Genomic DNA, 219,067 nt, shown 5'->3' with positions numbered 1-219,067 from the left:
GCGACGCGGGCCGCGCCCTCTGCGATCGGCACACGGAGCAGTTCCTCGCTCGCATCGGCGGCGTCCTCGCCGATCCCCTCTCCGACGCAGATCCGGACGTCGTCCGGGCGACGCTCTCGGCAGTCGACAGGGAGTACGACCCCGACCTCGCCGAGTGGGAGTGGCGCCACGTCGCAAGCGCCGCGATCGGTCCCGGCCTGTTCGACATGGCCCCCGACGCGTACCGCCGGCTCGCCGTGACGTACTTCGCGTCCGATTCCTCGACGCTGTCCGAGCGCCAGGAACGGCTCCTGGTGTTGAAGACGCTGCAGAGTCGTCAGTGGGACGACGTTGCCGACGCGCTGGAATTCCACTCGACCGCTCAGTGTATGCGCGCCCTCGGTGACGCGCTCGAACCGCTCGTCGACGAGTTCGGGACCGCTGTGGCTCACGAGGAGGTGGATCGCTACCGATGATGGACGCGGTCGTTCCGCTCGCCTCGGTGCTCGGGAAAGACCTGCTGACCTGGGTCGCACTCGGAGTGGCGCTGCTCGGCGTGGTTGGCAGCGCGGTGCCGCTGCTCCCCGGCGCACTGCTCTCGCTCTCGGGACTGTTCCTGTACTGGTGGCACACCGGCTATTCCGATCCGTCACTGCTCGTGCTCGTGGTATTGACCTCGCTCGCGCTCCTGGTCGTCGTGCTCGACTGGTTCGGCGGCGCCGTCTCGGCGAAGGTCGGCGGCGCGTCGACGAGGACGGCGACAGCCGCGGGGCTGGTCGGGCTCCTACTCTTTTTCGTCGCCGGCCCGGTCGGTATTCTCCTGGGCGTCACTGGCGTCGTCTTCCTCGCCGAGTTCAGTCGGACCGGAGACCCACAGGCGAGCGGTCGAACCGCGATCTACACGACCATCGGGATGCTCGCGTCGACCGTGGCCCAGGTCCTGTTGACCGCGCTGTTTTTCCTCGGCTTCCTGCTGGCCGTGTTCGTCTGAGGGAAAAACACCTTACCGGCGACGCTGAAGTTAGGACATGGTCAGTTGTACCGAGGAGGGGTGTGAGGAACGCGCGGCCGTGATGCTACACATTCCGTGGGCCGAGAACCGGGAGGTGTGCCTGGGGCACGCGCGGGGCTGGTCGCAAAAAGACGGGGTCGTTGCCGATCCGCTCGAGGAAGCCGACGAGGAGTTGCCCTGACTACTCCAGGTCGATCTCCATCATCACTTCGTCGACGTAGTCGCCGCCCATCTTGTAGTGGTCCTGGCGACGCGCTTCCTCGTGCCAGTCGTGTGCTTTCAGGAACTCGATGGCGCTCTCGTTCGTCGAGGGGACGCTGTTGTAGATTTTCTCGTAGCCGTGAGCGTTCGCCCACTCCAGACCGCGCTGGAGGAGATGGCTCCCGATGCCGTGCTGGCGGTACTCGTCCAGCACGCCGACGGTCAGTTCCGCCGTGTGCCGTAGCTTCTCGATCTCCGGGTGATTCAGGTGGACCCACCCGACGACCTCGCTGTCCACGCAGGCGACGAAGAACATCCGCGACTCCAGTTCGTTGTGCCGGAGCAGGACCTCTTCGTGGTCGATCATGTCCGCGATGTTCTCCGCGATGACGTACGAACCGTCGCCGACGACCGACCGCATCACGCCGACCAGGCCACTGATGTCTTCCTGACGAGCCTGTCGAATCGTGTATTCGATCTCGTCTTCCTGGTACTCCTCTTCGGCCGCCTCGTCGTAGGCAATCTGGAGCTGACCGGCGTCGGTTTCCTCCAGCACGCCGTCGCGCCGGAGGATCGCCACGTGATGCCCGAACTCGCGGGGCTCCATGTGCAGGGCCTCCCGGGTCCCGTCCGGGTCTACCTTGCCGTGTCTCTCGACGTAGTCGTAGATGTCCTTGCGACCCCGGTGCCCGAACTCGAGCTGCTCGGTAAGCTCCATGACACTCGTTACCATCTGACGATACTTAACTGTTGATGCGATTCGAAGACGGACCGACCAGTAGGCGGGGAAGCGGCTCGCTCCCGGATAGGGGACTTCCTTCGTGGGAGAAAAACCGGTCTGCGGGTCAGTCGTCGGCTGGTGCCGGTCGGCCCGGGACGTGCGTCAGCATCGCGGCGACGTCCTTGATGTTGTGCGTGTCGATGAGCAACTCGGCGGCGTTCCGGACCGTGTAGTCGGCGTCGTGCTCGACGCCGTAACAGCGGGTGTACAGTTCGAGGTACCCGTTAAGCGTCTCGTGGAGTCGTTCGAACTCCCACTCCGCGAACTCGACGCCCCAGTCGTTGGCGCGGGCGTCGACGTACACCATCACTGTGGGACCCAGCCCCTCGCGCAGGTACTCCATGGCCCGCTCTTGGGCGGGGGGATCGGCCGGCGGCTCGAAGTCGGCCCGGTCCGACCGGTACTGCTGGGCCAGCGAACGGATGCGGTCGGCGTACGCCGAGGGGGTTTCGCTCATGTGATTCCTGGTGTCGACCGCGTTGCGTCAGCCCTGCTTGTACTCGACGCCTTTGCCACCGGAGGGATGCTCCCAGTGGGTGTCGGCGACGATGGCGCAGGTGCCACACTCCACGCAGGGCTGCGTGTCGAGGCTGACGAGGTGTTCTTCGCTGCCGTTGGTCTTGACCTTCTCGTCGCGGTAACAGCCGCCACCGAAGTCCTTGGCGCTCACCGGACACGCCGTCACGGCGTCCCCGCTCGCGGCGAAGGAGTTGTCGACGAGTTCGATGTGCGGATCGCCCACGTCGTAGGTCAGGTCGCCGATCCGATCGGCGAGGTCCGGCGTCTCGATGGTGTTCTCGTCGGTGATCCGGTCCCCGAGCTTCTCTCCGAGCACCGTCGGAATCGTCACGTACGGGAGCTTCGTGTCCGGCATGATCGACATCACGAACGGGGAGTTGAAGCCCCACTCGAGGACGCCGGTCATCTCGGCGACCTGCATGCCGACGCTGCCGAGCGGCGACTTCACGACGCGTTCGCCCAGGGACGTGACGCGCTCGTTCTCCGCGATGGCGCTCGAGAGCTGGTACTGCGGCGGTCGGAGCTTGTCCATGACGCCCTCGGTGTTGAGCTTCTGCTCGTACAGCGCTCCGGCGTTGGATTCGTCGCCCCGTGCTTGCGCCTCCGAGAACGCCTCCGCGGCGAGCGCGCCGGCCGTCACGGCGTGGTTCATCCCCTTGATGATGGGACCCTGGGCCTGCATCTGCCCGGCGGCGTCGCCGACGAGCAGCAATCGGCCCTTGTGGGGCGAGGGATGGGCGACCTTCTTCGAGTCGGGGACGAGTTTCGCGCCGTACTCGACCTCGTCGTAGTCGTCGCCGAGCCACTGCGCGAGCAGCGGATGGGTCAGCAGCGCGTCCAGCAGTTCGTGGGGTTCGGCCTGCTCGGCGACGAGCGAGTCGAGGTGGAAGACCGTCCCGATCGAGAGGGTGTCCTCGTTCGTGTACAGGAGCCCACCGCCGCGAACGCCCTCGAACAGGTCGCCCGAGAACAGGTGGGCCTCGCCCTCGTCCTCGCTGATTCCGAACCGGTCTTCGATGGCGCCGTCGGGCATGTCGACGATGGCCTTGACGCCCTGGAACCACTCTTCGGGTTCGTCCCAGTCCATCAGGCCGGCGTCCCTGGCGAGTTCGGAGTTGACGCCGTCGGCCGCGATGATGACGTCGGCTTTGATCGGATCGAGTTCGTCTAACGTGACGCCGACGATTTCGCCGGCCTCCCGCAGGAGCCCGTTGACTCGAACCCCCGTCAGGAGGCCACCGCCGGTCTCGCGCGTCTTCTCGTGGACGCGGTCTTCGAGCCAGCCGTCCATCCGGCGGCGCAGGACCGAATCGCACCACTCGGTGTCCGTGTGGTGGAGGTCCGTCATGTCCACGGTCTTGACCTTGTCGCCGGCGACGTTGTGGAGGTAGTACTCGTCGGCGGGCCGTTCGGTCGCCTCCTCACGGAAGTCCGGGAACAGGCCGTCGATGGTGTACGGCGCGGACTCCTCCGCGTAGATGAGCCCGCCGGAGACGTTCTTCGAGCCGGCTTCCACCCCGCGCTCTAAGACGAGCGTCTCGACGCCGTTGTTCGCGAGCGCTGCCGCTGCTGCTGCGCCGCCGGGACCGGCCCCGACGACGATCGCTTCGTAGTGTTCGTACTCGTCAGTCATCTGACTCACCCCGCCCGTCCGCGATTGCTTTCACGTCCAGTTCCCCTTTCTCCAGCGATTCGATCAGTTCTGGCAGCACGTCGAACAGGTCGCCCTCGATGAAGTAATCCGAGAAGTCCACGATGTCGGCGTCCGAGTCGGTGTTGATCGCGATGATCGTGTCGGACTCGTCCATCCCGACCTTGTGCTGGACCGCACCGGAGATGCCGGCTGCGATGTACACGTCGGGTTCGACGACCTGTCCGGACTCGCCGATCTGGCGGTCCATGGCGACGTACTGCTCGACGTGGCCGGCGAACTGATACGACGCCGTGATGACCCCGCGCGAGAGGCCGAGGTCGGCCTCCTCGAACTGGTCGACCAGATCGAGGCCCAGTTCGATGCCTTTCGTCGGGTCGTCGCCGATCCCGCGGCCGAGCGCGACGATGACGTCGTTCCCCGACAGGTCGACGCCGCTGTCGAGCTGGTCGTAGTCGGTCACGTCGACGCGGAACCAGTCGTCGTCGAGCGGCATCTCGTGTTCGACGATCTCGCCCTCGCGCTCGGCGTCGGGGTCGGGCAGATCGAAACTCCCCGGGATCACCGACGCGCCCTGCGGATGGAACTCGCGGAACGGCTTGTCGATACAGAGGATCGTCGAGTACTCGAACCCGGAGAAGTCCGGGCGCTTCATGTGCAGGATGCGCTCGAACTCCTTCTTGTCGCCGGGTTTCCCCGTCTTGGCCGGGTTCGAGATCATCGCCTCCTCGATGAACAGGTCCGAACAGTCGCTGGCCAGACCCGAGTCGAGTTCGCCCTGCACCAGCGCCGAGAGGTCGCGCCCGTTGTTCGTCGCGGGGAAGACCGTGTAGCGCGGCTCGTCGTAGTCGCGCCAGTCTTCCGCTTCTCGGTCGTCGCGACCGTACGGATGGCCCGCACCGCGCGCCATGTCGCAGAAGATCTCGGTGTAGGACTTGTGGCGGAACCGCTCCAGGCGGTCGTCTTCGAGGTACACCACGACGTCTGCGCCGTAGGCGATACACTCCTCGGCCAGCTCCTCGACGGAGTCGCCGATCAGTACGGCGACGACGTTCTCGTCGGCGTCGTAGTCGTCGTTGTACTGGTCCATCAGATCCCGGGCCTTCCCGAGCATCTCCTTGGACACGTCGATGAGGTCGCCCTGCTGGGTCTCGCAGTACACCCACATGTCCTCGTAGACGCCGTCCTCGATGGCGTGGACCCACTGTTTGTCCGCGGTGGGGTGGTCGAGTTCCGGATGCTTCTCCTCGGGCGGAACGTACTCCAGTTCCTCACCCTCGCCCTCGTCTTCGCTGCCCTCGACGGACTCGATTCGGCTCTCGATCTGTTCTTTCGCCGACGAGCGGTCCTTGCCCGCTTCCTCGCGTTCGAGCATGTCGCGCAGGACGTCGGCGTCGTCGACGTCGCGCACCAGATTGGCGATGTCGGCGACGGTCTGTTCCGAGAGATCGACCTCGCTCGGGTCTACCGCCTCGTCTTCGCCCGAGAGTTTCTCGATGCGACTCTCGATCAGTTGCTTCACCGGCGCCCGGTCTTCGCCCTCTTCTTCGAGGGCGAGCATCTCCTCGAGTTCCTCGACGTCGTCGACGTCCTTGATCTTCGGCCCGAGGTCTGCGATCTCGTGGTCGGTTGGGTCGATTGCTGGCATGGTCAGTCACCACTCGCATAGGGTTGCATTTCCTCGAACACTGACGCCATTCCGTCCTCGTCGCTGGGGTCGATCATCGTCGCCTCCCGCTCTGAGGGGGCTTTCGGAATCGGGTCGACGCCGGCCACGATGGTCGGCGAGCCGTCCAGTCCGATGTAGTCCGGGTCGAGATTGAGGTCCTCGTGGTCCCAGACCGTCAGGTAATCCTCGTACTCCTCGGCGCGTTCTTGGGTCTCTTCGCGGAGGTCCTTGTACCGGAGTCGGTGCTCGGCTTTGCGATACGTCGGCTCGAAGTCGGGATCGGCGACGACGAAACACGGGAGCGGTGCCTCGACCGTCTCGATCTCTTTGACGTCACCTTCGACGAGCCGCTTGGCGCGCAACACTCCCTCCTCCTCGTCGATGTCGAGAGCGATGACGTGAGTCACGAGCGGCCAGTCCATACACCACTCGGCCTGTGGCCCGGTGTGGCCGGTCTCCCCGTCGGCCGTCTTGAACCCGGCGAACACGACGTCCGGTTCCTGTTCGAGGTTCTGCAGGCCCGTCGCGAGCGTCATCGCCGTCGCCCAGGTGTCCGCCGCTCCCATCTCCCTGTCGGAGAGTAGATACAGGTCGTCCGCGTAGACGTCCCGCATCCCCTCCTGGAGGACTTCCTTGTACCCGGGCGGCCCCATGCTCATGAGGTTGACCGTCCCCCCGTGACGGACTTTCGTCTGGAGCGCGGCCCGGAGCGCGTGCTTGTCGTTGGGGTTCATCACCGTCGGTGTCTTCCCCCGTTCGAGGTGACCGTCTTCGTCGAACGATACCTGTCCCTCCCTGAAGTCGGGAACGCCTTTCGTGAGAACTACTGTGTCCATAGTTATCTATGTGGTTGGCTGTCTCTCTCTACCATAGTCCGTCCCATGTGATGCTTGTCTTTCACGTGTTACAGCTTTTGGGGTCAGGCACGCAGGTTGCCGCTGCTACGGCGTGGTGAAAACCGACATCCCACCCAGAGAGACATGCTCAAATGCGGCCAGCGCGTCCGGGATCGACGTCGATTGCGTCGACCGGACAGACGTCCACGCAGAGCATGCAGTCGATGCACTGTTCCTCGTTGGCAGGGTCCGCCTTGATTTCGCTCTCGGGGTGACCTGGCGTGTCTACCCACTCGAACACGTCGACCGGGCAGTCTTCGAGACACGCGCCGTCCGCGAGACAGATGTCGAAGTCCACGGCGACGTGCGTGCCGTGGATGCCGAGCGTTTCGGGCTCCTCGACCGGCCCCCACACCTGGTGACCGTCGTGTTCCTCGACCGCTTCGCGGTTCTGTTCGAACTCTGGATCTATGGCCATTGGTACCTATCCGTAATCTCCGTGGCAAGGTACTTAAATATTTGACCGGACCGAACGCGTTCGGTCCGGCGAATCACCCTTCCGTCGTCGAAACGTCGACCCTGAACGATTCGAATTCTTCCGCCGTCTGGAACGACACGTCCCGGCTCTCTTCCGCCGGGATCGTCACCGTCTCCGTTGCCAGCGTCCGCGCCCCGCTCGGATCGGTCGCGTCGAGCAACCTCGCCTCGACGGGTCCCGTGCCACCGTCGTTTGCGATCGTCGCGCCGTACGTCGTATTTCGAACCCAAACGTAATAGCTGTTTGCGCTCGTCGGTTGCCTGCCTCGGAGCGTGACGTCCCGCTGCTCGCCTGCCGGTATCTGGACCGTTTTCGCCGCGGCCCTCGTGAACCCCGCTGACGCCAGTTCGGTCCGAGTCAACCCGCTGGGCGAAACACTGGTGTCGGGCACCCAGTACAGTCCCACCTGTACCGCTGCGCCGTGTCCGCCGTTCCGGATGACCGCTCGATACCGATCCGGTTCATCGTCGAGAACGAACGTGCGTTCGATGGTTTCGACGTGGGGGTCGCCGCGAAAGTGGTCGACGACGCTCGGGTTCGGCCAGACGTTCAACGGCCCCTGGTATCGGCCACAGCCAGCGAACCCGACGGTTCCGCTCGCACTGAGCGCCAGGAACGTCCGTCGGTTCATGTACGGAGCACGCAGGACGAGAAAATGAGTCTGTGGTTCGTTTCGACCGGTCTACGGGTGTGCGTAGTAGGTCACGGTTCGGTCGTCCTCGTGCGCGTCGATGCGAGCGAACCCGACGCGGACGAACTGGACCATGTCGTCTGCGTCGTAGTCCGTAATGCCCGGTTCGGCGTGTCCCGCGACGTCGCCCTCCATCGTCCGGAGCAGGACCGGGCGACTCTCGTCGGCCGGGACCCAGTGGACGACCTCGACGTCGCCCGCTCGTACCACGTCGATGTCGTCGTCGGTGTGTTCGAGTGCGTCACCGGAGCGTCGGACCGGGCCGTAGCCTTTCAGCCACACGCGCTCGCCGTCGGCGGGAACGTCGCCCTCCTCGAGCAGGACGGCGTCGCTGACGGGAATGTCGCGCGTGCCGCGATCCTCGTGGTTCGGATGGAACTGCGGCGTCGCGGCGTCCGGGCCGCCCTCGATGGCGAAGCGCTCGCCGTCGCGAACGAAGAACCGACGGTCGGTCTCCTCGTCGATCAGGTCCCGGTTGTTCGAGTAGATGGCCGACATCGCGAGGTCGACGTTCGAGGTCGACGTCCCGAGTTCGACCATCGCGTCGACGATGGCCTGGCCGCGGATGCCGCGCCGCCGGAGACTGGCGATGGTCGGGGCGCGCGGGTCGTCCCAGCCGTCGATCTCGCCGGCATCGATCTTCTCCGTGAGCGTCGACGTCGAGAGCTTCACGTCGTAGGCGTCGACCTGGACGTGGCCCCAGTGGATGACCTCCGGGTACTCCCAGTCGAAGTAGTCGTAGACGAACTGCTGGCGCTTGGCCGAGTCCTGCAGGTCGATGCCGCGGATGATGTGCGTGACGCCGGTGAGGTGGTCGTCGACGCCGCTCTGGAAGTCCAGCATCGGCCAGCACCGATACTCGGCGGCTTCCTCGCGCGGGTGCGGCGTGTCGATCATGCGGAACGCCACCCAGTCCCGCAGCGCGGGGTTCTTGTGCTCGATGTCGGTCTTCACGCGGAGGACCATCTCGCCGCTCTCGTACTCGCCGTCGACCATCGCCTCGAACTCCTCGCGACTCGTCTCGGGGTCCTTGTCCCGGTGCGGGCACGCTTCGCCCGAGTTCTTCATGTCCGAGAACTCGCCCTGCGGGCACGAACAGGTGTAGGCGCCGCCCTTTTCGATCAACTCGCGGGCGTGGTCGTAGTAGATCTCGACCCGATCGCTCGCTTTGATGACGTCGTCGGGCTCGAACCCGAGGAAGTCGATGGCGTCGAGAATCTGGTCGTACGCGTCCAGATCCGGTCGCTTCGTCTCGGGGTCGGTGTCGTCGAAGCGGACGATGAACTCCCCGTCGTAGAGGTCCTTGTACGTCCCGATGACCGAGGGCATGCGAGCGTGGCCGAGGTGCCACGGCCCGTTCGGATTCGGAGCCGCACGCATCCGAATCGTCTCGTACTCGTCGGCGTTGGGCAGGTCCGGCAGCACCTGGTCGTCTTCCTCGTCTTCGGCCTCGAGTTTCGCGACCAGTTCGGGGTCGAGCTCTTCGAGGCGGTCGCGTCGCTCCTCGGTGGACATGTCGGCGATTCCCTCGACGACCGGAGCGATGACGCCGGCGATCTGGTCCCCGTGTTCGCGGAACTCCGGGTTCTCGCCCATCAGCGGTCCCATGATCGCCCCGACCTGCGGATCGCTCTCGTGTTTGAGCGCGTTGAACAGGGCGTTTTTCTCTGCTTCCTCCCTGACGCTGTCGCGAAGCTCGTCGTCCATTGGCAGTCGCTTTCGCGTCGCTCCCCAAAACTCCGCCGTTCCGGACCGACTCGCGCAACTGACTCACACGGGTTTCGTCTCCGAACGAACGCCGCTCTACAGGTCGAATCCTCGCGGTCGCGTCGCGTGAAAAATCGCCGGGGGACAGTCAGTAGTCGCGCTCGACCAGATAGTCCGCGATGCCACCGAGGAGGTCCCGAGACTCGTTGTCCGGGAGCACTTCCAGGTTCTGTTTCCCGCTGGCGATCAGGTCGTGGGCCGTCTCGCGCGCGTACTCGATGCTGCCGGCGTCTCGCAGTTCCGCGAGCGCTTCCTCGATGTCCGACTCGTCGACCGCTTCGACGTTGTCGGCGTCGATCAGGCCGTCCACGTCCACGCCGTTCTGCCGCGCGTGGAGCGTGACCAGCGTCTTCTTCCCCTCGATGAGGTCGCTCCCGCGCTGCTTGCCCAACTTTTCGCTCGGCGTCGTCAGGTCCAGGAGGTCGTCCTGGATCTGGAACGCGCGACCGATGTCCAGGCCGTAGCCGTACAGCGCGTCGACCGCCTCGTCGTCACCCAGCAACATCGCGGGGACGCTCGCGGCCGCCGCGTACAGGACGGCGGTCTTGAGCTCGACCATGTTGAGGTACTCGTCGGGCTCGACCGCGTCCCGCGCCTCGAAGTCGATGTCGAAGGCCTGCCCCTCGCAGATCTTCGTGCAGGTCGTCGCCAGCTCAGAGAGCGCGCGCACCGATCGGTCCGCCGGCGCGCCGGTTTCGAGCATCGACTCGAACGCCTTCGAGTACAGCGTGTCGCCCGCCAGGATCGCCGTTTCGAGGTCGTACTCGTTGTGGACGGACGGCACGCCACGGCGCATGTCGTCGTCGTCCATGATGTCGTCGTGGATGAGCGTGAACGACTGGATGATCTCGATGCTCACCGCTGCGGACATCACGTCCACGTCGCCGGCCGGCGACGGGAACGCCCGGTAGTCCTCTGCGTACGGCTCGACGTCCTCGATCGCCTCAGCCGCCAACAACAGGATTGTCGGTCGGAGGCGCTTCCCGCCCGCGTCGAGCAGGTAGCGGGACGCCTCGTACAACCGCTCCGGGCGGATAATCGGCAACTCGTCGGTGATCGCTTCGTTGACGCGTTCGCGGCGCTCGACGATCGCCGCCTCGACCGCCTGCTGTGCCGCACCTGGTTCGCTCATCACTCGGTCAGCTTGATCATGTTCCCGTTGCGCGTGATGTGCAGGTCACGCCCGACGGTGTACCCCATGTTCTCCGCGAGGTCGACGTACGGCGCGAAGCCTTCCAGCGACTGGTGGGCCGGGATGATGTTCTGGGGTTGAAGTGCGTCGATCATCTCGTAGTGACCCTCCTGGCGAAGGTGGCCGGACACGTGAATGTCGTCGTAGATCCGGGCGCCCTGCATGCCCAGGAGCTTCTCGGACTGGTAGCGCTGGCCTTCGTTCGTCGGCTCCGGAATGACTCGCGCCGAGAACAGCACCTTGTCGCCGTCGTCCAGTTCGTACGGCGTCTCGCCGCGGCCCATCCGGGTGAGCATCGCGCGCGGCTCGCCCTGGTGGCCCGTCACGATCGGCAGGAAGTTCTCCTTGCCCTCTTTCATGATGCGCTTGAACGTTCGGTCGACGGACTTGCGGTGGCCGTACATCCCGAGGTCGTCCGGGAAGTCGACGAAGTCCAGCCGCTCTGCCGTGCCGGAGTACTTCTCCATCGAGCGGCCCAGGAGGACTGGCTGGCGACCGATGTCGTCGGCGAACTCGACGAGCGACTTCACGCGGGCGATGTGCGACGAGAAGGTGGTCGCCACGATGCCGCCGTCGTAGTCCTGGATGCTGTACATGACGTCCTTGAGGTGGCGGCGAGCGACGGCCTCGGAGGGCGTGCGACCCTTCCGGCCGGCGTTCGTACAGTCCTCGATGTAACAGAGGACGCCGTTGTCTTCGCGGCCGATCTCGCGGAAGCGCTTCATGTCGATCGGGTCGCCGATGACCGGCGAGTGGTCCATGCGCTTGTCCAGCCCGTAGACGATCGAGCCTTCCGGCGTGTGGAGCACCGGGTTGATGGCGTCGATGATGGAGTGAGTGACGTTGACGAACTCGAGTTCGTTGCGCTCGCCGATGGACATCGTCTCGCCCGCTTCCATCTTGATGAGGTCGTTCTCGACGCCGAACTTCTCCTCGCCCTTGATCTGCTGTTTGACCAGCTCGATGGTGAACGGCGTGGCGACGATGGGTGCCGTATAGCGGTGTGCCAGTTTCGAGATGGCACCGATGTGGTCGAGGTGACCGTGGGTCGGCACGATCGCCTTCACGTCGCCTTCGAGGTCGCTCATGACCCGGTCGTCCGGAATGGCGCCCATGTCGATCAGGTCGAGGCTGTGCATCCGTTCGGTCTCGACGTTGTCGTGGATGAGAACCTTCGACAGGTTCAGGCCCATGTCGAAGATAACAACGTCGTCACCGGCTCGCACTGCGGTCATCTGGCGGCCGACTGCCTCGTAGCCGCCGATTGTCGCGATTTCGATTTCCATAGTTGTGTCGCCCGAGTCGAACCGCCGACAGAAACGGCTCATTGCGACGACCGGCAAACACGCGCCGTCCAAATGGTCCGAAATCTAACAGCAGCCCGTCCGACGCCGGCCGATTCAGCGGACGCGATACGAGGCCACGCGTGGCCCCATCGCGACGGCGACGGATGGCTGCCAGTCCCGTTCGGACACACCGAACCGCTCGATGTGTTGCCGGCCGCCCCAACCGTTCCCGGGCGGCCGTGCGCTCGGTTATAACGGACTTCGACGGCCGCCTTTAAAAACTGTGGGGTTGACTCCGGTCCCTCACCACTCCTGAATGTGTGCACAACCGACAACTGTCGGATACCATCCCGATTATTCCGCGAATCGTCACTCCATCGGGGACTGATGCAGCAGGTGTCCCCCGTCGACGGTGAAGTACCCGCCAGTCACGTAGTTCGCGGCCGGACTCGCCAGGAACAGCGTCAACGGCACGCAGTCTGCAGCCGTGCCGAAGCGGTCGGCTGCCAGGTCTTCCATGAGCGCGTCGGGTAACTCGCCGCCGACTGCCCCCGTAATTCCCTCCGTTTCGATGATTCCCGGTGCGACAGTGTTCGCTCTGATCCCGTACTTGGCCCACTCGCTGGCCAGCGATTGCATCAGGTTGTGCACGCCGGCTTTCCCTGCGCCCGAATGTGCGTGGTACGGCGCGCCGAACGCCGAGTTCGTGGCACCCATCGAGACGATCGACCCGCCGCCGTTGTCGATCATGTGCTCGCCCACGGAGAAGCTACAGTACGCCGTTCCGTCGAGAATCGTTCCCACCACCGACCGCCACCCGTTCGCCGAGAGGTTCTCCGTCGGCGTGACGAAGTTCGCGCCAGCGTTGTTGACGAGGATCGACACGCCGCCGAGTTCGTCGACGACCGTGTCCGTCATCTCGTCGACTTTCTCTCGATCCCGAACGTCCACCGTTGTGGCACAGGCGTTTTGCCCCTTCTCCTCGATCTCCTCGGCCACGGGTTCGAGGTGGTCCATGTTCCGACTGGCGATGGCCACGTCGGCCCCGTGGTCGGCCATCGCGAGCGCGATTTCTTTCCCGATTCCCGTTCCCCCACCGGTTATCAGCGCCGTCTCGCCCGCCAACAGGTCGTCGCTGTAGATCGCTGTGGTCGGTGGCGTTGGCTCGAATCCCGTCATGTTATCTCACGGCGTGCCTTACACCACTACCGACCAACGATAAATGTGTTTTGCATTGCTCGGTATGTGGTAGCATGCCATATTTTCGTGACCGTTCGAATGCAAACGCTCACGGGATCAAAAACGTCGTTCGCCTACAGGTCGCTCTCGTCTAGCGGTTCCCAGTCTCCCGGCTCGTCCGTCGTGTCCTCGATTTCGTCGTCGGTAATCGGCTCGTCCGGGAGTTCGTCTGCGGGGTCGACTGTCGGTTCGACGTCGTCGTCGGTGATCGGTTCGTCGGGGAGTTCGTCCGCCGGATCGACGGTTTCCGCATCGTCGTCGGTCAGCGGCTCGTCCGGGAGTTCGTCGACCGGGTCCGTCGCGTCGTCGTCTTCAGATTCCGAATCAGCGGGTGGTTTGGCGACGAATTCGCCGGGTGCGTCGTCGATGGATTCCGGTTCCTCCTCGAGTTCGCTTTCGAGTGTCCCACCGTTGCTGGCGTCTGCTGACTCGTCCACGTCCGGGCTGTCGTCCACGGTTCTCGTTCCGGGCGCAGTCGCATCGCCGACGACCTGATCGATGTTTTCCTGAACGCCGCCATCGTCGCCTTCCCACGAGACGTTCGACCCGGAGTCGACAGACTCGTCGAGACTGTCGTCCTGGGCCTCCGCATCGGCCTGTTCGTTCGCGCCAGGGGTCGGCTGTTCGTCCGTCTCCTCCCGGTTGGCGTTTCGGTCTTCCGGTGGCGGGCCGGTCGCGTAACTGTCCGGGTACCCGGGGTCTGTTTCCGTCTCGCTTTGGTCGGGTTGATCGGCCGCCGCTGTCGGTTCTCCCGCCGGTTCGTCACCCTCGTCACGCTGCCACGTCCGCTCTTCTGGCGACGTCGGGGGGTGATTACCGCTCGTGTTCTGTGCGTGTTGTTGCACCGCGCCGGACTCGCTACCGTCGCCCGCCTGAGATGTCGACGGTTCCTCTGCCCGCGCTCGCGGCCCGGTCGGGTCCGCCCGCGCTTCGGACGTGTCGATCCCGAAGATGCCCTCGCCCTGCTCGGAACTCTCGTCGTGTTCCTGGGGTGTCTCCTCTCGTGCCCTGCCGCTCGACGGTTCCTGCGTCGACTCGTCGTCCGGTGAGTTCGCTTCCGCTGGTTCCTCTTCTGTCTCGTCCTCGTCACTGGCGTCCGCCTGCGTCGTGTCCACTGTCGTCGCGTCAGCGGCCTCGTAGCCCGCAGTGACGCTGTCGGCGATGAACTTGTGGCCGAACCCGATTAGCGATCCGGTCAGCCCCAGACTTCCCACGAGTGTCAGTAACCCGCCGGCGGCCAGGCGAGCGTAATACTGGTTGAGCTCTGGATTCACCATCGCCCGAGCGTCTTGATAGATGACGACGCCACCCGCAATAAACGCACCACAGATCAGCGAGACGGCGATGAAAAAGCTCAGGAGCTTGAACCCGTATTTCATCCCGTCTACAATTCTGACGGTTGTCATGTCGGAACGTTTGGTAACAGGAGACAAATAGGTTACGGCAGTTTGCCCTCCTGTTATCTCCTCCCGATCAGAATCGCTCCTCTGTTCCCTTCTGCTAGAATTGTGATACTACTGGTCCGTCAGTGATCGTCGGTGGATTCGCCGGCCACGACAGTCCCCGGAGACGAGCCGGCGAGAAACGACGGGAGGTCGTCGACGCCGAAGATGACGGCCGGCGCAGAGAGAGCGAGCAGGGTCCGGACCTTGCCGGCCATACCGCCGGTCACGTCCGTCGCGTCACTCCCGCCGAGCACCGCTGCGACGTCGTCGAAGCGATCGATCCGTGCGATAACCTCGTCGGACTCGTCCAGTACGCCCGGGACGGCAGAACAGAGGCCGACGCGGTCTGCGTCGAGGCTCTCGGCGAGATCGGCGACGAGTTCGTCGCCGCTCAGGATCGTCGCGCCCGTCGATGCGTGAACGACCACGTCTCCGTGGAGGACCGGAACGAACCCCTCGTCGAGCATCGTGGCGATGCCCCCGGACGGGAGCGTCAACGTCCCCTCTTCGTCGCGGCTCGCCACCGACAGCGGGTGGACCGGAACGGCGGCGACGCCGTGGTCCTGGAACCGGTCGACGACGGCGGCGTTCAGGCGCTTCATCGCGTCGTGGACGTCTGTCACTGCCCCGGCGTCACGCGTGCCGTCGGTCGTCGAGACGCCGTGGCGATCGGCGTGGTGGTGCCCGAAACTGCCCCCGCCGTGGACGACGACGAGCTCGTCGTCCGTCTCGGCGATCGCCGCGGCCGCCCGGTCGATGACGTCCTCGGCTACCGTTTCGGGTTCGGACTTCTCCGTGATGACGCTCCCGCCGAGTTTCAGCACGACCGTCATCTACGCCTCCTCGACCCGGACGCCCTCGGTGTCGAGTTCCGCCCGGAAGGTCTGTTCACAGCCCGGCGTGTACTTCAGCGCGGTCTCGGCCTCCTCGGTGTCGTCGAGCGCGACGATGCACCCGCCGCCGCCGGCACCCGTTAGTTTCGCGCCGTACGCGTTCGATTCCCTGGCCGCCCACACCATCTCGTCTAGCGACCGCGAGGAGACGCCCAGCGCCTCGAGGAGGCCGTGATTGAAATCCATCAACCGACCCAGTTCCTCGATGTCGCCCTCTCGAATCGCCTGTTCCCCTTCGCGGACGATGTCGCCGATCGTCTCGACGGTGGTAGCGGCGAACTCGTATTCCTCGCGGAGCGACCGCACGCCGGCGACGAGTTCGCCGGTGTCGCCCTCGCCGCCGTCGTATCCGATGACGAACGGGAGGTTCGGCACCTCGGTGATGGCTCGACAGTCGTCGCCCTCCACGCGAACGGCCCCGCCGACCGCAGAACAGAACGTGTCTGCCCGCGACGCCTGCCCGTCCTGGACCTCGTACTCGACCTCGTAGGCCCGTTGGGCGACCTCACGCGCCGTGAGGTCGACGCCCAGTTCGCGCGTCGCGGCGTCGATCCCGGCGACGACGACGGCCGCCGACGATCCCAGTCCGGCCCCCAGTGGAATCGAACTCTCGACGGTGATCTCGAACCCGGCGTTCGGCCGGTCCGCCGCGTCGCGGGCCTGCTCGGCGGCACCGTTGAGGTACCCTACGCCGGCCTCGATCAGCGACGGTGCCACGTCGACGTCCGGGTGGGCGTCCGAATTGGAGTCGTACTCGACGGTGTAGCCGTCCAGCGTGAGGTCAGCCGCGTGCACCCTGAGCGCGTCGTCGTCGCGTTCCTCGACCTCGACGGTCGCCCGTCGCTCGATCGCACAGGGCACCGCCGGTTCTCCGTACACAACCGCGTGCTCCCCGAAGAGATACACCTTCCCGGGAGCGCTCGATACGACCATACGCCCCTTTCCCACCCCGCTCTTAAGGAGATTTCCGACTGCGTCGGCGGTCCGTCAGATCACGTCTTCTCGATAGAGGTACTCGCCGAGGTACCCGCCCAGCGCACCGAGGCCGACGGTGTAGAGCAAGAAAGAGCCCAGTCCGAACGTGACGGCTACGATACCCATCGCGCCGGCGAATCCCGGTCCGGGACCCATCATGCCCCCCGAAAACGGCATGAATGCGAGTATGCCTCCGAAAATGAACGTTGCGACCACCAGTATCGGTATCGACGCGATCACGCCAGACAGTGCGCCGGCTTTGACGCCGTCACGCCGGTTCAGATAGCCTGCGACTGCCCCACCCAGGAGCGGCGCGAACCCCGTGAACGTCGCCAGGACAGTTACTGCTGCACCGACCAGTGCGTTCATGCCAGTGTCGCCTTCGCCCATAGCTGTCGCTTGTCGAGAAGGGAGAAATAGATACCTGGTACGTAACCGAAACGAAAAGTTGCGCGTCTAGATTTCGCTCTCGAAGTCTTCGAGAGCGTACGCCGGCTCTGCACCGCGGCGGTCGAGCGTCTCGTTGGCCAGCAGCCAGTAGACGACCGACAGCGCCTTGCGACCCTTGTTGTTCGTCGGGACGACGAGGTCCACGTTACCGGTACCGTTGTTGGAGTCGCACATCGCGATGACCGGGATGCCGACCGTGATGGCCTCCTTGACTGCCTGGGAGTCACCGATCGGGTCGGTCACGACCACGACGTCCGGCTCGATGTAGCCGTCGTAGTCCGGGTTCGTCAGCGTGCCCGGGATGAACCGACCGGTGCGGGCGCGTGCGCCGACTGCGTCGGCGAACTTCTCGGCCGGGAACCGACCGTACTGGCGGGAGCTCGCGACGAGCACCTGCTCGGGGTCGTAGTTGGCCAGGAAGTCCGCTGCCGTGCGGATGCGCTGGTCGGTCATCGAGACGTCCAGCACGTACAGCCCGTCGGTCCGGACGCGGTGGATGAACCGCTCCATGTCCTGGGTCTTCTGCTGGGTCCCGATGTGGACACCGGCTGCGAGGTAGTCCTCGACCGGGATCAGGAGGTCTGCCTCGTCGTCGGGCATGACGTCCTCGTCCAGCCGTGGCTCCTCTTCCTCCGGCTCTTCTGTTGTCTCTTCGGCTGCCTCCTCGGCAGCGTCGGGCGATTCCGCTTCGGACTCGTCTGCCTCGGCCTGCTCGGCCACGGCACCAGCCTCGTCAGCCGGTTCCGGGTCGACGTCAGACTCGTCGGCGTCGAGTCCCTCCTCGTTTTCGTTGCCGCTCATGCGTTGTCCTCGATTCTGATGAGTTCGTTCAGCTTCGCTGTTCGCTCGCCGCCGACCGCCCCCGTCTTGATGAAGGGTGCGTCGGTCGCCACGGCGAGGTGTGCAATCGTCGTGTCCTCGGTCTCTCCGCTGCGGTGGGAGACGACGGGCTCGTACCCGTTCTCGACCGCCAGCTCGATGGCGTCGAACGCGTCCGTCAGCGTGCCGATCTGGTTCGGCTTGATGAGGATGGAGTTGGCCGCACCCACCTCGATCCCCTCTGCGAGCCGATCCGTGTTGGTGACGAACAGGTCGTCACCGCAGATCAGCGTCTGGTCGCCGACCTCGTCGGTGAGCTCGGCGAACGCCTCGTAGTCGTTCTCGTCCAGCGGATCCTCGACGTACACGAGGTCGTACTCGGAGACCAGGTCCGCGACGTACTCGATCTGCTCGGCCGTGTCGCGTTCCTTCTGGCCGTAGCGGTAGACCTCGGCGTCGGCGTCGTACAGTTCCGCCCCGGCCATATCCAGCCCGAAGCGGATCTCGAAGCCGACCTCGTCCTCCACTGCTTCGACAGCCTCGGCCATGATCTCGAAGGCCTCGCTGTCGTCGATCGAGGGCGCCCACGCGCCTTCGTCGCCTTTGCCCGCGGGGACGTCCCGCTCGGCGAGGATGTCGTGGACTGCACCGTGAACGGCCGCGTTCGCGAAGACGGCTTCGGAGACGCTCGGTGCACCGACCGGTGCAGCGAGGAACTCCTGGATGTGCGTCGCGTCGGCTGCGTGTTCGCCGCCGCCGATGACGTTCCCCAGCGGAACCGGGAAGTTCCGACCCCGGAACGCACCGCCGAGGTGCTGGTACAGGGGAATCCCCTGGACGTCAGCTCCGGCCTTGGCCGCTGCCATGCTGATGGCGACGGCGCTGTTGGCGCCGATCTCGGAGAAGTCGTCCGTGCCGTCCGCGCCGTGGAGCACGTCGTCGATGCCGCGCTGATCGCCGGCGTACGCTTCGCCGACGAGCCGCGGGACTGCCTTCTCGCGTGCTTTCGCGATCGCCTCGCTGGCCGGCAGTTCGATGGCCTCGTACTCGCCAGTGGAGGCACCGCTCGGTGCGGCACCGCGCCCGAACCCACCGTTTTCGGTGACGACCTCGGCCTCGACGGTCGGGTTACCCCGGGAGTCGAGGACGCGTCGCAGTCGCACGTCGGAGATGAGCGTCATTGCTTACCCCGCTTGACTGTGAACGGGAGGACGCCAGCGTCGTACTCCTCGGCGGCGATGAGGATCGGCTGGGTCTGCTCGGTCTCGATGAGCACCGGCGCGCCGTATGCCACCTGCAGGGCTCGTGCCCCGATGATGCGTGCCTTCTCGTATCGGTTGTCCTGTCTTGCCATGCGTAGCGTCACTGGTAGGGTGCCACGATGTCGACGAGGTCCTTGTGCGAGACGAGCATCCGGCGGCAACAGTGCCGCTCGATGCCCAGTTCGTCGAGGACCGCTTCGGGATCCTCGTCGCCCTCGCGCGTCCGGGCTTTGAACTCTTCCCAATGCTCGCCGACGACTTTACCACAGGTGAAACACCGAACCGGTACCATCATATCTGATCACCTAGCGGTAGGACTTCTGGTAGCGCGCGCGGGCACCAGGGCCGCCCCATTTCTTGGGTTCGGACTGGCGGACGTCGTTGACCAGCAGCGACCGGTCGAACTCCATGTACGCGTCGCGCAGTTCCGCATCGTTCGTGTGCTGCACCAGGCCGCGCGCGATGGCGGTCCGGACTGCGTCTGCCTGGCCGCTCGTCCCGCCGCCCTCGACCTGGACGTCGACGTCGACGTCGTCGCGCAGGTCCTCGTCGGCGATGCGGAACGGTTCCAGCATCTTCAGGCGCGACAGCTCCGGCTCGGCGAGTTCGACCGGCCGGGAGTTGATGCGGACCCGGCCCTCGCCGTCCTGAATCGTCGCGCGGGCGATAGCCGTCTTCTTCTTTCCTGACGTGTTCGTTACCATGTGACGTTCGCTCCGAGTTTTTCGCTGATTTCGCCCATCTGGACGAACTTGATGTTCGAGAGTCGATCCAGCGACGTCCCCTCAATGATCTCGCCGTCGTCGTCGTGGGGGTTACCGATGTAGACGCGGATGTTCTCGAACGCTTCGCGACCGCGCGGCTTCTTGTAGGGCAGCATGCCCCGGATCGAGCGCTTGAAGATGCGGTCGGGCTGTTTCGGGTAGTACGGACCGCGGTCCGACCCGAGGTCGCGGCGCTTCTGGAACGTCCCGATGACGTCCTCTTTGCGTCCGGTGACGACAGCCTGCTCGGCGTTGATCACTTTGACGCTGTCACCGTCGAGGGCGCGCTCGGCGACCTCGCTGGCGACGCGACCGAGGATACAGTCGCGCGCGTCGATGACGACGTCTGCGTCGAATTCTGCGACGCTCATCGGACCACCCGTACGTTCGTTCCGTCTGGGTTCTGTTCGAGTGCCTGTTCGAGTTTCATGGTTTCACCGACCTGGTCGATCTTCGTCTGGGCAGTTCCGGAGAAGTCCACGGCTGCAACGGTGACGTCCTTCTGCAGGACGCCGCTGCCGAGGACCTTCCCGGGCACGACGACGGTCTCGTCTTCCTGTGCGTACCGCTCGATGCGGCCCAGGTTGACTTCCGCGTGCGTACTGCGTGGCTTCTCCAGTCGCTCTGCCACGTCGCCCCAGACGTCTCCGCCCGCGTCGCGGGCGGTAGACTTCAGGTCAGCGATGAGACTACGGAGTCTCGGATTCGTCTTGCTCATGACCTACCTCCTGTAAGAAAGTGCAGGGAGCAGGATTTGAACCTGCGGACCCCTACGGGACAGCGCCCTGAACGCTGCGCCGTTGGCCTGACTTGGCTATCCCTGCGCGCATTAGTCAGTTCCAACTGCCCCTTAAAACCGCTTTCGGTTGATCCCGCATCGGCCCGGCCGCTCTCCAGGGGCGCGGGGGCGTCATGTCCGGGATGGTAGGGGGCAGTGACGTTCATTGTTCTATAGCTGTACTGCGTCCTTCAGATCTGCCGCGCGATCGTGGAGCGTCTCGACTGCCTGCGTGGTGAGCTCCTCGACCGTCAGCGACCCGTCCGTCTCGACGTGGAACACGAAGGCGTTGTGCACGTCCTCGACCTCGACCTCTTTCCCGGGGTACCGGTTCGTCAGGTCGTTGTCGAACTCCTCGGTCGGGATGAGTTCGCCGTCCTCCTCGATGATCCCACGCAGAATGTGGGGTTCGTCGTCGCCGAACTCGTCGGCGTCGCCGACGACGTTGACGCGCTGGAGGTGACGGTAGCCGACCGCCACACCGCCCTGGTGTTTGGCGTGTTCACGACCGCGGTCGTACACCGCGTCCGCCTCGACTTCCAGTCGCTGCGGTGTTTCGGACCCCTCTGGGTCCTTCAGATCGATGATCGGGACGTTCTTGTCGGCTGGCTCGACCTGTTCGTCCTGGCAGACCAGATCGCCCGAGTAGGCCGTCCCTGGTCCTTCGACGTCCAGTGCCAGCGTCGTCGTCTCACCGATCTCGTAGTCCTCGGGCGTCGTGAGCGGCACGAGCCCGAGGCGAAGCGCGATCTGCTCGTCGAACATCACCGACGAGTTCTCGATTACGCGCACCTCGTCGATCGACAAGGTGGGCACGTCGGCGACCATCGCTCGCCGGATGCCGTTGGCGAACGCTGGCGTGATGTCGCGCACGAGGAACCGCGCTTCGCGGTCGCCTCGTTCGATGAACTCTACGTCGTACTCTGTTGCCATCTTAGAATCCGCTGTTCTTTGGGCCGCGGGTCCCGTCGTGCGGGATCGGTGTCACGTCCTCGATACGACCGATTTCGAGGCCGGCGCGAGCGAGCGCTCGGATCGTCGCCTGTGCGCCCGGGCCGGGGTTGGTCTGCTGGTTGCCGCCCGGACCGCGAACGCGAACGTGGACGCCTTCGACGCCCTGGGCCTTGACTTCCTCTGCGACGGTCTCGGCCATCTGCATCGCCGCGTACGGCGACGCTTCGTCGCGGTTCTGTTTGACGACCGTCCCACCGGAGGACTTCGCGAGCGTCTCCGCGCCGGTCTGGTCCGTGATGGTGATGATCGTGTTGTTGAACGATGCGTGCACGTGGGCGATGCCCCAGATGTCGTCAGGTGCTTCCTCTGCCATGGTTTACTGCTCCTCCGCGCGCTCGGGGTGGAGTTCGTCCGTCAGCGGGCTCGCGCTGTCGAACTCGACGGTGTCCTCCTCAGCGATGGTCACCTTCGCGGACGGCTCGGTCACGCGTCGGCCGTTCATCCGGATGTGACCGTGGCTGATGAACTGTCGCGCCTGCTTCGCCGTGTTGGCGTAGCCTTTGCGGTAGACGATCGTCTGGAGTCGACGCTCCAGGACGTCCGTCACGTCCAGCGACAGGATGTCGTCCAGGCCGTCCTCTTCGCCGAGGATGCCCAGTTTCTGCAGGCGGGCCAGGAACTCCTCGGACTCGGTGGCTGCTGCCTCGGCGTCGCCGGAGGCCGCACCGAGCAGGTCACGCGCCTCGCGCCGGTAGGACCGGAGCTCGGACTGCGCGCGCCAGAGTTCCTCTTTGTTCTTCAGGCCGTAGCGGCCGACGAGGTCGTGCTCGCCAGCGATGCGCTGGCCCTGGAAGGGGTGGTTCGGCGTCTCGTAGAGCTTCGTGTTGGATCCGAGCGCCATTATTCTTCACCGTCCTCCTCGCCAGCGGCTTCCTCGGCCTGCTCTTCCTTGATCGCCTCGACGTTGACGCCGATCGTCCCCTCGGTACGACCAGTGGATTTGGTGCGCTGTCCGCGAACCTTCTGGCCGCGCTTGTGGCGAACGCCACGGTAGGAGTCGATCATTTTCATGCGGTTGATGTCCTGGCGACGGGTGAGACCGAGATCGTTGCCGATCTCGTGGGTGGTCTCACCGCTGAAGTAGTCCGACTGGTGGTTGGTCATCCAGTCCGGAACCTCGTCGGCGAAGCCCTCGACGAGTTCGACGATGCTGTCGATCTCGTCCTCTTCGAGCTTCCCGAAGACGGAGCGCCGGTCGATGCCGGCCTTCTCGCTGATGATGCGGGCAGCTCGGTGCCCGATACCGTTCATGTCTGTCAGTGCTCGCTCGACGGACTTCGTGCCGTCGAGGTCTGTCTGTCCAATGCGAACGAAGTAGCGGATGTCCTCCTCTTCTTCCGCTTCCTCGCCCTCTGGTGGTTCTTCTGCACTCATGTGTAACCGTTTGTGTGGTGAGCGTCGTGGCGGGGATTCGAACCCCGGAGGCTTGACGCCACAGAGTTAGCAACCCTGCGCCTTGGGCCAGACTTGGCTACCACGACCCGCTCTGCTGTATACTCATCGCCCGCGAGGTCAACCCTCTTTCGGACTCGGGACCCGGTGCCCCTGCACGATCTGTACTTACCGGTACAATCGCCCCCTTATTTAAACGCAACGGAACACGGCGAGTGCAACCCGCTGGTACCCCCGCCGCCGTCTGTTGGTCTGTGATTGTCTCACGTCATTCGAGTCCATTTGGAGATCAACGAGTACGCACGTGAGGTTATCGTGACCGCTGGCGGACGACCAACCACGAGAGGTTCGTGGTCCAGGTGAGGAGAAACGCGCCGATGCTGCCGACGAACGACGACAGCCGGAGCGGCGCCGTCGCGATGACGTAGAACCCAGTGAACTCCACGGCGGCGATACCGCAGGCGACGATCACCCACACGACGGCCTTTCGGGTCTCGTCGTACGCCGGCCAGTAGTCGTCGTAGGCCGTCGGAACTCCGAGGCCGAGCGTCAACAACAGGAGCAAGCTCCCCTGATAGCCGAAGATGAGGTTGAACGCGTACGCGAGCGGGACGGCGACGACGATCGCCGTCGAGATGCTGACGTTCCGCTGGGTCGTCGCTCGACCGAGGAGTCGCGCCACCGTCTCGGTGGTGGGCATGACCATACCATACACGGGGCGGACTGATAAAACTGCGACTGGTTTCCGAACCGGAGGGTCGTCGGCTCAGGCGCCGATGTACTCCTCGTTGATGACCCAGTCGCCCTCGTCGTCCTGTACCATGTACTCCCCGTAGTATGGCACTCTGTTTTCGACGACGTCGCGGAACGCGTCGCGGATCTCCGGTTTCGTCATCTCGCCCATCGAACGGAGGTCGTCGTTGCGGTTGAGACAGCCCTTCAGGTATCCTTCGTGCGTGACGCGCACGCGGTGACAGTTTGCACAAAACTCGGCGTTCTCGACGGGGTCGACGACTTCGACCATCCCTCCCTCTGTGGAGTCGCCACCGATCCAGTAGCGCTTGCGGTCGTGCATCTCCCGGTGTTCGATCTCGTCGGCCTGCTCTTCGAGCCAGCCGTGGACGCGCTCGATGTCGATCGCCCACTCGGGCCGGCCGGCCAGTTCCGGCATGTACTCGATGAGTTGCAGCTGTAGCCCGTCGTTCATCGCGACGTAGTCGACCATCTCGGGGACGTAGCCGGCAGTTGCCTCGAACACGACCATGTTCAGTTTCACGGGGTCGAGCCCGGCGTCCACGGCGGCCTTGACGCCCTCGATGACGGCGTCGTACTCGCCGCTCTGTGTCACTCGTTTGAACGCGTCGGGGTCGAGAGCGTCCTGGGAGACGTTTACCCGATCCAGGCCAGCGTCGACCAGTTCCTCGGCGCGGTCGGGGAGATAGGTGCCGTTCGTGGTCAGCGAGGTCTCGATATCGTCGGGAGTTCGGTCGATGATCTCCGCGAGGTCGTCGCGGAGCATCGGCTCGCCGCCGGTGAACTTCGCCGCGTCGACGTCGAACTCCGCGGCGACTTCCAGAAACCGGACCACGTCGTCGGTGTCCATCTCGTTGTCCTGCGGGTCCATCGGTCCGCGCGTGTCGCCCAGTCCCTCGTTGTGACAGTAGACGCAGTCGAAGTTACAGCGGTCGGTGAGCGAGATGCGTACTCCCGTCACCTCGCGCCCGAACTGGTCGACTAGCATAGCTGAGTATCAACACCGCGCGTGCTTAAATCCGGTGTCGCAAGTCGACGATGTGTAACCATGTCTGGTTACCCAAAAGACGTCAATTCATCGGTTCCAGGGACCTAAACGACGGGACTGTTCGGTGATGGCGGGGAGAGACCGCAGCCACGCTGGTCTGAGGTGAGTTCACAACCCTTTTCGACGGTCGCGGGTCTATCACCGCTATGGACGAAGCCGACGTATACGACCGGCTGGAGTCGGTCGAGGATCCGGACCTGGGCGACGACATCGTCTCGCTCGGGCTGGTCAACGACGTGACTATCGACGACGACACGATTCACATCTCGCTCGTCCTCGGCGCACCGTACTCGCCGACCGAGACGGCGATGGCCAACGAGGTCCGCGACGTGCTCTCGGACGTCGACTACGAGCTCGACCTCGCCGCGGACGTCGACACCGGCGTCGACGCTGACGAGCAGGTGCTCCCCGGGGTCGAGAACATCATCGCCGTCGCGTCCGGGAAGGGCGGCGTCGGCAAGTCGACGATCGCCGTGAACCTCGCGGCGGGCCTCTCAGAGATGGGGGCACGCGTCGGGCTGTTCGACGCCGACGTGTACGGACCGAACGTCCCGCGGATGGTCGACGCCGACGAGCGTCCGCAGGCGACCCAGGACGAGAGACTGATCCCCGTCGAGAAGTTCGGGATGAAGCTGATGAGCATGGACTTCCTCGTCGGTGAGGACGACCCCGTGATCTGGCGCGGTCCGATGGTCCACAAAGTGCTCACGCAGCTCTGGGAGGACGTCGAGTGGGGCTCGCTCGATTACATGGTGATCGACCTGCCGCCGGGGACCGGCGACACCCAGCTCTCGATGCTACAGACCGTCCCCGTCTCCGGCTCCGTCATCGTCACGACGCCTCAGGAGGTGGCCGTCGACGACGCCCGCAAGGGCCTGGAGATGTTCGGCAAACACGAGACGCCCGTCCTGGGTATCGTCGAGAACATGAGCACCTTCCAGTGTCCCGACTGCGGCTCCGAACACCACATCTTCGGGGAGGGCGGCGGCCAGGCGTTCGCCGACGAGTCCGACATGCCGTTCCTCGGATCGATCCCGATCGATCCGGCAGTCCGGGAAGGCGGCGACGACGGCAAACCGGTGGTTCTGGACGAGGACTCCGAGACCGGCGAGGCGCTCCGGGAGTTCGCCGCGGAGACCGCCGACATGCAGGGGATCGTCCACCGACGCGGCATCTCCGTCCAGCGATCACAGGACGAACACGAGCACGACCACGATCACAGTCACGATCACTAACAGTTCGCGTTCGCGGGGCTGTCGGCCGATCACACCGCCGCGGCGACCAGCATGACCCCGCCGACCAGCGACATCCCGACACTGACGACACGCGTGAACGTCACGTTCCAGTCGGCCGGTTCGACGTCGGCCGACAGCTCGACTCGGTAGCTGTCGTTCCTGGCACAAGCGATTCTGAATTGTGGGATTCGATGAACGATCAGTCGTCGGCCGGGACGCCGGCTTCGTCTGTGCCGAGGTCCTCCATTGCCCATTTGACGACGCGCGCTTCGACGAGCGCTCGGACTTCGCTGTGGTCGTCGGACTCGTACTCCGCGATGACGCGTTCGCTCTCTCGGAGCATCTCCCGTTCGAGCGGGTCCTGGTCTGGCTCGTCGCGAACGTCGTTGAGCAGGGCCTCGAAGTCCTCGCGCAGGTCGAAGTCGGCGCGGGCAGCGTTGCACCGCGAGAGCGGACTCATCCCCGCGTCGAGAACCAGGTCGACGACCGTCTCCCAATCGCTCTCGCAGAAGTAGATCGACACCTCGCCGACGATGTCCTGCCAGGCGATGGGGCCGCTGTTGTCGAGTAACTGGACGGCCCGCGGCGGGAGATCGAGACGCGAGTCGGTGTCGGGATCGCCGCACAGGCAACAGGGCTGTTGCCACTTCCCCGTGTACATGTGCGCGAGTTCGGAGCCGACCGATAAGGCTCTGTCCACTCCGGGTTCGGTGTCGCGTTTTCTCATCGATCCGAGGGGAGCGAAGCTACTTCGGGCTCGCTCGACTAGTACGGTCGTCACTCACTATGGACGGCGTTGCTTCCCTTGCTGTCCAATTGGGACCTTCGGCCCGGGTACTCGGGCCGTTGATCGGTCTCCCCGAACCGATTCTGTACGGTATCGCCTCGGGCGTCGCGCTCCTCATCGGCTCGCTACTGGGCGTGGTCTGGTCGCCGTCGGACCGACTCATGGGCGCGTTGCTGGCCTTCGCAGGTGGTGCCCTGGTGACCGCGGCGGCGTACGAACTGATCGAGCGTGCGTTCCAGGTCGGGGGACAGTGGTTGGTCGCAGGCTCCCTCATGGCCGGTGCGATCATCTTCGCCGGCGCGGACTTCGCGTTCAAGGAGTTCACGTCCGGTGAAGGCGAGTCCAGGTGGTCGCTGCTCGCGAGCGTCACCCTCGACGGGGTCCCCGAGAACGCTGCGCTCGGGATCGTCCTCCTCGGCTCGTCGGGCGCGGGTCTCGCGCTCGTCGCGGCCTTTTTCGCGAGCAACTTCCCGCAGGCCCTCGGCGGGACCGAAGCCATGCTCGAAGACGGGTACGGAACGTGGAAGACGGTCGGCGGGTGGTTCGTCGTCGCGGTCGTCGTCGGCGGGTCCGTGTGGGCAGGGAACGTCCTGTTTGCCGGGACTGGCGCGGCCGTCCTCGCGGGACTGCGCGCCTTTGCCGGCGGTGCGATCCTGGCGAGTCTGGCCGACGAGGTGTTCCCCGACGCGTACGAGGACGTGTCGTCGCTGACGGCGGTCGCGACGGCGCTCGGATTCCTCATGACGCACTTGCTGAAATAACCGGGGACACTGCCGGACCGACTGATAAGCTTTTAATCGCGTGCCACGGGAAACGGGGGTATGGACACGGCCGAACGGGTCGACCTCGTCAGCCGCTACACGGAAGAGGTCGTCACAGAGGAGGAACTGGAGGAACTGCTCGCCGAGGAGTCGCCATCGGCCTACATCGGCTACGCGCCGACGGGGGAGATGCACATCGGTCACTTCACGACCATCCGCAAACTCGCCGACTTCATCGAGGCGGGCATCGACGTGACGGTCCTGATCGCGGACCTGCACGCCCACCTTGACAGCGAGAAGAGCCCGTGGGACCTGCTCGACGCCCGCACCGAATACTACCAGGAAGCCATTCGGGGCATGCTCGACGCCGCCGGTGCCGATCCGGAGGCCGTCGAGTTCGTCCGTGGCCGGGACTTCCAGCTCTCCGAGGAGTACACGCTCGACATGTACCGAATGGCCGCAGAAACGACCGTCGCTCGCGCCCAGCGCGCGGGCAGCGAGGTCGTTCGCGAGAGCGACAGCCCGAATCTCGGGGGATTGATCTACTCGCTGATGCAGAGTCTCGACGTGAAGGCGCTCGACGCCGACATCGCCTACGGCGGGATCGACCAGCGCGGCATCTACATGCTCGGTCGCGAACTGTTGCCCGACCACGGCGGCGAGGCCCCAGTCTGCCTGTTCGCGCCGCTCCTCTCGGGTCTCTCCGGCGGGAAGATGAGCGCCTCCGAGGCGTCCTCGAAGGTGAACCTCAACGACTCGCCCGACGAGGTCACAGAGAAGATCAACGGCGCGTACTGCCCGCAGGGCGAGGTCGAAGACAACGGCGTCCTCGAATACATGCGCTACCTCGTGTTCCCGGTGCTCGACGAACAGGGCGAGTCGTTCGTCATCGAGCGCCCCGAGGAGTACGGCGGGAACGTGAGCTTCGACAGCTACGAGGAGTTGGAGGAGGCGTTCCTCGACGGCCTCCACCCGCAGGACCTCAAGAACGCGGCCGGCGAGTACATCTCCGACGTCATCGACCCGATCCGAGAGCGCCTCGACGACCAGCCGGAACTGCTCGAAGAAGCGTACCCCGAGAAGTACGCGTAATCGTCAGCACTCGCGTTTCTTCTCGAACTTGTCGCGGGCGTCGCCGGCGAGGAATCCGAACGCTCCGCCGAACCCTGCACCGACGCCGGCACCGACCGGTCCGAGCGGACTGCCCGCGATCGCACCGACCGTCGCCCCGGTTGCCGCACCCTTCCTGGCGTGTTTGTGTTTCCGACAGCGCATAGCACTCTCACTAGGGAAGCCCGTGTCATAAACTCTCATTGCGCCTCGATTGAACTGTCGGACGGCTCACACGGCGTCGGGGCCGCGGTTGCCAGTCCGTATCTGGATGGCGTCGGCCACGTCGATGATGAAAATCCGTCCATCACCGGGGTCTCCCGTGTAGGCGGCCTCGCGGATGGCGTCGGCGACGTCCGCAGCGGGGACGTCCGCGACGACGCACTCGACCTGAATTTTCTCGTGGAGGTCGACCGTGTACTCCTCTCCCCGCCACTGACCGGTTTTCGCGGGCTGGCTGCCGCGCCCGCGGACGTTCGAGACCGTCAGTGATGGAGCGCCCGCCTCCCGCAGCGCCTCCTTGACGTCCTCGAGTTTCTCCGGGCGGATCATCGCTTTGACCAGTCGAATTTCGCTCTCACCGGTGTGGTGTTCATCCATACAAGAGCGGGGAGACCGATCGGAAAAAGCGTGCGGGTGGCTCAGTCTGCGGTCGCCGGTTCGGCGTCGGCCTCGACGTCTTCTCCGAGCCAGTCTTCGGCCCACTGTTCGATCTCCTGGAACACGGGACAGAGTGATTCGCCCTTCTCTGTCAGCCGGTAGTACGTCGCAACAGGCGCGTCTTCCTCCATGCGACGGGTGACGAAGCCCATCTCCTGGAGGTCGTCGAGCACGCGCGAGAGCGTGCGGGAACTCGCGTCCGTCGACCGCTTGAGTTCGTTGAACCGCTTCTCGGTCCCGTGGAGGTCGTGGAGGATGACGAGGCGCCACTGCGAGCCGATCTGTTCGAGCGACTCGACGATCGGACAGGCGCCCTCGTTTCTGGTCTCGGCGGACATCGGTGTAACCTGGTTACATGAACGTCCGGGAAACGGTATATAGGTTCGGGTTCGAACCAGGTAACACAGTGAAACCGGGCTGCCGACGTTCCGGTGAGCCCGGGTTCTGACACGCTACCGCATCCATTCCCAATGTCCGACACACCACCGCTCACTGGCTTGCATCACGTGACGAACATCTGCACCGACGTGGACCGCACTCGGGAGTTCTACGAGGTGGTGCTGGGCTGGCACACCGTCAAGCGGACGGAGAACTACGACGATCCCGGGACGCTCCACTACTACTTCTCACCGACGCCCGCCGGTGAACCGGGAACCGTCGTGACGTACTTCGAGTATCCCGGCCATCAGGGCCGCCCGGGCGGGGGCGCAAGCCATCATTTCGCCATGGGCGTTCCCGACAGGGAGGCGCTGGCGGCGTGGCGCGAACACCTCGTGGAAAACGGCGTCCGCGTCTCTCGCATCCAGGACCGGACCTACTTCGAGAGTATTTACTTCACCGACCCGGACGGACTGGTCATGGAAATCGCCACGCAGGGTCCCGGATTCACTGTGAACGAGGACGATCCTGGAAGCGAGTTCATCGACGCACCGGACGCACAGACGACCGCCGTCGGAACGACGGGAGTCTCGGACGTAGATGGAGACGACGACACGGGTGACGAATGAAGATCGACCCCGAGACGCACGACCGGTCCCTGTATCGCACGATGACCGGTGCGGTCGTTCCCCGGCCGATCGGCTGGATCTCGACGACCAGCGAGGACGGCGTCGACAACCTCGCGCCCTACAGTTTCTTCAACGTAGTCACTGCTGATCCGCCGATCCTGATGTTCGCGCCCGCGAGCGGCACAGGCACCCTGAAGGACTCGGCGCGGAACGTCCTCGACACCGGCGAGTTCGTCCACAACGTCGTGACCGCGGATCTCGTGGAGGATATGAACGCCACCAGCGCGACGCTCCCACCTGAAGAGAGCGAGTTCGACCACGCCGACGTCGAGCGCGCGCCGTCCGAGAAGGTCGCGCCGCCCCGCGTCGCCGCCGCCGACCTCGCGTTCGAGTGTGAACTGTACGACGCCGTCGACATCGGCATCTCGACGCTCGTCCTCGGCGAGGTCGTGATGGTCCACGCCGACGACGCAGTCACGACTGCGGGGAAAGTCGACGTCGAGAAGGTCGACGCAGTCGGACGGCTCGCCGGAAACTGGTACGCCGACGCGAACGACCGCTTCCGGCTGGAACGGCCGGAGTGAAAACGAGCGTGTCTCTTACAGCGGTTCCTCGCCGTCGATGATCCGTTGCGCCCGGTCGGCCAGTGCGGGAACGCCCTCGCGCATCTTCGGGTAGAGCGGATCGTCGCTGTTCCCTTCCAGGTGCCGCCGGAAGAACATCTCTCCGAGGCCGGCGAGCTTGTACACCGCGAGCGTCCGATAGAACCGTTCGTGCTCGAACTCGATGCCGGTCCGTTCCTCGTAGCGCTCGACCAGTTCCTGTCGCGTCAGGTACCCGTCCTGGGTCATGAACGTCGCCGACAGTGACGACGTCGAGGCCGGCGGGTCGGGGTCTTTCTCGTCCCACCAGTACGAGAGCAGCCACCCCAGGTCGGTCAGCGGGTCGCCGAGGGTCGCCATCTCCCAGTCGAAGATGCTGACGATCTCCGGCGGGGTACCGGGACCGTACATCACGTTGTCGAGTTTGTAGTCGCCGTGCACCAGCGTGTGCGGATGATCCTCGGGCGCGTTCTCCTGGAGCCACTCCATCACGTCGTACAGCACCGGCACTTCGCGCTCCTCGGCGGTGACCGAGAACGCCCACGTGAGCTGTTCGCTCCAGCGCTTGACCTGGCGCTGGGTGAACCCTTCGGGGTACCCGAACTCGTCGAGTCCGATCGCCTCGTAGTCGACCTGGTGAATCTCCGCCAGCCGGTCGATTAGTTGCTCGCCGACCTGTCGGCGGGCGTCGGGACTCCCGAAGCGATCCGGTTCCGCCCCGCGCAGGACGCTCCCCTCGGCCCGCTCCATGACGTAGAAGTCGGACCCGATGACGTCGTGGTCGTCACACGCGGCGACGGTCACGGGGACGCGAACGTCCGTGTCCTGGAGCGCGTCGATGACGGTGTACTCCCGGAGCACGTCGTGGGCCTTCTCCGCCGTTTCTCCTGGCGGCGGTCGTCTGATGACCAGTTCATCGCTCCCCCAGGTGACGAACAGCGTCTCGTTGGAGTGTCCCTCCTGGTGGTGTTCGACCTCGAACTCGTCTGCTGCACCGAGTTGGGCTTCGAGATAGGAAGCCAACGCGTCCTCGTCGACGATCCGATCGAAGTACTCGTCGCTGCCTTCGGTCATGCCTCTCGCCTCCGTCTCGCAGCGTGATCGACCCTCGTAGCTAACATTGTTAGACCAGTATGGCCTTCACCTATGAATAAGTGGGGGTATCAGTGAACGCTGCTCGTGTCGAGCAGGGGGTTGTTTTACAATGTTTCGTTCTCAAGGAGAGGTATGGTCGTCGAGTACGAAGATTCGGACACTGCACAGGGACTGCGAGAGAGCGCCAGGGAGTTCATGGACGAAGTAGTACTCCCCGTCGAGCGGGAATACCTCGGCGAGGGAACCGTCCCGATGGACGTCATCGAGGACCTCTTCGACGAAGCGCGGGAGTATGGCGTGTTCTGCCCCCAGATCGAAGAGGAGTACGGCGGTGGCGGCTACGACTTCCGCGACGTGTTGCCGCTGTTCGAGGAGGCCGGCCGGAGCGTGCTCGGACAGATGGCGATGCGCGTCGACGCGCCCGACGAGGGGAACATGCACACCCTCGAACTCGTTGGCACCGAGGAACAGAAAGAGAAGTGGCTGAAGCCCCTCGTGGCCGGTGAGATTCGCTCCGGGTTCTCGATGACCGAGCCGATGCAGGGTGCCGGCTCCGACCCCAAGATGATGCAGACGACCGCAGAGAAGGACGGCGACGAGTGGGTCATCAACGGGCACAAGTGGTGGACCACGCAGGGCGTCGAAGTCGACCTGCTCCTCGTGATGGCCCGCACCGACATGGACGCCCATCCCTACGAGGGAACGTCGATCATCCTGGTGCCGGCCGACGCCGACGGCGTCGAGATCGCCAACGCGACGCCCCACCTCGGCCAGGACCTCGTGCCCGAGAGCCACGCCGAGATCGAGTACAACGACGTGCGCGTCCCCGAGGAGAACCTGCTCGGCGCCGAGAACGCCGGTTTCATGATCGCCCAGCAGCGCCTCGGCCCCGCCCGACTCACCCACTGCATGCGCTTCTCGGGGATGGCCGACCGGGCGCTGGACGTGGCGAAAGCCTACATGCACGAGCGCGACGCGTTCGGCGAGTCGCTCGAAGACAAACAGGCCCAGCGGTTCCGCCTGGCCGAACAGGAGACCCAGTTGCACGCCGCGCGAACGATGGTTCGCCACGCTGCCGAGAAGATCGCCCGCGGCGAGGAGGCCCGCATCGAAGTGGCCATGTCGAAGTACTTCACCGCCAACGTCGTCCAGGAGACCATCGACTTCGCGCTCCAGGCCTGCGGCGGTGCCGGCATCTCCCAGCACCTCCCGCTGGCCGACTTCTATAAGGCGAACCGCGCGTTCCGGATCGTCGACGGCGCCGACGAAGTTCACAAACGGTCGATCGCCCGCGCAGCCTTCGAGGACGTCCCCGAAGCGGAACTGGCGAACCTCCCGCGGTTCTAAAGTACCTTTTTTGCGTTCGGGTGCGCTCCGCGCACCTCTCACGCAAAAAATCTACGCTAAAAAAGCTGCTGGCTCGGCCGAAGGCCTCGCCAGCAGTGAACCGGCGCGCAAGCGCGCCGGATGCTTGCGACTGACTCGGTTGGAATCGGAGAGAAACTCGCCCAGCGCAGTTCGGTATCAGCTCGCCGACGCCGAGCCCCGCCAGTTGTACAGCGCGATGCCGATCCCCAGTCCCACGAGCCCACAGACGAGCGTGGTGACGACCGATAGCAGCACCGTCGGCGCGGCCTGTACCCCGAGAAACGTCCCACCCACCAGTCCGATCCCGAACGGAACCTGCAGCAGCAGCCATCCCTGGAACTCCTCGTGCGCTGGTCCGGGAACCTGAACTCGCATTAGTTCATCATGTGAGCGCTCGGGTATAAGCAGGGGTGACTCCCTGTGCACGCGGCATTGGGTTCGAAGCCGACGGCCGTCGGATCGGGTCTGGACGTCTGCGTCGACCGGGGCCACAGTCAATAAGGACTATACCGGAGCGCCCCGCCGATGTGGATAACGATGGGGGCGTTGCAATTTGTCGTCGGACCGGCGTGGTTGCCAGTCTGGCCGATGCTCGTTTGCTCCGGCGTTCTCCTGTCGCTCGGCATCGCGCTCCGGATCGCACGGCCCCAGGGCGCGTGGGGACGACGCCTCCGGTCTCGGTTCTTCCTCGGGATTCCGTGGGGGTCGCTGCTGACCCTCGTCGGCGTCGGCGGGGTCTACCTGTTCCTCCAGGGCGGCCTCGCCCATCCGCGACGGCCCCTGGTCATTCCGTTTCGCGCGTGGTCGTACTTCTACCCCTTTGGCATCGTGACCGCGCCGTTCACGCACGCTGGCCTCGCACACGTGACGGGAAATCTGATGGGGACGCTCGCGTTCGCTCCAATCGCCGAGTACGCCTGGAGTCACTTCCCGACCGCCCGCGGGAGCCAGTCGTTCAGTGGGTGGCGCGCCAATCCGTTCGTCCGCATCCTGGTGTTCCCCGTCGTGGTGTTCGTCGTCGGCCTGCTCACCGGCGTCTTCGCCGTCGGCCCGGTCATCGGGTTCTCGGGCGTCGTCTTCGCGTTCGCCGGGTTCGCACTCGTTTCGTATCCCATCACGACCGTCGTCGCGCTCTCCGGAATGCAGGTGTTGAATCTCGTCTACCGGGCGATGCTGAATCCGGTCACGACCGCACAGGCCGGCCCGGGGGGATTCAGTGCACCCTGGTGGTCACAGATCGCGATCCAGGGCCACGCGCTCGGGCTGTTGCTCGGTGTGTTGCTCGGCGCGTACGTCGCGTACCGGCGCGACCGCACGCCGACGGCCGGTCGACTGTGGATCGCGACGGTGATCTTCGTGGTCGCACAGTCGCTGTGGGCCGTCTACTGGTTCCGCGGGGGCGGCAAGTACGTTCTCTTCCGGGCGGTGGGGGCGTTCCTCGTCTTCCTCCTCGCGGCGCTCGTGACGGCGGCGGTGACTGCGTCGAGCCGAACGCTGGTCGGACCCATCGACCTCCGGAGCCGCGAGGCTGCGATCGGCCTCCTGATCTCGGTCACGCTCGCGATCAGCGTGGCTGCCGTGCCGGTCAACCTCGTGACCGTCTCCGAGGAACCGTTCGACGCCAGCGTGGACGTCGAGGACTACACCGTCACCTACGCCGAAGACGTCGAGGACCAGTACGTCTCCGCGTTCGACGTCTCGTTGCTCGGCGAGACGACCGACCTCAACACGAGCGGCGTCATCGTCGTCAGCGAGCGCCGAAGCATCTTCCAGACGGTCGTCTCGAAGACCAGACTCGCGTACAACGGCCGTGCCAGGGTCGTCGTCGGCGGTCCCGGTTGGCGGGAGACGGTCGTCGTCAATCGCACAGGCTGGCAGGCGGCCGGGAACAGCAGCGTCTACAAGGTCTTCCTGAACCCGTCCGACGGTGACCGCCGGCTCGCCTTCCAGTCCAAAGCAACGACCATCGAACCGCGCATCGCCGGCCGCCGAATCCTCATCCAGCCGACCGCGACGTCGTTCAACTTCACCGTGATCGACGAGAATCAGACGGTCGGAACGACGGCGGTGCCGGCTCCCGGCGCGAACGTCACTGCTGGCGGGCTGCGATTCAACAGGACGGACAAGAGCGTGTTCGTCGAACGAAAGGGCACCAAAGTGCGCGTCGCCAGAAAAGAGCGCAGTTGATCAGGCCCACTCGATTCGGAACACTTCCGCGTCGATCGTCCGCCGGGCTTCGGTGTGGTGGTCGTACTGATGCGGGAGATCGAATTCGGCCCGGAACGCGTGTGTCACCTCGCCGCCGTTGTCGGCCGCGAATGATTCGACGAATTCGTCGCTCCCAGCGTTGTGGATCGAGTACGACACGTCCGCGATCTCGGCCGTCGTGGCCAGGAACGCTCGATCGGCGTGTTCGTTGCCCGACTGTGCGCCGAACGGCGGGTTCATGACGACGGTCGTCTCTCCGTCGGGACAGAGCGACGCTCGCGTCGCGTCCGCCCGCACCCACTCGACGTCAGTGGCCGTCGCGACTTTGCGCTCGTTGTCGCGGGCCGTCCGTAACGGCGCCGGATCGACGTCAAGGCCGACGACGTGTGTCGGTCCCCGAAGGGCGGCCCCCAGCGCGAGCATGCCCGTCCCACAGCCGAGGTCGAGGACCGTCCGATCCTCGACGTCTCCCTGGAGATCAGCTGTGTGAACCAGATGCGCTGCCAGCTCCGGTGGCGTCCGGTACTGTTCCAGGGAGACGTCCGGGTCCTCGAAGCCGGCAACGATCGCTAATCGCTGTGCCAGTGCGCTCTTCGTACTCATGGCTCTCCCCTCCACGTCCGCTCTCGCTGCCGATCGACGCTCCCGGTCATCTCCCCCGATGATACACGCCATTCATTCAAAAATGTTTGTATATGACCCAAGGTTATTCCACACTCCCTCCTGACAGCGTGGGGAGGCGAGTCACTCTTTTTGACGTCCAGACGGACTGGTGAGTATGCCTGCTGCAACGGAATCGCGAGAGCGAACTGGCCAGCATCCCTCGCTCGAACGCGCACGCTCGGTCAGTCAGGCACTCGACAATTCGATCGAGCTTCCCGTCGTCAACTACCGGATCGGTCTCGATCCCATCCTCGGTATTCTCCCCGTGGCCGGCGATTCGGTCTCGTTAGTGCTCTCGCTCTACGTCGTCTTCGAGGCGATCCGGGTCGGCGCGTCAGCGAGGCTTGTCGCACTCATGCTCGCGCTACTGGCGATCGACTTCGTCGTCGGGTCGATTCCCGTGTTCGGGACGCTGTTCGACGCCGTCTGGAAGGCTAACGTCTGGAACGTCCGACTCCTGGAGCGCCACCTCGACTCCTAAAAAAAGAGGGGGTCAGTGGGTGTGACAGTCAGTACCCGTCGTCGTTCTCGTCCTCGTCGTCATCGTCATCGTCGTCGTAGCCACCGTCTCCGGGTTGCTCTTCAGGCGGCCCGTACGCGGTCGCGTTCGCCGGCACGTCTTCGACCCAATCGGGTTGTTCGACGGAGTCAACGCCGAGTTCTTCGAGGGTGAAGCTGTACTCGGTTTCGCTGCCGTACTCGTCGGAGTCGACGCTCACGTCGGCCGAGTGGACGACTCCCGTTTCGTCGACCAGGAGCGTGACCTCGCCGGTGAAGTTGCCTTCAGCCTCGTCGTCGATCTCGACCGGTGCGGTCAGCGTGTACGCCGTCCTGTCGTCGATGGTCGTCTCGTTCTCGACGGTGAAGTTCTCGGTGACCTTGTCGAGGAACAACACCGCGTATCCGGGCACCGGCATTTCACCGGGACCCATTCCGTGGTGCATGCCCATACCCATCTGCATGCCCATGCCGTCGTTCATCTGGCGACCGTCGTCGTGGGGGCCGTAACTACCATCGTTCATGTGCGGCCCGTCACCGCGATGTGGGCCCTGTCGGTCGTCGCCCATGTGCGGGCCGTATTCGCCATTCTCACCGTGAGGACCGTAGCGACCGTCGGTCTCGTTCCCGTTATCTTCGGATGGACCTGCGAACTCCGGTGGTCCACGTCGGTACACCCGGTACGTGGTATTGTCGTCCCTGACGATCCGCACGATCTTCTGTGACTCGTTCGCCCACACGCCGATGTCGTAGTCGAGTCCGATGACCGTGAACGTCGTCGTCGCCGAGACGTTCTCGTTGTCCGGAGTGCCAGCCGTCTCCGTCTCGGCGGTCAGGAACTCCGAGTCGTTAAGTACGACGTCGAGACTCTCACTCGTCTGATACCCCTCGTCGAGGAGACCTTCCCTGTGCGCTTGATATAGCGCTGTCGTGTTTACCGACCCGTTCTCGTAGACCCCTGGTGCGAGCTCGCCCGTCTCGTCAGTTTGATTCTCCGCTGCCTGTGTTCCCGCAGCAGTCGCTGCTCCCGCCGTGGCTGGCGCCGCAACCACGACCAGCGTAATTGCTACTGCGAGAAGTGTGTGGTTTCGTGCCACGGCGTGACTTTCCACGCGCACGGAAGTATGAACTATTGCGACCTTGTTGTGCCTTGGCGCGACCTTCTCTCTGGTTCCGTTCGTCTGTCCAGAGACGCTCCACAACCGGGGAGAGAACGACTCGCTGATCCAATGCCAGGTACTTAGCGCGTGGTTGGTCGCGGGCCGGCGGGCGGCGTCCGAACGGTGGCGTTCGCTGGGATCTCCGAGAGCCAGTCCGGGGGCTGGACGGTGTTGACACCGAGTTGCTGGAGGTCGTACCTCGTTTCGACGACCTGTCCGCTCCCCTGTTGTCCGCTGACGATGGTCAGCGACCGGATGACGCCCTGCTCGTCGACGATCATGGTCACGTCGGTTTGCGGGGTCGTTCCGTTTCCGCCGATCGTCGCTGTGAGTGTCGTCCGGCGCTGTGCGTCCGTGCCGGTCGTGTTCTCGACGGTGAAGGTACGGGCTGCCTCACCGAAGACGGTGAGCGTGGCGCGGGAGATCGGTGGGACGGACTGGGACTGCACCCGCTCGCGGACCTGGTAGGATTCGTTGCCGTCGGCCTCCATCCGAACGAGCGTGTTGGTCTCGTTGACGTACACGTCGGCGGTGACGTTCTGGCGTCCGGCGGCCGAGCGGTGCTGTTGGACCACCACTCTCGAGAGGTTCGACGTGGCCCTGACCTGCTGGCCGCTGGCGACGACGACGGAGTCGTTGGCGCGCGACGTGACGGTCGTCTCTGTGAGAAAGCCCTGCTCGCGAAGCTGCGAGCGGTGTGCGACGAGCAATCGCGTGACGTTCACCGAGTCGTTCGCGTACACGCCCGGGGCGAGTTCCCCAGTTTCGGGCTCGCCCTGCCCGAACGGATTGACAGGGTCGCCCGTTGTCGCGAGTACCGCCGCCGCTCCGACGATCGCGAGCACCACGACGACGCCACCGACGAGCGCCAGCCTGGTACGACGGGTAGTTCGATCCACACGAACGTTTCACTCCGCGTGAACGTAGGAGATTTTGCCGGACAGTTCCCCGGCGATACCCCGTCGCTACCAGGTTCCGTGGAAGGTATCGAAGGAGAGTTCCTCCATCGGTTTCTGACCGGTGGCGATTTCGTACTCACCGGGGGTGAGCATCGGCTGTTTGAACTGCGGGCCGTCGTCGGTCGTGATCCGCGGACAACCAGTGTTGACGTAGGCGTCGAACCCGAAGTTCGTCAGCCGATCGGGCGTCACCTCGTCCATCGTGACCAGGTACGCGTCGTCGTTGTTCTCGATGATCTCCTGGGCCTGTTCCCAGCGACCCTGGCCGATCTTGGTGCAGAAGATGACGCCCCAGTTCTCGGCGTCCATCGCCTTGTGGACCGAGGCGTAGCGCTGCTTGAGGAACTTCTCGGGGTCGGCGATGGTGACGACGTTGTTGACCGGATCGGCGATGACGACGTGTTTGTCCGGGTGCTCCATCGCGAGGCCGAGCGGGTGGAACTTCCCGCCGCCGACGTAGAGGATCTGATCGGCGTCCACGTCCGCGCTGGCGTAGTTACAGCCAAGGACCTGCCCTTCGTGGGTGAGGCGGTCGTCGCCCCGGCGCGTGTGGACCTCGTAGCCGCGCTCTTCGAGCCACTCGCGCATGTCCTCGAACTTGTTCATGTGCTGGGCCGTCGTCACCAGACCGACCGCTGGCTCCTCGTCCGGATCGGCGAGTTCCGCGAGGGACTCCTCCATGATCGGCGTGACTTCCACGTTGGAGAACAGCGGGACGTAGATGATCTTCTCCGACTCCTTCATCGGGCTGTGCCCGAAGTGGACGAACACGTCGGTCCGCCGCATCAGATAGGTGTCCAGATCACAGGCCCCGTAGCAGGGCTGGCCCGAGGTCATCACGGTCACGTCGTCCGGGAGATGCTCCCGGAGGTCGTCGGTGACGGCTTTCGCACGGCGTTTCAGTCCCTCGGGGAACTGGAGCCCGACTGTCTCTGCGTCGCGTTCGCTGACGGCGTCGACGATGCGGTCGAGTTCGTAATCCCACTCGCGGTCGTGTTTGAGCGACATCCCCGTGTTGCGGAGGTCCCCCTCGGAGTACTCCGACCGGTCCTGACTCATTTGACTCCTGTATCGGCTCGGCGCGTAAAACGGCGACGTTTTTCCCTACGGGCTGGACAGTCAGGAAACCCGTGGCGGACGGGACCGAAGGGCGTCCGGGTCGAACCGCCGAAGGAACGTGTACAGCGGCACGCTGGCGACGATGCTGAACGCGGTCGCGACGACGAAGAAGACGAGTGCGCTCCCGCCTCTCTGCATCGTCTCCTCGATGGGCGCGAACGGTCCCGCGCGTTCGGAGTCGTGATCGTAGAAACTCGCGACGGGCCGCGTCCCCGCGACGTATCGGTCGAGCCAGGCGTCCATCGAGTGGCCGGCGACTGCTGCCACGATCCGTTTGAAATCGGTGTAGCTCACCGTCCCCTCGTGTTCGTTCAGACGGCGGAACACGTCCTCGAGCGAGCGCTCACCGTCCGTCGAGGCGCGGACGTTCTCATCGACGAGCGCGAGGACGCGCGCCCCTTTTCGATAGGGGACGCGGGAGTTGTCCCAGGTCGAACTGTCGGTCAGCGCGGCGTCGATCCCGCGGCCGTCGATGTGGTCGTGTAGCTCCTGTTCGCTGGCCAGCCCCTGTTCGTACGCGAGCCGCGCGGCGTAGTACTCCGCGCTGGCCTCGCGGAACCACTGCATGTCGTCGGCGAGCCGGAACGACTGCCGGGTGTGAACGTACTCGTGCAGCCAGACGCTGTTCGGGGTGTCGACGGGCTCGTTCGCCGACACCCACCCTTCGTCACGGATCGGGAACGACTCACCGCCGCGTCGGGCCGGGTCCGGCAGCGCCAGCAACAGGACCTCGTCGTCGCGGTCGCCGACGGCCAACTGGCGCGACGCAGTCGCGAGTACTGACAACAGGCGGTCCCGGTCCGGGTCGAGTTCCGTCCCCGTCGGCGAGACGAGGCGTATCCGCTGGCCGTCGACCGTCCTCGTCCGTTCAGTCGTCTCGCCCAGGAGCGCGTACCGATCGCCGTAGATCCCGACGCTGTCGTCTTCCAGGGCACCCACGGGTTCTCCCAGGGGCCGTGCGTGCCGGACGGTCGAGGAACCGACTGCCCGCCACTGGACCTGCACGAACGGGACGCTGCCGAGCGACCAGTCCTCCCCGTTGAAAGACTCGCCCGACTCGGTGCCGCCGGCGGTCCCCGTCCGTCCCGTTTCGACGACGAGGCGGACGCGGTCCGACTCACCGGTCCAGGCGAGTCTGGTCCGCTGACCGCGAGCTTCGGATTCGAGACCCGTGGCCGTCACGACGCGGCCGCTGCTGCCGACGAAGACCGTGAGTCGTTCGAGTCCGGCCGTCGACGCCATCGTGAGTTCGTAGCGAATCCGGTCACTGTCCGCTAGCTGCGAGACGTTCACCGCAGTTTCGGGACCGTCGCCGCCGAGGGCCGTCGCGTTGGTTCCGGCCGGCTCTGCCGCCCCGAGTCCAGTGAGTATCGGACTCGATACTGAAAGAGAGACGAGCACGACCACCAGCATTCCACTCTTCATGGCGGATAGTCTGATCTTACTTACCGGATCCCGACCAGACAATATATTCCTATCTCTCAAATTATCTAAACTGATAGCTGGAGTGAAATCAACATTTCGGAGCGGGAACGAAAACGGGGGTCGGACTGGATCGTTCGGCAGGTTAAAACGGATGAAACCCCAACGGGTGTCTAATGAGTCTCGAATCGGAGTCCCCCGAGTCGACGGTGACGGAACTCAGTCGCGAACTCGGCGCGGCGATCGCCGACCTTCCCGCGTACCAGACCTTCGCAGAAGCGAAAGAAGCAGTCGAGCAGAGCGAAGAAGCTCAGGAGAAGATCCAAGACTTCGAGCAGTTCCGCGAAGAGTTCATGCTCGCCCGCCAGACCGGAGAGGCGACCCAGGAGGACCTGCGCGAACTGCAGTCCAAACAGGAAGCGCTCCACGACATCCCGGTGATGTCGGAGTTCCTCCAGGCCCAGAACGAACTCGAACTCCGCCTGCAGGAGATCAACGAAGAGATCTCCGAGCCGCTGGTGATCGACTTCGGAGAGAAGGCCGGCGGCTGTTGTGAGGACTGAGACGGCGGCTCGGCGAGGGTATTAAACCCCCGTACGTTCTATCAGGCGAACAGAGTTAGTGATCCGATAGATGGCGCTCGCGTTCAACGTCTACACCGTCCCGCTGTTCGTCGCTGCAGCGATTTCGCTCGTCCTTTTGCTGGTGACGCTTCCGCAGCGCGGTCGTCCGGGCGCGTGGCCGATGATCGGATTCCTGGGCGCGATCGTCGTCTGGACCGTCTCTTACGGGCTGATGCTCGGCACCGGTTCGCCGGTACAGCGTCTCTTCTGGCACAACCTTCGGTTCGTCGGACCGACGCTGACGACGCTGGCGATCTTCGTCTTCGCCCTGGAGTACACTGGTCGGTCCGAACTCGTGACGACGCGGCACGTACTGCTGTTGGCGGTCGTGCCGATCCTGACGAATCTGCTCGTCTGGACGAACCAGTTCCACCACCTCGTTCGTGCGACGACCACCGTCGTCGAGCCCGCGGGCAACGTCGTCCGACTGGCGTTCACCTGGGGACCGTGGTACTATCTGCACGTGGTGTACTCCTACCTGCTGGCCATCGGGTCGATGGCGCTGTTCGTCGAGAAGTTCCTTCGGCTCGGTGAATCGACCACGGCCGTCAAGCAGGCGCGCACGATGTTCTACGCGACGATCGCACCGCTGTTCGGCAACCTCGTCTACCTGCTGGGTATCACGGAGGTCGATTTCGCGCCGTTCGGGTTCACTCTGAGCGCCGTCCTCATCGTCACGGCGATCGCGATCTACTCCTGACTGGGTGCGTAACGCTCTTTTCCCTGCCCGGACCACCTCGCGCTATGGCAATTCACAGCGACTGGGGCGACTGGCTTCCGACGGCCGTCGCCGACGCGAGTCCCGACGGCGTTGCGCTCTGGTATCTGGGCTGTAACGGGTTCGTCCTGAAGGCGAGCGACGGCACGACGCTCTTCGTCGATCCGTATCTCGGCACTGGCGACCCGCCGCGTACCGTTCGCATGATCCCGGTTCCGTTCGAACCGGGGGACGTCCAGGAGGCGGACGCCGTGTTCGCCACGCACGAACACTCCGATCACGTTCACGGGGCGAGTCAGGCACCGATACTCGCCGAAACCGGCGCCGACTACGTCGGGCCGGACGACTCCCTCGCGATCGCCGAGACCGAAGGCTGGACAGACGAGTGGGCCGTCGAGGACGACCAGTTCGCGGAAATCACGGAGGGCGACACCCTCGCGATCGGCTCGTTTACCGTTCACGTCGAACCGGCGAACGACCCCGACGCGACGCACCCGGTGTCGTACGTCTTCGAACACGACGCCGGCACCTTCTTCCACGGCGGCGACGCCAGGCCCGGCGCGCCGTTCGAGGCCATCGGTCGTGACTACGACATCGACCTCGGGGTCCTCGCGTACGGAACCGACGGGATGATCCCGGACAAGCAGACCCGGGAGCCGAAGTACACCAAGTGGTACAGCGACGAAAACGAGATCTGCGAAGCGGCCCGCCAGCTCCAACTCGACCGACTCCTCCCCACCCACTGGGACATGTGGAAAGGCCTCACCGCCGATCCGACTGCGCTCCACGACCACTGCCGAAGCTTCGAGTACCCGAACCGGCTGGAAATCGTCGAGATCGGCGACCGCGTCGACCTCTGACCCGGCGCTTCCGCCGATTCTCAGCGGTGCGTCGCCTTCTGTCGATTCTCTGGTCTGTCGCGGTTTCCGAGGAGTTGATTTCGTGTGGTGGGGGTTGCCGAAGAAAGAAAAACGGTACGTAGCTTTAATATCATTGGTAAACGGACTTGTAAGCATGAGCGAATCGGAGAGTTACGAGGAGGTCACCGTCGCCTCTAACGGGATCACCGTCATCAAGACGTTCGAGGCGGACGCCTTCCCGGTCCCGGCGATCGCATTCCGCATCAAGTCGGACCGAACCGAGGCGGTGACGGTCCGAATCGTCGACGACGTGCCAGAAAACGTGGCCGTCGAAGACCTCGGCTTCCATCCCGAGTACGGAAGCGAGTTCTGGACCATCGAAGACGACGTGATTACCTTCGAGCGAGAGATCGAATCGGAAGAACAGTACACGACCGTGTACGGGATTCGCGCCACCGGGACGGACAACGTCGAGCAGTTCCTCACCGAACCGGACGTCGCTGACGTGGATCCGCCGCTGGAGGACGAAGACGGCGTCGTGGGTGGGAGCGGGAGCGACGTCGTTCGCGACGTCATCTCTGGCAACACTGATTCTGTCCCGGGGTTAGACGACGAGGAGACCGACGAAGACATCGGTACTCTCGATCTGACTGATCCGAACGCCGAAGAACAGAACGGGGAAGCTGATACTAACGGGGAAGTCGAGGAAGACGACGAAGAGGAGGCCGAGTCCGACGCCGAAGCGGATACGGACGACGAAGACGAAACGGACGAGGCAGACGCCGAGACAGCGGAGACCGAAGACGACAGTGCCGAGCAGTCCACGGCAGCGACGAACGGCTCCGCCCCAGCCGTCGAGAGCGTCGCGTCGGCGCTCGCGACGGAGATTCGCAACGGCGAGGTGTCCGACGACGACCTCGACGTCCTCCGGGACGAACTGGATCTGGACGGCGCCAGTGAGAACGGGGCCGAAGACGCGCGGATCCAGAAGCTTCAGACCGACGTTGCCGACCTGGAAGCGTACACGGACGCGCTCGAAGAGTTCCTCGAAGAGAACGGGACCGGCGCTGACCTCATCGACGACGTCCAGTCGGGGCTCGACGACGTCCAGTCGAAGCTCGACGGGCTCGAATCGGACATCAGCGACAACTCCGAGCAGGTCGATTCGCTCGACGACAGCGTCGGGGGCATTCGAGACGACCTCCAGTCGCTGAAAGGCGACATCAAGGACCTCGACGACGACCTCGAGGACGTCCAGGAGACGATGACCGATCTGGAAGACGATATGGCGGACGTCGACGACGTGGCGTCCCAGGTCGACGAACTCGACAGCGAAATCGAGGAGCTCAAAGAGTGGCGCGAACAGCTCAGTAACGTGCTCGGTGCGACGGACGGGTAAGACACCAGACGCATCGGAAACCGGACCCGTTTTACTTCCTGCTCGTTTGCGTACCCATAATGACCACTGTGCGCGTCGCCGTGCCGCGGAAAGGGCGCCCACTCGAGGCCGTCCTCGAACGGCTCGCCAGCGCCACCGGCACGGCCGACCTCGCCGACGAGATCATCTCGACGCTCCAGTACGAGAAAGCCATCACCAAGGGGAAACAGACGGCGACGGCCGACGTGTACGACCGCCTCGCCGACTACAGCGACATCGACGAACGCGGCGCACCCGAGTACAGTCTGCTCCGCGACGACCGGCAGGGCATGCCCCGTCGGATCGTCTTCGACAGCGTCACCATCCCCGTTGGAGACATCGACATCCAGTTGATCGGCCGTGAAGAGCCGTTTCGGGCCCTCCGCAAGCACGAATTCGCGCTCGGCTTCGACAGCGCCGATCTCGTCCTCGAAGAGGTCGTCGGACTCCAGCCGGAGCCGCTGACGTCTCTGGCGGACGTCAACGAGCGGATCGACCCGCTGGACACCGACGTGCGCGTCGTCTCGGGCCTCGGTGACACCGTCTGGCACACGTTGCTGGCCACGCCGGAGACGACCGATCAACTCGACGAGGACCTCACACGCTCGTTCATCGAGGCCTACGACGGAACGCTCTGCATCTCACCGCGGTACGAGCGGTTGGTCGAGGCAGTTCTCGGCACGCGTGCGATCGAAGACGTCTCGTTCACGTACCCCGATCCCGGCACGACCGAAGAAGCAGCGATCGCCGAGACGGGGATCGGCGTTTATCTGACCGTCACTGGCTCGACGGCACACGATCACGGCCTGGAACTCGGCGAACAGTTGTTCCCGAGTGAGACCGTCCTCCTGGAAAATACGGCGGAGGGAAGCGACGCCGTCGAGGAAGCGACGGACGTCATCGTCGGCGCTGATCTGGAGACCCAGCTGGCGTCGTCCTGAGCGGGGCGTTTTTTTGTGACGTTACCGAACTGTTCGGACGATGGGAGAGAACCATCCCTCGGGGGAGCCGCCGGGGCCACGCCAGTGGCCGGTGGTGGGGAACACCCTGCAGTTCGCACGTGCGCCGTTCGCGTTTCGCGAGTACTGTGCAGCGACGTACGGTGACGTCGTGGCACTCGAAATCGCGGGCGACCAGAGCTACATGGTGACAGACCCCGGCGCCGTTCGCCAGGTACTGGTCACCAAGCACGACTCGTTTCGGAAGGGCGACGAACTCCAGCGGCGGTTGTCCAGCCTCCTCGGCGACGGGTTGTTGCTCAGTGAAGGCGCGTTCTGGCAACGCCAGCGGCAGTTGATACAGCCGATGTTCTATCGGGAGCGTCTGGCGACGTACACGGACATGATTACGGGGTACGCCGATCGGCTCACTGACGACTGGGCGGACGGGGATCGCCGTGACGTTCAGTCGGACATGGTCGACGTGACGCTCCAGGTGCTCGCGAAGGCCCTGTTCGACGAAGACATTCACGGCGAGCGGTCGGTCATCGGCGAGGCGGCGGACGTCATCGTCGACAAGTTCGACCTCGCACGAGTGTCGACGTATCTGCCCGAGTGGACGCCCACGCCGACGAACGTGCGATATCGACGGGCGATTGCGGAGTTGGAGTCGCTCATCGCAGAGATGATTACCGCGCGGCGTAACGCCGACCAGCCGCCCGACGATCTGCTCACTCGTCTCATCGAGGCAGGAGACGACGACGAGCGAGCGATGTCGGACGAGACGCTCCGCGACGAGGTGATGACGTTCCTGCTCGCTGGTCACGAGACGACGGCCCTCGTGTTGACGTATTCGCTCTATCTGCTCGGAACGAACCCGGCGACCCAGCGTCGGGTACAGGCGGAACTCGACGCCGAACTCGCTGGCACGCACCCGACGATGGCCGACCTCCCAGACCTGGCGTACACGGAGCGCGTCATCAGGGAGTCGATGCGTCTGTATCCTCCGATCCACACGTTGCTTCGGGAACCGACCGAGCCTGTGGAGATTGGTGGGTACAGGATTCCAGCGGGGGCACTCGTCTCGACGCCGCAGTGGGTCGTCCACCACGACGCGCGCTGGTACGACGATCCCTGGCAGTTCGACCCGGACCGGTGGCATGACTCGAAACACCCGGATCGGCCGGAGTTCGCGTACTTCCCTTTCGGGGGAGGCCCGCGGCGCTGTATCGGAGAACAGTTCGCGACGATCGAAGCCCAACTGGTACTCGCGACCATCCTCCAGGAGTTCACCGTCGAGGTCCCGAACGATGACCTCTCACTCGCCGCCTCGCTCACGACGCGCCCACGAAGCCCCATCGAGGCCATCGTTCACGAGCGATAGTCGCTTTCACTTTTCGCTGCCTGGAGGGTCAGCAAAGATTACTACTGGCTCCTGTAGTCCGAGCGCTCTGATCGTGACAATACTCCTAACGTTGCTACTGTCACCCTCGGCCGACCTGGGCCACACCTCCGGCGAGTTGCGAACGACAGAAATCGTTCACGAGAAGTGGACATGACGATGTAATTATTACATTGTAATTATATAATCTAATCATGACAGATGGTATGTCTCGACGGCAGATGGTCCGTTCTACCGTTACCACGGTTACTGCGGGCATCGCTGGAGGGGTGGCGGGCTGTACGGGGCTCCTCGAATCAGATGGCGACGGGTCGGACGGGGCGGACGGAACAACCACATCCCACACCAGAAACGGTGCATCGTCGGACGGATCTTCGATCCCGCTCGAATACACTCGGTGGCTCTACGCCCCGACGACGAGCGGTCGCGATGCATACTATCCGTTCCTGTTTTCTCACGATACCGCTCTCCAGGCGAATAAGCAACGTTTGGGCGAGACCTACCAGCGGTTCGCAGGCAGAGAGATTTCGTTCCCCTTGCTCGACATGGATCTCTCCTACAATAGCGTGGATGCTACACTCAGTTTCCCCAGCGTTGGCAGGTACTTTGAAGGGTCGTTTGCCCCAGGAGAGGTTCGAAGCGAACTTGAGGAGTTGCGGTACGAGCGTATCGGCGAGAAGGCCGAATTCACTGTGTACCGAGACGATGTCGGAAAGGAGATTGCAATTACGGACGGTGCAGCCGCCGCTGCACGAACGGAGGGAATCGTCACCGCCATTATCGAAGCGGGAACGGGGGGCGGCAAACAGTACGTGGACGCCAACTCGGATCTGTCAACGCTCACCGAGACACTCGGGACGGCGACGCTCGTATTCGGCCAGACACAGCCGATGGTCCAGGGAACCAATGTTAACGACGGACAGTTCGCGGGCGTCGTCGCTACCGGGGCGACTCTCGACCTCTTCGCGGACGGGGTCGAGATGCAGTTCGTCTTCGTTTTCGAGGACGGGGACGCCGTTGAACGTAACGCCGTCGAAAGCTGGGCCGAGCAAACCGACCAGACCGACGCACTCGATGACAGGTCTGTTTCCCGGACTGGCCGGACTGTCGTCATCACCGGAACCGGAAAGGCGGAAGACACGAGTCTTGGTGTCTGAGTCGCTCACCGGTCCCGCTGTAGTGGGGGAGTGGACGGCGCGCTCGTCAGTAGGGACGACCTCAAACGGCAGTCAGAACGGTGAGAGATTCTATATCTCGTGAACGTTTTCACCGGCATTCGCAACGACACTTCTCCAATTCGATATAGCGATATATGATTTATCTGTTCGGCACCAGACGGCCAGTTTAATAAATTTACTACTATATGGGTAAATAATTACCAGAAAAACGGACTCAAACTCCCAGAATCACCGATGTGGGCGATCGACGACCGAGAACCCATCATCTTTTCTGGTGAACCAACTGGCTCACCGACAACACTGTAGGAAGGTGTGTCCAGAAAGCCTGTCTGAGGGATTCATCGGGGTTCCCAGCGTCGTCACCCCACGATACGAACCGGACCAGAGACCACTTGCAGTGGTGCCCAGAGCGCACGAGTATGGCATATATCGGTTTTCGCAGCTGGCATCGGATTCTGCTGAGATACTTGCGCTGAGACAGTGGGCTGCCAGAGCCACCCCTGAAGATGAGGCTGAATGGCCTGTTACGGACTCTCTCAACTCTTTGCCACCTCGACCCCGTCACTGAGTCTCTGCAGTGGCTATGACCCTCTATTCCGACGCCTTTCTCCAACCCAGATTTGAGTCGACGTGAATACGTGACCTGACGTGAGGACCGTATAGCTGCAAACAGTTGGTCGCGGTGAGGTATCTCTCCGTGCTCCAGTGGTGGGGAGAGGCCACGATCCTGAAGCCTCTGTTCATCAACTGGGGAGCTATTCGATGAACCGTCTTGGTAGCTGCGCTGCGTCGATTGCTATCCGGGTTTCGTCTCTGACGACAGCCCCCATCGCGGGCTTCGAGGGCTCGTCGACAGAGTGGAGTGAACCGAACTGCCATCCCTACAGCCCCCTCCCCTCCGTTGAGCGCTCTCTCACAGGTGCAATTGCCTTCCGTCCGGCCTCTGTCGCTGAAAACGACCACTCTGAACTGCACTGATTCTGTCGGACGGCTCAAACCGCTGTGATCGAAGCAAGACTGCGAACGTGACTCAAGAGACCCACTGACTTCTCAATTCTGCCAGATCTATCTAAGGTAGCAACGTCGCTTCTATCGACTCTGTGTGGCTGTGAGATCGTTGGACCCCTTCAGAGGGGGAATCTTACAGTGCATGCGGAATTCAGTGTGTGCGAGAAAAACCAGAGATGTCGCTAGCCCATCGTCAGCGTGATCCCCTACCGAGAGGGTCAGTGAATTCGTGTCCCATTCAGGCCCGTTACAGCCACTCTCGAATCTATCTATGCTGTCTGCACGGCATCCCAGGTAGACGAGGCGAAACTCAAAGACGATCCTCGGGACCTTCTCGAAGCGGGAGTGCCGATACAGACGCCCACATCCACCGTGAATAACCCTGAAATAGGACAGTCACCTGGGAGAAACGCACTCTACCATCATCCTAATCGAATCGTGAGGCTGAGTGATACGACTCCAATATGATTTTTGCGTCCTCAAGTTTCCCGTCGGGGCTCTCTGTTCACGGAACGGTTCGTCAACAGTCCATCAGTGTTCTTCCCGACGCACCTTTCGGGGTCTTCGTTAGCTGTGGCTTCTCCTGGAACGGCAGACGATGGTTTTCTCTCTTCTGCTCTGCGTCGGGGGTTCAATCTCCAATGGTGAATCAACTAATCTGTTCCATGGATAGCGCGTGTCGTCGCGGTCGGCCAGAACGTTGTGGGGTCTACTTCTCTCCAGAGTTTTGTTTTCGCTGAGACTGTGACTCGATCGTCCCCTGATGGCAAGCGGTTTCGATCGCTTTAGCAACGTGTCGATCTCGACTGTGATCTCGTTGCAATTGGCCGGTCTTTGCGAGCCCTGTTTCTGGGCTCGAACCCTTGGGGTCAGGCCCGAAAAAAGCCGTTCCAAGCAGAGGGGGCATTCACCAGTGATCGATAGCCTAGTCTATCTCACTCCCGAATCATATTTACATTTGTATCGAACAGAACTCCGTTGCCGGGTCTAGTAATCTGAATATGTATGTCTGGACTGCCGATATAGGGCATCAGCAACACAAATAAGATAGTTTATTTTGACTTGTGGACTCATGGCTTGGTAGACTGAGGGGATGGCCCCGTTTCTGGGGTGGTCGTGCTCGATGCTGGTTGCCAGGCGAGATCACCGAGTCTCGCACCGACGACAGTAGCCGATACCTCGCTCTGGACGGCTGCCTTTGCCGCGGTGGTGACCGCGACGTTCTCCGAAAACGGCCCGTACTCTCTGACGCCGGCCAGGTCGTCGTGGTCGATCAACACGCGATAGCGTGCGATTTGACGAGTCACGTGTTCGCGCACCTCCGCAACGTCAGGTAGATCGCGGCCAGTTCATCCTTCCGCATCCGGTAGCCAGGAGTGATGTCTCCCGGATTGTAGCCCGAGAGATGCAGCGAACGACGTATCAACTCGGCGCGACCGATAAAGCCGGTCACGTAGTCGATTCGCTGCTCAAGCGGCCAATCGTCGAAATTCATCGGCCACTCGCTGCCCGGCTTCGAACCTGTAAACCGCTCTTCGCTATATCCTCTGGTCACGCTGTGGCCTCCTGATAGCGTGTCTCACCGCAACCGTTGCACTGAATGACGTCGTCACCAACGAGGTCCGACGTGTCCGGGTCTGGCGAGTGGCGCGTTTTCCGGCCGCAATTGTCGCAGAAAGCGTGAATCGTCACGCTGTGCCCACCTCCGACAAGTCGCGCTGGTCGTCGGCGAGATTGCGGCCCTCGTCGGGCTGAATCTCGTTGTAGTCGCCGGCCCACTCGCCCAGCTTCTCGCGGACGGCGTCGACGCGCTCGGTCAGCGTCTCGATGTCCGGCGCGGAGACCTTGCACTTCTGCGTGTCGTCACCACGCTTCAGCTTCACCGTGTAGTTGAAAGCGTCGTCAGACATGGCCTCCCTCCGAGAAGGCTTCATCACTGAGCGCCTGTAGCTGGTCGACGAGCCAGTCCGCAGGACCGGGACACTCGCGCTTCAGCCGGAATGGGTCGTAGTCTGCGAGCGGCCGCCCACCGGGCGAGAACAGTACGTAGAGCGTTTGCGGGCTTTTGAACCCGGCCATCTTCAGCCGCGGGTGATCTTCCGGTTGCACACGGACGGCGAGCGCATCGTAGGCCGTCGCGCCGTCGGGATCGCTGACCTTCCCGGACGCGACCGGGAACTCGTCGGCGACGAGCTCGAAAAACTCAGCCTGGCCGCCGTCGGTGACGATCTCCTCGCCACGGTCGATGTCCGGGCCGTCGTCGTTGACGTTCCAGCCGTTCTGAAACACGACTTCGCCGCCACTGGCCTTTTCGGCGTCCGCGACGGTCTGGTACGTGGATCGCACCGGTTTGTTCGTCTGCTCGTCCTCCTCGAAGGCTTCGCGCCGCCACTCGATGACGATGGTTCCGCTCGGGAACTGTGCGCCGACAGCCGTCACGGTCTCCTCGTTGGCCTCGTCACGAGACCGGTCGGGATCGCGCCGGATGTAGAGCGGTCGAAGTGACTCGATACCGCTCATGGATCATCACCGCCGTCGTTACCCTTTTCCTCGCCGCTGCCATCGTCGCTCGTGGGGGCCTGCGCTGCACTGGACATGTTAGGCGGCTCCCGCGTCACGTTCCACACTGCTGTTCTCGTCCTTACATAGCACCGCGTCCGGTTCATCGAATGGCGAGTCTAACGCCTGGCGAATTAGGTGACGGACGTACTCAGAATACTGCATGTCGTGTTTTTGGGCCTCTGCTTGGATCTCTTCGTCCATCTCCATTGGCATCGAAATGGACACCGACAGGCTTCTCTGTGCCATTGCATTAGCAATCAATTAACCACGAGCAAATATATTTTACGCAACCTAGTGTGTTTGCTTGCAACCGATCCAGTTGCTATCCACAGGAATATTGTCCCTTGGTTAATTAATTAACAACATGAGATACTCCGGGGACTGGATGGTATTGCTGGATGATCGAATATTGGAACATCTGCATGGGACCGAGACAAGTACACCCAAGGAAATCTCAGAAAAAGATTACATAGTCCGAAGCCGACAACAGGTTTCTAACCGCCTGAATAAACTTTCTGAACACGGGTTAGTCAAAGACTTAGGAAATGGTGTTTATCGAATTACAGAGCGAGGTGAGGGGTATCTACGGGGTGAAATAAATACTTCAGAGGATGCACCGGATGAGGTGAATAATCACGCGAGCAACGGCGGTCCAACGGTGGGGGACAATCAGGAGCAAGCGTAGAGTATGCAGGCCATTCGACAGAGAAAGTCGGCTGAATGGATGGTGCAACTTGACGAACGAATCTTAGAAAAAATCGCCTCTGAGGGTTGGTCTACGCCCACTATTATGGAAAAGTCAATCGAATTCTCTGCGACAAAAGGCCATATTCGGAACCGGTGTAAACGACTTCAGTACGCCGGCCTCATCGCGCCGATACACGGCGAGATGTACGAACTCACCGGCGAGGGACGGCGGTATCTTAACGGCGATCTCAACGCGCGGCACCTCCCCTACCCGAACGCTGCTGCCGTGTTCAAAAGATGGTCGTTTCCGCCGGGATGGAATCCTGGTCCTCGTCGTCTGAGGTTGTAGCTACGTTCTATTCCTGCTCTCGATAGGCTGCTGCCACTTCGACTACAGCCACGTCGTCATCGAGATTGCTGGGCGGATCGGCCCATCCAGCATCCGTGTTGTCGACGACGAGCGCGAGATCGCCAGGGTTCAGCGTTTCTGATTGCTGGTCCCCCGTCGATTCTTTTGAATTCATGAGGACGCGGAACCGGTTTCCGCTTTCGAACTGATTGAACTCGTTTCGGGTGGTCACGAAAACGTCAATATCGGGGCCTTGACGAACTGTGAACTGATATGCCACCTTTGCCTGACTGTCCGGTGAGAACGCGTAGACCTGGTATTCATCCTCGTGAACTCGGATTTTCTCGTTGGCTATCTGGACAGCCTCTGGCGTTGGTTCAGGGGTTGGTTCGGGTGTTGGTTCCTCTGTCGGAACCTCTTGGACGATCTCCTCGGCCTGCTCGATACCACTCTCTGTTTCTGTTGCGGTAGCCGTCTGAGTCTGAGTCTGGGTCGGCTGCTGGGTCTTAGTGTTCTGATTGTTGTTCTGGTTGTTGTTCGCTCCGCCCGTGTTGATTTCGACACAGCCAGCCACAGAAGCGATGCCCAATCCCGCAAGCAGTTTGCGCCGTCTCATACACGCACGAAATGCAATGGGGCGAACAAAACAGTTCGTATATCCTTACAGCCAGTCTACTTTTCGCGCTCACACACTGTCGAAGTGGTCGTATTTCTGTTCTGTCGTCGCCAGTCTGGAATGGCGTAGCCGGTTCCTGACATTGTAGAGTGTGTAGCCATCGTAGATGTGGAGCATCCGGTATGCAACGCTGTGGCGGAGCGTGTGGGCCGTCACGTCGTTGCTCTCACCGCGACCGGTGAAGGTGTGCGGTCGCACCTCTGCCCGATCTGCGAGCCGCTTCACGATGTCGTTTATTCCCTTGCCTGTCAGTCGGTCGGACTTCCGCGACGGGAACAACGCCGGGCTGTCGTCGTCACGAGTCGAGAGATACGACCGGAGCGTTCGCGCCGTTCGCAGGTCGCCCTCTTGGTCGATCTCGATGGTCACCGGACTGGGACTGTTCTCGTTCGGGTAGTCTTTCTGGATGTGTCCAGGCAGTCGTAGCTGCTCGTCGTCGAGGTCGAGCATGTCGCGGTTGACCTGGGACAGCTCCTTGCGCCGAAGGCCGGTGTCGTAGAGCAGAGTCACGATCGCGTCGTCGCGCTGACCGTGCCGACCCTCGTGGGCGGCATCGCGCATCTGCTCAATCTGCTTCGGCTTGAGAAAGTGAATGTTCGTTTTCTCGTTTCGGGGGGTGTGCGAGGTGGTTCCCATATAAAGACATACGGGTTCCAGGCATTCGAATGTTTGGGTCTACCTATGAGAAACGAACATTCAAATTTTCCAAACTACAGACCACTCTGATCATCGGTAGTGGATTAATTCGCCGCCAATCACTTCTCATTGGGATTCTGCATGCTCGTTTAGAAGGTTCAGCGCGGCGCGTCGGTTCTTTTTTAATTCGTAGAATGATGTCTCAATCAAACTAAACCATTTATTTCTGGCGGTGGATGCTTGTTGCTTTGCAGCGTGACGGTCTTCTTCGATTTCCCGGTATTGCCGACTTGCTATATGAAAAGCTTCTATATGACTTTGTAATTTTTCAACGGAGCCGTAAAATTGAATCACTGCTGAAGCTTCCTCATCTGTAAGCAATCCCAATTTGTGGCTGCTATTTTCATACACATCCTTTGAAAACGATCCCTTTTTAGGTAAATTACGAGGACCAAGTTCAAAGTCCTCCACGTGATTCATTGTCTCAATCTCGGAGATTAGTGAACTCCGTAATGAAACCATTTCTGAGTGTTCTTGACGGGTTTCCTTCCGTCTTTGAACCAAGTAGTTTCCTAGAGATCCAATAATTCCGCCAATAATCCCTGAACTAAGAGTGGCTACTTCCGTAGAGATTGTAATTTGCATATTTGGGAAATAACCGGTTGTAAGATATGATTTTTGAATATCACTCGAGGCGGCCTCTGTATCAAAAACGCACACGAACTTAAAGACAAAAGCGGGGTCAATTACGCGCAGTCTGTGCGGGAACGACAGTAAGTGAGCAGGGTACCCGCAAGTTTGTAGAGGTGTCCGGAAATAGGAGATAGCGGAAATGACGGATAATTCAGATGAGTTAGAAGATTTTGATTCAATGAGCTTTGATGATGCCCTGGATGCCCTGGATAAAGCCATCGTCAAGATGAGCCGGCGTATCTGGAATGGCGAGTTTGACGAGGAAACAGAACAGCGGAGAATCGACCGTCTAAACGCATTAGCAAATGCTGTAGATGCTCGCCGACGAGCATCTGAAGAAACGCCTGATGTGACTCTGGCGGAGTTACTAAGCGAAGAGCAAGATTCTGCCAACGAATAACGTTGGACTGTTTGTGTCCGACTCTGTCCCGAGACCCGGACACTCGATTCACGTCATGACGCCAGCCAGCCACACCTTCCAGATGTGGTCCAACGGCGTCCAGACGCCGAACACATGGCTCACAGCGTCGTCGGCAGCGATGTAGAGCCCCAGCAGCGTCAGGACCGCGCCGGCTTTGTCGTAGGGGTCCCACACCAACGCGAAGCCGAACAGCATGACGCCAACGCCGATGTAGAGATGGTGCGGGAGGAAGATGCCCCCGTCCGGCACCGCCTCGGCTGGGAACCTCACGATTCGCCCCCCGCGTCGACCTCCTCGATCTCTTCGGCCGGAGCTGTCGGAACCTTGTTGAACACCCACCGGCCGAAGCCCTGCATCTGTCGTAGCCCGTACTCTGTCGGAACGGTCATGCCTGCGAGCAGGCAAAGGACCGTCCACGAGACCGCCGTGATCGTTGCTTGATCGAGTCCGAATGGTGTCATGCCTTGGCCTCCCGTTTCGCTTCGCGTGCTGTCTTGAGGGCTGTGCTGGCCGTCTCGCGTGCCTCCTTGTCCGTGCCGACCTTGCGGGCGTTCTGAACGCTCACGCCCAATACAGCGAGGTCGAGCGCGACCAAGACACCGACGCCCGAAACAAATGTCGCGGTCTCGATCATGCCGAGGCACCTCCTGCCTCCGCGATCTCCGAAGGACCGCCGGCTGAGATGAACAGAAACAGCACCAGCGCCGCGCCAACGGTCATGAACGGGTGTTCTATCAACGGGTTCATCCAGGCCGGCGTGCCTGCCTTCGCAGCGTCGGTTGCCACGTCGCCGCCCAAGTCGATCGCCTCGTCAGCGAACCCGCCGTCCGGCCGATCATCGAACTGGCGAGGGATCGAACCAACGACCTGGTACACAGGTCCCTGGCTGGTCTCCTCCGGGGGGGCGGTCAGGATTCCATCGTCCGTATGATCGCTTACGTCGGCCTGCTCGCCCGGTGACTGTCCGGGGAGGTACGTATCGAGATCAGCGAACCCGCCGCCCGGCGTATCGTCGAACTGCCGTTGTGCGGATCGAGACAGACCCTCAGCGAAGTTATCGTATGCGTCCGCTGCGCCATCGAGCAGGCCGCCCATCAGCGACCCCTCCCGATTGCGACTGCTGCGACCGCGGCCAGTGCGATCGCCGCGAACATCATGGTCTGCTGGTTCTGCTGCTGTTGGGCGGCCTCGTTGACGGCCTGGTCGGCGCTCCCGGTCTGGTAGAAAATCCGGGAGAGAGTCGTTTCCGGCTGCTGGGTCGGCTGTGCGCCGTCCGGGGTGGACTGATAGTCCTCGTCGGTCGGGTCGAGCGTGATGTCTCCGAGCGGGTTGATGTCGAGACTCCCGTCATCGTCCACGACCGTCTCCGAGCCGGCGACCTCGCCGTCTTCCGTCACGGCCGAGTCTGGGGGAGCCGTCACGTCCCCGTCCTCGACCTGCCAGTTGAACGGGTTTTGCACGCCAGTCGGAACGTGCTGGGGAGTCTCGTCGCCGCTATCCGTGCTGTCGCCGCTGCTTCCTCCGCCGCTGCCGGAACCGCTGTCAGACCCGCCGAGATTCAGCGGGTCGGGACCGTCCCAGATAGCGCCGTCATCGTCGGAGGCGAGCCATCCCCCCATCAGGCACCCCCTCCTGCTGCGAAGTATGCAACAGCCGCCGCGGCTGCTCCAACGGCCAGCATCTCCGTCTGTCCCATGCTCGGGATCGTGCCGGCCGCCTGTCCGATCACGGCCTGGCCGTTGGTCCCGGGCGTGGTGGCCTGCTCGGTCGTGGTGACCTGCTCGGTTGCGGATTCGAGCTTCGACTCCACCTTATCGGCCGTCGTGTTCTCGCCACTGTCTCCGATGCCGGTGTCATTGCTCGCGAACTGATCGGTCAGCGCCTGCCGGGTGTCCGACGAGATCAGACCGGCCTCGACGGCCTCGCCGGCTGCAACGTCGGCCTCGACCTCGTCGCCCGACCATTCTTCTGTGGCCTCATGCGCCGCCAGGTTGCTTGAGACACTGCCATCCTCGTTGATGGTCGTGTGGTCGTTTTCCCACGCGTACTCTTCCATCGCCGTTATCTCGCCGTCTCCGTCCGTGTCTGCCTCTGGAATGTACTCCATTAGTTGCTCCTCCTGGCCGCGATCACGACGCCGATAGCGACCGCCGCCGCGATCATATGCGTCTGATTGATTGCCGGTGCCTCCTGCTGCTGATTGCTCGTCTGGCCGCCCGATGCGGGCTGCTGCTGAGTGGGCGTCTGGCCGCTCGTGCGGCCGTCTGGGGTCGAGTCGGGAGACTGACTGCCGCCGCCTGACGAGCGGGCCTGCTCCTGTTGTTCAAGCTGCCGAAGCGCCTCCTGGAGCGCCTCGAAACTGTCGAATTGAGACGGGTTTTTGATCCGTGCATCCTCTCGGATTTCTTGAATGCTGGACCAGCGTCCACCAGTTTCCTTTGAGACAGTGCTCCAGCCGCTATCAATCATCAGATGCCCGCCGGGCTTGTCAACCCAAAACAGGAGTTCACTCGCCGAGTGGTCCTGAATCCAACTGACCTTGTCACCAGGGGGATAGGGCGGCTCCCAGCCGAAACCAGAGTTGACCGGCATGTTAGAACGTCACCCGTGGAATCATCGGATTTTGAACTTTCAGATACGGCCATTCGCCGGCGCTCAGGCCGGTAACATACCCGTTTAGGTCCATTGAGATGGTTTCCCCTGCGTCGATAGTTCCAGACCTGTCCGATTGGTCGGACATAAACACGGTGTAATTGCCACTTTCGTTTTGATTGTAGAGGTCCCAACTTTCGACGTAAATTGGAGGGTGATTAACCCTATCCCCAACCATCCAAACTTCCGGAGTGCCCGCATTGTCGAGGGTTTCAGTTGGCGGTGTGTGGTGCGCGTTCGCACTGCTGGCGTGGTCGTTCAACTCGGTTTGCGTCGCCGGGTCGAACCCGAGTTTCGCCAGCGTCACCGCTGCGTCAGCAAGCTGCGTTGAGCTGACCGCGCCGGCCGCGATCTTCGCCTGTGTGACGGCGTCGTCCGTCAGGCCGGACGTGCGGATCGGGAAGGCGTGGTGACTGTCCTCGGCCACGTCGACTAGCGCGGTGTGCGACTCGACGCCCGTGGGGTGCCATTGCCCGTCAGTCCCGAAGATGTAGTATTCGCCCTCGTTCGTGCCGTCTCCGTCCGGGTCTGCTGAGGGATCATACCACAGTTCCGTTTCGTCGGGGTCCGCCGGGGCCGACGTTTGCACGTAGTCAGGCCCCGAGGAGCCGCCGCCGGTGAAGTTCGCCGTCATCGCTCGAACACCACCGTAACCGTGTCTCCTGCGTTCGGGGTCTGCACCCAGATCGCGTTTGTATCGGCCACGGCAGCCGAGAACGCCTGGCCCTCGCCAGTCAGCGGCACTTCCTGGGCGTCGGAGTCGCCCACCCACACGATGCCCGAATTGCTCGGATAGTAGATGATCGACACGTCGACGCCGTCGGGGACGCTGTTGCTCGGTAGTTGCTCAGCCGCTGTGCCGCTCGTGCTGTACGCGAAGGTCGGTAGGGCGTCCTTGTTCGCGCCCTGCTCACGGACGGATTCTAGCCGTTCGTCCGTCGCCGCATGAGCTTCGTTGCCGTCCTTGTCGAGTGCCTCTTTGATGGCCTCGATCTCGGTAGTTGTCTCCGTTGGCATCGCTCACTCCTCCCAGCCCACGAGTTGCGTGTGATACGTCCGTGGGTTGCTGCTCAGGTTTTTGATGATGAGCTTCACGTCGTTGTTCGCCCGCTTCGCCGGCCGCCACATCCCGGCCATATCGTCCACGTCGGTCGGCGGGAGCGCCGCCGGCCCATACACTGTGTTTCCGTCGAGTTCAACCCGATAGGACGAGTCTTTGAACTTCGACATGGCCGGCGTCACGATGCGCAGCGTCGTGCTCGACTGCTTCGGCGTGACGGTGATCGTGGCTTTCTGGCCGGGATCGAGGGCGACCGTCTCCGGCTCGCATAGCGCCAGCGCGTCGGGTGGCACCTCAGGCATCGTCAGGCGTCCCCCCGAGAATCTTCTCGTGCTCGTCCTCGATCTCCCGCTTGTCCATGTCCTCGACATCTACCTCAGTTCCGTGCATCGCTCACCTCCAAGTACAGCAGCACGGACCAGGCGAGCAGCTGCACCATTGCCGCGACGACGAGCACGTCCTCACGGGTCCAGCCGCTCTGGTCAAAGAACGAATCGAGGTGACTGTTCACCGTCTTCCCGCCGGTCTGCCCGACGTTGACGGACGAGTCCACACCGCTGGGGGCCTGCTGGGCCGGACTCCCCGACCCCGTCGGCACCGTCATGGTGTGGTACTGTCCGCCGCCAGGGTCATCATAGAGTCCTCCCATGATCACCCTCCTACACCATGTCCAGCCGGTTCTTCACGACGGTTTCCAGCGGGTCCAGTTCGTTGTTCTTCCGGTGGATCGGCACCGAGATGAGCGCGTTGCGCGGCTTCGCGTCACCCGTTCCCGACCACTTGACCGGGTACGGCGCGTCGATGTAGATTTCGAGCCGCCAGTCGGTCGGGATCGCGCCGCCGAAGGGGTCCGAGAACTCGAAGGTCAGCGGGTCCCGCGATTGGTCCCGCAGGTTGACCATCCCGGCGTCCCGCTCGTCGAGGTCGGCATAGTAGTTGCTCGGGGCGGTCTTGCGGATTTCCAGCCGGGCCTGGGCGTCTGTCATGTACCAGATGTCGACAGAGGCGTCTGCGTCCGTGTTCGCCAGGTCCACGGTGTTGGCCGCGTAGTCGACGGTCACGTCTGCCGTGGCGTCTGCACCGCCCTCGAAGACCACCACGTCCTCGGACACGCCGTCGGCGTCGATGACGTTGTGATCGAGGTTGATCGTCTCGGTGTCACCCGCCGCGCCGTCGGTTGTGTAGGACTGATACGCCGGGATGTTCACGTCGTACCGGGCATTCTCGCGGACGACAACCGGCCGAATGGCCTTCCGTGTAGCAACGCGTGAGCGGTTGCCCGTCTCGTTGGCCGACAGGTCGAAGTCCGATTGGGTCAGCGGTCGATTCTTCCCCGGCATCTGCTGCATCGCCTGAAAGACGGATTCAGCGTCTGCCACGGTCTACACCTCCTGAACTGCGTTCTCGCTGATGGTGACGCGACTGCCCACCTGCGACCAGTCCATCTGCGCCGAGGATTGGATCGACACGTACAGGGTGTCGATGTCCTCGACGACGAGTTGCCGGCCCTTGAGGATGTGCTTGATAGCGTCGATGTACTCCTCGTTCTGCTGGTCCTTGAGGTCCAGCGTCAGGTAGTCGCGGATGTGCCGGTACGGCTCGGTGACCGTCTGCCGGTCATCGTCGTTGGGTGCCTCGAACTGAAGCGCGACCTTCGTGTCCTGGGGGAGCGGGTCGCCGTTGGAGTCGTAGAAGCCACCGAAGATGGGGATACCCGGCTCGTTGCCACGTGCCACGTTCGGCGAAATCAGCCACGTGAGGCCGTCCTCGGGCTGAAGTTCGAGGATGGGCGTCATCTCACCCGGCGTGTTCTGCATCTGCGTTGCCTCGTCGCTGATGTTGGAAAGCTGGCGTCCCATGTTCAGCTCCCCCCTGCGTTGGCCGCGGCCTGGTTGATCGACTCCTTGACCCCGACTCGCTGCGCGAAGGCGTCGAGCGTGTAGAGCGCGCCGCCAGTCGCCAGTTGTCGGTTGAAGCTGCCGCCGTAGGCGTAGCCGACCGCGGCCACACCGACGCCGTAGGCTTCGTTCGGCACGTCGACGGGAAGCATCCCATCGAGCGCACCCTGTGCGACTGCCGACCCCATGTACGCCCCGCCGACCGCGGCGGTCTGCATCCAGAGTTCTTCGTCTGCCAGTGCGTCGAAACTGTCATCCAATCCTGTATCTGCCATCGCAGGCAGTCATAGCGAAGACCCCGAAAAATAACCCCAGTCGCGCCTCTAAACGGTGATTTTGGAATTAGTGACCGCTGGTTAACGGTGGTGACTCCGACCGCCCCAGTCGCGCATCATCTCACTCACGACGCGAGTCCGGTTCACTTCGTGGCCTGTCTCGGCCTCGATCTCCTCTTTGATTTCGAGAAACCGGTCCGCCATCTCGCCCCGTAGAACGACGGGGAGACGTGTACTGTTGCTCATGAGTCGGCTCCTAATGGTTTCAGTTCGTTACCTTCAGGACTGTAGTGCGTTGACTGCATGGTCAGGTTCCCCGAATTGACCCGTCTCCGGTCGCCGTCTGTCGTCGAGTAAATCCACTCAGACCCCGTCAGAGACCCCCCATCATCGACGAACCGGGTAACTGGTTTGCCGTTGCGGTCGATCTCCGAGGGGACAGTGACGTTATTCACCAGTGGATTATGCACTTCCTCGTTGTAGTCCACTGTACGGCCGATCTTGGCCAGGTCAGAGTCAGAGGTGAACCCACCAAGAATCCGAATATCGGCCTGTGCGATAACGGTCTCGTCAAGTTCTGAGAGCCGCTGGGTGACCCAGAGCGACGTAACCCGCTCGCCCCGCCCGGTCGTCGCCAGACCGCGGATGTCGTCGGGATAGCCGAATCGCTGGGGCGCCAGAAAGTGGGCCTCATCGATCAGCAGCAGCACGGACTTGTTGATGGAGCGGGCAGCAGCCGCGAAGTTGGCCAGTTGCTCTCGCCAGGCCTCGTCGTCGACAGCGCGGGCTACGACTAAGCTCTTGTTCGTCTCAAGCATCCGCTTCCAGCCATCGACAGACAGCAATTCTGTATCGCTGAGACCCACCCACGACGAAAAGCCGGATTTGATAAATCCGCGGTATTCGTCCTTGTAGTCCCAGAGAACGACGCGGTCATGGCTCTCATAGTTCTCCTCAGCATACTGCTGTGCCAACCACGACTTTCCCCAGCCGGATTGTCCAGCAAGTAGCGCCCTGCTCATGCCTGGTTTTCGAGTTCTTGAATCCGCTCGTTCTGCTGCTCGATGCGCTCCTGCAGTCGCTTGATGTGCTCGGCCAGTTGCCGGATGAGACGGTTGTGGTGGTCGATGTTGCCCGCGAGTAGCCGGCGCGTCTCGGCCCCCTGGTCCCAGTTGATAACACGACTTACCAGCACGGAGAGCGGGACACCGAAGCGGTTTTCCGCGACGTTTGCGGCTGTCTCGGCCAGGTCTGCCGGGCCGGCGTCGGACAGGGGCGTCTCGACAAGCCCCCGGCCGTGGGCTTCGGCGTGCCAGGCCCGGATTCGCTCGCGCCACTCCTCGCCGTCGAGTCCAACCAGTTGCTCGGCCTGCTCGGCGTTATCGAACCACCGAGGAGCGACTTCCTCGAACCACCAGCCGCGGAAATTCTGGTTGCTGATCGCGTCCGCAACACCGAGCAGCAACCGCTGGCGGGCCTGCTGGTCGTGATGAAGGGTCTTGTCCTCCATTCCGGCCGCTCGGAGCGCCTGGTTGAGCGCCTGGGCCTGCTCGTGCTCGATGCCGGCCGCAATGTTCGTCCCGACTTGGACGTGAGGAATCTCTGATGGCGTGATTCGCCCGGCTAACCGCTCTGCTCCGGCCTCTCTGACCTTGTCGAAGGGGTTAGAAACCATCGAATCCCTCCATCGCGTTGCTGGCCAGCGCCGGGTCATCCATCGCCACGAGCATGGGGAACATGAGCGTCATCAGCATCGCTGCCTGGCCTGGCGACAGTTCGCTCATCCCGCCCTGCGTTCGGAGCCATTCGTCTACGTACTGGTCGATTTCGAGTTGCCGCGCCAGGTCGGCGTACTCGTCCATCGCATCGGCTTTGTCCTCGTCGAGTTCGCCCCAGCGGTCCCGAGCCACAGCTGCGCCGAGGCCCAGCGCGTTGCAGTAGATGTCTCCGATCGAGGTGTCCATCTGGCCGGGGTCCATCCCGCCGAGGTCGTCGACGTCATCGCCGGCCTGCTCGTCGTCGCCGTCGTCCTGGTCGTCGCCCTCGTCGTCGGGATCGTCGGCTACCTCGTCACCGACGGCCGACCAGTCGGCCATCTCGTCGTCCTCGATCTCGGGTTGCTCGTCGGCGTCGTCGGTGTCGGGAGTTGGTTCGTCAGGTTCGGGAGCGTCGTCGGGAGTGGGGTCGTCGGGATCATCGTTCGTGCTCATGCAGTGGCCTCCGTTGAGTCGGTCGTCGGGCGTTCGCAGATGGGGCAGTCGCCGTCTACCGCGTGGTAGTGGACGTTACACTCGGTGCAGTACTTCATTCAGGAACCAGCCCCCCGCCCGGCCCGTCCGTTTTCCCGCTGATCTCGGTGTCTGCTGGCTGCTCGTCGCTCTCCTGCTGCACTGGCTGACCTGGGTCGTCACCGGATCGGAACCGGTAGACTACCACGATGGACACCACCAGCGCGGCCAGAACGAGCGCCGTCGTCAGGCTGATCGGGATGCCCACCCCGCCACTGCTTGAGGTCGGCTGAGTGGTCTGCTGGTCGTCGCTGTCATCGGTCTGCTGGCTTCGCTGGCGTTCCAGTTCTTCGGGAGTTGGCATGTCTTCGGTGTCGTCCTCGTCGCTCTCGTCGTCGCTCTCTGGGTTTTCCTCGTCCTCCGTTTCGTTCCCCTCGTCGGGGTCGTCGTCCACCTCGTCGGTGTCTGCGTTGGTCTCGTCGGCCTGTCCTTCGACTTCGTCTTTCAGTTCCTCCCAGTCGTGGCCGTCGTCGCCGCTGCTGACGATGTGGCCCCGCACCGATGCGAGACCTTTCCCGTCGTCTTCCGGGCCACAGACCGGGCAGTAGTAGGGTTCTGGTGTCATGCGTAAGCGAGAATCCCGCCGTCGTTGTCTACGGCGGCGTCTTTTGCTTCGGCGGCGGCCGTGTCGATCTGGCCGCTATCGCTCTTGTACGATACCTCATCCGGCTTTACGCGCCGCGTGAACTCGCCGGCTACGTCGGTCGCGGTCGCTCGGTCGGGGAGACCGCTGGCGACGGTAAACGTCAGGTCGTCGGGGCCATCGAGCAGGACGCCAAACTGGCCGTCGTCGCCGACCACTTCGAGGGTGTGCGGTCCGCCGCTGTACTTCACGGCCGCCCCGCTTGGGGCCTTCCGCTCGACGTACCAGGCCGCAGGGACGGCCTGATTGGCCTCCGTGGCGTCTGCACCGGTCAGCGTGACCTGCTTCTCCTCGGCCGTCTGCTCCGATTCTAACCCCACGTTCAGCGTCCCCTGCTGTTCCTGTGCGAACTGGCCCCCTGAACTGGTACCAGATTGGTGTACGGCGGAACCGTCACTGCTGGCCTGTGTTGGGGCCTTCGGAGGGCCAGATTGGCCCCTGCTGGGGAGGTCGTCGGCCTCGATCTCGACCTGCTGCCGGCCGACTGGAGTTGCTGCGGCAGAGCGGTCAAGGAAAGTCACGATGGACTCTTTGGGGCCACTCGCTACCGGGTGATCGTGGTCGGAGTGGTCTGCATGGCACTCGTTGCAGTCGTTTGCTGCTTTTCGCAGGATGTCAGTCAGGACAGCCTGTGTACCCTCTAAATCGGTAAAATGCAGTGGGGGCTGATCGTGGTCTGCCCGGATGCTGTTGACGGCCTTCGCGGCCTGCTGGGCGTTCTCCCACTCATCTCGGACTGTTTCGAGGGACTCAGATAGGGCCTCGACGGCTCCCTGATAGCCCTGCCATGCACGAGATATGGCCCCTCGCTCCCGGTCGGAGAGGGCTGCGGCTTCCGCAGGGGTTGGTTCGACCCGTTCCGAGGGGTCATTTTGGGGTTCGTGATGCTCGGGCAGCTCCTTTTCGTCGGGATCGGCAGGCGGTCGCGGTGCCGGCTCCCGGCGAGCGAGAACCCTGTCCGGGTCTAAATCGCACTCGTTGGCGATGAACTCGCAGGCTTCGGGGTCTCCGTGGGCACAGTGCCCGGCTGCATGGTCGCACGACTCGGATTTGGCCTTCCGAGACCCTTCAGCCGCCTTTTCCTGCGGGTCCGTCTCCTCGTCCATCCGCTTTCCGCGCTCGTCGCGGGCTGCTCGTTGGGCCGCTTGGCGTTGCTCTCCCTCGGTTTGCAGGTCTTCGGACCAGTACGAGAGCCAGTCCGTCACCCCTTCATCGAGGAAGATACCCTTCGCTCGTCGGGCCTTCGAGATGTGAACCTCGGAAAAGTCGATTTGGTCTTTCTCACGGTCTGTTAAGTCCGTCGCGTACCCGCTGGTAGACCCTTCTCGGGAGTCGTCGGCGTCCCTTCGAGCGGCTTCGAGCACGTCGTCGGGCGTGTCCGAACGGAACGTGACGGTCTTGTGAGACCGGTTATCGTCGGGACACAGGTGGTCCGCGTAGTCCTCGCGGGCCTGGTTGGCCGCGCTCAGACTGCCGAACTTTACTGTTGGAATTGTCGCACCTCCATGCCACAACAGAGAGGTATCTACGTGTTAAAACCTATCAACAAACAAATAAATAATCAATTAATCAAATAACGGCCGGGAAGGGTAGTCAGCCGTTGAGGCCGACAACCGTTTCGCCGTGGTCAGGGTGGTCAGCGTTCACCTGATGACGCTTGTGCGCTCGCAGGTCCTCTGCCACGTGCCCACAGTTTGGCGCGAGACAGCGGTAGCCGACAGTCATGCTCGCACCTTCAGTGAGATGTGGCGGCCGTCATCGCTCACCTGCTGGCGAAGGTATCCCATCTGCCGCAGGGGCTTGATGAGCAGGCCGTAGGCGTTGCTCTTGTCGATGTCGGGTAGTTGCTGGGCGAGGTAGCCACACGCCCGATCTCGCTGTACCCAACCGCCGCCCTTCGTAATTCGGAGCAGCGCCCGGTAGGCTGTCGAGAGGTCATCATCGGCAGGCATCTGCCGGGTGGTCATTTCGCAGTCCTCGATGGTCTGCTGCATGTGGTTGCGGATGGCTTCGGAACGCGAGACTCCCCGATCGTCACACACGTCGTCGTACTCATCGAGCAGGTTCTCGGGAACGCGGACAGTGACCCGCTGGGTCCGGTCGGGACTCTCCATCTGCGCCATCACTGCTCACCCCCCGCATGACAATCACCGATTTGCGCATGACGGGCAAAACCGCCACACGTGAGTGGGGCGACGACCGCGAAGACTGTACGCATGACGCCCCCCTGGGGGTCCCCGAAGGACTCGCGCCCGGTCGTGAGTGCGCGCGTGAGCCTCACCGCTCGACACCTCCATACAGCGTGTCCTTGGCGCTCCGTAGCTGGTTGCCGACTGTGCCGGGTGATCTGTCCGTGTGGCGTGCCCACTCACGAACTCCGGCGTCAGTCAACTCGACAGAAAGGTAGGCGTCGGTTTCAGCAGGCGTCAGGTCCTCAAAGACGTGTTTCTGTGCTGGCGCGTCCAGTTCCAGCCATGCTGGTGGCGTTGGATATTCGCGGCCAGTATCGAGGTGGTTGACGACGATCTCGCCGTTGATCCACTGCCACCACAGGCTGGCGACGTGAGCACACCAGCCGCCGTGGAACTGGTAGCCCCGACAGTCACACTCTGCCAGCAGTGTGCGGCCTTTCAGCGCCCACGTGCAGCGATGGACGCCTTCCCCGTCGCTCAGGCGGACCATGCGCTCGGCGTCGTTGATGGGGCCGCCAGTGTCGATCTCCTGCTGTGCTCGCTTCCACGGCGTCGAGCACGTCCAGCCTTCCGGCCGGGAAAACGCAGGCGTCCCACCAATCTGCTCCGGCAGGTCCGGACTCTCGACGTACTCCTGAACTTGTGAACTCATTGGTCACCCCCGCATTGCGTACACACCCGGCGCGTCAGGCCGCCTCGGCTGGTTCTCGTGGTCATCCGACCACCGCACTGTGGGCAGTGTCTCATGGCCGGATCACCCCTGGTTTTGGCCGATTTTTACTTTGGATTACTGCACCCACGGAACCGCTAAGACCCGCGATAACGGCTAATAGAGCGCTTGAGCTACGATAGTTTATTCGGACTACTGTGTTCACGGCCCTTTCAGTTGATCTGTGAATGCTGCTTCGGTGTTCATCGAAGCGTCGCCGCGTTTACTGGGTCGGCCAATCTGGCTCCACCACCAAGACCGAATTGTCAGACTCGCAAGTCAGAGGGGTCCAGATTCGGATTGATTCCTGAACGCGAAACCATCGGTTGGCAGTCACCAGTTACCGACTCGATCCTCCTTTGCTGGGCCTGTCGATTGTCATTCAGAACCGGCACGTGAATCCTGCCTATTCGGGCAGCTGGTGTCGACGCTTGCCGACGTGGGTCCGGCGTAGTATCTGTTTCCTGAGTCCTGTCTGCGGAGTCGATGTACTTCTCGGGGTGTTTCTAGCCGTCTCTGGCCGAACTCATAAACTGCGAGTCGCTATATCCTTCGTCACACTCCCCTCCGAAATAGCTCCTCAACAGATCAGCTGTGTAGTGTGGGGGGTGGCCTAGTTCCACCGAAGCCTCAAACGAGGTTCTGCGCTTCGGTGACGATGATCTCCTGCCTGCACCGATTGTGGCTTTAGGCGGGCTCGTACGCCAAAAATCGGCCTTCGTCAGGCCTCGGTATCGACGTCGTCACGCTTCCGGAGCACGACTGGCTGGTTCCCTTCGATATCCGACCCGTCATCTGTGTAGACGCCAGCCAGGTTTTTCTCCTCGAATTCTTCTCGGAACTCCTCCCACGAGATCTCTTTGAGGTCCTCGTCCGCATCCCCGAATCCGACGCGCAACAGTCCCTGGTCGCCCTGGCCCTCGGATTTCGGAACGTGGGCAGGGTATCCGTCGCGATCTTCGATGATGCTCCGTAGCACTGTCGGGTCAGTCGTGCGATTGACGTCCGTATTGTCGTCGCTCGACATACCTACGATATCGGTCGGAACTCACTTAGATTCGTCGCGGGAGTTCTGGAATATAATCTCTGTTTCAGTGATTAATCGGGCAAGCTAGCGTCACAGAATCTGAAGCTCGACCAAACAAGGGCTGGTTTTGGCGACGCTGATTCGACGGGTCGTCCTCGTGGATAGCACTCGGAAATTAGACGAAAGTGAGTGTGATCTGTCGTACACGCTCGTGTCCGCGCTCGTCCGGTCTCCGATCGATGAGTCTCGAAACCAGGATCACTCGCTTCGGGTGTAGAACAGTCGAACCTGGCACAACTTGCTCCTGATTCCTACAAACAGGTACAGACAGCCCTGTGGCACGGACCAGCCGTGTGTGTCCTCCCTTTCACTCGTCAAGTAGCCTCACGTCGTTCTCTTGTAGGGGTCTGCGTGACGAGTCGTAGTGTACTGATGACGGCGACTGTACAGGAATTTCCGACCTAGTCTTATTCGTATAACTGAGGACAGATTAAAGTCGTCGTCATTAGAAGAAGGTGGTATGGCATCCGAACGAGACACTGACACGTCTCGGGCGGCGGTTCGGACCTACGTGCCGTCGTATCAGAAAGACGAATGGCAACGTCACGCCGACGAACTGGACATGAGCCTCAGCGAGTTCGTTCGCACGATGGTCCAGGCCGGCCGTCGTGGGTTCTCCGGGAGTGAGTCGACAGATAATGGCCCTGCGGCCAGCGGTGGGCCGACGGAGACCAGTGACGACATCGAAGAGCGCGTCTTGACAGTTCTGGCCGAATCAGGGCCGCTCTCGTGGGACGAGCTGTTGGCTGCAGTCACGGGCGACATCGAATCGAGCCTCGACGAAACGCTTCAGGAGTTACAGGCCGCGAATCGAGTCCAGTACAGCGGTCGTGCGGGTGGGTACGTCCTCGGTGAACGATGAGTCACCAGCGTGGCGTCGAGGAACCGGACGATCCGATCGGCTACTTCCTCGAAGACATCGAGTATCAGGGCAAGTCGAAGCGGACCCGTACCTCCTACGAGCGGGTTCTACGCGAGTTCGAATCGTTCCTCGGCGAGAAGGACACGGCTGACGGTCTCGCGTCGATCTCGTATCGAGACTGTATGTCGTGGATCCACTCGCTCAGGGGCACGCACGCTGAAAGCTCGATCGCGACGTACGCGTCCTATCTCCATCGATTCTACTCGTATATGGTTCAGGTGGGTGTCTTCGAGTCGAACCCGATGACGGTCGTCATGGAAGAGATGGACGAATCCATCCACACCGATCCGACCCGGCGTGACATTCCGGTCTCGGAGATGCGTGGATTCATCGGGGCACTGCAGCATCCACTCCATCGGGCGGTCATCGTGACGCTCCTGAAAACGGGCATGCGGTCCGGCGAGCTGTGTAACCTCGACGTCCGAGACGTGAACCTGGATGGAGTCGCGCTGGACGACGCCGGGTTCGACGAGGTACGCCCTCAATTGCAGGGAAAGCCCGACTCAATATACGTAAGCCAGGAGCCTGCCCAGGGCGAAGTCCTGAATGGGGAGGAGCGCTCGGCCTCGAACAAGCGCAAGCGGGCGACTATCGTGCCCGTCGACCCTGAACTGAAACGGACGCTCCGGCAGTGGTTGGCCGTTCGTCCCGATCCCTCGTCACCGGCGAACCCTCTGTTCGTCACGACAGCCCGGAACTGGGGCGACCGGGTAACGATCGACGCCGTTCACCACCTCGTCACGACGAACACTGACCGCATGGGCTGGTACCGGACCGGCGGTGGCCCCGAAGAGAACGTGACACCCCACTACTTCCGACACTTCTTCACGACGCACCTGCGTGATCGGACAGGCGACCGGGGGATCGTCAAGTACCTCAGAGGTGACGTGGCGTCGGACATCATCGACACCTACACCCACAACTGGGGCACCCGCGTTCGCGACACCTACGAAGAACACATCTACGAACTGTTCTGAGTCGGCGGCCGTCACTGTTTTCGCCCGTTTCGTCCGAATTGAATGTTTATTTATATAAAAAATCTGTCGTCTGTGGCGCACGCCAGCCGACGCATAAATCGCATGTCGCTATATGGAAATGCGCCGGGTCGTCGAGAAGGAGGAGTCGATCGAGGGTATTGCAGTTACGCGGTGGTCGTCTGTGCCGTTTCCGAGGCAGGGGGTTCTGTGAGAACCTTCGATGCTTTCCTGCGGACCTTCAGGATGAAAGAAGCGGACCGCAACTCGTCGAGAGCAGCGAGGACGGTTCTCGCTGACGCCCCCGATGGAGAGAACGGTCATTGAAATGGAGACGTTACGAAAGCCATGTACGCGCGCGCGCTCGTGCGCGAACCCATATTCTACGAGTTCGCGACGACGTCGACTCTCTGCCGCTATACGGAACCCGTCACTACCACCTTGTGCGCGTCACTGGTTTTGGCGAACCTAAAACTTCAAGAGGACGCAGTCGGTCCGTTCGGGTAATGAGTACGCAGCTTCCAGGCGAGACCGACGTCACGTACACGTTCGACGACGTCAGCGTCGTGATGGGGACATACAACGAGGAGGACGCAATCGGGACGGTCCTGTCGGACGTCGCCGACGTGACTGACGACCGCGCAGAAGTCGTCTGTGTGGACGGATCGAGCGACCGGACAGCCGAGATCGCACGCGAACACGGTGCACGCGTCATCGAACAGGAGCCGCAGGGGTACGGTGTCGCTGTCCGCGAAGCCGTCCTCGCAGCGGATCGACCCGTCGTCGTCACCACGGACTGTGACGACACCTATCCGATGGAACGGCTGCCCGATTTCCTCGATCGGATCAACCAGGGATACGACGTCGTTAGCGGCGACCGTCTCTACTACGGGGCCGAGACGATGCCGGCGTTCAACCGCCTCGGCAATCACGCGTTCGCCCTGCTGGCCAGTCTCCTCGTCGGAGAACGGATTCACGACACGACCACCGGAATGCGGGCCTACCGCAGGGAACTCATCCAGCAGATCCACTGGACCGAAAACACAGGGCTCTCGGCGGAGCTGCTGTTGCGACCCCTCGTGCGTGAGTACGACGTGTGTGAGATCCCGATCGAGTACGGTGAACGGAAGGGGGAAACCACGCTCGATCCGATAAGCGGCGGGCTCGCAATCGGGAAATCTATCGTGAAAGTCTGTCTCGAGGAGCGGCTGCGGTAGGTAGGCAATCCTCGGGACTCGTTCTCTCTTTTCCGGTGACACTGTGCGCGCCGATCAGGAGCGTGGGCCCGCCCTGTAACTGGTCGCACCGCCGGGGTGTCCCTGCGGGTTCTCGATGCCAACGAGTTTCCCGCCAGTCGGTGAGGCATAGAGGGCGAACAACAGATCGTTGATGCAATAGTACCGTACGCGCTGAACGTTCCCACCGTCGGGATCGGGGGAAACTGTGTCCGCACCCATCCGGTCCAACGTCTCCGCGCGAATCTCTGGAGAGAGCGACCGAAACGTCGACGCGTCGTACCACGTCTCGGCGTATCCATCGAGGTACTCCACGGCGTCGGTGAGCTCCGCTGCTCGGTCCGGATCGTCCGCGACGCGCCCGCGAAGGTACTGTTCGACGAACGCCGCCACGTTGTCGACGGCCGTCGGATACACTACGTCGGCGATCGCCACCATCGTCGACAGTTCGTGCTCGCCCAGCGCGTTCTCGGCAGCGTCGGTCTCCGAACCGGGGACAGTGGTCGCCGCGTCGTCGTTCGCCTCTCTGTCGTCGTCGGCCGACACCAGTAGCGCCCCGCCGCCCGCCGTCACGCCGGCCGCTGCGAGGGCTCTGATCGCGTCACGCCGCGTCAACGTCGCGTCTGTCTCTTCGTTCGTCATGAGTTCTGATCGTCCTCGGTACGTAGTTCCGTTCGGACGAACGTCCCGTCCGGTGTCTCGTTCGGCATGTACGCTGCTTCACCGCCGCACTCCCCAATGGCGACGCAGCGTTCGATCCGCGGCGTCACCGCTCGAACAGTCGTCCCGTTGGTGCGGACGGGGAGCTCGAAGTCGTAGCTGAAACTGGCACCCGGGCCCCGGTCGACGAACACGGAGAGTCGGACGGCGTCCCGTTCGCCGACCGCGATCGAGTCACGAGCGTTCCAGGCCGGCCCGGCCAGTCGGACGCTGTCGTCTTCGACGTGCACTCGGATGTTCGTCGGGTTCGCAGCGGACGCAGCGACGTAAGTCCGGCTGGCTTCGTCCGTCGTGACCGTCGCCGTGACGCTGTCCGTCCCGGCCGGAACGCCGACGGTCGCGTTCAGTGCCACCGACGGACCCGAGACGTGATCGACCTGCTGTAGCCTCGACGTCCGCGGCGACCCGTCGTACGGCGCCCAGCGGCCGCTGTAGACGAAGCGGTACAGCGATCGGTCGGGGTACTCGTCGACGACTGCGAAGGGCCGTTCGTCCATCGCGTACACGACGCGACCGTCGAAGTCCGGGTCGTTACGCAACGCCTGGAACGGGTGGTTGAGCCAGTCCCCGTACGGCGTGGGGAGGAACACGACTGCGTCGTCGAATCGCTCGTTCTCGATGGGCTCGTACACGGCTTCGTACGTGTCGGTCGCGACCGCGTTCCGCTGGATCTGCTCGTCGAGGTTCGTCGCCGTTGCGCCGCCCAGCACAGCAGCGCTGACTACGACTACGGCGACCAGGGTCGCTCGAAGCGTTCGGGAGCTCGTCCGTGGCCCGACAGTTCGTCGGACCGCCTGGAACGCCGCGAGGGCACCGACGGCAGCGAAGGCCCCGAACGGCAGCAGGAGGTCGAAGTGATAGTACGGGCCGTGCGTGGCGATCAACCCGTCGCCGACGCGGTCGAGGTCTCCGAGGATGTTGTAGTTCCCCCAGAAGTACACGTTGCCAACGACGATCGTGAAGAGTTGGCCGACGACGATGGCCTGCCGGGACGAGAGCCCGCGGTTCACCGCAACGGCGAGTCCGACGGCTGCCACAGTTGTGCCGAGCAGCCCGCCCGCGAGCCACGTCGTTGCGAGCGCGGCAAGCACCAGCAGGTTCGACTGCACCGCCAACCCGGGGGTGTACTCGACCTCGTGGCCGAGAATCTGGCGGTGCCCGAACCCGAGTCCGTCGTGGGGCGCGAACGCTTCGTAGGGGAACGTCACCGGCGACCCCGTCACGAGCGCGTTGTAACCGAGCGCCGTCGCGACTCCCAGCAGTCCCAGCGTCGCCGTCACGGCGTGCCGAGGGAGGACCTCGCGGCGGTCGGTGCGCAACGTCCAGAGTGCGTGGGCGACGAACGGCGCGGCGAACAGCACCGCGGTGTACGGTCGCGCGAAGAACGCCAGGCCCACCGCGACGCCGGCACCGGCGGCCCACCGCAGGTCCTGCTCCCGGTCGGCGCGCAGATAGCAGTAGGCGAACGCGAGATTGAACATGGCCGTCGGCGCGTACGGGAGGAAGACGGCCGAATTGACCAGAAAGAGTGGGGAACACAGGACGAACGCCGCGGCCAGGAGGCCGGTGCGGCGGTCGAACAATTCCCGAACGACGAGCGCGACGAGGACCACGTTCGCAGCGCCGACGCCAGCGAGGGCGAGGCGTGGCTGGCCGAGGAACGTCCCGAGGGCGAAAACCGCTGCCGGGACGGGCGCGTACTTCGGGTACAGGTGGCCGCCGTCGCGGACGAAAAACCAGGGTCTGAACGCGCCGTCGACCGGCGGCGTCAGAAAGAGTCGCCCGTCGAGCAACATCGCTGCCTGCTGGAGGTAGACGGCCTCGTCGTGGTTGAGCGAGTGATACGGAAACACGCGGGTGGCGAGCAACCAGACGGCGGTCGCACCCGCGAGGGCGAGCACGAGGAGGGCAACGCGCCACGTCCGTCGCCGCACGTTACTGAGTGCTGCTTGCATCGCTTTCCGTGGGGAACCAGGCGAGCCTGTGGTCCGCCACGAGGTCGACTCTGACTCGCCGGTTCAAGTCGAGATGGTCGGCGTGGTTGTGTTCGCAGTAGACCACGTCACCGCCGTCGAGTTCGATCGTGTAGACGAACGACGGACCGGTGTACTCGCGGTTGCGGATGCGTCCGTCCCCCTTGGACTCCTCGATGGGGATGGCTCGGAGGTCGTCCGGCCGGACCAGCACGTCGATGTCCGCCCCGTCGTACTCCGGGCTGAGCCCCTGGATCATGTCGGTGTCGAGGGTGCCGATCCCGGTCTCGATCGAACCGCGTTCGAGTTGCCCGGAGAGGAATCCGGCCTGCCCGAGGAACTCCGCGACGAATCGCGACTCCGGTTTCTGGAAGACGGCTTCGGGACGGCCGATCTGCTCGATGCGGCCGTCGGCCATGACCGCGACCCGGTCGCTGATCGAGAGGGCCTCTTCCTGATCGTGCGTGACCGAGACGGCGGTGACGCCGGTCTCCTTCAGAATGGCTCTGACTTCCTCGCGCATCTCTTTGCGGAGCGAGACGTCGAGATTCGAGAACGGTTCGTCCAGGAGGAGGACGTCCGGTTCGGGCGCCAGCGAGCGCGCGAGCGCGACCCGCTGTTGCTGTCCGCCGGACAGGTCGTTGGGACTGTGATCGTGGTAGTCGGCGAGTCCGACCAGTGACAGCAGTTCCTCGACCCTGGCGTCGATCTCGTCGTCCGGCCAGTCGTCGATGCCGTAGGCGACGTTTTCGGCGACCGAGAGGTGGGGAAAGAGCGCGTAGTCCTGGAAGACGAGCCCCACGTCACGCTGGTCGGCCTGGACGAACTGTCCCGCTCCGGCAACCACGTCGCCGTCGACGACGATCCGCCCTTCGTCGGGGCGCATGAGTCCGGCCAGGAGACGGAGGGTCGTGGTCTTGCCACACCCCGACGGACCGAGCAGCGTGAGGAGTTCCCCCTCGAAGACCGAGAGCGAAAAGTTCTCGACGGCACACTCGTCACCGAACCGTCGGGTCACGCCGTCGAGTTCGAGGACCGGGTCGCCAGTCCCCTCGGAAGTGTCGCTGCGAGCGTCCACGTCAGTCACAACCTGTTCCGTCTGTGTTTGTGGGTGTCCGTTCATGATCAGTCACCAGTCTCCTGTGCTAGGATGACGGCCATCGAGAGGCCGGAAATCGCGACCAGGACGAGCGCGGGGACCGCCGCCTGCCCGTAGAGGCCGGCCTCCTTGACCCGCCAGATGTATGTCACGAGCGTGTCGAACCCCAGCGGCCGCAACATCAGCGTCGCCGGCAGTTCCTTCATCGTCGTCAGGAAGACCAGGGCCGCGCCGGCGGCGACGCCGGGCAGGATCAGCGGGAGCGTCACCGTCCGGAAGGTGTTCAGCCGGGAGCGACCGAGCGTCTGGGCCGCCTCGATCAGGTGCTGGTCGACCTGGAGCGTCGAGGTCCGTATCGAGCCGATCGCCTGGGGCATGAACCGGACGACGTACGCGAACACGAGCATCGGAACCGTCTTGTAGAACGTCTCCACGACGTCGACGCCGGTCAGGTCCGCCACCGTGGGCAACACGTCGAGACTGAAACTGAGCAGGGCGATCGCCAGGACGATCCCCGGCGTCGCGTAGCCGACGTAGGGGGCGCGGTCGGCCAGCGTCGCCAGTCGCGACTCCGACCGCGCGGAGTTGATCGCGATCGGCAGCGCCACCAGCACGGAAACGGCCGCCGCCAGCAGCGCCAGGTTCGCCGAGTTCCAGCCGTACGACCAGGAAAACGCCATCCGTCCCGCCTCGTAGCCCGGGCCGCCCTGGAGCAGCCACATTCCGAAGATGGCGACCGGCAACGCGATCGAAAGCACGCCCACGAGGACCGGGACCAGCAGCGCGGGATACCGCCAGACGCCGAGGTCGACGTCGAGCGCACCGCGACTGCCACTGCTCTCGTAGGCGCCGGACTCGTCGACGCCGATGCGGGACTCGATGGCCAGGACGACTGCCGTCACTGCCAGGAGCTGCAGCGACAGGACCGCCGCGTAATCCCTGGCGAACGCGTTGTACTGTGCGTAGATGAACTGCGTGAACACCTCGACGCGCATGATGTTCGGGGTCCCGAAGTCCGCCATCGTGTAGAGCGCGACCAGCAGTGCCCCGGCGGCGATCCCCGGCAGAATCTGTGGCAGCGTGATCCGCCGGAACGCCTCCCATCGTCCGGAGTTCAACGTCTGGCCGGCCTCGACGAGCGTGCCGTCGAGCGACAGCAGCGACGCTCGCGTCGTCAGGAACACGTACGGGTAGGTGTACAGCGTCAGTACGAACGCGGCACCAGCGAAACCGTACACGGACGGGACAGCGTCGATGCCGATCGGCGCCAGGAGGTCGGCGAGTTCGCCGTTCGGCCCGAACGCCGAGACGAACGCGAACGCGCCGAGGTAACTGGGCACTGCGAGCGGCAACGCACAGAGGACGGTCCAGAACCGAGAGTACGGGAGGTCACCCTGGACCGTCAACACGGCCAGTGCGACCCCGAGCAGGATGCTGGCGACTGTCACGACCGTTACGAGGGCAACGCTCCGAATCAGCACGGACACCGTCGAGGAAGCGGTGGCGAGTTCCGCCGCCCGCGTCCCCAGGTTCAACGCGTCGACGACCAGCCATCCGATCGGTAACACGAGCACGGCCGCGATCGCCGCGGCTAACAACGTCAGGCTGACGTCGATAGCGTGGGACCGATCACCGGTCCCCCGTTTGGCGGCGTTGCGGACGCGCTCCGGTCCGTTCATACAGGCACGTTGGCTTCTTTCATCAAGTCGAGGGTTTTCTGGAGGTTCGACAGCTTCGAGAGGTCGATGTCTGGCGGGCTGAGCTTGTCGACCGTCGGTAGTCCGGCCACGGGCTTGACACCTTTGATCATCGGATACGCGAAACTGACAGTCGCGAAGAACTCCTGTGCTTCCGCGGACAGCAGGTGGCGCACGAAGTTGTCGACCAGTTCACCCTTGTTCGTCCCTTTGACCTTCATCGCGCCGGCGACGTTGACGAGGGCTCCGGCGTCGCCCTCCGTGAACGCCAGGTCGAGGGGTGCGTTGGGTCGCTGGTTCTGGACGCGCAGCGCGTAGTAGTGGTTCGCGAACCCGGCCGCGTGCCCGCCGTTAGCGACGGCCTGTGAGACGGCGTACTCGTTGCCGTGGCGTTCGGTGCCGGCCTCGCGCATGGCGACCAGCCAGTCTTTGGTCGCCTGTTCGCCCTCCGTCAGGCGCATCGCCGTAATGAACGACTTGAACGCGCCGTACGTCGTCGCCCAGCCCATCGTCCCCCGAAGGGCGTCCGTTTCCGGGAACTGCTGGACTTTGTTCGGGATGTCCGATTCGCTGAGCTTGTTGGTGTTGTACGGAATGGCTCGCGCGCGTCCGGCGACGCCGGCCCAGGCGTTGTCGTCGCCGACGAACTGATCGTTTCCTACGGGGTTGACTGCCTCCCCAGAGAGCGGTTCGTACGCGTCGTTGTCAGCGACGTATCCGAGCGAACTGGCGTCGATCGACCAGAACACGTCCGCCTGTGCCGCCCCTTTGTTCACTTCCTGGACGATCGTCTGTGCCAGCGACGCGGAGCTGTTGTCGGTCGGATACACCGTGAAGTCGGGGTAAATCTCCTGGAGCTTCTCCACGAGCTGATAATAGATCCCGCCTTCGCCACCGCCGATGTAGAGGGCGAGATCACCCGACAGGTCGGGCAAGTCGTTGATCGACGTGCCGCCTGGCGCCGGCCGTCCCTGCGAGAGGTTCCCCGAACCGCGGAACCCCTCGTCGACTATCGAGCCAGTCCCGCGGAAATCGGACGCAGTGACATTTTGGGGCGTGCTCTGGTTCTGTCCGTCGTCCATCAGTCCGAAACAGCCAGCGAGCGCGGCCGCTCCTGCACCGGTCCCGTACTGCAGGAGTCTCCGCCGAGAAAAGACGCGGTCGCCGACTTCCTTATGGTCGCTCATGTTTGAATTTAGGCGACCCTAAAACACTTAACGCTGCCGGTTCAGTCGTCTGCGGTGACCGATGCGCGGTCCTCCGTGGACAGGGTACCGGGCTGGAGTTCGTCGAGACAGGCCAGCCAGTCTTGCATGTACTCGCCACAGAAGTTGATGAACTCGGCGTTCTCGTAGTCGAACTCGCCGGTCGCCATCGCGTCGGCCATCGCCGCGAACACGCCCGCGTACGAGTCTGCGTCTGCGCCGACCTCGTCGATGATCTCCCAGACGTGCTCGTTGAGCTCCAGTCCGGGGACCTCGTTGTTCAGGTCGCCGAACGTCGATCGCGGGGCCTTGTTGTGCTCACAGAGCGGATACCCGTTGACGATCTGCTTGTCGAGCACGTCACAGGCGCGCTTTAAGAACAGGCCGCTCCAGATGTCGTCGAACCGGCCGACGTCCCAGCGGTTGTCGTCCATCGGGAGCTGGTAGAACGCCGGGATGACCTCGCGGCGGAAGGCCAGATTCATCGAGCACACGGTGAGGTACTGCCCGTCGGCGGCGACGAAGTTGCCGTCGTAGTCGTCTGCCGTCGTTCTCGTCTGGGCCTGTCCCTGGAGGTCGCCGTCCATCAGAATGCGGACCGCGTCGAGATCGGGGACGTTCGTCCACAGCCCCTGGGACGCGACCACGTCGTCGACCGTCGCCGTCTCGGTCTCGATCTCCTCGTCCATCGCGCTGTAGGGGTAGCCGCGCGGATAGAGTCCGTGGTCGTCGACGTTCTGATAGAGGACGTTCACCCAGCGCTCGTCGGAGCTGACTGACTCGATCTCGCCTTCGTAGGCAAGATTGTCGAAGTGAGTGCCGAAGAAGTCGAAGTCGGAATGGGGGAGCGTGTCGTCGTCGATGAAGAACCCGTACTCGAAGTCCTTCTCCCACATGTAGAGCAGGCCGAAACTCGTCTGTGCGTGGCTGGCCTCCGGAATGAGATGGGCGTACTGATCCAGGCCGCGTTCGGCGAACCAGTCCTCGCGAGCACTCCCGTCGAAGACGCGCCCCTCAACGCCCTCGTCGTTGAGCATCGCTCGCATCTCGTCGGTGTCACAGAAGTCCTCCGTGACCAGAACGACGTGGAGCCGGTCGAGGTCGAAGCCGTGCGTGCGAGCGTTCTCGAAGTACGAGCGGAGACACTCGTACTCACGTATCGTCGGAACGATAAGACAAACGTCCGTTACCATGTTACCGGACATTGTTTAGGCGAGCCTAAAGTACCTGTCGCTCCGGAGGCCGGGATGTGGGAACGGATACCGAGGTCATTATACACTTTCGATTTCGTTTAACGTAGTTTAAGGGGAACTATTATTTGGCCGTATGTGGGCAGCATTATATGAGGGATACGGGGAGCGAACGGCGCAACGTGTGGTGGTTTGAGAGGGCCACGCGTTCGACCTGGAACCCCCCCTTGTGGTGTCTACAATGATGCTCGAAAATCAGACCTGTGTGGTAACCGGTGCATCGCGCGGCATCGGACGTGGTATCGCGGAAGAGCTTGGTCGTCGTGGGGCAAACGTCATCGTCAACTATCGGTCGTCGGAGGCTGAGGCTCACGACGTGGCCGATGCGATCACGGACGACGGTGGCGAAGCAGTGCCGCTCCAAGCAGACGTCTCGAACCAGGACGAAGTGGACGCGATGGCGGAACGCGTCGACGAACTCTACGGTGGCGCGGACGTGCTGGTGAACAACGCCGGCATCACCATCGACAAGAAGTTCGAGAAGATGACCCGGGAAGACTGGGAGACGGTCATGGACGTCAACCTGGGCGGCGTGTTCAACGCGACGAACGCCTTCTTCGACGACATCAAGCAGTCGTCCAGCGGGCGGCTCATCAACATCTCCTCGGTCGTCGGCCAGCAGGGCAACTACGGCCAGGCCAACTACGCCGCGACGAAAAGCGGCCTGTTCGGGTTCACCCGGACGCTCGCGCTCGAACTCGCCAGCACGGGCTCGACGGCGAACTGCGTCGCCCCGGGCTTCGTCAAGACCGACATGCTCGAAGAGGTGCCCGAGCGCGTCCAGCAGAAGATTCTCGACCGCATCCCGCTCAACCGGTTCGCGACGGTCGAGGACATCGCGGGCATCGTCCGGTTCCTCGCGACCGAGCAGTCGAGCTACATGACGGGTCAGATTCTCGCCGTCAACGGCGGGATGGAATGGTAAGCCAGTCATGAGTCAACAGGAAGAGCCCGAGGCGGACGAGGAAGTGACAACACCGATCGAGGAACTCCGCGAGCGGAAACGGGAGGCCGAACTCGGCGGTGGCGAGGAACGGATCCAGCGCCAGCACGACAAAGGCAAGATGACTGCCCGGGAGCGCATCGACTATTTCGTCGACGAGGGGAGCTTCCACGAGATCGACCCCTTCGTCGAACACCGGGTGCAGGCGTTCGGAATGGACGAGAAAAAATACGCCGGCGACGCAGTCGTCACCGGCTACGGGGAGGTCAACGGGCGGAAGGTGTTCCTCTTCGCCCACGACTTCACCGTCCTCGGCGGGTCGGTCGGCGAAGTCGTTGCCGACAAGATCTGCAAGGTCATGGACAAGGCCATCGAGGCCGGCGTCCCCTTCATCGGCCTCAACGACTCCGGCGGTGCGCGGATTCAGGAAGGCGTTAATTCCCTCGTGGGTTTCGCCAAGATCTTCCAGCGCAACACGAAGGCGTCGGGGCTCATCCCCCAGATCTCGGCCATCATGGGGCCATGTGCCGGCGGGGCGACCTACTCGCCCGCGCTGACGGACTTCACCTTCATGGTCGAGGACACCAGCCACATGTTCATCACCGGGCCAGACGTCATCGAGACGGTCACCGGTGAACAGGTGTCCAAGGAGGAACTCGGCGGGGCGAAGACCCACGCGACGAAATCCGGCGTGGCGCACTTCGCCGCCCGCTCCGAGGAGCAGGCGCTGGACGACATCCGGCGACTGCTCTCGTATCTCCCCCAGAACAACATGGAGGAGCCGCCGCGGGCCCAGCCCTGGGACGATCCCAAGCGGACCTGTGACGACCTCGCGGACATCGTGCCGAACGAGCCCCGCAAGCCGTACGACATGACGACCGTCATCGACCGGATCGTCGACGAGGACTCCTTTTTCGAGGTCCACGACGGCTGGGCGCGCAACGTCGTCACCGGCTACGGCCGGATGGACGGTCGCGTCGTCGGCGTCGTCGCCAACCAGCCCCGCGTCTCCGCGGGGACGCTGGACATCGAGGCCTCCGAGAAGGCCGCCCGATTCGTCCGCTTCTGTGACTCGTTCAACATTCCGATCGTCACGCTCGTGGACGTGCCCGGGTTCATGCCCGGTACGGACCAGGAGCACAACGGCATCATCCGTCGCGGCGCGAAACTCATCTACGCGTACGCGGAGGCGACGGTCCCCTTGCTCTCCGTCATCGTCCGGAAGGCCTACGGCGGCGCCTACATCGTCATGTCCTCGAAGTTCCTCGGCTCGGACGTCAACTACGCCTGGCCGGGGTCGGAGATGGCGGTGCTCGGCCCGCGCGGGGCGGTCAACATCCTGTACCGGAACGAGATCGCCAACGCAGACGAGCCGGACAAGAAGCGCCAGGAACTGATGGACGAGTTCCGCGAGGAGTTCGCTCATCCGTACGGTCCGGCCAAGCGGGGTTACCTCGACGACGTCATCGAGCCACAGGACACGCGGAAACGGCTCATCGACGACCTGGACCTGCTCGAACGCAAGCGCAAGGACACGCCGCCGAAGGATCACGGGAACATTCCGCTATGACGGAACTCGACCTCGACGAGCGAACGAACGGACACAGCGACGAGGTAGTCGAGATCGACTTCGAGGCCATTCTCGACTCGCTCTCGTTCGGGGCGACCGACGTCCCGAGCGACGCCGAGGCGGTCGCCGTCGCGTCGGCCGTGAGCGCGCACCTCACCGACCGAGCACGAGCGGCGGCCGAGGCCCAGGCCGACTCGGCCGAGACGGTGAGTCAGTGGACGTTCGGCGGTCGACTGAACAACGTGGGTGCGTCGAGTCGGCGTCGCCCGCGGCGCGTCGAACGCGGGAGCGAGTGGCAGGCCGCTGCTCGCAGTCTCTAAGCTGACAGGACGCCCACTTACGCGTCCGTTCTATTTTCGAGACGTTCCGCAAGTCGTTAATGTTAGGCTGGCCTAAACTCGGGCATGAGTGGGACTGTCGGCTCAGCACGTCCGGGAGGCGGGACAGCCTGATGAGTACAGAATCAGAGCAAGAGTGGGGGACTGAACAGGGGTCGGTCGGCGGAGACGAGCGCGCTGAGGGGGCAACGGTGACTGCGGAACGTACCAACGGACACGTCTACGTCGAGGACCTCTCGGTGAGCTATCCGGGGATGGCGGAATCGGTCGTCGACGTCGACAGGATCGACCTGCCCCGTGGCGAGATTACGGCGCTGATCGGCCCGAACGGCAGCGGCAAGAGCACGCTCCTGAAGACGATCGCCACGCACGTCGAACCCGACACGGGATCGGTGTTCCTCGACGGGCGGGAAGTCGCCGAGTACGACGCCAAGGCGTTCGCCAGGGAACTCGGCCACCTCTCACAGGAACACGAGTGTCCCAGTTCGGTCTCCGTCGAGGACCTCGTCTTCCACGGTCGGTACCCGCACCGTGGGTTCTTGGACGCCCCGTCCGAATCGGATCGAGCAGCCGTCGAGCGCGCGATCGAGTTGGCTGGCATCGATGATCTCCGCAACACGGAGGTGGGGAGTCTCAGCGGCGGGCAAAAGCAACTGGTCTGGATCGCGATGGTGCTCGCCCAGGAGACCGACGTGCTACTGCTCGACGAACCGACGACCTATATCGACGTTCGCCATCAGCTCCGCGTACTCGAAGTCGTCCAGAAGCTCAACGACGAAACCGGTGTGACCGTCGGCCTCGTGTTGCACGACATCGACCAGGCCGCCCGGTTCGCGGACTACGTCGTCGCCATCGACGACGGTGACCTCTACGACTGGGGCCCGCCGGAAAACGTCGTCACTGAAGCGATGCTCGCCGACGTCTTCGGCGTCGACGCTGCCGTCACGACCGATCCCGACCTCCACGTCGTCCCGAAACGGCCGCTCGACGGATAGTCGACGATCGCGAACGGACTCCGACGATCGAACTCTTTGTTTTAGGCCGACCTAAAAACCGAAGCGCTTTTCCATAGTTAGGCGAGCCTAAACCACATGGTAACTCGCAGGCAACTACTTGCAACGAGCGCCGGTGCATCAGCAGGGCTGTTCGCGGGCTGTGGCGATCTCACTGGGAACGGAGAGGCAGGCACGAACGGCTCGTACACCGTGCAGATGGCGCCAGTGGGGAAGGTCACGTTCGAGTCGGTCCCGAAGCAGTGGATCGCCTACGACGGCGCGTTCGCCGACATGGCGGTGGCACTGGGACAGGCCGACGGGATCACCGGCATCGGGTACAAAGACCGATACTACACGTACGTCTACGAGGGGCTCGACGGCGTCAGCGTCGACGAGCAGACGTTGACTGAGAACAACCTGCTGGACGGAAACAGCACGATTCCCAAAGAGGCGCTGCTCGGACTCCAGAACGACGTTCACCTGATGGACCCGCAGATGCTGCTCAACTGGTTCGGGTGGAAACAGGAAGACGTCGAGCAGATCGAGAACAACGCTGGACCGTTCTTCGGGAACCTCATCTTCCGACGGGAGGACGAGTGGCACGACTACCGGTACTACACGCTGTACGAGGCCTTCCACAAGGTGGCGAAGGTGTTCAAAGCCGAGGACCGCTACCGGCAGTTCGAGACGTACCACGACGAGTTCATCACGAAGCTCCAGACGAAAATGCCGTCGGCCGACCAGCGACCGAACGTCTTGCTGGTGTACGCGGCCAGCGACGAGCCGACCGAGTTCTCACCCTACCGGCTGAACGACAAGGGAACGAGCAAGAAGCAGTGGCACGACCTGGGTGTGAGCGATGCCCTGGCGGGAACGGGTATCACGGGACTCAGCACGACCAACCGCGGGAAGATCGACTACGAGACGATGCTCGAGGTCGACCCCGACGTCGTGATGGTCCGTGGACACGAACGCAAGTCCGCCCAGGAGTTCCGAAACACGGTGCTGTCGTTCATGCGGGACCACGAGGTTGCGAGCCAACTGACGGCGGTACAGAACGGCCGCGTGTACCGCGGCGGCTTCCTCCACCAGGGACCGATCCAGAACTTCTTCCTGACCGAACGAGCGGCACAGCAACTGTACCCCGACGTGTTCGGGGAAGTCACGAGCGACCGGCAGCTGTTCGACCGGAGTCGGATCGCGAGCATCGTCACGGGCGACGCCTGATCTACTGCGATGAGTCGGGAGTCCCACTCAGACGGATCGAAGATGGCCGCAGTCAGGGCCCTCCTCGGCGGCTGGCGGGAGCTGTTCGACAGACAGCTCACAGTGGTGATCGCTGGAAGTATCGCCATCTTCGCCGTGGCCGGGTTGATACAGATTCGGTTCGGGTCCTACGAGATGTCGTTCGGGCAGGTCGTCGGAGCCATCTTCGATCCGGCCGTGATCACGAAGCCGCGGGTGCTCCTCGGACTGTTGCTCGGGTGGGACTTTCCGTCGGTGGCGACGACGACGCTCATCGTCTGGCAGATCCGCATCCCGCGAGTCATCGTGGGCGCCTGCGTGGGCGCGAGCCTCGCAGTCGCCGGGGCGATCTTCCAGGCGGTGACGCGCAACGAACTCGCGAGCCCGTCCGTCCTGGGCGTCAGTCACGGCGCGGGGTTGGCCGTGTTGATCGTGCTGGTGCTCGTTCCGTCGCTGTCAGCGTACCTCCCGCTCGTCGCGGCACTGGGCGGTACGGTCGCGTTCTTGCTCGTTTACGCGATCGCCTGGAAGGGCGGCACCAGCCCGGTCAGGCTGGTGCTTGCGGGCGTCGTCGTCGCGACGATCAGTTACTCGCTCCAGCAGGGGTTGTTCTTCTTCGCGGGCAACACCGGCATCGTCCAGCAAGCACTGGCCTGGCTGACCGGATCGCTGACCGGAAAAGACTGGTCACAGGTGCGGCTCGTGCTCCCCTGGACGATCGGCTCGCTGGCACTGGCGCTGGCCGGTGCCAGACAGTTGAACGTGCTCGTGCTGGGCGAGGAGACGGCCAGTTCGCTCGGGATGTCCGTCGAACGGGTCCGGTTCGGGATGGCGGCGGTCGCGATCGTCGCCTCCTCGGCGGCGATCGCGGCGGCCGGGATGGTGAATTTCGTCGGACTGGTCGTCCCGCACCTCGTCCGGAACGTCGTCGGCAGCGACTATCGTCGCCTCGTCATCGGGTGCGTCTTCGCCGGGCCGGCACTGGTGGCGGCTGCAGACGTCGTCGCCCGGCTCGCGTTCTCGCCGATCCAACTCCCCGTCGGTATCGTTACCGGATTGATCGGTGGGCCGTATTTTCTCTATCTCATGCGACGACACCGGGACCTCGGCGACCTCTGAGTTCCCTCACGTCTTTACTGCGGCGTGTTCGATACCACGGCCGCAGTGGGAACGACGGTGGCGAACTCGCCGTCGAGGTGGGCGAGCGCCGAGCGGTGAATCTCGTCGGCAGTCATGGATTCGCCATCGAACTCACGATCAAAAGTGGCCGTCGCGTCGGCGACGAGGTACACCTCGAAACCGCGATTTTCGGCCATCCGGGTGGTGGTCGAGACGCAGTGGTCCGTCGTGAGGCCGGCGATCACCAGCGTCTCGACGTCTCGCTCCCGAAGCCAGGCTTCCAGCCCCGTGCCGACGAAGGCACCGTTGACCTGCTTGGTAACGACGTGTTCGCCCGCCGCTGGTTCGAGGGCGGGTTTGAACGCGAAGCCTGGTTCGTCGCCTCTGAGGGGCGAATCGGGCTCGGTCGAATCGTGACGGGCATGGACGACCGGTCGGTCCGCGTCACGCCAGGCGGTGAGGAGTTCGGCCGCGCGCTTCTCTGCGTCGGGGTTGTTGCGCTTCCCCCAGGACGGGTCGTCGAACCCCTGCTGGAAATCGACGAGCAGGAGTGCGGCGTCGCCGGGCAGCGTGACCGACCGGTCGTCAATCGGCGGCATGACCGTCCGGGAGAGTCTGGGTCGCTTTCGGATGTTGGCGAGAGACGTTGATGGGGCACTCGTCGGGGGCCTGCTCGGGGTCCGAGGAGAGGAGGTACTGGTGCCACTCGCGGTCGCCTTCGACGCCGTAGTCACCGATGTCTGCGTGCGGGCAGACGCCGTCGTACTCCTCGAGACGGCCCTGGATGACCTCTCGCGCCTGCTGGCCGGCGTCGGTGTCGTGGGTGATCCCCTCGAACAGCGACCGCGGCTGGAACGTGATCTCCAGGCCGACCGGGCAGTAGCGGCTCTTGCGCTCGTCGTAGAACGGCGCCCGGCAGGTCGGGAACATCGGCTCACCGCCGAAGCAGAACTCCCAGTACGGGTCGTCCGGGTCCGTCGGAACGTCTTCGGGCCACGGCTCCGGATCGTGCACGTGGAGGAACTGGAGGATGTGCCAGAGGCGTTCGTGGTAGTCTCGCTCCGAGAGTTCCGTCTCGGGCGGTTTGAAGAACACGACGAACGACGCCTGCTCGGAGTGATCCCGGTAGACGTCGAGGTATTCGAGGAGCGTGTCCCGGAAGTTCAAGAGCGCGTCCTTGTCGGTCATCGACGGACAGACGGTGTACAGCGGGTCGCCGTTCTTGATCGATTCGACGCCGAAGTAACAGGGGAACGGTGACCCGTTGCGCTCGCCCGTCAGGGCGTTCCGGAAGGTCTCCCAGTGGGCCGTCGCCCATTCGGGAAGCTCGCCGGAGGTGGCTCGGTCAGCGACAGTCTCCTGATCCATGAGGACCTGCAGACCCGCTTCGTTCATACGCGAAAATTCGGCTCAGACGGCTTGAATGTGATGATTCCGTCGAAAAGATCAGTCGGCGAGGGGCGCGATTTCACTCTCGGTCTGAATGTTGCCGGTTTCGACGATCCGTGCGCGCAACCCGCCACGGTGGACGAGCGCGTCACGAATCCCTTCTTCCTGGAGATGTCGTTCCAGATACGTACATGGTTCACAGAGTTCCGTTCCGAGACAGATCGCGTCGCCGACGCGGAAGCGCTGGTCGACTAAATGATTGAGTGCAATATTACGGGTCGTGACGTTGCGACGATGGGCACCGGGATCGAGCGCGATGTCGTAGTCTCGCTCGACCGCAGCGAGGGTTTCAGATTCGATGAACGTGATCGCACAGCCCTCGCGGTCGGCGAAGCTTCCGTCGTCGTGGTAGTAGCGGTCGCCTTCGAGGCCACGCCCCGCGACGGCCTGGACGGAATCGACAGCCTCGGGCGGTGCGCCCTGGGCTGGTGCGAGATGGATCGCGGTCACGACGCCGGAACCGGTCATACGTGTGGGTTCGGCGACGACGGTCAAAGGGTTGTGGTTCGGGAAGTTTGGCTAGTGAACACATGCCTCGCATGGCGGCAGAAAGCTACACTGAGGGCCAGTTTTACGGTACCGGCAGGAGAGATTCTAGACGGATTATGGATAGGGACGTTGCGATAATTGGGGGCTCGATGACCAAGTTCGGCCAGCGTGACGCCTGGATTCGCGAGCTGCTCGCCCAGGCGGGCGAGGAGTGTCTGGCCGACGCTGGTGTCGCCCCAGGAGACGTGGAGCACGTGTACGTTTCGAACATGGCCAGCGGGGAGTTCGAGGGCCAGACCGGCATCATGAACGCGGTGGCGCACGATCTCGGGCTCATGCCGGCGTACTCACAGCGGATCGATCAGACCAGCTCGAGCGGCGGCGCCGGCATCTACGGCGCCTGGCAGTCCATCGCCTCCGGGGCGAGTGACATGACGCTGCTCGTGGGCGGGGAGAAGATGACCCACAAGGGGACCGGCGGCGCGACCGACATCATCGCGTCGATCACCCACCCTGCGGAGTACAAACACGGCGTGACGCTGCCGTCGTTCGCCGGCATGACCGCCCGGCACTACCTCGAACGGTTCGACGCACCGCGAGACAGCCTCGCGAAAGTGGCGGTCAAGAATCACAAGAACGGTGTGGACAATCCCAAGGCACAGTTCCAGAAGGAGATCGACGTGGAGACGGCCCTGGAGAGTCCGATCATCGCGGACCCGCTCCGACTCTACGACTTCTGTCCCATCACGGACGGGAGTTCCGCGCTCATGTTCTGTCCCGTCGAGGTCGCAGAACAGTACACCGACGAGTACGTCGTGGTGTCGGGCATCGGCGGCGCGACCGACACGCACGTCGTCCACGAGCGCGACGACCCGACGACGATGGGCGGCGTCGTCGAGAGCGGCCAGACGGCCTACGAGCGTGCCGGTCTCGGCCCCGAGGACGTCGACGTGGCGGAACTGCACGACATGTTCACCATTCTGGAGTTCCTCCAGATGGAGGGCCTGGACTTCGCCGAGAAGGGCGAAGCCTGGAAACACGTCGAGGAGGGTCGCACGGAGAAAGACGGCGAGTTGCCGATCAACACCTCGGGCGGGCTCAAGTCAAAGGGCCATCCGCTGGGAGCCAGCGGCGTCGCACAGGGCTACGAGATCTACGAACAACTCGTGGGTGAAGCCGGCCCGCGACAGGTCGAGGCCGACACCGGTCTGGCCTGCAACGTCGGCGGCTTCGGGAACTGTGTCATCACCACGATCATGGAGGCGCGATAACGATGGGACTCGACGCATACCGCTGTCCGAACGGACACATCACGTACCCGGGACACCGGCTGTGTCCCGAGTGTGGCGAACCGCAAGACGAGCAGATCGATCTCAGCGACGAAACGGCAGAGATCGTCACGTGGACCAAGAGCACGGCGACCCCGCCGGGCGTCCGCGAGCCGAACACCCTCGCGATCGTCGAGTTCGAAGTGGACGGCGAATCCGTCCGCGCGCTCGGACAAGTCGGTTCCGAGGACGACGACGAGGAGTTCGACGTCGAGAGCGGCGACGAGGTCGAACCCGTCTACGTCGACGAACTCCGCGAGCCCGGCGTCGGGCTCAAACCGGAAGACGCCGATCAGGAGTGGGACGGGTATCGGTTCCGACCCGTCCAGTGAGGCGGTAACTCGCCGAACAACGGGTCAGAACCGGCGTGGAGACCCGTCCAGTGAGGCAGTAACTCGCCGAACAACGGGTCAGAACCGGCGTGGAGACCCGTCCAGAGAGGTGGTCCAGGTCCGGCGTTTCGACAATCGCGACTTCTTTTCGATCCGTTCTCGAACACCGGCGGGCCGGTCGAATCACGCTCGTCGGGAGACTATCAGTGTCGGGCTAGCTCGGGTCGACGAGTACTCTCCAGAATCGCGATCCCCTCGAGCACAGTCATTGGCCGACCCTGCCTGGCGTGGGGATAGACGGCCGTCAGCGTGTCGTTCTCGAACACAGCGAGACACATCACGGGAAAGACGGTCGTCGTGAACCGGCTTCCAGTGAAGCGACTGTGGCACTCGTGCCGGTCGAAGGCGGGACGCATCGACGCACCGTGGTCGCGAGCCCAGCTGTCGAAACTATCGTACGTCGCCAGGGCCTGAATGGTGTCGGGAGTGCCGTTCGTGACCCGACTCGGCCAGCTCTCGATAGTGACGCTGTCGACGACGCCCGCTGCCTGGAGCGATTGGAGACGCCCCACCGCTTTCTGCTGCTCGGCACGCGCTGCCGCTGGAACCGAATCGCGCAGGTACAGCGTCGCTCTCGTCCTGGAATTCATGCCCCCTGAAGGGCACGAGCGTTCTTAGCTGTTTGCGTACCCGTCTCACCCCGGGACGCGTCAGCGAACCGGCGGTTCGCTGCGAGCGGTCATCCTGCCGGGACTGGCCTGCGGTCCTCGTCGTCCGGCGTTGATCGGCCATCGGTCTCGATGTCGGCCAGGCCGTCGAAGACGGTCACGACCCGCTCGCCGTCTCTGTGGGGATAGACGGCCTCCAGCACATCGTTCTCGTAGACCGCGAGTGCCATCACTGGCAGTACGAGCGCCGTGTACTGCTCCCCCGTGTCCCGGTCGAAACAGTCACGCGTCCCGAACGCCGGATAGATCCGAGCGTCTCGTTCTCGTGCCCACCGACTGAACGCGTTGAACGCTTCGCGCGCCCGGTCGTCCGTCGGTCCTGTCCCGTCGATTGCGATTTTGCGGGGCCAGTCGTACGTCTCGACGGCGTTGACGAGCGGTGTCGCTGCCAGGTCCACGACGCGCCCTCGCACCGCTGTCTGTTGCTCACCCGACCTCCCCCGTGTCTCGTCCCGGAGATACAGTTCCAGGCGGCGACCAGTGGTTTCAGTCATGATCCTCCACAGTGGATCTTACATCATTGTTTAGAATAAAATCGGGCTGCCGTTCCCAGACGGTGGGAACGTTTATTTAGTGCGACACTTCGAGCGAATCGTCGTCGGCCGTTAGCGTCGCGCCGTCCGGGTCCGGCGTGCGGCGGCGAGCAGATTCGATGGCGCGAAGACAGTCCATTACGGAGCGCGACCCGTCGTTGGTCGAGTGGGGATACACCGACTGGAGGGTCCCGTCTCGATAGACGGCGAGACAGAGCGCGGGCAACACGAGTCGCTCTCCTTTCTCCCCCGAATCCATCGAGTAACACGTCCGGGTGTCGAAAAACGGAGCCAGATCGACGCCCACCTCGTCGGCCCACTCGGTGAACGCTTCGTATCGAGTCTGCTCCCGACAGTCCGCGGTTAGCGAGACCTTCTTGCGCCAGTTGTGGATTTCGACCTGCGAGATGTGGCCCGCGTTCGCGAGTTCGTCGAGCCGCGTCGCAATCTGGTCCCGTCGCTTCTCGGCAATTTCTGGCAACGACGATCGGGCGTACAGTTCGACCCGCGTCCCCTCGGTTGTCCCATCTCCGCTCATTTGCATCCGCTAGTCCACCGACGAAATTAATAAAACATGCTATGTTCAGTTATGTTGACACGGTTGCACAAGGGAGAACGTCCCCATGACCGAGCGCTGTCGACCCGGTGGTGTTACTGCTCGCCGTCGTCGCCGTCGTCGAGATCGTCTTTGATCGACTGGAGTTCGGCGTCGACGTCGACTGGGACGTCGCTTCCGGCGTCGGCTTCGAACTGGCCGCGGTTCGCGTCGGCGGTGGTGACGGCGAGCTGCGCGTCGATTTCCTCCCTGAGAGCGCGGGCCTCGTCGAGGACCTGTCGTGCTTCCTCGTCCTGTGGTCGTCCCTCGATCGCGTCCTGAACGTCGGCCAGCACCTCGTCGAGGCGGCCGAGCGTGGCCTGGCTGACGGAAACTGCGCGTTCGCGGACCGCGTGGTCGGGCCCAGCTGGCGGCTTCCGCTCGTCGCTCAACCGAATCGCGCGCTGGAGCAGTCGCAGCGCGCGCACGTTCGTCTCGAGAACGAGGATGATTCCCGGGATCGCGATCTCGTCGGTGAATCGGAGGATCTCACGCGGGGACGGTGGTCGCGGGCCGCTGGGCCGCTGATCTAGCTCCCGCTGCAAATCGCGCAGTGACCGCGCCAGGTCGGCGGCGAGGCGCGCGAGATCCGCGTTGCTGCCTGAATCGCTCATTGAGTCCGCTACGGTCCGTTCCGGTAAAAAGCCGGGCCTCGAAACCGACGAACCGTCCGCCGGACTGATTCCCGCTCTCGGATTAGGGAGACCAAAACCCTTTTAGATTTAGGCCCGCCTAACTTCTATGATGCCAGCACGGGATCGGCTCTCCACTGAACACACTGAGCAGACGGACGACTCTCACAGCGATCTCCCCGGACGAACGGTGACGGCCCATCAGACTACCCCTGATCGGTTCGTCTTCACCGAATCTGACAACACAGATGCCTGGATCTCGACCGATCTGACCGTCGATCTTCGACGGTAATCACCTTTCGTCGGGGGTGTTCTCTCTCTTCGAGTCCACACTGAAAAACCGAGTCACACGTTCCGGCGTTCACGGAAACGGGGCGGCGACGCCTCCCGGGACGGTTCACCAGTCCTGGAGTGAGTCCTTTCCGAGGAAGTGCTCGATCGTGTGGGCGTGCTCTTCGAGTTCGACCAGTTGGAGCCGGAGCATCTCCGCGGAGGCGTGGTCCCCCAGGTTCGTGCTGAGTTCGATGTGATCGCGGGCGGTCTCGATGATGTCGCCGTACATCTCCAGGTCGTGTTCCAGGGACGTCCGGATCTCGTACACGTCGTCGTCCTCCATGTCGACCGGGGCACGTTCCTCGAGGCTCGTCATGTTGGCGACGGGGACGCCGCCGAGTGCTTGCACCCGTTCTGCGATCTCGTCGGCCGCTTCCTCGGCTTCTTCGGCTGCCTCGCCGAGGAACAGATGTAGTTCCCGGTACTGTGGACCCTCGACGTTCCAGTGGTGCTTGCGAAGCTGATGGTACAGGACGTACGTCGCCGCCAGGTCCGTGTTCAGTGCGTCGATGATCTGCTCGGCTTTGTCTTCCGGAATGCGAAGCCTGTTTTCCTCGACCGTCCCTGCTTCCTGAAGCACGTTCTTCTGGGTGCTCATTACACCTGGTCTTTCGTTCCCACACCACATAAAATAACCTCTCTAAAAACAAATTTTTCACGTCCAAAAGTATCGTTTGTGTTGTCTGAACCGTTGCGTGAGAATTGGGGCGCGTGCTGTGGACTCGTGAGTGACGCTCACGTCCTCGAAAGGACCATCATCGCCTCACTGTCCGTCGTCTCTGCGCCGGTCTGGCGACGCGTCTGCTCTTCGTGAACGCCCAGGAGTGCCTCGAGGTCGGTTTCTGGGACGTCGAGCGCCGTGGCGAACTCGTCCCAGACGTGCGTCCGTAATCGGAGATAGTAGGCCTCTGCCGTCCGCTCGAGGACGGGTTGTTCGTGGAATTGACTCCGCCATTCGTAGACGATGTCTTCGACGCCTGGATTGTCGCGCACTTGCCGTTGGTGGCGAGTCAGCAGGTCTCGAAGTTCGGACTCGGACACGTCGCTCCGATCGGCGACGAGTTCCACGAGGTCGTCGTCGAACGGCTCCAGCAGATCGTCGGCGTCGCTCATACCAGTAGCTTGGTCGCCACCAGCAAAAGCCCCGTGTCGACTTTCGACGGGAGTCGAGCAGTGTGACAACCGTCGAGGAGAGAAACTATTTGGGGACTGGGTGGTCACGGTGGCGTATGCACGAACGGGCAGCCGAGTTCAGGGAGCGCGCAGACGAGCAGTTCGGCCTCGACGTCGACGTTCACGAGTTCCCGGACGGAACGAAGACGGCCGAGGACGCAGCAGCGGCGGTCGGCTGTGACGTCGCTCAGATCGCGAGCGCGATCGCACTCGCGGCCGGCGACCGACTCGTGGTCGTCGTCACGAGCGGTGCGAACCGCGTGAGCATGGCGAAAGTCGCCGCGGAGCGCGACCTCGCTGAATCCGAGGTCGAGATGGCCGACGCGACGGACATCAAGGCCACGCTCGGCTGGAGCATCGGGGGCGTCCCACCGTTCTGCCACGACAGCGACGTGCCAGTGTACATGGACGAGACGCTGCTCGACCACGAGACCGTCTGGGCCGCCGCCGGGACGCCGCAAGCAGTGTTCCCCATCGAGCCGGACACCCTCCGTGAGTACGCCGGGGCAAAGCCGCTCGACGTGGCCGAATAGCGACGACGCTGAGCGAGCGTGGACCAGTCGATAGGTTTGTACCCGCCCGGACGTTGTCACCGGGTATGTGTGCCCGCGTCGCCCAGGGAACGAGTCGATACGCTGCCCCACTGACTCTCCTGGGATTCGTCTCGGTTCTGTTCTCGCCGCTCTCGGGCCTTTTCGTCGCGCTCGCTGGAATCGTCGTGCTCGCGTTTCACCGTGACCCGGACCGGGTCGTCCCCGACACCGGAATCGTCGCCCCGGCCGACGGGCGCGTCTCGGTCATCCGGGAGGAGGACGACAGACTTCGGGTTGGCATCTTCATGAACCTCACCGACGTCCACGTCAACCGCGCCCCGCTCGGTGGGACCGTCGAATCGGTCACCCATTCCCCGGGGGCGCACTGGCCGGCGTTCATCAAGGAATCCGACCGCAACGAGAAGGTGCACGTGGAGTTCGAGGACTACACCGTGGTCCAGATCGCGGGCGCGGTCGCGCGCCGCATCTACCCCTACGTCGAAGCGGGACAGACCGTCGAGCGGGGCGACCGGATCGGGCACATCTCGTTCAGTAGCCGCGTCGACGTGGTCTTCCCAGAGGACGTAACCCGCGAGGACCTGCTCGTCGGCAAAGGGGAATCTGTTACTGCGGGAGAGACCAGACTGGTAGCCGACCACTGAGCAGGTCAGCCTGGACTGTCTCGTAGCTCTCGGTCGATCCGGGACCACTATCGCACCTTCCCGGTTCCCGCCGGGAACACGAACTATTTCCCAGCCGCGGTCGAACGACCAGACGACACGATGGGCGAACTAGCTACGATGTTCGCACCCGAACGGGTGGCGGTCATCGGTGCGACCGAAAGCGACGGGTCTGTCGGACGAGCAATCACCGAGAACCTGGCCGCGGATTACGAGGGCGACATCGTCCCCGTCAATCCCAACGCGGACCAGGTGCTCGGTTTCGAGTGTTACGAGGACGTCGGCTCGGTGCCGGGAACGATCGACGTCGCAGTGGTCGTCGTTCCCGGGTCGATCGCGGTCGACGTCGTCGAATCCTGTGGCGAGCACGGCGTCGAGAACGTGGTCGTCATCACCGCCGGGTTCAGCGAAGCGGGGAGCGAAGGGGCGAGTCGAGAGAAGCGGCTCCGCGAGGTCGCATCGGAGTACGACCTCAACCTGGTCGGGCCGAACTGCCTGGGCATCATCAGTACCGGCGTCGGCATGAACGCGACGTTCGCACCCCAGAACGCCCAGCCGGGGTCGATCTCCTTCATGAGCCAGTCGGGCGCGTTCATCACCGCCGTCCTCGACTGGGCCAGCGACCACGACGTAGGCTTCAGGGACGTCGTCTCGCTGGGCAACAAAGCAGTGCTGGACGAAGGCGACTTCATCGCAGAGTGGGGCGACGACCCGGACACGGACGTCATCCTCGCCTATCTCGAAGGGATCGAAGACGGCGGTCGATTCATCGAGACGGCACGCGAGGTCACGCAGGACACTCCGATCGTCATGGTCAAATCCGGACGTACCGAAGCCGGTGCCTCGGCTGCGGCGTCCCACACCGGGACGATGGCGGGTAGTGAACGCGCTTACGAGGCCGGCCTGGAACAGGCCGGCGCCATCCGCGTCGACAACACCCAGGAACTGTTCGACTACGCCGGCATCCTGTCCGGGCAACCGCTTCCGGACGGCGACTCGGTCGCCATCGTCACCAACGCCGGCGGTCCCGGCGTGATGACGACCGACGCCATCGGGGACTCGGATCTCTCGTTGGCCTCTTTCACCGACGAAACGCTGTCCGACCTGTCGGCCGCGCTGCCCGACGGGGCGAACATCTACAATCCGATCGACGTCATCGGGGACGCCGACGTCGACCGGTTCGCCGAGGCGATCGACGTCACGCTCGAAGATCCGAACGTCGGCGCCGCGATCGTCATGGCCTGCCCGACGGCGACGCTGTCGTTCGAGGACCTCGCCGAGCGGACGGTAGCGTTGCAGGCGAAACACGACAAACCGATCGCGGCGTCGCTCATGGGCGGTGACTCGACGCGCGAGGCACAGGCCACGCTCAGCGAAGACGGGATTCCGACGTACTTCGATCCGGCGCGTGCGGTCCGGAGTCTCGATGCCCTTCGCCGCTATCGGGAGATACAGGCTCGAGAATACGACGAGCCGACCGAGTTCGACGTGGACCGCGAGCGCGCTCGGGAAGTTCTCGAAGCGGCCGAGCGACGTAATACCTCGCGCCTCGGCGTCGAGGCGATGGATCTGCTGTCGGCGTACGGGATTCCCACGCCGGCGGGGGAAATCGTCGACAGTCCCGGTGACGCGGAAGCGGTCGCCGAGCGTCTCGCCGACGGCGAGGGCGTCGTCATGAAGATCGTCAGCCCGGACATCCTGCACAAGTCGGACATCGGCGGCGTCGAGGTCGGCGTGCAACCGTCCGAGGTCGCCGACACGTACGAGGACCTGGTGGTGCGGGCGCGCAACTACCAGTCCGACGCGAAGATCCTGGGCGTGCAGGTCCAGGAGATGCTCGACATGGACGGGGCGACCGAGACCATCGCCGGGATGAACCGCGATCCGCAGTTCGGCCCGCTGATGCTGTTCGGTCTCGGGGGCATCTTCGTCGAGGTGCTGGAAGACACGACAGTGCGGGTCGCCCCCGTGAGCGAGCCGGAAGCACAGAATATGGTCGACGACATCGAATCCGCTCCGTTGCTGCGGGGTGCTCGCGGTCGCGAGGCCGTCGACGAGGCCGGTATCGTCGAGACGATTCAGCGACTCTCACAGCTCGTTACGGACTTTCCCGCGATTCTCGAACTGGACATCAATCCGCTCGTCGCCACCCCCGACGGCGTGTCGGCGGTCGACGTGCGCCTCACTATCGATCAGGAGAAGCTATGAACCCGATACTCGTCAGCACGACAGAAGGAAGCACAGGCAAGACGGCAGTCGCGCTCGCACTGGCACAGCGCGTCGACGACGCGGGCGAGTCCGTCGGCTACATGAAACCCCGCGGGACGCGCCTCCAGAGCGCGGTCGGCAAGACTCTCGACCAGGACCCCATGCTCGCTCGCGACCTCCTCGACCTGGACGAGGAGATGCACGAGATGGAGCCCATCGTCTACTCGCCGACGTTCATCCAGGAGGCCATCCGCGGACGCGAGGACCCGGACGCGCTGCGCGAGCGCCTGACCGAGAGTTACGAGAGCATCGCCGCCGACAAAGACGCGGTGGTCATCGAAGGCGCAGACGACTACAAGACGGGCGGCATCGTCGACCTGACCGACGTGGACGTCGCGAACTTGCTGGACGCTTCGGTCCTGTTGCTCGCCAGTTACGAGACGCCGGGCGACGTCGACGAGATCCTCGCGGCGGTGGACGCCTTCGGCGACCGCCTGGGCGGCGTCCTGTTTAACGCCGTCTCCGACGACGAGTTCGACGAACTGACCGAAGACGTCATTCCCTTCCTCGAAAGCCACGGCGTCACGGTCTTCGGCGCGCTCCCGTCCGTGAAAGAACTCTCCGGCGTCACCGTCGACGAACTCGCCAAGAGCCTCGGTGCCGAACTGCTCACCTCCGAAGCACCGACCGACGGGTTCGTCGAGCGGTTCCTCGTCGGTGCGATGGGGAGCGACTCGGCGCTCCGTGCGTTCCGACGGACCCGCGAGGCCGCAGTCATCACTGGGGGCGACCGTTCGGACATCCAGACGGCAGCGCTCGAAGCGCCGGGCGTCGAGTGTCTCCTCCTGACCGGCGGGTTCCGTCCGACCGGCGCCGTCATCGGCACCGCCGAGGACGCCGGCAAGCCCATCCTGTTGGTCCAGGGAGACACCAGGACGGCCATCGATCGTGCAGAGACGATCATCCGCTCCGGTCGAACGAGAGACGCGGCCACGGTCGATCGAATGACCGAGTTACTGGGCGACAGCGTCGACGTCGACGCCATCATCGCACTGGGCGAGTAAGCGGACCCAGACCCCTCTCGTTGTGCTGTAATGATAGCTTATTCTGCGTATCAAATGCTAATATCGAAACGAGCACTTATTTACGATCGGCCACAAAGGCTATATGGAGCCAATTGGCTCCGTAGTGTCACACGCCGGGGCATCCCCCCGGGTTTCCCTTTGTCACGTCGTCGAACCGGGAGCGACAGCGATCGCTTTGCTCACTCACTACCGACTGCGAGCGTCTGCGAGAGGTGGTCGCGAACTGCAGCAGCGAGTGATGCCGGCGACGACTGCTCGATCGGTGGCACGGTCTCCACGGTGCAGCTGGTCATGTCCTCGATGGCTCGCGGGTTGGTCCGTTCGGCGACTGTCGCCCCCTCGTACTCGTTGAGCACGACACCGCGAACTCTGACGTCTCGGTCCCGCAGTGCTTCGACCGTCAGCGCAGTGTGATTCAACGTGCCGAGTCCGGACCGCGAGACGAGGATGACCGGGAGATCGAGATCGGCGACGAGATCCACGACCTCGCGACCGTCCGCGAGCGGGACGCGCACCCCGCCGATGCCCTCGACGATTCCGACTTCGCTCTCGGCGATGGCTGTCTCACACCCTTTCACCAGCTCCGCGTACGAGAGCGACTCGTCGGTTCGCGCCGCTGCGACCGCCGGAGCGAGCGGCGGTTCGAGTCGTCGGAGACAGGTCGACGCGGCGTCGGCTGCACAGGCGTCGGCGACGAACTGCGCGTCGTCGTCCGGCGGATACCCGGTCTGGCAGGGTTTGATCGCGCGGGCGTCGACCCCCTGATCGCGCAACCATCTCGTCAGGCCAGCGGTGACGACCGTCTTCCCGACGCCCGTGTCGGTGCCGACGACCGCGAAATCCGACGGCGTCCCGGTCATACGAGGTCGAGCTCCCGGCCAGCGGTTCTGAACGCGTCGAGACACCGGTCGATCTCCTCGTCGGTGTGGGTGGCCATCGGCGCGACGCGGATGCGACTCGTTCCCTCGGGCACTGTCGGCGGGCGAATTCCCGGTGCGAGGACGCCGTGCTCCCGGAGGCACTCGTCCAGCGCCATCGTTGCCGACCGATCGCCGACGATCACGGGGAGGATCTGAGTGTCGCCCCAGACCTCGAAGCCCGTGGCTTCCAGCCCCTCACGCAGTCGCTCGACGTTCGACCAGAGCCTGTCGCGTCGGTCGCTCTCGCGAGCCACGCGCAACGCTTCGCGGGCGGCACCGGCGGCGGGCGGCGCGAGTCCCGTCGAGAAGACGAACGACCGGGCGGCGTTCACGAGGTGTTCGACGAGCGGCTGGCTGCCGGCGACGTAGCCGCCCTGGCTGGCCAGCGCTTTCGAGAGCGTCCCCAGCTGGACGTGGACGCGGTCGGAAAGTCCCTCCCGCTGGACGACACCGCCGCCCGCAGTGTACAGGCCCGTCGCGTGGGCTTCGTCGACCATCAGCCAGGCACCGAACTCCTCGACGGCGTCGCAGATGGCCGACAGCGGTGCCACGTCGCCGTCCATGCTGAACACGGAGTCCGTGACGACGAGCCAGGATTCCTCGACGCTGCCCGATCTGTTTCGCTCCCCCATTTTCCGCCGGAGGTCCGCGGGGTCGCAGTGATCGTAGACGACGGTCTCTGCACCGGCGAGCCGGCAACCGTCGACGATGCTGGCGTGATTGAGTTCGTCCGAGAAGATCACGTCCGGGTTCAGGGCGGCGATCGTCCCGACGTTTGCCGCGTAGCCCGACGAGAACGCGAGGGCGCGCTCAGTCCGCCTGGTCTCGGCCAACTCCCGCTCCAATGCACGGTGAGCGGGCGTGTCGCCGGTCACGAGTCGGCTGGCTCCGGCACCCGTTCCAACCTCTCTTGCGGCTTCGGTGGCAGCCGCTTGTACCCGTTCGTGATCCGCGAGGCCGAGATAGTTGTTGGCGGCGAAGATCGACAGTTCGTCGCCGTCGAACGTCGGCGGTTCGTTCTGGGGATCGGTGGCGATGCGACTCCTGGCGGCCACTCGCTCAGCCGGCGCGAGATCCCGTCTGAGGTCGTTGGCCTCGCGGTCGCGCAGTCGCGCAGCCGGGTCGAAGCCGTGGTCAGTCATCTGTCCCTCTCGTCTGTAGAATAGTGCTCATGAGTGCGGTAGCGGCGGTCGAAACGGTCGAAAACGGTGCGACTCAGAATCCAGGCATCAGGTCAGCGGGACCGAACACGCCGTACTCGCCCGCTCGGTTGCGGCGGACGCCGGCTTTCAGGTAGCCCAGGGCCGGGCCGTTGACGTTTGCCTCCATGCTGGTGGCGTCGTCCAACTCGAACGTGTTCGTGCCGGTCTCCCCGTCGAACGTCGTTCCGGTGACGCTGACGGTGGTCGTCGTGGGCTTCTCGTCGGACGTCACGTCGAGGATGCCGCCGACGGTCACGTCCTCGGCGTCGCAGACGCCGGCCCGTTCCAGGAGCACGTCGTCGGCGTGTTCCATGTCCTCGAACTCGATGACGCCGTCGTGCTCGTCGATGACGGTTTCGATCTCCGCGTCGCTCATCTCGCGGGCGTCCTCGATGGTGTACCCGTCGAGGTGAGCGACGTCCTCGCGGACCGTGCCGCGATTGTCCTCGTAGCCGGACTTGAGACCGACGCCCCACCAGATCTCGACTTCGTCGATCTCGACGAACGACTGGGCCGCGAGGGCGGCCGCGCCTGTCAGCAACCCGGGCGTCGCGCCGGCGCCGCAGACGAACGTGATGCCGGACTCCTCGAAGCGGTCGGTCCGGTCGTCGAGCATGTCGATGACCCGCGAGCGCTTCAGCACGTCGACGAGCACGCCCTCGTAGCCCGCCGCCGCGAAGCGGTCGGCGACGCGGGGAATGAAGTCGTGTTCGAAGTTCGGCAGCGCGACGAGCACGGCGTCGATGGCGTCGCTTTCATCGATGACGTCGTCGATGGGCGTCTCGGTGGGTTCCGCCTGGACGGAGGCCGCAACGCCCGCATTCTGGCCCGACTGTTTGACGCCGCCATCGGTGCCACCCCTCGTTGCCGTTCCCCCGTCGCTCGCGATGTTGGCTTCCGTCGCCGCCAGAAGTTCGTCTACGTCCAGCCCCTCGTGGTCGACGGCGACGCCGTGGCGGTCACAGGCCGCGACTGGCGTCAGGTGGTCCTTGTGCTCTGAGACTTCGAGCGTTCGTCGGCCGATGCCTCCAGTTCCGAGTACTGCGAAGTTGATGTCGTCCATATCAATCGTCAAGTTCAGCGTTCGTTGTCGCCGTTCCTGCTGCCGTCTCTACTGCACCGTCGTCAGGGATGGCGTCCTCGTCAGTGCGGGCCTTGACGGCCGCTTTGTCGAACTCGTTTGCGTCCATGTTCGGCTCCAGTCCCGCTCGTTCCATCACCTCGATGTCGTCGCCGGGCGACTGGCCACCGGTCGTCAGGTAATCGCCGGTGAGAATGCCGTCGGCACCGGCCTCGAAGGGCAGGTGCTGTTCGTCCGCGTCGAGATTGACCTCCCGACCGCCCGTCAGCCGAACCCTGGCCTCCGGATGGAGCAGTCGATACACCGCGATGGTCTCGATGATCTCCTCGGTGGTAATGTCGGCCGAGTCGTCGAGTTCGTCGCCGAGCGCCGTACCGGCGACCGGATTGAGGACGTTCACCGGCAGTGACGAGATACCGACGTCCTGCAACGCGACCGCCGCGTCGACCCGGTCGGTCGGCGATTCGCCCATCCCGAGGATCACGCCCGCACAGAGGTCCATCCCGGCGTCCCTGGCGATCTCCAGCGTCTCGACGCGGTCCTCGAAATCGTGGGTCTCGACGATCTCCGGGAAGTACCGCGGCGACGTCTCGATGTTGTGATTGTAGTGGTTGATGCCTTCGTCGGCGAGGATCTCGGCTTCCTCGGGTGTGAGGATGCCGAGGCTCGCGTCGACTTCTACGTCGGTCTCGTCTCGGACGAGCCGAATGGCGCGAATGACTTCCCCCCACTCGTCGGGGCGGTTCTCCTTCGAGACGCCCTTCTCGGCGACGACGATGCCGAACCGCTGAGCGCCGTCACGCTCCGCGCGTTTGGCTGCTTCGAGAATTTCCTCGGGGTCCAGGAATCCATAGGTCTCGATCCCGGTGTCGAAGTGCACGGACTGCGCGCAGAACCCGCAGTCCTCGGCGCAGTTCCCGGCCTTCGCGTTCACGATGGAACAGGCGTCGACCGTGTCGTCGCCGAACTGTGAGCGGACGAAATCGGCCGCCGCCGCGAGTTCGTCGACTGGTTGCGCCAGCAGCGCGAGTCCGTCACGGCGGTCGAGTTGCTCACCCGCCAGTACCCGTTCGACGGCGTCGTCGATCGTTCGGTTACCCGTCTCGTAAACCACGACCTAGCCGTCAGTTGACGAGATCAAAAAGGTTCGGGTCAGCAAGGAGTTTGCCAGGAACTGGTGGTGCGTTTACGCCTGCAGAACGTCGCTCCGAATCGAATCTCTCGGGATCAGGTGTACTGCGTGACTAGGTTCTCGAGAGTCCCTTTGTCCTGAACGCCGACGAGTTCTTTCACGAGCTCGCCGTCGTGGAACAGTTTGAGCGTCGGGACGCCCTGAACGCCGTGTTCGCGTGCCAGCGCCTGGAGTTCGTCGATGTCGACTTTCGCGACCGTCGCGTCCGTTTCGGCCGCGATGGCTTCGACGGCAGGCTCCAGCATCTTGCAGGGGCCACACCAGTCCGCGTAGAAATCGACGAGGACCGGGCCGCCGCTCCCGGTCAACTCCTGGAAGTGCGAACTGTCCTCGACGTGGACGGGTTCGTCGGGACTCCCAGCGTCGTTCAGTTGTTCCTTCAACTGCTCCTTTTTCCGCTCACGAATGGCGTCGATGTCGTCCGAGTCGCTTCCGTCGCTCATGCGGTGAGTTACGTACCGATTGTGTATAATCACGTTGGTGGCGTGCATTCCGAGAACACGATCGATTCGGCCGTCGCTCAGTCCCGACTACCGTGCTCGTTTTGCGCGTGGATACCCAACTCCGGATATGGACGGTCAGTCCTTCGACGCGGTGCTCATCTACGACGGCGAGTGCCCGTACTGTTCGCTCGCAGCCAGGGCGCTCGAACGACTGGAAACCGTCGGTGCGGTGTCCTGGTACGACGACGCGGTCGCACCGTTCCTCCGGGCGCAGTTCGACGCCGAACCGTTCGCGATGGTGCTGGCCGACGTCACCGAGGGACGCGTCTACGCCGGTCGATCAGCGGCCGCGGAACTGGCCCGTCGTGCGGGCATGCCGACCCTCGTCGGGAGACTGGTTCGAAACAACTACGACGCGATCGCGGGTGTAGTCGGACTCGCCAGCGGACGCGATCGCGGACCCGCGAACTATCACCGCGAGTACGATCTGACACCTGCGGCTCGCGATTGCTTCGAGTCGCTCGCAACCGCCGCCAGGAAGAGATCGATCGCCTCGTCGTGACTGAACCGGCGGCTCGTCGAGACGCTCTCTCGATCAGCGATCAGTCGTCGTCGACTGTTATCTCGCCCGCTTCAGTCACAGTCACGTCGTGTCCTTCGACCTCGAAGGTGATCGCTTCCTCGTCGCCATCGAAGACGGCTGCGAGGTCGTCGAGGTCGACGTACTCGTCCAGCGATTCGACGCTGGACGAGTCACCCCCGACCTCCTCGCCGATCTCCTCGATAATGACGTCACTTGCGGGCTGTGGGGTCATCCACGCCTCCTCGTCGTCTGTGTCGATACCTTCGTCCGGACGAAGGATGTATACTTCCCCGTCTTCAGCGCCCATGTTCGACTAGTAACACTATATCCTTATAATAGCAGGTCAGTACTTTCAGATTCTGAAGCAACTCCCCCCTCGCACCTTCTCTGGGTCGACGCTTACCACTTCGCGTGATGGCTCTCTGCGACGCCGACGAGTTCGACCTCGCGGCCGGCCACCGTCCCGCGCCACCGGCCCAGCGGTTGCGCGTACCGCGAGACCACGAGGCCGAGGTTCAGGTCCTCCGAGCGGACGGCTTCGGGTTCGAGTTCGACGTCGACGGCGCCGTCGTCCGTCTCGACGGCCCACGACGCCCCCGGCTGGCGGCGATCGTAGGAGAAGGCGGCCGCCTCGACGGCCCGCCGGTCGTCGCCGATCCAGACCGCGTTTTCCAGGCCGGAGTTGAAGCCGTCGACGAGGTTGAATCCGATCGGCGTGCCGTCGTCGGTCCGTCCCGTCCCGATGGCCCATCGCCAGCGCGTGTCTCGGGCGAGGACGCCGTGCGTGAAATCGAGCATGCCGTCGGCCCCGTCGAAGGTGTGAGTGCACCCGTGCCAGTCGATCGCGCCCGTCGCCGACAGACACGTCGATTTCTGGGTGACGTTGACGCCCGGATGTCTGCCGTCGTCCACCGGGCAGATCGCCGTCACGGGGCCTGCAGCGTCGTGGGTGAGCGTCAGATCGAGCGTGACGGGGCCGAACTGTCCGGCGACCATGAAGCCCGCGTCCTTCTCGGTGGCCGCCAGCGTCACGTCCCGGAAGGAGGCTCCCACGCGCGGGCGCTCCGATGGCCGGTCGGCTCGCTGCACTGTCGTCGGTGGGAGCAGTCGCGATTCGTCTAAAATGAGACGGTTCCGCTCGCGATCCAAAACCCACACGAACGCCTGGTTCGCGAGGCCGGCGTCGACCACCGCTCCGCCGACTGCGAGTTCGTCGTCGATCGCGCAGAACCACTGCCAGCCCTTCTCTTGCACTAGTTTTCGGAGTCGGTTGACGGGGAGGGAAGCGAGCGACGTCGTCTCACAGGCACCTGCGTACGTGCCGTAATCCGCCCGCCCGTCGACGACTGGCCGCATGGGAGCCTGCGGAAGTGTCATAAATTACTCATCGAAACACCCCGGCCTCAATCTTACGGTATCTGATAATTCGCCAACCCCCACTGGGGAAAGGGATTTGGTTGCTGCGCTGTGTTACCGAGTTACATGAGTTCGGAGACGCTCTCGACGTTCGAGTCCTCGCTCCAGGGAGTAGCCACGGTCCACACGACCTCGGCGTCGTCGTTCGCCGAGACCCTGGGAGACGCCATCGAAGAGCCAGCGGTCGGGACGCCGCTCCCTTACGACGGGGTCTCCCTCGCTGAGACGGCCGTCGCCCTGGACCCGTCACCGCTCGAGATCGACGCTGCGGTGACTGGGGTGACGCCGACCGGGATCGGAATCGCCGACTACGGAACGGTGACGCTGCCGTCGAGTGAAGCCGGCGGGGAACTCGTCAGTCTGTACCCGCCGCGGCACGTCGCCGTCGTGGCCGCCAGCGACGTGGTCCCCGACATGCGCGACGCCTTCGAGCGAATGGGCGAGGACTTCGAGCGCGGGACGGACACGCAAGTTCTCGCGACGGGGCCGAGCGCCACCGCCGACATGGGCACGCTCGTCCAGGGCGTCCACGGTCCCCAGGAGACGCACGTCGTCGTCGTGGAGGACCGATGAGTTCCCGACGCGACCGCGCCGAGGAACTCCGGCACCTGATGGAGACCGAAGGCGACGCCATCGGGGAGAACACGCGGACGGTCAACCAGCTGACCGACTACACCCTCCAGCGGTTCGAGAAGTACGAGGACTGTCGCGACGCTGCCCGCGACATCAAGGAACGGGCCATCGCCGACCTTCCGGACCTCATCGACACGGTAACCGAGGCAGTCGAGGCCAACGGCGGGCAGGTCCACGTCGCGCAGACGGCGGCGGACGCGAACCGGATCGCCGAAGGGATCATGGCCGACCACGACGCCGAGAAACTCGTCAAGAGCAAGTCGATGACTACCGAGGAGATCGACGTCAACGACCACCTGGAAGCGGCCGGCTACGAAGTGGTCGAAACGGACCTCGGCGAGTTCGTCATCCAGGTGGCCGACGAGTCGCCGTCGCACCTCATCGGCCCGGCGATGCACAGATCGGCCGACGAGATCGCGGCGCTGTTCAACCGCGAGTTCGACCTGGACGAAGACCTCGACGGCGACCCGCACGAACTGACCGAGTTCGCACGCGAGCGCGTGGGGGACCACATCCGCGAGGCGGACGTGGGAATGACCGGCGCGAACTTCGTCGTCGCCGAGTCCGGGACGCTGATGCTCGTCACCAACGAGGGCAACGCGCGCAAGACCGCGGTGACGCCGGACACGCACATCGCAGTCGCGGGCGTCGAGAAACTCGTGCCGAGTCTCGCGGACCTCCAGCCGTTCACGGAACTCATCGCCAAAACGGGAACCGGCCAGGACATCACCTCGTACGTATCGTTGCTGACGCCCCCGGTCGACGCGCCGATTCCGGACTTCGAGGCCGACGAGTTCCGGGACGCCGACGAGCGGTCGTTCCACCTGATACTGCTGGACAACGGCCGCATGGCGATGCGCGAAGACGACGAGCTGCGGGAGACACTGTACTGCATTCGGTGTGGCGCCTGCAACAACTCCTGTGCGAACTTCCAGAGCGTCGGCGGCCACGGTTTCGGGGGCGAGACCTACACCGGTGGCATCGGCACGGGCTGGGAAGCCGGCGTCCACGGGCTAGACAGCGCGAGCGACATGAACGACCTCTGCACCGGGTGTTCGCGGTGTGTCCCGAAGTGCCCGGTGAAGATCGACATCCCGTGGATCAACACGGTGGTCCGCGAACGACTGAACCACCAGCACACCGACGAGACCGATCTCGAATATCTCGTCGACGGACTGACCCCCGACGAGGAACCCGCAGGGATGGACCGCCAGAAGCGCTTCTTCGGCAACGTCGAAACCGTCGCGAAGCTCGGGAGTCTCGCGCCAGGGCTCACGAACGCCCTCGCGAGTTTCGGGCCGATGCAGTCGCTGCTCGAACGGCTCGTCGGCGTGGATTCGCGGCGTGCGTTGCCCGATTTCGCCGACGAAACGCTGCGGGAGTGGTACGGCGCTCGCGGGGCACAGGTCACCGACCCGGACCGTGACGTCGTGCTGTACCCGGATCTGTACACCGACTACTTCGATCCGGACCGAGGGAAAGCTGCCGTGCGCGTGTTGGAAACCCTCGGCTGTCGCGTCCACGTCCCGGCGATTCCCGAGAGCGGTCGGGCGCCCCTCTCACAGGGGATGATCGAGACGGCGCGCGAGCAGGCCGAAGCCGTCCACGGCGCGCTCGTCACGCATCTCGACCAGGGGCGGGACGTCGTCGTGATCGAACCCAGCGACCTGGCGATGTTCCGCAGCGAGTACGAACACCTCCTGCCGGAGCGGTCGTTCGACAGGCTCGCGGACGACAGCTACGAGCTCATGGAGTACGTCTACGGACTGCTGGAGAACGGCGCCGACGCCGACCGATTGGGCGACTCCGAGAACGATGCGCCGATCGCGTATCACAGCCACTGCCAGCAGCGAACGCTGGGGCTCGACGAGTACACCACGTCGGTGCTCGACGCGGCGGGGTACGACGTCCGAACGTCGACCGTCGAGTGCTGCGGGATGGCCGGCAGCTTCGGCTACAAGCGCGAGTACTACGAGATGAGTATGGACGCTGGCGAGGCCCTCCGCGACGATCTGGGGGACGTAACCGACGAGTTGCTGGTCGCGAGCGGGACCTCCTGTCAGGAGCAACTAGACACGCTGTACGAGCGTCGGGTCCCGCATCCGATCGAGGTGCTCGCGTCAGGGGAGCGCTCCGCCAGTCACGAGTAAGGACTCGCTGGCACCGAAACACACGAACGTCCAGACGAACCCCGCAACGCCGTCGGAGCCGGGGACCTTCGTAAATCCTCGCAGCGGAACGGCCAGCGTGTATCCCAGCGGCTGTCCCCACCGAGGCAGCGCCCGGGCTGTCCTGAAGAGCGTCTCGGTGTCGCCTGCGCTTGGGAAGGCCGTCAACCCGAAACAGGCGCCCAGCCAGTAGCAGGGCAGGGCGAGTGGGAACGTGGGTGCGAACCCCACCAGCGAGAAGGCGACGAGCGCGAAGACAGTGTTCACGACGAGTGGCGCGACGGCGATGGTCACGTCGACCGGGAACGACTCGACTCGCTCGTGGTCGACGTACGCGTCAGCACCGAAGGGATTGAGAACGGGACCGTTGGTCACGGTGACGCCCGTGGCTCGACAGGCGAGGACGTGCGCACTTTCGTGGACGACGATCCCTGGAGCGAGCAGCGCCGTTTCGAGTACGTAGTACGCGCTCCGGAGGAGGTGGGTTGCTGACACGGAATACGTAACTAGAGGTGGACGGGCGACGAATAGTTTCTGTTGCCGATCGGCTGAAGATTGCCGAGATGACGGTTGTCGCCCGGGGAACTCGGCAGACGGATGTCAGACATCGGCCAAAAGTTAAGACCTAGGACGTGTACGCACATTGTATGAACGCGCCAACGCAGGAAATAACTGCCCTCGTGGGTCGGGAAGTCTACTCGAACAACGGTGTTTTCGTCGGTGAGGTCGAGGACGTCCGTCTGAACTTAGACGACGTGAAGGTGACGGGGCTCGCGCTCCACCGGGTCAATCACGACCTCTTCGGCGAGCGGGCGCGCGGCTCGCGGGGCGTCATCGTCCCGTACGACTGGGTACAGGCGGTCGGTGACGTCGTGCTCGTCAGCGACATCATCGAGCGCCTCCGCAAACCCGAGGAAGAGGAAGAAAACGAAGTCGCGGTTTGAAGCTCTCTATCCGCCGTTACTACTACCACCTTCACTTCCCTCGACGCCCATCGCCTCGAAGAGTTTCGTCTTGACTGCTTGTTCTGTGAGCTCCAGCAGCGTGTCCCGGTTGTCCTCGTTCGTTTCGATTCCCGTGAAGATGCCCAGCGGGATCTCGGCGCTGGCGTCCGTCGAGTGGCCTGCCGTGTCGCCGATGTCGGCGAAGGCGTCGGCGAGCACTGCGCCGATGTCCATGCGGATGTCCTTCGAGCGAGCGGCCAGGTAGATCGTGTCGTCGGCGAGTGCGAACACGGCCGTCGTGGTGATGCCTTCGAGGTTCAGGAGGTGCTGGGCGGCCTGGGAGAGCGCGTCCCTGTCGCGGATGAAGCCAGCGTTCGAGATGAGGTGTGACCCTTTCACCTCGCGGTTGCGAATGGCTTCCGCGAGCACGTCGAGCGTCTCGGGGGACATCGACGGGGACTCGACCTGTTCGAGCGTGTCGTGGTCGGCGAAGGGGTACAGGTACGCGGCGGCGGTCAGGTCGGCTGGCGTCGTGTCTCGTTTGAAATCGAGGGTTTCGGCGCGGATGCCGTAGAGGAGCGCGGTCGCGACGTCCTGGTCCAGATTGAGATCGAGTTCCTGGATGTACTTCGTGAGGATCGTCGAGGTCGCAGAGACGTTGGGGCGGACGTCCATGAACCGCGCGTCGTGGGCGTGATCGGGCTCGAAGTGGTCGATGATGACGTCGATCTCCTGGTCGATCTCGGGTTCGCCGCCTTTGGCGTGGTCGACGAGCGCGAAGGTGTCGTACTCTTCGAGCTCCGTCTCGGCGCCGGAGATGAGTTCGATGCCCAGGAGGTTGACGAACGCGCGGTTCTCCTGATGACCGATTTCGCCCTTGTAGACGATGTCCGCCTCGACGTCGCGGCTCTCGGCGATGAGACGGAGGGCGGCGGCGCTGGCGATCGAATCCGGGTCGGGACTGCGGTGGATGAGGATCGCCATGCGCGAGTCCGTGTCGTCGATGACGTCGGCGAGTTGCGTGGCTTTGTACTCGAGCTCGCCGGTCTCGAGGGCACGCAGAGCGGAATCAGCGATGACCGACGAGGGGTTGATGACGACGTCGGCACCGGCTTCGGTGAGTTCGTCGGCGGAGACGGGGTCGGACGCACGCGCGATGATGAATTGTTCGCCGCCGCTGTCGCGGACGTTGGTGACGGCGGCCATGTTCGCCTCGACGTCGGAAGACAGAATCAGAATGACGTCGCGGTCGTCGACTTCGCTGGTGATCGAGTTGTCACGAATGTCGGCAGAGCGAGCGTCGAGATCCTGGTCGCGGAGGGCCTCGACGCGACCTTCGTCCATATCGAGAATGAGGACGTCTTTCCCTTCGGATTCGAGTTCCTCGGCGACGGCGTGGCCCACGCTCCCACACCCGAGAATCGCATACGTAGACATCGAGGCCATCGTGATGCCACTGCTCATGATACTGTCCGCTGGGGCCGGCAGACACTTATAACACGCACCTTCTATCGAACTGGAAAACGTGCCACGGATGAGCCGTGGGTGCGGTGTGCCAACGACTCACCGCCGGCAGGCGAAAGGAAACGTATTTGAACCAACCCCCATTACTCAAAATTGCCAGGGCCGATAGCTCAGTCTGGCAGAGCGACGGCCTCTTAAGCCGTCGGTCAAGGGTTCAAATCCCTTTCGGCCCGCTTTACTCTGGCGCTCACACTTCGTGAGCGCCTGTTGTGCGTAGCCGGAAGATTTGAATCAGGGAGTGGAGCGTAGCGGAACGACCGTGGTTCAAATCCCTTTCGGCCCGTCCTTCTCTGGCGTCGCTCACTTCCGAGCGACGCCTGCAAGGCCGATAGAAAGGATTTGAACGAGACCGGACGCGCGCAGCGAAGCGAGCACGTCCGGGCGTGGTTCAAATCCCTTTCGGCCCGTATTCCTGGCGACGAGCAACCCGTGAGCGCATGCTATTCGCTGCCGAAAGTTTGAACCCGGGCAGTCGCAGCAGCCGAGCGGAGCGAGGCTGGCCGTCTGCACTCGGTTCAATTCCCTTTCGGCCCGCTATACTCTGGCGCTCGCAAACCGTGAGCGGCTGCTGTGTCTCGGAAAGACGGTTGCAGGCGGTCGGCGGTCAGATCGAGTGTCGGCGTTCCACCCACGACAGTTGGTAGACGATACTGCAGAGCAAGAGGAGTCCGACGAACCCGACGAGGACGCCGAGGGAGGGGCTGACGAGTTCGTAGAGGAGGCCGGCGGTTGCGAAGTCGACGGCGGTCAGGGGAAGGGCAAGGAGGGACTGGAGCGGTGGGGACATCTCTACCGTAGCTATTCGGGCGAGGACCGATAAGCCGTCGGAAGGGTCAAAGTGACGTTGTAGCTACCGGACGGGCCGAATGGATTTGATGCGGGTCGTCGAACAGCGGGTATGCCCGCGATTCGACACAGCCGCTGCACTGGGCGCGGCACGCTCGGCGTGCGACGCATTTCTCTGAGGGGGAGCTAGTGACCGATGGCAGACCGAAGGGGAGTCTCGCGCCGAACGGTGTTGCGGACCGGTGCCGGACTGGGCATCGGGACCACGCTGGCTGGCTGTAACCTGCTGAGTAGCGGGAAGGAGCCCGCCGGCAGCGTGGAAACCGAGTTGGTCGCAGACGGGTTCACTGCCCCGCTCGGAATGGTGGTGCCGCCAGGGCAACCGGACCACCGGCTCGTCGTCGATCAAACCGGGACCGTCGAGGAGGTGGCGCCGGATGGGGACCGGCCGGGGCAGTTCCTCGACGTCACCGATCGGATGGTCGACCTGTGAGTCGAACCTCATGTTCGAATAGCTGACAAACAGACGCCGCGCGGGGGTTCTGGCGGGTTGCATCGACTCGTCCCCACTCCGGGGTGATCCCGGATACCTACGGCTGATTTCGGCGTGTAAAATATAGTTTTGGGTAGTTACGTGACATGACTCCCAGTAAACTTATATATAAATAGGAAAATTAATTTTGTCAGGTCATGGTTGCGGGACGTTCACGAGATACTAATGAGAAGGGAGCAAACATGTCTAAAGATAGAAACATACCGGTCGAGCGCCGGTCGTTCTTGCAAGCGACCGGGGCGACAGTAACGGCCGCTGGCTTAGCGGGATGTCGTGGATCGAACGAGACGAGCAAGTTCCAGATCGGAGCGCTGGCGCCGATGGACAGTTCGACTGGCAGGTCGATCAAAAACGCGGCCAACTTGGCCGCGATGGAACTCAACGAGAACGGTGGAATCAACGGCAAGGACGTCGAGATCGTCGCCAAGGACACGAAGGGCGATTCCGCGACGGGGAAGACGGCGTACCAGGACCTGGTGCTGGACAATCAGGTGAACCTGACGGTCGGCGTGTACGTGAGCGAGGTGCTGATGGCGATCCTGGACGACCTCGCCGACACGGAAACCGTCCACCTCACGACCGGCGCCGCGACGCCTCGGGTGAGCACGAAGGTCGGCGACGAGTACGACAAGTTCAAGTATCACTTCAGGACGGGGCCACTGAACGCGATCCAGTTGGGGCAGAACCTCGCCGACTTCTCGCTGGCCAAGTTCGCCGACATGGGCTGGAACAACGTCTACATGTTGCTCGAAGACTACGAGTGGACGAAGGCGATCGAGAAGGTCGTGGGACAGACGCTCCAGCAGAGCGATTTCAACCTCGTCGGCAAGGAGCGATTCCCGGCCGACACCAACAATTACGGGACGCTGTACAACAAAGTCGAGGAGCGGGACGCCGACGCCGCGTTCGTCGCGATGGCGCACACCGGGGGTACGGCGATCTCCTCGTGGGCGCGAGACAGGCGGCCGTTCGGGTTCGGGGGCGTTCACGTCCCGAGTCAGCTGCCCGCCTTCTACGAGAAAAGTAAGAAGACTGCTGCGTACACCGTGACGCAGAACGTCGCGACGCCCCAGAGCGAACTGACGAAACACACTCAGCCGTTCATCGAGGCCTACAAGGACAACTTCAATGGGTTGCCCGTGTACACCGGCTACATCACCTACGACGCCGTGAAACAGTACGCACAGACCGTCTCGAACATGGACGGCGACCCGTCGAATTCGGACAAAGTCGTGGAAGCTTTAGAGGAGAGTTCCTACAAGGGGACGATCGGGACGATCGAGTACCACGGGAAGGGCCACGAACACGCCCACGACGTCATTTACTCCAAGGACAAGGTCAATCCGGTCATCCAGCAGTGGCAGCCCAACGAGGACGGCGGGGGAACGCAGGAAGTCATCTACCCGCCCGAGTACGCGACGAGCGAATACAAACCACCACGGTGGATCTAACAGGAGGTATCGATGGTCAATATTCTCTCTCTCGCTCAGCAAGCGCTCATTCTGAGTGCACTGTACGCGCTCGTCGCCGTCGGGTTCACGCTCATCTTCGGCGTCGGCGGCGTCTTGAACCTTTCACACGGGGCGAGCCTGACGCTGGGAGCGTTTGCGGGACACTACGCGGCGGAAGTGTACAATCTCGGCGTCACTGGTGCGGTACTCGCTGCGATCCTCGTCCCAGCGCTGTTCGGCGCGCTCCTGTATCTCGGACCCATTCGCCGCGTGCAGGACGAACCGATTCTCGTGATGATCATGACGCTGGTGACAGCCGTCGCGATCGAATCATTGTTCCTCGTCGTCGAAGGCGCGGGCTCGCAGACGACGCTCGTCCTGGTCGACGGCGAGACGCCGGCCATCGCCGGCCAGGCCATCCAGTTCAACCAGCTGCTGATGTTCGCCGTCTCGTGGCTCCTGCTGGGACTGCTGTTCCTCTACGTCAACAAGACGGATACGGGACGAGCCATCCTGGCGACGAGCCAGGACCGCAAAGGCGCGTTCCTGGTGGGAATCGACAGTTCCCGGATCAATCTGTGGATGTGGATCCTGGCGGGGATGCTCGCCGGCATCGCCGGCCTGTTCCTGGCCTCGTACGGCCTGGGCGTGTCACCGACCATGGGTCGATCGCCACTGGTGCTTTCGTTCGCCATCGTCGTCCTCGGGGGCCTCGGGTCCATCCGCGGGAGCGTCCTCGGCGCGTACATCATCGGGACGCTCGAAGTGCTGACGATAAGTCTCGTCGACCCCCGACTGCAGGGGCTGGCACCGCTCGTCGTCCTCGTCGCCGTGTTGCTCGTCAAACCATCGGGGCTGTTCGGTCAGGAGGTGCACGCCTGAGATGAGCGATCAGGACCTCGATGCCCAACTCGACGTCGACGACGGGAACCTCACTGCGTGGCTCAACCCGCTGAACAAGCCGCTCCGGCACAAGATCGGGCTCCTCTGTTTGGTCGGGCTCGCGGTGTTGCCCGTGGCATTGACCAGAGGCGAGGCTCAGACGTTCGCCGTCGCGTTCTTCTTCGCGATGTTCGCGATGAGCTGGGACCTCGTCTCTGGCTACACCGGCCAGATCAGTTTCGGCCACAGCGTGTTCTTCGCGGTCGGCGGATACACGTCAGCGCTGTTGAACCTCGAAATGGGGATCGCGCCGCTGCTGGCCATTCCCGTCGGCGTGCTGATGGCAGCCGTCTTCGGGCTCGTCATCGGCGTGCCGGCGCTCCGACTCCGCGGCCCGTACCTGTCGCTCGTGACGCTGATCGCTCCGCTCATCCTGCTCCAGGTGTTCGTCGTGTACGGCGACCTGCTGGGCGGAAACACGGGGCTGGACAATCCGGAATCGCTGTTCGGGCTCGGATTCACCGACGTCCTCCCGCTGTACTACCTCGCGTTCGGGCTGTTCGTGTTCGTCCTGTTGATACTGCTCGCAGTGACCCGATCCGACGCCGGGCGCGTCTTCACAGCGATCCGCGAGAGCGAGGACGCCGTCAACTCCGCGGGTCTCAACCCCGCTAAGTTCAAGATCTTCGCGTTCGTGCTGAGCGCCGCGCTCGGTGGGCTCGCCGGTTCTGTGTACGTGCACACGCCGCTCGTGACGCCGACGCCGGACGCGCTGCTCGAACTGTTCCTCAACATCGAGATCATCATCGCCGTCATCATCGGCGGGATGGGAACGATCGTCGGCGCCGCGGCCGGCGGCATCTTCTTCGTCGTCGCCCGGTACTTCCTCGGCCAGTTGAACTTCACTGTCCCCGTGCTGGGGACGCCCGTCACGGAAGTGAACCTCCTGTTGTTCGCGCTGGTGTCGCTGCTGCTCGTGTACGTTCTGCCGGGCGGCCTCCTGCGCGGCGTCATCCTCGGTGGCCGACGTCTCAGAAACCGGTCCAGCGAGGACGCAGACGTGGCGGCCGACGGTGGCGAGATGGTGAATCCGCTCGCACAGGTTCTGAACAATTACCGCGACTTCTTCGGAGGTGACGACGATGAGCGCTGATCCTGAAGCACCACCAGAGTGGAGTGACGAACTCGGACCGAACGACGGCATCCTCGTGATGTCGGACCTCACCAAGAACTTCGGCGGCATCACGGCCGTCGACGAACTCTCATTTGCCGTCCAGGAGGAGGAGATTCTGGGCTTCATCGGCCCGAACGGCGCCGGCAAGTCCACGACGTTCAACTGCATCAGCGGCATCTACCCCCCGAGCAGTGGGAACATCTGGTACAAGGGGGAGAACGTGACCGACCTCCCGCCGTACAAGATGGTCAAGCGCGGGATGGCGCGGACCTTCCAGTCGTTCCGGCCGCTCGAAGACCGAACGGTGCTCCAGAACATCGCGCTACCGCTCGTGCCGGACAAGCTGTTCTCGCTGGCCGGCCTCCGCGGCGACACGATCCGGAAAGCCGAAGGCGTCTGTGAACTGGTCGGACTGGACGACCGGATGGACATGACGCCGGACGAACTCCCGCACGCGGGGATGCTCCGGCTGGAACTCGGTCGGGCACTGGCGACGAACCCGGATCTCCTCTTGCTCGACGAGCCGTTCGCGGGTCTGTCGGACCCCGAGGTCGACGCCATCTCCGACCTGCTCAAGCAGCTGCGGAACGACGCTGGCGTCACCCTGGTGGTCGTCGACCACAACATGCGCGGGCTGTTCCCGCTCATCGACCGAGCGGTCGTCATCCGCTTCGGCGAACTGCTGGCCGAAGGCACGCCCGAGGAGATCAGGTCCGATCCGATGGTCAAAGAAGCGTACCTCGGAGGTGGCGCGTAATGAGCGGCGGTGAGCCGCTCGTCGGCGTCGACGACCTCGAAGTCACGTACGGGAAGGTCTCGGCGCTGCGCGGCGTCTCCTTCGACGTGGAACAGGGCGACTTCGTCGCCATCATCGGCCCGAACGGGGCCGGCAAATCGACCCTGAGCGACGCGCTCGCCGGCTTCGTCGACTATCAGGGCACGATCGAGTACCTCGGCGAGGAAGTCCGGGAACGCATGGTGGCCTCCTCGATGGACATCATGCGCCAAAAGGACCGGACGATCGGCGAGCGAATCGGCACGCTCACCGACCGCTACCTCACGAAAGGGGCGCGGACGATGGTCCGCGACGGGCTGATCTACTGCACGGAGAAACGCAACCTCTTCGGCGAGATGTCCGTCAAGAAGAACCTCGACCTGGGGACCTACCAGCGGAAAGGGAACGTCTCCCAGCGGCGGGACTTCGTGTACGACCTGTTTCCCGTCCTCCAGGAGCGGCAGGACCAGCTCGCACAGACGCTCAGCGGCGGGGAACAGCAGCAACTCGCCATCGGCCGTGCACTGATGAGCAACCCCCGGATGCTCCTGCTCGACGAGCCGACGCTCGGGCTCTCACCGACCGTCCGCCAGGACATCGCCGACGCGCTCACGCAGATCCACAAGGACGGCGTGACGATCCTGCTCTGTGAACAGAACGTGACCTTCGCGATGGACCTCGCGGATCAGGTGTATCTGATGGAAAACGGCCTGTTCGCCCGGCAGGGTGCGCCGGAGACGCTCCGGGGCGACGAGTACATCCAGAGCGTCTACCTGGGCGAGTGATCGCTCCGGTCACAGCTATTTTGTGTCGCTGAACGCATACGCCGGTAATGGCTGCGTTCGCGTCCTACGACTGTGCGAACTGTGGGAAAACGTTCAGAGCACACACTGCTGGGAACGCTGCGGCGAACGCCTACTGCAGTCCGCAGTGTGAATCCGACGGCAAAGAACTGTAGTCGTAGACCTGGCGGTTACTCGCCGGGGCTGTAGTTCGGCGCTTCGTCGGTGATGACGACGTCGTGTGGGTGGCTCTCCTGCTGGCCGGCCGAGGAGACGCGGACGAACTCCGCGCGCTCTTTGACTTCCGGGATCGTCTCCGCGCCGACGTAGCCCATGCCGCTTTTCATGCCGCCGACGAGCTGGTGCAGCTCGCTCTCCACCGTGCCCTTGTACGGCGTCGCTGCCTCGACGCCCTCCGGGATGACCTCCTCGTCCTCGTCGGCGTCTTTGAGGTAGCGGTCGCCGCCGCCGGACTTCATCGCGCCGACCGAGCCCATGCCGCGGTACTGCTTGTACTTCTTGCCGTTCATCGTGATGACGCGGCCCGGCGCCTCGTCCGTGCCGGCGAAGTAGGAGCCGAGCATGACCGCGTCGGCACCGGCCGCGATGGCCTTGATGGCGTCGCCGGAGTAGCTGATTCCGCCGTCGGCGATGACCGGGATGTCGTGCTGGTGGGCGACGTCGGCCACCTGCGAGACGGCGGTGATCTGGGGCATGCCCGCGCCGGAGACGACGCGAGTCGTACAGATGCTTCCCGGGCCGATTCCGACCTTGAGCCCATCGGCGAAGTCGACGAGGTCTTCGGCAGCCTCGCGGGTACCGATGTTCCCGACGACGACGTCGGCGTCGACGAGCTCTTTGATCTCTCGGGCGCTCTCGACGACGTTCCGGTTGTGCGCGTGGGCGCAGTCGATAAAGAGCACGTCGGCACCGGCCTCATCCGCGGCCTCCGCGCGATCCGTCTCGAAGGGACCGACGGCGACGCCGGCCCGGAGCGCACCGGATTCGTCACGGGCGGCAGTGTCGTACTCGCGGCGCTGAAGGATGCCCTGCATCGTCACGAGGCCGACGAGGCGGTTCTCCTCGTCGACGATCGGGACTCGCTCGATCTTGTGGTCGTACATCAGTTCGAGGGCCTCGCGGGGCGTGACGTCCTCGGGAGCGGTGATGACCTCGTCGGTCATCGCCTCGCGGACTTCGTCGCGGTCGCCGACTTCCAGATACGGACGGATGTCCGTCCCGGAGATGATGCCGAGGACTTCGTCGTCCTCGTCGACGACGGGTGCACCACTGACGCCCGCTCGTTCCATCATCTCGTCGACGTCGCGAACCGTCTGATCGGGCTCTGCGGTGACCACGTCGCGGATGATGAGTTCGTCGGCGCGCTTGATGCGCTCTATCTCGGCGGCCATCTCGTCGACGTCCATGTTCCGGTGCAGCACGCCCAGTCCGCCCTGGCGCGCCATCGCGATGGCCATGTCGCTCTCGGTGACGGTGTCCATCGCAGCCGTCAGCACGGGCACGTTCAGGGAGACGTTGCGCGACACCTGCGTCGTCGTATCGGCCTCGTCGGGCTCGACGTGACTTTCCTTTGGTCGCAGGAGTACGTCGTCGAAGGTCAATGCCTCTTCGACCCGAAGCTTCTCGGAGAAGAACTCGTCGTCGTTCGCCATGTAAACCGTGGCAGGCCGGGCGTCAAAAGGGTTGCGAGACGAGCCCACCGCGGGTACGCGTGACACTCCCCACTCGGTGGCATACCACTTCCCGTCCACTGCGAGCGACAAAACTGATCGTTTCTCCCAAATAACTGCCTAATTCCGAGTGATCACATACTCCTGTCTCCTACAGGTGGACGATTCCAGGGGTGTGCGGACAATACCCACACAACGCTTATGACCGCAACAATACTTGTGGCTAGTATGGACTCCGCCAGCCAATCGAGTGTGTGCGTTGCGCGTCAGCTGTCAGTCGCTGGAGACAGCGGGACAAATTTTGACGCACACACATTCAAACAGGCGGAGGATGCGCCCAAATTCGACCGTCGCGGTCGAGCCCGACGCTATCGAGGCGCATATCACCCACCGGCCACGGGAGACGGCCATCGTCTCTGATGAGTAAGTCCCAACACCCGGTTGCACTCCGCATCGAGCAGCGCGTAGGTGGTGCGACCAGGCTCCTCGGGACGGTCATGTGCCTCCCGTTACTGGACGGAATCTTCCCGGCCCTCGTTCTGGCGGGTGCTCTGTCGAGCCCGCTGGGCATCCTCGAAGTCGGTCTGCTCATCTTCAGCGGCAGTGCGACGGTGGCGGTCATCCTCGCGGAGATGGACGGCACGGTTCGCGAGCAGGCGACGGCTGTCCTCGCCGTCGGGGTCGTCCTCGTTACGGGGGCAGTCCTCGAAGCAGCGCTCGCGCCCACCATCCGCGGTCTCGTGGACCTCGCAGTCTTCGAGCGGTTCGCGGGCCTGGTCATCCTGGCAGTCGCCGCCAAGACCGCCAGCGCCCGGATCGGCGAGTTGCTCCCTCGCCCGGCGATCATCATCGCCTTCGGTTTCCTCGCCAGCGTCGATCCGTCGGGTGCGGAACTCGTCGTCCAGGCCGACCCCGATCTGATGCTCAGGGCGGCCGCCGCGGCACTCGTGGCCGTCGCCTTCGCGCTCCACCTGGCCGTGTTCGGCCCCTGGCTGCGCGAGGTCGTCGACATCGACCGGTTCCGCTTCGGGAGCGCCGTCGCGCTCGGGGTGCTGCCCCTCTCGCTGTTCGGGCTCGTTCCCGGGAACGCCCCGATCGCCCTGGCCGTGTTAGCCGTGTCGTTCCTGTTCGCGTTCGATCCCGAGGGAACGGCCTTCGGAGACGTCTTCGACTCGGCGTCGACTGGCGATCGTGACGCCGAGATCGTGGCGAACGGCGGGCGTCCGGTAGACGACGAGGACGCAGACGACGAGTACACCCCCGGGCCTGCGAGCCCTGACACGGTGTCAGATGAAGACCGGGCGCCGTGGCTCTAGCGTCACTGGGAATCCGTGAAGGGAAACCTTAGGACGTTCACTCCGTGACTAGAGATATGGCCGACAATCGCGTCGTACAGGGGCGGATGGTTACGCCAGGCAAACTGGCCGAACTGATCGAAGGCGAACGGGTGATGGACGCGGAAGCTATCGAGGATGCTGACCGGGACTGCCCCGAGTGTGGCGGTGACGTCCTGAAGGTCGGGTACATGCCCTCTGTGACGGAGTTCGTGACCGGCTGGAAGTGCCAAGACTGTGATTGGTCTGACACCGATCGGGACTGACCGAATCGAAACCCCTTTAGGGAGTTTGGTCTTACGCGGTAGTGCGGGGTCGTGGCCAAGTCCGGCATGGCGACTGACTCCAGAGGCACCGCGCCCGGGACGAAACTCCAGACTGATATACTGAGCGGACGGCTGATCACCGCCCGCGCTGATGACCCTCTGGAGTTCCGAGGCGCAACCGGAGATATCAGTCGATCGGGGGTTCAAATCCCTCCGACCCCATTCTCATTAAGAACGATACAGAAGAGAAGTTAGTGTCTTGAGTTGCGTGTAATCGCTCGCAGCCCTCACTGAATCTAGTCGCGCTCGTTTTCGGCTTCTAGATGGCCTGCGCGCTGAATCGGTTATCCAGCGTCGATGATCTCCCAGTCGCCGCGTTGGCGTGGCGATCGCGTACTGAATCCCAGATAGGTATTGTCAGCGTTGTAATACACCTCGCTCGGATACTCGTTCAACGGGTATCTGTAGGCTCGATCCCGCGCGTGTCGTCCGGATTCGAGGTCGGCGCGATGGAAAACTCGTGCGTGATGTCGTCGACGTACTCGTCATCGAACGCTTCGGTGTAGTCGACCACCACGTAGACGTCTTTGTGTAGCGGATCCGCGTCGGGAAAGAGGTCCTACTTGTTTATCTCGGCCCCGTCGTCGAGCCGTCACCGTCGGTGTCTGACTGGGCGGAGTTTGTCGAGTACTCGTTGAGCTCTGCAGAATCGTTCAGCGAGTCCCCGTCCGCGTCTGCTTTCGTGGGATCTGTCGTGTTCTGTCGAAACTCTCGGTAATCGGTTAGTGAATCCCCGTCGGTGTCTTTCTTCGTCGGATCAGTCCAGAGCCGCCTTTCACGTGTATTTCCGAGGAAGTCGTTATCGGAGCCAAGGATCGCAGTAGCAGTTGAATCTGGCGTCTGCGTAGCCGGTGGTTCCCGAGACGTCGTTGCCGGTGCCGATGGAACTGTTTCAGTGGACGTCTTTGGATAAGAGGACGATCGCTCTGGAAGCTGTTCTGTGGTTGGGCTGCTTTCACCCTCGTCGACGACCCCACCGGTGCATCCTGCGAAAAGAACTGCGAGAACGACTGTCCAGAGAATCAATTTGTTCGTCATGGTAGTGCTGCTATCATCATTCCAACAATACGTTTCAGACTGGCTGTCACTTGCTGTCGTAATCCGGAGACTCGGAAACCGGCCAGTACGCTACTTCTCAGCCACTCCTGTCCCTGTACGGGATTGGCTCGTCGCTGGCGAATACCGGCCTCTCGAGTCGGTGAACAGCCAGTATTGAACGAATTATCACGTGTGTTTTCACAAGATGGGAATGGTCGGTGCCCTTTCTTTACACCACTCCCTATCGTTAATCGTCGCGGGACCACTTGATATGCCCTTCAGCCCGGCGCGTGGTTTCCCGTGATTGCGGGGCTCATGTCATCCCGCACACTCTGAACTTCTAAGGGGAACCTTTAGTATGTTATAGTAAATACAATACTATACAATGACAAACGGCTGTGACAAGTTTGTCCGTCGCATTGCTGGCACAGTTGTCCTGATCGGATTTCTCCTCGGATGGTTCGTCAATCACTGGTTCTTCCTGATTGACGCGTTCGCAGGCGCAAACCTTCTCCAAAGCACGTTTACCGGGTTCTGCCCTCCGCAGATTGCGTGTCAGTGGTGGCACAGTAACGCTAACTGATCTGCTCCCCTTCTCGAAGAGTCCATCAAGAACGTCGAACCAGGAAGTGCAACTCTGGTCGAGAGGTGAGCAATCGTTCGCGCCGCGATTGTGTGACGAGCGAACGATTCCGCTGGACAGCGACACCGCTGAGAAATCGGTGGGGAGTGATCACTCACTTCGGTCTTTTCACGCCTCTACGAGGTGCTTTGCCGTCTGTTCGGCGCTGGCGTATATGAGCGCCCAAACGAGGCCTGCGGCGATTCCCCAAATCCCCATCCCGAATATTATCCACACGCCCATGTGTGAAATAATCACAGTCGAGAAGTAAATAACTGTCCCTGGTGTGGACAACCTGGCTCCAACAGAACTCCTCGACGGTGTTCATGGGTTTCTCTCGTTCGATCGCGAGTACGTGGAGACCTGGCTGTCCCCACTCGTCGCGCTGCATCGATAAACTGGAGTACAGTGAACAGCTGCTGGCGCACGTTCGGGACGACGAGCGTCGCCGGTCACCCAGGCTACGCAGTAAGACGACCTTTTACCTCCGCCGAGGACTGCGCCGTCGCAGAGTAGCAGTGATATAACAAAGACTGTCGTCGGTTGTCGTTCACGCATGACCCAGGAAGTCGATGGAGACCGAGTCAGGAAGGCCGTGCGCATCCTTCGGGAAGAGTTCGGGACGCCGAATCAACTCGAACTCTACTACTACGATCACGACGACGAGAAACACATCAACTTTCACTGCCCCGACGAGGTCCCGGGCGTCGAGGCGAGTGCAGACGATCGCTATCGGTTACGACGCACTGAGCTGAGTGGCACCGTCGCGTGGTCGCTCGATCCCATCGAGATTCCGAGTGCACTGAAGGACTGACCCTGGGGACGAATGCCTTTGGTGGACCGACGCGTGAGGTATCTCGGTGTGAGTCAGGCCACGCCGTGAGCCGTTCCGTTACGTCCGAGTCCGTCGATTCATCTCCCGGTCACCTTGAGCGTAGATCAGCGCCCAGATGACGAGAACGCTCGCTACCCACAGGACGAGACCGAACAGGACCCACATGTCGAAACCGTGTGGGCCGACGGCTTTTGTTATGTCTTCACAAAGGACTGGTAAAAACACGTTACCAGCGACGCTCGGCTGCCAGTTTCGGTCTAGCGCCAGTGAAGAATCGAATCGGGCGACCCGTCGTCGAATGGTACACACGTGTGAAAGAATGCTCGCGTGAGATGTCAGTTAGGGAGCCAGACTTATTACGCTCCCCGGTGTGTCTGGCAGTTGTTACCATGGAACTCTATCACGGTGAACCCCTCCGGCACATGGGTGACCTCCTCTCGATGGCGGCCTCCCGATACGAAGACGATCCGGCGTTCGTCTCTTTCGGACAGGCCCAGACCTACGGTGAGATGGATACGCAGGCGAACAAGGTCGCGAACGTCCTGGTCGACCACGGCGTGGAACCTGGCGACCGGGTAGGACTGTTCGTCCCGAACACGTCACAGTTCCCCGAGGCGTACTTCGGGGCGATCCGCGCCGGTGCCGTCCCGGTTCCGCTGAACCTCAGGATGGATCCAGAGACGCTGGTCTACGTCGTGCAGAACGCGGAGGCAGACCACATCATCGGTTCGCCCTTGCTCGCAGACGAGGTACAGCGCCTCGCCGAGGCGGCCGAAGTCGGGACGCTCCTCCTCAGCGGCGTGAGCGGGGACGGCGTCGTCAACTACTCCCACGCCGTCGAGGATGCGAGTCCGGAGTTCGATCGCGTGGACAGAGCGTACGACGACGTCGCTGCCCAGCTCTACACGTCGGGGACCACCGGGAATCCGAAGGGCGTCCTGTTGACACACGAGAACCTGTTGACGACGATCGAGGCGTTCGACAAAGGCGGGTTCGCCATCGACGCCGAGGACAGCATGCTCCTCGTCCTGCCGCTGTTCCACATCTACGGCCTGAACGCCATCATGGGGACGTGCATGTACAACGGGTCGACGATGTACCTCCAGCCGCGACCCGAACCTGAACCGATGCTTCGCGCCATCGACGATAACGACATCACGACGTTCGCCGGCGTCCCCGCGATGTACACCATGATGTTCCGTGAGTACCGCGAGAACCCCGACGAGTACGACCTCTCCTCGCTCGAAGACGTCACCTGTGCAGCCGCTCCCCTCCCCGACGAGGTCCGTCGGACGATCGAGGACAGGTGGGGCGTCCCCATGACCGAGGGCTGGGGCATGACCGAAACGGCGCCGGCAGGCACTGCTGAGCCGTCCCGCGGAGTACGGAAGGAGGCGGGCTGTATCGGCCCGGCTCTGGACGGCATCGACATCAAACTGGTCGATCCCGACACCCGCGAGACGAAAGTCTCGACCGACCAACTGCGCCCGCGCGTGGACGACGACATCGATTTCGACGACGAAGACGCCGTGACGGGGGAGATGGCAATCCGTGGACCGAACGTCTTCGAGGGGTACTTCAAACTCCCCGAGAAGACCGCGTCAGTGTTCGACGACGAGGGATACTTCTACACCGAAGACATCGCTCGCGTCGACGAGGATGGCTACTTCTGGATGGTCGATCGCGCCGACGACATGATCATCGCCGGCGGCGAGAACATCTACCCCGCAGAGGTCGAAGACGCGCTCTACGAACACCCGAACGTCGCCGAAGCGGCGGTGGTCGCAGCCCCGCACGAAGTCAAAGGTGAAGCGCCAGTCGCGTTCGTCGTCGTGGAGGACGGAAGCGACGTGACCGAAGAGGAACTCCGCACGTTCTCGCTCGATCACGTCGCGACGTACGCCCACCCGCGGCGCATCTTTTTCGTGGACGAACTCCCGCGCAGCGCGACGCAGAAGGTCCAGCGCTACAAGCTCGAGGAGGAAGTCGAGGAGCGACTCGACGAGCCGCTCCAGTCGTCGAGCGAAGAGCTGTAGCTACCCCGTAGCGTTCAATAGAACTGGAATTCGAGTTAGTCGCCGTTCAGATCTCGCCCTGGTCTTCGAGTTCTTCCATGATGTCGTCGACGAAGTCCTCAGGGGCGTCGTAGGGGAAGTCCCCACCGCTGAGCTTCGTGTTCAGTTCCATAGCCGTCATCGAGAAGTCACCGGACTCGAACGTCGTGGACGGCCCGTTCGGCAGCGCCGGGACGAGGTCCATCGGCGATGAAATCGGGTAGTCTGCACCTTCGAACGCTTCGATCATCTGCTCACGCAGGTCATCTTTGTCGGTCATAGTACATCACATTCATTGGGCACTGGTATTAAAAATCATTCGAGTTTGCCAACTGAACACATTGTTTTCAGTTTATTTGGGTTGACCGGAGTTTTACGCCACGAGCCCAGCGAAAACAGTTAGAACGGCGCTCCGGCCAGAGAACGGGCTATCCCAACATCGCTAACTGATTCTCTGAAAATCCAAACGGAAGTAGAACAATAGTCCGAAAACCTGTACGGTGAAAAATCGGAACGAAGTGGCTCCGCGGATGGAGACCTGTCGGGAGTTAGTAGGATTTCGGCAGTCCGAGTTCGTGTTCGGCGAGGTAGTTTTTCACCATCTCGTTGGGGACCGGCACCGTCTCGGTCACGCGCGCGTTCTGCCAGATGTCGTACACCTCGTACTCGTGCGTGAAGCCGTTCCCGCCGTGGGCCTGGACCGCGCGGCTCGCTGCCTCGGTCGCGAACTGGCTGGTGAGCAGTTTCGCCGAGTTCGCTTCCATGCCGGCGTCCTCGCCGTTGTCCCACTTCCAGGCCGCTTTGTACATCATTTCGCGCGACGACATCAGCTTCGCGTAGGATTCTGCGAGTGGGTGCTGGATACCCTGGTGTGCGCCGACGGGTTGCCCGAACACGTCGCGGTCGCTCGCGTAGTCCACGGCGAGATCGATCGCGCGCAGGCCACCACCCAGGGAGGACGCTGCGCCGGCGATGCGCTCCGTGTTCAGCGTGTCCCACAGCATCAGAAGGCCGCCGTCGACGTGGCCGAGAATCTGGTCCTCGTGGACGCGCAGTCCGTCGATGTCCACCTGGTACTGTTTCTCGAACCACGGGACGGCGACGTCGACCTTCGAGAGGTCGATCCCGTCGCGGCTCGCCGGCTCGTCGACGAGGAACAGCGTCACGCCGCTGGTCGGGTTGTCCGGATCGAACTCGGAGGTCCGAGCCACGAGTAGCATGGTGTCGGCGTTCTCGACGCCGCTGATGAAGATCTTCTGTCCGTCCAGCACCCACTCGTCGCCGTCCTTCTCACCGGTCGTCTCGATCTCCAGGGTGTTGACCCCGGCGTGAGCTTCCGTGAGACCCATACAAAACCGCATCTCGCCGTTCGCGATTTTCGGGAGGTACTCCTCTTTTTGCTCCTCGTTGCCGTGGCGCTGGATGCCGATCCCGCCGAACACCGGCGTCAGGACGAACACGATGCCGCCCTGGCCACCGCCGCGGGACAGCTCTTCGATGATGATCGACATCTCCAGCATGCCCATGTCCGCGCCGCCGTACTCCTCGGGGATTGTCACGCCGAGCCATCCGTCGCGTGCGAGGTCGTCCCAGTACTCCTGGGGGAACGTCTTTTCCTCGACGTGCTCGCGCCAGTAGTGGACGTCGTAGTCCGAGGCGATCTCCCTGCACGATTCGCGGATGAGTTTGTGTTCCTGACTCTCCTGGTAATCCATGCCTGTTAACACAGAACGAAGTATTATAAATATCCGTACACGCCCAACAACGGACCGGTTGTGTGAATTGCGTCTGATACGTTTGCCACGGTACTGGGGCGATTCCTGAAAGAAATCCGTGGGACAGAGTCGTTTAGGAACTCCACGGCGAACGGATAGGCATGTCCTCCCACGATAGCGGGGCGGACGAATCTGGACACCATCTGCCGGCAGTCGAGGACTGGCCGAAGGGATACGGCGAGGCGAGCTGGTGGCCCATCGTGACAGCTGCCGGCGCCGTCGGCATGTACCTGGGTGCGGGGCTGTTCGTCCTCGCGTTCGGCGAGGAACCGCTCTTCTTGCCCATCTTCGGGCCGTTCGTCTTCGTCCTCGGAGTCGGACTGTTCCTGATCGGGCTGTACGGGTGGACGTATCACGCGTTCGTGAGCCACTACTGGTCACGAGCAGCGAGTGGTGACGGAAAGTACCGTTGGGGGATGGTACTGTTCCTGACGACAGATCTCGGCACGTTCGGCGCGATCTTTTCTTACTACTTCTGGGTTCGGCTCCTGGAGTGGCCGCCGGTCGAACTCCCGCAGTTGCTCTCGTCGCTGGTGCTCATCAACACGGGGCTGCTCGTCATCAGTAGCCTGACGATGCACGTCGCCCACCTCCGGCTTCGCGGTGGCAACCGCCGCCGGTATCTGATCTGGCTCGGCGCGACGCAGATACTCGGAACGCTCTTCCTGGGCGGACAGCTCCTCGAATACTACGAGTTCGTCGTCGCTGAAGGGTTCACGCTGGCGAGCGGGTTCTACTTCAGCGCGTTCTACGGCCTGACGGGGTTACACGGACTACACGTCGTGCTCGGCCTGATCCTGATCGGGATCGTCCTTCTCCGGTCCGTCGCCGGGCAGTACTCCCCGGATCGGGACGTTTCGGTGACGACCGTCGCGATGTACTGGCACTTCGTCGACGCCGTCTGGATCCTGCTGGTCGCGGCGATCTACGCCGGCGCAGCAGTCACCTGAGTGCGATTACCGGCTGGTTCTGCCGCCCGTGGTGCTCTCGTGGGGAAGGCCCTCCCGCAGACCCGAACTGTTCGTTTCGTTCTGTCGTGCTCGCTCGCGCAGGCGTTCCACCCGGCGGCGGTACTCGTCGGGAGGCACTGCACGAACCGTCGTGTTCATCAGCGAGTGCTCCTCACCGCAGTACTCCGCACAGTAGAGCGTGTAGTTCCCGGTGTCGTAGACGGTCGTCCGCAGCAGGTTGTACTGCCCGGGGAGGGCGTCCTGTTTGAGCCCGAGGTCGGGCACGTGAACCGAGTGGATCACGTCCGCACTCGTGATTCGGAACACCACCGGCCTGTTCGCGGGGACGTATATCACGTCCGCTCGTCGATCGGTCACGTTCGCTGCCGGATAGCCGGCGGTGTAGTACCACTGGTGAGCGGTGATCTGAACCTCGGTCGCGTTGTCGCTGACCGTGGCGGTTTCGGGCGTCGCCGTGACGTCCGGGTGGACCAGCACCCAGTAGGACACGACGCCGACGAAGATCAGGATGACCGCCGTCGCGATGGTCCAGGAGAGTTCGAGCCGGGGGCTCTCCGGCGTCGGAACGGCGACCTCCTTGTTCCGGAACCGCCAGACGGTGTACAGCAGAAGTGCTTCGACGATCAGGACGATCGGGACGGCCACCAGGAGCAGTTGGCGATTGAGCGTTCGAATGAGTCGCTCGGTCGTCGAATCGAACTCCGTGATCGGGAGGACGAACAGTCCAGCGACCGCCAGGGCGCTGAGGACGACGAAGACGACTCCCACGAGTTTGACGCCGCCCCACTCGCTGACGGCTGTCGTCACCTCTCCCGGACTGGGCCGTTCTCTGTGCCCCGATGCGTCGCTGGCGCCGTGTGAGGCGCCATCGCCCGGATTGCTCGTCTCGGCGTCGTCCAGCCGCTCGGCGAGGAGCGTCCACTCCCGGGTGTACTGACCGGTCTCCTTGAGGTCCCACGGGTCAGCGTCGTCGACGGGGGTTCCCACACGGTAGGACTGGAGCATGTTGTAGAGCCAGAGCATCGCAGCGACGCCGATGATACTCGCGCCGAGGGTCGCGATCTGCTGGGGGACGACGAACACCTCCGGATAGACGGCGTATCGACGCGGGAGGCCCTCGCCGCCGAGCACCAACAGGGGGAAGAACGTCACGAACACGCCGACACTGAGCACCGCGACTTGCAGGACGGCCAGCCGCTGGTTGTACATCTTGCCGGTGATGAGCGGGAACCAGTAGTAACTCGCGGCGAACATCGCGAAGGGGATGATCCCCATGATGATGAAGTGGAAGTGGCCGACGACGTAGAGCGTGTCGTGGACGACGAGGTCGTAGGGAATCGACGCGAGGAAGACGCCGGTGACGCCGCCGATGATGAACAGGGCGATCCCGCTGATGCAAAACAGCATGGGGGCGGTCAGTCGAAGGCTCCCGTTCCACATCGTCGTCGTCCAGTTGAAGGTCTTGATCGCGCTCGGCACCGCGATGGCGACGGAGACGATCATGAAACTCAGCCGGATGCGGGGATCGATGCCCGTCGCGAACATGTGGTGGGCCCAGACGCCGAAGGAAAGCACGCCGACCCCGAGCGTCGAGTAGACGACGAACCGGAAGCCGAACAGGCGACGACCCGAGAACTTCGGGATGATGAGGCTCAGCAGCCCGAAGGCCGGTAACACGAGGATGTACACTTCTGGGTGGCCGAAGAACCAGAACAGGTGTTGATAGAGAATGGGGCCGCCGCCGGGGTTCATGAAGAAAGTGGTGCCGAAGTTCCGGTCGAACAGGAGCATGATGAGCGCGCTGCCCAGCAGCGGGAACGCGAACAGGATGATCCCCGACTGGGTGAGCATGCTCCAGGAGAACAGATCGAGGTTCGCCCAGGAGACGTCCTCTCCCTTCTCGGTGAAGATGGTCGTGATGAAGTTGATGGCGCCCAGCGTCGTGGCGATGCCGCTCAGGTGGAGGCCGAGCAACAGCAGGTCGACTTGCTCGTTCGGGAGCTGGATCGACAGCGGCGTGTAGATCGTCCAGCCGGTCGTCGGTGGCTTGAGCGCGATCAGTTTCTCCGTGAACGTCAGAAAACTGGGGATCGGCCAGAACAGCACCGGTAACTGGCCGATCGTGGCCATGATGGCCTTCCCGATGACCTCGGTGATGAGTCCCGCCCGGACGATAAAGAGCGAGGGCGGCAGTAACCAGAACGCGATGGCGTTGAGCCGGGGAAACGCCATGTCGTCGGCGCCGATCAGCGCCGGAATGACGTAGTTCCCGATGCCGGCGAACACTGGGGCGGCGAAGAAAAACAGCATCATGATCCCGTGGGTCGTGAACAGGGCGTTGTACGTCTCGATGTCCCAGACGGTGACGCCCGGACCGAGCAGTTCGGCACGCATCATCATCGCGTCGATGCCGCCCCAGAGGCCTGCGAAGGTACCGAACGCGAGGTACAGCAGTCCGATGTCCCTGTGATCGACGGTCGTCACCCACCGGCGGAGTCCCGACGGCTTCTCGGCACCGTCCGTCGGCTCCTCCGACGGCGTCGCTCCATTGCGGCTAGCGACGAAGAGAATCCGAACCACCTCCTTCGACTGCCGTGCCGACGCAGCGCCCGATAGTCATCGTGGTCTAGCCAGGCCGCACCGTACTTTGGTATAGGCAGAGTACGCCAGTCGTCGGCGACATAAGGCGGGGTTTCCCGTCAAACTGGCTCTCTCGACAGGCGGTCGTACACTGCGCCCATTGTGAACCCGTAGGCGAGATGGGCGACCAGACTGAACGCGAGGTACACGATCAACAGCACACCGGTGATGGTACCTCGGCCGATGATCGCGAAGCCGATCCAGAGGAGCACACCCATGAGGAGCCCTCTGACTGCCGGGTCCGAGTCGGGGACGAGGTAACGCTCGAGTCCGAGAAACAGGAGCGGCCACGCGACCGTGCCGACGAGCGCGAAGATCACGAATCCGAGGAACTGGTTGCCGGGAACGCGCGCGAACCGCGCAATCGCCTCGAACAAGCCGATGGCGTATCGCGACTCTACCTCGACCATCGCGAGAATCATCGACATGACAGCCGTTCCGACGACGCCGCCGACGATAGCGCTGGCTGGCCGGTTCATTTCTCACGTCTTCCACGAAGACACCAAAAAGTACTGTCCCGGATACCGAACCGCTGACAGCCCTCTCTCGATCCACGCCCAGGAAGGTGCCGCAAAATGTGGTGGCATCCGTAGTAATTCGAGCTTTCGACTCATTCCCCCGCCTCACCGGCTTCGATCTCCCAGCCACCCATACTTATTTTATTATTCACGTGAGAATGTGTCTACCATGGATACCGGGCCCAACTATGAACTCGACTTGAGTTTCTCGACAGTAGGTACCGGGCGTCACGGAGGTGACTGCCCGTGGAGATCAGGGTGAACGACGAGGCCGACGAGGAGACGGCGCGGGTGATCGCGACGGCAGTCGCGGAGCACCTGGGACAACCGGTCGAAATCGTCGACGAGAACGGCGGTCGCGTGTCCGCTGACGATGGCGACTGGGAGGAAGGCGGCGCGGTGGTGACCGATCGCGAAGAACGGCTCCGTGAGGACGTCCAGTCGATCCTCGAGGGCGGTCCCGAGCGCGGCCACGAGAAGATCGAGGACCTCGGGAAACTGTTCGTCCGCGATCGGCTCGACATGCTGTTCGACGAGATCGCCTACGAAGACGGCACCTTCGCGCGCTACGCCGACGACGACGAACTCCCCGGCGACGGGCTGCTCACCGGCGTCGGTACCATAAACGATCGCCAGGTGTTTTTCACGGCCAACGATTACACCGTCAAGGCCGGCTCGCTCGGGCAGATGGGCGTCGAAAAGGAGATTCGGCTGGCAGAGCGCGCGGCGGAAGCCGGGGCGCCCATCGTCCGCCTCATCGACTCGACGGGTGCCCGACTCGACGCCGAGGAGCGCGACGAAGGCGACACGCACATGGATCGGTACCGCGGCGGGAAGATGTTCTACAATCAGTGCATCCACTCCGGACAGGTACCCCAGATCGGCGTCCTCTACGGGCCGGACATCGCGGGCTCCGCGTACACCCCCGTCTTCTGTGACTTTCTCGTCATGGTCGACGACATCTCCGGGATGGCCATCGCCTCCCCGCGCATCGTCGAGGCGATGACCGGCGAGTCGATCGACATGGAGGGCCTTGGCGGCCCCGAGGTCCACGCCAAACACAGCGGGAGCGCCGACCTGGTCGTCCCGGACGAGGAGTACGCCGTCGAAGCCGTCAAACACCTGCTCTCCTTTCTCCCCCAGAAGTACGACGCGCCCAACCCCACTCGGGAGGCGAAACCGCCGGTCAAGAACCCGAAGGGGCTCGACCAGGTCATCCCGGACGAGCCGAACGAGGCCTACGACGTCCACGAGGTCATCGACCGCGTCTTCGACCGCGAGTCCTTCTTCGAGATCAAACCGGAGTTCGCTCGCGAGATCGTCACCGGATTCGCACGGCTGAACGGCAAGCCGGTCGGCGTCGTCGCAAACCAGCCCGATCACGTCTCGGGAGCTATCTTCCCGGACTCAGCCGAGAAGGCCGCCGAGTTCGTCTGGATCTGTGACGCGTACGAGATCCCGCTCGTTTATCTCTGTGACACGCCGGGATTCATGGTCGGCTCGAAAGTCGAGAAGGAGGGCATCCTCCAGCGGGGCCGGAAGTTCATCTACGCCACCTCGAACGCCCAGGTCCCCAAGTTCTGCGTCATCACTAGAAAAGCGTACGGCGCGGGGATCTACGCGATGTGTGGCCCCTCGTTCGGCCCGGACGCCACGCTCGCGCTCCCGAGCGCCGAAATTAGCGTGATGGGGCCGGACGCCGCCGTCCACGCCCTCTTTGGGGGGCAACTGGAAGACATGGAGGGTGAGACCCGCGAGGCGTTCATCGAGAGCGCCAAAGCAGAGTTCCAGAAGTACATCGACGTCCGAAAACAGGCCTCGAACATGCAGGTCGACGAACTCGTTCCTGCCGGTGACCTCCGCCAGCAACTCGTCGCCCGAATGACGGCCTTCGAGAACAAGCGCCGGACCCGGCGGGACCGCCATCACGGGACGATCTTGTTCTAACCCTTCTTTCCACAGAACTCTCGAATTGCCGTTTGCGTACCCCGTTTTCACATCCTGGGAATACGCATAGATAGTTTAGAACGAACGCGGAGTAGTGAGTGATGATATGGTACAACGATCGACACTAGAACGGATCGTCGTCGTGGTCGGCGCCGTCGTTGCAGTGGTTGCGCTCGGGCTGATCGGTCTCAGTGTGTACGCGCTGCTCGGTCCAGCAGGCCTCAGTGGGTCGAACGGCTATCTGTTCGGGTCGCTGGTGTTCGTCGGTCTGGTCCTCACGATCATGTACGGTGTCAGTGACCTCGGACAGTTTCGGGATGCCAACCAGCGCCGACAGTTCTGAGTGAGGCCCTCGTTTTTCATCTCATCGACGTCCCCCTTTTCCGCGAGAATTTCCTCCAAAATCCCTCTCGTGTCCGACTCTGTGATAGGACAGGGGCAGGAAAGAGACGTCGAGGACTCGTCGATCTCGCTGTGGCCGTTGTCGATCAGGAATGACAGCCGCGAACGGATGTTCTGACGACGCTGGACGTTACGAGCCGGTGCTGGTAACTAGTCACAGCGGTGAAAAAAGCGGTCGTACGCGATCGGCAATCGATACCTAGGATTTGGTCGAGGAACCGGCCGGTTCGCTGACCTCGGACCAAATGAGGACCAGTACGAACGCGAGCGCGGTCATCCCGAACGAGAGGCCCTCCGGGAAGTCGATCCCCAGGAACGCCAAGACGACCGGGAGTTCGATGGCGACGGGCACGAGGAACGCGCCGACTACCAGGATCCCAGCGGGCGAGAGACGGCTCATAGGATCACCTCCAGGACCGGTTCCAGAGTGACGGGTGCAGCTCTGATTCCGTCCGGATACAGGCCGCCGTTGTTGATGATGCTCCACAGCGGGAGCCCGTAGGCCAGCACGACCAGCACGACAGCGATGAGCGCCCAGATCTTGAGGTCGTCGAGGATCGTCGGCGACTGTTCGGGACCGGAGAGTGCCGGCGGGAGTTCAGTCCGCAGGCCCGTTGCGGCCTCGTTGTTGGTGGCCGTGAGCGCGATGTTCGCCAGGAAGAGCACCAGCGAGACGAACAGCAGGACGCCACCGAAGGCCAGCTGGAGTCGGAGGCTGCCGATGGTTCCCGTGACCGACTCGAAGGCGAATCCGGTGTACTGCGGTTCCGCGGTCCGGCGCGGGATGCCCGCGAGACCGCCACGGTGCATCGCAGCGGACATGAAGACCATGCCGATGAACCAGAGGACGACCTGGAACAGGCCGATCGGACGGCTGTACACCTTCCGACCGGTGATGCGCGGCACGAGCCAGTAACTGCCAGCCATGATGCTGAGCGCGACTGCCGTGCCGACTGTCAGGTGGAAGTGGCCCGGAACCCACAGCGTGTTGTGGACCAGGTAGTTGAGGTTCATCCCGGCGTTGACCATGCCGGAGAACCCGCCAGCCGCGAACATTAGGCCCGCGAGCCCCATGCCGGTGAACGCCGGATCACGCCACGGGAGTTTCTTGAGCCAGCCGAAGTATCCCTTGCCGCCGCGCTGGCGTGCAGCGTGCTCGATGCTCGCCACGGTCGTAAACGCCGTCAGGAACGACGGGAGCAGCAGGAACATCGTGTTCACCATCGCGATGAACTTGAACCCTTCCGCGATGCCGGGGTCCATGTACTGGTGGTGAATCCCGACCGGGGTCGAGAGCAGCAGGAACAGCAGGAAGACGACGCGAGCGAGCGGATCGCTGAACAGCCGACCGCCAGCGATCTTCGGCAGAATGGTGTACCACATGAGGTACGCCGGCATGAGCCAGAAGTACACGACCGGGTGGCCGAAGAACCAGAACAGCGTCCGCGTCAGCATCGGGTTCGGAGCCGGCATGATGCCGAGCGACCACGGAATCAGGAAGACGACGGTTTCGACGGCGACGCCGAGGGTGGCGAGGAGCCACATCAGCATCGTCGTCATCACCATGAACGACTGGAGCGGGATGCGCTCGTCGGGGTTATCGGCGCGCCAGTCGAGGTACTGGCGGAACCAGTCGAACGATGCGAGCCACGTCCCGACCACGAACACCGCGAGCCCGATGTAGAACAGCGGATGGGCCTGCAGCGGCGAGTAGAACGTGTAGAGGACGTCCGCGCTGATGTCGATCTCCTTTACGAGCCCGGCGAGGATGCTCCCGCCGGCCAGGAGCGCTCCGGCCGACATCGTGCCGACCCACAGCCAGGTGAACTTGATGTTCACCGGCGGTCTCCCGAGACTTCGCGTGTTCGCCCACGCGAACAGCCCGGCGAGGAAGAAGATCGTGAACACGATGACGAGGAACACCCCGTGAGCCGTCAAGACCGAGTAGTAGTCGGCCGAGTCGATGACCCGCAGGATGTTCGTCCGGTGGAGCGCCTGGAGCACGCCCATGAAGCCGCCGATGGCGAAGGCGATGAACGAGTAGGTCAGGCAGATCCGGACGACTCGCGCTACTTTCGGATACTTGACGATGAACGAGTTCTCAGGTAACGCTTCCTCTTCTTCAGTCGTTCCGATGTTTAGTATAGATTCTGTCGGCGTACTCATGCTTCATCAGTTCCGTTCGTTTCCTGATTCGTCATCTGCGCCGAACTCTGGTCGCCCATCGTGAAGTTCGACGGCTCGCGGACGATCAGTTTCCCCTCCATGTCGTGGTGGGCTCCGCCGCAATACTCGTTACAGACGATGCCGTGTTCGCCGGGCTCGTCGAACTGAACGGTGATCTTCGAGACTTCGCCCGGAACGGCCATGGTGTTCGCGTTGGTCCCGACGACCTCGAACCCGTGAATGACGTCACGGGAGGTCACGTAGAACGTCACGTTGCTGTTCGCGGGCACTTCGATCGTCTCCGGATTGAAGATGAACTGCTGAGCCACGACGTATACTTCGTACTCGTTCGACCCGACTTTCCGAACGCCGGGATCCTTGAACTCGGGGTGGTCGCTCAGGCCGCTCGCGTTGACCTGCCCACCGCTGTCGTCGACCATCTTGACGCCGGCACCGACGGCACCGAAGACGATAGTCGAGATGAATCCGACAATCAACACGAGCGAAGCGATCAGCCAGAGTTTCTCGTATTTGTGTACGTGCATCTCTGATCACCCGATGACTGTCCCCGTCCGTCCCAGGAACTCGACGAAGTAGGTGAACGACCACATCAGTGTGAGGATGATGAAGTATATGAGCAACAACATCAACGTTCCCTTCGGGTCGAACTCCTCCTGACTGAGCGGAGTTTCCACCTCCGGGTCGCGAACGAGCGTCCCGTCTGCGTACGCGTCCGCGCCCGGGATGTCTCCCTCTGTATTCGTACCTGCTTCTACCTCTGCCATATCACTCCCTTAGGACATGTACTATAACTCTCTGGTGGTGCGTTTTCACCATCTGGGAATGGGGTGTACTACTTTATTGGATCAGTCCGTCCTCTCCAGACATGGCAAGCATGCTCGCTCGAATCCCGTCACGCGTCGCCGTGGCGGTTGCACTTCTGGCGATCGTCCCGACGTTACTGTTCGGACTACTGAAACCCGACTACTATGCAGCTGCTGTCACGACGGTCAACGTGATTCTCGTCGGACTCAGCATCTACCTGTTCCTGTCCCCGCACGGTGAGGGCGATCACGGGGCCCACGGCGCGGAGGCCTGACTCAGGGTGTCCGCCCGCCGACCGACGAGCCTGTCCACGCAGTGATGACTATGGTGTCGGCCGTCACACTGCAACTCGCCGGCGTGGAAGTGGTCGGCTCGAACGTGGATCTCCTCGCGTTCGCCGTCATCGGACTTCTCGCTGGCGCACACTGTCTGGGCATGTGCGGCCCGCTCGTGACGCTGTACGCGGACCGTATCGACGAGCAGACCGAGACCCGTCGGGGTGACACGCTCACACCGTTTGCCGTTCGGCAACACGCCCTGTTCAACCTCGGACGGACGATCAGTTACGCGGCCATCGGTGCCCTCGCGGCGACGGTCGGTGGCGCCCTCTTCGCGTCTGTCGGTGCCATACCGCCCGTAGAGCGGGGCGTTCGAATCGCGGCCGGCCTCGGCGTCGGTGTCGTCATCATCGTCGCCGGTCTCCAGTACCTCCTCGGTGGAACGGGGACGCTCGACCGGTTCACGCCGGCCGTCGTCGGCGATACGTTCCAGCGCGTTTCCGCGTTGCTGACCGCGCGAGTGGACTCGCTGGTCGGCTCGCCGCGGATCGTCGGGCTGGGAGCGATTCACGGCATTCTTCCCTGTCCGATCCTTTACCCAGCATACGTGTACGCGTTCGCGCTCGGGGATCCAGTCCGTGCCGCACTCAGTCTCGGCATCCTGGGACTCGGAACGTTCCCGACGCTCTTCGCCTACGGAACGCTCCTCGGATCGATCGGAGACGGCCACCGCCGAACGTTACACCGCTTGCTCGGCGCAGCCTTCCTCGTGCTGGGGTACATTCCCCTCTCGCACGGCCTGATGCTGCTGGGGATTCACGTCCCGCACGTCCCGGTGCCGTTCTATCAACCTCTCGTTGGATAAATGACGGACTGTACGCTCTGTGACCGACCGACGCCCGACCCGCCGATCACTGACGAGTCCGAGGACGGCGTGTTCTGCTGTCGGGGCTGTCTGGAAGTGTCCAAGGCCCTGGGCGATGCCAGTGCTGACGTCCCGGACGAACAGACCGTCGAGGCGAGACTCGACGGGGAGACTGCGGCCGAGGTCCCCGACGAGGCCGAGGAGGCGTTCCTGGCCGTCGACGGGATGCACTGTGCGACCTGTGAAGCGTTCCTCGAATCGCGGGCCGTGGACAACGCGGGCGTCTACGACGCGACCGCGAGCTACGCCACGGACACGATGCGACTGGCGTACGACCCCGAGCAGGTGACCGAAACCGAACTCGGCGACTCCGTGTCGGGGTACGGCTATCGCGCCCGCGAACGCGACCGGAAGGACGACTCGGATGCCGACGAGTCCGTCTGGTCGCTCGTCATCGGGGGCTTTTTCGGCATGATGGTGATGATGTGGTACGTCATCTTCCTCTATCCGACCTACTTCGGCTACGACCCGCCGTTCATCGACCTGTCGGGGGCCGTGGGCCTGTACCTCTTCGGTAACATCTGGCTGTTCAGCACCGTCGTGCTGGGCTACACCGGGTGGCCCATCCTCCGCGGTGCGTTCGTCAGCCTCCGGGCCGGCCACCCGAACATGGACCTGCTGGTGGCGCTCGCAGCGGTGAGTTCATACGCCTACAGTTCGGTCGCGATCGCCCTCGGCCGGACCCACCTCTACTTCGACGTGAGCGTCGCCATCATCCTCGTGGTGACGCTCGGGAACTACTACGAGCGACGCGTGAAACGGCGCGCAGCCGGGTTGCTCTCTGACCTGACCGAGTCCCGCGTCGAAGAAGCCAGGCGGTACGACGACGGCGACACCGAGACCGTCAACGTCGCCGCGTTGACCGGGGGCGATCACGTTCTCGTCAAGCCCGGGGAGCGCGTCCCGACGGACGGAACCGTCGTCGACGGGTCGGCGGCGGTCGACGAGTCGCTGCTCACCGGCGAGCCGATGCCCGACCGAAAGGACGAGGGTGACGAGGTAGTCGGCGGGTCCGTCGTGACTGACGCGCCGCTGGTCGTCGAGGTGAGCGCGGACGCGACGAGCACGCTGGACCGCCTCGTCGAGTTGCTCTGGTCGATCCAGAGCGCGCGACCGGGCATTCAGCGGCTGGCCGACAAACTGGCGACGGTGTTCGTGCCGACCGTCGTCATCCTGGCAGTGCTCGCCGCCGGGTGGACGCTCGCGACGGGCGGTGCGGGCGTCGCCGCACTCCTCGTGGCGCTCACCGTCCTGATCGTCTCGTGTCCCTGCGCGCTGGGCCTGGCGACGCCGCTGGCGATCGCTGCGGGCATCAGGGAAGCGTCGGCGGCCGGGATCGTCGTCGCGACCGAGGCCGTCTTCGAGGAAGTCCCCGATGTCGACACCGTCGTGTTCGACAAGACTGGGACGCTCACCACCGGCGAGTTGCAGGTCGTCGATATCGCCGGCGACGAGGGGGACACTGCGCTCCGTCGGGCGGCGGCCGTCGAGTCGCTGTCGAGTCACCCGGTCGCCGAGGCGATTGCCGACCGTGCGGACGACCCGCCGTCCGCCAGCGAGTTCGAGAATCACGCCACTGGCGTCAGTGGCGTCGTCGACGGCGAGCCCGTCGTCGTCGGGACCACCGACCTGCTCGAATCAAAGGGGCTGACGGTCCCCAAAGCGCTCGCGAGCCGTGCAGAGACGGCCATGCGCGACGGGAACCGCCCGGTCGCGGTCGGTTGGGATGGGCGCGCCCGAGCCGTGCTCGTGTTGGGCGAACGCTCGCGGCCGGAGTGGGAGTCCGTCGTCGACTCACTGTCGAGTTCCCGAGAAATCGTCGTCCTGACCGGCGACCAGGGGCAGGCAGTCGAACGGTACCGTGACCACTCGGGCATCGACGAAGTGTTCGCGGGCGTGCCGCCGGAAGCGAAGGCCGAGACCGTCGAACGGCTGCGTGGTCACGGAACGGTCGCGATGGTCGGTGACGGGAGCAACGACGCCCCGGCGCTGGCGGCGGCTGACCTCGGCATCGCGCTCGGGAGCGGGACCGATCTCGCGACCGACGCGGCGGACGCCATCCTGATCGAGGACGACCTGGCAGGCGTCAGCACGCTGTTCGACATCGCCGAGGGGACGCACGGCCGCATTCGACAGAACCTCGGGTGGGCGTTCCTCTACAACGCCGTCGCCATCCCGCTCGCCCTCACGGGCATGCTCAATCCGCTGTTCGCGGCGCTCGCCATGACCACGTCGAGCCTGCTGGTTGTGACGAACTCCTCGCGCTCGCTCCGCTGAGACCGTTCTTGATCGGTTAGTTCCTGCGGGACGCTCGAATCGATACCGCTGCACAGTATTTGCCTCAGTTCTCGATGCTCATGATCTCGCGCGCCTCGTCGGGCGTCGCCGGCTCGCGGCCGATGTCTCGGGTCATTCGCGCGGCCTTCTCGACGAGATCGGCGTTGCTCTCGGCCATCTCGCCGTCCGCGACGTAGAAGTTGTCTTCGAGGCCGACGCGGACGTTCCCGCCCATCGCCAGGGCGGCGGCGACGAGGGGCCACTGGTCCTCGCTGATGCCGATGACCTGCCAGTTGGCGTCGTCGGGCAGCTGGCGGACCTGGTGGGCGAGGTTCTCCACCGTCGCCGGAATCCCCCCGAGCACGCCCATGATGAGGCTGAAGTGCAGCGGCGTCTCCAGCTCACCCTTGTGGAGAATGGGGCGGATGTTGCCGACGTGTCCGGTGTCGAAACACTCCAGTTCCGGTTTGACGCCGTTGTCCTGCATCGTGGTCAGGAGGTCGCGGATCTCGTCGAACGGGTTCTCGAACACCATGTCGAAGACGAAGTCCTCGCGGTCCTCGGAGTACTTCGCGTAGTTCATCGAGCCCATGTTGAGCGCCGCGATGTCGGGCTGGACTTCCCGAACGTACTCGGCGCGGGTCTCGACCGGTTCGTGGAGCGCGCCGGTCGAGAAGTTGACGAGGATGTCCGTCCGCTCGCGGACCTCGTCGTAAATCTCCTGGTAAGTCTCCGTCGAATAGGTCGGCGAGCCGTTCTCGGTCCGGGCGTGGATGTGCGCGACCGCAGCGCCCGCCTCACGCGCAGCGGCGGCTTCTGCTGCGATCTCTTCGGGGGTGTAGGGAATCGCCTCACACTGGTCGCGCGTCGTCAGCGCGCCCGTGAGTGCCGCCGAGATGATTGCTTTGTCCGGGTCGTTTCCCTTGATGGACTCCTGGGTTTCGTAGGTCATTGTATCGGTGGTCGTCGGTTAGCGTCGCTTCCAGCCCGGCTCCTCGTCCGTGAGGAAGGCGTTGATCCCCTCCTCGGTGTCGTCGCTCATCGCGATGAGCGTGATCATTTCCTTGAGGTACGACAGCGCCTCGCTGAAGGCCATGTCGCGCTGAGTGTAGTACGCCTCTTTTCCCATCGAGATGAGGACGGGACTGTTGTTGGCGAGTTGATCGACCAACCCGTCGAGCGTCGCCCCGAACTCGTCGGCTGCCGCGAGTTCCGTGACCAGACCCATGTCGGCCGCCTCGTTGGCGTCGATGTGTTCCCCGGTGAACAGCAGTTTCAGGCCGGCTTTCTCGTCGACGGCACGCATGATCGGTGCCATCGCCTGCGCGGGGAACAGGCCGATGTCGACCTCGGGCGTTCCGAAGGTGGCGTCCTCGTGGGCCACGACGAACTCGCAGGCTGCAGCGAGGCCCAGACCGCCAGCCAGGCAGTACCCCTCGACGGCAGCGACGGTGAGAACGCTTGCCTCGACCATCGCCTCGACGAGGCCCGCGAGCGCCGAGAACTGCTCGCGATAGGCCGTCGAATCGTCGCCGAAGACGCCGGCCATCGACTTGAGATCGCCGCCGGAACAGAACGTCTGCTCGGCACCGCGGACGACGAACACCCTGGCCTCGCCCTCGTCTGCGTACGCCAGCGCGTCCGCGAGTCCGAGAAAGACGGCGTCGTTCAGTGAATTGCGTTCCTCGGGCCTGTCGATCGTCGCCCGTACCACCAGTCCGTCGTCGCTGACCGTCACGGAGAGGTCGTCGTTCCCCAGGTCGCTCGCATCAGCCATGTGGATACCTGACATGCAACATCCCGTCGCATGAGTATTTCGGACGGACAGGAACGGACAACGAGTTTGTCCAGCGCGAATCCGGTCTCGCAGCGAGGAGTGCGAGCCCCACTTCGAGCGACAGTCGCGTGGCTCCCAGCGAGACCGAAGGCTGTGCGTTCGCAAACGACGCGTGACTGCCGTTCGAGTTGCAATACTTACCGCAATGGACGACACCAGCCTCCGACACGAGACGTAGCGACCACCGTCGAGAAAGCCTCGTTCCCGACCATCCCGGTTTCACACCCGTCACCGACGGCAGCGCATCTTCCCGGGGACAGTCACTTGATGAGATGCTACCCCGTCGTACGAGTCGATGAGCGAAACGGACCACACCCAGCAGTTCGCAGTATCAGCCGAGAGCGAGAGCGAAACCAGAACCGCCGTCGAGGCACGCTCCTTCGACTTCGTCGTCGACGAACCCGCGGCCCTCGGCGGCACGAACGACGGCCCCAATCCAGTCGAGTACCTGCTCGGTGCATGGGCGGGCTGTCTCAACGTCGTCGCACACACCGTCGGCGAGGAGCGCGGAATCGACATCGACGGCGTGGGGATCGAGATCGAAGGTGATCTCGACCCGCGGAAGTTCACGGGTGCAACCGACGACGTCCGAGCCGGCTACCAGGAGATTCGCGTCGACATCGACGTACAGACCGACGCCGATGCGGACGCACTCGACGGGTTTCGCGCCGAACTCGAAGAGCGCTGCCCCGTCGGTGACAACATCGGGAACCCGACCCCGACGGACGTGACTGTCGACGTAGCCTGATCGGGCCGACGATTTCGATTTTCAGCTGACGTACTGTGGCCAACTGCTCCGTCTCACGTAATACAGCGTGTACGAGACACGAATTCGAGGAGATCTATCCGTAGCGCGAGAATAAACGCTGTAACAACCAACAACAGGTTTGTCGTGAGTTTATGTAGAATGGTTCCAATAACCGTGGTATGGTAGACCGCCCCATCGACTACAGCCAGTTGGAGGAGGGGAGACACTGCAACTACTGGGAACTCGACGACACGCTGCGGGCCGAAGCCGCTTGGGCGTATCCGGACGCGGAGTTCGAGTGGGCCCAGGAGCGGCTTTCAGAACTCGGTGACGTGACTGGACACGTCATCGCGGACAACTCGGAGATCATTGACCGCGAAGGCCACGAACTGCGGACCTACGACAAACACGGCGAGGTCCAGAACCACGTCGAGTACCACCCGCTCCAGCACGAAAACGACGAACTGGTGTACGAACGCGGGCTCACACACGACGTTTTCCACGCACCCCCGGGTCGTGACGAGCCGCTGGGATTCCAGCACGTTCTCACGCAACAGACCATCCTCTCGTTCGTCGACGGCGGGTTCGTCTGCCCGATCTCGATGACGACCGGAGCCGCGATCGTCCTCGACAAGTACGTCGACGACGACCACCCGAACGCCGACCTCTTAGCGGAGTACTTCGCGGGGCTCACTAGCCGGGACTACGACGACCACATCGAGGGCGCGATGTTCCTCACCGAGAAACAGGGCGGGAGCGACGTCGGTGCCAACGAGACGACGGCCGAACCAACTGACGAGGAGGGCGTCTACGAGCTCTACGGAGAGAAGTGGTTCTGTTCGAACATCGACGCCGAGGGAACGCTCGCGCTGGCCCGCCGCCCAGACGCACCCGAGGGGACGGAGGGGCTCTCGCTCTTCCTGGTGCCCCACACCAAACAGAGTGGAGCGCTCAACGACCAGCTCTACCGCCGACTGAAGGACAAGCTCGGGACGATCGCCGTGCCGACCGGCGAGGTCGAGTTCCAGGGCGCCGAGGGGTATCTCGTCGGCGAACCCGAGGAGGGGTTCAAGCTGATGGCCGAGATGATGAACTTCGAGCGGCTGACCAACGCCACCGGCTCGGTCGGGTGTATGGGTCGCGCGCTGCTGGAGTCGAAGGTCCAGGCGGCCAATCGCGAGGCGTTCGGCTCGACCATCGACGAGTACCCGCTGATGCGGCGGGACCTCGTCGACATGCAGGTCGACTACGCTGCCGCGCTGGCGTTCGCCTTCGAGGCCGCCTCACACTACGCCGATTACATGGCCGACGAGGACGACGAAACCGCGTTCAAACTGATGCGGTTGCTCGTCCCCATCGCGAAGTACAAGACCGCCCGGATGGCCGTCGACACGGCCTCCTACGCCTGCGAGATCCAGGGCGGCAACGGCTACGTCAACGGCTATACGACCGAACAGCTCCTTCGGGACGCTCAGGTCCTCCCAATCTGGGAGGGAACCTCGAACATCCTGTCACTCGACGTCCTGCGCGTGCTCAACAAGGAGGCCGCGCACGAAGCGCTGTTCCCCCTCGTCCGCGAGCACGTCGAAGCCGTCGAGCATCCCCGGCTGGTCGACCTCGCGGAGACCGTTGAGGACGAGTTCGCGGACATGCAGGAGGCGATGGTCGCGCTGGCAGGCGAGAGCCAGGAGTACGCCCAGCACGAGGCCAAACAATTGGCGGACTACATCTTCGACGTGGTCACGGCGTCGCTCCTGCTCGAGCGCGCCCAGTCCGAAATCGACGCCGACGAGAACGGTCGCCGCGTGCTCGTGGCCGAGTGGTTCGTCGAAACCCGGTTCGAACAGCCCGACGCTCGTGGCATCACCGACGGCGAGTCGCTGCCCCACGAGTACTTCGACGAGATCGTCCGGTACGCGCCCCTCGACCCCGACGCGCTGGTCGAACCAGCACCGGCCGACGACTGACTCCCGAGGAACTGTTCCCACGAACTGAGACTCATCGCGAAGTGCTTTTGTTTCCGTCGTCAGTGTGGACGTGTAGATGTACGAGTCGATCCTCTTTGCCACGGACAGAAGCGAACATGCCGACCGAGTCGAGGAACACGCGTTCGACATCGCAGCGACGAGAGACGCGACGCTGCACGTCCTGTCGGTCGTCGACGACCGCGCGTTCCTCGTCCTCGACGACAACCGCGTCGAGGAAGTTCGGCAGGAACTCGAGGAAGAGGCGCTCACGGCGATCGACGACGCCGTCACCAACGCACAGGAGCAGGGGATCGAAGCGACCGGCGACGTCGACATCGGCCACCCCGCCGAGTGTATCGTCGACTACGTCGAGAACAACGACATCGATCTCGTCGTGATGGGCACCAGCGGCGACAGCTACGAGCGAAACGTCGTCGGCAGCGTCTCCCAGCGGGTCGTCGAAACAGCGCCCGTGCCAGTGCTGACGGTCGGACTCGACGCCTAACGCACGCGCTCACAACGTTCGGTTCTGCTCTTCGGAAAAAACGAATCGATCGGTCGGTGTCGCTATTCCTCGTCGTCAGTCTCGGGTGCAGGCACGACGGTCACGCTCGCGACGCCGTCGTTGCCCTCCAGTTCCATGATGGTGACGCCCATCGTGTTCCGGCCGACGGTCGAGATTTCAGAGGCGCGGATGCGCATGATCTGCCCGTGCTCGCTCATGATGATGAGGTGATCCTCCTCGGTGACCGCTTTCACGGCCGTAACTGGGCCGTTTCGGCCCCCGGTCTTGATGTCGATGAGACCTTTCCCGTAGCGGGACTGACAGCGGTACTCGCTGAGCTTCGTCCGCTTGCCGTAGCCGTTCTGCGTGACTGTCAGCAGCGCACGCTCGTCGTGCTCGTCGGTCGCGACCAGGCCGGTGACGGCGTCACCCTCCTGCAGTTTGATCGCACCGACGCCGCGTGCGGTCCGGCCCATCTCGCGGGCCTCGTCCTCGTCGAAGCGGATCGTCATGCCGCCTTCGGTGGCGATGACGAGGTCCTGGTCCCCGGTGGTAACCTCCACGTCGACGAGTTCGTCACCGTCCTCCAGCGAGGCTGCGATGATCCCCGTCGAGCGGATGTTCTCGAACTCTGTCGTGCGCGTCCGCTTGACGTAGCCGTCGCGGGTGACCATCGTGAGACACTCGTCGGACTCGAAGTCGTCGGTGTTGACGACGGCCGTGATCTCCTCGCCGTCGTCGATGCCCTCGATGACGTTCCGGATGTGATTACCCCGGGCGGTCCGGCTCATCTCCGGGACCTGGTAGGTCTTCAGCCGGTAGACCTGCCCCTGGTTGGTGAAACAGAGCAGGTAATCGTGGCTATTGGCTCTGAACACCTTGTGGACGCGATCACCCTCTTTGGGGTCCGCGCCGATGATGCCTTTCCCGCCGCGACCCTGGGGGTCGAACTTGTCGACGGGCATCCGCTTGATGTAGTCGTCCTCGGTGATGACGACCACGCAGTCTTCCTCCGGGATGAGGTCCTCGTGAGTGACCTCGCCGGTGTCCTCGATGATCTTGGTCCGGCGCTCGTCGTCGTACTCGTCTTTGATCTCCGCGAGTTCGTCCTTGATGACGTCGAGCAGTTCCTGCTCGTCGCCGAGGATCTCCTCTAAGCGCTCGATCCGTTCCTGAACTTCCTCGTACTCCGTCTCGATCTCCTCGACCTCTGCGGAGGTGAGACTGCCGAGCTGGATCCGCACGATGTGGTCGGCCTGGTCCTCAGAGAAGTCGAACTCGGACTTGAGTGCCTCCTTGGCGGACCCCCGGTCCTCGGCGTCCTGAATGAGTTCGATCACGTCGTCCGTGTTTTCGACGGCGGTGAGCCGCCCTTCGAGGATGTGGGCGCGGTCCTCGGCCTCGTCGAGTTCGAACTGGCTGCGACGCCGGACGACTTCCTTGCGGTGGTCGACGTACTCCGCTAAGGTCTCCTTGAGCGTCAGCACGCGGGGCTGCCCGTCGACCAGCGAGAGGTTGATGACGCCGAACGTCGATTCGAGGTGGTGTTCCAGCAGCTGGTTCTCCACGACGTCCACGTTCGCACCGCGCTTGAGTTCGACGACGATGCGGACGCCGTCGCGGTCGGACTCGTCCCGAAGGTCGCTGATACCCTCGATTTTCCCCTCGTTGACGTCCTCGGCGATCCGCTCGACCATCCGGGCCTTGTTCTCCTGATACGGGAGTTCCGTGATGACGATGCGGCCGTCCTCGTCGTCGACCTCGTACTCGGCGCGGACCGTGATGCGACCGCGACCGGTCTTGTACGCCTTGTGGACGTCGTTCCGGCCGACGATGTTCGCGCCCGTCGGGAAGTCGGGGCCCTTGATCGGTCCGGGGCTCTCCTCCAAGTGGAGCAGGTCCTCGACCGAACAGTCCGGATTGTCGATGAGGTGGATCGTGGCGTCGATGACCTCACCGAGGTTGTGCGGGGGAATCTTCGTCGACATCCCCACGGCGATCCCGGTCGAGCCGTTGACCAGGAGGTTCGGGTACGCCGCCGGGAGGACCTCCGGTTCGGTCAGCCGGTCGTCGTAGTTGGGCTGGAAGTCGACGGTGTCCTTCTCGATGTCCGCCAGCAGTTCCTCCGAGATGGAACTCATCCGGGCCTCGGTGTACCGCATGGCCGCGGCGGGGTCGCCGTCCATCGACCCGAAGTTCCCCTGGCCGTCGACGAGCGGGTAGCGCATCCCGAAGTCCTGGGCCATGCCCACGAGCGTGTCGTAGATGGCCTGGTCGCCGTGGGGGTGGTAGTCACCCATCGTCTCGCCCACCACGGACGAGGACTTGCGGTGACTGCTCCCCGAGGAGACGCCCATCTCGTGCATCGCGTAGAGGATGCGCCGGTGAACGGGCTTTAGCCCGTCACGGACGTCCGGGAGTGCGCGGCCCGCGATGACGGACATCGCGTAGTCGATGTAACTCTGCTCCATCTCGTCTTCGACGCGTACCCGTTCGACGTTCGCAGCGGGCACGGTCGGTTGGTCTTCTGGACCGTCTGGTATGTCTGAACTCATCGTTTAGATGTCGACCCACTCGGCTTCCGGCGAGTGTTCCTTGATGAACTGTTTGCGCGGCCCCACTGCGTCTCCCATCAGCACCGAGAACATCTTGTCCGCCGCGGCGGCGTCCTCGATGGTGATCTGCTTCAGATGGCGGTTCTCGGGGTTCATCGTCGTCTCCCAGAGTTGCTCGGGGTTCATCTCGCCGAGCCCCTTGAACCGCTGGACCTGGGTCGGGTTCCCGTCGCATTTCTCGGCGACGATCTGTTCGCGCTCCTGCTCGGTCATCGCGTCGTACGTATTGCCGCGATAGCGGATGCGGTACAGCGGCGGTTGCGTCGCGTACACGTAGCCCGCCTCGATGAGCGGCTTCATGTGGCGGTAGAACAGGGTCAGGAGGAGCGTCCGGATGTGCGCCCCGTCGACGTCGGCGTCGGTCATGATGAGGATGCGTTCGTACCGCGCGTCCTCGATGTCGAACTCGTCGCCGATGCCCGTCCCGATCGCCGTGATCATGCTGCGGATCTCGTCGTTCTCCAGAATCCGGTCGAGGCGGTGTCGCTCGACGTTCAGGATCTTCCCGCCCAGCGGGAGGATCGCCTGGAACTCCGGATTGCGGCCCTGTTTCGCGCTGCCGCCTGCGGAGTCACCCTCAACGATGAACAGCTCCGACTCGGTCGGGTCTTTGGTCTGACAGTCGGCGAGTTTGCCGGGGAGCGCCGTCGATTCCAGCGCGTTCTTCCGTCGGGTGAGCTCTTCGGCCTTCTTGGCTGCTTTGCGGGCCTTTGCGGCCTCGACGGCCTTCGAGATGATCGCCTTGGCCACGTCGGGGTGCTCCTCGAAGTGCGTCGCCAACTTCTCGTGGACGGCGCTCTCGACGATCCCCCGAACTTCGCTGTTCCCGAGTTTCGTCTTCGTCTGGCCCTCGAACTGCGGATCGGGGTGTTTGACCGAGATGACGGCCGTTAGTCCCTCGCGGATGTCGTCGCCCTTGAGGTTCGAGTCGAGGTCGCCGAGCATGCCGTGCTCGTTCGCGTAGTCGTTGATCACCCTGGTGAGGGAGGTCTTGAACCCGGTGAGGTGGCTCCCGCCCTCGCGGGTGTTGATGTTGTTGGCGAACGCGTGGATCGAGCCCTGAAGTTCGTCGGTGGCCTGCATCGCCACCTCCAGGTGGACGGTCCCCTCGTCGATGTCGCCCTCGTCCTCGAAGTAGATGACGTCTTCGTGAAGGGGGTTTTTCGTCTCGTTCAGGTACTCGACGAACTCGCGAATGCCGCCCTCGTAGAGGAAAGTCGCCTCCTCGCCGTCGCGCTCGTCGCGGAGCGTGATCTCGACGCCGGAGTTGAGGAAGGCCAGTTCGCGAAGCCGACTTTCGAGCGTCGAGAACTCGAACTCGTCGGTCTCGAAGATCTCGTCGTCTGGCCAAAAGCGGATGGTCGTCCCGGTCTCCTCGTCGGGTTCCATCTCGCGCGCCTCGCGAAGGTCGTACTCGGGTTCGCCGTGGTCGTAGCGCTGCTCCCAGACCGTCCCGTCGCGCTTGACCTCTGCTTCGAGCCACTTCGAGAGGCCGTTGACGACCGACACGCCGACGCCGTGGAGACCACCAGAGACCTGGTAGGACTTGTTGTCGAACTTCCCACCGGCGTGGAGGATCGTCATGATGACTTCCAGTGCCGGTTTGTCGTGTTCCTCGTGGGTGTCGACGGGAATCCCTCGTCCGTCGTCGCTGACGCTCACCGAGTTGTCCTCGTGGATCGTGACCTCGATCGAATCACAGTATCCAGCGAGCGCTTCGTCGATGGAGTTGTCAACGACTTCGTAGACGAGATGATGGAGTCCGCGAGAGTCAGTCGAGCCGATGTACATCGCAGGCCGCTTTCGGACGGCCTCCAGCCCTTCTAAGACCTGTATCTGCCTGGCTCCGTATTCAGGCTCCTTAGACATGAAATCTATAGCGTCGTAGGGTACGGGGCTTGATAAAACTCCCGCACGCTCGCGCGCGCGAGCCGTGCTTTGGTACTGTTTAGCACACTCTCGGCCACTCTCCGGTCGAGTTTCACTTTCACCCCGGCAGCGTACAACATTTAACCCCTCCGGGGGTACAAACAGCCAGAAGATGACCTCGTACCAATCGACGCTCGCCGAGGGAGAGGGGATCGCCGAGGAGTTGGCAGAGTCTCAGCGGTCCATCTCCATCGCCGAGTTCTTCGAGAAGAACCGCCAGATGCTCGGGTTCGACTCGGGCGCCCGGGCGCTGGTGACGGCCGTCAAGGAAGCCGTAGACAACGCACTGGACGCCTGCGAAGAGTCCGGTATTCTCCCCGATATCTACGTCGAAATTCAGGAAGCCGGCGACTACTACCGGCTCATCGTCGAGGACAACGGGCCCGGCATCACCAAAGAGCAGATCCCCAAGATCTTCGGGAAACTGCTCTACGGGTCTCGCTTCCACGCCAGAGAACAGAGCCGCGGGCAGCAGGGGATCGGGATCTCCGCTGCCGTCCTCTACTCGCAACTGACCAGCGGGAAACCTGCGAAGGTCACCAGCCGGACCCAGCGCGGTGCAGACGCCAAGTACTTCGAACTCACCATCGACACGGACAGCAACGAACCCGAGATCGAAGTCGAAGACACCACGTCGTGGGACCGCCCGCACGGGACGCGCATCGAAGTCGAGATGGAGGCGAACATGCGCGCTCGCCAGCAGCTCCACGACTACGTCAAGCACACGGCGGTCGTCAACCCGCACGCGCGCCTCGAACTGCGCGAGCCCAAGGAACACATGAAATACGAGCGGGCGACCGACCAGCTCCCGGCCGAAACCGAGGAGATTCGCCCGCACCCACACGGCGTCGAACTGGGGACCCTCCAGAAGATGCTCGACGCCACTGATTCTTACTCCGCGTCGGGGTTCCTCCAGGAAGAGTTCACTCGCGTCGGCGGGAAGACGTCGGCGTCGATCATCGACAACTTCCGCGACCATCACTTCGGTCGCGAGATGGCCTGGAACGCCCCGCGCGAGCATGAGGACGGTGATGTTGCTCCCGCCGTCGAGGACGCCGTCGCCAACAAAGGGCAGGAGGCCACCAGCGAGTTCGCCCAGTCGATCGCCGACGCAGTCCAGGAGCGCGAACTCATCGCGCACCACCAACTGGTCGAGGTCGTCGCCAACTTCGCAGAGACCGTCGGCGAGGACCACGACACGACGTTCGGCGACACGGTCCAGGAGAACGCCGTCGAAGCGGCCTGGGCCGAGATCACGGCCGAGCGAACGGCCGACGTGTATCAGCTCGTCGACCGAGCGACGACAGACCGGAAGGACGACGCCCACGTACAGGGGCTCGCCGAGCGCATCGCCGCGAAGTTCGAGAACCGCGACGACGACGTCCGCGACCGGGTGACGCGCAAACAACTCGAACAGTACGTCGACAAATCAGCCGACGACACCGAGGAGTACGACGACGCGACGTTCGGGGAGAAGGCGCGCGGAAAGGTCACCGACGCGCTCTGGGAGCGGATGCGGACCGTCCCCGACGACGTCCCCAAGATCAAGGAGATCGCCGAGGATCGGGACATGGCGAGCGAACTCCACGAGGCGATGCGCGCGGCCGACATCATCGCGCCGCCGACCGACTGTCTCTCGCCGATCACCGACGACCTCGTCTTGGAAGGGCTCAAGAAGGTGTTCGACGCGGACTTCTACTCGTCGACGACGCGCGACGCGTCGGTCCACGGCGGCGATCCGTTCATCGTCGAAGCCGGGATCGCCTACGGCGGCGAACTCGAAGAAGGCGGCAAGACGGACGTGATGCGATTCGCGAACCGGGTCCCGCTCGTCTACCAGCGCGGCGCCTGTGCCATCACCGACGTGGTCAAGACGATCAACTGGCGCAACTACAAACTCGACCAGCCCGGCGGCAGCGGGATTCCGAACGGGCCGGCCGTCATCATGGTTCACGTCGCGTCGACGAACGTGCCCTTCACCAGCGAGTCCAAGGACGCGGTGGCGAACGTTCCCGAAATCGAAGACGAGATCGAGCGGGCGATCCGCGACTCGGCACGCGACCTGAAGTCCTACCTCAAGAAGCGGCGGTCGATGGAGAAGCGCCGGCGCAAGCAGGACAAACTCGCGACGATCCTCCCGGCGATGGCCGAGAAGCTGGAGGGCGTGACCGGCAAGGGCGAGTTGAACATCGACGACACGCTGGCTCGCATCATGAACAACGTCCTCGTCGAGCGGGAACGCGCCGACGACGTGGTGCGACTGGTCATCGAGAACAACGACTCCACGAACGCGAGCCTGGAGATCACCGACATCGTCACGGAAGATCCGGGCGAGATCGAGGGCGCCGAGGTCGTCGAGATGGACGGCGAGTGGTTCGTGAAGTGGTCGCCGACGGTGAAAGCCGGTGAAGAAGCGACCATCGAGTACAACGTCAACGGCGAGGCCACGTTCGACATCCAGGTCGAGGGAATCGAGGACGAGAAACTGACGATCGACGCATAACAATGAGTACGGATTCACCACAAGCGGAAGGCGACGCCCGCGAGCGACTGATCGATCTCGCGGCACAGTTCTACGACCAGTTCGACCACGGCGACGTCCCGACGATGTCGATCCCGACGCGGACGAAGAGCAACATCGTCTTCGACGACGAGAAGGGCGTCTGGGTGTACGGCGACCGTCACAGTACTCGGAGTGCAAAGACCGTAAGCGGTGCCCAGAAGCTGTTGAAGGCGATCTATACGATCGACTTCCTCGCCCAGCAGCTCGACGAAGACCGTTCGTCCACCCTGCGTGAGCTGTACTACCTGAGCGAGTCCTTCGACGAGAAAGACGCCCAGTTCAACTCCCAGGACGAGTCCAACCAGCTCATCGAGGACCTGGAAATCGTCTCGGAGGTGCGCCGCGAGGAGTTCCACATGCGACCGGAGGAATCCGGCGCGACTATCATGGGGCCGCTCCGGATCCGCGAGCAGACCCGGCGGGGCGAACGCGAGATCCACTGTCAGGAGGACGTCGGGGAGGGCGGATACCAGATTCCGAACAACCCGGACACCATCGAGTTCCTCGACAACGACGCGGACTTCGTCCTGTGCGTGGAGACCGGTGGTATGCGCGACCGACTCGTCGAGAACGGGTTCGACGAGGAGTACAACGCCATCATCGTTCACCTGAAAGGCCAGCCGGCGCGCGCCACTCGCCGGATCACGAAGCGGCTCCACGACGAACTGGGCCTGCCGGTGACTGTCTTCACTGACGGCGACCCGTGGTCGTACCGCATCTTCGGGTCGGTCGCGTACGGCTCGATCAAATCCGCACACCTCTCGGAGTACCTCGCGACCCCGGAAGCACAGTACATCGGCATCCAGCCGGAGGACATCGTCGACTACGACCTGCCGACGGACCCGCTCAGCGATTCGGACGTCAACGCCCTGGAGTCCGAACTCGAAGACCCGCGCTTTACCTCCGACTACTGGAAAGAGCAGATCGAACTCCAGCTCGACATCGAGAAGAAGGCAGAACAGCAGTCGCTCGCAGCACGCGGCCTGGACTTCGTGACGGACACCTACCTCCCCGAGCGACTCGACGAGATGGGCGTCATCTGATCGGGCTCTGAGCGTCACCTGTTCTGCAGTACGTTACTCCGGCAACGAGAACTGGCGGTAGTGCCCGGGAGCAGAGAGTTGCTTCTGACTTTTATCCCCCTTCGGATCGACTTGAGAGTATGGCACATACGCCAGAGCATCCGCGGACGTACGTCTGCACCGACTGCCAGGTCGTCCACGCCGGAACGGTGACGGGACGCGAGGCCGGAGACCATCACTACGAGGCACCCGCCGAGTGTGGGGCCTGTGGCAGCAACGAGTTCGTCGAGGCCGACAACTGGCCGCACCACCGAGAATAGATCGCCGACCAACGAGAACGCAGGTCGGTTACGACTCGTCCAGTTCGACGTGGACGCCTCGCTGTTCGAGGTCAGCAGCGAAGGCCGCTGCATCGACCGCGATCTCGTCGAAGGTGTCGTAGTGGATCGGAACGACGAGGTCCGGGTCGAGGTTTTCGGCGAGGTCGGCAGCCTCGTGGCGATCCATCGTGAACGTCCCGCCGATCGGCGGGAGGAAAACCGAGACGTCGAGTTCGGCGTGGCCCTCGAGGACGTCGGTGTCGCCGGGCCAGCAGACCCGCTCACCGTCGACGTGGACGATGAAACCACAGCCTCGCCCTTTCGGGTGGTACGGCTCACCGTTTTCGTCCACGTGCGGACCGTCTGGCTGGTTGTACGCGGCCAGCGTCCGGAGGATGATCCCTGCCTCGACGGTGTCGGTCTCGTCGTCGACGCGTTTGACCTCGAAGGGGAGGTCGCGGACCGGAGTGACGTCCCTGTCCGTCTCGCTGTGGTGGACGGCTTCGTGGACGACGACGGTCGCGTCGTCGTTCGCGACCCGCTCGATGCCGTCCGGATCGTAGTGGTGGACGTGACTGACGCATACGAGGTCGCCGTCCCGTGTGTCGTAGTCGTCGAGCACGCCGTACCGTCCGGGATCGAAGTAGACGACCGTTCCGTCCGACGATTCGATCCGAACTGTCGCCAACCCGGACCACTCGATGGAGAGTGTCCCGTGGTCTACGGTCATGGACGACAGTAGGTCGAGACCACGAAAAACCGCTGTCGATCCAGTCGCACGCACAATTCCGATTTCGAGGGGTCGTCCCGGCGGGATGTTGTCCCTCACCGACGCGGAGTCTGACCTACTGGTCCTCGACGAGGCGCTCGACGCGGGCTTTCGTATCGGCGTCTTCGGGGTTCTTGTCGTCGCGCACGCCGAGGAATCGCGGGAACCGGAGCGCCCAGCCCGATTCGTACGTCGGCGACGCCTGAATCTCCTCGTATCCGACCTCGAACACCACGGCGGGATCGATCTCGACGTCTTTGCCGTCTTCGGTCAGCACGTGTGGTTCCAGCAAGTCGGTCAACTCCGCGAGTTCCTCGTCGGTGATGCCCGTGGCGACTTTGCCGATCGGCTCGAACTCCTCGCCCGCGCGAACCGAGAGCATGAACGTTCCGAGGAACTCCGCGCGCCGTCCTTCGCCCCACTCCGCGCCAGTGACGACCAGGTCGAGCGTCTCGACGTCCGGCTTGCGCTTGAGCCAGTTCTGCCCGCGCCGCCCGGGCGAGTACGTCGACTCGGGGTTCTTGAGCATGATTCCTTCGTGCCCCGCGTCGAGGGCCTGGGATTCGACCTCGGCGATCTCGTCGGGGTCGTCGGTGATCCACAGTCCCGCGACGCCGTCGTCCAGGACCTCGACCAATCGCTCGTGGCGAGCCGGCAGTGCGACGTCCAGCAGGTCGTCGCCGTCGGCGTGGAGGCAGTCGAACGCTTCCAGTTCGACCGCGACTTCCTCGCGCGCCTTCGCGACGTCGTGTTTCCGGCGGAAGCGACGGAGAATCTCCTGGAACGGGAGCGGGTCACCCTCGTCGTCGACCGCGACGACCTCGCCGTCGAGGATCGCCGGGGCGGTCAGGTTGGCCTCGACGAACTCGACGACTTCCGGCAGCGCGTCGGTCACGTCCTCCATGTTCCGGGAGAACAGCGACACGTCGTCGCCGTCGTAGTGCACCTGGATTCGCGCGCCGTCGAACTTCCAGGAGACCGCGGCTTCGTCCCACGCCTCGAGCGCATCGGTGACGGTCCCGGCCTGAGCGAGCATCGCCTGCACGGGTCGTCCGGTCTCCAGGTAGAGCGAATCCAGCCCGTCCTCGCCCTCGTCGCGGGCGACTTCAGCAACGAGGCCGTAGTCGTTCGAGACCTGAAGGGCACGCTCGACGGACGCGACCGGGACGTCGAAGGCGTCGCCGATCGCGTCCCTGACCGTTCCCTCGCCGACGCCGATGCGCATCTCCGAGAGGACGAGTCTGGCGAGATACCTGGCCTCGTCGGGATCGGCTCTGTTGAACAGTCCGAAGAGGATGTCGAGTTTCGTGTCCTGACTGCCGCTGCCTTCGACGGCTGCGAGCGTTCGCAACTCCTCGTCGACTTCGCTGACCGTCAGGCCGTCCGCCCCGCCGCCGGTGAACGCGCCAAGTCCCTGCTGGCCACCGAACTCGTAACTCGCAGCGACCTCGCCGATCTCGCCGACCTCGGCCAGTCGGTCCTCGACGTCGTCTGCCGAGACGTTCTTGCCGGCGGCGCGGGCGATGGCTTCGTAACAGAGCCGCGGGCCGATGTCGAGCGTCGTCGAGTCGTGGGCTGGGAACACACGCCCCTGAAGGAATCGGGCGATCGTCGCGAGGTCGTCGTCGGCTCGTTCGAACAACTCCGTGACCAGGGCGACGATCTCCAAGTCCGCAGGCTCGGCTTCGATTTCCCCGGCGTGGTCGGCGAACGCGGCAAACTCCATCGACCGTCCGTAGCCACGTCCCGGAGTTAAATCGCCCGGAGCCGTCCGAGCGCATCAGGTATAAGTCAGGTCAGCGAGTCGAACGGACATGGCACCACCGGTCACGGCGGGGATGCTCGTCGTGTTCGCGCTCGTCGTCGCAACCATCGTACTGTTCGTGACCGAAGTGGTTTCGCCGGACACGACGGCACTCGCGGTCATCGTCGCGTTGGCCGTCCTGGAACCCTGGACGCAGATGACTCCGACGGCGGCTATCTCGGGGTTGGCCAACCCGGCGACGGTGACGATCCTGGCCATGTTCGTTCTCAGTGCGGGCGTTCAGGAGACCGGACTCGTGCAGGTGCTCGGGGCGAAAGTCGCTCGGGTCACTCGCGGTGACCCCGACAGCGTGCTCGGCGCGACCGTCGGGCTCACGGGACCGATCGCCGGCTTCGTCAACAACACGCCCGTCGTCGCTGTGTTCATTCCGATGATCACGGATCTCGCCGACGAAAGCTACGTCTCGCCGTCGAAGTTGCTGATGCCGCTGTCCTACGCGGCGATGCTTGGGGGCACGCTCACGCTCGTCGGGACGTCCACGAACCTCGTCGCCAGCGACCTCTCGCGAGAGCTGCTCGACCACCCGTTCTCGATGTTCGAGTTCACGCATCTCGGTGCCGTCGTCCTCTCGTTCGGGGTCATCTACCTCGTGACGGTCGGTCAGTGGCTCCTGCCCGAGCGGATTCACCCGGCGGACCTCATAGAGGAGTTCGGCCTCGGCGATCACGTCACGCGCGTGTACGTCAGAGGGTCCTCGCCGCTAGTCGGCCTGCCCGTCGCGGCGGCGATGGCCGAACGCGACGTCCCGGTCGACGTCGTCCAGATCGTCCGTGGGGACGAGACGTTCCTGGCGGCCGGCAGTGAACGCGAAATCCGTGCTGGTGACGTCTTGACCGTCCGCGGCTCGCGGGAGCAACTCGACGCGTTCGTCGCTGCCGACTCGCTCCGGCGCCTGCCCGCAGCGGGCGTCACCGAGCAGGAACTCTCACAGCAATCCGGCGGTGGCACGGTCGTCGAAGCCGTGCTTCCCGCGAGTTCACCCCTCGTGGGGGAATCAGTCGGGAGCGCGAAACTCAGAGCAGTGTACGGTGCGACCGTGCTGGCGATCAGGCAGGGAAGTGACGTTCACCGTGAGGACCTGACCACAGTGTCACTTGCGGAGGGCGACGCCCTCCTGATCCACGCCAGCACGTCCGCGATCCAGGCCCTCGAAGAGACGGGGGTAATTCTGGTCTCAGAATCGGCCGTTGGGTATCAGTCGCACCTCGACGAACCGCCGATGCTGGACCGCTCGGAGGCGGGGTTAGCGGTCGGGATCGTCGGTGCAGTGATCGCCGTCGCAGCGCTCGGCCTCTCTCCCATCGTCATCGCCGCGCTCGGCGGGGTCGTCGCGATGCTGGTGACTGACCTCCTCGACCCGGCGGACGCCTACGACGCGGTCAGCTGGGACGTCATCTTCCTGTTGGCGGGCGTGATCCCGCTCGGCATCGCCTTACAGGAGACCGGCGGGGCCGCGCTCCTGGCGTCGCTCATCGTGGAACAGGCAGACCTGCTGCCGCCGCTGGCTGTACTGGCGTTGTTCTACGTGCTCACGGGCTTGCTTGCTAACGTCATCACCCCGGTCGCGAGCGTGGTACTGCTGTTGCCGATCGCTGTCAGTACGGCCACGCGGATCGGTGCGGAGCCGTTCGCCTTCGTTCTGGGCGTCACCTTCGCCGCTTCGACGGCGTTCATGACCCCGGTTGGCTATCAGACCAACCTCATGGTGTACAGTCCCGGCGGCTACCGATTTACCGACTACGTCCGGGTCGGCGCCCCGCTCCAGTTGCTCCTGTCCGTCGTCACACCGGTGTTCATCTGGCTGTTCTGGGGTCTCTGAGAACGACGTACAACGGGTCGTCGAACCCGTAGCGGTTATCGGTTTTTACGTCCGCTGCGGTGACAGCGTAGCGCAGAGAAGAGCGGAGACTTAGGCGGAGTTAGGGGATGCGTCCTCGTAGGCGTCGGCCAGTCGTGCGACCATTCGGTGAATCGGGAGTGTGACTCCGAACTGACGCATGACGAGCGCCACCGGGAGCATCACGATGCCCAGCATCAGGGTAAGCTGGTACGCTGCGAACAACGCACTTCGGTACAGGCGGTTTTCCATTGTCCTCGCCGGTGATGGGGTGATTGGGTTATATAAACCTTCCCGTATTGTAGGTTTTATAACGTTCTTTCATCGGGTTCTATAGCGCCCCCGTCCTGCGGTTCAACCTCAGTTGTCTCGTGCACAACCGGGACGGGGTAGCAGGTGGAAAATTCGGTAACGGCCAGATAATCTCCGTGGGTAGAAGCCATAAGTTATGAGCATTATTGGAGTCTCGTGCGCATCGAATCCGCCGGTGAGAGGCCGTCTCGGAGAGAATCCTTCTTCGAACAGCGGTCGGAGTCAAATCATAAAGCACGAGAGGGAGTAGGACACAGAGAAAGACATGAACTATCTGGTAGCGATGGAAGCCGCGTGGTTGGTCCGTGACGTCGAAGACATCGACGACGCAATCGGCGTCGCCGTCAGCGAGGCCGGAAAGCGTCTCAACGACAAGGACATGGACTACGTCGAGGTGGAAGTCGGTGCGACTGGTTGCCCCGCGTGCGGAGAGCCGTTCGATTCCGCTTTCATCGCCGCTGACACGGCACTCGTCGGACTCGTGCTGGAGATGAAGGTGTTCAACGCTGAGAACAAGGAACACGCCCAGCGGATCGCGAAAAGCGAAATCGGCGGTGCGCTCCGGGACGTGCCGCTCAAAGTCGTCGAGACCGTCGAGTTCGCCGAGGAAGAGGCCGAAGCAGACGCTTAATCACTCCCCGGACTCGACTGGGGAAGTTTTTTACATTACCACTGGTTATCCGGCGGTATGGAACTGCCGACGCCAGCGGATCTGCGGGAACGCCGCAACGAGCTCGACCTCACGCAGAGCGAGCTCGCCGAGCAGGCTGACGTGTCACAGCCACTTATCGCGCGCATCGAGGGCGGTGACGTCGATCCGCGGCTCTCGACGCTCCGGCGGATCGTGAACGCGCTGGAAGAAGCCGAAGGCGGGATTCTCCGCGCAGAAGACCTGATGCACAGCCCTGTCTACGGGATCGAGCCCGACGACAGCATCAAGTTCGCTATCGAGACGATGAACCAGGAAGGGTACTCGCAGTTGCCAGTCATTCGTGACGAGTACCCGGTCGGCATCGTCAGTCTCAGTGACGTCCGCCACGTGGACGACGAAGACCCCGGGGAACTCCCTATTGCGGACGTGATGCGTGAGAGCATCACGACGGTGACGCGGGAGACGACCGTCGACGAGGTCGACACTCACCTCGACCATCACGACGCCGTCATCGTCATCGAGAACGGTGAGATGATCGGGATCATCACCGACGCGGACATCGCTGCGCACATGTCGTAGCGCATCTCGTCGACCTCCTTCGGTTTCTTCGCAGAAAAGAGAACGTCGTCGGTCCGGCGTCGATCAGTCGTCGCTCGGAACGCGCAGCTGGTGGGAAGCGCCGTCGTCCTCGGCGAGTGCACGCGTTCTGCGCATCTCCACGTCGTCCAGGTAGTTCTGAACGGAGACCGTCTCACCGGCGGACTGGTGCGGGGCCATCCCGACCAGTTCGGCCCCTTCGTATTCCGCGACCGTGATCTCGGGAAGCGTGATGACGGTCTGCTCGTCGCCGGTGATCGAAGAGGACTGCTCTTTCCGATCGAAGAACGGCTGAACGGAGACGTTCTCGGCGAGCGCCCACTGCTGGAACCCTGCCACCTGTGATCGGACCCCCCGACCAGTCGCGGTCTCCGCCAGCGCCGAATCGACGGACACGGCGTCACCCCAGACGTGGACGTCGTAGCCGTCGATCAGCCCCTCGGATTCCATGCGATCGAGTTGGCTGACGAGCGCGCGTTGGCGCTCCAGACCGGTCGTCGGCGCCAGCGAGCGAACGAAGATGTCGAGCGTCGCGTCTTGCTCCCCTTTCATAAGTACCCGTATATTCCCGGTTCTTGTACTTAAGGATAGCCCTGGTAGGGATTAGGAGGTCCTATTATCCTTATATTGGTAACGATTCTCGAACAGTAATATTAGTAACCTAATTTTCTGTCAGGTCTCCCCGTTTATGAATGCGGTTGTGATCCCCCAGAACCCGGCGGGGAACGGCTACATACGTGCCGATATGTGTCTATCAACAGTACTGTACACTGGGGAAAATAACCGTTTCCTCGCCGCGTGCCAATTGCTATCAGGCCAATTCGAGCCCGCGAATTGCCACGCACTCGTCGCCGTCCTGAACGTCGCCGATGATCCGCCCGTCGTCGGTCGCCTCGACGACGGCTTCGGCGTCTGCTTCCGGCAGCGCAGCCACGAATCCAGTGCCCATGTTGAACGTGCGGTGCATCTCCTCGTCGCTTACGTTCCCCTCCGTCTGGACGAACTCGAACACCGGCTGAGCCTCGAAGGGATCGGTGATCTCGTAGTGGAACTCGCCCATTCGGGTCAGATTCGTCCAGCCGCCGCCGGTGACGTGGGCGGCCGCGTGCGTTTCGTTGGCCAGCAGCGGATCGAGGAGATCGGTGTAGAGGCGCGTCGGTTCGAGCAGCACCTCAGCGATCGTCCGATCCGTGTCGTGGGGGAACGGGTCCGTGTAGTCGTGGTTCTGCGTTGCGGCCTGGCGTGCGAGCGTCAGTCCGTTCGAATGAATCCCCGTAGAGGGGAACCCGACCAGCACGTCGCCGGGTTCGGCCTCGCCAGGGAACACGTCGTCTTTGGCCGCTAGCCCAGCGCAGGTGCCGGCGATGTCGAGGCCCCTGATGACCTCGGGCATGACGGCCGTCTCGCCGCCGACCAGGGCGACGTCGGCGCGGTCTGCGCCTTCGGAGAGCCCTTCACCGATCTGTTCGCTGGTCTCGTCGTCGGGTTCTTCGACGGCGAGGTAGTCGACGAACGCGACCGGGCGGACCCCCGCGGCAACGAGGTCGTTGGCGTTCATCGCGATGCAGTCGATGCCGATGGTGGAGTAGTCGTCGATGGCTTCGGCGACGAGCAGTTTCGTCCCGACGCCGTCGGCTGCCAGTGCGAGGTAGCGGTCGCCGATGTCGAGCAGGCCGGCGAAGTCGCCCTCGAAGCCCTCCGTCGCACCGAGGAGCGCCGCGGTCGCCGCCTCGCTGGCGTCGATGTCGACCCCGGCGTCGGCGTACGTCAGCCCCTCCTCGTCCTTATCGGCGGCTTCGCCGCCTCGTCGAGGCGTCTCCGACGCCTCGCTGTTTTGTTCGCTCATACGCGAGTGGCCGCGCGGCGTGCGCAAAAGCCCGTCGGTCCGTCAGAACGGGAACGAAAAGCCGAACATCGCGTACACTCCCAGCGCGACCGACGGAACGAACACGGCGACGAAGACGACCTTGTTCCAGTTCAACACCGTCTTCCCGTCGAGCGGGCCGAACGGCAGCATGTTGAAGCCCGCGAGAAAGAGGTTGATGATGACCCCAAGCGAGCCGACCTGTCCGAAGAAGCCGCCAGCAAACAGCGCGAGCGGCAGGAACACCGCGGCCAGACCGAGGTTCGTCACGGGTCCGGCCAGCGCGATCAGGCCGTTCTGTCTGATCGTCGAGCGCCCGCGGTGATACACCGCGCCGGGTGCGGCGAAAATGAATCCCGCCATCGCGGAGACGATAGCGATGAACAACATTCCGTAGTCCGCTCTGAACTCCGCGACTTTCCCGAACTTGATCGCGATGACCTTGTGCGCGAGTTCGTGCAGGAGGAACCCGACGCCGACGGTCAACAGGCTGAGTGCGAACATCCGGACCAGCACCGGGACGTCGAACCCGAGCAGCGCCGGCCGCTGGAAGAAGATGGTGAACGCGACGCTCAGCGCGACCCACGCAGCCGCGAAATCGAACAGCTCCCGGATGGAGAAACTGACGTTCACGTCACCAGACCCCACACGAACGTCGCACCGTTCTGGGCGCCCTGTATCATGAGCCGGGAGATCTCGTCGACGCCCCCGATCTCCGTGAAGAAGAAGGGCAGCAACACGACGCCGAACAGCATGCTCGCGATGAAACTCCCGACGTTCGTCATGGCGACGATGAGGATCAGTCGGAACAGCGGCACGTCTTTCATTCTGCCGAAGATGTCCTTGATCGGTGCCTCTTCGTCGCTCAAGATCTCGTTGAGGGTGTTGATGTCGCTGATGTTCACCGAGAGGTAGCGCAGTTCGACGTAGCCGGCGAACCACCCGGGTGCGAGCAGGGGGTTCACGCTCGTGAACCACGCGATCGCCCCGCCGACGGTCGCGCTCTGCCAGTGGGCGCCCGCGAGCTTGGCCAGGCTAAACGAGATGATGCCGTTGATGAGGAACCAGGTCCCGAACAACTGGACGAGAAAGCCAGTCGACGCGCCTTCGACGCCAGTGGCGACTGCGATACCCAACAGGAGGAAGAAGGCGAGAAAGCCGAGCGTGAACAGGTAGCCGAAGAGCTTGAAAAACGAGAATCGGCTCCCGGACTCGACGCCGACCAGCGACTCGAAGGGCGGAAGCGTTTCGGGATTGTCCAGGTAGTCCTGGATGCCGGCTCGGTGACCCGCACCGACGACCGCGATGACGTCGTATCCGGCCTCGCGAAGCTGCACGAGATTGTGTGCGATGTAGGCGTCACGTTCGTCGATGAGGGCCTCTGCCCCGCCCGGCGAGAAGTGCCGGAACTCCTCCATCATCGCGGTGACGACGTCCGCGTCCGTCAGTTCGGACATGTCGAGGTCCTCGGGGTCTTCTTCCTCGGTCGACGTGGTGAGGATGAACGCGAGGACAACACCGATGGCGCCGCCGAGCGTCAGCGCGATCGCGAGTCCGTCCAGTATCGCCAACGGTACCCCGCCCAGGACGCCGATGCCGCCGAACAACAGCGGGCCGGCCAGGAGTTCGGCGGGCAGCGCGACGAAGAATCCGATCGTCAGGCCGACTGTCAGCCCTGCCGTCGCGGGGTTCGCGACGCCCGCGATGAGGCCCCCGATGAGTTTCAACTTCTCGAGGCCTGTGAGTCGCGCCCAGAACCGCTGGATCGTCATCTGGATGTTCCGGTCGACGAGCGCGACGCCGAGGCCGAGTTCCTCGGCGGTGTCCACGGCAGCCATCATGTCGGCACCGGGCTGGATGTCGAATCGGTCACCGAGTCGGGCCTGGACGTACGAGAGCATCCAGTACGCGAGGAACTGGAACACCGTGTTGCCCTCCAGCAGGTCGCCGGGGTTCAGGTCGTCCGGCGTTTCCCCTTTCAGTTGCCGGTATCGACCCTCGTCGAGTTCGACCGCCACGACGTCCGGTCGCTGTTCCTCGATCGTCTGTTCGACCTCTTCGACACTCTCCTGGGAGACGTGTGCGGTGCCCAATACCGTGACGTCCCCTTCCCCAGTGGGGTCCCCCGGCGTGTTCGGCGTGGGCGCCGACCGTTCACTCATTGGAGTGGCATACATCTTCCCCCGTTTTACGATTGTCGGCATGACACCCGTCTCACTCTCGCACCCCCGGGCGGCCGGAGCCAGTAAGCGTTTTGTCCCCGCCGGGATAGCACGGGACATGCCGGATTTGATGGACACCTACATCGAGAACCGGGAGATGGTGCAGCCGAATCACGCGAACAATCTGGAGACCACCCACGGCGGGAACGTACTGAAGTGGATGGACGAGGTGGGTGCGATGTCCGCCATACGCTTCGCCGGAAAAGACTGCGTCACGGCGCGTATGGAGCAAGTCAACTTCCGCCGTCCGATCCCGGTCGGCGACAACGCGCTCTTGAAAAGCTACGTGTACGACACCGGCGAAACGAGCGTTCGAGTGCGAGTTCGCGCCTTCCGCGAGAACCCGCGGACGGCCGAGGCCGAACTGACGACGGATTCTCACCTCGTCTTCGTCGCGATCGACGACGAGATGGACCCGGTTTCCGTCCCCGAGTTGTCGGTCAGTTCCGAACGCGGCGAGGAACTGCAAGACGCAGCGCTGGCCAGTTCAAAGCGCGACGCCTGACGAGCGGGAATCAACCCTTATTCCGTTCCCGTACGTACTCGCGGCCATGGGACTCGACGTGTCTGCGCCGGACCCTCCAGAACTCCAGTCGGACCTGGACGCAGACGAGTACGACGACGTCGACGTGCAGGGAGACGAGTACAAACGCGAGGAACTCGAGACGTTCCTCGTAGACGGCGCCTGGAAAGAGGCGTTCTCCGAGTGGGCCGACGATGCGAACATGGACGAAGACGCGTTCAACATCGCCCGCGATCTGGAGCTGTTCGCCGACTTCGACTTCTTCTGGGACGATTTCGCCGACCGCGTGGGCTACCACGCACCGGGTCTCCCAGAAGATTGGCGCGAGCGCGAGATTCACCCGGACATCGAGTCGTGGGGCACGGTCTCTGCGATCAACGCCGGCCTCACCGAGTTCGGACAGATCGTCTGTGAGGTCCTCGAAGCGGAGTACATCGACTGGGAGGCGGACTACGAGGCGCCAGACGATCTGCCCGACTTCTGACCTAGCGGTGTGCTTCGAGCACGAACGTCTCGCGACGGTCTTTGGCGGTTACGACCTCGAATCCTCCGGCTTCGAGATGCTCCGCTGCCGTGTCAGCGTCGAATCGCTCGTCTAGCGGCGGCCCGCTGAGGCCCTCGCCGTTCGCGGTCCAGTCGGCGATCGCGACGCGACCACCGGCGTCGAGCACGCGTGCGAGTTCTGCTGTGGCCTCCTCGCTGGCGAACTCGTGATACGTCATCGTAGAGACGACGGCGTCGAGCGCGTCGTCGTCGAACGGCATGTCCTGTGCCTCGGCGGTGACGAACTCGACGTTCTCCTGGACCCCTTTTTGCTGGTACGTCTCGTGCATCTCAGGCTGCACGTCGACGGCGTACACCTTCTCGACGTAGGGCGCAACTTCGTCCGTGTAGAACCCCGTTCCACTACCGACGTCTGCGACTGTGTCGTCGAGACGAGGCTCGAACATGGCGAGCAACTCGTCGACCGAGAGGTACTGATACCGCGACAGGTCTTCGAGTTTCTCAGCCTTGTCCGCGTCGAACGTGTGAAATCCCATCTTGCGCTCGTACGTGACAGACTCGGATAAGCATACAGCTTTACAGCTGTCGGTCGGGGTAGCCGCTACCGCTCGTACTCGCCAGTGATGCGGGCCGTCGCGACGCTGTTACCCTGGAGCGCGTCCGCGATCTGATCGCGACTTGCTCCCGCCTGAACGTTCAGCGGGCGTTCGACGGCTGTCAGTGTAAATCGATACGTGTGTGAGCCGTCGCCTTTCGGCGGGCGGGGCCCTCGGTAGCCGAGGACGTCGAAAGAATTGGTCCCTTGCTTAGCGCCGTCGAGTTCCGGGGCGGTCCGCGACTGCTCGATTCCTGCCGGGATCGCCGTCGTATCCGCGGGAATGTCCCAGAGCAACCAGTGTGTAAAGGGCGGGTTCGGGGCGTCAGGATCGTCGACCACGAGAACCAACGAGTCTGCGTCGGCGGGAACCCCCGAAATCGACAGCGGCGGTGAGACGTCTGCACCGTCGAACGTGTACTTCTGCGGAATGTTACCACCGTCTTCGAACGCAGTCGACGAGAGTTGCAGTCCGCTCGCGTTGCTCCGCGTGGTCGACACTGTGTCGTCGGTCTGGGTGTTTGTCGCGTCCGGTGACGTTTCGGTACTATCCTCGCTACTGTCTGTCCCGTCGAGACAACCAGCGAGAAGGAGTCCGGTGCCACTCGACACGCTCACGAGGAAGTCACGCCGACCAGGCATAGTTCGGGATTGCGGACGGTGGCACATCAGCATGTGGGGCAGGTTCCCGGGCCGCCCAGTGCCTGGCAGTCGAGAGCTTCATTACGGGGGACGGTCCATGTTCAGCTATGGCAACTGTCATCCCACCGAAAGAGCGGGTCTGTGAGCGGTGTGGCCGACACGACGAATGGGACGATGAGACCGACGCCTGGCTCATCGTTTCCGACGGCGACGAGAAACAGGTCGGCAATCCCCACTGTCTTCACGAGTGGGACATCAACGGGAACTACAACCCGTTCGAGGACTGAACGGGTTCAGCTTCCCGATCGCAGTACAGTTGGCGCACGATCTATTGTCGTTCTCCCGCCCACTCGTTCGTCGAGTCGACCAGGAGTCTCTTCGCCAACCACAACGCGTTTTTCCAGTCACTCACTGTCGACGGGTATGCCGACAGCGTACGTCACTGCACCACCGGAGGCTGCCGAAGACATCGCGCGAACGCTCGTCGAAGAGGAACTGGCGGCCTGCGTGAACCGTCTGCCCTGCCAATCGATCTATCGCTGGGACGGCGAGGTTCACGACGACGACGAAGCGGTCATGTTCGTCAAGACGACTGCTGCAGGGTACGAAGCGCTCGAAGCACGGCTGACCGAACTCCACCCGTACGAGGTCCCCTGTATCGAGCGCTTCGACGAGGACCAGGTCCTCGACGCGTTCGCAGACTGGCGTGCCGACGCCGTCGAAGAGTAGCCGTGCACTTTGTCTGTTCTGGGGGCCGACACCTGCCAGCCAGGGTACCGAGCCACGGTCTGGTGCGCCTATCGACGTCGTCGCAGAACTCGCCGACACTGCGCCCTCGTCAACTATCGACGGCGGTGTTCACGTCACTGTCGAGCGGAGCTGCGTCGCTTACTCCTCGTCGTGGTCCGGGACGTGGTCCTCGGCGACGACGTGGTCGGTCGCCGCGTGTTCGTCGGCCAGCTCGACGTAGCGGTCGCCAGCGTAGATCCACGGAGAGTTCTCGACTTCCTTGAGTACCTCTGCGGGCGTGCCGGCGACGAGGACTGACTCGGGGACCTCGGTCCCCTCGGTCACGAGGCTGTTCGCCCCGACGAGACTCTCAGCTCCGATCTCGGAGTGGTCGAGGACGATCGCACCCATCCCGACCATGGCGCGCTCGCCGACGGTCGCAGCGTGAACGATGGCGTTGTGTCCGACCGTCGCCCTGGGGCCGATCTCGACGCCTTCGTGCAGCGTCGCGTTGTCCTGGACGTTCGCGCCTTCCCTGAGGACGATTTCCCCGTGGTCGCCCCGAAGGACCGCGCCCGGCCAGACGCTCGCCTCCGCTTCGATGGTGACGTTCCCGATGACCGTCGCTTCCGGGTCGACGTACGCGGACTCAGCGATCGTCGGTTCGACCCCGTCGAATGACCGAATCATCTGCCAATGATTCCCCGGGTTCGCTCTAAAAACTGGCGTTCCACACGGTCCCGGCGGCTCAATCGTCTTCAGTCGAGAGCGTGACGCTCGTCGGCTCGGTCGGAGAGCCGAGGGTGAACGTCAGACACCCACACAACACGAGGAGCAGTCCCCAGAGCGTCATCGTGCCGGTCGTGAGAATGTCGCGCACGGCATCCACGATGACCGCCTCGACGAGCAACGGTAACGGCGCCATGCTCAGGACGGTCTCAACCTGGAGTGGCTGGACGGGAAAGAGCATAACGACCGTCCCAACGTGCAAGAGCGTTCGCGTGGGCTCGTGGTCGAGGAGGTACATCAACGGTACGAGCGGGAAGTACAGGAAGAGGACGTGGTGGATGTTCGATGCCGGTGAGAGGAGCAACATGCCGGCGACCGTCCCCAGATACGCGAGCAGACGCGCCTCGATGGTTTCGATCCGGTAGCTCAGTACCACGAGGATCGGCGCCAGCACGGCGAGTGCCAGGAGCGGGTACAGGTGCGGCTCGACGTTCGGCAGGAACACCGAGAGCGGACGACTCAGCGTCAGCGCAGAGAAGTTCGGACTGAGTGTGTTCCCGAGGTCGCGGATGCGACTGCGTTCAGTCAGGATGAACCACGCGTAGTTCAGATTGCGATCGATCCCGAACGCCAGCACGCTGACCGCGATGGCGCTCAATCCCGTCGCGACGGCGGCTTTGATCGCACGCCAGGACCGCTTCCGAACGAGCCAGACGCCGAACAGGGCCGGAAACAGCTTCACGATGGCGGGGATCGCAAACAGCACACCGCTCACGATCTCTTGCCCTCGTTCTTCGAACAGGAACGCCAGACTCAACGCGAACAGGAGAACCGGGTCGACCTGTCCCTGTCCGAGGACGATCACTGGATACGTACTCGCGACGCAGAACAGACAGATGAGCAGTTTGTCGAGTCGGTCGAGGGGACCGCGGTGGCGCTCGATGACGGAGATGATGACCCAGCCAGTGCCGAGACAGAACGCCCCCTGGATGACCAACTGGACGAGAAACGCCGACATGACGTCCGGAAATGCAGCGAACGGGAGAAACATCCCGATGACGATCGGCGGATAGACGAACTCGCCGTTTCCGACCGGCGGACTGACACCGACGAATGGGTCCCCAGAGAGGAACAGGTCCGCGGCGTTAAGATAGGCTCTGAAGTCCCAGGCGAGTGGAATCTCCGGCGCCCAGAGGGCGAAATACGTCGGGATCAGTCCCCCACCGACTAATCCAGTCGCCAAGACGATTCGCGTTGCTAACCGGCTCGGCCGCTGTTGACGTGACTGTGAGATAACCATATTAGAAGGCAGTACGAGACAGTATCGTTGGAGGGGCATTGCTCGAAACGGTCACGGGTACGTCGATTTTCTTATTTCTGAACATATAAATCCCCACTTTCCGTAACATGTCCCCCATTCGATCGCACCGTATCGCGCCCGCGTCGTGCGGTTTCTGCCTTCACTGTACCCGCCGGAAGAGGGGTTCCACTGGCCCGCTGACCTGCTAATTTAACACTTGACTTCTTTAATAAATCGTATCGTTCTCAATAGTTGTATTCGGGAGATGCAGTTATTTGTGGTCGGCCGAATCACTCACTATGGCAGCTACTGGAAGTGACGTCGCAGTCTTCGTTTCGGGTGTCGTCCTCGCCGGAATGGCTCCGGTCTATCTCTTTCCCGGCCTGGACCTCGGTGCAATGGTCGCAATTGCCGGCCAGTCTGTCAGCTGGGTGCCGCTGGAACACGTCGGTGTCGTCGCGCTTCTCGCACTCCTCGTAGCAGCGTGGATCGACACCGATCGGGCCACCGACGTGACGGCGGACGTCGAGCGGTGGGACTAGTAATCCAGGTCGTCCGTGTATCGATCGAGCGTCAAGACGCTGCCAGCGCCGACGACGAGGGCAGCCCCGGTCCCCAGGATCACGATCGGTGTCCACTGGCCGGTGCTCTGTAACGTTTCTACCGCCGGCAGACGCAGCGCACCAGCCATCAAACTCACGAGGAACACGAGCGTTGCGCTGCGATAGTTCGAGAGTGCCCACTTGATGACGTGTGCGATCGACACGACACCGATCATCGCCCCGACCGCGAACGCCAGAATCGTCATTCCTGGCTCGACCAGCGGGGCCACCCCGCCACCGTCGAGCAGCCCGATGACATGGTCAGTAAAGGACGTGAGTGTCGCCGTCAGGTAATCGTACTGCCCGAGCAGCAGCAGGAAGAAGGCACCGGAGATGCCGGGCAGGATCATCGCCGTGATCGCGATCATTCCGGCCACGAACACGAATTCCGGCGAGTTCGGCAGTCCACTGCCCTGCGTGATTCCCGACACCCAGAACGCGAGACTGAACCCGAGCACGGCGATGCCGAGTCGCGGGACCGTCGTCACGTCGACCTCGCTGTAGAGTACCAACGCCGACGCTGCGATCAGGCCGAAGAAAAACGCGAACGTCGGCCCGCGCGCGCTCGTGAGTGTGAACTGGACGGCTCGAGAGATGACGATCAACGCAGTCACGACACCCAGGCCCAACGCGACGAGGAATCCGAGGTCCATCTCCACCAGGTCGTCCCACAGCGCTTGTCGCCCAGCCGACGTGTGGAGACGGGGGACGTGTTCGAGTGTCCGCGGGTTCAGCGACGTGATCGCCGTGATGAGTCGCTCGTAGATGCCGGTTATCAGGGCAATCGTCCCACCGGACACGCCTGGGACGGAGTCAGCCGCGCCCATACACATCCCTTTCAGATAGACGACGAGCCAGTCGCGGAGGGCTGAATCGACCACGTGTCAGGGACTGACCCGGTTGGGGGCCGGGGCGATGTTCGACGGCGTGCTCGTGGCAGTGGTCTCGTTGTCGGACCCGCCTGACGTCGGCGTCGCGGTCGTCGAGCCGTCGGTCGAGTTAGTGTCGTCCGTCGTGTTCTCGGCGGTAGTGTTCGAGTCGGAATCCGTCGGGACGTCGGTCGTGGGACCGTCGGTTGCCTGGGACATGTTCTGCAGGTCGGCCAGTTTCTGTCGTTCGAGCGTGACCGTCGTCGGCGAATCGGTCTCGCCGATGACCTGCGCCTCAGTCACCGTCGCGTTCGCGTTGTACTCGAACACCGTGTCGTTCGTGACCTCAGCGTCCGTGTAGACGGTGTAATCGCTCACGGCACGAGCGCTCACGTTGGTGTATCCTTCGTCGGGACTCCAGTTCTCGTACCCGGTCGTCGAGTACGGGACCGTCATGCTGAACTCGCCGTCAGCACCGGTCTGGGCCTGCTGCTCGTAGGTGAACGTACCGTTCTGGTTCGGCGAGTTTACCTCGACTTCGGCGGTGACCGTCGTGTTCGCCGGGCCGGTCCCCTCGATGGTCGCACCCGGAACCCGCTCGAAGATCTTCACCCACGGTGGGGTCCCCTGTCCCTGGAAGAACAGGGAGTCGATGTCCCGGGAGAGTTGCATCCGCTGTTGGTCAGTCATGTTCTGCAGGTCGATTCCTCCGAGGAGGCCGTTTCGCTCCTGGACGATCGTCGTCGGCCAGGAGCGGCCTGCAGTGGCCGGTGTCTCGGCGTTCCGCACGAGGCGGTAGTGTTCGAGCGCCTCGACGTACTGGGGCGGATTCGGTCCGACGCCGCCGACCTGTGCGGTGCCCGTCTCCTCGGCCTGCTGACGGAGTCGCTGGAGGGCGATCTGGCTGCCGTCACGGCGTGCCTGCTTCTGAAGCTGTTCGAGCGCTTGATCACTCGTGTTCTGTCGGTCGACGCGGAGGAACCACTGCGGGACACCTCCCTGTCCGACGGAGTAACGCTTCCTGTCCGCGGACGGCACCGTGTACGCAGTTCCGCGCTCGGTCTCGATGGTCGAGTAGTTGATCATGACCGGGTTCGGCGTCTGGGCGCTCCCGTGGAAGTGCCAGAGCCGGTTGACCATACTATCGTAGTACCGCTGTGACCGAAGGTGATAGGCGGTCGTCGGGGTCGAACCCTGGATGGCCCAGACGGTGTTGTAGAAGTCCTGCTGCGAGACGTTCCCGTCGTCGTAGAAGACGATCGGGGCGAAGAACTTCCCGCCGAGGCGGCTTTGGGTGTTCACCATCTTCCAGTCGACCATGACGTAGCGGGTCTTGGCGTCGTCTTCCTCCATGCGAGACAGCACGTCGTTGGCCTGGGTCTCGTTGGGAGCCAGCAGGAAGTTCGCGGCTTGCGTCGAGCCCTGCTGGAAGGGGTTCGCGTTCGGAATCCGCTCACCGCGCTGGGTGATCCAGTGACCGTAGTCCCACCAGGACATGACCCCGTAGGATCCGTCGGGATAGTCGTAATCGTTCTGTCGCTCGTAGGTCCCGAGGAACTGCATCTGGTCACTGTTGCCGGCGCCACCGTAGTTCCCGACCGCTGGCGTGTTGTTCTCGAGCCAGGAGAGGCTGCTATCCCAGCCAACGACGCCGGGACTCGGGGAGTTCGCCTGGCCTTGCTCCCAGGCCGTCGTCGCTCCCTGGCCTGAACTCACGGCGAGCGGCGCGACGATCAACAGGAGGACGGTCGCGACCGTCAGCACCTGGAACGCTTCGATGTCGTGGACGTCGTCAGTCGTGCTGATGTACCGGAAGAGCAGCATCACCAGGTACGCGTTCAGCACCGCGATGGGCAAGACGAGGTAGTACTCGAATCGCGACTGCGTGAGCGTTGCGAAAAACAGCATCACTGCCCAGACAACCACGAACAGCGACTCTGCCCGTGCGTTGCGGTTCCGGAGCTGAGAGAGGACGATGATGAGCACGCTCGCGAACGCGGTCACGAATGTCAGACCGAAGTGTGCGAACAGTACACTGATCGGCTGTTGGAGCGGCTGGGCCTCACCGACAGTCCCCGCCTGAGCGCTCGTTCCGAACCCGACGACGCGCTCGACGTTGTTCGCGAGGAAATTGTACAGATCGGGTGTCAGGAGGTTGAGCAGCAGCGTCCCAGCAGCGAGGATCCCGACGATGACGACCGGGTACGCGCGGTGGTCGATGTCTCGGGCCTCGAACTGTCGGGCCACCCAGGCCATGAATGCAGTGCCGAGGGCGACGGAAAACGCGAGGAGCGGCTGGAGTAGCGAGAAGTTCGTCGCAGAGATCTCGAACGTGTTGAACGGGACGAGCGCGAGCATTCCCGCGACGGTCAGGGAGACCACGCCGACGAAGGCGACGTGATCCGGACTCTGTCCTCGCAGGAAGTCCGCGATGAGTTGCAGGAGGAAGAACACGCCGAGGATACCGAGCAGCAGAACGCCCGGAGGCCACACCCAGAGATAGATGCCGACGCCGACGCCAGCGAGCGCGGACCACCCGAGCGGGTTGCGGAGTGCGTTCCATTCACGGTTCACGACGAGTTCCCAGACCGGTCGTTCCTTCTGCGCGACCGCGAGAGCCACCATGATGGCGACGACCGCGATCATCTGGAAGAGTGCTTCGCCGATCTGGTGGTCCGAGAACCCGACGAGACTCCGCTGGAGGAAGCCACCGGTCGACATCGCGAGGACGAGGACGGAAACGAGTCCGCCGAACCGACCACCCAGACGCTTCCCTGCGAAGTAGACCGGAATGGCCACGAGCGTCCCGAATACCGCGGGCGCGAACAGGACTGTCGTCGCGACAGTTTGCTGACTCGGATCCCCCAGCCCGACGATCAGCGCGACTGTCGCCATGATCTGGTCAAAGAACGTCCCGAACTGACTGGAACTCGTCCCGTAGGCGAAGTACGTCCACGGGTCGAACGGCATCGTCTGCGGCCAGTTGTGTACCGTGTAAGACGTCTGACGAAGGTGATACCAGGCGTCGTTCCCCGAAAGCAGGACGTTTCCGTTCCGGTAGAAGTTCGACCACCCGCGGACCCGGACCCACAGCATGAACGCTAGCAGGACGACGAGCGTTGGGATGTGATACCACCGTCTGATGTCTCTCAATGCGTTGCTAATATCGAAATCTTCGATACTCCCCCGGCGTTGACTCATTGACCGGGTTAAAAACGAACGCCCGGATAAGCTTTGTCAAATCCACTGGCTAAGTTCGGTCGACTGATTCCGGAACTCGACAGGTGAGTCGCCCGCAAGGCTCACGTTCCTTCAAGCGCCAACGACTATACACTGCGTCCAGAACGCCGCGATGGCTTGTGGCTCGTGGAGAAACGATGTTCGGAGATCGGGACACCTCAGATTCGTTCGTCGGCGACCAACGAGCAGTCACGATAAACAACGTCGCAGCCGTCGCGACGCTGCTCGTATTCACTGTCGTTATCGGTGGTGGGCTCGGGGCAGCCGTGTTGTTCGCCGAGGAGGAAGACACTGGTCCCCCGTCGGCGAACTTCACGTTCAATTATTTCGACGAGAGTGACACGCTCCTCGTCACAAAGGAGGAAGGGGACAGACTTCCTGCTGGCGAATTGCTCGTGACGAACGGCAACGTGAACGTTACGTGGGCAGCAGTCGCGAACGTCAACAACACGACGCGTGTCAAACAGGGAGACGGTATCCAACTCAGCCGAGGGAGCGCGTTCAGCAGGTCGGTCTCGTCGACAGACAAGATTACCATCTACTGGACCGGTGGCAACGAGACCCGCAAACTCGACGAGTGGACCACAGAATGACCGTCCACTGTCGAAGGAAAACGGTTTTTTAACGTGAATGCTGATTGCGGAATATGCGTGTCTCGGTCGTTCTCTGTACACACACCCTCGACCGCTACGAGGCCTTCACCGACGCTGCCGAGAGCGTGCTCGCTCAAACGTACGACGATATCGAGCTCGTGCTCGTCAGCGACGGCAACGAGGCCGTCGCCGAGCGGTTCCGAAGCGACTACGGCGACCGGGACGACGTGGTGACCCACTGCAACGACGAGAACGTCGGACTCCTCGAAAGCCGAAACAACGGTGCCGAGGTCGCGACCGGTGACGTCGTGGCGTTCATCGACGACGACGCCATCGCGGATCCAGACTGGGTTGCAGAGCTCGTCGAGGCGTACGAAGACAAGGACGCACTGGCCGCAGGGGGGAAAATGACGCCCGCGTGGGTCGCAGGCCGACCGACGTTCCTCCCAGAGGAGTTCTACTGGCTCGTCGGCGTCACCCACCGCGGATTCGCCGACGGTCCTGGAGAGGTCCGCAACACGTTCGGGTCGAACATTTCCTTCCGGCGTGACGTGTTCCTCGAACTCGATGGGTTCGACACGAACATCGGTGGCCGGCAGGGCGATAAGAACCTCCAGGGCGGGGAGACGGAACTGTGTGCACGTCTCGCTGACGAGTACGGACACGGGGTCTACTACAACCCACGTGCGCGCGTTGCGCACAAGGTGTACGACTACCGGACCGATCCGAAGTGGCTTCTCGACCGGGCGTTCTGGCAAGGTTACTCGAAACGCGGGATGGAAGTTTTTCTCCCGGCTTCGACCGGCGAGGAGTACGATTTCATCGGCCAGCTGATCGGGGAGTTCGTTCCGGAGCGCATCCGTGGCCTCCTTGCCGGACCATCGGCCGAGAAAGTCGTTCAGTTCGTCATGCTGTTCGTGTTCACTGCCGTAGTCGGGAGCGGCTATCTCTACGGGATGGTGAAGTGGCGGTGAGAAAACGTCGGTATACTTATAGATGCGCCCACGGAGTTGCCATACAATGACGGACGCCGACGCGTCGACAGACCTCAGTGACCTCGAGGTCGCCGTCGCCCACTGGGGGGTCAACGCGTGGGGCGGGGCCGAGTACCTCGTGACGAAACTCGCCGAGGCGCTCGGGTGTGACCGCGTGTACACACTCGGCGAACCGGATCCCGACACGACCAATCCATACGGTGACGTGCAGTTCGTCGACGTGACCGACACGCTCTCGCCCGGTCCCCTCCGGCGGCTCCAGACTCGCGTCGGCCGCGTGTTCGAGTACGCCCTCTGGGAAGACGTCGACTGGCGCGAATTCGGTCGTCCAGATGTGTTGCTCACGTCTGGGGCGACCACCCGGGCCGTAATTACGCCCGATGACACCCTCCATCTCAACTACTGCCACTCGCCGGCACGGTGGTTCTACGACCGCTATCACGACCGCAAAGACTCGCTGGTCGGCCAGTTGGCTCGCCCACTGTTGCGGTACCTGCGCATGCGCGATGCCACCGTGGACGCCCGCGTCGACGGTTACTTCGCCAACAGTCCGATCGTTGCCCGCCGTATCCGGAAGTACTACGAGCGTGACTCGGAGGTACTCTATCCCCCGGTCGCCGTCGACGAATACGAGGATCGCGGGGACGAGGGGTACTACCTTCACCTGGGCCGCCTCGACGAGGAGAAGGGCATTCCTGCGATCGTCGAGGCGTTCGCTGGCACCGACAATCGACTCGTGCTGGCTGGCGGCCGCGGTGACGTGAGCGACGACGTGATGGCCCGCATTCGTCGTGCCGACAGCATCGACTATCGGGGATTCGTCGACGAGTCCGCGAAGTTCGAGTTGCTCGCGAACTGCCGAGCACTCGTGTTCAACGCCTACAACGAGGATTTCGGGATCGTTCCCATCGAGGGCAACGCAAGTGGCAAGGCAGTGCTCACCCGCGACGAGGGATTTCCGGGACTGTTCGTCGAGGAGGGGGAGAACGGTCTGCTCCACGACGGGACGGCCGCCGGTATCCGGGATGCGGTCGCGCGGTTCGAGCGTGACGGGATCGAATCTGAGCCGCGCGAACGGGTCGAAAAATTCTCAATGACAGCATTTCAAAACCAACTCGAATCCAACGTCGTCCGGTTGTACGACCAGTTCCGGGCGACGAACTTCTGTTAACTATGACTGAAACAATCGTACTCGGTCTGGATGGGGCCAACTGGGCGCTGCTCGAACCCTGGCTCGACGAGGGACGGTTGCCCAACATCGAGGCCCTCCGAGACCGTGGGGTGTGGACCGACATGCACAGCTGTTTCCCGCCAGTCACGTGTCCGAACTGGCGATGCTACTCGACCGGGAAGAATCCGGGGAAACTCGGCGTCTTCTGGTGGGAGACGATCGATACCGACCGACAAACCCTCACGACGCCGGACTCGCGCTCGTTCAAGAGCGCTAACTACTGGGACTACCTCAACCGGGAGGGGTTGTCGGCCGGTATCATGAACCTCCCGATGACGTATCCGCCGTTCGAAGTCGAGGAGTTCATGATCGCGGGTGGGCCCGGGAGCGAGCAGGAGAACTACACGCACCCAGCGGAACTGGGCGAGCGCCTCGACGCGGACGGGTACAGTCTCCATCCGGAGACACCGGTCACGGCGAAGGACGACCGGACGGCGGCTGACGGACTCGTCGACTTGATCGAGCAGCGGCTGGTGACGTTCCGTGAACGCCTCGACGAGACAGACGTGGACGTCGCCCACTGCACCGTCTTCTACGTCAACGTCCTCCAGCATTTCTTCTGGCGTGGCGAGCCGACCCGCCGAGCGTGGGAAGTCATCGACGAACAGATCGGGGCGATCAGGGATGCACATCCCGACGCGTCCCTGGTACTGATGTCCGACCACGGCTGTAAGGACGTCGACACCGTCTTTTACGCCAACTCCTGGCTCGAAGAGCAAGGCTACCTCGTCACGAAAGGGGAGACCAAAGACCTGCTCACGGAGTACGGCATCAACAAGAAACGACTCTCGAAACTCGCCCACAAACTCGGGATTCACAGTCTCGTGACCAAATTGGCCCCGGATCGAATCACCGAGCAGCTCCCCGACGACGAGGAGGGATTCAAACGCGAACAGAAACTGGAAAAGGTCGACTGGGACCGTTCGAAGGCGATAGCTAGCGGCCAGGGACTCGTGTACGTCATCGACGACGATCCGGACACTGTCGAGCAACTCGTCGACGATCTGTCGGAACTCACTGACGAGGACGGCGAGCCAATCGCCCGCAACGTTATGCGACGCGAAGAGGCCTACGACGGCCCCTACACCGAGGACGCACCGGAGATCGTCTTCGACCAGCGTCCCGGCGTCCATACGAGCGGTGCGATCGGGTCGAACCCTGTGTTCTCCGACGTCGGTCGCTGGGAGGCCGAGAACGTCCGGACCGGACTGTTCCTCGCCGACGGGCCGGGCGTCGAAGCGACCGATCTCGACGGACCCATCTCGATTACGGATATCGCACCGACGGTGCTCCAGAGCGTCGGTTGCGCCGTCCCCACGGACATGGACGGCAGGCCGCTCCCGCTGTTCGGCGACGTGGAGCACGAGACCTGCGAGCCGATCCCGTTCGAGGCCGCTACCGATGCGGCCCGCGAAGAGGTCCAGGACCGACTCGAAGATCTCGGCTATCTCGAATGACGGTTTGCATCACCGGTGACGTCCATCACATGGGGATGGACACCCGAGATCAAGCGTATCTCGACGGGACTGAGGTGGCAGCCGCCGTCGAGTACGCCGAGATCGCGGCCGAACACGACGTTCCCGTGACGCTGTTCTGTACTGGCAAGTGCGTCACAGAGGAGCCTGACCTGATGGCGGAACTGGCTGCGATGGACAACGTCGAACTCGCCGGTCACAACTACTGGGGGTTCACGACACCTGTTCACGCAGCCTGGCGTGCGCTCGGGAAAGTGACTGGTGGCCGAGTCGGGTCCTGGATGGGGCCGCGCCCGTTCCAAGCCCACGAGATTCGCAAGACTATCGACGTCTTCGAGCAACTCGGCGTCCGGATCACCGCGTGGCGAGATCACGCGTACCGTCACGACAGCCACACGGCAGACCTCCTCCAGGATCACGGGATCACGCACTACTCAGACGCCGTCGAGCCGCGGGGAACGGTCCGGGAGCGATCCGAACTAACCGTGGTTCCGATCAACACGCCGCCGGATCACGAGCACGTGTATCACGCCTTCCGGACGCCGGAGTTCGTCGCCGAATCCGGGTTCGAGGGTCCGTTCGGTACTGAATCTCGCTCACCCGAGGGATGGGTCGAATGGGTGCTGGACCACCTCGCAGACCATCGGGACGCGGACGTCGTCGGCACCGTCCTCGCGCACCCGGCTTGTATGCAACTCGCGGACGGGTTCGAGGCGTTCGAGGAACTGTGTTCGGCTGTCGACCAGGGCGTCTTGCTCTCGGAGATCGAGGCCTGATTCGGGCGTACTCGTGACGCCACTCGAAATACTTTATCAAACCTCAGGATAATTACGTACTATCACCGATGAAGACGCTACTGCTGACAGTCGATGCGCTCCGTGCTGATCACCTCGGACAGTACGGGTACGAGCGCGACACGATGCCCATCCTGGACGAGATCACCGAAGAGGGAACGCGATTCGCGTCGGCGTTTTCCAACGGGACCTACACTCGCATCTCCGTGCCGTCGTTCCAGACGTCACGCTATCTCGCGTACGAGAACCTCGATGCCGTCCCGAAACTGGCACCGGTGCTCGAGGACGCCGGCACTGAGACGGCGGTCATCGGGACACAGACCGGCATCGGCCTCGTTCACGGTGGGTTCGAGTACGGGGAGACGATCGACCTCGGCCGCGACGAGTACTTCGACGAGGCGAACACTGACCGGCCGACGCGAGAACTGGTCGCCTACCGCGTGAACAAGGTCGCTTCCTGGATCAGCCAGCAACTGCAGCGCCGCGGCGCTGACAGAGTCTACGACCTCCTGAAGGAGCCATACCGGAAACTCTACCCGGAAACACCCTTCGAACACAGCGGCTACACCAGTGCCGAGGTGGTCACCGACCGAGTCATCGACTGGTTCGAGGAAACCGAGCGCGAGGACTTCTTCCTGTGGGTTCACTACATGGAAGCACACCGTCCGTACGGCGTCCACGAGGACGAACCGGCGTATCTCGACCGCCCGGTCGAACAGGAACGAATCCGCGACCTGATGAAAACCGCCGGGACCGATCCCGACGCAATTTCCGACTCCGAACGCGAGCTATTGATCGATCTCTACGACTCTGACCTCCGGTACTGCTCGAAGCACATCTCACGTCTCTTTGAGTACTTCCGTGAGCAGGACCTCTGGAGCGACCTGAACCTCCTGTTTTCGAGCGATCACGGGGAGGAATTCTACGAACACGGCAACTACTTCCACCGGAACTACCCGTACGACGAGTTGATATCCGTGCCACTGCTCGCCAAGCGAGCGACCGATCCCGCGGGTGGCGAGACCGTCACAGAGCAGCGACAGTTGCTCGATCTGGCGCCCACGATCTGTCAGCTCCACGGCCTCGATCCGGACGACTACGACTTCCTCGGGACCCCGCTCTTCGAAGGGGATTCTCGGGAGGTCGTCACTCTCGGCCAACCAAACGACCGGGATCCGGCGGTGGCGATCCGATACGACGGCTGGAAGTACATCGATACCGGGGACGGCGAACAACTGTACGATCTCACCGCTGATCCGGACGAAAACGAGAACGTCGCTACCGACAATCAGTCCGTCGTCTCCCGCCTCAAACGAAACATCCCCGATCACGTCTTCGAGCGCGACGTCGAAGATCCGCGCCAGCCGGAAGACGAGGTCGACCGGAAGCAACTCGAGGCGCTGGGATACATGGAACTACGCGACGACGAGTAAACTGGCACTCACTCGACGTATCCGAGCGCTTCGAGCTGTTCGCCGAGGTGATCCGGTTCGACGGCGTCCCTGATGCTGTGGCGTTCGTATGCGTCAAGCGCGTAGTGATCGTCGACGCGCTCGGTCATGCGTTCCACGACGTCTGGCTGTTCGGCCGCGCAGTTGCGTTGCTCGTACTGGTCGTCTGGAATGTAGTATAACTCGTCCTCGTCGTCTCGCCGATACGTGATCAACTTCCACTCGTCGGTTCGACACGCAGTAATACGATTGCTGAGATCGATTTCGCGCCAGCCACCCGATGCGATCTGGCTGAAGACCGCCCGGTCCTCCGGCATCGCTTCCTCGCCCCGAACGATCGGATACAGCGAGAGACCGTGGAACTTCTCGGGGACGCTCAGATCGTCTACCGTGGCGTCCAGCAACGTCGGTGCGATGTCGATTGTTGACGTCACTCCGTCGAGAGACGTGACCGTTTCGTCGTTCGATCGAATGATCAACGGTACGCGGACGAGTTCGTCGTAGGGTCGACCGCCGTGCGCCAGTTCACCGTGTTCCCGGAACTCCTCGCCGTGATCGCCACAGAGGATCGTAATAGCGTCGTCCCAGTAGTCGCGCTTGCGTAGCCCGTTGATCAGTCGCCCGATTTGATCGTCGACCTCCTTCACCGACGCGTCGTACAGGTCGGAGATGATCGATACCTCTCGGTCCGTCGCCTCGTCCTCGTGTGAGTTTACCTTGTCGTTTATCTGCCACATTTCGCCGCTCGACAGCGGTTCGTCCAAGAACTCGTCGCGATAGGACTTCGGTGGGACGTACGGCGAGTGAGGCTCCATGAAATGCACCCACAGGAACAGTGGCTTTTCGTCCGGGAGCGCGTCGAGGTACGTGAATGCCGTGTCGACGGCGTCAGCAGCGGAGGTGTGCGGCGGCGTGCGGGTCCCCACCCGGCGATAGATCGATTCGAGAATCCGATACGGAACGCCATCCTGGTCGAGAGAACTGTAGACCTTCGACTTCGTGGTTTCGAGGGCGTCATGAATTGGAGACGACGCATCCTCACCCTTTTCGATCTCGATTTCCGGGTCGTCGACGATCGTTCGCTCGTTATCGTAGTAGACGTCGAAGCCTCGATCCCACCCGAACCGGGAGTGGAGTTGGGTGTTCGTGTTCACGCCGACGGTTCGGAAACCGTGCTCTCTGAACGTCTCGCTGATGACGTCGCGTTCCTCCGTCAGTTGGGCGTAGCCTCCGTACATCAGCGGATAGGTGGAGCAGAGGATGCCGGGAAAACTCGTTCGCGTGTTCGGACCCGTCGCGATCGCCTCGTCGGAGTGCGTTCCCTCTGCCGCGAGGGCATCCATCGTCGGCGAAACGGGCCGGTCGTACCCGAAGGCGGAGAGGCGGTCGTACCGCAGACAATCGACTGTGATGAGGATGGCGTGTTGTGGCATAGGCGGCTGACGTTATTGGTATGACCGCTTGAGGGGACTGTATATGTTTGGATTATACAGATTCGGCGATCGTCTCCTAACTGGGTTGGTGCCTTTTGCACGACAAGAAAAACTCATGTGGGAGGTGTCGAAAGTCACCAGTAAATGGCCGTCTCCAACGTCCTCCTCGTAACCATCGATAGTCTCAGGTACGACAGGGCGCTCGACTCGGACCGTCCGGTCGAGCCTGCCCCGACCCTGTCTCGCCTCGCCACGGATGGCTTTTCGTTCACCCGCGCGTTCGCCAACGGCCCGAACACGCCGTCGAGTTTCCCGACCATCCTCACCGGAACGTATCCCGCGATGTATGGCGGGTACCGCTACCTCGACGAGCGGAGACCGTTCCTCTCGGAGACGCTCCGGGACGGCGGCATGACGACGGTCGGATACCATTCGAATCCGCACCTCGGGCCGGAGAAAAACTACAACCACGGGTTCGATACGTTCAACGACGGGGCGGAATCGGAGGACGACGCCCTCACCATCAAGAACGTCGTCGATAAGTACGTACCAGCCGACTCGTTGCTCTACAGCGTCCTGCGGAGAGGGTGGCACTACTTGACGATGACGACGGACACGTCAGCCTATACCCCAGCCACCGAGATCACGGACCGCGCGATCGACTGGTTCGAGACCGAGTGGGACGGGGACACGCCCTATTTCATGTGGCTCCACTACATGGACGTTCACTACCCGTTCACGCCACCGGATCGGTTCGTCGAGGAACTCGACATGGAACCGCTCTCGACTCGCCGGAAGGCGGACCTCAACGGTCGAATGCAGGAAGACCCCGAGTCGCTCACTGCCGACGACCGCGAGGACCTGCTCGACCTCTACGACGCGGAAATTCGATACATGGACCACAATCTCGACCGTCTCCTCCGGAAGCTCGAACAACAGGGGGCAAGAGAGGACACTGCCGTCGTCGTGACCGCCGACCACGGGGAGGCATTCGGCGAACACGACCGTTACGGGCACCACCCATACAATTACGACGAACTCGTCCACGTGCCGCTGGTGTTCGACGTCCCCGGTCGCGACGGCCGGCAAATCGACCAACAGGTGTCGCTGATCGACGTTCCGCCGACGTTGTACGATCTCACCGACACCGAAACGCCGGACGCGGCACAGGGACGAAGCCTGGAACCGCTCATGGAGGGCGAGGACCGCGAAGAACGAGTCGTCATCTGCACTTCGAGCGGTGGTGACATGTTGGCGACGCGAACGCCAGAGTGGAAGTGTCTCTGGGATCGAGAGGCCGACGACGTCGAGCTGTACGATCTGTCGGCGGACCCGGGTGAAACCCGGGACGTGAGCGGGGAGCATCCCGAGACCGTCGAACGATTCACCGACGTCCTCGAGGAGCACCTCGAAGCGGCCCGAGCCACGGACACAGACTTACCCGACGTCGAGGAGAGCGACGAGGTGAAACAGCGACTCGAGGACCTGGGATACGTCGACTGATCAGACGTACCCGAGGTCTTTGAGTCGGTCTTGAACCTGTTCCCCCTGAGCTTCGCTGATCTCGCCCGTCCGAATCTCACGTCGTTCTCCGTCGCGGACTGCCCACGGAACCTCGACCAGCGACGGGAAGCGTAGTCGAGCCTTGTGGCCGCCGATGCCGAGCCGTTCTTTCAGCCCGCTGGCGAAGACCTGTCCGTGGTCGGCCGTGACGACGGTCTTCCCCGGAACGGCGTCGATGATGTCGTCGACGTACGGCAGGACTAGCTCGAGGTTCTCGACGTACGCCTGCCAGTAGGCCGACTGCTCGTCGTAGTCGTCTCGTTCGGTCGCGAGGAAAGGGCCGTGGGGCTGCATGAAGTGAACGATGAGCCGCTTGTCAGGGAACTCCTCGTAGGCGTCGATAGCGGCGTCTCGGACGGCGCCTGGAAGGACGACGCCGGCGTCGTCGTCGAAGTCCGTCTCCCAGAGTTCGACGATGTGGTGGAAGGCGTCGCCGGCTTCCAGTGACGTGTGCGGGTTGGCCGAGACGTACACCGTATCGCCGAACGACTCGCCCTGGAAGTTTTGCCGGGTCCACTCGCTCGAGTGGCTTCCCAAACTGACGCGGCTGTCGTACTCGTCGTACTGGTCCAGATCGACCACCTGCTCGAAGTAGTCCGCTCGACAGGCGTCGAGGACGATCATCGTGTCCCAGTCTTCCTCCATGACGTGAATCCCCTCGTCGTACCCCGGATACCCTGGATGAAACTGCGTCGCAGTCCCGATGACGAACGGGACGAACACCCGATTTCGCCACCAGTTGAGCGAGGTGAAGTTCTTTCGGATCTCAGAGAGGGCGTATCGCGGATCGATACCCATTGTCGGAAGATGTCCGAGCAGTCGATTTAGGTGTGTTGGTTCGGCGAAAGTTATCGCTGAGAGAGCCAGCGGATCAGCCCGTCGAAGCGCGTGAGATCGAGTCCGTACTGCTCTTCGGCCGACCGGAGAATCATCGTCTCCGTCTCGGAGAGGCCGAACGTGAGTAGCACCGTCACCGCGTAGACGAGAGCCGTCAGTCCCGTTACTGCGATCAGCCAGAGAAGCGTCGACGGGGTCGCGGGCGAGACGACCTGCCACACGACCACCAGGATCGGGACTGCGAGTGCGATCGGTCGGGTGGCTTGCCAGACGAGCGGCGTTTCGCCCAGTGCGAGATACACCTGCACGGCAGCCAGTCCGTCCCGGAGGAGAAACGACGCCGTGGTGGCGAGTGCGGCACCGATGATCCCGAATCTGGGGATGAGTACCACGTTGAGGGCCAGGTTTGTGACGGCGGCGAGAGCGCTGTTGAACGAGAGGATTTTCGACCGACCGACGGCCTCCAGGATGGAGTTGTTGATGCTGAGGACGTTTTTCGCCGCGAACCCGACCGCGAGGACCGTCAGGACGATCCCCCCGTCAGCGTATTTAGAGCCGTAGATATTGACGATGAAGTCGGTCGCGAACACGCCGAGTGGCACCAGCGCACAGACGCTGGCGACGATCAGCCACCGGACGACTGCCCGAAACATCTCCATCGCGTCGTCGACGGCCGCGTCGTTCTCCAGCCGGCTCGCGATCGGAGTGGCCAGGAAGTTGAACGCCGTCGAGAACACTCCCATGAAGCTCACGGCCGCGTAGGCGACCCCGTAGATCCCGGTTGCCGCATCGCCGATGTAGTACAGGATGAGGAAGATATCGATGCTTCGATAGATGAACCCGGAGATTTCGCTGACGGTGAACGGCAACGAATAGCGCGTCACCGCTTCGACTCGGTCCCGATTCAACGGTGCACGCGAGCGGGGAAGGGTCCGGTGTAAGAGGACGAGACCGATGAGCGCACTGACTGCGTACGGGACGGCGTAGGCCCCTGCGAGTCCGGCCTGTCCCAGGCCGTACAACACCGCCCCGACTACCAGCGTGATGCGGACGATCGGGTGGACGATGTTCTTGACGAACACCCAGTAGGTCGACCGCTCCTGGCCGCGGATGCCACCGACGGCTACGTTCAACAGCGTCGCGAACGGGATGGCGGCTCCGAATACTCGAATGCTGACCGTCACGTTCGGGTTCCCGAACACTGTGGAGGCGATGAACGACGCGTTGAGTGCGACCGCTGCGCCGAGGAGCGTCGACGTGACGAGCGCCATCCCGACCGACGCGAGGACGAGCATCCGTTTTTCGGCCTCGTCGACCCGCGGGAGGTACCTGGTTAACCCCGACGCGAGACCGAGCCCACCCACAATGGCGCCGAGGTCCAACAGGGCGGTCCCGGCGGTGAGTCCGCCGAAGTCCGCGACCGAGAGGTAGTTGGCCGCGACGACTTGCGCGACGAAGGCGATGAGAAGCTCCAGAAACAATCCCAGGGTGACGACGCTTGCACCCTTGACTACGTCACGGATCGCCTGATCAACGTCGGTCATCGAGGGCAATCACCTGTTCGAGGAACCGCTCGTACCGCTCGTACAGCTCCGTCCACGAGAACTCGCCCTCGACTGCCGCCCGGCCCTCGCGTCCAAGTCGGGCACGTTCGGCGTCGTCCGCCGCGAGGCGATCGAGTGCAGCCGCCAGGCCGGCCGGGTCGCGCGCCTCACACAGGAGGCCCGTTTGCCCGTCCCGGACGACCTCAGGAACGCCACCCACGCGCGTAGCGACGACCGGCGTCGCTGTCGCCTGCGCCTCGAGGACGACGCGGGGCAACCCTTCTGTGTGGGACGGGAGTACCAACGCGTCGAACTCGTGGTACAGCGCGGGAATCTGCTCGTAGGGAACCGAGCCGAGGAACGTCGCGGCCGCACCGTAGGTTCGTTCGAGTCGACTCCGTTCGGGACCGTCGCCAGCGACGAGCAGGTGCAGGTCCGCGTCTGCCTGATCGAGCGCGGTCGCCAGGTCATCGAGACCCTTGTACGGCTGGAGCCCTCCGACGAATCCCAACCGGAACCCGCCCCCGTCCTGATCGATTCGGTCGCGGAAGCGGTCGCTCAGCGGCGTCGGGACCGTTTCCGGGTGGAACCGGTCGATGTTCACGGCGTTCTGGACGTTGAAGATTCGGTCGGCCGCGACGCCTCTCGTACGGAGTTGTGAACCGATGTGATCACACACGACGAAGTATCCGTCGTGGGGTGCTCGCAGACGCGCCGTGAACGACGCGAGATCCAGTCGACGGGAGAGTCCGTCAGTGGGCGGATCGAGACTCGATCCGACGTGGACGACGTGCGGGACGCCGAGTCGCCGTGCAGCGATCAGGCCCGGAAGGTAGGTCTTCCGGGTCTTCGAGACGATCACGTCGACGGACTCTCGTTTCCCGACCTGTACTGCTCGGACCACCGTTCTGAGCGGTCCCTCGACGAACCGGCTCCGGGGTGACACTGACCGTTGGAACGGCCGCTCTGGCTCGGTGTTCCAATCGAGCAGGAACACGTCGTGACCCCGGTCTCTGAGTCCCGTAACCACGTTGCGGACGTGGATCGCGCCCCCTCGGACAAGCGCGTCACTGAAAGAAATCGCTTCTTCGGTCAGATAGAGGACGCGCATATGCTGAGATACTAGAGACAGCTAATATATCCCGCGGTCCGTGCCAATTATGATGGATACTCGCCGACGCTCTCGTGTTCCCACACGAGGTCGAAGTAGCGCTGGAGTCCGGCAACGAACGATCCGTTGTCAGTGATAGCGGCCTGCCGCATGTGGAGTGGAATCTCTTTTTCTTCGACGAGCAGGATGGCGTTCCCCGTTTCGTAGTCCATGCTCGGATCGATGATGGTCCCGCGCCAGGGGAGTTTCTCCTCGCTGAACCGCAGGTCGACCGATGGGTACTCGTCCACCATCCGCTCGACCCGGTCCTCCTGAATCGGTCGGTTCTCTTCGATCAGTTGGTCCGGGTGGAGAAAGAGGACGTCCACGTCGATACCCCGCGCGAGTGCGTCCTCGAAGGCGGAGCGAACGGCCTCGAAGTACTCGAAGCTCTTCGTGATGATGCGGATGCGCTCGGCCGCGTCGTGGTAGAGCTGTCGCGTCTCGCGTTCGCTCGGTTCCCCGACGTCCACTACGTGAAACAGTTCTTCCGTCGGTGTGATGTCCTGACTGGCGCGTTCGAAGCGTGGTTGGAACTCCGCCAGGAACGCGTCCTCCAGGTCGGCGAGTTCCTGGCAGAACTGTTCGTAGTCCTGTCGACGGTTCTCTTTCGCTCGTTCGAGTATCTCCGCCGGTGATTTGGGTTGGTACTCCTTGGGCCGGCCCGGAATGATCTTGATGTACCCGCGATCCGACAGCGAGTCGAGGACGCCGTAGATGCGCGCTTTCGGGATGCCAGTCGCTTCGGCGAGGTTCGGTGCCGTCGTTCTGCCGAGCGTGAGCAACTCGGTCAACGCCGTCGCCTCGTACTCTGTCAACCCCAATCGGTCGAGCATCCCGACCGCTTCCTCAGTCATGTCAGCGTCGTTCGCCTTCCCGCCTTCTAAGTTTGCCGAAAGATACTTATCAGATGACACGCCTATAGTTACTCAGAGTCTGAGTAACTATGTCCGACAACAAGTCAGGGGACGACGCCGAACACCTCGACGACGTGGCGGATGGGTGTGGCTGTACAGAGATCTGGGAACACATGAGTGACCAACGCGCAGACGATTGAGCAGGGGGACTGACACGTGAGACCGGTCTGGCGAGACGAGGGAGGAACCGTACCTTTTTGCGACCGTGGTGACCATACTGCGACGATGCCCGACCGCTCGGACGTGTGTATACTCATTCCAACGCTGAACGAAGCCGAGACGATCGGCACAGTGATCGACGACTTCACCGAGCAGGGCTTCGAGAACGTCCTCGTCATGGACGGCGATTCGACGGACGGCACCAGAGAAATCGCTGCCGACCACGGGGCTCGCGTCGAGGTCCAGTCCGGCAGTGGCAAGGGACAGGCCGTCCGTGAGAGCCTCCGCTACATCGACGAACCGTACGTCCTGATGCTAGACGGCGACGATACCTACCGGGTCGAGGACGCAGACGCGATGCTCGAACCGCTGTTTTCGGGACGAGCCGAACACGTCATCGGCGACCGGTTCGCCGACATGGAGACGGGTGCGATGTCCCGACTCAACCAGGTCGGGAACCGACTCATCAACGGCGCGTTCCGCTGGATCCACGGGCGGAACCTCCAGGACATTCTGAGCGGGTACCGCGCGTTCACTCGGAGTTCGATGGACCGGCTGAGTCTGAACGCGTCAGGTTTCGGCATCGAGACGGAGCTCGCTGTCGAGTGCGTCAAACACGGCGTCAAGACGGAGGTCGTTCCGATTCGCTACGAAGCGCGGCCGGACGCGTCCGAGACCAATCTCCGCCCGTTCAGAGACGGCGGCGTCATCATCCTGACGCTGTACCAGATGGCGAAGACGAACAACCCGCTGTTTTACTTCGGGAGCGTGGGCGTGCTGAGCTCGCTGGCAGGCGTCGCGCTCGGTGCGTACGTCGCAATCGAGTGGCTGACGACGCGAACCTCACACGAGGTCATCGCCGTTGTCGCCGCACTGGCCATCATCTTCGGGGTTCAGCTGCTGATTTTCGGCGTCCTCTCGGACATGATCGTGGCGCTCAACCGCGAGCAGACGCGCAGACTAGAGGAACTGGCCGAATCGTTGAGCGACCGCCGACGCGCGGAGTCGACGCCCCAGGAGGCCGCAGACCTCCGAGAGCGGGACGGGGCCGAAGAACTCACGGCGTCACGGGACGCTGGCGACGGGAATTAAAACGGAACGAGTGCGCGCAGCTGCATGAAGAGGCTTGACGACGCGGACTCGCGGAGCTCCTCGAAGACGGGGTGCAGCGCGTTCAGCAGTTCCTGTTCGGACTCGAAGCTCGCGTCGTTCGATCGCTCGATCACCTCCGAGATCGCGATTCGATTCCCAGTCGCGTTGTAGGGGATTTTGGCGTCACCGAGGGCCTCGATTATCGTCTCGCCCGTGGCCGGGTAGTCGATGTCGACTTCGGAGAGTCGTGCGTCCAGCGCCGCAATGCCGAACTCGATGGCATCCGGTTCGTCGTCGTCCTGTTGCGGTGGCCGAACTCCCATTACGTATCACTATCTGCTCCCACACCGAAAATCCTACCCCTTGCAGTCGGACCTGGCCGTCCAGCACAATGCCTATCAGACCGGTCGCCCTTTGGAGCAACATGACCGATTACACTACTGTCTCGATTCCCACTGATCTGGCCGACCGCGTCGACGAGACGATCGAGGGCACGAGTTTCTCCAGTACGAGCGACCTCGTTCGGTTCCTCCTGCGAAGTATCGTCATCCAGCACCAGCGCCGGGGTGAACTCACCGAATCCGAGTTCGCGGAGATCGCAGAGCAACTGCAGGATCTGGGCTATCTGGACTGATCTGGTACCCGGTTCGGGGACGCGAGCGTCACAGCGACACCGATTCTTCCGGCGGTTCCGCATCGACTACTGTGAGTTCCTTGCGGCGCCCCTTCCGATCGAACGCCGCCAGCGACGCCCGTTCCCAGGGCGGGACGGCGACGAACACGACTTCTGCCAGGTCGTCCCGTTTCGACACGGAGAGATCGCCGGTCGGATGTGAGACGAACCGGCCCTGAATCTGGCCGGCCGGCGTCCCCAGATCGACGCCGAACACCGCGTTGACGGACTTTCCCGCGTTCGGCAGATAGAAGTGTGTAAAAACGGGCGTGTCGTCGTCGAGATCCGTGCCGTCCAGCTCTGCGGCCGTCCGCACCGAAAGGGAGATTGTGACTGACTCGGGGTCACGTTCGCGAGCAAACCGGAGCAGGGTCTCGGCCAAACCACGAGTGATGTGGACCACACAGCACCTTCGTCAGTCGCAGACATAATTTCACCGACCGGACCGTGGCCAGCATATACCAATTGCTAAATATGACATCATTATTTATTGAGTGGTAACTATCGTCGGAATACGTAACTCTAACCGGGTTTTGGACTGCCAACAATTTTATCTCTGTCAAAACACAACAGAACTATGAACAATGCACGACCTTACCGCGTTTCAGAGAGACGTTCTATACGTCCTTGCCGGGTTGGACGAAGCATACGGGCTGGCGATCAAGGCCGAACTCGAAGACTACTACGAGGGTGACGTCAATCACGGTCGGCTCTACCCGAATCTGGACGAACTCGTCGAGCGAGGCTACGTCGAGAAAGGGCAGATCGACCGCCGAACGAACTCCTACGAACTGACCGAAGAGGGCGAAAGTGCGCTGGCCGATCGTCGCGAGTGGGAGGACTCCTACCTCCAGGACGTCGAGATTGCTATCGCGTAACAGGGGCTACCCCAACACCAGTTTTCGGAGATTCTTCAGATAGAGTCCTGGCGTCCGCGCTCGTGCACCTGCGACGGCGTCAGAGAGCGCCTTGCTCGCGTCGTCGTGAATGCCTGCACCGTGACCGACGAGCACTCGGTCCGGCGAGAATCGGCGGAGTTTCTTCGGCGGCTTCATCCTGAGCATCGGGTGAACGCCCAGACGCTCGCTCCCTACCAGGAAGTAGTCGGCAGTGCCGACCGACTCCGGAACGATGAGTTCGTCTCGATCCTCGATGTACAGCGCGGCTTCCTGCCAGAACCGGTTGTCGACGAGTTTGTGAACGCCGACGCCGGTGTCGGCCAGTTCGAGGTGGATTCGTTCGGCCGGTGCGTCGATCTCGTCGACGACGCCGTCCATCCAGTCGGGCACGTGGACGGCCACGCCGTGCCGATTCGCGACTGTTGCCGCGTCCCGCTTGTGTCGGTCCAGCAGGATGACGACGCCTGCCACGTCGCCGAACTCGGCGAGCAAGTCGTCGAGGCCCTCCACGTCGATGGGATCGCAGACCCAGACGTCGCCGTCGATTGCGAACGCGTGACTCGCCCGCTGCATGGTCTCGTCGGGAAAAGCGATCCACCCGACACCGTCGTCACGGCGATCGATCTCCCGGAACTCCGTCGCCTTTCCCGATCCTTTCATCGGCATGGCCCGATTATTGGGTCCGAGGAACCAAAAAAGGTCGTTAACTGGCAACACATCGCCCTATAGTTCATTCACTGTTCGAAATATTTGTCCAGTGGCAAACAACGTTAGCTCGTGATGGCCAGTGAATCGGGCACCCGCACCCGGAGCGGCTATAGTAGTCACCAGAAGTCTTTGCTCACAGTCTACTCGGTCAGGGCGTTGCGAGCCGGAAAACAGACCTGCTGACGCTCGTGGACAGTGAAAATTTCTGCTGACTACGATAGCTAGTCACGGCCGACGCGTGGCCCACCGTTAAGACTGTACGGGCAGAACGTGGTGTATGCTCACTGGGCTCCGCTGGCTGGCGCTCGAAGTCAAGTATCTCGACCGTGCGCAGTCGTTTTACGAGAGCTTTCTCGACTTAGAGCCCGTTCGCGAGAGCGAGACGGACGCAGTGCTGGCTGCCGGCGACACCGATCTCGTCCTCCGCCGGCCAGAGGGTGTCCCCCGGGGCGGACTCCACACGCACTACGCGTTTTCGACACCGTTCGAGGAGTACGATCGCTGGTGGGACCGCCTCTCGGAGTCGTTCGATCTGGTGGAACACCAGTTCGGCGACGCGAAGTCGCTGTACTTCTACGACGTGGCGGGCAACTGCGTCGAAATCGGCCAGCGCGACACCGACGGGCAGGGGATCACCGGCATCTTCGAAATCGTCCTCGAAGTCGCTGATCTGGACCGGGCCGAGTCCTTCTACCGGGCGCTCGGCATGGAGGTGATGGGGCGTGGCGACGAGCGATCGCGTGTTCGCCTCACAGCCGGCCCGTTCGACCTCGAACTGTGGGAGCCGCAACTCGGTCTCGCCGACGGCCGTGGCGGCGTTCACGTCGATCTCGGGTTCGAGACGGCCGATCCCGAGGCAGCGGCCGACGCCGTCGCAGACGAGGCTCGATCGGTCCAGACGGTGACCGACGGCGTCCGCGTCGTCGATCCCGACGGCCATCGTCTCACGTTCAGGTGACCGGCGGTTATCGGACGACGGATCGAAAAAACGAGCAGCGAGTCCGTTACGACGCTACGGTCTGGATCACTCGAGGTCGAAGCGATCGAGGCTCATCACTTTGTCCCACGCGTCAACGAAGTCACGCACGAACTGTTCCTCTGCGTCGTCACTCGCGTAGGCCTGGGAGAGGGCTCGAAGCCGAGAGTGCGAACCGAAGACGAGGTCCACGCGGGAACCCTTCCACTTGACTTCGCCCGTGTCACGGTCGCGCCCCTCGAACACGTCTCTGGAGTCCGAGACTGGCTCCCACTCCGTGCTCATGTCGAGCAGGTTCACGAAGAAGTCGTTGGTCAACGTCTCCGGCTGGTCGGTGAAGACGCCGAGGTCGGACTGCTGGTAGTTGGCGTTCAGCGCCCGCATGCCGCCGACCAGGACGGTCATTTCGGGCGGCGTCAGATTCAGCAGCTCCGCCTTGTCCACCAGCGACTCCTCGGCCGGTCGGTCGAGGTCGCCTCCGAAGTAGTTACGGAACCCGTCGGCGTCCGGTTTGAGCGCCTGGAAGGACTCGACGTCGGTCTGTTCCTGCGTGGCGTCCGTGCGGCCCGGCTCGAAGGGTACTTCAACGTCGTAGCCGGCGTCCGCTGCTGCCTGCTCGACGGCCGCACAGCCGCCCAGCACGATCAGGTCCGCGAGCGAGACCCGCGTTCCGTCGGAGCGCGAGCTGTTGAAGTCCTCCTGGATCACTTCGAGGGTCTTCAGGACAGTCTCTAACTCCTCCGGCTCGTTCACCTCCCAGTTGTTCTGGGGTTCGAGGCGGATGCGGGCCCCGTTCGCACCACCGCGCTTGTCGCTGTCGCGGTACGTCGACGCCGACGCCCAGGCGGTCTTGACGAGCTGGGAGATCGACAGCTCCGAATCGAGGATCTCCTCTTTGAGCTGGGCGATCTCCTCGTCCCCGATCAGTTCGTAATCGGCGTCGGGAACGGGATCCTGCCAGAGCATCTCTTCGTCGGGAACTTCGGGACCGAGGAACCGCTCCGGCGGACCCATGTCGCGGTGGATCAGTTTGTACCAGGCCTTCGCGAACGTCTCCCGGAACTCCTGTGGGTTGTCCCGGAAGCGCTCGAGTACCTCGCGGTAGTCCGGGTCCCGCTTGAGCGCGACGTCCGTCGTCAGCATCATTATGTCTTCTTTGTCCGACGGGTCCGCGACGCCCGGTGCAGACTCGTCGAGTTCGCCGTTTTGGGTGGTCCACTGCCACGCACCGCCGGGGCCTTTTTCGGGCCACCACTTGTAGTCGAGCAGGTTCTCGACGAAGGTCATATCCCAGGCTGTGGGCGTCTGGGTCCAGGGCCCCTCGATCCCGCTGGTTATCGTGTCGGGACCGTTGCCCTCGCCGAACTCGTTCTCCCAGCCGAGGCCCTGCTCCTCGATGGGGGCCGCTTCGGGCTCGGGACCGAGGTTGTCGTCGGAGTCAGCGCCGTGGACCTTCCCGAACGTGTGTCCGCCGGCGATGAGCGCGACCGTCTCCTCGTCGTTCATCGCCATGCGGTCGAACGACTGTCGAATGTACTTGGCCGACTCTTTCGGGTCCGGTTCACCGCCCGGGCCCTCCGGGTTCACGTAGATGAGGCCCATGTGGTCGGCGGCCAGGTCTCCCTGGAGGTTGCCCTCTTCGTCGTGGCGCTTGTCCGCCATCATCTCCTCTTCGGGCCCCCAGTCGACGGCCTTGTTGGGTGCCCAGGCGTCCTCGCGCCCACCGGCGAACCCGTACGTCTCGAAGCCCATCGACTCGAGGGCGACGTTCCCGGCCAGAACGATCAGGTCGGCCCACGAGAGTTTGCGGCCGTACTTCTGCTTGACCGGCTCGAGAAGGCGTCGCGCCTTGTCGAGGTTCGCGTTGTCGGGCCAGCTGTTGACGGGCGCAAAGCGCTGTGTCCCGCCGGACGCGCCGCCCCGACCGTCGGTGGTGCGGTACGTACCGGCGCTGTGCCACGCCATCCGAATGATCAACGGCCCGTAGTGGCCGTAGTCAGCCGGCCACCAGTCCTGCGACGTCGTCAAAACCTCCTCGATGTCTTCCTTGACGGCTTCGAAGTCGAGCGACTCGAACGCCTCGGCGTAGTCGAACTCCTCGCCCATCGGATCGACTTGCTGAGCGTTCTGATCGAGAATCTCTATATCCAGCTGATTCGTCCACCAGTCTTGGTCGGACCCATTCATCATCGGGCAATTGCGACTTTCGCATATTAAGATTGTCCATCCGCTAACGAAGACTTCGTAGAGTCACAAGGAATCTTGCGGATTAGAGAATTTTTCTCAGCAGGGAATACGCGCTATGTATTCAGCACGCTGACCGAACTGTCCCGAATCGAGGGTTTCAACGGGACCAGTCGTTTCGTTTCAAAGCCGCTCGGTGTCGATGATAACACCGGGTGGCGTCACGATGAGGAAGTCTCGGAAATGCATGAGTTCGCCGCCAGAGGCCTTGACGTCGCGCGCGAAGCCCGCAGCGAGTTCGTTCACGTCGCCGTCGATGTTCAGCACGAGTACGGCACCGTTTTCGATCTCAGCTAACCACTCGCCGTCGGGTGTCGAGCCGTCGAGGACGCCGAGGATGATGTGGCTCCCCTCACGATCGTCGTCTTCCATCTGGTCCTCGACCGCCTGTAAGTCGAGGTCGAAATCGCCCATACCCAGCGCAGGAGCGCGGGCGGCAAAAATCCTCGCCACTTTGTAACGCTCGAACGTCGACAGTTCGGGGTGTACCGTGCACGCGAACCGAACTCTCTTGCATCCTCCTGGGAGGAACCCCAGTTACTGCACGATTCCGACAGACCACCGGGATTCGGGCGGTTCGAGGTCCAAAAAGGGGAAAAGTCACCCATGGCGACACGTGTCAAACGTCGAGACATCAATAGTTGCAAGGACAACTTTATATAGGAGGCGTGGCGTCGATATGGATGTAATCATGTCCAACAATGAGGGCACGTCGGGATCCCCGGCGGATCGAGTTCTTCCAGGGCACACTGGATTCCACTTCTGAAATAGAAGAAGCACGGATTTTCGATACCACGCTGCGCGACGGCGAACAGTCGCCACGCACGTCGTTCTCGTACGACGATAAACGCGAGATAGCGGCTGTGCTGGACGACATGGGCACCCACGTCATCGAGGCTGGGTTCCCGGTCAACTCCGACGCGGAGTTCGAGGCTGTTCGAGACATTGCCGAGTCGACAAGCCGTAGCGACGTTTGTGGGCTGGCCCGCGTGGTAGAGAAAGACGTCGAGGCTGCAATCGACTCGGGCGTCGACCTGATACACGTTTTCGTATCGACGAGCGACGTCCAACTGCAGGACTCCATGCACGCGACTCGGGAGGAGGCCAAACATGCCGCCGTCGAGTCCATCGAGCGTGTCAAGGAGGCCGGCGTCGAGTGCATGTTCTCGCCTATGGACGCAACGCGCACGGACGAGGAGTTCCTGATCGATGCGGTGCAGGCCGCCGACGAGGCGGGCGCCGACTGGGTGAATCTCCCAGACACCGTCGGCGTCGCGACGCCGCGGCGACTGTACGACATGGTCGAGACGGTCGTCGATGCGATCGACGCGCGCGTGGACGTTCACACACACGACGACTTCGGACTGGCTTCAGCGAACGCGCTGTCCGGGTTCGAAGCTGGCGCGAGCCAGTCGCAGGTGTCGGTCAACGGGATCGGCGAACGGGCGGGCAACGCGGCCTACGAACAGGTCGTGATGGCCCTCGAAAGTCTGTACGACGTCGATACCAACATCGACACGACGCGGATCACGGAGCTGTCGCGATTGGTCGAGGACCGGTCGACGATTCCGGTCCCGGCCAACCAGCCGGTCGTCGGCGAAAACGCGTTCTCGCACGAGAGCGGCATCCACGCAGCGGGCGTCATCGAGAACTCGGACACGTTCGAGCCGGGCGTCATGACGCCGGAGATGGTGGGGGCCGAGCGCGAACTCGTCCTCGGGAAACACACCGGGCAACACTCGGTTCGCGAGCGGCTCAGTGACGCCGGGTTCGACCCGACCGAAGAGGAGGTCCGGGAAGTAACCCGTCGCGTCAAGGACTACGGCGCCGAGAAACAGCGGGTCACCATGGACGTTCTGGAGAAGTTCGCCCGCGAAGTCGGCGTCAAAGAAGAGGAGGTCCGGGTCTGAGATGACCTCCCTTCCGGTTGCGACCGTTCCCGAGCGGCGGCTAAACGGAGAGCTAGTCGCAACTCGGAAGAATTATACCGCTCGGACGGTGTACCATCGTACCGATGACAACGCGCGCTGGCGGTCGGGTCAGTCCCGCCTCCAGCGACGCGCTCGTGATTCTGCAGATTATTGTAGGGGCCCACTAGCCCCTACCATCACCTACATCACGGCTTTTGACGCATCGTCCATCAACGAGCAACGGAGGGTACTAGACATGCACGACACGCACTATCGATCACAGACACGGAGGCAGAACACATGAGCGAAGGCGCACAGACACCGCACGCGGACGAAGTCGAAACGGAGGCCGAAGGCGGTGCACCGACCGAGCCCGAAGAGGAGACGCACGTCGAACCCATCGAGACGGGTGCCGACGCGGTCATCGCGTCGCTCAAGAAAGCGGGTGCGGAGTACCTGTTCGGCGTCCAGGGTGGGGCGATCATGCCCGTCTACGACGCGCTGTACAGCGAATCGGACCTGAAGCACGTCACGATGGCGCACGAGCAGGGCGCGGTGCACGCCGCCGACGCCTACGGCATCGTCTCCGGTGATCCGGGCGTCTGTATGGCGACGTCGGGTCCCGGCGCGACCAACCTCGTGACGGGGCTGGCCGACGCCAACATGGACTCCGACCCGCTGATCGCCCTGACGGGCCAGGTCCCCACGGATCTGGTCGGGAACGACGCGTTCCAGGAGACCGACACGATCGGCGTCACCGCGCCGGTCACGAAATTCAACTACTTCTCCTCGTCGCCGGACGAGGTGGGCGACGACGTCGGGACCGCGTACGCGCTGGCAGCGGAAGGCCGGCAGGGACCGACCCTGGTCGACCTGCCCAAGGACGTCACCATCCCGGAGACGACCGTCGAGCCAGGCAAGCCGAAGACGCCGGACACGTACAACCCGCCGGAGGAGGCGGACGAGGAGATCGTCGAGGCCGCGGCCGAGTGCCTGATGAACGCCGACAAGCCGGTCATCCTGGCCGGCGGCGGCGTCATCAAGGGCGAGGCGTGGCACGAACTGCGCGACTTCGCCACGGAGTACGAGATCCCGGTCATCACGACGATGCCCGGCATCGGCGCGTTCCCCGAAGACCACGAACTCAGCCTGGAGATGGCCGGGATGCACGGCACCGGCTACGCCAACATGGCCATCACGCTGACCGACTGCCTGCTGGGCGTCGGGACGCGCTTCGACGACCGGCTGACGGGCGGCATCGACAGCTTCGCGCCGGACGCCGAGGTCATCCACGTCGAGATCGACCCGGCGGAAGTCTCGAAGAACGTCGAAGCCGACTACCCGCTGCTCGGCGACGCCAGCGAGGTGCTCGACCAGCTGGACGACGCGATGACGCGCGCGCCCGACATCGCCGAGTGGCGCGAGCAGTGCCAGACGTGGAAAGACGAGTACCCGCTGGACTACGAGATGCCGGAGGACCGGCCGCTCAAGCCCCAGTACATCGTCGAGCAGTTCGACGACGTGACTGACGACGACGCGATCGTCACGACGGGCGTCGGCCAGCACCAGATGTGGGCCTGCCAGTACTGGACCTACACGGAGCCCCGGACGTGGGTTTCCTCGCACGGCCTCGGTACGATGGGCTACGGCGTGCCCGCAGCCATCGGTGCCAAACTGGCCGAACCCGACAAGGAGGTCGTCTCCTTCGAGGGTGACGGCTCGTTCCTGATGACGAGTCAGGAGCTCACCGTCGCAGTGCGTGAGGACCTCGACATCACCATCGTCGTCCTGAACAACGAGGCGATCGGCATGGTCCGCCAGTGGCAGGACGGCTTCTACGGCGGCCGTCGCATGGCCTCGGAGTACCCGTGGATTCCGGAGTTCGACAAGCTGGCGGAAGCGTACGGTGCCCGCGGCTGGCGGCTCGAAGACTACGACGACGTCGAGGAGACCATCCAGGAAGCCATCGAGTACGACGGGCCGTCCGTCGTGGACGTGCTGATCGACCCGGCAGAGAACGTCTACCCGATGGTCCCGAGCGGCGGCGACAACGGACTGTTCGCCCTCTCCGAGGACATGCTCGACGACATCTAACAATGACAGGAAAACTCCCAGGACCGTCCCCGGGCGAGCGGCAACGGCCGACGGGACGGCGCAACGACCAAGGCATTCGCATCGACCCCGAAGTCGAGGCAGAGCACGAACCGCGCCGCGTGGTTCTTTCGGCGCTGGTCGAACACCGACCCGGCGTGCTGGCCGAAGTCTCCGGCCTCTTCAGCCGCCGGCAGTTCAACATCGAGAGTCTCACCGTCGGGACGACCACCGACGAGAGCCGTGCTCGGATGACGATCGTCATCGAGGAGCCCGAACCGGGCATCGAGCAGGCCAAAAAGCAGCTCCAGAAGCTGATCCCGGTCGTCTCGGTGCGCGAACTCGAACCGGACGCCGTCCAGCGCGAGCTGGTCATCCTGAAAGTCAACGGCGACGAGCCGGACAAGGTGCAGGCGATCACCGAGATGTACAACGGTGACACGCTCGACGCCGGGCCGCGGACGATCACGGTCGAGATCACCGGCGACGAGCAGAAGATCAACGACGCCATCGACGCGTACGAGCAGTTCGGCATCCGCGAGGTCGTCCGGACCGGCGACGCGGCGCTGGCGCGCGGAGAACAGCCCACAGCAGCAGTGACTGAAGACGGAAACCCAACGCAGGTAACAGCAGACGATGACTGACGACTTTACCAACCCGATCTACTACGACGAGGACGCAGACGTATCGAACATCGAAGACGAGACGGTCGCGATCCTGGGCTACGGAAGCCAGGGCCACGCACACGCGCTGAACCTCCACGAGAGCGGGGTCGACGTGGTCGTGGGACTCCGCGAGAGTTCCTCCTCCCGCGAGGCAGCACAGGACGAAGGGCTCGAAGTCATGACCCCAGTCGACGCCGCTGCGGCGGCCGACATGGTCATGATGCTGGTCCCGGACACGGTCCAGCCTTCGGTGTACGCCCAGATCGAGGACGAACTCGACGCCGGTGACACGCTGATGTTCGCCCACGGGTTCAACATCCACTACGGCCAGATCCGTCCCGCCGACGACGTGGACGTGATGATGGTCGCACCCAAGTCGCCCGGCCACCTGGTCCGCCGCAACTACGAGAAGGGCGAGGGGACCCCCGGCCTGCTTGCGATCTATCAGGACACGACCGGTGAGGCCAAAGAAGAAGGGCTCGCATACGCGAAGGCCATCGGCTGCACCCGCGCGGGCGTCATCGAGACGACGTTCCGCGAAGAGACCGAGACCGACCTGTTCGGCGAGCAAGCAGTGTTGTGTGGCGGCGTCACCGAGATGGTCAAGGTCGGCTTCGAGACGCTGGTCGACGCGGGCTACAGCCCGGAGATGGCGTACTTCGAGTGCCTGAACGAACTCAAGCTCATCGTCGATCTGATGTACGAAGGCGGCCACATGGAGATGTGGAACTCCGTCTCCGACACCGCCGAGTACGGCGGTCTCACCCGCGGTGAGGAAGTCATCAACCGCGAGGGGATGGAGGAGATCCTCGAAGGCGTCCAGAATGGCGAGTTCGCCCGCGAGTGGATCACCGAGAACCAGGCCAACCGGCCGGCCTACAAGCAGTATCGCGACGCGGAACAGAACCACCAGATCGAGGAGGTCGGCGGTCGCCTGCGCGACCTGTTCGCCTGGGGCGACGACGCCGAGTAACACCATGACAGACGCAATGAAAGACGTCAGTCACACGAACCCCTACACCGACGAGTCGTTCGGTGAGACCGTCGTCTTCCGACGCGGTCAGACGGTCGCAGCGGATGGCGGTGAGCGAACCGACGGTTCGCGATCCTCGTTGGGCCGGAGGTCCGACGGCGGGCGTCGCGAGCGGAGCGAGAAACAGACGATGAAAGACGTGAGTCACACACCTCCGACGGGAGACGGCGCGATGCGCGTCTTCGAGCGGGGGACCGAAGGACGCGACGAGACAGTATGAGTTCGGGAACACTATACGACAAAGTTTGGGACAACCACAAGGTAACGACGCTGCCGAACGGACAGGATCAGCTGTTCGTCGGCCTGCACCTCATCCACGAGGTCACCAGTCCGCAGGCGTTCGGGATGATCCAGGAGCGCGACATGGAGGTCGCGCGCCCGGACCTGACGCTGGCGACGGTCGACCACATCGTTCCGACTGCCGACCAGTCGCGGCCGTACAGCGACGACGCGGCAGAAGAGATGATGGCGGAACTCGAAGACAACGTCCGCGAGTCCGGCATCGAGTTCCTCTCACCCGAGACCGGTGATCAGGGGATCGTCCACGTCGTCGGCCCGGAGCAGGGCCTGACCCAGCCTGGTAAGACGATCGTCTGCGGTGACAGCCACACCTCGACCCACGGCGCGTTCGGCGCGCTCGCCTTTGGGATCGGGACCAGCCAGATCCGCGACGTGCTGGCGACCCAGACCATCGCGATGGACAAACAGAAGGTCCGGAAGATCGAGGTCACCGGCGAACTCGCCGATGGCGTCGAAGCCAAGGACGTCATTCTGGAGATCATCCGTCGCCTGGGCACGGAGGGTGGCGTCGGCTACGTCTACGAGTACGCCGGCGAAGCCATCGAGAACCTGGGCATGGAAGGGCGGATGTCCATCTGCAACATGTCCATCGAGGGCGGCGCTCGCGCGGGCTACGTTAACCCCGACGAGACCACCTACGAGTGGCTCGAGGAGACGGACTACTTCCAGAACAACCCCGAGAAGTTCGACGAACTCAAGCCGTACTGGGAGTCCATCCGTTCCGACGAGGACGCCGAGTATGACGACGTCGTCACCATCGACGCCAGCGAACTGGAGCCGGTCGTCACCTGGGGAACCACGCCCGGTCAGGGCGTCGGCGTCACCGAGCCGATTCCGGCACCCGAGGAACTGCCGGAGGAAAAGCAAGAGACCGCCCGGCAGGCACAGGAACACATGCGCGTCGAACCCGGCGACACGATGGAGGGCTACGAGATCGACGTGGCCTTCCTGGGTTCGTGTACGAACGCACGACTGCCGGACCTGCGCCGTGCCGCGAAGATCGTCGAGGGCCGTCAGGTGCCAGATGACGTGCGCGCGTTCGTCGTCCCCGGCAGCCAGCGCGTCCAGAAAGCCGCCGAAGAAGAGGGGCTGAAGGACGTCTTCGAGGACGCCGGCTTCGACTGGCGAAACGCCGGCTGTTCGATGTGTCTGGGCATGAACGACGATCAGCTGGAGGGCGACGAGGCTTCTGCGTCGTCGTCGAACCGGAACTTCGTCGGCCGCCAGGGTTCGAAGGACGGTCGGACCGTCCTGATGAACCCGCAGATGGTCGCGGCTGCGGCCGTCACCGGCGAAGTCACTGACGTTCGCGAGATGGAGGAGGTGGTGTCCGTATGAGCGAAGAAGTGGAGATTCCGGAGGTCACCGAGGTCCACGGCAAGGGCGTTCCCATCCGCGGGAACGACATCGACACCGACCAGATCATTCCGGCGCGGTTCATGAAGGTCGTCACGTTCGACGGGCTGGGCGAGTTCTCCTTCTTCGACCAGCGCTTCGACGAGAACGACGAACCCAAGGACCACCCGATGAACGAGGAGCGCTTCCAGGACGCTTCGGTTATGGTCGTCAACTCCAACTTCGGCTGTGGCTCCTCGCGCGAGCATGCACCTCAGGCCCTGATGCGCTGGGGCATCGACGCGTTCATCGGCGAGTCCTTCGCCGAGATTTTCGCCGGCAACTGTCTGGCGCTCGGACTCCCGACCGTCACCACCGACTCGGAGACGGTCGAGGAAATCCAGGACTTCGTCGACGAGAACCCCGACGCCGAGATCGACATCGACGTCGCCGAGGAGACGGTGACGTACGACGGACAGACCGTCGACGTAACCGTCAACGAGGGCCAGCGCAAGGCGCTCGTCGAAGGCATCTGGGACACGACCGCGCTGATGAAGGCCAACCAGGACGCCATCGAGGAGACGGCCGAGAACCTGCCGTACCTCGACGGCTGAGGACGCCTCAGGGTTCGACTACGATCGGTTCTTTTCGCGTTTTCTACGTCTCCGACTCGACGTCACTGATCGCGTAGGCGAAAAAGAACAGCCCCTTGAGTCGGGCGTTCTCCACCGTGGTGGAACCCGTTCGGCGCCCCACATCTCTCCGTCAGCGATGGATTCTCATACGTCGAACACCCGCTCGGGGAAAGCGAGTAGGACGAAGCCGATGTGAAATCGATTGCCGAGAGGGACGGTCGGTACGTCGAAAAGAGAGATTGCAGCGGTGTCGTCGCTGCTGGTCAGTCGTCGGCGACGCTCACAGAGTCGGGGGTGCTCGGCGTCGACCCGAGCGGCGCGTCCCCGAGCGGGAGAACCTCGCGGTCGAAACTCCAGTTCGTCACTTCCGCGACGCTGACGTAGAACGCACCAGCGGCGGTGACGAGTCCGAGGTAGCCACCGTACCGAGTGAGCGACGGCATCCCGAACAGGTCACCGAAGGCGAGCAGGAAGAACGTCACCGAGAGAACGAGGAAAACGCTCCAGAGCGCCCAGTTGAGTTTGAACGTGCTGATCCACATACCGACGGTAAACACGCCCCAGACGAGAAGAACCATCCCGATCGCAGACGTGCCGACCGAGGGGAGCCACCCGTTGTGGGTCATCGTCACAAGCAGTCCGAACCAGATCCAGAACGCCCCGTAACTGGTGAAGGCTGTCAATCCGAAGGTATTCCCCTCCTGATATTCGAGCAGTCCGACGAGCAACTGCACGAACCCGCCAAAGACGAGTGCGAGCGGGATAAGCGCCATCTCGAGTTCGATACCGAAGATGCCGGCATTGACGAGGCTCAGTAACACGGTCGTGAGACTGAACGCCGCCAACCCCAGTGGACCCGGGTTGCCGGTGGTAGTATTCGCAGGCATCACCCTCACCATCGCAACCCAGTGATTAAAGATGATGATATTTCAGCCAGTGTGGTGACGGGTGACGTGACACAAAACCGCACGACTGCAGGCAGTTAGGTCGGCCGAAGTGGTCGTCAGTTTAAATGTAATATGTATGTTGTGTATGGAAAACGGGCGTATCGACACGCTCTTTTCGGCCCCCTACGCACCTTCGGCCATGACAGAGCAAATCGCGGTTATTCCCGGTGACGGCATCGGACACGAGGTCGTCCCGGCGACGCTCGACGTACTGGAGGCACTGGACATCGACTTCGAGTTCGTCGAAGGCGAGGCTGGCGACGCCGTTCTGGAGGAGCGCGGCGAGGCACTCCCCGACGAGACGTACGAACTGGCCGAGGAATCCGACGCGACGCTGTTCGGCGCGGCCGGCGAGACGGCTGCGGACGTCATCCTCCCGCTCCGAGAGGCAGTCGATTCCTTCGCGAACGTCCGTCCCGCACGGTCGTATCCGGGCATCGACGCGGTCAAACCCGAGACGGATCTCGTCTTCATTCGGGAAAACACCGAAGGCGTCTACGCGGGGATCGAGAGCCAGCTCTCGGACGACGTGACGACGCTGACGCGGCTCATCACGGACTCCGCGTCTCGACGCATCGCCGAGTACGGGTTCGAGTACGCAGCTGAGAACGGGTTCGACGACGTGACGGTCGCACACAAGGCCAACGTGATGCGAACCACGGACGGGCAGTTCCTCGAAGCTTGTTCGGCGGTCGCAGACGAGGGCGATTACGAGTACGACGAGGCGCTGATGGACGCGCTCGCGATGCACCTCATCATGCACCCGGAAGACTACGGCGTCGTCATCTGCCCGAACCTGGCGGGGGACATGCTGTCGGACCTCGCCGCCGGACTCGTGGGCGGACTGGGCCTGCTCCCGAGTGCGAACGTGGGTCCCGACAACGCGCTCTTCGAGCCTGTGCACGGGTCGGCGCCCGACATCGCGGGACAGGAGATCGCGAATCCCGCGGCCATGGTGCTCTCGGCCGCGATGATGCTCGAGCACCTCGGCTACGGTGACGACGCCGCGCGAGTCCGTTCGGCAGTCGAAGCAGTGATGGCGGAGGGGCCGCGGACACCTGATCTGGGCGGCGACGCGTCGACCCAGGACGTGGCAGACGCGATCGTCGACCAGCTATAGACCGTTCTACCGCTTTATTCTGTGCTGACCGACGCCGGGTAACTCGCCCCAGCGGACTTGTACAGAATTGTGGCGTCTGTCACCGACTGGAGTCGGTTGAGAAAAGACGTAGCGAGGGCCCACGGGAGACGGATCGGGCGCGATTATGCCCGCGTGACCAGTACCTCGCCGGATCCGCTCGCGGTGACCTCGAAGCCCGAGTGGGTGAACGAGACAGTCCCAGACTGCTGAGTCCCGTCGCCCGGCTGCCCGAAGAGCGCGTCCAGCGCGTCGGGGTCGATCGTCTCGAAGAGGGGATCGATGGCGCCGACGTCCAGTTGGTCCGTCGTCGTCGCGGTAGTGCGGCTCGCTGCTTTCCGGAGCGCCACGATCACTGCTTCGCTCAGTGATTCCCCGTCGGTTGCGGTGTGCGTGGTGATCTCGCGGTTCGTCTCTCCCTGTTGCTGAGTCAGATCGGTAGCCATTGAGTACTTCATACTCGTGGATATCGAGGGGAAATTGGTCGGGTTGGCCCACCAACCCTTTAATTGTGTCCGTCCTTTGCAACCGTGCTCCGGAGCAACGCCTCGTGTCCGCGCCTGAGCAGGGCGGAAAGTGCCTGACTCGAAATATCGAATTCGGCGGCGAGCTCTTCGGTCGAAATCTCGCGAGGGACCTCGTAATACCCCTGTTCGAGAGCGCGGAGGAGCACTTCCCGCTGTCTGTCAGTGAGGTCGTAGCCGGCCGTATCGCCGTCATCGCTCCGGTAGAGCCGGCGAAGCTCGAAGGAGAGGTCGTGGTCCTCGCACAGTTTCCGATACTCGACGAGGGCGTCTCGGTCGGGGATCTGCGCGCGATACTCGACGTGGTCGCCCTTCGCCAGGATTTCCAGGAACGTGATCCCCATGTCGATCGCGTCGACGTACGTCAGGCCCCGTTCGCCCACTTCGGAAAGCGTCACGCGAAAGAGACGCCGCTCCGAAATGTCCGAGAAGAATTCGTAGTCCGTGATGGACGGATCGGTCGGCAGTTCCTCCTCGAACCGCTGTAAGTCCGCTTCGCTTCCCCGGGCCCAGAAGATGAGTCGCGCGTTCTCCTCTGAGATCGGTTGTTCGTCCTCGACCTCCAGTTCGACGTCGGGGACTGAACGGCGTGTCGTTTCGAGGATCGGATTCGCCAGCGTGTACTCGACAATGTAACCCATCTGTATTGTTTGTTCGGCAGGAGACGGCTGGATCCGTTCTGGACTGACCGCTACTGTCTTCCCAGTTCGGTCGCAGCTACCAAAGCAGGTGTGACGTGCTGTTCCCCTCTTCGTTTTTCTTTCGGGTCCCCAGAATAAAACTCCCCGGCCCAATCGCTGCGGCGTACTCCCCACTAATTGCGACTCGATCATCCACCTCGCTGCCCGCGTCTCCGCTGGAACCGCACTTTGCCAGCCGGGTATCTTAAGGAGACGCCGAGCGTCGAATTATCTATGCCGACTGTGGACCTCGAAGCGGAGACGATCGAACGGTTGGACGACCTTCGAATCGACGACGAGAGCTACGACGAGGTAATTAACGAACTCATCAACATCTACCAGGCCGAGGAGCTCACCCTGTTCAGGGGCAGCGACGAAGATTACTGATCGGTCGAGCTCGCTGCTGTGCGGACTTCGTTCCACTTCCCACCGTCTTCGAGCTGTGCCTGTAGCTCCGCAGCGTACTCCTGTGCGAGTTGTTCGGCCGCTTCGAGTCGCTCGGGATCGACTTCTGAGTTCGCGTCCGGCCTCTGGTCACCGCCACCGAAGCCGAGTGCGTCTTTCAGACCGCCGAGTAGTCCGGAGCTGTCCCCGCTTCCGGGGTTTCCAGGACCGCCAGCAGCACCCATCGGGCCTGCCTGCTCGACGGCATCGAGTTCGGGCATGATCGAAGGCAGGTTGCTGGTATCGGCGACGAGGCGCGCCCGCTCTTCGTCCTCCGGATGTTCGATGTCGAATTCGACGGCAGTCATGACGAGTCCCCACTGTTGCCGGGAGAACTGTGAGTTCGTCACGCGGTCGGTGAACTGCTGATCGACAGTCATCCGGTCACCGACGATACGATCGGTCCACTGGTCACTCATACCATAGCGTAACGGCTCCCGGTGTATCAGCGTTTTCGAGAAAGCGTCCGTTTCGACTTCGGCGGACGATACGACGCGTGCCACCCCCAGTGGCGCGGGTCCCCACCCATGATGTGAATCGTCCGTCGGGGCAGTGCCCCATCGAAGCCGACGGCCGTATCTGCCTCGGTCCAGGTCCATCCCCCGACCAAGGCTGCACCTATCTGTAGCGGACTGTCTACAGTCATACTTCTCCCGGGCATGAACGGGGGTTTATAACAAATTGTCATTCGGAATCCGGTGCGGGTCGGAGTCGCCTCAGAACGCACCGGATTCGACCGTCACGTCTGCGTGGAGGTCCTGGCGGAGTGCGGCGTGTACGTGGCAGATGTCCTCGGCGTTGTCGAGCAGGTCGTCGATCTCGTCGTCGGATAACTCGGCTTCGACGAGCATGGTGAACGAAACGTCCGTCAAGTCGTCTTCGTCGTCGAGGTTTGCCTCGGCTTCGGTCTGGATCTGTCCGAGATCGTCGTAGTCGTTGCGCATCGCGCCGGCGCGGAACGCGAAGGTGAAACAGGAGGCGTAATCCGCGACCAGGACTTCGTTCGGCGACGGGGCCGTCCGGCCCTGTGCGTCGATGTCGAGCGCGTACTCGCCGAGGTGGTTCTCGGCGGTGAACGTCTCGTCGTTCGTGGTCGTGGTCTCGATGTCTGGCATCCCTCTGTACGAGGGTCTGCACGGAGCTAAACGATGGGCAAGCGGAAAACGGAGGCGGCTATCTCAGACTGTTCGGTGACCGACGCAAGTGGGACCACGAGAACGGGGGGGTCCTCGATGGCTACAGTTCGGAGAGGTCGACGGTCTCGTCGCCGTCGAGCACGTGCACGTCGGCGTCGCTCCCCGTGCCCGTGACTTCGCGTTCGAAGTCGTCGACGTCGATTTCGATGGGCGGGAACGTGTCGTAGTGCATAGGGAACGCGTGGTCGACGTCGAGCCAGTCGACGGCGATGGCGGCCTGCATCGGTCCCATGGTGAAGTGGTCGCCGACCGGCAGTGCGGCGGCGTCGGGTTCGAGGTACGGACCGATGACCTCACGCATCTCTGTCATCAGGCCGGTGTCGCCCGCGTGGTAGAAGGTCGTGGTCTCTTCGTCCGCGACCTGCGTCGGCACGGTGTCGCTGATGACGAAGCCAGCGGGCATGCCGGCGTCGTACTCGTAGCCGGTGTTGATCCCGTTCGTGTGATCGGCGCGGTGCATCGTCACGAACGCGTCGCCGCACTCGACGGTTCCGCCGAGGTTCATTCCGATGGTGTCGTCGGCGCCGTGTTCGTCCTCGATGAATCCGGTCAGCTCCGGCGTCCCGACGACCGTCGCGTCGGAAAACGCGCCGGCGTCTGCGATGTGGTCGGCGTGCCCGTGCGTCAACAGCAGGAAATCGGGCTCGTCGACGTCGCTGGCGTCGAGTGACGTGTGCGGATTATCGAAAAACGGGTCGATGAGCAGGTCTGTCTCCCCAACGGTGACGTGCCACGTCGAATGGCCGTGCCAAGTGAGCTCCATGACAGGTAGAGGTTCGAGTGTCGGCCACTTAATGGTGGAGGCAGAGGCAGACACGACCGCTGTGCCTCATCCGTTGATGAGCTGGTAGGCACCGCCGACCAGGACGGCGACGAGGCCGGCACCGAGCGTGAAGCCGCTGACTGATTCGTCTGTCGAAACGGTCGTCGTTTCGTGCCCGCCGCCGCCATCGCTTCCGTGAGCAGTCTCGTTTTCGGCCGTCTCGGCTGCACCGACCGCGACGCCCGTCGCCGCGAGACACGCCGTGAGCACGACGCCGAGCAGTAGGAGGCGACTTACGAGTCCGATTTCGTCCATGTTGAGACGGTAATACGTGGGCGCTTGTAAACGCTTATCAGTCGCCGCTGTGATTCGCGGGACATGAAGCGCGTTCGCTTTCGGGACTCAGCTGGGAACGTAAGGGGTGGCCGCTGGACCGTCGAGGACGGTGAAGAACTCGTGACAGCGGCGGCGGGCCCGTACGGACGCATCTCCTTCGGCGACGAGACGTTCTCGCCGGACGAGGTCGAAATCCTCCCGCCCTGTGAACCCACCAAGATCGTCTGCGTCGGACTCAACTACGCCGACCACGCCGACGAGCAGGGCAAAGACGTCCCAGATCGGCCGCTCCTGTTCCTCAAGCCGCCGAACACGGTGACGAGTCACGGCAAGCGCGTGACGCTCCCGAAGGACAAGGCACGGATCGACTTCGAGGCCGAACTCGGCGTCGTCATCGGCGAACAGGCCCGGAACGTGAAAGCCGAAAACGCAGAAGACGTCATCGCCGGCTACACCTGCGTGAACGACCTCTCCAACCGCGACGATCAAGAAGTCGAGCAAAACTGGGTCCGAGGCAAGGCGTTCGACGGCGCCGCACCCATCGGTCCGCTCGTCGCCACGCCGGAGCACCTCAAAGACGACGCGACGATCGAGAGCCGAGTCAACGGCGAAGTGAAACAGCAGTCCTCCATCGATCAGTTCATCTTCTCCGTCCCGGAACTCATCGAGGAGATCACGGAGTTCATGACGCTCGAACCCGGCGACGTCATCTCGACCGGCACGCCCGCGGGCGTCGGCCCGCTCGCCGACGGTGACGAAGTCGAGATCGAAATCGAAGGGGTCGGAACCCTGCGCCACACCGTCCACATTCCCTGACGGGAAACGATACGCCCAGAACACCGAGATTCGTGTTATTCTGGGGCCTCTCGTGAAATCACCACAGTCCTCTGGATGACAAGCCATAAGTTTAGGCTCGCCTAATCCATGATGTCATGGCGATGGCTCGTCGGACCGGGATCACGGCTGACGCAGGCGTGAGCCCTGAGCAATCGCAAACTTGCGACGCCGATCCCACCGGCAATAGTCGGGGGGAAGCCGACTGATGAGTCCCGACGAGTCCACTGCAGTCGACCGGACGCCGAGCGACCGCGCGGACGTCTGTGTCGTCGGTGCCGGTCCAGCCGGCGCCCTCGTCGCCCATCGGCTCGCCAGCCGCGGCTATGCAGTGGTCGTCCTGGAAGCGGGGCCGCGATTCGAGTTCGAGTCTCGTGATGAGCGGATGGAGCGGGCAATTCGACCGGGACACGACGAGCGGTCAGTGTGGGACATGGGCGGCGAACGCGACCGGTTTACGTCGAGTGGGTCGTGGTTCTACCCCCTCAATCACGCCCGCGTCAAGGGGGTCGGCGGGTCGACGTTGCACTGGCAGGGAATGGTGATGCGCCACCACGAATCGGATTTCGAGCGCCGAACTCGCGACGGCGTGGCGGCCGACTGGCCCATCGACTACGGTGACCTCCAGTCGTACTACGCTGACGCGGAGTCGGAACTGGGCGTCGCTGGCGCATCTGACAACCCGTTTGCACCGCCGCGGGAGGAACCGTATCCACTCCCCGCGTTCGAGCCGTCCTACAGCGACTCGCTGTTCGCCGAAGCCTGTGAACGACTTGGCGTGACCATGCACTCGGTGCCGAACGCGCGCAACTCGGAGGGCTACGACGGCCGCTCACCGTGCGTCGGCTACGGGACTTGCAAACCGGTCTGTCCCTCCGGCGCGAAGTACAGCGCCGACGTCCACGTCGAGAAAGCCGAGGCCGAAGGGGCGCGTGTCATCGACCGCGCGCCCGTTCAGCGACTCGTCACCGGCGACTCGGGCGAGCGCGTCGACGCCGCCGTCTACGCCACGCCCGACGGGACCGAACACCGCCAGGAGGCCCGCGAGTTCGTGCTCGCGTGTGGCGGCATCGAGACGCCGCGACTGCTCTTGCTCTCGGAGTCGTCCGACCATCCCGACGGCCTCGCGAACAGCAGCGGGGCGGTCGGCCGCTACTTCATGGAACACCTGTTCGCCGGTGCCGGCGGCGTGCTCGACCGCCGAACCCGTCAGAACCACGTCGGCTTCCTCACGAGCGAGTGCCACCAGTTCTACGAGAACCCGGGGCAGCCCACCAGCGGGACCGAGAGCGGCATCCCCGGTCGCGACGCGGACCTCGGACCCATCAAGCTCGAATTTCTCAACTACGCCGGGCCGTCACCGGTCGAGATGGCGCTCGACGCGACCGAGTGGGGCGACGATCTGCTCGGCCAGTTACAGGGTGCCTACGGGAACCACGTGGCGATGGGGGGACTTGTAGGGCAGCTCCCGCGGAAAGAAAACCGAATCACGCTGGACGCGTCGACGACGGACGATCACGGGAATCCCGTCCCGGAGATCCAGTGGTCGGTCGACGCCCGGACGAAACGAACCATCGAGCGCGCCAACGAGATACAGCGGGCCATCCTCACGGAACTCGGCGTCGAGGACGTGAGCGTCATCGGACCCGATGCGACCGGCCCGGCGTATCACCACATGGGAACGACCCGGATGGGCACTGATCCCGCAGGGAGCGTCGTGAACCCCCAGTTACGGACGCACGACGTGACGAACCTCTCGATCGCATCGAGCAGCGTGTTCGTCACGAGCGGGGCGATGAACCCGACGCTGACCATCGCAGCGCTCGCGCTGAAGTGTGCAGATCACGTGGCAGAGCGTCTATAAGGGTAAAAGGTGGAAGGCGGCCTGTCAGGCGTACGGAAGGCCGATGAGCAGCCCCGCGACGAGGAGCAGAGCGAGCGCGACGACCGTCGCACCGAGGAAGAACGGCCGGCTCTTCTCTGCCGGCGTTCGGACTTTCCGTTCGCGCAGTCCAGCGCTAATCTTCTTCGTCCCGACCTCGACGAGGCCGGCCATGATCAGCCACAGGGCGAGCATGGTGAGGACGAGGTGGCCTCTCGGCGGTTCGAGCAGCGTCTCGACCGTGTACAACTGGGCTGCGAGATGGCCACCGGTGAGGAACATGATCAGCGCGGACAGCCGCGAGAGGGTCAGGAGGCGACTCGTGATGTCGGCGAACGGGTCGGTGTCGATGTTGCCCGCCCGCGCGACCGGGATGACGCCGTAGGTCATGAAGATGACGGCGCCGGTCCAGATGGCGGCGAACAGCATATGGATCACGAACCCGATTGTCACGTCGATTGCCATACCAGAGTGCTGGTACCTCCGGGTCTTGAATGTGGTGAGTTTCGCTCGCGCGAATCGTCAGTATAAGCACGCTTAAGAGCCGTGGTCCGCTTTCCCCATCCATGGAACCACGGGACCTCTCCGCCCACAGCGTCTACCGTGCCGGCCGGGGGATCGAAGAGGTCGCCCGCGATCTCGGACTCGACCCTGACGACCTCGTGAAACTCTCTTCGAACGAGAACGTCCTCGGTCCGAGCCCCGCGGCGACCGCCGTCATCCGCGAGTACGCCGACAAGGTCCACATCTATCCGAAGAGCTCACACACGGACCTGATCGAGCGGCTCGCCGACGACTGGAACCTTACCCCCGAACAGGTCTGGCTGGCCAACGGCGGCGACGGCGTCCTCGACTGCCTCTGTCGGGCGATGCTCCGCCCGGACGAACGCATCCTCGCCCCGAAGCCCGGTTTCGCGTACTACGCGATGAGTTCGCGCTATCACCACGGCGGCGCCTCGGAGTACGACCTCGACAAGGACGACGACTTCGAGCAGACCGCCGCGAACGTCCTCGACGCGTACGACGGCGAGCGCATCGTCGTCGTCACCAGCCCACACAATCCGTCGGGTTCGGAGATGCCCCTCGACGAAGTCGAGACGCTCGCCGAGGAGACAGACGACCAGACGCTGGTGCTCGTCGACGAGGCGTACGGGGAGTTCTCCGAGTCGCCGAGCGCCGTCTCACTCGTTCGCGAGCGCGACGACGTCGCGGTCCTGCGGACGTTCTCGAAAGCGTACGGACTGGCCGGGATGCGCCTCGGGTACGGGCTCGTGCCCGAGGACTGGGCCGACGCGTACGCCCGCGTCCACACGCCGTTCGACACCGGCGAGCTCACCTGCCGGGCCGGACTCGCGGCGCTCGACGACGAGGAGCACTTAGAACAGACTCGCGCCATGGTGACGGACGCTCGCGAGTACCTTTACGAGAACCTCGACGCCCGAACCTGGAAGAGCGCCGGCAACTTCGTGCTCGCCGACGTCGGTGACGGGGAAGCCGTCACGGACGCCGCGCAGCGCGAGGGCATCATCGTCCGCGACTGCTCGTCGTTCGGTCTCCCGGAGTGCATCCGCATCACCTGCGGGACCCAATCGCAGATGGAACGAGCCGTCGCGGTCATAAACGAGGTGATGGACGGATGAGAGTCGCTGTGACGGGGACGCCCGGAACGGGAAAGACGACGGCGACCGACCTCGTCGAGTCGGACCTCGACGTGATTCACCTCAACGAGGTCATCAAATCGGAAGACCTGAGTTTGCGGGAGGACGCCGAGCGTGACACGCTCGTCGCGGACATGGACGCCGTCGAGGAGTGGCTCGGTGACCGGGACGGCGTCATCGTCGATTCGCACCTGGCACACCACCTGCCTGTCGACAAAGTCGTCGTGCTGCGCTGTCAGCCCGAGGAACTGGAAGGGCGACTCACCGAGCGCGGCGAGTCCGAGGCGAAGGCCGAGGAGAACGCCGAGAGCGAGGCGCTCGACATCGTGCTCTCGGAAGCCGTCGAAAATCACGGGCTGGAGGCAGTGTACGAGATCGACGCGACCGATCGGTCCCCCGAAGCCGTGGCGCGCGAGATCGAGCGCGTCCTCGCGGACGAGCGCGAACCGAGCGCCGGCGAAGTCTCGTTCATCGACTACCTATGACGCTGGACAGACTGCGCCCGCTGGCCGACAGAGTGCTCACCCCGTTCGTCAACGCCTCGGCACGCATCGGACTGACGCCCGACGCCGTCAGCGTCCTGGCGTTCGGACTGGCCGCTGCCGCAGGTGGTGCGTTCTATCTGGGGCCGACGGACAGACTCTGGTACGTGATAGGGGCGCTGCTCGTGTTCCTGAACGGCTGGCTCGACTTGCTGGACGGTGCGTTGGCCCGTCGTCTCGGGACCGACTCCAAGGCCGGCGACCTGCTCGATCACGTCCTCGACCGGTACGCGGACATCGTGATGCTCGTCGGGCTGGCGGCCGGTATCGACCGCTACCCGCTGGGTCTGGCGGCGATCACGGGCGTGCTGATGACGTCGTATCTCGGCACCCAGTCCCAGGCGGTCGGTCTCGACCGCGTGTACGGCGGGTTGCTCGGCCGCGCGGATCGCCTGGCGCTCATGGGCTTCGCTGGGCTCGCCGCCGCGGTTGTGACCGAACCAGTCTTCGAGTTGACCCTCGTCGGCTGGTTGCTGGCCGTGTTCGCGGTGGTCGGTCACTTCACTGCCCTCCAGCGGTTCGTCGGTGCGTTCCGCGCGCTCTCGTGAGGGCGGATCGGACCCGACCGCGTGTTGCTTGGCGTACGATTTATACGCGGTCGTAGTCAAGGAGTTGTATGGTCCAGTGTGAGATGTGCGGAGCCGAGACGTCCTCGCCGAACACGGTGAAGGTCGAAGGCGCAGAACTCGACGTGTGTGACGACTGTGCCGACTTCGGCACCGAAGTCCGGACCCAGCAGAGTTCGAGCTCGTCGACGAAGTACTCGACGAGCAGCTCCAGCGGGAGTTCGGGCGGGTCCGCGTCGAGTTCGTCGTCGAGTAGCGCAGGTTCAGGATCGCCGTCGAGCAGTTCGACCGGGAGTTCGAGCGGTGGCGGCGGTCGCCGCGACATGTTCGACGAGCTCGACGAGGTCGCCCAGGACTACGACGAGCGGATTCGCCAGGCCCGCGAAGCGGCCGGCCTCAGCCAGAAGGAGTTCGCCAACCAGCTCAACGAGAAAGCCAGCCTCATCCGGAAGCTCGAGCAGGGCGACACCCTCCCGAGCGACAAGGTCCAGCAGAAAGTCGAGAAGGCGCTCGACATCGACCTCACCGAGGCAGGCGCCAGCAGCGAGGACACCGACTGGAGTAGCGGGTCGTCCGGCGGAACGATGACGCTCGGCGACAAGGTACAGCGAAAGGACTGACGGGAGAGTCCCGTCAGATGTGTCTTTGGAGGTCCTCGAACTCGAGGTCCTCCGTGATGTCGTCGAGTTGCGCTTCGAGGGCTTCGATCTCGGATTCGAGTCGGTCGAAGCGGGCGCTCTCGGCGAGTTCTGCGGCACTCTTCTCGACTTTGAGGACGTTCCGCGTGAGTCGCTTCGAGGTGAGTTGCTGGTGTTTCTCGCTGTACGCGGAGAGCTTGAGCAGCCGTTCGACGACTTCGAGGAGGTCGTCGCGGGAGACGGGTTTGACGAGGTACTCGTCACAGCCCATGTCGATGATGTCGAAGCCGGGGTTGACTGCGGTGACCATGGCGACGCGGCAGTCGCACGCCCCGTCGTTGATGGTCGCCAGCACCTTGTCCCCCGAAACGTCTGGCATCCGTCGGTCGAGGAGTGCGACGTCGACGCTGACGGATTCGTCGTCGAGGAGCTCGATGGCCTCCTCGCCCCCGTAGGCGGTCACGACGTCGTAGTCTTCGGCGAGGTAATCCGTGTAGAGGTCAGCGAGATGCTGTTCGTCGTCGGCGACGAGTACTGTCGGCAGTTCCGATGACCTCGGGGACACGTTTATCAGCGAGGGATTTCTCACGACACTTAATAAATCAGCCGGATGACTCGACGGTTCGAACCCGTCTCGCAACCTATTTGGCCGCGCCGCTCCGTCTCCCGCTATGTTCGTCCTTGTCAACCTGAAAGCGTATCCCTGCGACCCCGTCGAGGTCGCAACGGCCGCACACGAGGTAAGTGAGTCGACTGGCGTTCGGATCGCCATCGCCCCGCAGGCGACCCAGCTGTCGGCCGTCGCCGAGACCGGCGTCGAGACCTGGGCACAGCACGTCAGCCCCGTCGAACACGGCAGCCACACCGGCTCGACGCTGGCCGAAGCAGCCGCCGACGCCGGCGCTGTCGGAACGTTGCTCAACCACTCGGAGAACCGCCTGAAGCTCGCCGACATCGACGCCAGCCTGACCGCGGCCGAGCGGACGGGACTGGAGACGATCGTCTGTGCGAACAATCCCGACCAGATCGGCGCTGCCGCAGCGCTCGGACCGGACGCGGTCGCCGTGGAACCCCCGGAACTCATCGGCACCGGCACGCCGGTCAGCAAGGCCGACCCGGACGTCGTCCGCGACGCAGTCGACGCGGCAGCGGCCGTCGACGACTCCGTCGACGTGCTCTGTGGCGCCGGCATCTCGACGGGCGAAGACCTGGACGCCGCCGGCGACCTCGGTGCGGAGGGCGTGCTCCTGGCCAGCGGCGTCGCGAAGGCAGAGGATCCGAAGGAAGCACTCGAAGACCTCGTCGAGCCGATCGCCTGAACGGGGCCAGCCGACGTTACCGTCGCGTAGTACCAGGAGACCGCGGAGAACCAGACCGTCTCGTCACCACGACATCGCGGCTTCGAACCGAATGTTCGTCGGTTGTTTCTGCCGACGCCACTGCTCGCTGGTGACGTACTGCACGTACTCGATCACGTCCAGCGCTGGCTCGTCCGACGTGCCTTTCACGCCGACGACCTCGCGAACGTAGACCTTCGCGTCGTCGGGCCACTGCTCGGTCGGGTCAACGACGTCCAGTCCCTGCTCGTCAGTTGCCGTCGCGTCGGCGACGTCGTGGAGATATCCTCGGTTCGGTCGGTCGTCTGCACTGGTGTTTTCGATCATGTGTTCAGTCTCGGAGTGGTTCTTCGGTCGCCTCGACGAGCGCGTCGAGTTCGCTGTCGTCGGCGTGGCCCGGATACTCCTCTTCGATTAGATCTCGAAGATGGTAGTCGTAGTGGCCGCGCCCGACGTGTTCGATGAAGCCGTGCGTTCTGAGCGTCCGGTTGTGTGCGTAGGCGTTCGTCCGGTCGCCGTCGCCACCGCCGGCGAAGTGGGCGTCGAGCGGTTTGGCCGGCCCTTCCTGCCGGTAGTACCGGAGCATCCGACGCGTCTTCTGGGGCATCGCCTCGATGGCCGAGCGGAGGTGCTCGACGAGTTCACTCCCGGCCTGCGGAAGTTCCTCGGCGCTCGTGACTACAGTGGCCGTGTCGTCCGTGTTCTCGATGATTTCCCCGTCGTCGTTGCCGAGTGCCGCCATCGCTGCCGCCACGTCTTCGTCGTTCGACTGTCCGTCGCCGTTCGTCGCTGCCGTCGACGCCGCACCGTCCGTCGCGACTGGTCCTTCGATGACGACGCCGTCGTCGACAGGCGTGTCCGGCACTGGACCGGCGTCGTCGACATCCGTGGTCGCTGGCTCTGACGCCTCCGTGGGTTCGTCAGTAGGCTCCTTCTCACCGTCTCCGGCGTCGGAATCAGCGCCTTCTCCGTCTTCCTCGGCTGCTGTCCCAGCGTCGTCGGTCTCGTCGGCTGTCGGGTCGGCAGCCTCAGCTACATCCGTTTCTGACGATTCGTCGACGGCTTCCTCGTCTGTTTCCGCGTTCGACGCTCCGGCGGCTGCGACAGCCGTGTCCGGTTCCGAGGCATCGGACTCCGCAGATTCCGACGCCTGAGACGATGACTCGTCTTTCTGATCGTGATCCGCCGTCGCTGCGTCGAGACTCTGCTGGGCGGGGTGGTCGCCAGGGCCCGCTTCCGCAGTGCCCTGCGCGTTCTGGTACTGGCGCTCTTTGCGCATCCGCCGTTGTTCCGTGCGGCCTGGATTGGCTCCTTTGACCGTGCCGACGAGCGCGTCGACGAACTGGTCGGCCATCCGGCTCATGTCCCGCGCGTCTTGCAACTCTTTCTCCAGCTCGGCGATGCGCGAGTTCTTCTTGTTCAGTTCCTCCCGGAGTTCGGCGATCTTGTCTTCCGTTTGCTGTTTCTCCTCGCTGATCTCCTGGAGTTCAGAGACGAGGTCGGAGTTGACCGACTTCAGGTCCGGCCGGTCGACGTCCTCCAGGCCGGGCGTCGCGCCGGCGTCGAACGTTTGCTTGCGGTGGAACTGGACGCGCCGGACCGACTCGGACCAGTCGGTCATCATGAACGCCTCGCCGTCGTTCAGATCCTCGACGGCGTCGGAGTACTCCGAGTCGAGGATGCGGCTGACCACTTTCGTGTCGTTGTTCCAGGTCAGCCGGTGCCAGACCAGCCAGTCACACTGGGTGATGAAGTCCTTCTTCACGTCGGCCGGTCGCTGACTGATGCCCACGATGCCGAGGCCGTGTTTGCGTCCACGCTTGCCGATCTTGATGAGCATCTTTCCGACCTCGCCGACGGAGCCTTTCTCGGGAATCCACTCGTGGCACTCCTCGACGAGCATCAGGAACGGCTGTTTGTGCTTTTTCTCCTTGGCGAACAGCTGTTTGGACACTTCCGTCAGCAGTTCTTCGGCTTCGTCCTCGTCTAAGAACGAGGACACGTCGAGAATGATGGGGACGTTCTGTTCGAGCGCGAGCGACGCGATCTTGCCGGCGTGCTCGACGGTGACCTGAATGTCGCACTCCTCGTCGGCGCCGACGTGGAGGATCTCGTACTCCTCTTTCAGGCCGTAGTACTCGCCGTCGATGTCGACGATGAGGATGCCGAAGCCGCTGTCGAGGAGTTTCTCGGCGACGACGCTCGCAGTGTTCGACTTGCCCGACCCGCTCTTGCCCGTGATGAAGCCGCGGCCGGTCAGTATCTCGACCACCGGCAGGTCGACGGACTGGTCGGGCTGGTCGCCCAGTGGCGGGCCATCACTCAACTCCGCGACCGTGATCGTCTTCTGGTCGTCTCCCATCGGTCACCGGATTCTAGAAGCTCCCCTTACATAATCGTCAGTCAGCCATACGTCAGACACCGGGCTTGTGCGTCCTGAAATCGGCCGAACCGCTATAGGGATGGACGCGAAACGTCTGGGGTATCCCCGGAGCGGACCGCCAGCACATGCGACGCTACGACACCATCGTCGAGGACGAAACCGTGTACATCGACACGAGCGACGGCCGGCTCGAGGTGGGGACGGTAGACCGGGTGATCGACGTCGTCGGCGGCCACGCCTGGACGATCGACTACTCCGAGTGGGACCACACGCAGTACGATGATCTGGACACCAGCGATCAGGGCCTCGTCGTCGACGTCGTCGACATGATGCGCGCGATGACCCACAGCGAGTCCTTCGTCGAGACGCTCCGGGCACATCCGGCCGAGTCACCGGCCGACACCGACGGCGCACTCTCACCGCGGCTCGGACTCTTCGTCGGGAAACTGCTGGAGAACCTCGAAAACGGACTCGACTGACCTACCCGAAATCGCCGAGCGACGTCTGTCCCGACGGGTCCTCGTCAGCCTCGTCGGTCGCCGTCTGACCCGGGGTAAACTCGTTCAACGAACGGTTCTCACGCGGCGTGGCCTCTCGCGCCGTGGCGTTCTCGAACCCGTCCAGACTCGCCTGCTCGTTGTCCGCGAACTCCAGGTTCGAGACGCGGACGCCCACCTTCCTGACGCGCTCCCCCTGAAATTCAGTCAACAGGTCCAGTGCGACCTCTTCGACCAGGTCCGGCTCTTCGATCGGTCCGGGGAGCGAATCCGCCCGCGTGTGGATGTCGAACGGCGGGGTCACCACTTTGATCCCGATCGTCTGATAGAGCGCGCCCTTTCGGGACGCTCGCTCGGCGACGTCGTCCGCCAGGGCTCGCACCCGGTCCGCCACCGCTTCGGGGTCGTCGGTGGCCGAGGTGAACGCCGACTCTCTGGAGAGGCTCTTGGGTTTGCCGACCGGCTCGACCGAGCGATCGTCCTCACCGCGGGCGTACTTCCAGATCTCCCGCCCTCGCTCGCCGAACGTCTCCGAAACCCGATCCGGGTCCGCCGCGGCGAGATCGCCGGCCGTTTCGATGTCCATCGACCGGAGTTCGCGGGCGGTGACGGGGCCGACGTTGTGGACCTCCTCGACGTCGAGGGGCGCGAGAAAGTCGCGCACCTCCCCGGGTTCGACGACGACCAGGCCGTCCGGTTTGTCGTGGTCGCTCGCGATCTTGGCCGCGCTCATCGTCGGTGCGACGCCGATGCTCGCCTCGACGCCGACTTCCTCGCGAATCCGCGCTTTGAGGTCCGAAGCGAACGACTCGACTTCGTCCCAGGCCACGGTTTCAGTGACGTCGAGGTACGCCTCGTCGATGCTGACCTCCCGAACGGTGTCGGCCGTGTCGTGGAGAATCTCCTTTACGTCTGCGGCGACGGACTGGTAGAAATCCATGTCGACCGGGCGGTAGAAACCGGCCTCGTCGACGTCGATCTCGGGATCGTCCGCTGCGGTGACTTTGCGAGGGAGCAGTTCGAGCGCTTTCGAGATCGCCATCGCGCTCTCGACGCCGAACTCGCGGGCTTCGTAGCTGGCAGTTGCGACCGCGCCGTGGGTCTCGCCGGCCTCGAATCCCATGCCGACGACCAGCGGTTCCCCTTCCAGGGCGGGCTCTTTCAGCCGTTCACAGGCTGCGTAGAAACAGTCCATGTCGACGTGACAGACCGTCTGCTCACGGTCACTCGGCTCGGTCCCCGGCAACCGCTCGTCCATGACCGCGGCTTCGGACCCCCACTACCTGAACGTTATCGTCCGCTGTCGAGCAACGCGCCCGGATTCATGATGCCTGCGGAGTCCAGCGACTCCTCCGGGAGAGACATGGGTGACCCGGCAGGAGAGAAAGCCATTAAGCACCCATCGTCAATTAGCTAATTGCAGGCGGTAAGCCCCCTTCCTCAAGGAGCAACGCAGGGGGCGAAGCGACCGAGTAGCGCAGTAGGGAGGGGATACACCGCCGTCATCGTCTCTCTCACACGTTCTTGTTGCTGGCCCACAGGCCTACGCTCCGATACACTTATGTTGAAACAATGTCTAAACTTTG

General features: G+C 63.3%; 245 protein-coding genes and 4 tRNA genes (1 of these 249 cut by a window edge). 101 read left to right on the top strand and 148 right to left on the bottom strand.

All coding sequences use genetic code 11. From position 1 onward, the window contains the following. The 3 genes in view from tmcA to MU553_RS13060 are tightly spaced (at most 37 nt apart) and all read left to right on the top strand, a layout consistent with a single transcriptional unit that may run on beyond the window. Window positions 1-455, top strand: the 3' portion of a protein-coding gene (tmcA, locus tag MU553_RS13070) for a tRNA(Met) cytidine acetyltransferase TmcA (RefSeq protein WP_247378447.1). The gene continues 1,780 nt to the left of window position 1, outside the view; only the last 455 of its 2,235 coding nucleotides appear in the window; the start codon falls outside the window, past its left edge; it ends in the stop codon at window positions 453-455. Next, window positions 452-970: a DUF456 domain-containing protein gene (locus MU553_RS13065; protein ID WP_247378446.1), complete on the top strand. Its 519-nt coding sequence runs from the start codon at window positions 452-454 to the stop codon at window positions 968-970. The genes tmcA and MU553_RS13065 overlap by 4 nt, the downstream gene beginning before the upstream one ends. A 37-nt stretch (window positions 971-1,007) precedes the next feature. Then, a complete protein-coding gene (locus tag MU553_RS13060) occupies window positions 1,008-1,172 on the top strand; it encodes a DUF8014 family protein (protein WP_247378445.1) in 165 nt (54 codons plus the stop codon). On the opposite strand, the gene MU553_RS13055 is transcribed toward MU553_RS13060, so the two are convergent. The 30 genes from MU553_RS13055 to moaA form a co-directional block, all read right to left on the bottom strand. Next, entirely contained in the window at window positions 1,173-1,910 is a 738-nt protein-coding gene (locus tag MU553_RS13055; RefSeq protein ID WP_247378444.1) for a GNAT family N-acetyltransferase, read from the bottom strand. Between the two features lie 127 nt (window positions 1,911-2,037). Further along, window positions 2,038-2,430, bottom strand: a complete 393-nt coding sequence (locus MU553_RS13050; protein WP_247378443.1) for a DUF8055 family protein — start codon at window positions 2,428-2,430, stop codon at window positions 2,038-2,040. 27 nt (window positions 2,431-2,457) lie between these two features. After that, the gene (locus MU553_RS13045) at window positions 2,458-4,125 is read right to left on the bottom strand and encodes an FAD-dependent monooxygenase (RefSeq protein ID WP_247378442.1); all 1,668 of its coding nucleotides are present in this window, start codon (window positions 4,123-4,125) and stop codon (window positions 2,458-2,460) included. Then, window positions 4,118-5,791, bottom strand: a complete 1,674-nt coding sequence (locus MU553_RS13040) for an electron transfer flavoprotein subunit alpha/FixB family protein (protein ID WP_247378441.1) — start codon at window positions 5,789-5,791, stop codon at window positions 4,118-4,120. The genes MU553_RS13045 and MU553_RS13040 overlap by 8 nt, the downstream gene beginning before the upstream one ends. Before the next feature lie 2 nt (window positions 5,792-5,793). Further along, the gene (locus MU553_RS13035) at window positions 5,794-6,648 is read right to left on the bottom strand and encodes an electron transfer flavoprotein subunit beta/FixA family protein (protein WP_247378440.1); all 855 of its coding nucleotides are present in this window, start codon (window positions 6,646-6,648) and stop codon (window positions 5,794-5,796) included. Window positions 6,649-6,796: 148 nt separating this feature from the next. Beyond that, window positions 6,797-7,126, bottom strand: coding sequence for a 4Fe-4S dicluster domain-containing protein (locus MU553_RS13030; RefSeq protein ID WP_247378439.1), 330 nt, complete (start codon window positions 7,124-7,126; stop codon window positions 6,797-6,799). Window positions 7,127-7,199: 73 nt separating this feature from the next. After that, entirely contained in the window at window positions 7,200-7,817 is a 618-nt protein-coding gene (locus tag MU553_RS13025; RefSeq protein ID WP_247378438.1) for a hypothetical protein, read from the bottom strand. Window positions 7,818-7,868: 51 nt separating this feature from the next. After that, the gene (locus MU553_RS13020; protein ID WP_247378437.1) at window positions 7,869-9,584 is read right to left on the bottom strand and encodes a glutamate--tRNA ligase; all 1,716 of its coding nucleotides are present in this window, start codon (window positions 9,582-9,584) and stop codon (window positions 7,869-7,871) included. A 148-nt stretch (window positions 9,585-9,732) separates the two neighbouring features. After that, complete coding sequence (gene idsA3 / locus MU553_RS13015) at window positions 9,733-10,776, bottom strand: geranylfarnesyl diphosphate synthase (protein WP_247378436.1); 1,044 nt, start codon at window positions 10,774-10,776, stop codon at window positions 9,733-9,735. Beyond that, window positions 10,776-12,122 carry a ribonuclease J gene (locus MU553_RS13010; protein ID WP_247378435.1) on the bottom strand — a complete coding sequence of 449 codons (1,347 nt, stop codon included), beginning with the start codon at window positions 12,120-12,122 and terminating at the stop codon, window positions 10,776-10,778. Before MU553_RS13010 ends, idsA3 begins: the two co-directional genes overlap by 1 nt. 369 nt (window positions 12,123-12,491) lie before the next feature. After that, window positions 12,492-13,301: an SDR family oxidoreductase gene (locus MU553_RS13005; RefSeq protein ID WP_247378434.1), complete on the bottom strand. Its 810-nt coding sequence runs from the start codon at window positions 13,299-13,301 to the stop codon at window positions 12,492-12,494. A gap of 134 nt (window positions 13,302-13,435) precedes the next feature. Beyond that, the gene (locus MU553_RS13000) at window positions 13,436-14,767 is read right to left on the bottom strand and encodes a hypothetical protein (RefSeq protein WP_247378433.1); all 1,332 of its coding nucleotides are present in this window, start codon (window positions 14,765-14,767) and stop codon (window positions 13,436-13,438) included. A gap of 119 nt (window positions 14,768-14,886) precedes the next feature. Next, window positions 14,887-15,639, bottom strand: coding sequence for an isopentenyl phosphate kinase (locus MU553_RS12995; protein ID WP_247378432.1), 753 nt, complete (start codon window positions 15,637-15,639; stop codon window positions 14,887-14,889). Further along, a complete protein-coding gene (gene mvk, locus MU553_RS12990) occupies window positions 15,640-16,632 on the bottom strand; it encodes a mevalonate kinase (protein WP_247378431.1) in 993 nt (330 codons plus the stop codon). A gap of 54 nt (window positions 16,633-16,686) precedes the next feature. Further along, window positions 16,687-17,064 carry a DUF5518 domain-containing protein gene (locus MU553_RS12985; protein ID WP_247378430.1) on the bottom strand — a complete coding sequence of 126 codons (378 nt, stop codon included), beginning with the start codon at window positions 17,062-17,064 and terminating at the stop codon, window positions 16,687-16,689. Window positions 17,065-17,130: 66 nt separating this feature from the next. Beyond that, window positions 17,131-17,925 carry a 30S ribosomal protein S2 gene (rpsB, locus tag MU553_RS12980; protein ID WP_247378429.1) on the bottom strand — a complete coding sequence of 265 codons (795 nt, stop codon included), beginning with the start codon at window positions 17,923-17,925 and terminating at the stop codon, window positions 17,131-17,133. Then, complete coding sequence (gene eno, locus MU553_RS12975) at window positions 17,922-19,124, bottom strand: phosphopyruvate hydratase (RefSeq protein WP_247378428.1); 1,203 nt, start codon at window positions 19,122-19,124, stop codon at window positions 17,922-17,924. The genes rpsB and eno overlap by 4 nt, the downstream gene beginning before the upstream one ends. Next, entirely contained in the window at window positions 19,121-19,297 is a 177-nt protein-coding gene (locus MU553_RS12970) for a DNA-directed RNA polymerase subunit K (protein ID WP_247378427.1), read from the bottom strand. The genes eno and MU553_RS12970 overlap by 4 nt, the downstream gene beginning before the upstream one ends. Before the next feature lie 8 nt (window positions 19,298-19,305). Continuing rightward, the gene (locus tag MU553_RS12965) at window positions 19,306-19,500 is read right to left on the bottom strand and encodes a DNA-directed RNA polymerase subunit N (protein ID WP_247378426.1); all 195 of its coding nucleotides are present in this window, start codon (window positions 19,498-19,500) and stop codon (window positions 19,306-19,308) included. Window positions 19,501-19,510: 10 nt separating this feature from the next. After that, window positions 19,511-19,909 (bottom strand): 30S ribosomal protein S9, encoded by a 399-nt coding sequence (locus MU553_RS12960; RefSeq protein WP_247378425.1) that lies wholly within the window; start codon window positions 19,907-19,909, stop codon window positions 19,511-19,513. Next, window positions 19,903-20,340, bottom strand: coding sequence for a 50S ribosomal protein L13 (locus MU553_RS12955; protein WP_247378424.1), 438 nt, complete (start codon window positions 20,338-20,340; stop codon window positions 19,903-19,905). The genes MU553_RS12960 and MU553_RS12955 overlap by 7 nt, the downstream gene beginning before the upstream one ends. Then, on the bottom strand, window positions 20,337-20,687 hold the full coding sequence (locus MU553_RS12950; protein ID WP_247378423.1) for a 50S ribosomal protein L18e: 351 nt from the start codon (window positions 20,685-20,687) through the stop codon (window positions 20,337-20,339). Before MU553_RS12950 ends, MU553_RS12955 begins: the two co-directional genes overlap by 4 nt. A 21-nt stretch (window positions 20,688-20,708) precedes the next feature. Continuing rightward, a tRNA-Leu gene (locus MU553_RS12945) sits at window positions 20,709-20,793 on the bottom strand. 125 nt (window positions 20,794-20,918) lie between these two features. Next, entirely contained in the window at window positions 20,919-21,680 is a 762-nt protein-coding gene (locus MU553_RS12940; protein WP_247378422.1) for a DNA-directed RNA polymerase subunit D, read from the bottom strand. A gap of 1 nt (window position 21,681) precedes the next feature. Continuing rightward, entirely contained in the window at window positions 21,682-22,074 is a 393-nt protein-coding gene (locus MU553_RS12935; RefSeq protein ID WP_247378421.1) for a 30S ribosomal protein S11, read from the bottom strand. A 3-nt stretch (window positions 22,075-22,077) separates the two neighbouring features. Further along, complete coding sequence (locus MU553_RS12930; RefSeq protein ID WP_247378420.1) at window positions 22,078-22,602, bottom strand: 30S ribosomal protein S4; 525 nt, start codon at window positions 22,600-22,602, stop codon at window positions 22,078-22,080. After that, window positions 22,602-23,135, bottom strand: coding sequence for a 30S ribosomal protein S13 (locus MU553_RS12925; protein ID WP_247378419.1), 534 nt, complete (start codon window positions 23,133-23,135; stop codon window positions 22,602-22,604). The genes MU553_RS12930 and MU553_RS12925 overlap by 1 nt, the downstream gene beginning before the upstream one ends. 22 nt (window positions 23,136-23,157) lie before the next feature. Next, window positions 23,158-23,242: transfer RNA gene (locus tag MU553_RS12920), tRNA-Ser, on the bottom strand. Window positions 23,243-23,463: 221 nt separating this feature from the next. Continuing rightward, window positions 23,464-23,853, bottom strand: coding sequence for a hypothetical protein (locus tag MU553_RS12915; RefSeq protein ID WP_247378418.1), 390 nt, complete (start codon window positions 23,851-23,853; stop codon window positions 23,464-23,466). Between the two features lie 66 nt (window positions 23,854-23,919). Next, on the bottom strand, window positions 23,920-24,894 hold the full coding sequence (gene moaA, locus MU553_RS12910; RefSeq protein WP_247378417.1) for a GTP 3',8-cyclase MoaA: 975 nt from the start codon (window positions 24,892-24,894) through the stop codon (window positions 23,920-23,922). Window positions 24,895-25,100: 206 nt separating this feature from the next. Here moaA and MU553_RS12905 point away from each other — a divergent pair, with 206 nt between their 5' ends. Next, on the top strand, window positions 25,101-26,189 hold the full coding sequence (locus MU553_RS12905) for an Mrp/NBP35 family ATP-binding protein (RefSeq protein ID WP_247378416.1): 1,089 nt from the start codon (window positions 25,101-25,103) through the stop codon (window positions 26,187-26,189). Between the two features lie 199 nt (window positions 26,190-26,388). Here MU553_RS12905 and MU553_RS12900 read toward each other — a convergent pair whose 3' ends face one another. Then, on the bottom strand, window positions 26,389-26,850 hold the full coding sequence (locus MU553_RS12900) for a DUF7960 family protein (RefSeq protein WP_247378415.1): 462 nt from the start codon (window positions 26,848-26,850) through the stop codon (window positions 26,389-26,391). A gap of 125 nt (window positions 26,851-26,975) precedes the next feature. Between MU553_RS12900 and MU553_RS12895 the strand changes: the two genes are divergently transcribed. Then, complete coding sequence (locus tag MU553_RS12895; protein WP_247378414.1) at window positions 26,976-27,737, top strand: ZIP family metal transporter; 762 nt, start codon at window positions 26,976-26,978, stop codon at window positions 27,735-27,737. A gap of 60 nt (window positions 27,738-27,797) precedes the next feature. Next, window positions 27,798-28,829, top strand: a complete 1,032-nt coding sequence (locus MU553_RS12890; protein ID WP_247378413.1) for a tyrosine--tRNA ligase — start codon at window positions 27,798-27,800, stop codon at window positions 28,827-28,829. Between the two features lie 3 nt (window positions 28,830-28,832). Here MU553_RS12890 and MU553_RS12885 read toward each other — a convergent pair whose 3' ends face one another. The 3 genes from MU553_RS12885 to MU553_RS12875 form a co-directional block, all read right to left on the bottom strand. Further along, window positions 28,833-29,012, bottom strand: coding sequence for a YMGG-like glycine zipper-containing protein (locus tag MU553_RS12885; RefSeq protein WP_247378412.1), 180 nt, complete (start codon window positions 29,010-29,012; stop codon window positions 28,833-28,835). Window positions 29,013-29,078: 66 nt separating this feature from the next. Then, the gene (gene glnK1 / locus MU553_RS12880; protein ID WP_247378411.1) at window positions 29,079-29,447 is read right to left on the bottom strand and encodes a nitrogen regulatory protein GlnK1; all 369 of its coding nucleotides are present in this window, start codon (window positions 29,445-29,447) and stop codon (window positions 29,079-29,081) included. Between the two features lie 41 nt (window positions 29,448-29,488). Beyond that, window positions 29,489-29,845 carry a winged helix-turn-helix transcriptional regulator gene (locus MU553_RS12875; protein WP_247378410.1) on the bottom strand — a complete coding sequence of 119 codons (357 nt, stop codon included), beginning with the start codon at window positions 29,843-29,845 and terminating at the stop codon, window positions 29,489-29,491. Window positions 29,846-29,977: 132 nt separating this feature from the next. Between MU553_RS12875 and MU553_RS12870 the strand changes: the two genes are divergently transcribed. Both MU553_RS12870 and MU553_RS12865 read left to right on the top strand, forming a co-directional pair. Next, window positions 29,978-30,514: a VOC family protein gene (locus MU553_RS12870; protein WP_247378409.1), complete on the top strand. Its 537-nt coding sequence runs from the start codon at window positions 29,978-29,980 to the stop codon at window positions 30,512-30,514. Next, the gene (locus MU553_RS12865) at window positions 30,511-31,098 is read left to right on the top strand and encodes a flavin reductase family protein (RefSeq protein ID WP_247378408.1); all 588 of its coding nucleotides are present in this window, start codon (window positions 30,511-30,513) and stop codon (window positions 31,096-31,098) included. Before MU553_RS12870 ends, MU553_RS12865 begins: the two co-directional genes overlap by 4 nt. A 15-nt stretch (window positions 31,099-31,113) precedes the next feature. On the opposite strand, the gene MU553_RS12860 is transcribed toward MU553_RS12865, so the two are convergent. Next, window positions 31,114-32,190 (bottom strand): phosphotransferase family protein, encoded by a 1,077-nt coding sequence (locus MU553_RS12860; RefSeq protein WP_247378407.1) that lies wholly within the window; start codon window positions 32,188-32,190, stop codon window positions 31,114-31,116. Window positions 32,191-32,343: 153 nt separating this feature from the next. Here MU553_RS12860 and MU553_RS12855 point away from each other — a divergent pair, with 153 nt between their 5' ends. After that, on the top strand, window positions 32,344-33,558 hold the full coding sequence (locus MU553_RS12855; protein ID WP_247378406.1) for an acyl-CoA dehydrogenase family protein: 1,215 nt from the start codon (window positions 32,344-32,346) through the stop codon (window positions 33,556-33,558). A 177-nt stretch (window positions 33,559-33,735) separates the two neighbouring features. Here the strand turns inward: MU553_RS12855 and MU553_RS12850 are convergent, their stop codons facing one another. Beyond that, the gene (locus MU553_RS12850; RefSeq protein ID WP_247378405.1) at window positions 33,736-33,954 is read right to left on the bottom strand and encodes a hypothetical protein; all 219 of its coding nucleotides are present in this window, start codon (window positions 33,952-33,954) and stop codon (window positions 33,736-33,738) included. A gap of 162 nt (window positions 33,955-34,116) precedes the next feature. Here MU553_RS12850 and MU553_RS12845 point away from each other — a divergent pair, with 162 nt between their 5' ends. Further along, a complete protein-coding gene (locus MU553_RS12845; RefSeq protein ID WP_247378404.1) occupies window positions 34,117-35,766 on the top strand; it encodes a rhomboid family intramembrane serine protease in 1,650 nt (549 codons plus the stop codon). On the opposite strand, the gene MU553_RS12840 is transcribed toward MU553_RS12845, so the two are convergent. After that, the gene (locus MU553_RS12840; protein ID WP_247378403.1) at window positions 35,767-36,390 is read right to left on the bottom strand and encodes an METTL5 family protein; all 624 of its coding nucleotides are present in this window, start codon (window positions 36,388-36,390) and stop codon (window positions 35,767-35,769) included. A 175-nt stretch (window positions 36,391-36,565) separates the two neighbouring features. Here MU553_RS12840 and MU553_RS12835 point away from each other — a divergent pair, with 175 nt between their 5' ends. Then, window positions 36,566-36,931, top strand: a complete 366-nt coding sequence (locus MU553_RS12835; RefSeq protein ID WP_247378402.1) for a DUF4112 domain-containing protein — start codon at window positions 36,566-36,568, stop codon at window positions 36,929-36,931. 28 nt (window positions 36,932-36,959) lie between these two features. Here the strand turns inward: MU553_RS12835 and MU553_RS12830 are convergent, their stop codons facing one another. The 4 genes from MU553_RS12830 to MU553_RS12815 all read right to left on the bottom strand — a co-directional run bounded on the left by MU553_RS12830 (window position 36,960) and on the right by MU553_RS12815 (window position 41,611). Beyond that, window positions 36,960-38,045 (bottom strand): hypothetical protein, encoded by a 1,086-nt coding sequence (locus tag MU553_RS12830; RefSeq protein WP_247378401.1) that lies wholly within the window; start codon window positions 38,043-38,045, stop codon window positions 36,960-36,962. A 143-nt stretch (window positions 38,046-38,188) separates the two neighbouring features. Then, window positions 38,189-39,007 (bottom strand): DUF7537 family lipoprotein, encoded by an 819-nt coding sequence (locus MU553_RS12825; RefSeq protein WP_247378400.1) that lies wholly within the window; start codon window positions 39,005-39,007, stop codon window positions 38,189-38,191. Between the two features lie 66 nt (window positions 39,008-39,073). Continuing rightward, window positions 39,074-40,126, bottom strand: a complete 1,053-nt coding sequence (gene dph2, locus MU553_RS12820) for a diphthamide biosynthesis enzyme Dph2 (protein WP_247378399.1) — start codon at window positions 40,124-40,126, stop codon at window positions 39,074-39,076. A 60-nt stretch (window positions 40,127-40,186) separates the two neighbouring features. Then, window positions 40,187-41,611 (bottom strand): M61 metallopeptidase family protein, encoded by a 1,425-nt coding sequence (locus tag MU553_RS12815; protein WP_247378398.1) that lies wholly within the window; start codon window positions 41,609-41,611, stop codon window positions 40,187-40,189. A gap of 173 nt (window positions 41,612-41,784) precedes the next feature. Between MU553_RS12815 and MU553_RS12810 the strand changes: the two genes are divergently transcribed. The 7 genes from MU553_RS12810 to MU553_RS12780 all read left to right on the top strand — a co-directional run bounded on the left by MU553_RS12810 (window position 41,785) and on the right by MU553_RS12780 (window position 48,723). Beyond that, the gene (locus MU553_RS12810) at window positions 41,785-42,171 is read left to right on the top strand and encodes a YlbF/YmcA family competence regulator (protein WP_247378397.1); all 387 of its coding nucleotides are present in this window, start codon (window positions 41,785-41,787) and stop codon (window positions 42,169-42,171) included. Window positions 42,172-42,241: 70 nt separating this feature from the next. Further along, window positions 42,242-42,931, top strand: coding sequence for a histidine kinase N-terminal 7TM domain-containing protein (locus tag MU553_RS12805; protein ID WP_247378396.1), 690 nt, complete (start codon window positions 42,242-42,244; stop codon window positions 42,929-42,931). A gap of 44 nt (window positions 42,932-42,975) precedes the next feature. Then, window positions 42,976-43,809 (top strand): MBL fold metallo-hydrolase, encoded by an 834-nt coding sequence (locus MU553_RS12800; protein ID WP_247378395.1) that lies wholly within the window; start codon window positions 42,976-42,978, stop codon window positions 43,807-43,809. Between the two features lie 154 nt (window positions 43,810-43,963). Then, on the top strand, window positions 43,964-45,208 hold the full coding sequence (locus MU553_RS12795) for an ELKS/Rab6-interacting/CAST family protein (protein WP_247378394.1): 1,245 nt from the start codon (window positions 43,964-43,966) through the stop codon (window positions 45,206-45,208). A 59-nt stretch (window positions 45,209-45,267) separates the two neighbouring features. Next, window positions 45,268-46,167, top strand: coding sequence for a phosphoribosyltransferase HisG-related protein (locus MU553_RS12790; protein ID WP_247378393.1), 900 nt, complete (start codon window positions 45,268-45,270; stop codon window positions 46,165-46,167). 40 nt (window positions 46,168-46,207) lie between these two features. Continuing rightward, on the top strand, window positions 46,208-47,548 hold the full coding sequence (locus MU553_RS12785) for a cytochrome P450 (RefSeq protein ID WP_247378392.1): 1,341 nt from the start codon (window positions 46,208-46,210) through the stop codon (window positions 47,546-47,548). A 212-nt stretch (window positions 47,549-47,760) separates the two neighbouring features. Further along, window positions 47,761-48,723 carry a hypothetical protein gene (locus MU553_RS12780; RefSeq protein ID WP_247378391.1) on the top strand — a complete coding sequence of 321 codons (963 nt, stop codon included), beginning with the start codon at window positions 47,761-47,763 and terminating at the stop codon, window positions 48,721-48,723. Between the two features lie 2,099 nt (window positions 48,724-50,822). On the opposite strand, the gene MU553_RS12775 is transcribed toward MU553_RS12780, so the two are convergent. The 8 genes from MU553_RS12775 to MU553_RS12740 form a co-directional block, all read right to left on the bottom strand. Beyond that, window positions 50,823-51,059: a hypothetical protein gene (locus tag MU553_RS12775; protein WP_247378390.1), complete on the bottom strand. Its 237-nt coding sequence runs from the start codon at window positions 51,057-51,059 to the stop codon at window positions 50,823-50,825. Continuing rightward, window positions 51,056-51,247: a hypothetical protein gene (locus MU553_RS12770; protein WP_247378389.1), complete on the bottom strand. Its 192-nt coding sequence runs from the start codon at window positions 51,245-51,247 to the stop codon at window positions 51,056-51,058. The genes MU553_RS12775 and MU553_RS12770 overlap by 4 nt, the downstream gene beginning before the upstream one ends. Before the next feature lie 193 nt (window positions 51,248-51,440). Further along, entirely contained in the window at window positions 51,441-51,662 is a 222-nt protein-coding gene (locus tag MU553_RS12765) for a hypothetical protein (protein ID WP_247378388.1), read from the bottom strand. Continuing rightward, window positions 51,655-52,272 carry a hypothetical protein gene (locus MU553_RS12760; protein ID WP_247378387.1) on the bottom strand — a complete coding sequence of 206 codons (618 nt, stop codon included), beginning with the start codon at window positions 52,270-52,272 and terminating at the stop codon, window positions 51,655-51,657. Before MU553_RS12760 ends, MU553_RS12765 begins: the two co-directional genes overlap by 8 nt. 78 nt (window positions 52,273-52,350) lie before the next feature. Beyond that, window positions 52,351-52,560, bottom strand: coding sequence for a ribbon-helix-helix domain-containing protein (locus tag MU553_RS12755; RefSeq protein ID WP_247378386.1), 210 nt, complete (start codon window positions 52,558-52,560; stop codon window positions 52,351-52,353). Between the two features lie 797 nt (window positions 52,561-53,357). Further along, a complete protein-coding gene (locus MU553_RS12750) occupies window positions 53,358-53,966 on the bottom strand; it encodes a hypothetical protein (RefSeq protein ID WP_247378385.1) in 609 nt (202 codons plus the stop codon). Between the two features lie 69 nt (window positions 53,967-54,035). After that, complete coding sequence (locus MU553_RS12745) at window positions 54,036-54,662, bottom strand: tyrosine-type recombinase/integrase (RefSeq protein ID WP_247378384.1); 627 nt, start codon at window positions 54,660-54,662, stop codon at window positions 54,036-54,038. 126 nt (window positions 54,663-54,788) lie between these two features. Then, a complete protein-coding gene (locus MU553_RS12740) occupies window positions 54,789-55,307 on the bottom strand; it encodes a hypothetical protein (protein ID WP_247378383.1) in 519 nt (172 codons plus the stop codon). A gap of 187 nt (window positions 55,308-55,494) precedes the next feature. Between MU553_RS12740 and MU553_RS12735 the strand changes: the two genes are divergently transcribed. Then, window positions 55,495-55,755 carry a hypothetical protein gene (locus tag MU553_RS12735; RefSeq protein ID WP_247378382.1) on the top strand — a complete coding sequence of 87 codons (261 nt, stop codon included), beginning with the start codon at window positions 55,495-55,497 and terminating at the stop codon, window positions 55,753-55,755. Window positions 55,756-55,803: 48 nt separating this feature from the next. Here MU553_RS12735 and MU553_RS12730 read toward each other — a convergent pair whose 3' ends face one another. The 24 genes from MU553_RS12730 to MU553_RS12620 form a co-directional block, all read right to left on the bottom strand. After that, a complete protein-coding gene (locus MU553_RS12730) occupies window positions 55,804-56,046 on the bottom strand; it encodes a hypothetical protein (RefSeq protein WP_247378381.1) in 243 nt (80 codons plus the stop codon). Then, complete coding sequence (locus tag MU553_RS12725; protein ID WP_247378380.1) at window positions 56,043-56,237, bottom strand: hypothetical protein; 195 nt, start codon at window positions 56,235-56,237, stop codon at window positions 56,043-56,045. The genes MU553_RS12730 and MU553_RS12725 overlap by 4 nt, the downstream gene beginning before the upstream one ends. Beyond that, window positions 56,234-56,410 (bottom strand): hypothetical protein, encoded by a 177-nt coding sequence (locus MU553_RS12720; protein WP_247378379.1) that lies wholly within the window; start codon window positions 56,408-56,410, stop codon window positions 56,234-56,236. Before MU553_RS12720 ends, MU553_RS12725 begins: the two co-directional genes overlap by 4 nt. Then, on the bottom strand, window positions 56,407-56,871 hold the full coding sequence (locus MU553_RS12715; protein WP_247378378.1) for a hypothetical protein: 465 nt from the start codon (window positions 56,869-56,871) through the stop codon (window positions 56,407-56,409). The genes MU553_RS12720 and MU553_RS12715 overlap by 4 nt, the downstream gene beginning before the upstream one ends. Next, complete coding sequence (locus MU553_RS12710) at window positions 56,871-57,395, bottom strand: hypothetical protein (RefSeq protein ID WP_247378377.1); 525 nt, start codon at window positions 57,393-57,395, stop codon at window positions 56,871-56,873. Before MU553_RS12710 ends, MU553_RS12715 begins: the two co-directional genes overlap by 1 nt. After that, entirely contained in the window at window positions 57,395-57,883 is a 489-nt protein-coding gene (locus MU553_RS12705; protein ID WP_247378376.1) for a hypothetical protein, read from the bottom strand. Before MU553_RS12705 ends, MU553_RS12710 begins: the two co-directional genes overlap by 1 nt. Beyond that, window positions 57,883-58,368 carry a hypothetical protein gene (locus MU553_RS12700; RefSeq protein ID WP_247378375.1) on the bottom strand — a complete coding sequence of 162 codons (486 nt, stop codon included), beginning with the start codon at window positions 58,366-58,368 and terminating at the stop codon, window positions 57,883-57,885. Before MU553_RS12700 ends, MU553_RS12705 begins: the two co-directional genes overlap by 1 nt. A gap of 1 nt (window position 58,369) precedes the next feature. Continuing rightward, window positions 58,370-59,062 (bottom strand): hypothetical protein, encoded by a 693-nt coding sequence (locus MU553_RS12695; RefSeq protein WP_247378374.1) that lies wholly within the window; start codon window positions 59,060-59,062, stop codon window positions 58,370-58,372. Continuing rightward, window positions 59,059-59,445, bottom strand: coding sequence for a hypothetical protein (locus MU553_RS12690; protein ID WP_247378373.1), 387 nt, complete (start codon window positions 59,443-59,445; stop codon window positions 59,059-59,061). The genes MU553_RS12695 and MU553_RS12690 overlap by 4 nt, the downstream gene beginning before the upstream one ends. A 3-nt stretch (window positions 59,446-59,448) precedes the next feature. After that, window positions 59,449-59,790: a hypothetical protein gene (locus MU553_RS12685; RefSeq protein ID WP_247378372.1), complete on the bottom strand. Its 342-nt coding sequence runs from the start codon at window positions 59,788-59,790 to the stop codon at window positions 59,449-59,451. Window positions 59,791-59,864: 74 nt separating this feature from the next. Continuing rightward, complete coding sequence (locus MU553_RS12680) at window positions 59,865-60,137, bottom strand: hypothetical protein (RefSeq protein ID WP_247378371.1); 273 nt, start codon at window positions 60,135-60,137, stop codon at window positions 59,865-59,867. 10 nt (window positions 60,138-60,147) lie between these two features. Further along, entirely contained in the window at window positions 60,148-60,867 is a 720-nt protein-coding gene (locus MU553_RS12675; protein WP_247378370.1) for a hypothetical protein, read from the bottom strand. A 3-nt stretch (window positions 60,868-60,870) separates the two neighbouring features. Further along, complete coding sequence (locus tag MU553_RS12670) at window positions 60,871-61,347, bottom strand: hypothetical protein (protein WP_247378369.1); 477 nt, start codon at window positions 61,345-61,347, stop codon at window positions 60,871-60,873. A 2-nt stretch (window positions 61,348-61,349) separates the two neighbouring features. Further along, window positions 61,350-61,661, bottom strand: a complete 312-nt coding sequence (locus MU553_RS12665) for a hypothetical protein (protein WP_247378368.1) — start codon at window positions 61,659-61,661, stop codon at window positions 61,350-61,352. A gap of 81 nt (window positions 61,662-61,742) precedes the next feature. Then, the gene (locus MU553_RS12660) at window positions 61,743-61,907 is read right to left on the bottom strand and encodes a hypothetical protein (RefSeq protein WP_247378367.1); all 165 of its coding nucleotides are present in this window, start codon (window positions 61,905-61,907) and stop codon (window positions 61,743-61,745) included. Then, a complete protein-coding gene (locus tag MU553_RS12655) occupies window positions 61,904-62,683 on the bottom strand; it encodes a hypothetical protein (protein WP_247378366.1) in 780 nt (259 codons plus the stop codon). Before MU553_RS12655 ends, MU553_RS12660 begins: the two co-directional genes overlap by 4 nt. Next, window positions 62,680-63,336, bottom strand: a complete 657-nt coding sequence (locus MU553_RS12650) for a hypothetical protein (protein ID WP_247378365.1) — start codon at window positions 63,334-63,336, stop codon at window positions 62,680-62,682. Before MU553_RS12650 ends, MU553_RS12655 begins: the two co-directional genes overlap by 4 nt. Next, on the bottom strand, window positions 63,326-63,871 hold the full coding sequence (locus tag MU553_RS12645) for a hypothetical protein (RefSeq protein WP_247378364.1): 546 nt from the start codon (window positions 63,869-63,871) through the stop codon (window positions 63,326-63,328). The genes MU553_RS12650 and MU553_RS12645 overlap by 11 nt, the downstream gene beginning before the upstream one ends. A 94-nt stretch (window positions 63,872-63,965) precedes the next feature. Next, entirely contained in the window at window positions 63,966-64,514 is a 549-nt protein-coding gene (locus MU553_RS12640; RefSeq protein WP_247378363.1) for a hypothetical protein, read from the bottom strand. Beyond that, complete coding sequence (locus tag MU553_RS12635; protein WP_247378362.1) at window positions 64,511-66,106, bottom strand: hypothetical protein; 1,596 nt, start codon at window positions 66,104-66,106, stop codon at window positions 64,511-64,513. Before MU553_RS12635 ends, MU553_RS12640 begins: the two co-directional genes overlap by 4 nt. Before the next feature lie 79 nt (window positions 66,107-66,185). Further along, window positions 66,186-66,317 (bottom strand): hypothetical protein, encoded by a 132-nt coding sequence (locus tag MU553_RS23610; RefSeq protein ID WP_282594301.1) that lies wholly within the window; start codon window positions 66,315-66,317, stop codon window positions 66,186-66,188. Further along, window positions 66,314-66,715, bottom strand: coding sequence for a CopG family ribbon-helix-helix protein (locus tag MU553_RS12630; RefSeq protein WP_247378361.1), 402 nt, complete (start codon window positions 66,713-66,715; stop codon window positions 66,314-66,316). The genes MU553_RS23610 and MU553_RS12630 overlap by 4 nt, the downstream gene beginning before the upstream one ends. A 154-nt stretch (window positions 66,716-66,869) precedes the next feature. After that, entirely contained in the window at window positions 66,870-67,436 is a 567-nt protein-coding gene (locus MU553_RS12625; protein ID WP_247378360.1) for an SWIM zinc finger family protein, read from the bottom strand. 778 nt (window positions 67,437-68,214) lie between these two features. Further along, a complete protein-coding gene (locus MU553_RS12620) occupies window positions 68,215-68,520 on the bottom strand; it encodes a hypothetical protein (RefSeq protein ID WP_247378359.1) in 306 nt (101 codons plus the stop codon). Between the two features lie 520 nt (window positions 68,521-69,040). On the opposite strand from MU553_RS12620, the gene MU553_RS12615 reads away from it, so the two are divergent. The 3 genes from MU553_RS12615 to MU553_RS12605 all read left to right on the top strand — a co-directional run bounded on the left by MU553_RS12615 (window position 69,041) and on the right by MU553_RS12605 (window position 71,693). Then, window positions 69,041-69,442, top strand: a complete 402-nt coding sequence (locus MU553_RS12615) for a DUF5805 domain-containing protein (RefSeq protein ID WP_247378358.1) — start codon at window positions 69,041-69,043, stop codon at window positions 69,440-69,442. Then, entirely contained in the window at window positions 69,439-70,479 is a 1,041-nt protein-coding gene (locus tag MU553_RS12610; RefSeq protein WP_247378357.1) for a tyrosine-type recombinase/integrase, read from the top strand. The genes MU553_RS12615 and MU553_RS12610 overlap by 4 nt, the downstream gene beginning before the upstream one ends. A 503-nt stretch (window positions 70,480-70,982) precedes the next feature. Next, window positions 70,983-71,693: a dolichyl-phosphate hexose transferase gene (locus tag MU553_RS12605; RefSeq protein ID WP_247378356.1), complete on the top strand. Its 711-nt coding sequence runs from the start codon at window positions 70,983-70,985 to the stop codon at window positions 71,691-71,693. A 54-nt stretch (window positions 71,694-71,747) separates the two neighbouring features. Here the strand turns inward: MU553_RS12605 and MU553_RS12600 are convergent, their stop codons facing one another. The 6 genes from MU553_RS12600 to MU553_RS12575 are packed head-to-tail and all read right to left on the bottom strand — an operon-like array spanning window position 71,748 to window position 79,598. Then, a complete protein-coding gene (locus MU553_RS12600) occupies window positions 71,748-72,353 on the bottom strand; it encodes a gluconate 2-dehydrogenase subunit 3 family protein (protein WP_247378355.1) in 606 nt (201 codons plus the stop codon). Beyond that, the gene (locus tag MU553_RS12595) at window positions 72,350-74,386 is read right to left on the bottom strand and encodes an ArnT family glycosyltransferase (protein WP_247378354.1); all 2,037 of its coding nucleotides are present in this window, start codon (window positions 74,384-74,386) and stop codon (window positions 72,350-72,352) included. Before MU553_RS12595 ends, MU553_RS12600 begins: the two co-directional genes overlap by 4 nt. Next, window positions 74,367-75,527: an ABC transporter ATP-binding protein gene (locus MU553_RS12590; protein ID WP_247378353.1), complete on the bottom strand. Its 1,161-nt coding sequence runs from the start codon at window positions 75,525-75,527 to the stop codon at window positions 74,367-74,369. Before MU553_RS12590 ends, MU553_RS12595 begins: the two co-directional genes overlap by 20 nt. 2 nt (window positions 75,528-75,529) lie before the next feature. Further along, window positions 75,530-77,182, bottom strand: coding sequence for an ABC transporter permease (locus MU553_RS12585; RefSeq protein WP_247378352.1), 1,653 nt, complete (start codon window positions 77,180-77,182; stop codon window positions 75,530-75,532). Further along, window positions 77,179-78,387, bottom strand: coding sequence for an extracellular solute-binding protein (locus MU553_RS12580; RefSeq protein WP_247378351.1), 1,209 nt, complete (start codon window positions 78,385-78,387; stop codon window positions 77,179-77,181). The genes MU553_RS12585 and MU553_RS12580 overlap by 4 nt, the downstream gene beginning before the upstream one ends. A gap of 41 nt (window positions 78,388-78,428) precedes the next feature. Then, window positions 78,429-79,598 carry an alpha-1 4-glucan-protein synthase gene (locus MU553_RS12575; protein ID WP_247378350.1) on the bottom strand — a complete coding sequence of 390 codons (1,170 nt, stop codon included), beginning with the start codon at window positions 79,596-79,598 and terminating at the stop codon, window positions 78,429-78,431. A 238-nt stretch (window positions 79,599-79,836) separates the two neighbouring features. Between MU553_RS12575 and MU553_RS12570 the strand changes: the two genes are divergently transcribed. The 6 genes from MU553_RS12570 to MU553_RS12545 all read left to right on the top strand — a co-directional run bounded on the left by MU553_RS12570 (window position 79,837) and on the right by MU553_RS12545 (window position 85,865). After that, window positions 79,837-80,580, top strand: coding sequence for a beta-ketoacyl-ACP reductase (locus MU553_RS12570; RefSeq protein WP_247378349.1), 744 nt, complete (start codon window positions 79,837-79,839; stop codon window positions 80,578-80,580). Window positions 80,581-80,587: 7 nt separating this feature from the next. Continuing rightward, on the top strand, window positions 80,588-82,168 hold the full coding sequence (locus MU553_RS12565; RefSeq protein WP_247378348.1) for an acyl-CoA carboxylase subunit beta: 1,581 nt from the start codon (window positions 80,588-80,590) through the stop codon (window positions 82,166-82,168). After that, complete coding sequence (locus MU553_RS12560) at window positions 82,165-82,488, top strand: DUF8022 family protein (RefSeq protein WP_247378347.1); 324 nt, start codon at window positions 82,165-82,167, stop codon at window positions 82,486-82,488. The genes MU553_RS12565 and MU553_RS12560 overlap by 4 nt, the downstream gene beginning before the upstream one ends. Window positions 82,489-82,619: 131 nt before the next feature. After that, complete coding sequence (locus tag MU553_RS12555) at window positions 82,620-83,501, top strand: ABC transporter ATP-binding protein (RefSeq protein WP_247378346.1); 882 nt, start codon at window positions 82,620-82,622, stop codon at window positions 83,499-83,501. Window positions 83,502-83,597: 96 nt separating this feature from the next. After that, entirely contained in the window at window positions 83,598-84,728 is a 1,131-nt protein-coding gene (locus tag MU553_RS12550) for an ABC transporter substrate-binding protein (RefSeq protein WP_247378345.1), read from the top strand. Window positions 84,729-84,737: 9 nt separating this feature from the next. Continuing rightward, window positions 84,738-85,865 carry a FecCD family ABC transporter permease gene (locus tag MU553_RS12545; protein WP_247378344.1) on the top strand — a complete coding sequence of 376 codons (1,128 nt, stop codon included), beginning with the start codon at window positions 84,738-84,740 and terminating at the stop codon, window positions 85,863-85,865. A gap of 14 nt (window positions 85,866-85,879) precedes the next feature. On the opposite strand, the gene MU553_RS12540 is transcribed toward MU553_RS12545, so the two are convergent. Genes MU553_RS12540 through MU553_RS12530 form a run of 3 tightly spaced genes read right to left on the bottom strand, consistent with a single transcriptional unit; the run spans window position 85,880 to window position 87,782 of the window. Then, on the bottom strand, window positions 85,880-86,464 hold the full coding sequence (locus tag MU553_RS12540) for a cysteine hydrolase family protein (protein WP_247378343.1): 585 nt from the start codon (window positions 86,462-86,464) through the stop codon (window positions 85,880-85,882). Further along, complete coding sequence (locus MU553_RS12535; RefSeq protein WP_247378342.1) at window positions 86,451-87,260, bottom strand: YqcI/YcgG family protein; 810 nt, start codon at window positions 87,258-87,260, stop codon at window positions 86,451-86,453. The genes MU553_RS12540 and MU553_RS12535 overlap by 14 nt, the downstream gene beginning before the upstream one ends. Window positions 87,261-87,311: 51 nt before the next feature. Beyond that, complete coding sequence (locus MU553_RS12530; RefSeq protein WP_247378341.1) at window positions 87,312-87,782, bottom strand: MOSC domain-containing protein; 471 nt, start codon at window positions 87,780-87,782, stop codon at window positions 87,312-87,314. 137 nt (window positions 87,783-87,919) lie between these two features. On the opposite strand from MU553_RS12530, the gene MU553_RS12525 reads away from it, so the two are divergent. Both MU553_RS12525 and MU553_RS12520 read left to right on the top strand, forming a co-directional pair. Next, window positions 87,920-89,074, top strand: a complete 1,155-nt coding sequence (locus MU553_RS12525; RefSeq protein WP_247378340.1) for a thiolase family protein — start codon at window positions 87,920-87,922, stop codon at window positions 89,072-89,074. A gap of 2 nt (window positions 89,075-89,076) precedes the next feature. Further along, entirely contained in the window at window positions 89,077-89,463 is a 387-nt protein-coding gene (locus MU553_RS12520) for a Zn-ribbon domain-containing OB-fold protein (RefSeq protein ID WP_247378339.1), read from the top strand. A 203-nt stretch (window positions 89,464-89,666) separates the two neighbouring features. Here the strand turns inward: MU553_RS12520 and MU553_RS12515 are convergent, their stop codons facing one another. The 4 genes from MU553_RS12515 to MU553_RS12500 form a co-directional block, all read right to left on the bottom strand. Further along, window positions 89,667-90,113, bottom strand: coding sequence for an HTH domain-containing protein (locus tag MU553_RS12515; RefSeq protein ID WP_247378338.1), 447 nt, complete (start codon window positions 90,111-90,113; stop codon window positions 89,667-89,669). Between the two features lie 89 nt (window positions 90,114-90,202). Then, entirely contained in the window at window positions 90,203-90,685 is a 483-nt protein-coding gene (locus MU553_RS12510; protein ID WP_247378337.1) for an HTH domain-containing protein, read from the bottom strand. Window positions 90,686-90,761: 76 nt separating this feature from the next. Next, window positions 90,762-91,262 (bottom strand): HTH domain-containing protein, encoded by a 501-nt coding sequence (locus MU553_RS12505; protein WP_247378336.1) that lies wholly within the window; start codon window positions 91,260-91,262, stop codon window positions 90,762-90,764. Between the two features lie 113 nt (window positions 91,263-91,375). Continuing rightward, the gene (locus MU553_RS12500) at window positions 91,376-91,933 is read right to left on the bottom strand and encodes a DUF7547 family protein (protein ID WP_247378335.1); all 558 of its coding nucleotides are present in this window, start codon (window positions 91,931-91,933) and stop codon (window positions 91,376-91,378) included. A gap of 130 nt (window positions 91,934-92,063) precedes the next feature. Between MU553_RS12500 and MU553_RS12495 the strand changes: the two genes are divergently transcribed. After that, window positions 92,064-92,243 carry a DUF7331 family protein gene (locus MU553_RS12495; RefSeq protein ID WP_247378334.1) on the top strand — a complete coding sequence of 60 codons (180 nt, stop codon included), beginning with the start codon at window positions 92,064-92,066 and terminating at the stop codon, window positions 92,241-92,243. Between the two features lie 105 nt (window positions 92,244-92,348). On the opposite strand, the gene dpsA is transcribed toward MU553_RS12495, so the two are convergent. Both dpsA and MU553_RS12485 read right to left on the bottom strand, forming a co-directional pair. Next, window positions 92,349-92,882 (bottom strand): DNA starvation/stationary phase protection protein DpsA, encoded by a 534-nt coding sequence (gene dpsA, locus MU553_RS12490; protein ID WP_247378333.1) that lies wholly within the window; start codon window positions 92,880-92,882, stop codon window positions 92,349-92,351. Window positions 92,883-93,019: 137 nt separating this feature from the next. After that, window positions 93,020-93,397 (bottom strand): DUF8048 family protein, encoded by a 378-nt coding sequence (locus tag MU553_RS12485; RefSeq protein WP_247378332.1) that lies wholly within the window; start codon window positions 93,395-93,397, stop codon window positions 93,020-93,022. A 116-nt stretch (window positions 93,398-93,513) separates the two neighbouring features. Here MU553_RS12485 and MU553_RS12480 point away from each other — a divergent pair, with 116 nt between their 5' ends. The 4 genes from MU553_RS12480 (at window position 93,514) to MU553_RS12465 (ending at window position 97,942) form a co-directional block, all read left to right on the top strand. Next, window positions 93,514-93,990: a YbaK/EbsC family protein gene (locus MU553_RS12480; RefSeq protein WP_247378331.1), complete on the top strand. Its 477-nt coding sequence runs from the start codon at window positions 93,514-93,516 to the stop codon at window positions 93,988-93,990. A gap of 65 nt (window positions 93,991-94,055) precedes the next feature. After that, window positions 94,056-94,652, top strand: a complete 597-nt coding sequence (locus MU553_RS12475; RefSeq protein WP_247378330.1) for a protein sorting system archaetidylserine decarboxylase — start codon at window positions 94,056-94,058, stop codon at window positions 94,650-94,652. Between the two features lie 120 nt (window positions 94,653-94,772). After that, the gene (gene acs / locus MU553_RS12470; RefSeq protein WP_247378329.1) at window positions 94,773-96,878 is read left to right on the top strand and encodes an acetate--CoA ligase alpha subunit; all 2,106 of its coding nucleotides are present in this window, start codon (window positions 94,773-94,775) and stop codon (window positions 96,876-96,878) included. Then, on the top strand, window positions 96,875-97,942 hold the full coding sequence (locus tag MU553_RS12465; RefSeq protein WP_247378328.1) for a phosphotransacetylase family protein: 1,068 nt from the start codon (window positions 96,875-96,877) through the stop codon (window positions 97,940-97,942). Before acs ends, MU553_RS12465 begins: the two co-directional genes overlap by 4 nt. 200 nt (window positions 97,943-98,142) lie before the next feature. On the opposite strand, the gene bioD is transcribed toward MU553_RS12465, so the two are convergent. From bioD to trxA, 5 genes are all read right to left on the bottom strand, one after another. Continuing rightward, window positions 98,143-98,823: a dethiobiotin synthase gene (bioD, locus tag MU553_RS12460; protein WP_247378327.1), complete on the bottom strand. Its 681-nt coding sequence runs from the start codon at window positions 98,821-98,823 to the stop codon at window positions 98,143-98,145. Further along, on the bottom strand, window positions 98,820-100,025 hold the full coding sequence (locus MU553_RS12455; protein ID WP_247378326.1) for an aminotransferase class I/II-fold pyridoxal phosphate-dependent enzyme: 1,206 nt from the start codon (window positions 100,023-100,025) through the stop codon (window positions 98,820-98,822). The genes bioD and MU553_RS12455 overlap by 4 nt, the downstream gene beginning before the upstream one ends. A gap of 73 nt (window positions 100,026-100,098) precedes the next feature. Further along, window positions 100,099-101,148, bottom strand: a complete 1,050-nt coding sequence (gene bioU / locus MU553_RS12450) for a (S)-8-amino-7-oxononanoate synthase BioU (RefSeq protein WP_247378325.1) — start codon at window positions 101,146-101,148, stop codon at window positions 100,099-100,101. 1 nt (window position 101,149) lies between these two features. Continuing rightward, window positions 101,150-102,280, bottom strand: a complete 1,131-nt coding sequence (gene bioB / locus MU553_RS12445) for a biotin synthase BioB (RefSeq protein ID WP_247378324.1) — start codon at window positions 102,278-102,280, stop codon at window positions 101,150-101,152. 113 nt (window positions 102,281-102,393) lie between these two features. Then, window positions 102,394-102,801 (bottom strand): thioredoxin, encoded by a 408-nt coding sequence (trxA, locus tag MU553_RS12440; RefSeq protein WP_247378323.1) that lies wholly within the window; start codon window positions 102,799-102,801, stop codon window positions 102,394-102,396. 127 nt (window positions 102,802-102,928) lie between these two features. Here trxA and MU553_RS12435 point away from each other — a divergent pair, with 127 nt between their 5' ends. Continuing rightward, window positions 102,929-103,363, top strand: coding sequence for a DCC1-like thiol-disulfide oxidoreductase family protein (locus tag MU553_RS12435; protein WP_247378322.1), 435 nt, complete (start codon window positions 102,929-102,931; stop codon window positions 103,361-103,363). A 40-nt stretch (window positions 103,364-103,403) separates the two neighbouring features. On the opposite strand, the gene MU553_RS12430 is transcribed toward MU553_RS12435, so the two are convergent. Continuing rightward, complete coding sequence (locus tag MU553_RS12430; protein ID WP_247378321.1) at window positions 103,404-103,691, bottom strand: HalOD1 output domain-containing protein; 288 nt, start codon at window positions 103,689-103,691, stop codon at window positions 103,404-103,406. 92 nt (window positions 103,692-103,783) lie between these two features. Then, on the bottom strand, window positions 103,784-104,761 hold the full coding sequence (locus MU553_RS12425; RefSeq protein ID WP_247378320.1) for a DUF2804 domain-containing protein: 978 nt from the start codon (window positions 104,759-104,761) through the stop codon (window positions 103,784-103,786). 105 nt (window positions 104,762-104,866) lie between these two features. Here MU553_RS12425 and MU553_RS12420 point away from each other — a divergent pair, with 105 nt between their 5' ends. Both MU553_RS12420 and MU553_RS12415 read left to right on the top strand, forming a co-directional pair. Continuing rightward, window positions 104,867-105,373, top strand: coding sequence for an LUD domain-containing protein (locus MU553_RS12420; RefSeq protein ID WP_247378319.1), 507 nt, complete (start codon window positions 104,867-104,869; stop codon window positions 105,371-105,373). Further along, window positions 105,370-107,583, top strand: a complete 2,214-nt coding sequence (locus tag MU553_RS12415; RefSeq protein WP_247378318.1) for an LUD domain-containing protein — start codon at window positions 105,370-105,372, stop codon at window positions 107,581-107,583. Before MU553_RS12420 ends, MU553_RS12415 begins: the two co-directional genes overlap by 4 nt. Here MU553_RS12415 and MU553_RS12410 read toward each other — a convergent pair. Beyond that, entirely contained in the window at window positions 107,554-108,096 is a 543-nt protein-coding gene (locus MU553_RS12410) for a metalloprotease family protein (RefSeq protein ID WP_247378317.1), read from the bottom strand. The genes MU553_RS12415 and MU553_RS12410 overlap by 30 nt on opposite strands. A gap of 152 nt (window positions 108,097-108,248) precedes the next feature. On the opposite strand from MU553_RS12410, the gene MU553_RS12405 reads away from it, so the two are divergent. After that, window positions 108,249-108,545 (top strand): PRC-barrel domain-containing protein, encoded by a 297-nt coding sequence (locus tag MU553_RS12405; RefSeq protein WP_247378316.1) that lies wholly within the window; start codon window positions 108,249-108,251, stop codon window positions 108,543-108,545. A gap of 6 nt (window positions 108,546-108,551) precedes the next feature. Here the strand turns inward: MU553_RS12405 and MU553_RS12400 are convergent, their stop codons facing one another. Beyond that, complete coding sequence (locus MU553_RS12400) at window positions 108,552-110,009, bottom strand: DHH family phosphoesterase (protein WP_247378315.1); 1,458 nt, start codon at window positions 110,007-110,009, stop codon at window positions 108,552-108,554. 159 nt (window positions 110,010-110,168) lie between these two features. On the opposite strand from MU553_RS12400, the gene MU553_RS12395 reads away from it, so the two are divergent. Next, window positions 110,169-110,242, top strand: a tRNA-Lys gene (locus MU553_RS12395). Window positions 110,243-110,673: 431 nt separating this feature from the next. On the opposite strand, the gene MU553_RS12390 is transcribed toward MU553_RS12395, so the two are convergent. After that, a complete protein-coding gene (locus MU553_RS12390) occupies window positions 110,674-110,856 on the bottom strand; it encodes a hypothetical protein (RefSeq protein ID WP_247378314.1) in 183 nt (60 codons plus the stop codon). A gap of 195 nt (window positions 110,857-111,051) precedes the next feature. Between MU553_RS12390 and MU553_RS12385 the strand changes: the two genes are divergently transcribed. The 7 genes from MU553_RS12385 to MU553_RS23605 all read left to right on the top strand — a co-directional run bounded on the left by MU553_RS12385 (window position 111,052) and on the right by MU553_RS23605 (window position 116,648). Beyond that, the gene (locus MU553_RS12385; RefSeq protein WP_247378313.1) at window positions 111,052-111,348 is read left to right on the top strand and encodes a hypothetical protein; all 297 of its coding nucleotides are present in this window, start codon (window positions 111,052-111,054) and stop codon (window positions 111,346-111,348) included. A gap of 242 nt (window positions 111,349-111,590) precedes the next feature. Next, window positions 111,591-112,859 (top strand): ABC transporter substrate-binding protein, encoded by a 1,269-nt coding sequence (locus MU553_RS12380; RefSeq protein ID WP_247378312.1) that lies wholly within the window; start codon window positions 111,591-111,593, stop codon window positions 112,857-112,859. 12 nt (window positions 112,860-112,871) lie between these two features. After that, entirely contained in the window at window positions 112,872-113,741 is an 870-nt protein-coding gene (locus MU553_RS12375; RefSeq protein ID WP_247378311.1) for a branched-chain amino acid ABC transporter permease, read from the top strand. Window position 113,742: 1 nt separating this feature from the next. Continuing rightward, complete coding sequence (locus MU553_RS12370; RefSeq protein WP_247378310.1) at window positions 113,743-114,894, top strand: branched-chain amino acid ABC transporter permease; 1,152 nt, start codon at window positions 113,743-113,745, stop codon at window positions 114,892-114,894. After that, window positions 114,884-115,672, top strand: coding sequence for an ABC transporter ATP-binding protein (locus tag MU553_RS12365; RefSeq protein WP_247378309.1), 789 nt, complete (start codon window positions 114,884-114,886; stop codon window positions 115,670-115,672). Before MU553_RS12370 ends, MU553_RS12365 begins: the two co-directional genes overlap by 11 nt. Continuing rightward, window positions 115,672-116,475 (top strand): ABC transporter ATP-binding protein, encoded by an 804-nt coding sequence (locus MU553_RS12360; RefSeq protein WP_247378308.1) that lies wholly within the window; start codon window positions 115,672-115,674, stop codon window positions 116,473-116,475. Before MU553_RS12365 ends, MU553_RS12360 begins: the two co-directional genes overlap by 1 nt. 47 nt (window positions 116,476-116,522) lie before the next feature. Further along, window positions 116,523-116,648: a hypothetical protein gene (locus tag MU553_RS23605; RefSeq protein ID WP_282594300.1), complete on the top strand. Its 126-nt coding sequence runs from the start codon at window positions 116,523-116,525 to the stop codon at window positions 116,646-116,648. Between the two features lie 15 nt (window positions 116,649-116,663). Here MU553_RS23605 and guaB read toward each other — a convergent pair whose 3' ends face one another. Then, complete coding sequence (gene guaB, locus MU553_RS12355; protein ID WP_247378307.1) at window positions 116,664-118,145, bottom strand: IMP dehydrogenase; 1,482 nt, start codon at window positions 118,143-118,145, stop codon at window positions 116,664-116,666. A gap of 437 nt (window positions 118,146-118,582) precedes the next feature. On the opposite strand from guaB, the gene MU553_RS12350 reads away from it, so the two are divergent. The 3 genes from MU553_RS12350 to MU553_RS12340 all read left to right on the top strand — a co-directional run bounded on the left by MU553_RS12350 (window position 118,583) and on the right by MU553_RS12340 (window position 119,985). Continuing rightward, window positions 118,583-119,479 carry a DUF5794 domain-containing protein gene (locus tag MU553_RS12350; protein ID WP_247378306.1) on the top strand — a complete coding sequence of 299 codons (897 nt, stop codon included), beginning with the start codon at window positions 118,583-118,585 and terminating at the stop codon, window positions 119,477-119,479. 56 nt (window positions 119,480-119,535) lie between these two features. Continuing rightward, window positions 119,536-119,763, top strand: coding sequence for a DUF5795 family protein (locus MU553_RS12345; RefSeq protein WP_247378305.1), 228 nt, complete (start codon window positions 119,536-119,538; stop codon window positions 119,761-119,763). A gap of 45 nt (window positions 119,764-119,808) precedes the next feature. Beyond that, window positions 119,809-119,985: transfer RNA gene (locus tag MU553_RS12340), tRNA-Trp, on the top strand. A gap of 229 nt (window positions 119,986-120,214) precedes the next feature. Here MU553_RS12340 and MU553_RS23600 read toward each other — a convergent pair. Then, complete coding sequence (locus tag MU553_RS23600) at window positions 120,215-120,337, bottom strand: hypothetical protein (protein ID WP_282594299.1); 123 nt, start codon at window positions 120,335-120,337, stop codon at window positions 120,215-120,217. A 53-nt stretch (window positions 120,338-120,390) separates the two neighbouring features. Further along, on the bottom strand, window positions 120,391-120,861 hold the full coding sequence (locus MU553_RS12335) for a hypothetical protein (RefSeq protein WP_247378304.1): 471 nt from the start codon (window positions 120,859-120,861) through the stop codon (window positions 120,391-120,393). Window positions 120,862-121,246: 385 nt separating this feature from the next. Between MU553_RS12335 and MU553_RS23780 the strand changes: the two genes are divergently transcribed. From MU553_RS23780 to MU553_RS12325, 3 genes are all read left to right on the top strand, one after another. Beyond that, a complete protein-coding gene (locus MU553_RS23780) occupies window positions 121,247-121,444 on the top strand; it encodes a YgaP family membrane protein (RefSeq protein ID WP_345893370.1) in 198 nt (65 codons plus the stop codon). 595 nt (window positions 121,445-122,039) lie between these two features. Then, window positions 122,040-122,297, top strand: coding sequence for a hypothetical protein (locus MU553_RS12330; RefSeq protein ID WP_247378303.1), 258 nt, complete (start codon window positions 122,040-122,042; stop codon window positions 122,295-122,297). A gap of 410 nt (window positions 122,298-122,707) precedes the next feature. Further along, the gene (locus MU553_RS12325; RefSeq protein WP_247378302.1) at window positions 122,708-124,354 is read left to right on the top strand and encodes a class I adenylate-forming enzyme family protein; all 1,647 of its coding nucleotides are present in this window, start codon (window positions 122,708-122,710) and stop codon (window positions 124,352-124,354) included. A gap of 46 nt (window positions 124,355-124,400) precedes the next feature. Here MU553_RS12325 and MU553_RS12320 read toward each other — a convergent pair whose 3' ends face one another. Together MU553_RS12320 and MU553_RS12315 are read right to left on the bottom strand one after the other, a co-directional pair. After that, complete coding sequence (locus MU553_RS12320; RefSeq protein ID WP_247378301.1) at window positions 124,401-124,652, bottom strand: MTH865 family protein; 252 nt, start codon at window positions 124,650-124,652, stop codon at window positions 124,401-124,403. 268 nt (window positions 124,653-124,920) lie between these two features. Next, window positions 124,921-126,087, bottom strand: coding sequence for an acyl-CoA dehydrogenase family protein (locus MU553_RS12315; RefSeq protein WP_247378300.1), 1,167 nt, complete (start codon window positions 126,085-126,087; stop codon window positions 124,921-124,923). A 161-nt stretch (window positions 126,088-126,248) separates the two neighbouring features. On the opposite strand from MU553_RS12315, the gene MU553_RS12310 reads away from it, so the two are divergent. After that, complete coding sequence (locus MU553_RS12310) at window positions 126,249-127,097, top strand: cytochrome c oxidase subunit 3 (protein ID WP_247378297.1); 849 nt, start codon at window positions 126,249-126,251, stop codon at window positions 127,095-127,097. Window positions 127,098-127,103: 6 nt separating this feature from the next. On the opposite strand, the gene coxB is transcribed toward MU553_RS12310, so the two are convergent. Beyond that, entirely contained in the window at window positions 127,104-129,689 is a 2,586-nt protein-coding gene (gene coxB / locus MU553_RS23775; RefSeq protein ID WP_345893378.1) for a cytochrome c oxidase subunit II, read from the bottom strand. A gap of 128 nt (window positions 129,690-129,817) precedes the next feature. Beyond that, window positions 129,818-130,237, bottom strand: a complete 420-nt coding sequence (locus tag MU553_RS12295; protein ID WP_247378295.1) for a DUF6789 family protein — start codon at window positions 130,235-130,237, stop codon at window positions 129,818-129,820. A gap of 285 nt (window positions 130,238-130,522) precedes the next feature. On the opposite strand from MU553_RS12295, the gene MU553_RS12290 reads away from it, so the two are divergent. Beyond that, window positions 130,523-132,223 carry an acyl-CoA carboxylase subunit beta gene (locus MU553_RS12290; protein WP_247378292.1) on the top strand — a complete coding sequence of 567 codons (1,701 nt, stop codon included), beginning with the start codon at window positions 130,523-130,525 and terminating at the stop codon, window positions 132,221-132,223. 106 nt (window positions 132,224-132,329) lie between these two features. Further along, window positions 132,330-132,566: a hypothetical protein gene (locus MU553_RS12285; protein ID WP_247378291.1), complete on the top strand. Its 237-nt coding sequence runs from the start codon at window positions 132,330-132,332 to the stop codon at window positions 132,564-132,566. A gap of 258 nt (window positions 132,567-132,824) precedes the next feature. On the opposite strand, the gene MU553_RS12280 is transcribed toward MU553_RS12285, so the two are convergent. The 4 genes from MU553_RS12280 to MU553_RS12265 are packed head-to-tail and all read right to left on the bottom strand — an operon-like array spanning window position 132,825 to window position 135,576. After that, window positions 132,825-133,025, bottom strand: coding sequence for a hypothetical protein (locus tag MU553_RS12280; RefSeq protein ID WP_247378289.1), 201 nt, complete (start codon window positions 133,023-133,025; stop codon window positions 132,825-132,827). Then, complete coding sequence (locus tag MU553_RS12275) at window positions 133,022-134,791, bottom strand: b(o/a)3-type cytochrome-c oxidase subunit 1 (protein ID WP_247378287.1); 1,770 nt, start codon at window positions 134,789-134,791, stop codon at window positions 133,022-133,024. Before MU553_RS12275 ends, MU553_RS12280 begins: the two co-directional genes overlap by 4 nt. Further along, window positions 134,788-135,336 (bottom strand): cytochrome c oxidase subunit II, encoded by a 549-nt coding sequence (locus tag MU553_RS12270; protein WP_247378284.1) that lies wholly within the window; start codon window positions 135,334-135,336, stop codon window positions 134,788-134,790. Before MU553_RS12270 ends, MU553_RS12275 begins: the two co-directional genes overlap by 4 nt. Window positions 135,337-135,342: 6 nt before the next feature. Further along, window positions 135,343-135,576, bottom strand: a complete 234-nt coding sequence (locus MU553_RS12265) for a hypothetical protein (protein ID WP_247378282.1) — start codon at window positions 135,574-135,576, stop codon at window positions 135,343-135,345. Between the two features lie 101 nt (window positions 135,577-135,677). Here MU553_RS12265 and MU553_RS12260 point away from each other — a divergent pair, with 101 nt between their 5' ends. Genes MU553_RS12260 through MU553_RS12250 form a run of 3 tightly spaced genes read left to right on the top strand, consistent with a single transcriptional unit; the run spans window position 135,678 to window position 139,096 of the window. Next, window positions 135,678-135,890, top strand: coding sequence for a DUF8131 family protein (locus MU553_RS12260; RefSeq protein ID WP_247378280.1), 213 nt, complete (start codon window positions 135,678-135,680; stop codon window positions 135,888-135,890). Window positions 135,891-135,940: 50 nt separating this feature from the next. Further along, window positions 135,941-136,759, top strand: a complete 819-nt coding sequence (locus MU553_RS12255) for a sulfite exporter TauE/SafE family protein (RefSeq protein WP_247379025.1) — start codon at window positions 135,941-135,943, stop codon at window positions 136,757-136,759. Beyond that, window positions 136,760-139,096, top strand: a complete 2,337-nt coding sequence (locus MU553_RS12250; protein ID WP_247378278.1) for a heavy metal translocating P-type ATPase — start codon at window positions 136,760-136,762, stop codon at window positions 139,094-139,096. It abuts the gene before it with no gap. Window positions 139,097-139,160: 64 nt separating this feature from the next. Here MU553_RS12250 and MU553_RS12245 read toward each other — a convergent pair whose 3' ends face one another. Both MU553_RS12245 and MU553_RS12240 read right to left on the bottom strand, forming a co-directional pair. Further along, window positions 139,161-140,048, bottom strand: a complete 888-nt coding sequence (locus tag MU553_RS12245; protein WP_247378276.1) for a beta-keto acid cleavage family enzyme — start codon at window positions 140,046-140,048, stop codon at window positions 139,161-139,163. 18 nt (window positions 140,049-140,066) lie between these two features. Next, complete coding sequence (locus MU553_RS12240; RefSeq protein ID WP_247378274.1) at window positions 140,067-140,873, bottom strand: enoyl-CoA hydratase/isomerase family protein; 807 nt, start codon at window positions 140,871-140,873, stop codon at window positions 140,067-140,069. A gap of 355 nt (window positions 140,874-141,228) precedes the next feature. On the opposite strand from MU553_RS12240, the gene MU553_RS12235 reads away from it, so the two are divergent. The 3 genes from MU553_RS12235 (at window position 141,229) to MU553_RS12225 (ending at window position 144,153) form a co-directional block, all read left to right on the top strand. Then, window positions 141,229-141,681, top strand: a complete 453-nt coding sequence (locus MU553_RS12235; protein WP_247378271.1) for an OsmC family protein — start codon at window positions 141,229-141,231, stop codon at window positions 141,679-141,681. Window positions 141,682-141,860: 179 nt separating this feature from the next. After that, entirely contained in the window at window positions 141,861-143,648 is a 1,788-nt protein-coding gene (locus MU553_RS12230) for an acyl-CoA dehydrogenase family protein (protein WP_247378270.1), read from the top strand. Window positions 143,649-143,724: 76 nt separating this feature from the next. Continuing rightward, on the top strand, window positions 143,725-144,153 hold the full coding sequence (locus MU553_RS12225) for a universal stress protein (RefSeq protein ID WP_247378268.1): 429 nt from the start codon (window positions 143,725-143,727) through the stop codon (window positions 144,151-144,153). 62 nt (window positions 144,154-144,215) lie between these two features. Here MU553_RS12225 and gyrA read toward each other — a convergent pair whose 3' ends face one another. Together gyrA and gyrB are read right to left on the bottom strand one after the other, a co-directional pair. Beyond that, a complete protein-coding gene (gene gyrA / locus MU553_RS12220) occupies window positions 144,216-146,708 on the bottom strand; it encodes a DNA gyrase subunit A (protein WP_247378266.1) in 2,493 nt (830 codons plus the stop codon). 3 nt (window positions 146,709-146,711) lie between these two features. Next, window positions 146,712-148,637 carry a DNA topoisomerase (ATP-hydrolyzing) subunit B gene (gyrB, locus tag MU553_RS12215; RefSeq protein WP_247378263.1) on the bottom strand — a complete coding sequence of 642 codons (1,926 nt, stop codon included), beginning with the start codon at window positions 148,635-148,637 and terminating at the stop codon, window positions 146,712-146,714. A 172-nt stretch (window positions 148,638-148,809) separates the two neighbouring features. Between gyrB and MU553_RS12210 the strand changes: the two genes are divergently transcribed. From MU553_RS12210 to MU553_RS12200, 3 genes are all read left to right on the top strand, one after another. Further along, window positions 148,810-151,200: a DNA topoisomerase VI subunit B gene (locus MU553_RS12210; protein ID WP_247378261.1), complete on the top strand. Its 2,391-nt coding sequence runs from the start codon at window positions 148,810-148,812 to the stop codon at window positions 151,198-151,200. 2 nt (window positions 151,201-151,202) lie between these two features. Further along, window positions 151,203-152,303 carry a DNA topoisomerase IV subunit A gene (locus MU553_RS12205; protein WP_247378259.1) on the top strand — a complete coding sequence of 367 codons (1,101 nt, stop codon included), beginning with the start codon at window positions 151,203-151,205 and terminating at the stop codon, window positions 152,301-152,303. Window positions 152,304-152,422: 119 nt separating this feature from the next. Further along, complete coding sequence (locus tag MU553_RS12200) at window positions 152,423-152,602, top strand: hypothetical protein (RefSeq protein WP_247378257.1); 180 nt, start codon at window positions 152,423-152,425, stop codon at window positions 152,600-152,602. A gap of 28 nt (window positions 152,603-152,630) precedes the next feature. Here the strand turns inward: MU553_RS12200 and MU553_RS12195 are convergent, their stop codons facing one another. Both MU553_RS12195 and ligA read right to left on the bottom strand, forming a co-directional pair. Next, the gene (locus MU553_RS12195) at window positions 152,631-153,332 is read right to left on the bottom strand and encodes an MBL fold metallo-hydrolase (protein ID WP_247378254.1); all 702 of its coding nucleotides are present in this window, start codon (window positions 153,330-153,332) and stop codon (window positions 152,631-152,633) included. Window positions 153,333-153,447: 115 nt separating this feature from the next. Beyond that, window positions 153,448-155,097: an ATP-dependent DNA ligase LigA gene (gene ligA / locus MU553_RS12190; protein ID WP_247378252.1), complete on the bottom strand. Its 1,650-nt coding sequence runs from the start codon at window positions 155,095-155,097 to the stop codon at window positions 153,448-153,450. Window positions 155,098-155,185: 88 nt separating this feature from the next. On the opposite strand from ligA, the gene MU553_RS12185 reads away from it, so the two are divergent. After that, window positions 155,186-157,015, top strand: a complete 1,830-nt coding sequence (locus MU553_RS12185; protein WP_247378250.1) for an SLC13 family permease — start codon at window positions 155,186-155,188, stop codon at window positions 157,013-157,015. A gap of 90 nt (window positions 157,016-157,105) precedes the next feature. Here MU553_RS12185 and MU553_RS12180 read toward each other — a convergent pair whose 3' ends face one another. Further along, on the bottom strand, window positions 157,106-157,285 hold the full coding sequence (locus tag MU553_RS12180; protein ID WP_247378247.1) for a hypothetical protein: 180 nt from the start codon (window positions 157,283-157,285) through the stop codon (window positions 157,106-157,108). Between the two features lie 325 nt (window positions 157,286-157,610). On the opposite strand from MU553_RS12180, the gene MU553_RS12175 reads away from it, so the two are divergent. Both MU553_RS12175 and MU553_RS12170 read left to right on the top strand, forming a co-directional pair. Beyond that, window positions 157,611-157,976 (top strand): DUF555 domain-containing protein, encoded by a 366-nt coding sequence (locus tag MU553_RS12175; protein ID WP_247378245.1) that lies wholly within the window; start codon window positions 157,611-157,613, stop codon window positions 157,974-157,976. A gap of 57 nt (window positions 157,977-158,033) precedes the next feature. Further along, window positions 158,034-158,576: a CBS domain-containing protein gene (locus tag MU553_RS12170; protein ID WP_247378243.1), complete on the top strand. Its 543-nt coding sequence runs from the start codon at window positions 158,034-158,036 to the stop codon at window positions 158,574-158,576. Window positions 158,577-158,639: 63 nt separating this feature from the next. Here the strand turns inward: MU553_RS12170 and MU553_RS12165 are convergent, their stop codons facing one another. From MU553_RS12165 to MU553_RS12150, 4 genes are all read right to left on the bottom strand, one after another. Beyond that, window positions 158,640-159,146: an HTH domain-containing protein gene (locus MU553_RS12165; RefSeq protein ID WP_247378240.1), complete on the bottom strand. Its 507-nt coding sequence runs from the start codon at window positions 159,144-159,146 to the stop codon at window positions 158,640-158,642. Between the two features lie 259 nt (window positions 159,147-159,405). After that, window positions 159,406-160,440 carry a phosphoribosylformylglycinamidine cyclo-ligase gene (gene purM, locus MU553_RS12160; protein WP_247378239.1) on the bottom strand — a complete coding sequence of 345 codons (1,035 nt, stop codon included), beginning with the start codon at window positions 160,438-160,440 and terminating at the stop codon, window positions 159,406-159,408. A 42-nt stretch (window positions 160,441-160,482) separates the two neighbouring features. Then, window positions 160,483-161,106, bottom strand: a complete 624-nt coding sequence (locus MU553_RS12155; protein ID WP_247378237.1) for a zinc metalloprotease — start codon at window positions 161,104-161,106, stop codon at window positions 160,483-160,485. Continuing rightward, window positions 161,088-162,620, bottom strand: coding sequence for a TraB/GumN family protein (locus tag MU553_RS12150; protein WP_247378234.1), 1,533 nt, complete (start codon window positions 162,618-162,620; stop codon window positions 161,088-161,090). Before MU553_RS12150 ends, MU553_RS12155 begins: the two co-directional genes overlap by 19 nt. A 118-nt stretch (window positions 162,621-162,738) precedes the next feature. On the opposite strand from MU553_RS12150, the gene MU553_RS12145 reads away from it, so the two are divergent. Next, on the top strand, window positions 162,739-163,185 hold the full coding sequence (locus MU553_RS12145; protein WP_247378232.1) for an acyl-CoA thioesterase: 447 nt from the start codon (window positions 162,739-162,741) through the stop codon (window positions 163,183-163,185). 46 nt (window positions 163,186-163,231) lie between these two features. After that, a complete protein-coding gene (locus tag MU553_RS12140) occupies window positions 163,232-163,687 on the top strand; it encodes a DUF7992 family protein (protein WP_247378230.1) in 456 nt (151 codons plus the stop codon). Between the two features lies 1 nt (window position 163,688). Here MU553_RS12140 and MU553_RS12135 read toward each other — a convergent pair whose 3' ends face one another. Both MU553_RS12135 and MU553_RS12130 read right to left on the bottom strand, forming a co-directional pair. Next, the gene (locus tag MU553_RS12135; protein WP_247378228.1) at window positions 163,689-164,243 is read right to left on the bottom strand and encodes a class I SAM-dependent methyltransferase; all 555 of its coding nucleotides are present in this window, start codon (window positions 164,241-164,243) and stop codon (window positions 163,689-163,691) included. A 65-nt stretch (window positions 164,244-164,308) separates the two neighbouring features. After that, window positions 164,309-164,944 carry a YbhB/YbcL family Raf kinase inhibitor-like protein gene (locus tag MU553_RS12130; protein ID WP_247378226.1) on the bottom strand — a complete coding sequence of 212 codons (636 nt, stop codon included), beginning with the start codon at window positions 164,942-164,944 and terminating at the stop codon, window positions 164,309-164,311. Window positions 164,945-165,051: 107 nt separating this feature from the next. On the opposite strand from MU553_RS12130, the gene MU553_RS12125 reads away from it, so the two are divergent. Beyond that, window positions 165,052-165,231: an HEWD family protein gene (locus MU553_RS12125; RefSeq protein ID WP_247378224.1), complete on the top strand. Its 180-nt coding sequence runs from the start codon at window positions 165,052-165,054 to the stop codon at window positions 165,229-165,231. Between the two features lie 136 nt (window positions 165,232-165,367). Next, window positions 165,368-165,673 carry a divalent-cation tolerance protein CutA gene (cutA, locus tag MU553_RS12120; RefSeq protein ID WP_247378223.1) on the top strand — a complete coding sequence of 102 codons (306 nt, stop codon included), beginning with the start codon at window positions 165,368-165,370 and terminating at the stop codon, window positions 165,671-165,673. A gap of 159 nt (window positions 165,674-165,832) precedes the next feature. Here cutA and MU553_RS12115 read toward each other — a convergent pair whose 3' ends face one another. Together MU553_RS12115 and MU553_RS12110 are read right to left on the bottom strand one after the other, a co-directional pair. Beyond that, complete coding sequence (locus MU553_RS12115; RefSeq protein WP_247378222.1) at window positions 165,833-166,363, bottom strand: gamma carbonic anhydrase family protein; 531 nt, start codon at window positions 166,361-166,363, stop codon at window positions 165,833-165,835. A 58-nt stretch (window positions 166,364-166,421) separates the two neighbouring features. Then, the gene (locus MU553_RS12110) at window positions 166,422-167,645 is read right to left on the bottom strand and encodes a glycosyltransferase family 87 protein (RefSeq protein ID WP_247378221.1); all 1,224 of its coding nucleotides are present in this window, start codon (window positions 167,643-167,645) and stop codon (window positions 166,422-166,424) included. A 356-nt stretch (window positions 167,646-168,001) separates the two neighbouring features. Here MU553_RS12110 and MU553_RS12105 point away from each other — a divergent pair, with 356 nt between their 5' ends. After that, on the top strand, window positions 168,002-168,244 hold the full coding sequence (locus MU553_RS12105) for a hypothetical protein (protein WP_247378220.1): 243 nt from the start codon (window positions 168,002-168,004) through the stop codon (window positions 168,242-168,244). Here the strand turns inward: MU553_RS12105 and MU553_RS12100 are convergent. Then, window positions 168,241-169,137 (bottom strand): DUF368 domain-containing protein, encoded by an 897-nt coding sequence (locus MU553_RS12100; protein ID WP_247379023.1) that lies wholly within the window; start codon window positions 169,135-169,137, stop codon window positions 168,241-168,243. The genes MU553_RS12105 and MU553_RS12100 overlap by 4 nt on opposite strands. Window positions 169,138-169,188: 51 nt before the next feature. Next, on the bottom strand, window positions 169,189-172,374 hold the full coding sequence (locus MU553_RS12095) for an oligosaccharyl transferase, archaeosortase A system-associated (RefSeq protein ID WP_247378218.1): 3,186 nt from the start codon (window positions 172,372-172,374) through the stop codon (window positions 169,189-169,191). A 176-nt stretch (window positions 172,375-172,550) separates the two neighbouring features. On the opposite strand from MU553_RS12095, the gene MU553_RS12090 reads away from it, so the two are divergent. From MU553_RS12090 to MU553_RS12065, 6 genes are all read left to right on the top strand, one after another. Then, window positions 172,551-173,006: a type IV pilin gene (locus MU553_RS12090; RefSeq protein ID WP_247378216.1), complete on the top strand. Its 456-nt coding sequence runs from the start codon at window positions 172,551-172,553 to the stop codon at window positions 173,004-173,006. A gap of 53 nt (window positions 173,007-173,059) precedes the next feature. Then, window positions 173,060-173,980, top strand: a complete 921-nt coding sequence (gene aglG, locus MU553_RS12085) for a glucosyl-dolichyl phosphate glucuronosyltransferase (RefSeq protein WP_247378214.1) — start codon at window positions 173,060-173,062, stop codon at window positions 173,978-173,980. A gap of 46 nt (window positions 173,981-174,026) precedes the next feature. After that, window positions 174,027-175,172 carry a glycosyltransferase gene (locus MU553_RS12080; protein WP_247378212.1) on the top strand — a complete coding sequence of 382 codons (1,146 nt, stop codon included), beginning with the start codon at window positions 174,027-174,029 and terminating at the stop codon, window positions 175,170-175,172. A gap of 2 nt (window positions 175,173-175,174) precedes the next feature. Beyond that, window positions 175,175-176,689 carry an alkaline phosphatase family protein gene (locus MU553_RS12075; protein ID WP_247378209.1) on the top strand — a complete coding sequence of 505 codons (1,515 nt, stop codon included), beginning with the start codon at window positions 175,175-175,177 and terminating at the stop codon, window positions 176,687-176,689. Further along, window positions 176,686-177,483: a polysaccharide deacetylase family protein gene (locus tag MU553_RS12070; protein ID WP_247378207.1), complete on the top strand. Its 798-nt coding sequence runs from the start codon at window positions 176,686-176,688 to the stop codon at window positions 177,481-177,483. Before MU553_RS12075 ends, MU553_RS12070 begins: the two co-directional genes overlap by 4 nt. Window positions 177,484-177,551: 68 nt before the next feature. Next, window positions 177,552-178,934: a sulfatase family protein gene (locus MU553_RS12065; protein ID WP_247378205.1), complete on the top strand. Its 1,383-nt coding sequence runs from the start codon at window positions 177,552-177,554 to the stop codon at window positions 178,932-178,934. A gap of 8 nt (window positions 178,935-178,942) precedes the next feature. On the opposite strand, the gene MU553_RS12060 is transcribed toward MU553_RS12065, so the two are convergent. After that, window positions 178,943-180,385 carry a sulfatase family protein gene (locus tag MU553_RS12060; RefSeq protein ID WP_247378203.1) on the bottom strand — a complete coding sequence of 481 codons (1,443 nt, stop codon included), beginning with the start codon at window positions 180,383-180,385 and terminating at the stop codon, window positions 178,943-178,945. 144 nt (window positions 180,386-180,529) lie between these two features. Between MU553_RS12060 and MU553_RS12055 the strand changes: the two genes are divergently transcribed. Beyond that, a complete protein-coding gene (locus tag MU553_RS12055; protein WP_247378201.1) occupies window positions 180,530-181,888 on the top strand; it encodes a sulfatase family protein in 1,359 nt (452 codons plus the stop codon). Here MU553_RS12055 and MU553_RS12050 read toward each other — a convergent pair whose 3' ends face one another. Genes MU553_RS12050 through MU553_RS12035 form a run of 4 tightly spaced genes read right to left on the bottom strand, consistent with a single transcriptional unit; the run spans window position 181,889 to window position 186,336 of the window. Next, window positions 181,889-182,746: an alkaline phosphatase family protein gene (locus MU553_RS12050; protein WP_247378200.1), complete on the bottom strand. Its 858-nt coding sequence runs from the start codon at window positions 182,744-182,746 to the stop codon at window positions 181,889-181,891. A gap of 50 nt (window positions 182,747-182,796) precedes the next feature. Continuing rightward, complete coding sequence (locus MU553_RS12045) at window positions 182,797-184,329, bottom strand: oligosaccharide flippase family protein (RefSeq protein ID WP_247378198.1); 1,533 nt, start codon at window positions 184,327-184,329, stop codon at window positions 182,797-182,799. Beyond that, entirely contained in the window at window positions 184,316-185,440 is a 1,125-nt protein-coding gene (locus tag MU553_RS12040) for a glycosyltransferase family 4 protein (RefSeq protein ID WP_247378196.1), read from the bottom strand. The genes MU553_RS12045 and MU553_RS12040 overlap by 14 nt, the downstream gene beginning before the upstream one ends. Window positions 185,441-185,487: 47 nt before the next feature. Next, window positions 185,488-186,336, bottom strand: coding sequence for a TrmB family transcriptional regulator (locus tag MU553_RS12035; RefSeq protein WP_247378194.1), 849 nt, complete (start codon window positions 186,334-186,336; stop codon window positions 185,488-185,490). A gap of 285 nt (window positions 186,337-186,621) precedes the next feature. Here MU553_RS12035 and aglJ point away from each other — a divergent pair, with 285 nt between their 5' ends. Continuing rightward, the gene (aglJ, locus tag MU553_RS12030; RefSeq protein ID WP_247378192.1) at window positions 186,622-187,647 is read left to right on the top strand and encodes an S-layer glycoprotein N-glycosyltransferase AglJ; all 1,026 of its coding nucleotides are present in this window, start codon (window positions 186,622-186,624) and stop codon (window positions 187,645-187,647) included. On the opposite strand, the gene MU553_RS12025 is transcribed toward aglJ, so the two are convergent. Next, window positions 187,644-187,970 (bottom strand): DUF5789 family protein, encoded by a 327-nt coding sequence (locus tag MU553_RS12025; protein ID WP_247378190.1) that lies wholly within the window; start codon window positions 187,968-187,970, stop codon window positions 187,644-187,646. The two genes, aglJ and MU553_RS12025, sit on opposite strands and share 4 nt — an antisense overlap. Window positions 187,971-188,071: 101 nt before the next feature. Between MU553_RS12025 and MU553_RS12020 the strand changes: the two genes are divergently transcribed. Further along, window positions 188,072-188,281 carry a ribbon-helix-helix domain-containing protein gene (locus MU553_RS12020; RefSeq protein WP_247378188.1) on the top strand — a complete coding sequence of 70 codons (210 nt, stop codon included), beginning with the start codon at window positions 188,072-188,074 and terminating at the stop codon, window positions 188,279-188,281. A gap of 28 nt (window positions 188,282-188,309) precedes the next feature. Here MU553_RS12020 and MU553_RS12015 read toward each other — a convergent pair whose 3' ends face one another. After that, complete coding sequence (locus MU553_RS12015) at window positions 188,310-188,723, bottom strand: JAB/MPN domain protein-containing protein (RefSeq protein ID WP_247378186.1); 414 nt, start codon at window positions 188,721-188,723, stop codon at window positions 188,310-188,312. Between the two features lie 181 nt (window positions 188,724-188,904). On the opposite strand from MU553_RS12015, the gene MU553_RS12010 reads away from it, so the two are divergent. After that, on the top strand, window positions 188,905-189,198 hold the full coding sequence (locus MU553_RS12010) for a PadR family transcriptional regulator (RefSeq protein WP_247378184.1): 294 nt from the start codon (window positions 188,905-188,907) through the stop codon (window positions 189,196-189,198). A gap of 6 nt (window positions 189,199-189,204) precedes the next feature. Here the strand turns inward: MU553_RS12010 and MU553_RS12005 are convergent, their stop codons facing one another. Further along, on the bottom strand, window positions 189,205-189,885 hold the full coding sequence (locus tag MU553_RS12005) for a hypothetical protein (protein WP_247378182.1): 681 nt from the start codon (window positions 189,883-189,885) through the stop codon (window positions 189,205-189,207). Window positions 189,886-190,204: 319 nt separating this feature from the next. Between MU553_RS12005 and MU553_RS12000 the strand changes: the two genes are divergently transcribed. After that, window positions 190,205-190,885, top strand: a complete 681-nt coding sequence (locus tag MU553_RS12000) for a VOC family protein (RefSeq protein ID WP_247378180.1) — start codon at window positions 190,205-190,207, stop codon at window positions 190,883-190,885. Window positions 190,886-190,951: 66 nt separating this feature from the next. Here the strand turns inward: MU553_RS12000 and katG are convergent, their stop codons facing one another. Continuing rightward, window positions 190,952-193,090, bottom strand: coding sequence for a catalase/peroxidase HPI (gene katG, locus MU553_RS11995; RefSeq protein WP_247378177.1), 2,139 nt, complete (start codon window positions 193,088-193,090; stop codon window positions 190,952-190,954). Between the two features lie 180 nt (window positions 193,091-193,270). Further along, window positions 193,271-193,561: a DUF5779 family protein gene (locus MU553_RS11990; protein ID WP_247378175.1), complete on the bottom strand. Its 291-nt coding sequence runs from the start codon at window positions 193,559-193,561 to the stop codon at window positions 193,271-193,273. Between the two features lie 287 nt (window positions 193,562-193,848). On the opposite strand from MU553_RS11990, the gene MU553_RS11985 reads away from it, so the two are divergent. The 7 genes from MU553_RS11985 (at window position 193,849) to leuD (ending at window position 201,095) form a co-directional block, all read left to right on the top strand. Further along, on the top strand, window positions 193,849-195,057 hold the full coding sequence (locus MU553_RS11985) for a LeuA family protein (RefSeq protein WP_247378170.1): 1,209 nt from the start codon (window positions 193,849-193,851) through the stop codon (window positions 195,055-195,057). Between the two features lie 300 nt (window positions 195,058-195,357). Continuing rightward, the gene (gene ilvB, locus MU553_RS11980; protein WP_247378168.1) at window positions 195,358-197,151 is read left to right on the top strand and encodes a biosynthetic-type acetolactate synthase large subunit; all 1,794 of its coding nucleotides are present in this window, start codon (window positions 195,358-195,360) and stop codon (window positions 197,149-197,151) included. Between the two features lie 2 nt (window positions 197,152-197,153). After that, window positions 197,154-197,792 (top strand): acetolactate synthase small subunit, encoded by a 639-nt coding sequence (gene ilvN / locus MU553_RS11975; protein ID WP_247378163.1) that lies wholly within the window; start codon window positions 197,154-197,156, stop codon window positions 197,790-197,792. Continuing rightward, window positions 197,785-198,786, top strand: coding sequence for a ketol-acid reductoisomerase (ilvC, locus tag MU553_RS11970; RefSeq protein WP_247378161.1), 1,002 nt, complete (start codon window positions 197,785-197,787; stop codon window positions 198,784-198,786). The genes ilvN and ilvC overlap by 8 nt, the downstream gene beginning before the upstream one ends. 4 nt (window positions 198,787-198,790) lie before the next feature. Continuing rightward, complete coding sequence (locus MU553_RS11965; protein ID WP_247378157.1) at window positions 198,791-199,066, top strand: DUF7989 family protein; 276 nt, start codon at window positions 198,791-198,793, stop codon at window positions 199,064-199,066. Continuing rightward, the gene (gene leuC / locus MU553_RS11960) at window positions 199,063-200,484 is read left to right on the top strand and encodes a 3-isopropylmalate dehydratase large subunit (protein WP_247378155.1); all 1,422 of its coding nucleotides are present in this window, start codon (window positions 199,063-199,065) and stop codon (window positions 200,482-200,484) included. Before MU553_RS11965 ends, leuC begins: the two co-directional genes overlap by 4 nt. Further along, a complete protein-coding gene (gene leuD, locus MU553_RS11955) occupies window positions 200,481-201,095 on the top strand; it encodes a 3-isopropylmalate dehydratase small subunit (RefSeq protein WP_247378154.1) in 615 nt (204 codons plus the stop codon). Before leuC ends, leuD begins: the two co-directional genes overlap by 4 nt. Window positions 201,096-201,379: 284 nt before the next feature. On the opposite strand, the gene MU553_RS11950 is transcribed toward leuD, so the two are convergent. After that, window positions 201,380-202,003 (bottom strand): acetate uptake transporter, encoded by a 624-nt coding sequence (locus MU553_RS11950; protein WP_247378151.1) that lies wholly within the window; start codon window positions 202,001-202,003, stop codon window positions 201,380-201,382. A 199-nt stretch (window positions 202,004-202,202) separates the two neighbouring features. On the opposite strand from MU553_RS11950, the gene MU553_RS11945 reads away from it, so the two are divergent. Continuing rightward, entirely contained in the window at window positions 202,203-203,183 is a 981-nt protein-coding gene (locus MU553_RS11945; protein ID WP_247378149.1) for an isocitrate/isopropylmalate dehydrogenase family protein, read from the top strand. A gap of 143 nt (window positions 203,184-203,326) precedes the next feature. Here MU553_RS11945 and MU553_RS11940 read toward each other — a convergent pair whose 3' ends face one another. Together MU553_RS11940 and MU553_RS11935 are read right to left on the bottom strand one after the other, a co-directional pair. Further along, window positions 203,327-203,647, bottom strand: a complete 321-nt coding sequence (locus MU553_RS11940) for a HalOD1 output domain-containing protein (RefSeq protein WP_247378147.1) — start codon at window positions 203,645-203,647, stop codon at window positions 203,327-203,329. A gap of 59 nt (window positions 203,648-203,706) precedes the next feature. After that, window positions 203,707-204,366 (bottom strand): helix-turn-helix domain-containing protein, encoded by a 660-nt coding sequence (locus tag MU553_RS11935; RefSeq protein WP_247378144.1) that lies wholly within the window; start codon window positions 204,364-204,366, stop codon window positions 203,707-203,709. Window positions 204,367-204,639: 273 nt separating this feature from the next. Between MU553_RS11935 and MU553_RS11930 the strand changes: the two genes are divergently transcribed. After that, window positions 204,640-204,792, top strand: coding sequence for a DUF7557 family protein (locus MU553_RS11930; RefSeq protein ID WP_247378141.1), 153 nt, complete (start codon window positions 204,640-204,642; stop codon window positions 204,790-204,792). Here the strand turns inward: MU553_RS11930 and MU553_RS11925 are convergent. The 4 genes from MU553_RS11925 to MU553_RS11910 form a co-directional block, all read right to left on the bottom strand. After that, complete coding sequence (locus tag MU553_RS11925; protein WP_247378138.1) at window positions 204,786-205,268, bottom strand: DUF5799 family protein; 483 nt, start codon at window positions 205,266-205,268, stop codon at window positions 204,786-204,788. The genes MU553_RS11930 and MU553_RS11925 overlap by 7 nt on opposite strands. 297 nt (window positions 205,269-205,565) lie before the next feature. After that, complete coding sequence (locus MU553_RS11920; protein ID WP_247378135.1) at window positions 205,566-205,964, bottom strand: OsmC family protein; 399 nt, start codon at window positions 205,962-205,964, stop codon at window positions 205,566-205,568. 121 nt (window positions 205,965-206,085) lie between these two features. Beyond that, a complete protein-coding gene (locus MU553_RS11915) occupies window positions 206,086-206,808 on the bottom strand; it encodes a metal-dependent hydrolase (protein ID WP_247378133.1) in 723 nt (240 codons plus the stop codon). Between the two features lie 66 nt (window positions 206,809-206,874). After that, a complete protein-coding gene (locus tag MU553_RS11910; RefSeq protein ID WP_247378130.1) occupies window positions 206,875-207,123 on the bottom strand; it encodes a hypothetical protein in 249 nt (82 codons plus the stop codon). 63 nt (window positions 207,124-207,186) lie between these two features. Between MU553_RS11910 and MU553_RS11905 the strand changes: the two genes are divergently transcribed. Both MU553_RS11905 and MU553_RS11900 read left to right on the top strand, forming a co-directional pair. Continuing rightward, window positions 207,187-207,960 carry a fumarylacetoacetate hydrolase family protein gene (locus MU553_RS11905; RefSeq protein ID WP_247378127.1) on the top strand — a complete coding sequence of 258 codons (774 nt, stop codon included), beginning with the start codon at window positions 207,187-207,189 and terminating at the stop codon, window positions 207,958-207,960. 226 nt (window positions 207,961-208,186) lie between these two features. After that, window positions 208,187-209,842 (top strand): GMC family oxidoreductase, encoded by a 1,656-nt coding sequence (locus MU553_RS11900; RefSeq protein WP_247378124.1) that lies wholly within the window; start codon window positions 208,187-208,189, stop codon window positions 209,840-209,842. A gap of 24 nt (window positions 209,843-209,866) precedes the next feature. On the opposite strand, the gene MU553_RS11895 is transcribed toward MU553_RS11900, so the two are convergent. Beyond that, window positions 209,867-210,325: a CopD family protein gene (locus MU553_RS11895; RefSeq protein ID WP_247378122.1), complete on the bottom strand. Its 459-nt coding sequence runs from the start codon at window positions 210,323-210,325 to the stop codon at window positions 209,867-209,869. A 101-nt stretch (window positions 210,326-210,426) separates the two neighbouring features. Between MU553_RS11895 and hisC the strand changes: the two genes are divergently transcribed. From hisC to MU553_RS11875, 4 genes are all read left to right on the top strand, one after another. Further along, window positions 210,427-211,500, top strand: coding sequence for a histidinol-phosphate transaminase (gene hisC, locus MU553_RS11890; RefSeq protein ID WP_247378120.1), 1,074 nt, complete (start codon window positions 210,427-210,429; stop codon window positions 211,498-211,500). Continuing rightward, window positions 211,497-212,003: an adenylate kinase family protein gene (locus tag MU553_RS11885; protein ID WP_247378118.1), complete on the top strand. Its 507-nt coding sequence runs from the start codon at window positions 211,497-211,499 to the stop codon at window positions 212,001-212,003. Before hisC ends, MU553_RS11885 begins: the two co-directional genes overlap by 4 nt. Continuing rightward, window positions 212,000-212,608, top strand: coding sequence for a CDP-alcohol phosphatidyltransferase family protein (locus MU553_RS11880; RefSeq protein ID WP_247378115.1), 609 nt, complete (start codon window positions 212,000-212,002; stop codon window positions 212,606-212,608). Before MU553_RS11885 ends, MU553_RS11880 begins: the two co-directional genes overlap by 4 nt. 68 nt (window positions 212,609-212,676) lie before the next feature. Then, a complete protein-coding gene (locus MU553_RS11875) occupies window positions 212,677-213,246 on the top strand; it encodes a multiprotein bridging factor aMBF1 (RefSeq protein ID WP_247378113.1) in 570 nt (189 codons plus the stop codon). Between the two features lie 13 nt (window positions 213,247-213,259). Here the strand turns inward: MU553_RS11875 and MU553_RS11870 are convergent, their stop codons facing one another. Beyond that, complete coding sequence (locus tag MU553_RS11870) at window positions 213,260-213,829, bottom strand: response regulator (protein WP_247378112.1); 570 nt, start codon at window positions 213,827-213,829, stop codon at window positions 213,260-213,262. Window positions 213,830-213,935: 106 nt separating this feature from the next. Here MU553_RS11870 and tpiA point away from each other — a divergent pair, with 106 nt between their 5' ends. Beyond that, window positions 213,936-214,583 carry a triose-phosphate isomerase gene (gene tpiA, locus MU553_RS11865; protein WP_247378110.1) on the top strand — a complete coding sequence of 216 codons (648 nt, stop codon included), beginning with the start codon at window positions 213,936-213,938 and terminating at the stop codon, window positions 214,581-214,583. A 63-nt stretch (window positions 214,584-214,646) separates the two neighbouring features. Here tpiA and MU553_RS11860 read toward each other — a convergent pair whose 3' ends face one another. Both MU553_RS11860 and MU553_RS11855 read right to left on the bottom strand, forming a co-directional pair. Further along, window positions 214,647-214,928 (bottom strand): hypothetical protein, encoded by a 282-nt coding sequence (locus MU553_RS11860; RefSeq protein WP_247378107.1) that lies wholly within the window; start codon window positions 214,926-214,928, stop codon window positions 214,647-214,649. A gap of 4 nt (window positions 214,929-214,932) precedes the next feature. Then, window positions 214,933-216,963 (bottom strand): helicase HerA domain-containing protein, encoded by a 2,031-nt coding sequence (locus tag MU553_RS11855; RefSeq protein WP_247378106.1) that lies wholly within the window; start codon window positions 216,961-216,963, stop codon window positions 214,933-214,935. Window positions 216,964-217,109: 146 nt separating this feature from the next. Between MU553_RS11855 and MU553_RS11850 the strand changes: the two genes are divergently transcribed. Continuing rightward, entirely contained in the window at window positions 217,110-217,463 is a 354-nt protein-coding gene (locus tag MU553_RS11850) for a hypothetical protein (protein ID WP_247378103.1), read from the top strand. Between the two features lies 1 nt (window position 217,464). On the opposite strand, the gene dinB is transcribed toward MU553_RS11850, so the two are convergent. After that, on the bottom strand, window positions 217,465-218,739 hold the full coding sequence (dinB, locus tag MU553_RS11845) for a DNA polymerase IV (RefSeq protein WP_247378100.1): 1,275 nt from the start codon (window positions 218,737-218,739) through the stop codon (window positions 217,465-217,467). Window positions 218,740-219,067 lie beyond the last annotated feature (328 nt).

Source organism: Halorientalis brevis, assembly GCF_023077655.1.
Note: the sequence above shows the minus strand (reverse complement) of the source record. Positions and strands in the feature narration are given on the sequence as shown.

Coding starts and splice junctions, on each gene's coding strand:
- dpsA (WP_247378333.1), bottom strand. CDS start 92,882: ATGAGCACCCAGAAGAACGTGCTTCAGGAAGCAGGGACGGTCGAGGAA.
- MU553_RS12365 (WP_247378309.1), top strand. CDS start 114,884: ATGAGCGCTGATCCTGAAGCACCACCAGAGTGGAGTGACGAACTCGGA.
- MU553_RS11905 (WP_247378127.1), top strand. CDS start 207,187: ATGAAGCGCGTTCGCTTTCGGGACTCAGCTGGGAACGTAAGGGGTGGC.
- MU553_RS12600 (WP_247378355.1), bottom strand. CDS start 72,353: ATGACGAACGAAGAGACAGACGCGACGTTGACGCGGCGTGACGCGATC.
- MU553_RS12345 (WP_247378305.1), top strand. CDS start 119,536: ATGGCCGACAATCGCGTCGTACAGGGGCGGATGGTTACGCCAGGCAAA.
- MU553_RS12925 (WP_247378419.1), bottom strand. CDS start 23,135: ATGAGTGCAGAAGAACCACCAGAGGGCGAGGAAGCGGAAGAAGAGGAG.
- MU553_RS12930 (WP_247378420.1), bottom strand. CDS start 22,602: ATGGCGCTCGGATCCAACACGAAGCTCTACGAGACGCCGAACCACCCC.
- MU553_RS12855 (WP_247378406.1), top strand. CDS start 32,344: ATGGTCGTCGAGTACGAAGATTCGGACACTGCACAGGGACTGCGAGAG.
- MU553_RS12670 (WP_247378369.1), bottom strand. CDS start 61,347: ATGGGACGCCAGCTTTCCAACATCAGCGACGAGGCAACGCAGATGCAG.
- MU553_RS11855 (WP_247378106.1), bottom strand. CDS start 216,963: ATGGGAGACGACCAGAAGACGATCACGGTCGCGGAGTTGAGTGATGGC.
- MU553_RS12630 (WP_247378361.1), bottom strand. CDS start 66,715: ATGGCGCAGATGGAGAGTCCCGACCGGACCCAGCGGGTCACTGTCCGC.
- MU553_RS11935 (WP_247378144.1), bottom strand. CDS start 204,366: ATGGGTTACATTGTCGAGTACACGCTGGCGAATCCGATCCTCGAAACG.
- MU553_RS12095 (WP_247378218.1), bottom strand. CDS start 172,374: ATGAGTCAACGCCGGGGGAGTATCGAAGATTTCGATATTAGCAACGCA.
- MU553_RS12125 (WP_247378224.1), top strand. CDS start 165,052: ATGGCAACTGTCATCCCACCGAAAGAGCGGGTCTGTGAGCGGTGTGGC.
- MU553_RS12530 (WP_247378341.1), bottom strand. CDS start 87,782: ATGACCGGTTCCGGCGTCGTGACCGCGATCCATCTCGCACCAGCCCAG.
- MU553_RS12315 (WP_247378300.1), bottom strand. CDS start 126,087: ATGGATTACCAGGAGAGTCAGGAACACAAACTCATCCGCGAATCGTGC.
- dinB (WP_247378100.1), bottom strand. CDS start 218,739: ATGGACGAGCGGTTGCCGGGGACCGAGCCGAGTGACCGTGAGCAGACG.
- MU553_RS12545 (WP_247378344.1), top strand. CDS start 84,738: ATGAGTCGGGAGTCCCACTCAGACGGATCGAAGATGGCCGCAGTCAGG.
- MU553_RS12895 (WP_247378414.1), top strand. CDS start 26,976: ATGGACGGCGTTGCTTCCCTTGCTGTCCAATTGGGACCTTCGGCCCGG.
- MU553_RS12650 (WP_247378365.1), bottom strand. CDS start 63,336: ATGGTTTCTAACCCCTTCGACAAGGTCAGAGAGGCCGGAGCAGAGCGG.
- MU553_RS12765 (WP_247378388.1), bottom strand. CDS start 51,662: ATGTCTGACGACGCTTTCAACTACACGGTGAAGCTGAAGCGTGGTGAC.
- MU553_RS12080 (WP_247378212.1), top strand. CDS start 174,027: ATGACGGACGCCGACGCGTCGACAGACCTCAGTGACCTCGAGGTCGCC.
- MU553_RS12520 (WP_247378339.1), top strand. CDS start 89,077: ATGGGACTCGACGCATACCGCTGTCCGAACGGACACATCACGTACCCG.
- ilvB (WP_247378168.1), top strand. CDS start 195,358: ATGAGCGAAGGCGCACAGACACCGCACGCGGACGAAGTCGAAACGGAG.
- MU553_RS12115 (WP_247378222.1), bottom strand. CDS start 166,363: ATGATTCGGTCATTCGACGGGGTCGAACCGACGATCGCTGAGTCCGCG.
- MU553_RS12065 (WP_247378205.1), top strand. CDS start 177,552: ATGAAGACGCTACTGCTGACAGTCGATGCGCTCCGTGCTGATCACCTC.
- MU553_RS12025 (WP_247378190.1), bottom strand. CDS start 187,970: ATGGGAGTTCGGCCACCGCAACAGGACGACGACGAACCGGATGCCATC.
- MU553_RS12100 (WP_247379023.1), bottom strand. CDS start 169,137: ATGTGTATGGGCGCGGCTGACTCCGTCCCAGGCGTGTCCGGTGGGACG.
- MU553_RS12595 (WP_247378354.1), bottom strand. CDS start 74,386: ATGCAAGCAGCACTCAGTAACGTGCGGCGACGGACGTGGCGCGTTGCC.
- MU553_RS12645 (WP_247378364.1), bottom strand. CDS start 63,871: ATGAGCACGAACGATGATCCCGACGACCCCACTCCCGACGACGCTCCC.
- MU553_RS12505 (WP_247378336.1), bottom strand. CDS start 91,262: ATGAGCGGAGATGGGACAACCGAGGGGACGCGGGTCGAACTGTACGCC.
- MU553_RS12840 (WP_247378403.1), bottom strand. CDS start 36,390: ATGAGTACGAAGAGCGCACTGGCACAGCGATTAGCGATCGTTGCCGGC.
- MU553_RS12700 (WP_247378375.1), bottom strand. CDS start 58,368: ATGCCGGTCAACTCTGGTTTCGGCTGGGAGCCGCCCTATCCCCCTGGT.
- MU553_RS12180 (WP_247378247.1), bottom strand. CDS start 157,285: ATGGAAAACCGCCTGTACCGAAGTGCGTTGTTCGCAGCGTACCAGCTT.
- leuD (WP_247378154.1), top strand. CDS start 200,481: ATGAGCGAAGAAGTGGAGATTCCGGAGGTCACCGAGGTCCACGGCAAG.
- MU553_RS12405 (WP_247378316.1), top strand. CDS start 108,249: ATGAACGCGCCAACGCAGGAAATAACTGCCCTCGTGGGTCGGGAAGTC.
- MU553_RS11945 (WP_247378149.1), top strand. CDS start 202,203: ATGACAGAGCAAATCGCGGTTATTCCCGGTGACGGCATCGGACACGAG.
- MU553_RS12485 (WP_247378332.1), bottom strand. CDS start 93,397: ATGAGCGACGCCGACGATCTGCTGGAGCCGTTCGACGACGACCTCGTG.
- MU553_RS12805 (WP_247378396.1), top strand. CDS start 42,242: ATGGCGCTCGCGTTCAACGTCTACACCGTCCCGCTGTTCGTCGCTGCA.
- MU553_RS13045 (WP_247378442.1), bottom strand. CDS start 4,125: ATGACTGACGAGTACGAACACTACGAAGCGATCGTCGTCGGGGCCGGT.
- cutA (WP_247378223.1), top strand. CDS start 165,368: ATGCCGACAGCGTACGTCACTGCACCACCGGAGGCTGCCGAAGACATC.
- MU553_RS12165 (WP_247378240.1), bottom strand. CDS start 159,146: ATGAAAGGGGAGCAAGACGCGACGCTCGACATCTTCGTTCGCTCGCTG.
- MU553_RS12195 (WP_247378254.1), bottom strand. CDS start 153,332: ATGACCGTAGACCACGGGACACTCTCCATCGAGTGGTCCGGGTTGGCG.
- MU553_RS12995 (WP_247378432.1), bottom strand. CDS start 15,639: ATGACGGTCGTGCTGAAACTCGGCGGGAGCGTCATCACGGAGAAGTCC.
- MU553_RS12750 (WP_247378385.1), bottom strand. CDS start 53,966: ATGAGACGGCGCAAACTGCTTGCGGGATTGGGCATCGCTTCTGTGGCT.
- MU553_RS12580 (WP_247378351.1), bottom strand. CDS start 78,387: ATGAGCGACCATAAGGAAGTCGGCGACCGCGTCTTTTCTCGGCGGAGA.
- MU553_RS12555 (WP_247378346.1), top strand. CDS start 82,620: ATGAGTACAGAATCAGAGCAAGAGTGGGGGACTGAACAGGGGTCGGTC.
- MU553_RS11910 (WP_247378130.1), bottom strand. CDS start 207,123: ATGGACGAAATCGGACTCGTAAGTCGCCTCCTACTGCTCGGCGTCGTG.
- MU553_RS11880 (WP_247378115.1), top strand. CDS start 212,000: ATGACGCTGGACAGACTGCGCCCGCTGGCCGACAGAGTGCTCACCCCG.
- ligA (WP_247378252.1), bottom strand. CDS start 155,097: ATGGAGTTTGCCGCGTTCGCCGACCACGCCGGGGAAATCGAAGCCGAG.
- MU553_RS12040 (WP_247378196.1), bottom strand. CDS start 185,440: ATGCGCGTCCTCTATCTGACCGAAGAAGCGATTTCTTTCAGTGACGCG.
- MU553_RS12200 (WP_247378257.1), top strand. CDS start 152,423: ATGGCACATACGCCAGAGCATCCGCGGACGTACGTCTGCACCGACTGC.
- MU553_RS12075 (WP_247378209.1), top strand. CDS start 175,175: ATGACTGAAACAATCGTACTCGGTCTGGATGGGGCCAACTGGGCGCTG.
- MU553_RS12380 (WP_247378312.1), top strand. CDS start 111,591: ATGTCTAAAGATAGAAACATACCGGTCGAGCGCCGGTCGTTCTTGCAA.
- MU553_RS11895 (WP_247378122.1), bottom strand. CDS start 210,325: ATGGCAATCGACGTGACAATCGGGTTCGTGATCCATATGCTGTTCGCC.
- MU553_RS12350 (WP_247378306.1), top strand. CDS start 118,583: ATGAGTAAGTCCCAACACCCGGTTGCACTCCGCATCGAGCAGCGCGTA.
- MU553_RS12245 (WP_247378276.1), bottom strand. CDS start 140,048: ATGACCTACGAAACCCAGGAGTCCATCAAGGGAAACGACCCGGACAAA.
- MU553_RS12045 (WP_247378198.1), bottom strand. CDS start 184,329: ATGACCGACGTTGATCAGGCGATCCGTGACGTAGTCAAGGGTGCAAGC.
- MU553_RS12690 (WP_247378373.1), bottom strand. CDS start 59,445: ATGCCAACGGAGACAACTACCGAGATCGAGGCCATCAAAGAGGCACTC.
- MU553_RS12390 (WP_247378314.1), bottom strand. CDS start 110,856: ATGTCCCCACCGCTCCAGTCCCTCCTTGCCCTTCCCCTGACCGCCGTC.
- MU553_RS11920 (WP_247378135.1), bottom strand. CDS start 205,964: ATGCCAGACATCGAGACCACGACCACGAACGACGAGACGTTCACCGCC.
- MU553_RS12230 (WP_247378270.1), top strand. CDS start 141,861: ATGGTAGACCGCCCCATCGACTACAGCCAGTTGGAGGAGGGGAGACAC.
- MU553_RS12000 (WP_247378180.1), top strand. CDS start 190,205: ATGCTCACTGGGCTCCGCTGGCTGGCGCTCGAAGTCAAGTATCTCGAC.
- MU553_RS12710 (WP_247378377.1), bottom strand. CDS start 57,395: ATGGGGGGATGGCTCGCCTCCGACGATGACGGCGCTATCTGGGACGGT.
- MU553_RS12210 (WP_247378261.1), top strand. CDS start 148,810: ATGACCTCGTACCAATCGACGCTCGCCGAGGGAGAGGGGATCGCCGAG.
- MU553_RS12105 (WP_247378220.1), top strand. CDS start 168,002: ATGGCAGCTACTGGAAGTGACGTCGCAGTCTTCGTTTCGGGTGTCGTC.
- MU553_RS11885 (WP_247378118.1), top strand. CDS start 211,497: ATGAGAGTCGCTGTGACGGGGACGCCCGGAACGGGAAAGACGACGGCG.
- MU553_RS13035 (WP_247378440.1), bottom strand. CDS start 6,648: ATGGACACAGTAGTTCTCACGAAAGGCGTTCCCGACTTCAGGGAGGGA.
- MU553_RS12590 (WP_247378353.1), bottom strand. CDS start 75,527: ATGAACGGACACCCACAAACACAGACGGAACAGGTTGTGACTGACGTG.
- MU553_RS12845 (WP_247378404.1), top strand. CDS start 34,117: ATGGGGGCGTTGCAATTTGTCGTCGGACCGGCGTGGTTGCCAGTCTGG.
- MU553_RS12455 (WP_247378326.1), bottom strand. CDS start 100,025: ATGACTGACCACGGCTTCGACCCGGCTGCGCGACTGCGCGACCGCGAG.
- MU553_RS12770 (WP_247378389.1), bottom strand. CDS start 51,247: ATGAATTTCGACGATTGGCCGCTTGAGCAGCGAATCGACTACGTGACC.
- MU553_RS12255 (WP_247379025.1), top strand. CDS start 135,941: ATGGTGTCGGCCGTCACACTGCAACTCGCCGGCGTGGAAGTGGTCGGC.
- MU553_RS12310 (WP_247378297.1), top strand. CDS start 126,249: ATGTCCTCCCACGATAGCGGGGCGGACGAATCTGGACACCATCTGCCG.
- MU553_RS11900 (WP_247378124.1), top strand. CDS start 208,187: ATGAGTCCCGACGAGTCCACTGCAGTCGACCGGACGCCGAGCGACCGC.
- MU553_RS11925 (WP_247378138.1), bottom strand. CDS start 205,268: ATGAGTGACCAGTGGACCGATCGTATCGTCGGTGACCGGATGACTGTC.
- MU553_RS12660 (WP_247378367.1), bottom strand. CDS start 61,907: ATGAGCAACAGTACACGTCTCCCCGTCGTTCTACGGGGCGAGATGGCG.
- MU553_RS12665 (WP_247378368.1), bottom strand. CDS start 61,661: ATGGCAGATACAGGATTGGATGACAGTTTCGACGCACTGGCAGACGAA.
- MU553_RS12260 (WP_247378280.1), top strand. CDS start 135,678: ATGGCAAGCATGCTCGCTCGAATCCCGTCACGCGTCGCCGTGGCGGTT.
- MU553_RS12610 (WP_247378357.1), top strand. CDS start 69,439: ATGAGTCACCAGCGTGGCGTCGAGGAACCGGACGATCCGATCGGCTAC.
- MU553_RS12760 (WP_247378387.1), bottom strand. CDS start 52,272: ATGAGCGGTATCGAGTCACTTCGACCGCTCTACATCCGGCGCGATCCC.
- MU553_RS13040 (WP_247378441.1), bottom strand. CDS start 5,791: ATGCCAGCAATCGACCCAACCGACCACGAGATCGCAGACCTCGGGCCG.
- MU553_RS12810 (WP_247378397.1), top strand. CDS start 41,785: ATGAGTCTCGAATCGGAGTCCCCCGAGTCGACGGTGACGGAACTCAGT.
- MU553_RS12640 (WP_247378363.1), bottom strand. CDS start 64,514: ATGACACCAGAACCCTACTACTGCCCGGTCTGTGGCCCGGAAGACGAC.
- MU553_RS12915 (WP_247378418.1), bottom strand. CDS start 23,853: ATGCCCACCACCGAGACGGTGGCGCGACTCCTCGGTCGAGCGACGACC.
- MU553_RS11965 (WP_247378157.1), top strand. CDS start 198,791: ATGACAGACGCAATGAAAGACGTCAGTCACACGAACCCCTACACCGAC.
- MU553_RS12415 (WP_247378318.1), top strand. CDS start 105,370: ATGAGTTCCCGACGCGACCGCGCCGAGGAACTCCGGCACCTGATGGAG.
- MU553_RS12900 (WP_247378415.1), bottom strand. CDS start 26,850: ATGTACACGGGGAAGTGGCAACAGCCCTGTTGCCTGTGCGGCGATCCC.
- MU553_RS12235 (WP_247378271.1), top strand. CDS start 141,229: ATGAGCGAAACGGACCACACCCAGCAGTTCGCAGTATCAGCCGAGAGC.
- dph2 (WP_247378399.1), bottom strand. CDS start 40,126: ATGAGTCAGGACCGGTCGGAGTACTCCGAGGGGGACCTCCGCAACACG.
- MU553_RS12560 (WP_247378347.1), top strand. CDS start 82,165: ATGACGGAACTCGACCTCGACGAGCGAACGAACGGACACAGCGACGAG.
- MU553_RS12680 (WP_247378371.1), bottom strand. CDS start 60,137: ATGGGAGGACTCTATGATGACCCTGGCGGCGGACAGTACCACACCATG.
- MU553_RS13060 (WP_247378445.1), top strand. CDS start 1,008: ATGGTCAGTTGTACCGAGGAGGGGTGTGAGGAACGCGCGGCCGTGATG.
- MU553_RS12385 (WP_247378313.1), top strand. CDS start 111,052: ATGGCAGACCGAAGGGGAGTCTCGCGCCGAACGGTGTTGCGGACCGGT.
- moaA (WP_247378417.1), bottom strand. CDS start 24,894: ATGCTAGTCGACCAGTTCGGGCGCGAGGTGACGGGAGTACGCATCTCG.
- MU553_RS12400 (WP_247378315.1), bottom strand. CDS start 110,009: ATGAGCAGTGGCATCACGATGGCCTCGATGTCTACGTATGCGATTCTC.
- MU553_RS12275 (WP_247378287.1), bottom strand. CDS start 134,791: ATGAGTACGCCGACAGAATCTATACTAAACATCGGAACGACTGAAGAA.
- MU553_RS12510 (WP_247378337.1), bottom strand. CDS start 90,685: ATGACTGAAACCACTGGTCGCCGCCTGGAACTGTATCTCCGGGACGAG.
- MU553_RS12565 (WP_247378348.1), top strand. CDS start 80,588: ATGAGTCAACAGGAAGAGCCCGAGGCGGACGAGGAAGTGACAACACCG.
- MU553_RS13000 (WP_247378433.1), bottom strand. CDS start 14,767: ATGACAACCGTCAGAATTGTAGACGGGATGAAATACGGGTTCAAGCTC.
- MU553_RS12060 (WP_247378203.1), bottom strand. CDS start 180,385: ATGCCACAACACGCCATCCTCATCACAGTCGATTGTCTGCGGTACGAC.
- MU553_RS12500 (WP_247378335.1), bottom strand. CDS start 91,933: ATGAGCGATTCAGGCAGCAACGCGGATCTCGCGCGCCTCGCCGCCGAC.
- bioU (WP_247378325.1), bottom strand. CDS start 101,148: ATGGACGACATCAACTTCGCAGTACTCGGAACTGGAGGCATCGGCCGA.
- MU553_RS12495 (WP_247378334.1), top strand. CDS start 92,064: ATGCCAGCACGGGATCGGCTCTCCACTGAACACACTGAGCAGACGGAC.
- ilvN (WP_247378163.1), top strand. CDS start 197,154: ATGACAGGAAAACTCCCAGGACCGTCCCCGGGCGAGCGGCAACGGCCG.
- MU553_RS13025 (WP_247378438.1), bottom strand. CDS start 7,817: ATGAACCGACGGACGTTCCTGGCGCTCAGTGCGAGCGGAACCGTCGGG.
- MU553_RS12055 (WP_247378201.1), top strand. CDS start 180,530: ATGGCCGTCTCCAACGTCCTCCTCGTAACCATCGATAGTCTCAGGTAC.
- MU553_RS11850 (WP_247378103.1), top strand. CDS start 217,110: ATGCGACGCTACGACACCATCGTCGAGGACGAAACCGTGTACATCGAC.
- MU553_RS12020 (WP_247378188.1), top strand. CDS start 188,072: ATGACCGATTACACTACTGTCTCGATTCCCACTGATCTGGCCGACCGC.
- MU553_RS12970 (WP_247378427.1), bottom strand. CDS start 19,297: ATGGCAAGACAGGACAACCGATACGAGAAGGCACGCATCATCGGGGCA.
- MU553_RS11950 (WP_247378151.1), bottom strand. CDS start 202,003: ATGCCTGCGAATACTACCACCGGCAACCCGGGTCCACTGGGGTTGGCG.
- MU553_RS12740 (WP_247378383.1), bottom strand. CDS start 55,307: ATGCAAATTACAATCTCTACGGAAGTAGCCACTCTTAGTTCAGGGATT.
- MU553_RS12755 (WP_247378386.1), bottom strand. CDS start 52,560: ATGGCACAGAGAAGCCTGTCGGTGTCCATTTCGATGCCAATGGAGATG.
- MU553_RS12465 (WP_247378328.1), top strand. CDS start 96,875: ATGAACCCGATACTCGTCAGCACGACAGAAGGAAGCACAGGCAAGACG.
- MU553_RS12150 (WP_247378234.1), bottom strand. CDS start 162,620: ATGAGTGAACGGTCGGCGCCCACGCCGAACACGCCGGGGGACCCCACT.
- MU553_RS12705 (WP_247378376.1), bottom strand. CDS start 57,883: ATGGAGTACATTCCAGAGGCAGACACGGACGGAGACGGCGAGATAACG.
- katG (WP_247378177.1), bottom strand. CDS start 193,090: ATGAATGGGTCCGACCAAGACTGGTGGACGAATCAGCTGGATATAGAG.
- MU553_RS12790 (WP_247378393.1), top strand. CDS start 45,268: ATGACCACTGTGCGCGTCGCCGTGCCGCGGAAAGGGCGCCCACTCGAG.
- MU553_RS12890 (WP_247378413.1), top strand. CDS start 27,798: ATGGACACGGCCGAACGGGTCGACCTCGTCAGCCGCTACACGGAAGAG.
- MU553_RS12535 (WP_247378342.1), bottom strand. CDS start 87,260: ATGAACGAAGCGGGTCTGCAGGTCCTCATGGATCAGGAGACTGTCGCT.
- MU553_RS12050 (WP_247378200.1), bottom strand. CDS start 182,746: ATGGGTATCGATCCGCGATACGCCCTCTCTGAGATCCGAAAGAACTTC.
- MU553_RS12205 (WP_247378259.1), top strand. CDS start 151,203: ATGAGTACGGATTCACCACAAGCGGAAGGCGACGCCCGCGAGCGACTG.
- MU553_RS12185 (WP_247378250.1), top strand. CDS start 155,186: ATGGCACCACCGGTCACGGCGGGGATGCTCGTCGTGTTCGCGCTCGTC.
- bioD (WP_247378327.1), bottom strand. CDS start 98,823: ATGACCGGGACGCCGTCGGATTTCGCGGTCGTCGGCACCGACACGGGC.
- MU553_RS23610 (WP_282594301.1), bottom strand. CDS start 66,317: ATGACTGTCGGCTACCGCTGTCTCGCGCCAAACTGTGGGCACGTGGCA.
- MU553_RS12515 (WP_247378338.1), bottom strand. CDS start 90,113: ATGAATTCCAGGACGAGAGCGACGCTGTACCTGCGCGATTCGGTTCCA.
- MU553_RS12435 (WP_247378322.1), top strand. CDS start 102,929: ATGGACGGTCAGTCCTTCGACGCGGTGCTCATCTACGACGGCGAGTGC.
- MU553_RS12295 (WP_247378295.1), bottom strand. CDS start 130,237: ATGAACCGGCCAGCCAGCGCTATCGTCGGCGGCGTCGTCGGAACGGCT.
- gyrA (WP_247378266.1), bottom strand. CDS start 146,708: ATGAGTTCAGACATACCAGACGGTCCAGAAGACCAACCGACCGTGCCC.
- MU553_RS12320 (WP_247378301.1), bottom strand. CDS start 124,652: ATGACCGACAAAGATGACCTGCGTGAGCAGATGATCGAAGCGTTCGAA.
- glnK1 (WP_247378411.1), bottom strand. CDS start 29,447: ATGGATGAACACCACACCGGTGAGAGCGAAATTCGACTGGTCAAAGCG.
- MU553_RS12420 (WP_247378319.1), top strand. CDS start 104,867: ATGAGTTCGGAGACGCTCTCGACGTTCGAGTCCTCGCTCCAGGGAGTA.
- MU553_RS12815 (WP_247378398.1), bottom strand. CDS start 41,611: ATGAAGAGTGGAATGCTGGTGGTCGTGCTCGTCTCTCTTTCAGTATCG.
- MU553_RS12480 (WP_247378331.1), top strand. CDS start 93,514: ATGCACGAACGGGCAGCCGAGTTCAGGGAGCGCGCAGACGAGCAGTTC.
- MU553_RS12265 (WP_247378282.1), bottom strand. CDS start 135,576: ATGGCAGAGGTAGAAGCAGGTACGAATACAGAGGGAGACATCCCGGGC.
- MU553_RS12985 (WP_247378430.1), bottom strand. CDS start 17,064: ATGGGCGAAGGCGACACTGGCATGAACGCACTGGTCGGTGCAGCAGTA.
- MU553_RS12335 (WP_247378304.1), bottom strand. CDS start 120,861: ATGACGAACAAATTGATTCTCTGGACAGTCGTTCTCGCAGTTCTTTTC.
- MU553_RS12135 (WP_247378228.1), bottom strand. CDS start 164,243: ATGGGATTTCACACGTTCGACGCGGACAAGGCTGAGAAACTCGAAGAC.
- MU553_RS12570 (WP_247378349.1), top strand. CDS start 79,837: ATGATGCTCGAAAATCAGACCTGTGTGGTAACCGGTGCATCGCGCGGC.
- MU553_RS12615 (WP_247378358.1), top strand. CDS start 69,041: ATGGCATCCGAACGAGACACTGACACGTCTCGGGCGGCGGTTCGGACC.
- MU553_RS11990 (WP_247378175.1), bottom strand. CDS start 193,561: ATGGGCGATTTCGACCTCGACTTACAGGCGGTCGAGGACCAGATGGAA.
- tpiA (WP_247378110.1), top strand. CDS start 213,936: ATGTTCGTCCTTGTCAACCTGAAAGCGTATCCCTGCGACCCCGTCGAG.
- MU553_RS12280 (WP_247378289.1), bottom strand. CDS start 133,025: ATGAGCCGTCTCTCGCCCGCTGGGATCCTGGTAGTCGGCGCGTTCCTC.
- MU553_RS12370 (WP_247378310.1), top strand. CDS start 113,743: ATGAGCGATCAGGACCTCGATGCCCAACTCGACGTCGACGACGGGAAC.
- MU553_RS12935 (WP_247378421.1), bottom strand. CDS start 22,074: ATGGCAGAGGAAGCACCTGACGACATCTGGGGCATCGCCCACGTGCAC.
- MU553_RS12625 (WP_247378360.1), bottom strand. CDS start 67,436: ATGAGTTCACAAGTTCAGGAGTACGTCGAGAGTCCGGACCTGCCGGAG.
- MU553_RS13020 (WP_247378437.1), bottom strand. CDS start 9,584: ATGGACGACGAGCTTCGCGACAGCGTCAGGGAGGAAGCAGAGAAAAAC.
- MU553_RS13005 (WP_247378434.1), bottom strand. CDS start 13,301: ATGACGGGATTCGAGCCAACGCCACCGACCACAGCGATCTACAGCGAC.
- MU553_RS12735 (WP_247378382.1), top strand. CDS start 55,495: ATGACGGATAATTCAGATGAGTTAGAAGATTTTGATTCAATGAGCTTT.
- MU553_RS11915 (WP_247378133.1), bottom strand. CDS start 206,808: ATGGAGCTCACTTGGCACGGCCATTCGACGTGGCACGTCACCGTTGGG.
- MU553_RS12940 (WP_247378422.1), bottom strand. CDS start 21,680: ATGGCAACAGAGTACGACGTAGAGTTCATCGAACGAGGCGACCGCGAA.
- MU553_RS12955 (WP_247378424.1), bottom strand. CDS start 20,340: ATGAGCGTCGCAGAATTCGACGCAGACGTCGTCATCGACGCGCGCGAC.
- MU553_RS12965 (WP_247378426.1), bottom strand. CDS start 19,500: ATGATGGTACCGGTTCGGTGTTTCACCTGTGGTAAAGTCGTCGGCGAG.
- MU553_RS12240 (WP_247378274.1), bottom strand. CDS start 140,873: ATGGCTGATGCGAGCGACCTGGGGAACGACGACCTCTCCGTGACGGTC.
- MU553_RS12655 (WP_247378366.1), bottom strand. CDS start 62,683: ATGAGCAGGGCGCTACTTGCTGGACAATCCGGCTGGGGAAAGTCGTGG.
- MU553_RS12035 (WP_247378194.1), bottom strand. CDS start 186,336: ATGACTGAGGAAGCGGTCGGGATGCTCGACCGATTGGGGTTGACAGAG.
- MU553_RS12575 (WP_247378350.1), bottom strand. CDS start 79,598: ATGGTAACGGACGTTTGTCTTATCGTTCCGACGATACGTGAGTACGAG.
- MU553_RS12785 (WP_247378392.1), top strand. CDS start 46,208: ATGGGAGAGAACCATCCCTCGGGGGAGCCGCCGGGGCCACGCCAGTGG.
- MU553_RS12715 (WP_247378378.1), bottom strand. CDS start 56,871: ATGGGCGGCCTGCTCGATGGCGCAGCGGACGCATACGATAACTTCGCT.
- hisC (WP_247378120.1), top strand. CDS start 210,427: ATGGAACCACGGGACCTCTCCGCCCACAGCGTCTACCGTGCCGGCCGG.
- MU553_RS12950 (WP_247378423.1), bottom strand. CDS start 20,687: ATGAGCAAGACGAATCCGAGACTCCGTAGTCTCATCGCTGACCTGAAG.
- purM (WP_247378239.1), bottom strand. CDS start 160,440: ATGAGCGAACAAAACAGCGAGGCGTCGGAGACGCCTCGACGAGGCGGC.
- aglJ (WP_247378192.1), top strand. CDS start 186,622: ATGCCCGACCGCTCGGACGTGTGTATACTCATTCCAACGCTGAACGAA.
- MU553_RS23605 (WP_282594300.1), top strand. CDS start 116,523: ATGGCTGCGTTCGCGTCCTACGACTGTGCGAACTGTGGGAAAACGTTC.
- MU553_RS12870 (WP_247378409.1), top strand. CDS start 29,978: ATGTCCGACACACCACCGCTCACTGGCTTGCATCACGTGACGAACATC.
- MU553_RS12090 (WP_247378216.1), top strand. CDS start 172,551: ATGTTCGGAGATCGGGACACCTCAGATTCGTTCGTCGGCGACCAACGA.
- MU553_RS12540 (WP_247378343.1), bottom strand. CDS start 86,464: ATGCCGCCGATTGACGACCGGTCGGTCACGCTGCCCGGCGACGCCGCA.
- MU553_RS12800 (WP_247378395.1), top strand. CDS start 42,976: ATGGCAATTCACAGCGACTGGGGCGACTGGCTTCCGACGGCCGTCGCC.
- eno (WP_247378428.1), bottom strand. CDS start 19,124: ATGACGCTCATCTCCGACGTGCGACTGCGACGCGTCCTCGACTCCCGG.
- MU553_RS12250 (WP_247378278.1), top strand. CDS start 136,760: ATGACGGACTGTACGCTCTGTGACCGACCGACGCCCGACCCGCCGATC.
- MU553_RS12325 (WP_247378302.1), top strand. CDS start 122,708: ATGGAACTCTATCACGGTGAACCCCTCCGGCACATGGGTGACCTCCTC.
- MU553_RS12850 (WP_247378405.1), bottom strand. CDS start 33,954: ATGCGAGTTCAGGTTCCCGGACCAGCGCACGAGGAGTTCCAGGGATGG.
- MU553_RS12835 (WP_247378402.1), top strand. CDS start 36,566: ATGCCTGCTGCAACGGAATCGCGAGAGCGAACTGGCCAGCATCCCTCG.
- MU553_RS12425 (WP_247378320.1), bottom strand. CDS start 104,761: ATGACACTTCCGCAGGCTCCCATGCGGCCAGTCGTCGACGGGCGGGCG.
- guaB (WP_247378307.1), bottom strand. CDS start 118,145: ATGGCGAACGACGACGAGTTCTTCTCCGAGAAGCTTCGGGTCGAAGAG.
- MU553_RS12285 (WP_247378291.1), top strand. CDS start 132,330: ATGGTACAACGATCGACACTAGAACGGATCGTCGTCGTGGTCGGCGCC.
- MU553_RS12720 (WP_247378379.1), bottom strand. CDS start 56,410: ATGATCGAGACCGCGACATTTGTTTCGGGCGTCGGTGTCTTGGTCGCG.
- trxA (WP_247378323.1), bottom strand. CDS start 102,801: ATGAGCGACGGAAGCGACTCGGACGACATCGACGCCATTCGTGAGCGG.
- MU553_RS12960 (WP_247378425.1), bottom strand. CDS start 19,909: ATGGTAACGAACACGTCAGGAAAGAAGAAGACGGCTATCGCCCGCGCG.
- MU553_RS12605 (WP_247378356.1), top strand. CDS start 70,983: ATGAGTACGCAGCTTCCAGGCGAGACCGACGTCACGTACACGTTCGAC.
- MU553_RS12475 (WP_247378330.1), top strand. CDS start 94,056: ATGTGTGCCCGCGTCGCCCAGGGAACGAGTCGATACGCTGCCCCACTG.
- MU553_RS12375 (WP_247378311.1), top strand. CDS start 112,872: ATGGTCAATATTCTCTCTCTCGCTCAGCAAGCGCTCATTCTGAGTGCA.
- MU553_RS12875 (WP_247378410.1), bottom strand. CDS start 29,845: ATGTCCGCCGAGACCAGAAACGAGGGCGCCTGTCCGATCGTCGAGTCG.
- MU553_RS12865 (WP_247378408.1), top strand. CDS start 30,511: ATGAAGATCGACCCCGAGACGCACGACCGGTCCCTGTATCGCACGATG.
- MU553_RS12145 (WP_247378232.1), top strand. CDS start 162,739: ATGCCGGATTTGATGGACACCTACATCGAGAACCGGGAGATGGTGCAG.
- MU553_RS11985 (WP_247378170.1), top strand. CDS start 193,849: ATGAGGGCACGTCGGGATCCCCGGCGGATCGAGTTCTTCCAGGGCACA.
- MU553_RS12070 (WP_247378207.1), top strand. CDS start 176,686: ATGACGGTTTGCATCACCGGTGACGTCCATCACATGGGGATGGACACC.
- MU553_RS11930 (WP_247378141.1), top strand. CDS start 204,640: ATGCCGACTGTGGACCTCGAAGCGGAGACGATCGAACGGTTGGACGAC.
- MU553_RS12550 (WP_247378345.1), top strand. CDS start 83,598: ATGGTAACTCGCAGGCAACTACTTGCAACGAGCGCCGGTGCATCAGCA.
- MU553_RS12685 (WP_247378372.1), bottom strand. CDS start 59,790: ATGCCTGAGGTGCCACCCGACGCGCTGGCGCTATGCGAGCCGGAGACG.
- MU553_RS13055 (WP_247378444.1), bottom strand. CDS start 1,910: ATGGAGCTTACCGAGCAGCTCGAGTTCGGGCACCGGGGTCGCAAGGAC.
- MU553_RS12270 (WP_247378284.1), bottom strand. CDS start 135,336: ATGCACGTACACAAATACGAGAAACTCTGGCTGATCGCTTCGCTCGTG.
- aglG (WP_247378214.1), top strand. CDS start 173,060: ATGCGTGTCTCGGTCGTTCTCTGTACACACACCCTCGACCGCTACGAG.
- leuC (WP_247378155.1), top strand. CDS start 199,063: ATGAGTTCGGGAACACTATACGACAAAGTTTGGGACAACCACAAGGTA.
- MU553_RS13050 (WP_247378443.1), bottom strand. CDS start 2,430: ATGAGCGAAACCCCCTCGGCGTACGCCGACCGCATCCGTTCGCTGGCC.
- MU553_RS12010 (WP_247378184.1), top strand. CDS start 188,905: ATGCACGACCTTACCGCGTTTCAGAGAGACGTTCTATACGTCCTTGCC.
- MU553_RS12140 (WP_247378230.1), top strand. CDS start 163,232: ATGGGACTCGACGTGTCTGCGCCGGACCCTCCAGAACTCCAGTCGGAC.
- idsA3 (WP_247378436.1), bottom strand. CDS start 10,776: ATGAGCGAACCAGGTGCGGCACAGCAGGCGGTCGAGGCGGCGATCGTC.
- MU553_RS12225 (WP_247378268.1), top strand. CDS start 143,725: ATGTACGAGTCGATCCTCTTTGCCACGGACAGAAGCGAACATGCCGAC.
- rpsB (WP_247378429.1), bottom strand. CDS start 17,925: ATGAGCGGCAACGAAAACGAGGAGGGACTCGACGCCGACGAGTCTGAC.
- MU553_RS11940 (WP_247378147.1), bottom strand. CDS start 203,647: ATGGCTACCGATCTGACTCAGCAACAGGGAGAGACGAACCGCGAGATC.
- acs (WP_247378329.1), top strand. CDS start 94,773: ATGGGCGAACTAGCTACGATGTTCGCACCCGAACGGGTGGCGGTCATC.
- mvk (WP_247378431.1), bottom strand. CDS start 16,632: ATGGTCGTATCGAGCGCTCCCGGGAAGGTGTATCTCTTCGGGGAGCAC.
- MU553_RS13030 (WP_247378439.1), bottom strand. CDS start 7,126: ATGGCCATAGATCCAGAGTTCGAACAGAACCGCGAAGCGGTCGAGGAA.
- MU553_RS12005 (WP_247378182.1), bottom strand. CDS start 189,885: ATGCCGATGAAAGGATCGGGAAAGGCGACGGAGTTCCGGGAGATCGAT.
- gyrB (WP_247378263.1), bottom strand. CDS start 148,637: ATGTCTAAGGAGCCTGAATACGGAGCCAGGCAGATACAGGTCTTAGAA.
- MU553_RS12585 (WP_247378352.1), bottom strand. CDS start 77,182: ATGAACGGACCGGAGCGCGTCCGCAACGCCGCCAAACGGGGGACCGGT.
- MU553_RS12725 (WP_247378380.1), bottom strand. CDS start 56,237: ATGACACCATTCGGACTCGATCAAGCAACGATCACGGCGGTCTCGTGG.
- MU553_RS12525 (WP_247378340.1), top strand. CDS start 87,920: ATGGATAGGGACGTTGCGATAATTGGGGGCTCGATGACCAAGTTCGGC.
- ilvC (WP_247378161.1), top strand. CDS start 197,785: ATGACTGACGACTTTACCAACCCGATCTACTACGACGAGGACGCAGAC.
- MU553_RS12175 (WP_247378245.1), top strand. CDS start 157,611: ATGAACTATCTGGTAGCGATGGAAGCCGCGTGGTTGGTCCGTGACGTC.
- MU553_RS12360 (WP_247378308.1), top strand. CDS start 115,672: ATGAGCGGCGGTGAGCCGCTCGTCGGCGTCGACGACCTCGAAGTCACG.
- MU553_RS13065 (WP_247378446.1), top strand. CDS start 452: ATGATGGACGCGGTCGTTCCGCTCGCCTCGGTGCTCGGGAAAGACCTG.
- MU553_RS12860 (WP_247378407.1), bottom strand. CDS start 32,190: ATGACCGAAGGCAGCGACGAGTACTTCGATCGGATCGTCGACGAGGAC.
- MU553_RS12795 (WP_247378394.1), top strand. CDS start 43,964: ATGAGCGAATCGGAGAGTTACGAGGAGGTCACCGTCGCCTCTAACGGG.
- MU553_RS12780 (WP_247378391.1), top strand. CDS start 47,761: ATGACAGATGGTATGTCTCGACGGCAGATGGTCCGTTCTACCGTTACC.
- MU553_RS11875 (WP_247378113.1), top strand. CDS start 212,677: ATGGTCCAGTGTGAGATGTGCGGAGCCGAGACGTCCTCGCCGAACACG.
- MU553_RS13010 (WP_247378435.1), bottom strand. CDS start 12,122: ATGGAAATCGAAATCGCGACAATCGGCGGCTACGAGGCAGTCGGCCGC.
- MU553_RS12430 (WP_247378321.1), bottom strand. CDS start 103,691: ATGGGCGCTGAAGACGGGGAAGTATACATCCTTCGTCCGGACGAAGGT.
- MU553_RS12885 (WP_247378412.1), bottom strand. CDS start 29,012: ATGCGCTGTCGGAAACACAAACACGCCAGGAAGGGTGCGGCAACCGGG.
- MU553_RS11860 (WP_247378107.1), bottom strand. CDS start 214,928: ATGATCGAAAACACCAGTGCAGACGACCGACCGAACCGAGGATATCTC.
- MU553_RS12620 (WP_247378359.1), bottom strand. CDS start 68,520: ATGTCGAGCGACGACAATACGGACGTCAATCGCACGACTGACCCGACA.
- MU553_RS12330 (WP_247378303.1), top strand. CDS start 122,040: ATGACCCAGGAAGTCGATGGAGACCGAGTCAGGAAGGCCGTGCGCATC.
- MU553_RS12695 (WP_247378374.1), bottom strand. CDS start 59,062: ATGACGGCGAACTTCACCGGCGGCGGCTCCTCGGGGCCTGACTACGTG.
- MU553_RS23780 (WP_345893370.1), top strand. CDS start 121,247: ATGACAAACGGCTGTGACAAGTTTGTCCGTCGCATTGCTGGCACAGTT.
- MU553_RS12170 (WP_247378243.1), top strand. CDS start 158,034: ATGGAACTGCCGACGCCAGCGGATCTGCGGGAACGCCGCAACGAGCTC.
- MU553_RS12130 (WP_247378226.1), bottom strand. CDS start 164,944: ATGCCTGGTCGGCGTGACTTCCTCGTGAGCGTGTCGAGTGGCACCGGA.
- MU553_RS12745 (WP_247378384.1), bottom strand. CDS start 54,662: ATGGGAACCACCTCGCACACCCCCCGAAACGAGAAAACGAACATTCAC.
- MU553_RS12905 (WP_247378416.1), top strand. CDS start 25,101: ATGGACGAAGCCGACGTATACGACCGGCTGGAGTCGGTCGAGGATCCG.